This window comes from [Leptolyngbya] sp. PCC 7376 (assembly GCF_000316605.1).
In the GTDB taxonomy this organism is placed as follows: domain Bacteria; phylum Cyanobacteriota; class Cyanobacteriia; order Cyanobacteriales; family MRBY01; genus MRBY01.
Genome location: NC_019683.1, coordinates 576,716 through 807,401, shown reverse-complemented (window position 1 = coordinate 807,401; position 230,686 = coordinate 576,716). Strand labels below are relative to the sequence as shown.

196 protein-coding genes, 4 tRNA genes and 29 pseudogenes (1 of these 229 only partly in view) are annotated in these 230,686 nt (G+C 43.8%); 111 read left to right on the top strand and 118 right to left on the bottom strand.

Annotation, left to right across the window (positions count from 1 at the left end; translation table 11 throughout):
- On the top strand, window positions 1-1,487 hold the 3' portion of the coding sequence (locus LEPTO7376_RS03670) for a flotillin family protein (RefSeq protein WP_015132903.1). Its footprint begins 604 nt before the window's first position; only the last 1,487 of its 2,091 coding nucleotides appear in the window; its start codon lies off the left edge, out of view; its stop codon occupies window positions 1,485-1,487.
- Between the two features lie 78 nt (window positions 1,488-1,565).
- Entirely contained in the window at window positions 1,566-2,747 is a 1,182-nt protein-coding gene (locus tag LEPTO7376_RS03665) for an S-layer homology domain-containing protein (protein ID WP_041763143.1), read from the top strand.
- 111 nt (window positions 2,748-2,858) lie between these two features.
- On the opposite strand, the gene LEPTO7376_RS03660 is transcribed toward LEPTO7376_RS03665, so the two are convergent.
- The gene (locus LEPTO7376_RS03660) at window positions 2,859-3,575 is read right to left on the bottom strand and encodes a heme oxygenase (biliverdin-producing) (protein WP_015132901.1); all 717 of its coding nucleotides are present in this window, start codon (window positions 3,573-3,575) and stop codon (window positions 2,859-2,861) included.
- Between the two features lie 594 nt (window positions 3,576-4,169).
- Between LEPTO7376_RS03660 and LEPTO7376_RS03655 the strand changes: the two genes are divergently transcribed.
- A complete protein-coding gene (locus LEPTO7376_RS03655) occupies window positions 4,170-4,349 on the top strand; it encodes a hypothetical protein (RefSeq protein ID WP_015132900.1) in 180 nt (59 codons plus the stop codon).
- Between the two features lie 138 nt (window positions 4,350-4,487).
- Here the strand turns inward: LEPTO7376_RS03655 and LEPTO7376_RS03650 are convergent, their stop codons facing one another.
- Window positions 4,488-5,591 (bottom strand): Fe(3+) ABC transporter substrate-binding protein, encoded by a 1,104-nt coding sequence (locus LEPTO7376_RS03650; protein ID WP_015132899.1) that lies wholly within the window; start codon window positions 5,589-5,591, stop codon window positions 4,488-4,490.
- 129 nt (window positions 5,592-5,720) lie between these two features.
- Between LEPTO7376_RS03650 and dprA the strand changes: the two genes are divergently transcribed.
- The 3 genes from dprA to LEPTO7376_RS03635 all read left to right on the top strand — a co-directional run bounded on the left by dprA (window position 5,721) and on the right by LEPTO7376_RS03635 (window position 10,643).
- A complete protein-coding gene (dprA, locus tag LEPTO7376_RS03645; RefSeq protein WP_315861564.1) occupies window positions 5,721-6,893 on the top strand; it encodes a DNA-processing protein DprA in 1,173 nt (390 codons plus the stop codon).
- A gap of 310 nt (window positions 6,894-7,203) precedes the next feature.
- Window positions 7,204-8,808, top strand: coding sequence for a B12-binding domain-containing radical SAM protein (locus tag LEPTO7376_RS03640; protein WP_015132897.1), 1,605 nt, complete (start codon window positions 7,204-7,206; stop codon window positions 8,806-8,808).
- A gap of 227 nt (window positions 8,809-9,035) precedes the next feature.
- On the top strand, window positions 9,036-10,643 hold the full coding sequence (locus LEPTO7376_RS03635; protein ID WP_015132896.1) for a B12-binding domain-containing radical SAM protein: 1,608 nt from the start codon (window positions 9,036-9,038) through the stop codon (window positions 10,641-10,643).
- Window positions 10,644-10,717: 74 nt separating this feature from the next.
- Here LEPTO7376_RS03635 and LEPTO7376_RS03630 read toward each other — a convergent pair whose 3' ends face one another.
- The 7 genes from LEPTO7376_RS03630 to LEPTO7376_RS03600 all read right to left on the bottom strand — a co-directional run bounded on the left by LEPTO7376_RS03630 (window position 10,718) and on the right by LEPTO7376_RS03600 (window position 16,320).
- The gene (locus tag LEPTO7376_RS03630; RefSeq protein WP_015132895.1) at window positions 10,718-11,497 is read right to left on the bottom strand and encodes a hypothetical protein; all 780 of its coding nucleotides are present in this window, start codon (window positions 11,495-11,497) and stop codon (window positions 10,718-10,720) included.
- 98 nt (window positions 11,498-11,595) lie between these two features.
- Window positions 11,596-12,636 carry an A/G-specific adenine glycosylase gene (gene mutY / locus LEPTO7376_RS03625; protein ID WP_015132894.1) on the bottom strand — a complete coding sequence of 347 codons (1,041 nt, stop codon included), beginning with the start codon at window positions 12,634-12,636 and terminating at the stop codon, window positions 11,596-11,598.
- A 59-nt stretch (window positions 12,637-12,695) separates the two neighbouring features.
- Window positions 12,696-12,768: transfer RNA gene (locus LEPTO7376_RS03620), tRNA-Glu, on the bottom strand.
- A 172-nt stretch (window positions 12,769-12,940) separates the two neighbouring features.
- Window positions 12,941-13,408 (bottom strand): N-acetyltransferase, encoded by a 468-nt coding sequence (locus tag LEPTO7376_RS03615; RefSeq protein WP_015132893.1) that lies wholly within the window; start codon window positions 13,406-13,408, stop codon window positions 12,941-12,943.
- Window positions 13,405-15,615, bottom strand: a complete 2,211-nt coding sequence (gene selD / locus LEPTO7376_RS03610) for a selenide, water dikinase SelD (RefSeq protein ID WP_015132892.1) — start codon at window positions 15,613-15,615, stop codon at window positions 13,405-13,407. Before selD ends, LEPTO7376_RS03615 begins: the two co-directional genes overlap by 4 nt.
- Window positions 15,616-15,718: 103 nt before the next feature.
- Window positions 15,719-15,967 (bottom strand): molybdopterin converting factor subunit 1, encoded by a 249-nt coding sequence (moaD, locus tag LEPTO7376_RS03605; protein WP_015132891.1) that lies wholly within the window; start codon window positions 15,965-15,967, stop codon window positions 15,719-15,721.
- A 146-nt stretch (window positions 15,968-16,113) separates the two neighbouring features.
- On the bottom strand, window positions 16,114-16,320 hold the full coding sequence (locus tag LEPTO7376_RS03600) for a hypothetical protein (protein ID WP_015132890.1): 207 nt from the start codon (window positions 16,318-16,320) through the stop codon (window positions 16,114-16,116).
- 197 nt (window positions 16,321-16,517) lie between these two features.
- Here LEPTO7376_RS03600 and LEPTO7376_RS03595 point away from each other — a divergent pair, with 197 nt between their 5' ends.
- Window positions 16,518-17,069 (top strand): J domain-containing protein, encoded by a 552-nt coding sequence (locus LEPTO7376_RS03595; protein ID WP_015132889.1) that lies wholly within the window; start codon window positions 16,518-16,520, stop codon window positions 17,067-17,069.
- A gap of 40 nt (window positions 17,070-17,109) precedes the next feature.
- Here LEPTO7376_RS03595 and LEPTO7376_RS03590 read toward each other — a convergent pair whose 3' ends face one another.
- From LEPTO7376_RS03590 to LEPTO7376_RS03565, 6 genes are all read right to left on the bottom strand, one after another.
- Window positions 17,110-19,926 carry a response regulator gene (locus LEPTO7376_RS03590; RefSeq protein ID WP_015132888.1) on the bottom strand — a complete coding sequence of 939 codons (2,817 nt, stop codon included), beginning with the start codon at window positions 19,924-19,926 and terminating at the stop codon, window positions 17,110-17,112.
- Window positions 19,927-19,977: 51 nt separating this feature from the next.
- Window positions 19,978-22,938, bottom strand: coding sequence for a methyl-accepting chemotaxis protein (locus tag LEPTO7376_RS03585; protein WP_015132887.1), 2,961 nt, complete (start codon window positions 22,936-22,938; stop codon window positions 19,978-19,980).
- Between the two features lie 92 nt (window positions 22,939-23,030).
- Entirely contained in the window at window positions 23,031-23,525 is a 495-nt protein-coding gene (locus LEPTO7376_RS03580; protein WP_015132886.1) for a chemotaxis protein CheW, read from the bottom strand.
- 54 nt (window positions 23,526-23,579) lie between these two features.
- Window positions 23,580-23,942: a PleD family two-component system response regulator gene (locus LEPTO7376_RS03575; RefSeq protein WP_015132885.1), complete on the bottom strand. Its 363-nt coding sequence runs from the start codon at window positions 23,940-23,942 to the stop codon at window positions 23,580-23,582.
- Window positions 23,943-23,979: 37 nt separating this feature from the next.
- A complete protein-coding gene (locus LEPTO7376_RS03570) occupies window positions 23,980-25,110 on the bottom strand; it encodes a response regulator (RefSeq protein ID WP_015132884.1) in 1,131 nt (376 codons plus the stop codon).
- A gap of 820 nt (window positions 25,111-25,930) precedes the next feature.
- Window positions 25,931-27,136, bottom strand: coding sequence for a response regulator (locus LEPTO7376_RS03565; protein ID WP_015132883.1), 1,206 nt, complete (start codon window positions 27,134-27,136; stop codon window positions 25,931-25,933).
- 430 nt (window positions 27,137-27,566) lie between these two features.
- Between LEPTO7376_RS03565 and LEPTO7376_RS24355 the strand changes: the two genes are divergently transcribed.
- Window positions 27,567-28,276, top strand: a protein-coding gene (locus LEPTO7376_RS24355; protein WP_225901104.1) for an IS1 family transposase whose coding sequence is annotated in 2 segments (ribosomal slippage) — window positions 27,567-27,846 and window positions 27,846-28,276 — 711 coding nt in all. Because the reading frame shifts where the segments join, the coding sequence is not laid out codon by codon here.
- A 381-nt stretch (window positions 28,277-28,657) separates the two neighbouring features.
- Here the strand turns inward: LEPTO7376_RS24355 and LEPTO7376_RS03550 are convergent.
- Window positions 28,658-29,515: pseudogene (locus LEPTO7376_RS03550) on the bottom strand (IS982 family transposase).
- A gap of 90 nt (window positions 29,516-29,605) precedes the next feature.
- Between LEPTO7376_RS03550 and LEPTO7376_RS28240 the strand changes: the two are divergent.
- On the top strand, window positions 29,606-29,731 hold the full coding sequence (locus LEPTO7376_RS28240; protein WP_264308969.1) for a hypothetical protein: 126 nt from the start codon (window positions 29,606-29,608) through the stop codon (window positions 29,729-29,731).
- Window positions 29,732-29,741: 10 nt separating this feature from the next.
- Here LEPTO7376_RS28240 and LEPTO7376_RS26175 read toward each other — a convergent pair.
- The 4 genes and pseudogenes from LEPTO7376_RS26175 to LEPTO7376_RS03530 form a co-directional block, all read right to left on the bottom strand.
- A pseudogene (locus LEPTO7376_RS26175) lies at window positions 29,742-29,984 on the bottom strand (IS1 family transposase); the annotation flags it as partial.
- 18 nt (window positions 29,985-30,002) lie between these two features.
- Entirely contained in the window at window positions 30,003-30,824 is an 822-nt protein-coding gene (locus LEPTO7376_RS03540; RefSeq protein ID WP_015132881.1) for an IS5 family transposase, read from the bottom strand.
- Window positions 30,825-31,078: 254 nt separating this feature from the next.
- Window positions 31,079-32,311, bottom strand: coding sequence for an LL-diaminopimelate aminotransferase (locus LEPTO7376_RS03535; protein ID WP_015132880.1), 1,233 nt, complete (start codon window positions 32,309-32,311; stop codon window positions 31,079-31,081).
- A 70-nt stretch (window positions 32,312-32,381) separates the two neighbouring features.
- Window positions 32,382-33,053, bottom strand: coding sequence for a peptidoglycan-binding domain-containing protein (locus LEPTO7376_RS03530; RefSeq protein ID WP_015132879.1), 672 nt, complete (start codon window positions 33,051-33,053; stop codon window positions 32,382-32,384).
- A gap of 262 nt (window positions 33,054-33,315) precedes the next feature.
- Between LEPTO7376_RS03530 and LEPTO7376_RS03525 the strand changes: the two genes are divergently transcribed.
- The 5 genes from LEPTO7376_RS03525 to rfbB (LEPTO7376_RS03505) all read left to right on the top strand — a co-directional run bounded on the left by LEPTO7376_RS03525 (window position 33,316) and on the right by rfbB (LEPTO7376_RS03505) (window position 40,802).
- A complete protein-coding gene (locus LEPTO7376_RS03525; protein WP_160148373.1) occupies window positions 33,316-34,671 on the top strand; it encodes a serine/threonine-protein kinase in 1,356 nt (451 codons plus the stop codon).
- A 196-nt stretch (window positions 34,672-34,867) separates the two neighbouring features.
- Complete coding sequence (locus LEPTO7376_RS03520; protein ID WP_015132877.1) at window positions 34,868-36,658, top strand: protein kinase domain-containing protein; 1,791 nt, start codon at window positions 34,868-34,870, stop codon at window positions 36,656-36,658.
- A gap of 112 nt (window positions 36,659-36,770) precedes the next feature.
- Complete coding sequence (locus LEPTO7376_RS03515; protein WP_160148372.1) at window positions 36,771-38,084, top strand: serine hydrolase; 1,314 nt, start codon at window positions 36,771-36,773, stop codon at window positions 38,082-38,084.
- A gap of 611 nt (window positions 38,085-38,695) precedes the next feature.
- Window positions 38,696-39,682 carry an RNA polymerase sigma factor, RpoD/SigA family gene (locus LEPTO7376_RS03510; protein WP_015132875.1) on the top strand — a complete coding sequence of 329 codons (987 nt, stop codon included), beginning with the start codon at window positions 38,696-38,698 and terminating at the stop codon, window positions 39,680-39,682.
- Between the two features lie 121 nt (window positions 39,683-39,803).
- Entirely contained in the window at window positions 39,804-40,802 is a 999-nt protein-coding gene (gene rfbB / locus LEPTO7376_RS03505) for a dTDP-glucose 4,6-dehydratase (RefSeq protein ID WP_015132874.1), read from the top strand.
- Between the two features lie 38 nt (window positions 40,803-40,840).
- Here rfbB (LEPTO7376_RS03505) and LEPTO7376_RS03500 read toward each other — a convergent pair whose 3' ends face one another.
- The 4 genes from LEPTO7376_RS03500 to LEPTO7376_RS03485 all read right to left on the bottom strand — a co-directional run bounded on the left by LEPTO7376_RS03500 (window position 40,841) and on the right by LEPTO7376_RS03485 (window position 44,159).
- On the bottom strand, window positions 40,841-41,386 hold the full coding sequence (locus LEPTO7376_RS03500) for a hypothetical protein (RefSeq protein ID WP_015132873.1): 546 nt from the start codon (window positions 41,384-41,386) through the stop codon (window positions 40,841-40,843).
- 3 nt (window positions 41,387-41,389) lie between these two features.
- Complete coding sequence (locus LEPTO7376_RS03495; protein ID WP_015132872.1) at window positions 41,390-42,787, bottom strand: ParA family protein; 1,398 nt, start codon at window positions 42,785-42,787, stop codon at window positions 41,390-41,392.
- A 168-nt stretch (window positions 42,788-42,955) separates the two neighbouring features.
- Entirely contained in the window at window positions 42,956-43,501 is a 546-nt protein-coding gene (locus LEPTO7376_RS03490; protein WP_015132871.1) for a hypothetical protein, read from the bottom strand.
- A gap of 85 nt (window positions 43,502-43,586) precedes the next feature.
- Complete coding sequence (locus tag LEPTO7376_RS03485) at window positions 43,587-44,159, bottom strand: hypothetical protein (protein ID WP_015132870.1); 573 nt, start codon at window positions 44,157-44,159, stop codon at window positions 43,587-43,589.
- A 108-nt stretch (window positions 44,160-44,267) separates the two neighbouring features.
- On the opposite strand from LEPTO7376_RS03485, the gene LEPTO7376_RS03480 reads away from it, so the two are divergent.
- The 5 genes and pseudogenes from LEPTO7376_RS03480 to LEPTO7376_RS03455 all read left to right on the top strand — a co-directional run bounded on the left by LEPTO7376_RS03480 (window position 44,268) and on the right by LEPTO7376_RS03455 (window position 50,251).
- The gene (locus tag LEPTO7376_RS03480; protein WP_041763140.1) at window positions 44,268-44,531 is read left to right on the top strand and encodes a helix-turn-helix domain-containing protein; all 264 of its coding nucleotides are present in this window, start codon (window positions 44,268-44,270) and stop codon (window positions 44,529-44,531) included.
- Between the two features lie 25 nt (window positions 44,532-44,556).
- Window positions 44,557-45,428 (top strand): annotated as a pseudogene (locus LEPTO7376_RS28885) (IS630 family transposase).
- 73 nt (window positions 45,429-45,501) lie between these two features.
- Window positions 45,502-46,196 (top strand): annotated as a pseudogene (locus LEPTO7376_RS28880) (IS630 family transposase); the annotation flags it as partial.
- A gap of 105 nt (window positions 46,197-46,301) precedes the next feature.
- A pseudogene (gene tnpA / locus LEPTO7376_RS27245) lies at window positions 46,302-46,590 on the top strand (IS200/IS605 family transposase); the annotation flags it as partial.
- A gap of 1,429 nt (window positions 46,591-48,019) precedes the next feature.
- Window positions 48,020-50,251, top strand: coding sequence for an NADP-dependent isocitrate dehydrogenase (locus tag LEPTO7376_RS03455; protein WP_015132867.1), 2,232 nt, complete (start codon window positions 48,020-48,022; stop codon window positions 50,249-50,251).
- A gap of 102 nt (window positions 50,252-50,353) precedes the next feature.
- Here the strand turns inward: LEPTO7376_RS03455 and LEPTO7376_RS03450 are convergent.
- The 4 genes and pseudogenes from LEPTO7376_RS03450 to LEPTO7376_RS03430 form a co-directional block, all read right to left on the bottom strand.
- Window positions 50,354-50,773 (bottom strand): annotated as a pseudogene (locus LEPTO7376_RS03450) (IS982 family transposase); the annotation flags it as partial.
- A gap of 17 nt (window positions 50,774-50,790) precedes the next feature.
- Window positions 50,791-51,613 (bottom strand): IS5 family transposase gene (locus LEPTO7376_RS23160; RefSeq protein ID WP_225901169.1). Its coding sequence is split into 2 segments (ribosomal slippage): window positions 50,791-51,220 and window positions 51,219-51,613, totalling 825 coding nucleotides; the frame shifts between segments, so codons are not numbered across the junction.
- A gap of 34 nt (window positions 51,614-51,647) precedes the next feature.
- Window positions 51,648-52,634, bottom strand: coding sequence for an ABC transporter substrate-binding protein (locus LEPTO7376_RS03435; protein ID WP_160148371.1), 987 nt, complete (start codon window positions 52,632-52,634; stop codon window positions 51,648-51,650).
- A gap of 380 nt (window positions 52,635-53,014) precedes the next feature.
- Window positions 53,015-54,451, bottom strand: a complete 1,437-nt coding sequence (locus LEPTO7376_RS03430; protein ID WP_015132865.1) for an ABC transporter substrate-binding protein — start codon at window positions 54,449-54,451, stop codon at window positions 53,015-53,017.
- 232 nt (window positions 54,452-54,683) lie between these two features.
- Here LEPTO7376_RS03430 and ndhC point away from each other — a divergent pair, with 232 nt between their 5' ends.
- The 4 genes from ndhC (at window position 54,684) to LEPTO7376_RS25550 (ending at window position 57,331) form a co-directional block, all read left to right on the top strand.
- The gene (gene ndhC / locus LEPTO7376_RS03425; RefSeq protein WP_015132864.1) at window positions 54,684-55,046 is read left to right on the top strand and encodes a photosynthetic/respiratory NAD(P)H-quinone oxidoreductase subunit C; all 363 of its coding nucleotides are present in this window, start codon (window positions 54,684-54,686) and stop codon (window positions 55,044-55,046) included.
- Window positions 55,037-55,768: a photosynthetic/respiratory NAD(P)H-quinone oxidoreductase subunit K gene (gene ndhK / locus LEPTO7376_RS03420; RefSeq protein ID WP_015132863.1), complete on the top strand. Its 732-nt coding sequence runs from the start codon at window positions 55,037-55,039 to the stop codon at window positions 55,766-55,768. Before ndhC ends, ndhK begins: the two co-directional genes overlap by 10 nt.
- Window position 55,769: 1 nt before the next feature.
- Window positions 55,770-56,291 (top strand): NAD(P)H-quinone oxidoreductase subunit J, encoded by a 522-nt coding sequence (locus tag LEPTO7376_RS03415; protein ID WP_015132862.1) that lies wholly within the window; start codon window positions 55,770-55,772, stop codon window positions 56,289-56,291.
- Between the two features lie 315 nt (window positions 56,292-56,606).
- Window positions 56,607-57,331, top strand: a protein-coding gene (locus tag LEPTO7376_RS25550; protein ID WP_398338393.1) for an IS1 family transposase whose coding sequence is annotated in 2 segments (ribosomal slippage) — window positions 56,607-56,930 and window positions 56,933-57,331 — 723 coding nt in all. Because the reading frame shifts where the segments join, the coding sequence is not laid out codon by codon here.
- A gap of 47 nt (window positions 57,332-57,378) precedes the next feature.
- Here LEPTO7376_RS25550 and LEPTO7376_RS27240 read toward each other — a convergent pair.
- The 5 genes from LEPTO7376_RS27240 to ntcA form a co-directional block, all read right to left on the bottom strand.
- Window positions 57,379-57,951, bottom strand: coding sequence for an IS630 family transposase (locus LEPTO7376_RS27240; protein WP_041763060.1), 573 nt, complete (start codon window positions 57,949-57,951; stop codon window positions 57,379-57,381).
- Between the two features lie 13 nt (window positions 57,952-57,964).
- Window positions 57,965-58,363: a transposase gene (locus tag LEPTO7376_RS27235; RefSeq protein ID WP_225901096.1), complete on the bottom strand. Its 399-nt coding sequence runs from the start codon at window positions 58,361-58,363 to the stop codon at window positions 57,965-57,967.
- Window positions 58,364-58,802: 439 nt separating this feature from the next.
- The gene (locus LEPTO7376_RS03395) at window positions 58,803-59,210 is read right to left on the bottom strand and encodes a pre-16S rRNA-processing nuclease YqgF (protein ID WP_015132860.1); all 408 of its coding nucleotides are present in this window, start codon (window positions 59,208-59,210) and stop codon (window positions 58,803-58,805) included.
- 130 nt (window positions 59,211-59,340) lie between these two features.
- Window positions 59,341-60,732: a DUF3084 domain-containing protein gene (locus LEPTO7376_RS03390; protein ID WP_015132859.1), complete on the bottom strand. Its 1,392-nt coding sequence runs from the start codon at window positions 60,730-60,732 to the stop codon at window positions 59,341-59,343.
- A 59-nt stretch (window positions 60,733-60,791) separates the two neighbouring features.
- On the bottom strand, window positions 60,792-61,520 hold the full coding sequence (gene ntcA / locus LEPTO7376_RS03385) for a global nitrogen regulator NtcA (protein WP_015132858.1): 729 nt from the start codon (window positions 61,518-61,520) through the stop codon (window positions 60,792-60,794).
- A 272-nt stretch (window positions 61,521-61,792) separates the two neighbouring features.
- Here ntcA and fabI point away from each other — a divergent pair, with 272 nt between their 5' ends.
- The 3 genes from fabI (at window position 61,793) to LEPTO7376_RS03370 (ending at window position 64,186) form a co-directional block, all read left to right on the top strand.
- Window positions 61,793-62,569, top strand: a complete 777-nt coding sequence (gene fabI, locus LEPTO7376_RS03380) for an enoyl-ACP reductase FabI (RefSeq protein ID WP_015132857.1) — start codon at window positions 61,793-61,795, stop codon at window positions 62,567-62,569.
- A 76-nt stretch (window positions 62,570-62,645) separates the two neighbouring features.
- A complete protein-coding gene (gene rsmH / locus LEPTO7376_RS03375; protein ID WP_015132856.1) occupies window positions 62,646-63,521 on the top strand; it encodes a 16S rRNA (cytosine(1402)-N(4))-methyltransferase RsmH in 876 nt (291 codons plus the stop codon).
- 104 nt (window positions 63,522-63,625) lie between these two features.
- Window positions 63,626-64,186 carry a hypothetical protein gene (locus LEPTO7376_RS03370; RefSeq protein ID WP_015132855.1) on the top strand — a complete coding sequence of 187 codons (561 nt, stop codon included), beginning with the start codon at window positions 63,626-63,628 and terminating at the stop codon, window positions 64,184-64,186.
- A gap of 269 nt (window positions 64,187-64,455) precedes the next feature.
- On the opposite strand, the pseudogene LEPTO7376_RS27230 reads toward LEPTO7376_RS03370, so the two are convergent.
- From LEPTO7376_RS27230 to LEPTO7376_RS28870, 4 genes and pseudogenes are all read right to left on the bottom strand, one after another.
- Window positions 64,456-64,655, bottom strand: a pseudogene (locus LEPTO7376_RS27230) (transposase); the annotation flags it as partial.
- Window positions 64,656-64,746: 91 nt separating this feature from the next.
- Window positions 64,747-65,328, bottom strand: a pseudogene (locus LEPTO7376_RS03365) (IS1 family transposase); the annotation flags it as partial.
- Window positions 65,329-65,345: 17 nt separating this feature from the next.
- Window positions 65,346-66,217: pseudogene (locus tag LEPTO7376_RS28875) on the bottom strand (IS630 family transposase).
- Window positions 66,218-66,252: 35 nt separating this feature from the next.
- Entirely contained in the window at window positions 66,253-66,384 is a 132-nt protein-coding gene (locus LEPTO7376_RS28870) for a hypothetical protein (protein WP_015133047.1), read from the bottom strand.
- Window positions 66,385-66,691: 307 nt separating this feature from the next.
- On the opposite strand from LEPTO7376_RS28870, the pseudogene LEPTO7376_RS03350 reads away from it, so the two are divergent.
- From LEPTO7376_RS03350 to LEPTO7376_RS24320, 5 genes and pseudogenes are all read left to right on the top strand, one after another.
- A pseudogene (locus tag LEPTO7376_RS03350) lies at window positions 66,692-67,054 on the top strand (transposase); the annotation flags it as partial.
- A gap of 66 nt (window positions 67,055-67,120) precedes the next feature.
- Window positions 67,121-67,944 (top strand): annotated as a pseudogene (locus tag LEPTO7376_RS03345) (IS5 family transposase).
- A 4-nt stretch (window positions 67,945-67,948) separates the two neighbouring features.
- Window positions 67,949-68,092 (top strand): hypothetical protein, encoded by a 144-nt coding sequence (locus tag LEPTO7376_RS26170; protein WP_160148370.1) that lies wholly within the window; start codon window positions 67,949-67,951, stop codon window positions 68,090-68,092.
- 25 nt (window positions 68,093-68,117) lie between these two features.
- A pseudogene (locus LEPTO7376_RS28865) lies at window positions 68,118-68,991 on the top strand (IS630 family transposase).
- Between the two features lie 17 nt (window positions 68,992-69,008).
- Window positions 69,009-69,589: pseudogene (locus tag LEPTO7376_RS24320) on the top strand (IS1 family transposase); the annotation flags it as partial.
- 60 nt (window positions 69,590-69,649) lie between these two features.
- Here LEPTO7376_RS24320 and LEPTO7376_RS03325 read toward each other — a convergent pair.
- The 3 genes from LEPTO7376_RS03325 to LEPTO7376_RS03315 all read right to left on the bottom strand — a co-directional run bounded on the left by LEPTO7376_RS03325 (window position 69,650) and on the right by LEPTO7376_RS03315 (window position 72,962).
- Window positions 69,650-70,117 carry a nucleoside 2-deoxyribosyltransferase gene (locus LEPTO7376_RS03325; RefSeq protein ID WP_015132851.1) on the bottom strand — a complete coding sequence of 156 codons (468 nt, stop codon included), beginning with the start codon at window positions 70,115-70,117 and terminating at the stop codon, window positions 69,650-69,652.
- Between the two features lie 4 nt (window positions 70,118-70,121).
- Complete coding sequence (locus LEPTO7376_RS03320) at window positions 70,122-72,089, bottom strand: S9 family peptidase (protein WP_015132850.1); 1,968 nt, start codon at window positions 72,087-72,089, stop codon at window positions 70,122-70,124.
- A 441-nt stretch (window positions 72,090-72,530) separates the two neighbouring features.
- Window positions 72,531-72,962 carry a hypothetical protein gene (locus LEPTO7376_RS03315; protein WP_041763133.1) on the bottom strand — a complete coding sequence of 144 codons (432 nt, stop codon included), beginning with the start codon at window positions 72,960-72,962 and terminating at the stop codon, window positions 72,531-72,533.
- Window positions 72,963-73,223: 261 nt separating this feature from the next.
- On the opposite strand from LEPTO7376_RS03315, the gene LEPTO7376_RS03310 reads away from it, so the two are divergent.
- Window positions 73,224-75,221: an MASE1 domain-containing protein gene (locus tag LEPTO7376_RS03310; protein WP_015132849.1), complete on the top strand. Its 1,998-nt coding sequence runs from the start codon at window positions 73,224-73,226 to the stop codon at window positions 75,219-75,221.
- Between the two features lie 142 nt (window positions 75,222-75,363).
- Here LEPTO7376_RS03310 and LEPTO7376_RS23155 read toward each other — a convergent pair whose 3' ends face one another.
- The 3 genes from LEPTO7376_RS23155 to cpeB all read right to left on the bottom strand — a co-directional run bounded on the left by LEPTO7376_RS23155 (window position 75,364) and on the right by cpeB (window position 78,383).
- Entirely contained in the window at window positions 75,364-76,962 is a 1,599-nt protein-coding gene (locus LEPTO7376_RS23155) for a serine/threonine-protein kinase (protein ID WP_015132848.1), read from the bottom strand.
- Window positions 76,963-77,209: 247 nt separating this feature from the next.
- The gene (locus LEPTO7376_RS03300; RefSeq protein WP_015132847.1) at window positions 77,210-77,704 is read right to left on the bottom strand and encodes a phycocyanin; all 495 of its coding nucleotides are present in this window, start codon (window positions 77,702-77,704) and stop codon (window positions 77,210-77,212) included.
- A 118-nt stretch (window positions 77,705-77,822) separates the two neighbouring features.
- Window positions 77,823-78,383, bottom strand: a complete 561-nt coding sequence (gene cpeB, locus LEPTO7376_RS03295; protein WP_015132846.1) for a C-phycoerythrin subunit beta — start codon at window positions 78,381-78,383, stop codon at window positions 77,823-77,825.
- A gap of 359 nt (window positions 78,384-78,742) precedes the next feature.
- Between cpeB and LEPTO7376_RS03290 the strand changes: the two genes are divergently transcribed.
- The 4 genes from LEPTO7376_RS03290 (at window position 78,743) to LEPTO7376_RS03275 (ending at window position 84,324) form a co-directional block, all read left to right on the top strand.
- On the top strand, window positions 78,743-79,525 hold the full coding sequence (locus LEPTO7376_RS03290; RefSeq protein ID WP_015132845.1) for a 15,16-dihydrobiliverdin:ferredoxin oxidoreductase: 783 nt from the start codon (window positions 78,743-78,745) through the stop codon (window positions 79,523-79,525).
- 110 nt (window positions 79,526-79,635) lie between these two features.
- Window positions 79,636-80,382 (top strand): phycoerythrobilin:ferredoxin oxidoreductase, encoded by a 747-nt coding sequence (locus LEPTO7376_RS03285; protein ID WP_015132844.1) that lies wholly within the window; start codon window positions 79,636-79,638, stop codon window positions 80,380-80,382.
- A gap of 15 nt (window positions 80,383-80,397) precedes the next feature.
- Window positions 80,398-80,973 carry a phycocyanin gene (locus tag LEPTO7376_RS03280; RefSeq protein WP_015132843.1) on the top strand — a complete coding sequence of 192 codons (576 nt, stop codon included), beginning with the start codon at window positions 80,398-80,400 and terminating at the stop codon, window positions 80,971-80,973.
- Between the two features lie 285 nt (window positions 80,974-81,258).
- Window positions 81,259-84,324, top strand: a complete 3,066-nt coding sequence (locus LEPTO7376_RS03275) for a phycobilisome rod-core linker polypeptide (RefSeq protein ID WP_015132842.1) — start codon at window positions 81,259-81,261, stop codon at window positions 84,322-84,324.
- A 556-nt stretch (window positions 84,325-84,880) separates the two neighbouring features.
- Here the strand turns inward: LEPTO7376_RS03275 and LEPTO7376_RS03270 are convergent.
- A complete protein-coding gene (locus LEPTO7376_RS03270) occupies window positions 84,881-85,543 on the bottom strand; it encodes a nitroreductase family protein (RefSeq protein ID WP_264308967.1) in 663 nt (220 codons plus the stop codon).
- Window positions 85,544-85,706: 163 nt separating this feature from the next.
- Between LEPTO7376_RS03270 and LEPTO7376_RS24315 the strand changes: the two genes are divergently transcribed.
- Together LEPTO7376_RS24315 and LEPTO7376_RS03260 are read left to right on the top strand one after the other, a co-directional pair.
- Window positions 85,707-86,401 (top strand): IS1 family transposase gene (locus LEPTO7376_RS24315; RefSeq protein ID WP_015132840.1). Its coding sequence is split into 2 segments (ribosomal slippage): window positions 85,707-86,031 and window positions 86,031-86,401, totalling 696 coding nucleotides; the frame shifts between segments, so codons are not numbered across the junction.
- A 129-nt stretch (window positions 86,402-86,530) separates the two neighbouring features.
- Window positions 86,531-87,451: a LysR family transcriptional regulator gene (locus tag LEPTO7376_RS03260; protein ID WP_015132839.1), complete on the top strand. Its 921-nt coding sequence runs from the start codon at window positions 86,531-86,533 to the stop codon at window positions 87,449-87,451.
- Between the two features lie 22 nt (window positions 87,452-87,473).
- Here the strand turns inward: LEPTO7376_RS03260 and LEPTO7376_RS03255 are convergent, their stop codons facing one another.
- The 3 genes from LEPTO7376_RS03255 to LEPTO7376_RS03245 all read right to left on the bottom strand — a co-directional run bounded on the left by LEPTO7376_RS03255 (window position 87,474) and on the right by LEPTO7376_RS03245 (window position 89,274).
- Window positions 87,474-87,971 (bottom strand): hypothetical protein, encoded by a 498-nt coding sequence (locus LEPTO7376_RS03255; protein WP_264308966.1) that lies wholly within the window; start codon window positions 87,969-87,971, stop codon window positions 87,474-87,476.
- Between the two features lie 160 nt (window positions 87,972-88,131).
- Window positions 88,132-88,599 (bottom strand): MarR family winged helix-turn-helix transcriptional regulator, encoded by a 468-nt coding sequence (locus tag LEPTO7376_RS03250; RefSeq protein WP_015132837.1) that lies wholly within the window; start codon window positions 88,597-88,599, stop codon window positions 88,132-88,134.
- A gap of 105 nt (window positions 88,600-88,704) precedes the next feature.
- Window positions 88,705-89,274 (bottom strand): Uma2 family endonuclease, encoded by a 570-nt coding sequence (locus tag LEPTO7376_RS03245; protein ID WP_015132836.1) that lies wholly within the window; start codon window positions 89,272-89,274, stop codon window positions 88,705-88,707.
- 139 nt (window positions 89,275-89,413) lie between these two features.
- On the opposite strand from LEPTO7376_RS03245, the gene LEPTO7376_RS03240 reads away from it, so the two are divergent.
- The gene (locus LEPTO7376_RS03240; protein WP_015132835.1) at window positions 89,414-90,538 is read left to right on the top strand and encodes a class I SAM-dependent RNA methyltransferase; all 1,125 of its coding nucleotides are present in this window, start codon (window positions 89,414-89,416) and stop codon (window positions 90,536-90,538) included.
- 115 nt (window positions 90,539-90,653) lie between these two features.
- Here LEPTO7376_RS03240 and petC read toward each other — a convergent pair whose 3' ends face one another.
- Window positions 90,654-91,187, bottom strand: a complete 534-nt coding sequence (gene petC, locus LEPTO7376_RS03235) for a cytochrome b6-f complex iron-sulfur subunit (RefSeq protein ID WP_015132834.1) — start codon at window positions 91,185-91,187, stop codon at window positions 90,654-90,656.
- A 74-nt stretch (window positions 91,188-91,261) separates the two neighbouring features.
- Window positions 91,262-91,462 (bottom strand): DUF2892 domain-containing protein, encoded by a 201-nt coding sequence (locus LEPTO7376_RS03230; RefSeq protein WP_015132833.1) that lies wholly within the window; start codon window positions 91,460-91,462, stop codon window positions 91,262-91,264.
- A gap of 819 nt (window positions 91,463-92,281) precedes the next feature.
- Between LEPTO7376_RS03230 and LEPTO7376_RS03225 the strand changes: the two genes are divergently transcribed.
- Complete coding sequence (locus tag LEPTO7376_RS03225; RefSeq protein ID WP_015132832.1) at window positions 92,282-93,769, top strand: protein kinase domain-containing protein; 1,488 nt, start codon at window positions 92,282-92,284, stop codon at window positions 93,767-93,769.
- 42 nt (window positions 93,770-93,811) lie between these two features.
- Here the strand turns inward: LEPTO7376_RS03225 and LEPTO7376_RS03220 are convergent, their stop codons facing one another.
- From LEPTO7376_RS03220 to LEPTO7376_RS03130, 19 genes are all read right to left on the bottom strand, one after another.
- On the bottom strand, window positions 93,812-94,030 hold the full coding sequence (locus LEPTO7376_RS03220) for a hypothetical protein (protein ID WP_015132831.1): 219 nt from the start codon (window positions 94,028-94,030) through the stop codon (window positions 93,812-93,814).
- Between the two features lie 70 nt (window positions 94,031-94,100).
- Entirely contained in the window at window positions 94,101-94,532 is a 432-nt protein-coding gene (locus tag LEPTO7376_RS03215; RefSeq protein ID WP_015132830.1) for a hypothetical protein, read from the bottom strand.
- A gap of 23 nt (window positions 94,533-94,555) precedes the next feature.
- Window positions 94,556-96,967: a hypothetical protein gene (locus LEPTO7376_RS25535; RefSeq protein WP_015132829.1), complete on the bottom strand. Its 2,412-nt coding sequence runs from the start codon at window positions 96,965-96,967 to the stop codon at window positions 94,556-94,558.
- A 50-nt stretch (window positions 96,968-97,017) separates the two neighbouring features.
- Window positions 97,018-98,607, bottom strand: coding sequence for a phage tail protein (locus LEPTO7376_RS03200; protein WP_015132828.1), 1,590 nt, complete (start codon window positions 98,605-98,607; stop codon window positions 97,018-97,020).
- A 21-nt stretch (window positions 98,608-98,628) separates the two neighbouring features.
- Entirely contained in the window at window positions 98,629-99,591 is a 963-nt protein-coding gene (locus LEPTO7376_RS03195; RefSeq protein WP_015132827.1) for a baseplate J/gp47 family protein, read from the bottom strand.
- Window positions 99,588-103,247 carry a baseplate J/gp47 family protein gene (locus LEPTO7376_RS03190; protein ID WP_015132826.1) on the bottom strand — a complete coding sequence of 1,220 codons (3,660 nt, stop codon included), beginning with the start codon at window positions 103,245-103,247 and terminating at the stop codon, window positions 99,588-99,590. The genes LEPTO7376_RS03195 and LEPTO7376_RS03190 overlap by 4 nt, the downstream gene beginning before the upstream one ends.
- The gene (locus LEPTO7376_RS03185; protein ID WP_015132825.1) at window positions 103,244-103,627 is read right to left on the bottom strand and encodes a GPW/gp25 family protein; all 384 of its coding nucleotides are present in this window, start codon (window positions 103,625-103,627) and stop codon (window positions 103,244-103,246) included. The genes LEPTO7376_RS03190 and LEPTO7376_RS03185 overlap by 4 nt, the downstream gene beginning before the upstream one ends.
- Window positions 103,628-104,437 carry a phage baseplate assembly protein V gene (locus LEPTO7376_RS03180; RefSeq protein WP_015132824.1) on the bottom strand — a complete coding sequence of 270 codons (810 nt, stop codon included), beginning with the start codon at window positions 104,435-104,437 and terminating at the stop codon, window positions 103,628-103,630.
- 49 nt (window positions 104,438-104,486) lie between these two features.
- Window positions 104,487-105,590, bottom strand: coding sequence for a phage late control D family protein (locus LEPTO7376_RS03175; RefSeq protein ID WP_015132823.1), 1,104 nt, complete (start codon window positions 105,588-105,590; stop codon window positions 104,487-104,489).
- Window positions 105,591-106,313: a LysM peptidoglycan-binding domain-containing protein gene (locus tag LEPTO7376_RS03170; protein WP_015132822.1), complete on the bottom strand. Its 723-nt coding sequence runs from the start codon at window positions 106,311-106,313 to the stop codon at window positions 105,591-105,593. It lies immediately after the preceding gene.
- Window positions 106,304-107,983 (bottom strand): hypothetical protein, encoded by a 1,680-nt coding sequence (locus tag LEPTO7376_RS03165; protein ID WP_015132821.1) that lies wholly within the window; start codon window positions 107,981-107,983, stop codon window positions 106,304-106,306. Before LEPTO7376_RS03165 ends, LEPTO7376_RS03170 begins: the two co-directional genes overlap by 10 nt.
- A 9-nt stretch (window positions 107,984-107,992) precedes the next feature.
- Entirely contained in the window at window positions 107,993-108,520 is a 528-nt protein-coding gene (locus LEPTO7376_RS03160; protein ID WP_015132820.1) for a phage tail protein, read from the bottom strand.
- Between the two features lie 26 nt (window positions 108,521-108,546).
- Window positions 108,547-108,681: a DUF6760 family protein gene (locus tag LEPTO7376_RS28235; RefSeq protein WP_264308965.1), complete on the bottom strand. Its 135-nt coding sequence runs from the start codon at window positions 108,679-108,681 to the stop codon at window positions 108,547-108,549.
- A gap of 20 nt (window positions 108,682-108,701) precedes the next feature.
- On the bottom strand, window positions 108,702-109,064 hold the full coding sequence (locus LEPTO7376_RS03155; protein ID WP_015132819.1) for a hypothetical protein: 363 nt from the start codon (window positions 109,062-109,064) through the stop codon (window positions 108,702-108,704).
- A 268-nt stretch (window positions 109,065-109,332) separates the two neighbouring features.
- Complete coding sequence (locus LEPTO7376_RS03150; RefSeq protein ID WP_015132818.1) at window positions 109,333-109,779, bottom strand: phage tail protein; 447 nt, start codon at window positions 109,777-109,779, stop codon at window positions 109,333-109,335.
- Window positions 109,780-109,826: 47 nt separating this feature from the next.
- Window positions 109,827-110,921: a phage tail sheath subtilisin-like domain-containing protein gene (locus LEPTO7376_RS03145; RefSeq protein ID WP_015132817.1), complete on the bottom strand. Its 1,095-nt coding sequence runs from the start codon at window positions 110,919-110,921 to the stop codon at window positions 109,827-109,829.
- A gap of 119 nt (window positions 110,922-111,040) precedes the next feature.
- Complete coding sequence (locus LEPTO7376_RS03140) at window positions 111,041-112,444, bottom strand: phage tail sheath subtilisin-like domain-containing protein (RefSeq protein ID WP_015132816.1); 1,404 nt, start codon at window positions 112,442-112,444, stop codon at window positions 111,041-111,043.
- 84 nt (window positions 112,445-112,528) lie between these two features.
- Window positions 112,529-113,143: a collagen binding domain-containing protein gene (locus LEPTO7376_RS03135; RefSeq protein ID WP_015132815.1), complete on the bottom strand. Its 615-nt coding sequence runs from the start codon at window positions 113,141-113,143 to the stop codon at window positions 112,529-112,531.
- Window positions 113,144-113,731 carry a DUF4255 domain-containing protein gene (locus tag LEPTO7376_RS03130; RefSeq protein ID WP_015132814.1) on the bottom strand — a complete coding sequence of 196 codons (588 nt, stop codon included), beginning with the start codon at window positions 113,729-113,731 and terminating at the stop codon, window positions 113,144-113,146.
- Between the two features lie 434 nt (window positions 113,732-114,165).
- On the opposite strand from LEPTO7376_RS03130, the gene LEPTO7376_RS03125 reads away from it, so the two are divergent.
- The 8 genes from LEPTO7376_RS03125 to LEPTO7376_RS03090 all read left to right on the top strand — a co-directional run bounded on the left by LEPTO7376_RS03125 (window position 114,166) and on the right by LEPTO7376_RS03090 (window position 121,055).
- Window positions 114,166-114,885 carry a DUF4344 domain-containing metallopeptidase gene (locus LEPTO7376_RS03125; RefSeq protein ID WP_216700278.1) on the top strand — a complete coding sequence of 240 codons (720 nt, stop codon included), beginning with the start codon at window positions 114,166-114,168 and terminating at the stop codon, window positions 114,883-114,885.
- 89 nt (window positions 114,886-114,974) lie between these two features.
- Entirely contained in the window at window positions 114,975-116,207 is a 1,233-nt protein-coding gene (locus LEPTO7376_RS03120) for an FAD-dependent oxidoreductase (RefSeq protein ID WP_015132812.1), read from the top strand.
- Window positions 116,208-116,466: 259 nt separating this feature from the next.
- Window positions 116,467-116,820, top strand: coding sequence for an STAS domain-containing protein (locus LEPTO7376_RS03115; RefSeq protein ID WP_015132811.1), 354 nt, complete (start codon window positions 116,467-116,469; stop codon window positions 116,818-116,820).
- A 182-nt stretch (window positions 116,821-117,002) separates the two neighbouring features.
- Window positions 117,003-117,461, top strand: coding sequence for an ATP-binding protein (locus tag LEPTO7376_RS03110; RefSeq protein ID WP_015132810.1), 459 nt, complete (start codon window positions 117,003-117,005; stop codon window positions 117,459-117,461).
- 2 nt (window positions 117,462-117,463) lie between these two features.
- Window positions 117,464-118,033 (top strand): hypothetical protein, encoded by a 570-nt coding sequence (locus tag LEPTO7376_RS03105; RefSeq protein ID WP_015132809.1) that lies wholly within the window; start codon window positions 117,464-117,466, stop codon window positions 118,031-118,033.
- 26 nt (window positions 118,034-118,059) lie between these two features.
- Window positions 118,060-118,257 (top strand): hypothetical protein, encoded by a 198-nt coding sequence (locus tag LEPTO7376_RS03100; protein ID WP_015132808.1) that lies wholly within the window; start codon window positions 118,060-118,062, stop codon window positions 118,255-118,257.
- 57 nt (window positions 118,258-118,314) lie between these two features.
- Window positions 118,315-118,827, top strand: coding sequence for a hypothetical protein (locus LEPTO7376_RS03095; RefSeq protein ID WP_015132807.1), 513 nt, complete (start codon window positions 118,315-118,317; stop codon window positions 118,825-118,827).
- Between the two features lie 473 nt (window positions 118,828-119,300).
- Complete coding sequence (locus tag LEPTO7376_RS03090) at window positions 119,301-121,055, top strand: hypothetical protein (protein ID WP_015132806.1); 1,755 nt, start codon at window positions 119,301-119,303, stop codon at window positions 121,053-121,055.
- Between the two features lie 130 nt (window positions 121,056-121,185).
- Here LEPTO7376_RS03090 and LEPTO7376_RS03085 read toward each other — a convergent pair.
- Window positions 121,186-121,745 (bottom strand): annotated as a pseudogene (locus LEPTO7376_RS03085) (IS982 family transposase); the annotation flags it as partial.
- Between the two features lie 69 nt (window positions 121,746-121,814).
- Here LEPTO7376_RS03085 and LEPTO7376_RS28860 point away from each other — a divergent pair.
- The 3 genes and pseudogenes from LEPTO7376_RS28860 to LEPTO7376_RS03065 form a co-directional block, all read left to right on the top strand.
- Window positions 121,815-122,686, top strand: a pseudogene (locus LEPTO7376_RS28860) (IS630 family transposase).
- A 130-nt stretch (window positions 122,687-122,816) separates the two neighbouring features.
- A complete protein-coding gene (locus tag LEPTO7376_RS03070) occupies window positions 122,817-123,674 on the top strand; it encodes an IS982 family transposase (protein WP_015132805.1) in 858 nt (285 codons plus the stop codon).
- 39 nt (window positions 123,675-123,713) lie between these two features.
- A pseudogene (locus LEPTO7376_RS03065) lies at window positions 123,714-124,188 on the top strand (IS630 family transposase); the annotation flags it as partial.
- On the opposite strand, the gene LEPTO7376_RS03060 reads toward LEPTO7376_RS03065, so the two are convergent.
- Complete coding sequence (locus LEPTO7376_RS03060) at window positions 124,185-124,391, bottom strand: hypothetical protein (RefSeq protein ID WP_041763131.1); 207 nt, start codon at window positions 124,389-124,391, stop codon at window positions 124,185-124,187. The pseudogene LEPTO7376_RS03065 and the gene LEPTO7376_RS03060 sit on opposite strands and share 4 nt — an antisense overlap.
- A gap of 132 nt (window positions 124,392-124,523) precedes the next feature.
- Between LEPTO7376_RS03060 and LEPTO7376_RS25530 the strand changes: the two genes are divergently transcribed.
- Window positions 124,524-125,248 (top strand): IS1 family transposase gene (locus LEPTO7376_RS25530; RefSeq protein ID WP_015132804.1). Its coding sequence is split into 2 segments (ribosomal slippage): window positions 124,524-124,851 and window positions 124,851-125,248, totalling 726 coding nucleotides; the frame shifts between segments, so codons are not numbered across the junction.
- A gap of 765 nt (window positions 125,249-126,013) precedes the next feature.
- Here LEPTO7376_RS25530 and LEPTO7376_RS28855 read toward each other — a convergent pair.
- Genes LEPTO7376_RS28855 through LEPTO7376_RS03045 form a run of 3 tightly spaced genes read right to left on the bottom strand, consistent with a single transcriptional unit; the run spans window position 126,014 to window position 127,078 of the window.
- Window positions 126,014-126,112 (bottom strand): hypothetical protein, encoded by a 99-nt coding sequence (locus LEPTO7376_RS28855; protein ID WP_398339532.1) that lies wholly within the window; start codon window positions 126,110-126,112, stop codon window positions 126,014-126,016.
- The gene (locus LEPTO7376_RS03050) at window positions 126,100-126,534 is read right to left on the bottom strand and encodes a tyrosine-type recombinase/integrase (RefSeq protein ID WP_071880670.1); all 435 of its coding nucleotides are present in this window, start codon (window positions 126,532-126,534) and stop codon (window positions 126,100-126,102) included. Before LEPTO7376_RS03050 ends, LEPTO7376_RS28855 begins: the two co-directional genes overlap by 13 nt.
- Window positions 126,503-127,078 (bottom strand): hypothetical protein, encoded by a 576-nt coding sequence (locus LEPTO7376_RS03045; RefSeq protein WP_041763129.1) that lies wholly within the window; start codon window positions 127,076-127,078, stop codon window positions 126,503-126,505. Before LEPTO7376_RS03045 ends, LEPTO7376_RS03050 begins: the two co-directional genes overlap by 32 nt.
- 925 nt (window positions 127,079-128,003) lie before the next feature.
- On the opposite strand from LEPTO7376_RS03045, the gene LEPTO7376_RS03040 reads away from it, so the two are divergent.
- The 3 genes from LEPTO7376_RS03040 to LEPTO7376_RS03030 all read left to right on the top strand — a co-directional run bounded on the left by LEPTO7376_RS03040 (window position 128,004) and on the right by LEPTO7376_RS03030 (window position 130,506).
- Window positions 128,004-128,348 carry a hypothetical protein gene (locus LEPTO7376_RS03040; protein ID WP_015132803.1) on the top strand — a complete coding sequence of 115 codons (345 nt, stop codon included), beginning with the start codon at window positions 128,004-128,006 and terminating at the stop codon, window positions 128,346-128,348.
- 330 nt (window positions 128,349-128,678) lie between these two features.
- Window positions 128,679-130,034 (top strand): GTP-binding protein, encoded by a 1,356-nt coding sequence (locus LEPTO7376_RS03035; RefSeq protein ID WP_015132802.1) that lies wholly within the window; start codon window positions 128,679-128,681, stop codon window positions 130,032-130,034.
- 49 nt (window positions 130,035-130,083) lie between these two features.
- Window positions 130,084-130,506 carry a hypothetical protein gene (locus tag LEPTO7376_RS03030; RefSeq protein WP_015132801.1) on the top strand — a complete coding sequence of 141 codons (423 nt, stop codon included), beginning with the start codon at window positions 130,084-130,086 and terminating at the stop codon, window positions 130,504-130,506.
- Window positions 130,507-130,541: 35 nt separating this feature from the next.
- On the opposite strand, the gene thiD is transcribed toward LEPTO7376_RS03030, so the two are convergent.
- The 3 genes from thiD to LEPTO7376_RS03015 form a co-directional block, all read right to left on the bottom strand.
- Complete coding sequence (gene thiD / locus LEPTO7376_RS03025; RefSeq protein WP_015132800.1) at window positions 130,542-131,369, bottom strand: bifunctional hydroxymethylpyrimidine kinase/phosphomethylpyrimidine kinase; 828 nt, start codon at window positions 131,367-131,369, stop codon at window positions 130,542-130,544.
- 18 nt (window positions 131,370-131,387) lie between these two features.
- On the bottom strand, window positions 131,388-132,608 hold the full coding sequence (gene ftsZ, locus LEPTO7376_RS03020) for a cell division protein FtsZ (protein ID WP_015132799.1): 1,221 nt from the start codon (window positions 132,606-132,608) through the stop codon (window positions 131,388-131,390).
- A gap of 229 nt (window positions 132,609-132,837) precedes the next feature.
- Window positions 132,838-133,662, bottom strand: coding sequence for a cell division protein FtsQ/DivIB (locus tag LEPTO7376_RS03015; RefSeq protein WP_015132798.1), 825 nt, complete (start codon window positions 133,660-133,662; stop codon window positions 132,838-132,840).
- A 143-nt stretch (window positions 133,663-133,805) separates the two neighbouring features.
- On the opposite strand from LEPTO7376_RS03015, the gene LEPTO7376_RS03010 reads away from it, so the two are divergent.
- From LEPTO7376_RS03010 to LEPTO7376_RS03000, 3 genes are all read left to right on the top strand, one after another.
- Window positions 133,806-135,158 (top strand): P-loop NTPase fold protein, encoded by a 1,353-nt coding sequence (locus LEPTO7376_RS03010; RefSeq protein ID WP_015132797.1) that lies wholly within the window; start codon window positions 133,806-133,808, stop codon window positions 135,156-135,158.
- Window positions 135,159-135,216: 58 nt separating this feature from the next.
- A complete protein-coding gene (locus LEPTO7376_RS03005) occupies window positions 135,217-140,289 on the top strand; it encodes a WD40 repeat domain-containing protein (RefSeq protein WP_015132796.1) in 5,073 nt (1,690 codons plus the stop codon).
- A gap of 66 nt (window positions 140,290-140,355) precedes the next feature.
- Window positions 140,356-141,249, top strand: coding sequence for an alpha/beta fold hydrolase (locus tag LEPTO7376_RS03000; protein ID WP_041763128.1), 894 nt, complete (start codon window positions 140,356-140,358; stop codon window positions 141,247-141,249).
- 89 nt (window positions 141,250-141,338) lie between these two features.
- Here the strand turns inward: LEPTO7376_RS03000 and LEPTO7376_RS02995 are convergent, their stop codons facing one another.
- Window positions 141,339-141,764, bottom strand: a complete 426-nt coding sequence (locus LEPTO7376_RS02995; protein WP_015132794.1) for a Fur family transcriptional regulator — start codon at window positions 141,762-141,764, stop codon at window positions 141,339-141,341.
- Between the two features lie 283 nt (window positions 141,765-142,047).
- On the opposite strand from LEPTO7376_RS02995, the gene LEPTO7376_RS28610 reads away from it, so the two are divergent.
- The 8 genes from LEPTO7376_RS28610 to LEPTO7376_RS02960 all read left to right on the top strand — a co-directional run bounded on the left by LEPTO7376_RS28610 (window position 142,048) and on the right by LEPTO7376_RS02960 (window position 150,157).
- Window positions 142,048-142,749: a rubrerythrin family protein gene (locus LEPTO7376_RS28610; protein ID WP_015132793.1), complete on the top strand. Its 702-nt coding sequence runs from the start codon at window positions 142,048-142,050 to the stop codon at window positions 142,747-142,749.
- A 370-nt stretch (window positions 142,750-143,119) separates the two neighbouring features.
- Window positions 143,120-144,337 carry an ABC transporter substrate-binding protein gene (locus LEPTO7376_RS02985; protein ID WP_015132792.1) on the top strand — a complete coding sequence of 406 codons (1,218 nt, stop codon included), beginning with the start codon at window positions 143,120-143,122 and terminating at the stop codon, window positions 144,335-144,337.
- A gap of 168 nt (window positions 144,338-144,505) precedes the next feature.
- Entirely contained in the window at window positions 144,506-145,465 is a 960-nt protein-coding gene (locus LEPTO7376_RS24290) for a YgcG family protein (protein ID WP_015132791.1), read from the top strand.
- Between the two features lie 61 nt (window positions 145,466-145,526).
- A complete protein-coding gene (locus LEPTO7376_RS26165) occupies window positions 145,527-145,703 on the top strand; it encodes a hypothetical protein (RefSeq protein WP_160148369.1) in 177 nt (58 codons plus the stop codon).
- Between the two features lie 53 nt (window positions 145,704-145,756).
- Window positions 145,757-146,503, top strand: coding sequence for a LemA family protein (locus tag LEPTO7376_RS02975; RefSeq protein ID WP_015132790.1), 747 nt, complete (start codon window positions 145,757-145,759; stop codon window positions 146,501-146,503).
- Window positions 146,504-146,685: 182 nt separating this feature from the next.
- The gene (locus LEPTO7376_RS02970; protein WP_015132789.1) at window positions 146,686-147,528 is read left to right on the top strand and encodes a prohibitin family protein; all 843 of its coding nucleotides are present in this window, start codon (window positions 146,686-146,688) and stop codon (window positions 147,526-147,528) included.
- Between the two features lie 99 nt (window positions 147,529-147,627).
- Entirely contained in the window at window positions 147,628-148,443 is an 816-nt protein-coding gene (locus LEPTO7376_RS02965; RefSeq protein WP_015132788.1) for an A24 family peptidase, read from the top strand.
- Window positions 148,444-148,495: 52 nt separating this feature from the next.
- The gene (locus LEPTO7376_RS02960) at window positions 148,496-150,157 is read left to right on the top strand and encodes an AarF/ABC1/UbiB kinase family protein (RefSeq protein ID WP_015132787.1); all 1,662 of its coding nucleotides are present in this window, start codon (window positions 148,496-148,498) and stop codon (window positions 150,155-150,157) included.
- A 185-nt stretch (window positions 150,158-150,342) separates the two neighbouring features.
- On the opposite strand, the pseudogene LEPTO7376_RS27180 reads toward LEPTO7376_RS02960, so the two are convergent.
- A pseudogene (locus LEPTO7376_RS27180) lies at window positions 150,343-150,480 on the bottom strand (IS982 family transposase); the annotation flags it as partial.
- A 67-nt stretch (window positions 150,481-150,547) separates the two neighbouring features.
- On the opposite strand from LEPTO7376_RS27180, the gene LEPTO7376_RS02955 reads away from it, so the two are divergent.
- Window positions 150,548-150,928: a transposase family protein gene (locus LEPTO7376_RS02955; protein ID WP_225901167.1), complete on the top strand. Its 381-nt coding sequence runs from the start codon at window positions 150,548-150,550 to the stop codon at window positions 150,926-150,928.
- Complete coding sequence (locus LEPTO7376_RS27175) at window positions 150,907-151,125, top strand: transposase family protein (RefSeq protein ID WP_225901166.1); 219 nt, start codon at window positions 150,907-150,909, stop codon at window positions 151,123-151,125. Before LEPTO7376_RS02955 ends, LEPTO7376_RS27175 begins: the two co-directional genes overlap by 22 nt.
- On the opposite strand, the pseudogene LEPTO7376_RS24275 reads toward LEPTO7376_RS27175, so the two are convergent.
- Window positions 151,079-151,237 (bottom strand): annotated as a pseudogene (locus tag LEPTO7376_RS24275) (transposase); the annotation flags it as partial. The gene LEPTO7376_RS27175 and the pseudogene LEPTO7376_RS24275 overlap by 47 nt on opposite strands.
- Window positions 151,238-151,286: 49 nt before the next feature.
- Between LEPTO7376_RS24275 and LEPTO7376_RS27170 the strand changes: the two are divergent.
- Both LEPTO7376_RS27170 and LEPTO7376_RS27165 read left to right on the top strand, forming a co-directional pair.
- On the top strand, window positions 151,287-151,685 hold the full coding sequence (locus LEPTO7376_RS27170) for a transposase (protein ID WP_225901096.1): 399 nt from the start codon (window positions 151,287-151,289) through the stop codon (window positions 151,683-151,685).
- A 13-nt stretch (window positions 151,686-151,698) separates the two neighbouring features.
- Window positions 151,699-152,271, top strand: a complete 573-nt coding sequence (locus LEPTO7376_RS27165) for an IS630 family transposase (RefSeq protein ID WP_041763060.1) — start codon at window positions 151,699-151,701, stop codon at window positions 152,269-152,271.
- Between the two features lie 13 nt (window positions 152,272-152,284).
- Here LEPTO7376_RS27165 and LEPTO7376_RS02940 read toward each other — a convergent pair.
- Window positions 152,285-153,206, bottom strand: a pseudogene (locus LEPTO7376_RS02940) (IS256 family transposase); the annotation flags it as partial.
- A 64-nt stretch (window positions 153,207-153,270) separates the two neighbouring features.
- Between LEPTO7376_RS02940 and LEPTO7376_RS26160 the strand changes: the two are divergent.
- Both LEPTO7376_RS26160 and LEPTO7376_RS02935 read left to right on the top strand, forming a co-directional pair.
- Window positions 153,271-153,390: pseudogene (locus LEPTO7376_RS26160) on the top strand (IS982 family transposase); the annotation flags it as partial.
- Between the two features lie 120 nt (window positions 153,391-153,510).
- Window positions 153,511-154,365, top strand: coding sequence for an ABC transporter ATP-binding protein (locus LEPTO7376_RS02935; RefSeq protein ID WP_015132786.1), 855 nt, complete (start codon window positions 153,511-153,513; stop codon window positions 154,363-154,365).
- 17 nt (window positions 154,366-154,382) lie between these two features.
- Here the strand turns inward: LEPTO7376_RS02935 and LEPTO7376_RS02930 are convergent, their stop codons facing one another.
- Window positions 154,383-155,471, bottom strand: a complete 1,089-nt coding sequence (locus tag LEPTO7376_RS02930) for a glycosyltransferase family 1 protein (RefSeq protein ID WP_015132785.1) — start codon at window positions 155,469-155,471, stop codon at window positions 154,383-154,385.
- Between the two features lie 72 nt (window positions 155,472-155,543).
- Window positions 155,544-156,252: pseudogene (locus tag LEPTO7376_RS25520) on the bottom strand (IS1 family transposase).
- A gap of 110 nt (window positions 156,253-156,362) precedes the next feature.
- Here LEPTO7376_RS25520 and LEPTO7376_RS02920 point away from each other — a divergent pair.
- Window positions 156,363-157,219 (top strand): annotated as a pseudogene (locus LEPTO7376_RS02920) (IS982 family transposase).
- Between the two features lie 137 nt (window positions 157,220-157,356).
- Here the strand turns inward: LEPTO7376_RS02920 and LEPTO7376_RS02915 are convergent.
- Together LEPTO7376_RS02915 and LEPTO7376_RS02910 are read right to left on the bottom strand one after the other, a co-directional pair.
- Window positions 157,357-157,429: transfer RNA gene (locus LEPTO7376_RS02915), tRNA-Ala, on the bottom strand.
- A gap of 11 nt (window positions 157,430-157,440) precedes the next feature.
- Window positions 157,441-158,283 (bottom strand): HAD family phosphatase, encoded by an 843-nt coding sequence (locus LEPTO7376_RS02910; protein ID WP_225901165.1) that lies wholly within the window; start codon window positions 158,281-158,283, stop codon window positions 157,441-157,443.
- Here LEPTO7376_RS02910 and LEPTO7376_RS02905 point away from each other — a divergent pair.
- The 3 genes from LEPTO7376_RS02905 to LEPTO7376_RS02895 all read left to right on the top strand — a co-directional run bounded on the left by LEPTO7376_RS02905 (window position 158,254) and on the right by LEPTO7376_RS02895 (window position 162,017).
- Window positions 158,254-159,024 carry a WecB/TagA/CpsF family glycosyltransferase gene (locus LEPTO7376_RS02905; RefSeq protein ID WP_015132782.1) on the top strand — a complete coding sequence of 257 codons (771 nt, stop codon included), beginning with the start codon at window positions 158,254-158,256 and terminating at the stop codon, window positions 159,022-159,024. The genes LEPTO7376_RS02910 and LEPTO7376_RS02905 overlap by 30 nt on opposite strands.
- Before the next feature lie 73 nt (window positions 159,025-159,097).
- Window positions 159,098-160,537 (top strand): sugar transferase, encoded by a 1,440-nt coding sequence (locus LEPTO7376_RS02900; RefSeq protein ID WP_015132781.1) that lies wholly within the window; start codon window positions 159,098-159,100, stop codon window positions 160,535-160,537.
- 634 nt (window positions 160,538-161,171) lie between these two features.
- Complete coding sequence (locus tag LEPTO7376_RS02895) at window positions 161,172-162,017, top strand: hypothetical protein (RefSeq protein ID WP_160148367.1); 846 nt, start codon at window positions 161,172-161,174, stop codon at window positions 162,015-162,017.
- A 117-nt stretch (window positions 162,018-162,134) separates the two neighbouring features.
- Here LEPTO7376_RS02895 and LEPTO7376_RS28850 read toward each other — a convergent pair whose 3' ends face one another.
- The 13 genes and pseudogenes from LEPTO7376_RS28850 to LEPTO7376_RS02840 form a co-directional block, all read right to left on the bottom strand.
- Window positions 162,135-162,254 (bottom strand): hypothetical protein, encoded by a 120-nt coding sequence (locus LEPTO7376_RS28850; protein ID WP_264308964.1) that lies wholly within the window; start codon window positions 162,252-162,254, stop codon window positions 162,135-162,137.
- A 23-nt stretch (window positions 162,255-162,277) separates the two neighbouring features.
- Window positions 162,278-162,706, bottom strand: coding sequence for a transposase family protein (locus tag LEPTO7376_RS28225; RefSeq protein ID WP_264308963.1), 429 nt, complete (start codon window positions 162,704-162,706; stop codon window positions 162,278-162,280).
- A 33-nt stretch (window positions 162,707-162,739) separates the two neighbouring features.
- The gene (locus LEPTO7376_RS27155; RefSeq protein ID WP_225901164.1) at window positions 162,740-162,895 is read right to left on the bottom strand and encodes a transposase family protein; all 156 of its coding nucleotides are present in this window, start codon (window positions 162,893-162,895) and stop codon (window positions 162,740-162,742) included.
- Window positions 162,888-163,166: pseudogene (locus tag LEPTO7376_RS28605) on the bottom strand (transposase); the annotation flags it as partial. The pseudogene LEPTO7376_RS28605 and the gene LEPTO7376_RS27155, both read right to left, overlap by 8 nt.
- An 18-nt stretch (window positions 163,167-163,184) precedes the next feature.
- Window positions 163,185-164,056 (bottom strand): annotated as a pseudogene (locus LEPTO7376_RS28845) (IS630 family transposase).
- Between the two features lie 41 nt (window positions 164,057-164,097).
- Window positions 164,098-164,694 (bottom strand): annotated as a pseudogene (locus tag LEPTO7376_RS02875) (IS982 family transposase); the annotation flags it as partial.
- Between the two features lie 288 nt (window positions 164,695-164,982).
- Window positions 164,983-165,845, bottom strand: a pseudogene (locus tag LEPTO7376_RS24255) (IS982 family transposase).
- A 76-nt stretch (window positions 165,846-165,921) separates the two neighbouring features.
- Window positions 165,922-166,122 (bottom strand): hypothetical protein, encoded by a 201-nt coding sequence (locus LEPTO7376_RS02860; protein ID WP_051188705.1) that lies wholly within the window; start codon window positions 166,120-166,122, stop codon window positions 165,922-165,924.
- A gap of 91 nt (window positions 166,123-166,213) precedes the next feature.
- Window positions 166,214-166,363, bottom strand: coding sequence for a hypothetical protein (locus LEPTO7376_RS26145; protein ID WP_160148366.1), 150 nt, complete (start codon window positions 166,361-166,363; stop codon window positions 166,214-166,216).
- Between the two features lie 49 nt (window positions 166,364-166,412).
- Entirely contained in the window at window positions 166,413-166,850 is a 438-nt protein-coding gene (locus tag LEPTO7376_RS02855) for a hypothetical protein (RefSeq protein WP_015132778.1), read from the bottom strand.
- 350 nt (window positions 166,851-167,200) lie between these two features.
- The gene (locus LEPTO7376_RS02850) at window positions 167,201-168,682 is read right to left on the bottom strand and encodes a tetratricopeptide repeat protein (RefSeq protein WP_015132777.1); all 1,482 of its coding nucleotides are present in this window, start codon (window positions 168,680-168,682) and stop codon (window positions 167,201-167,203) included.
- Window positions 168,683-168,852: 170 nt separating this feature from the next.
- Window positions 168,853-171,381 (bottom strand): dynamin family protein, encoded by a 2,529-nt coding sequence (locus tag LEPTO7376_RS02845; RefSeq protein ID WP_015132776.1) that lies wholly within the window; start codon window positions 171,379-171,381, stop codon window positions 168,853-168,855.
- 547 nt (window positions 171,382-171,928) lie between these two features.
- Window positions 171,929-173,656: an ABC transporter ATP-binding protein gene (locus LEPTO7376_RS02840; protein ID WP_015132775.1), complete on the bottom strand. Its 1,728-nt coding sequence runs from the start codon at window positions 173,654-173,656 to the stop codon at window positions 171,929-171,931.
- A gap of 130 nt (window positions 173,657-173,786) precedes the next feature.
- Between LEPTO7376_RS02840 and LEPTO7376_RS02835 the strand changes: the two genes are divergently transcribed.
- Window positions 173,787-174,989, top strand: coding sequence for an aspartate aminotransferase (locus LEPTO7376_RS02835; protein ID WP_015132774.1), 1,203 nt, complete (start codon window positions 173,787-173,789; stop codon window positions 174,987-174,989).
- Window positions 174,990-175,050: 61 nt separating this feature from the next.
- Here LEPTO7376_RS02835 and LEPTO7376_RS02830 read toward each other — a convergent pair whose 3' ends face one another.
- Together LEPTO7376_RS02830 and LEPTO7376_RS02825 are read right to left on the bottom strand one after the other, a co-directional pair.
- A complete protein-coding gene (locus tag LEPTO7376_RS02830) occupies window positions 175,051-176,571 on the bottom strand; it encodes a bifunctional pantoate--beta-alanine ligase/(d)CMP kinase (RefSeq protein WP_015132773.1) in 1,521 nt (506 codons plus the stop codon).
- 16 nt (window positions 176,572-176,587) lie between these two features.
- Window positions 176,588-177,454, bottom strand: a complete 867-nt coding sequence (locus LEPTO7376_RS02825; protein ID WP_015132772.1) for a septal ring lytic transglycosylase RlpA family protein — start codon at window positions 177,452-177,454, stop codon at window positions 176,588-176,590.
- Between the two features lie 327 nt (window positions 177,455-177,781).
- Between LEPTO7376_RS02825 and purM the strand changes: the two genes are divergently transcribed.
- The 7 genes from purM (at window position 177,782) to LEPTO7376_RS02790 (ending at window position 183,466) form a co-directional block, all read left to right on the top strand.
- Complete coding sequence (purM, locus tag LEPTO7376_RS02820) at window positions 177,782-178,807, top strand: phosphoribosylformylglycinamidine cyclo-ligase (RefSeq protein ID WP_015132771.1); 1,026 nt, start codon at window positions 177,782-177,784, stop codon at window positions 178,805-178,807.
- A gap of 83 nt (window positions 178,808-178,890) precedes the next feature.
- On the top strand, window positions 178,891-179,340 hold the full coding sequence (locus LEPTO7376_RS02815) for a hypothetical protein (protein ID WP_015132770.1): 450 nt from the start codon (window positions 178,891-178,893) through the stop codon (window positions 179,338-179,340).
- Window positions 179,341-179,428: 88 nt separating this feature from the next.
- Window positions 179,429-179,893, top strand: a complete 465-nt coding sequence (locus LEPTO7376_RS02810) for a CBS domain-containing protein (protein ID WP_041764794.1) — start codon at window positions 179,429-179,431, stop codon at window positions 179,891-179,893.
- Window positions 179,894-179,921: 28 nt separating this feature from the next.
- The gene (nblB, locus tag LEPTO7376_RS02805; protein WP_015132768.1) at window positions 179,922-180,578 is read left to right on the top strand and encodes a phycobilisome degradation protein NblB; all 657 of its coding nucleotides are present in this window, start codon (window positions 179,922-179,924) and stop codon (window positions 180,576-180,578) included.
- 69 nt (window positions 180,579-180,647) lie between these two features.
- Window positions 180,648-180,720, top strand: a tRNA-Ala gene (locus LEPTO7376_RS02800).
- A 468-nt stretch (window positions 180,721-181,188) separates the two neighbouring features.
- Window positions 181,189-181,803, top strand: coding sequence for a cache domain-containing protein (locus LEPTO7376_RS02795; protein ID WP_015132767.1), 615 nt, complete (start codon window positions 181,189-181,191; stop codon window positions 181,801-181,803).
- A gap of 133 nt (window positions 181,804-181,936) precedes the next feature.
- Window positions 181,937-183,466, top strand: a complete 1,530-nt coding sequence (locus LEPTO7376_RS02790) for an EAL domain-containing protein (protein WP_160148365.1) — start codon at window positions 181,937-181,939, stop codon at window positions 183,464-183,466.
- A 48-nt stretch (window positions 183,467-183,514) separates the two neighbouring features.
- On the opposite strand, the gene LEPTO7376_RS02785 is transcribed toward LEPTO7376_RS02790, so the two are convergent.
- The 9 genes from LEPTO7376_RS02785 to LEPTO7376_RS02750 all read right to left on the bottom strand — a co-directional run bounded on the left by LEPTO7376_RS02785 (window position 183,515) and on the right by LEPTO7376_RS02750 (window position 190,455).
- Entirely contained in the window at window positions 183,515-184,366 is an 852-nt protein-coding gene (locus LEPTO7376_RS02785; RefSeq protein WP_015132765.1) for an energy-coupling factor ABC transporter ATP-binding protein, read from the bottom strand.
- Window positions 184,363-185,151, bottom strand: a complete 789-nt coding sequence (gene cbiQ / locus LEPTO7376_RS02780; protein WP_015132764.1) for a cobalt ECF transporter T component CbiQ — start codon at window positions 185,149-185,151, stop codon at window positions 184,363-184,365. Before cbiQ ends, LEPTO7376_RS02785 begins: the two co-directional genes overlap by 4 nt.
- A gap of 62 nt (window positions 185,152-185,213) precedes the next feature.
- Entirely contained in the window at window positions 185,214-185,858 is a 645-nt protein-coding gene (cbiM, locus tag LEPTO7376_RS02775; RefSeq protein WP_015132763.1) for a cobalt transporter CbiM, read from the bottom strand.
- Entirely contained in the window at window positions 185,858-186,331 is a 474-nt protein-coding gene (locus tag LEPTO7376_RS02770) for a carboxypeptidase-like regulatory domain-containing protein (RefSeq protein WP_015132762.1), read from the bottom strand. The genes cbiM and LEPTO7376_RS02770 overlap by 1 nt, the downstream gene beginning before the upstream one ends.
- 30 nt (window positions 186,332-186,361) lie before the next feature.
- Entirely contained in the window at window positions 186,362-187,231 is an 870-nt protein-coding gene (locus LEPTO7376_RS02765) for a hypothetical protein (protein ID WP_015132761.1), read from the bottom strand.
- Window positions 187,232-187,277: 46 nt separating this feature from the next.
- Complete coding sequence (sodX, locus tag LEPTO7376_RS28840) at window positions 187,278-187,562, bottom strand: nickel-type superoxide dismutase maturation protease (RefSeq protein ID WP_071880668.1); 285 nt, start codon at window positions 187,560-187,562, stop codon at window positions 187,278-187,280.
- A gap of 18 nt (window positions 187,563-187,580) precedes the next feature.
- On the bottom strand, window positions 187,581-188,042 hold the full coding sequence (gene sodN, locus LEPTO7376_RS02760; protein WP_160148364.1) for a superoxide dismutase, Ni: 462 nt from the start codon (window positions 188,040-188,042) through the stop codon (window positions 187,581-187,583).
- A 186-nt stretch (window positions 188,043-188,228) separates the two neighbouring features.
- Window positions 188,229-189,896 (bottom strand): hypothetical protein, encoded by a 1,668-nt coding sequence (locus tag LEPTO7376_RS02755; RefSeq protein WP_015132758.1) that lies wholly within the window; start codon window positions 189,894-189,896, stop codon window positions 188,229-188,231.
- A 100-nt stretch (window positions 189,897-189,996) separates the two neighbouring features.
- Window positions 189,997-190,455: a pentapeptide repeat-containing protein gene (locus LEPTO7376_RS02750; protein WP_015132757.1), complete on the bottom strand. Its 459-nt coding sequence runs from the start codon at window positions 190,453-190,455 to the stop codon at window positions 189,997-189,999.
- A 368-nt stretch (window positions 190,456-190,823) separates the two neighbouring features.
- Between LEPTO7376_RS02750 and LEPTO7376_RS02745 the strand changes: the two genes are divergently transcribed.
- The 3 genes from LEPTO7376_RS02745 (at window position 190,824) to LEPTO7376_RS02735 (ending at window position 196,413) form a co-directional block, all read left to right on the top strand.
- The gene (locus LEPTO7376_RS02745; RefSeq protein WP_015132756.1) at window positions 190,824-193,634 is read left to right on the top strand and encodes a cation-translocating P-type ATPase; all 2,811 of its coding nucleotides are present in this window, start codon (window positions 190,824-190,826) and stop codon (window positions 193,632-193,634) included.
- Between the two features lie 104 nt (window positions 193,635-193,738).
- Window positions 193,739-195,916: a glutamine synthetase III gene (locus LEPTO7376_RS02740; RefSeq protein ID WP_015132755.1), complete on the top strand. Its 2,178-nt coding sequence runs from the start codon at window positions 193,739-193,741 to the stop codon at window positions 195,914-195,916.
- A gap of 80 nt (window positions 195,917-195,996) precedes the next feature.
- The gene (locus LEPTO7376_RS02735; protein ID WP_015132754.1) at window positions 195,997-196,413 is read left to right on the top strand and encodes a hypothetical protein; all 417 of its coding nucleotides are present in this window, start codon (window positions 195,997-195,999) and stop codon (window positions 196,411-196,413) included.
- 318 nt (window positions 196,414-196,731) lie between these two features.
- Here LEPTO7376_RS02735 and LEPTO7376_RS02730 read toward each other — a convergent pair.
- Window positions 196,732-196,803, bottom strand: a tRNA-Cys gene (locus LEPTO7376_RS02730).
- A gap of 59 nt (window positions 196,804-196,862) precedes the next feature.
- On the opposite strand from LEPTO7376_RS02730, the gene hisA reads away from it, so the two are divergent.
- The 15 genes and pseudogenes from hisA to LEPTO7376_RS28215 form a co-directional block, all read left to right on the top strand.
- Window positions 196,863-197,633, top strand: coding sequence for a 1-(5-phosphoribosyl)-5-[(5-phosphoribosylamino)methylideneamino]imidazole-4-carboxamide isomerase (gene hisA, locus LEPTO7376_RS02725; RefSeq protein ID WP_015132753.1), 771 nt, complete (start codon window positions 196,863-196,865; stop codon window positions 197,631-197,633).
- 130 nt (window positions 197,634-197,763) lie between these two features.
- The gene (locus LEPTO7376_RS02720; RefSeq protein WP_015132752.1) at window positions 197,764-198,879 is read left to right on the top strand and encodes a SpoIID/LytB domain-containing protein; all 1,116 of its coding nucleotides are present in this window, start codon (window positions 197,764-197,766) and stop codon (window positions 198,877-198,879) included.
- 265 nt (window positions 198,880-199,144) lie between these two features.
- The gene (gene gmd, locus LEPTO7376_RS02715) at window positions 199,145-200,263 is read left to right on the top strand and encodes a GDP-mannose 4,6-dehydratase (protein WP_015132751.1); all 1,119 of its coding nucleotides are present in this window, start codon (window positions 199,145-199,147) and stop codon (window positions 200,261-200,263) included.
- A 210-nt stretch (window positions 200,264-200,473) separates the two neighbouring features.
- Window positions 200,474-201,298, top strand: coding sequence for an ABC transporter permease (locus LEPTO7376_RS02710; protein ID WP_015132750.1), 825 nt, complete (start codon window positions 200,474-200,476; stop codon window positions 201,296-201,298).
- Window positions 201,299-201,312: 14 nt separating this feature from the next.
- Complete coding sequence (locus LEPTO7376_RS02705; RefSeq protein WP_015132749.1) at window positions 201,313-202,050, top strand: ABC transporter ATP-binding protein; 738 nt, start codon at window positions 201,313-201,315, stop codon at window positions 202,048-202,050.
- A 302-nt stretch (window positions 202,051-202,352) separates the two neighbouring features.
- A complete protein-coding gene (locus tag LEPTO7376_RS23145) occupies window positions 202,353-203,312 on the top strand; it encodes a class I SAM-dependent methyltransferase (RefSeq protein ID WP_015132748.1) in 960 nt (319 codons plus the stop codon).
- Window positions 203,313-203,364: 52 nt separating this feature from the next.
- Entirely contained in the window at window positions 203,365-205,284 is a 1,920-nt protein-coding gene (locus LEPTO7376_RS02695; protein ID WP_015132747.1) for a glycosyltransferase, read from the top strand.
- A gap of 31 nt (window positions 205,285-205,315) precedes the next feature.
- Window positions 205,316-206,092, top strand: a complete 777-nt coding sequence (gene rfbF, locus LEPTO7376_RS02690; protein WP_015132746.1) for a glucose-1-phosphate cytidylyltransferase — start codon at window positions 205,316-205,318, stop codon at window positions 206,090-206,092.
- Window positions 206,092-207,159, top strand: a complete 1,068-nt coding sequence (gene rfbG / locus LEPTO7376_RS02685) for a CDP-glucose 4,6-dehydratase (RefSeq protein ID WP_015132745.1) — start codon at window positions 206,092-206,094, stop codon at window positions 207,157-207,159. Before rfbF ends, rfbG begins: the two co-directional genes overlap by 1 nt.
- 44 nt (window positions 207,160-207,203) lie before the next feature.
- Window positions 207,204-208,433 carry a class I SAM-dependent methyltransferase gene (locus LEPTO7376_RS02680; RefSeq protein ID WP_015132744.1) on the top strand — a complete coding sequence of 410 codons (1,230 nt, stop codon included), beginning with the start codon at window positions 207,204-207,206 and terminating at the stop codon, window positions 208,431-208,433.
- Window positions 208,433-208,963: a dTDP-4-dehydrorhamnose 3,5-epimerase gene (gene rfbC / locus LEPTO7376_RS02675; protein WP_015132743.1), complete on the top strand. Its 531-nt coding sequence runs from the start codon at window positions 208,433-208,435 to the stop codon at window positions 208,961-208,963. Before LEPTO7376_RS02680 ends, rfbC (LEPTO7376_RS02675) begins: the two co-directional genes overlap by 1 nt.
- Window positions 208,960-209,874, top strand: a complete 915-nt coding sequence (locus LEPTO7376_RS02670) for an NAD(P)-dependent oxidoreductase (protein ID WP_015132742.1) — start codon at window positions 208,960-208,962, stop codon at window positions 209,872-209,874. The genes rfbC (LEPTO7376_RS02675) and LEPTO7376_RS02670 overlap by 4 nt, the downstream gene beginning before the upstream one ends.
- Before the next feature lie 27 nt (window positions 209,875-209,901).
- Window positions 209,902-210,180 carry a hypothetical protein gene (locus LEPTO7376_RS27150; RefSeq protein ID WP_225901163.1) on the top strand — a complete coding sequence of 93 codons (279 nt, stop codon included), beginning with the start codon at window positions 209,902-209,904 and terminating at the stop codon, window positions 210,178-210,180.
- Window positions 210,181-210,238: 58 nt separating this feature from the next.
- Window positions 210,239-210,565, top strand: a complete 327-nt coding sequence (locus tag LEPTO7376_RS28220) for a transposase (protein ID WP_264308961.1) — start codon at window positions 210,239-210,241, stop codon at window positions 210,563-210,565.
- A pseudogene (locus tag LEPTO7376_RS28215) lies at window positions 210,525-210,762 on the top strand (transposase); the annotation flags it as partial. The gene LEPTO7376_RS28220 and the pseudogene LEPTO7376_RS28215, both read left to right, overlap by 41 nt.
- 171 nt (window positions 210,763-210,933) lie before the next feature.
- On the opposite strand, the gene rfbC (LEPTO7376_RS02660) reads toward LEPTO7376_RS28215, so the two are convergent.
- Genes rfbC (LEPTO7376_RS02660) through rfbB (LEPTO7376_RS02650) form a run of 3 tightly spaced genes read right to left on the bottom strand, consistent with a single transcriptional unit; the run spans window position 210,934 to window position 213,459 of the window.
- On the bottom strand, window positions 210,934-211,470 hold the full coding sequence (rfbC, locus tag LEPTO7376_RS02660; protein WP_015132741.1) for a dTDP-4-dehydrorhamnose 3,5-epimerase: 537 nt from the start codon (window positions 211,468-211,470) through the stop codon (window positions 210,934-210,936).
- Between the two features lie 28 nt (window positions 211,471-211,498).
- Window positions 211,499-212,365, bottom strand: a complete 867-nt coding sequence (gene rfbA, locus LEPTO7376_RS02655) for a glucose-1-phosphate thymidylyltransferase RfbA (RefSeq protein ID WP_015132740.1) — start codon at window positions 212,363-212,365, stop codon at window positions 211,499-211,501.
- The gene (rfbB, locus tag LEPTO7376_RS02650) at window positions 212,365-213,459 is read right to left on the bottom strand and encodes a dTDP-glucose 4,6-dehydratase (RefSeq protein WP_015132739.1); all 1,095 of its coding nucleotides are present in this window, start codon (window positions 213,457-213,459) and stop codon (window positions 212,365-212,367) included. The genes rfbA and rfbB (LEPTO7376_RS02650) overlap by 1 nt, the downstream gene beginning before the upstream one ends.
- A gap of 133 nt (window positions 213,460-213,592) precedes the next feature.
- On the opposite strand from rfbB (LEPTO7376_RS02650), the gene rfbD reads away from it, so the two are divergent.
- From rfbD to LEPTO7376_RS02635, 3 genes are read left to right on the top strand one after another with little or no spacing between them, the layout of a single operon-like run.
- Window positions 213,593-214,471 (top strand): dTDP-4-dehydrorhamnose reductase, encoded by an 879-nt coding sequence (rfbD, locus tag LEPTO7376_RS02645; protein ID WP_015132738.1) that lies wholly within the window; start codon window positions 213,593-213,595, stop codon window positions 214,469-214,471.
- A 12-nt stretch (window positions 214,472-214,483) separates the two neighbouring features.
- Window positions 214,484-215,347, top strand: coding sequence for a glycosyltransferase family 2 protein (locus LEPTO7376_RS02640; protein ID WP_015132737.1), 864 nt, complete (start codon window positions 214,484-214,486; stop codon window positions 215,345-215,347).
- Window positions 215,348-215,362: 15 nt separating this feature from the next.
- On the top strand, window positions 215,363-216,493 hold the full coding sequence (locus tag LEPTO7376_RS02635; RefSeq protein WP_015132736.1) for a glycosyltransferase family 1 protein: 1,131 nt from the start codon (window positions 215,363-215,365) through the stop codon (window positions 216,491-216,493).
- A gap of 9 nt (window positions 216,494-216,502) precedes the next feature.
- On the opposite strand, the gene crtH is transcribed toward LEPTO7376_RS02635, so the two are convergent.
- Window positions 216,503-218,065 carry a carotenoid isomerase gene (gene crtH, locus LEPTO7376_RS02630; protein WP_015132735.1) on the bottom strand — a complete coding sequence of 521 codons (1,563 nt, stop codon included), beginning with the start codon at window positions 218,063-218,065 and terminating at the stop codon, window positions 216,503-216,505.
- Between the two features lie 342 nt (window positions 218,066-218,407).
- Here crtH and LEPTO7376_RS02625 point away from each other — a divergent pair.
- A pseudogene (locus LEPTO7376_RS02625) lies at window positions 218,408-219,633 on the top strand (IS256 family transposase).
- On the opposite strand, the pseudogene LEPTO7376_RS25515 reads toward LEPTO7376_RS02625, so the two are convergent.
- Window positions 219,589-220,660, bottom strand: a pseudogene (locus LEPTO7376_RS25515) (ISAs1 family transposase). The pseudogenes LEPTO7376_RS02625 and LEPTO7376_RS25515 sit on opposite strands and share 45 nt — an antisense overlap.
- 344 nt (window positions 220,661-221,004) lie before the next feature.
- Between LEPTO7376_RS25515 and LEPTO7376_RS02615 the strand changes: the two are divergent.
- The 3 genes from LEPTO7376_RS02615 to LEPTO7376_RS02605 are packed head-to-tail and all read left to right on the top strand — an operon-like array spanning window position 221,005 to window position 224,591.
- Window positions 221,005-221,406: a hypothetical protein gene (locus tag LEPTO7376_RS02615; protein WP_015132733.1), complete on the top strand. Its 402-nt coding sequence runs from the start codon at window positions 221,005-221,007 to the stop codon at window positions 221,404-221,406.
- Window positions 221,396-223,201 (top strand): ABC transporter substrate-binding protein, encoded by a 1,806-nt coding sequence (locus LEPTO7376_RS02610; protein ID WP_015132732.1) that lies wholly within the window; start codon window positions 221,396-221,398, stop codon window positions 223,199-223,201. Before LEPTO7376_RS02615 ends, LEPTO7376_RS02610 begins: the two co-directional genes overlap by 11 nt.
- A 4-nt stretch (window positions 223,202-223,205) precedes the next feature.
- Window positions 223,206-224,591, top strand: coding sequence for a TldD/PmbA family protein (locus LEPTO7376_RS02605; RefSeq protein WP_015132731.1), 1,386 nt, complete (start codon window positions 223,206-223,208; stop codon window positions 224,589-224,591).
- Between the two features lie 118 nt (window positions 224,592-224,709).
- On the opposite strand, the gene LEPTO7376_RS02600 is transcribed toward LEPTO7376_RS02605, so the two are convergent.
- Window positions 224,710-225,954: an MFS transporter gene (locus tag LEPTO7376_RS02600; RefSeq protein WP_015132730.1), complete on the bottom strand. Its 1,245-nt coding sequence runs from the start codon at window positions 225,952-225,954 to the stop codon at window positions 224,710-224,712.
- 24 nt (window positions 225,955-225,978) lie between these two features.
- Window positions 225,979-228,510 carry an O-antigen ligase family protein gene (locus LEPTO7376_RS02595; RefSeq protein WP_015132729.1) on the bottom strand — a complete coding sequence of 844 codons (2,532 nt, stop codon included), beginning with the start codon at window positions 228,508-228,510 and terminating at the stop codon, window positions 225,979-225,981.
- A gap of 27 nt (window positions 228,511-228,537) precedes the next feature.
- Between LEPTO7376_RS02595 and LEPTO7376_RS02590 the strand changes: the two genes are divergently transcribed.
- The gene (locus LEPTO7376_RS02590; protein WP_015132728.1) at window positions 228,538-229,059 is read left to right on the top strand and encodes an ATP-binding protein; all 522 of its coding nucleotides are present in this window, start codon (window positions 228,538-228,540) and stop codon (window positions 229,057-229,059) included.
- Here LEPTO7376_RS02590 and LEPTO7376_RS02585 read toward each other — a convergent pair.
- Together LEPTO7376_RS02585 and LEPTO7376_RS02580 are read right to left on the bottom strand one after the other, a co-directional pair.
- Window positions 229,016-229,291 carry a DUF3143 domain-containing protein gene (locus tag LEPTO7376_RS02585; RefSeq protein WP_015132727.1) on the bottom strand — a complete coding sequence of 92 codons (276 nt, stop codon included), beginning with the start codon at window positions 229,289-229,291 and terminating at the stop codon, window positions 229,016-229,018. The two genes, LEPTO7376_RS02590 and LEPTO7376_RS02585, sit on opposite strands and share 44 nt — an antisense overlap.
- A 79-nt stretch (window positions 229,292-229,370) precedes the next feature.
- A complete protein-coding gene (locus tag LEPTO7376_RS02580; protein ID WP_015132726.1) occupies window positions 229,371-229,844 on the bottom strand; it encodes a J domain-containing protein in 474 nt (157 codons plus the stop codon).
- 123 nt (window positions 229,845-229,967) lie between these two features.
- Between LEPTO7376_RS02580 and LEPTO7376_RS02575 the strand changes: the two genes are divergently transcribed.
- Window positions 229,968-230,525: a DUF721 domain-containing protein gene (locus tag LEPTO7376_RS02575; RefSeq protein WP_015132725.1), complete on the top strand. Its 558-nt coding sequence runs from the start codon at window positions 229,968-229,970 to the stop codon at window positions 230,523-230,525.
- Window positions 230,526-230,686 lie beyond the last annotated feature (161 nt).

Genomic DNA, 230,686 nt, shown 5'->3' with positions numbered 1-230,686 from the left:
AACGCAAAAGCATTGCCGAGATTGACTCCGATAAATTAGGTTTTGCCGACGAAGTGCTGAACTTGATCCAACAGGATCTGAAAAAAGTCGGTCTAACGCTTAATAACATTGCGATCTCCGAAATTGAAGAAAGTGATACCTATGACGAAAATAATTTCTTTGATGCCCAAGGGGTGAGGCTACGGACTGAAACGATTCAAAAATCGATTAAGCAAAAACTTGAAGTTGAACTCAGTATCCAGAAGCAAAAGCGCGAACTACAGCTAAATACGAAGGTCGAGATTGAAGAACAAGAGCTTGCTGCTGAACAAAAATCATTAAAGCTCGCGAAATCCAAAGAAGAGGCAAAACTCGATCAAGCGAAAGCCATTGAATTTCTAAAGGCGCAACAAGCTCAAGAAATTCAAGCAGCGCAGGATCAAGAATTAGCCAAAATTGAACGAAATAAAATTCTTCAAGAGAAGGCTGTCGAAGAAGAAAAAATTCAACAAAAACTCTCAATTCAACAAAATCAAATTGCTGCTGATATTGAGCTAGAGGAACAAAATAAGGCGCTCAAAGTTGCCCGCACTCAACAACAACAGCAGGCTGAAATTGCGGAGATTAACCGCCAGAAAACGATTAATGCATCTCAACTTAAGGCACAGGTTGCCGTTGCCGAAGCCCAACAAGAATCACAAATCGCTAAAGAAGAGGCAGCGATCGCCATTGCGAATAAAGAAAAAGAACGTTTCGCTGCAGAAGCAGAACGAACGCAGGCAGAAGAAGCGGTTTCCACTGCCCAAGCCGTTGAACAAGCTGAAAGAGAACAACGTTTGGCGATTATTGATGCGGAGAAGGATGCAAATCAAAAGCGAATTGCCGATCAAAACGTCGTGGAAATTGATGTATTTCGTCGCCGTCGTCAAGCAGAAATTGCCCGCCAAGCAGCGGAGTTAGAAGCAGAATCAATTCGTACTCTTGCTGAAGCAAACCGTTATAAAGCTCTTGCAGATGCCCAAGGTAAACAGGCCATTATCGAGGCGGAAAATGCCTTGAGTAATGCGAATCGCACGGCGGAATTAATCAAATTACTCATGCCAACAATTTCAGAACAGTTACCCGAAATTATGCGTGCATTGGCTCCTCAACCAGGTGTTTTGGGTGATGCCAAGATTTTTGCGATGCCAGGTGGTGGTGCAAATGGCGAAGGTAGTGGCATTGATGACATTAATAAATTATTGCTTTCGACCAGTGGAATTTCTCTCTTAAATACATTTTTAAACGAGGGCAAACTAGGTGAGCTTTTGGGGCAAGTGAAAACTTTCCTGAACGATAATTCTGTGGATGCTGGCTCCTCGGAAATTTTAGAGAATATTGAATCTCTGCTTGAGTCTTTGCAAACATCATCTTCCACGTCGAGTGCTACATCTAGTTCTTCGACTACGGCTTTCCAGCCCAGTCGTGTTATTACGCCACCTCCCAGTGATGAGAGTACAGGGGCTTGAGTTTAGATAAGAAGCTTAAATCTAAACGGAAAACTCAATACGTTACCATGGCAAACGATTAGAGTCGGGGGATTTAGTTTGCTGTATTTTTGGCGGAATTGTGGTTTGTCTCTGGTGGCGATCGCCCTGTGGGGCTGTAATCAAGGTGGCTCACTGGAAGATAGTTTTGCCCCAGACCCAAGTTTGTCGCAACAACCGACAGTACTAGGTAATGGCTCATCCCGTACTGATTTGCCAGAAGGTTTTCCGCCAGAGATTCCCCTCTATCCTGAAGCGACGCTCATTCAGTCTCAACCGAATTCTACGGTTTGGGCGATCGCCGACAATGTAACCCAGCTCGAAGATTTTTATAGAGAAACCTTAGCCGCAGAAAGCTGGAATATTATCGCAAAGGCACCTACAACGGATGATTTTCAGCAACTGGTGGCGACCAAAAATAATATTGAGCTAAGCATTGCTATTCCGATCGATTCGGCTCCTGAACCTGAGGACTCTGAACAGGCAGTGGTGGGCACAACTTTTGTGTTGAGTTACCAAATTCTCAATGTGCAACCCCAGCTGAATTCAGCGGAACCTCTGGATAGTATTGCTGAGCCAGACAATGTAGAACCTGAAATTGAACCCACGTCCACACCAGAGACGGAAAAAAAAACGCCAGAACAAATTAAAGACTTAATAGCGCTGGATGTTTTCGAGGATTCAGAGTTTCAAGGCAGTCTAACTATTAGCCGTCGACAGTTTGCCCGGTGGTTATTTAAAGCCCATAACGCTATCTACGGCGATCGCCCCAACCAACAAATTCGTCTCGCAACGGATACCAACCAAGCCGTATTTCAAGACCTCCCGAGTAGCGATCCAGATTTTGGCATGATCCAAGGACTAGCCGAAGCTGGATTATTACCCTCGACTCTCACCAGCGACGCTAACCCCACCACCTTTCGCCCTGATGCCCCATTAACGCGCGAAACTCTAATTTCCTGGAAAGTCCCTCTCGATCGCCGTAAAGCTTTGCCTGAAACGACCCTAGAGCAAATTGCTGAAACATGGGGATTTCAGGATGCTACTGAAATTGACTCCCGTGCACTCCAAGCTCTATATATCGATTTTCAGAATGGTGACCAAGCTAATACCCGCCGAGTATTTGGGTATACAACTCTCTTTCAACCCAAGAAAACAGTGACCCAAACGGAGGCGGCGATCGCCCTATGGTATTTCGGCTTTCAGAGTGATGGCCTTTCTGCCGCAGATGTCCGTCCCTAAAAGATCTTCCTTCCCAACAAAAAAATCCCCAATCTATTTTCAGATTAGGGAATTCGGTAATTTGAGGTTTTAGACGAAACTTAAAATTAATGAATCGTGCTGCTCAAAAATCTAGTTGCTAGCAGTGGACATTGAAGTGCTGCCTTTCGCACGACGGCGAGTCAAAGTGTTAAAGAGCATGGTGCCGATCGCCTTAACGAGGTTACCTTCTAGCTCTTGGAACATCTTCATGTTCATACCGAAAGCATCATTCGCTTCATCAACAATCTGATCAGCCATCTCTTGAGAGACATCAAGATCGTTCATTGCTGCGCGATACATATCCTTAAACGCTTTCTCATCATCGATAGCGTCAAACTCATAGAAAGCAGTACCGTCGCCGTCGAGGTTCATTGCGTTCTGAGCAATTTTCTTGAGGATTTGACCACCAGAAAGATCGCCGAGGTAACGAGTGTAGGAATGGCTAACGAGTAGCTCAGGCGCTTCCTGTGCAACTTGGTGGATACGGTCAACGTATGCCTGACCAGAGGGGGTGATTTTGATTTGAGATTCCCAGTTTGCACCGTAGTAAAACTGTAGATCTGTCGCGAGACTCTCTTTACGGTTGAGCTCGGAGAAATAAATCTTAGACACGATGGGGTGATCCTTGAGACGCTCCATCTCTTCTTCCATCGCGGAGTAAACAAAATAAAGATCCGTCACGAGCTTGCGGTAGGACTTTTTCTCGACCACGCCTTTGAGAAAGCACTTCACGAAGCCAACGTTCTCGGCCATTGTGTGGGAAGTCTTGGTTCCCTCTCTTAACATTGTTGCTAGGTTAGCGACCATAGAAATAAATACCTTATTTGCTTAATAGATAATGGGACGAAAAACAGTAAAAAATTGTTAAAAAAGATTAACGGCCCGAAAGTGCCTAGAATCAAAGAATAACGGTTTTCTTTTGTGAACGGCATTAAGTTTTTTTACGTTGAAATATTACGAAAAATATTGTTTCTTACAGACTTGGTTTCTTAATGTCTGTCAGTTTTTGCTGGGTAGGCGATCGCCAAAAATTGACACCTTATCTCTCAGTAATTGGAGTGAATTCGATCTATATCGTTCGATTTTATGAGTCTTCACCAACACTTTAAGAAAGCTGTTTAGGATTTATTGAAAAAATATATAGTGCTTTGACGCTTGAAAATTGGTGCATTGGTCATGTAATGATATCTTCCTTCTAGTGAGGATTTCAGGCGATCGCTGACGTAAATCACATCTTCGCTTGATCGAAAGCATTTGCCTAAGGGCTTGGTCACACAAATAGCTTAGGACTACGTACAAGAGCTAATCGCGTCAATATCACTGATTTGACGGTAGGTTTCAGCCGATACTGTCTATAGACTAAAAGAAATCAGGAATTGCGAGGTTAAATACACATCTGTCATGTCTATCAACTCTGCTCTAGACGCTATCTACTCCGAAAAACTTATTACGCCCAAGATGGAAGCCTTTCTCACTCAAACGGTGAAATCCCGCACGTTAACCGTTGCTGAAAGAAGAGCATTACGGGAACTTGTTCAGAGAATTGAACGCGGCGAAATTATTTTACTTTCTGCTCAATAGGCGATCGCCTGACCTCATAGCTATGTAGCTCTGCCAGAAAATAAGTAAGAAAAAAGATACCTTCTAAATCTAAGTTTACTTAGAAGATATCCAAAAACACACTTGAGGAAACTTGTAATCAAGAAGGTGGGCGATCGCCTACTTCCAGCCAGCTCGGTCCATGAGCTTCACGGCATCAGCATTTTTCTCACCAAAGCTTTCGAGAGGTAGGTCAGAGGCCTGCCAATCACCAAACTGGGCTACCACTTCATTCGGCTCAATCTCAGCGATAACCGGATATTCGTTATTGTTATTCGCAAAGATTTCTTGGGCTTCAGGGGTCACCATAAACTCAAGGAATTCCTGAGCTTGCTCTGGGTTAGGCGCATTGGCCATCATGCCAGCACCACTGATATTGACGTGAGTACCGCCAGCTTCTTGGTTCGGGAAGAATGCGCCAATGTTGGCAATAATTTCTTGGCTTTCTTGATCATCAGAGCTACGTAGGCGTGCCACATAGTAGCTATTGACCAAAGCAAGATCGCATTCACCTGCTGCAACCGCCTTAATTTGAGCCGTGTCATTACCTTCGGGCTCACGGGCAAAGTTACTAACTAAACCCTTTGCCCAAGCTTCAGTGGCTTCTTCACCAAGCTCGACAATCTTCGATGCAACGAGGGATTGATTGTAGGTATTGCTAGAACTGCGCACACAGAAGCGTCCTGCCCATTTCGGATCAGCGAGATCTTCATAGGTGGTGAGGTCTGCTTCATCAACAGCTTCGGTGTTGTAGACAATGATGCGTGCCCGCTTAGTGAGACCGAACCAAGTATTGTCCGTGCTCCGCAGATTTTCTGGGATGGCACTGATTAAAGCTTCAGAATCGGTTTCTTGTAGGAGGCCTTCACTTTGTGCTCGCCACAGACGCGCAATATCAACGGTGATTAAAACATCAGCAGGACTATTTTCTCCTTCAGTTTTAAGACGTTCGAGCAATTCATCGTCTTTACCTTCGATTAAATTGATCTTAATACCTGTTGCTTGCGAAAAGTTGTCATATAATTCCGCATCACTGTCGTAGTGACGAGAGGAATAGAGATTTAGTTCGCCTGCGTCGGCATCAGCATCAGTATCTGTGCTTTCTGTTTCTGAGGTGGTTGTCGTATCACTTTCAGAAGGGGTAGGGGTTTCAGGAGTACAACCTACTGTGAATAGAGCAGCACTAATTGCTGCACCACAGAGGGTGGCAAAACGGATTTTCATATGAATCAGTCAAAAATGAATGATGTTATATTTTTTGAATACAGGCGTCATTGTAGCAGCTAAATGAAATTAATTCTCAAATAATCTTTGCGGCAGTCTTCAGTAAAATGGATGCTGTGGTTTTGATAGGTGGTAATGGAGCGTTATTACTGGGTGGCGTGGTCGCAGATTAAAGGGATTGGGCCGGTTTTATTGAAGCGAGTTTGGCAGCATTTTGGATCTCTAGAAGCAGCATGGAGATCACCGCGATTAGCTTTAGGGGAAGTGGAAGGTCTTGGTGGGAAGCTGGTGGATAAAGTGGTCGCTGGGCGATCGCCCGTCAATCCACAGCAGGTATATGAGCAGCATCTTGCTAAGAATCCACAATTTTGGACGCCATCAGATCCAGACTATCCGAAGCTTTTGTTGGAAATTCCGAGTCCCCCACCAGTCTTGTACTATCGCGGCCAAGTAAATGCGTTAGAAAACCAAGGAAAGATTCCGGCGATCGCCATTGTCGGTACCCGTCACCCAACAGAGCATGGCAAGCGTTGGACAGCCAGAATGAGTAAAGCTTTGTCGCAAGCTGGTTTTACCATCGTTTCTGGTATGGCAAAAGGTATTGATGGGATTGCCCATAACGCCTGTCTGAAAGTGCCTGGGCGTACTATTGCGGTGCTGGGAACAGGGGTTGACGTTGTGTATCCCGCTAATCATCGTCAGCTCTATGAAGAGATTAATGCGAAAGGTTTAATTTTGAGCGAATATCCGGCTGGGACAAAACCTGATCGGAGTAATTTTCCGGCTCGTAATCGAATTATTGCTGGGCTATCTCGTGCAACTCTCGTGATGGAAGCACCAACTCGATCAGGCTCGTTGATTACAGCTCGTTATGCGAATGAGTTTAATCGTGATGTTTATACCCTGCCCAATTCCCCTGAGCAGCAACAGGCAAGCGGCTGTCTTGATTTGATTCGGCGTGGGGCTAGTATGCTCCTCAATGAAAAGCGTTTATTAGAGGATTTAGGGAGTCTGCCCCATTTAGACGAAGTGTCCCCGCAATTATCTCTACTGCCAACAGATGTGATTCCAGAACCAGTCTCAGAACCAGAACCGGAACCTATTCCTCAAAAGCTAGACTTCACCCAAATTCCGCGAGATTTATTGCCGCTTTGGCACGCGATTTCTCCTGAGGCAACGCCTTTTGATCTGATTGTGGTGCAGTCAGGATTGAAGGCTGATCGGGTGTCTGCCACATTATTGGAATGGGAGCTGGAAGGTCTGATTAGTCAATTACCAGGGATGCGTTATCGTCGTCTCTAATAGGAGAGAGTCCAGTGTGTTGTTGTTAAGGAATGCTTAAGATCTATTGGCTTTGGCTATAGGGTGATCGCCATAATCCCCATTCTGAGTAGCTATTCTGTAAATATATCGAAAACGCTGAAACATTTATGGAGAGCGGCTTTGGCTGAGGAAATGGCCTTGTATTTATTGTTTGGTTAGGGGATGCCTTATTCATGTTGGTGGTGAAGTCGGTGATCATATATTTCTAACGTCTGATACATGAGTCATAAAATGGTGGCTACTACAATTTCCATCAAGAAGTCATCACGTCCCTTCATAGAAGGCTGTTATGAAAGCATTATTGGTTTATCCGGAGTTCCATAAAAGTTTTTGGTCCTTTGAAAAAACGATTCACCTCATCGGACGAAAAACATTTATTCCACCATTGGGGTTGATTACTGTGGCTGCAATTTTGCCGCAGGATTGGGAATTAAGGCTGGTTGACTGCAATGTGCGTGATGTAAATGATGCAGATTGGGATTGGGCAGAGATCGTGATCTTTTCAGGCATGATCGTCCATCGCGCCAATTTGTTGGGACTGATTAAAGAAGCGAAGTCGAGAGGCAAGAAAGTTGCTGTCGGTGGCCCCTATGCGACATCTTTGCCCCATGAATGCCAGGAAGTGGGCGCTGATTATATGGTGCTGGATGAAGGAGAAATTACGATTCCTTTATTCGTCGAGGCGATCGCCAAAGGAGAAGAATCCGGCGTTTTTCGGAGCGGTGGCGTGAAACCTGATGTGACAACAACGCCAATTCCGCGATATGACCTGCTCGATCTCAAAGCCTATGCCATGATGTCTGTGCAGTTTTCGCGGGGCTGTCCATTCCAATGCGAGTTTTGCGACATTATCGTGCTTTATGGGCGTAAGCCACGAACGAAAACACCGCAGCAACTGATTGCCGAGCTGGAATATCTCTATGACTTGGGTTGGCGCGAAACCGTGTTTATGGTGGATGATAATTTCATCGGCAATAAGCGTAATGTCAAACTCTTATTAAAAGAATTACAGCCTTGGATGGCGAAAAAAGGTTATCCATTTTCCTTTAATACCGAAGCCTCTGTCGATTTGGCTCAGGATCAAGAGCTGATGGATTTGATGGTCGCTTGTAATTTTGGGTCGGTTTTCCTCGGCATTGAAACGCCAGACGAAGAGAGCCTCAAGGTCACTAAAAAGTTCCAAAATACGCGCGATACTCTTAGCGACTCAGTAGATCGAATTATTGCCTCTGGGATTCGGGTAATGGCGGGCTTTATTATCGGCTTTGATGGTGAGAAAAAAGGCTCTGGCGATCGCATTGTCCGATTTGTAGAGAAAACTAATATTCCCCTTGCTCTATTTAGTATGTTGCAAGCTTTGCCAGATACAGCCTTGTGGCATCGCTTAGAAAAAGAAGAACGTTTATTAGGTCAATCCGCTGACATTAATCAAACGACCCTAATGAATTTTGTCCCGACCCGTCCCGTTGAAGAAATTGCCGAAGAATACATTCAAGGGTTTTGGGATTTGTATGACCCCATTGCTTTTTTAGATCGGACTTACCGTTGCTACCGTATCCTCGGCGAGGCCAACTATCCCAAAAAAGAATTTAAGGTAAAGAAACCTTTTGATTGGAGAGCGTTGAAAGCGTTGTGCATCATCATGTTTCAGCAGGGGTTGGTTTATAAAACCCGTGTGAAATTCTGGGGTTATTTATTCAGTATGATTCGCCATAATCCCGGCGGTGTCATCAGCTACCTTACGGTTTGTGCATACATGGAACATTTTCTTGACTACCGTTCCGAGGTGAGAGAGCAAATTGAAAAGCAACTCCGAGAATATCAAACACTACAAAATAAATTAGAAACGACGATCTCAACCAATAATGAAGACATTAAGGCGATCGCCAGCTAAATATAACGCGTTATGACGATAGCAAAGGTTGTCTTATGAGCTGTTCTTCCAGGAAGAATTAAGATGCAAAAAAACTTGAATCAATGGCAGGCGATCGCCCCTTAATCGTCATCCCGCTGCCTCGTATAAATCATCCTTCGATGTCAAGCTTGGAGAAGAAGAACTATGCTAAGACTGATTAAATAAAAATTTTTTTGAACAAGATCCGTTCTCAAAAGGGAGATAACATGCGCGCTTTACTGATTTATCCCGTTTTTCCAAAAAGCTTTTGGTCTTTTGAAAAAGCGATCGAATTAATTGGACGCAAGGCATTGCTTCCTCCTTTGGGTCTGATTACTGTCGCGGCTATTTTGCCCCAAGATTGGGAATTTAAACTGGTAGATCGCAATATTCGACCTGTGACAGAAGCCGAATGGGAATGGGCTGACATTGTTATTATGTCGGGGATGATTGTTCAAAAATATGACATTGCAGATCAGATTGCAGAAGCACGAAAACGAGGTTTGAAGGTCGCAATTGGAGGGCCTTACGCTACTGCTTTTTCCAAGGAATTAAGAGGCGAAGTTGATTACCTCATCTTGGATGAAGGGGAAATTACAATCCCTATGTTCATTGAGTCCATAGAGAAAGGTGAAGAGTCCGGCATCTATCGCGCCACAGAAAAACCGGACGTCTCAACCACACCTATTCCTCGATATGACCTTCTAGAGCTAGATGCATACTCCGAGATGTCAGTGCAATTTTCGCGGGGTTGTCCTTACCAATGTGAGTTCTGCGACATTATTGTTCTCTATGGTCGCAAGCCACGCACAAAGACTCCTCAGCAATTGATTGCCGAATTAGAATGCCTGTACGATCTCGGATGGCGACGCACTATTTTCTTGGTGGATGATAATTTCATCGGCAACAAGCGGAACGTGAAGCTTTTATTGAAAGAGCTTCAGCCATGGATCGAAGAGAAGGGTTATCCTTTCTCCTTTGGTACAGAGGCCTCTGTTGACCTGGCCAATGACCAAGAGTTAATGGATATGATGACGGCCTGTAATTTTGGTACGGTCTTTTTGGGTATTGAAACCCCAGATGAAGACAGCCTCGAAGTCACTAAAAAGTACCAAAATACTCGCGATCCATTGAGTGAGTCGGTCAACAAAATTATTAGCTCTGGCCTACGGGTAATGGCTGGTTTTATTGTTGGTTTTGATGGGGAAAAGAAAGGTGCGGGCGATCGCGTAGTGGAATTTGTTCAGCAAAGTACTATTCCAACTGCCATTTTTAGTATGTTGCAGGTGCTACCCGACACTGGTTTGTGGCATCGCTTGAAAAAAGAAGAACGTCTTTTAGAAGATTCTGGCTCTGGCGATATTAACCAAACAACACTGATGAATTTTATTCCGACTCGTCCTGTAGAGGAGATTGCGGAAGAATTTGTCCGAGGATTCTATGCGCTCTATGATCCACAAAAATACTTGGATCGTACCTATCAGCACTATCGGATTTTGGGTGAAGCACCTTGCCATAAGTATCCCAAAAAGCGTAAGACAAAAGCGAAAAAGCCCTTTGAATTTGCCATGCTTCGTGCCCTAGCGATTATTTGTTGGCGACAAGGTGTGGTTAGAAAAACAAGATATAGCTTCTGGTCTTATCTCGTGCAAATGTTTATCCACAACCGCCGTGGTATCCCTAGCTATCTCACGGTTTGTGCCCAAATTGAGCATTTCCTTGAATATCGAGAAATCGTAAAGGCAGAAATTGAACAACAGCTCGCTAACTATCAAGAGCAAATGGAAAACCGTGAGCTATTGCAACAGGAAACGCCTAAGGCGATCGCCAGCTAGAGAGAGAAAATAATATTTTTTCTGAGGGGGCTCTCTTGATTTCAAGAGGGTCTCTTGTCTGAAGGGCGATCACCTTAAAGTCGTTTGGCGATTAGTGGCACGAAAGTATCACTCAATTTTTCGAGAAGAAATTCTTGTTGATCTGCCGTTAATCCCTGAGGAAATTCGCAAGGCGTATTATTCACATCGACGACATAGATTTTTCCATCGTGGCGATCTCGCAAAATGTCGAATTCACCATAATCTAAACTTAATTTCTGAGCAAATAATTTTAACTGTTCGACCTCTATCTCAGAAAAAACAGATGAGACATTTTGAATCTCGATTGAAGAATAATTCGTTGGACTAGGTTGTTTCTGAGGACGAGAATCTATGATAGCCAAAGGCATTAAGCCATCATAGATTGGCATATGAATATCAACATATTGACCCTCTGTTTGTGTATCAATAAATTTCTGATAAATCGAATATTCATCAAAGTTTTCTTCTGTGATAGGCAACTCAATAACTTCACCATCACTCAAGCTATTAATATTAGATTTTTTGAAAGCTAATCCTGCCTCAGAAAGAGGATTGATGAGAATTGGGTAGCCAAAGACAGCCTCGAACACTTCACTGATTTTTTGTTTGCTAATATCCAGACTTTTAATATTGATAACTTCCGTTTTGATATCATCGAGAATCTCCATCAAATCTGCACTAAAAAAAGTGGCATCAAAATATTTAAAAGCCACATCAAAAGGCTGAGTCGGATTATTTGAAATACGGTAGCCAAGGTGACTGCAAAGTTTATAGGCGACAGAACTTGGCTCCGGCATCTCTGGATAAAAAAGAATAGTGATGGATGGATTCATGAGTGATGGGAGTTAGCCGTTAGTGCAATAAAAATTGATAGAGATTACTCAATCTTTTGTAGCTGAAGAGTGATTTGCAAGAAGAAAATAGCTTTTGACTACCCATTGATCTTGCGTAATTGTTCAATAATCTTGAGATGTGCTTTTGAGAAAGGATATTGATCTAAGTCCGATATTTTTACCCAATGATTGCCCTCTGAATTTTTTACGGTATGGATTTTTGGTGTTAGCTCAATCTTAAAGTGGGTATAGGCATGGAAAACAGTTTCTAAAGATTGTTGATAAACTGCATTCGGAAATAGCTCATCGAGCAAGGGTTTGAGTTCACCTTCGATATTAGGAAATTCCCATAAGCCACCGAGTAATCCCGTTACTGGACGCTGTTGAATAAATACTTTGTTTTGTGTATTGAAGGCGATCGCCGCGACTAATTTTTTTGTTGGGATTTTTTTCTTTGGCGCTTTACGTGGGAAATCTGTTGGAGTGCCCTGTTGATAGGCTTGACAGTTACTTTGCCATGGACAAATATCACAGCTCGGATTCTTTTGTTTGCAGAGCGTTGCCCCCAAATCCATCAAAGCTTGATTGAAATCCCTCGGATTTTCGATGTCGAGCAGCTGATCAGAGAGTTGCCAAAGTTCCTTTAACGCTTTTGCGGGTGGTCGATCAAGTGCCATTAAACGTGATAACACTCGTTTCACATTGCCATCGAGAATAGATAACGGCAAATTTCGAGCAGAACTGAGAATACCTCCCGCCGTTGTGCGCCCAACTCCCTTTAGCTGCAAAATTGCCTCCAAATCCTCCGGGAATTGACCACCAAATTCCGTCACGACCTGTTGTGCTGCATAGTGTAAATTTCTGGCCCGCGCATAATACCCCAACCCTTCCCAAAGCTTGAGCACTGTTTGTTGATCCGCTTGCGCTAAATTCTGCACGGTTGGAAAAGCTTTCAGCCAACGCTCATAGTAAGAAATGACGGTTTTCACCTGAGTCTGCTGGAGCATAATCTCCGAAATCCAAACCCGATAGATATTTGGTTCATTGCGCCAAGGTAATGTCCGACCTGCTTGCCCATACCAGCTCAGGAGCGATCGCCGCATTGCCTGTCTAGTTGCTTCCGTAAACACAGCGGTCATCGTAATCTTCCTTAAAATACAAAAAGAGCTCCAGACTAATCTGAAGCTCTTTTTAGAAGTACCCCCAAGGGAATTCGAATCCCTGTCGCCTCCGTGAAAGGGAGGTGTCCTAGGCCACTAGACGATGGGGGCTTGCGGACTGAGCATAGGCTTTTCGCTTACGACTCACAGTTAAACAATCTAACCGATAAAAAATATAATGTCAAGACTTTAATCCGAATTTTTTGTAGATTGGGACAAATCCTTCAATTTCTGCCATTTTTTGGGAAATGTGACTGATCTAAGGTGGCAAAGTGTCGTGCTTTTAAGCTGCTAAATCTTTGCGGAAAATAATTTTGTCGCTGCCAGCTTCATAAAAATCCGGGATTCTTGCTGTTTCTGTGTAGCCACATTTGGGATAGAAGGCTCGGGCATTTGCAAAATCATCGAGACTGGATGTTTCAACGATAATTAGACGCGTATTTCGTTCTAATAAAGTGGTTTCAACATGGCTCATCAATGCTTTGCCATAACCCTGTCGATGCTGCCCGGGGTGAACAAGAATCATCAAAATATTCCATGTTCCTCGCGTCATCGGTTCGGGAGTGCAATAGAGAACTCCCACTAAATCATCATTGGGGCTAAATGCCGAGAACCATAGCTCCTCACTTTCTCCCTTCAGATAACTCTCTAAAGTGCCTTGGACTAATTCAATTTCGTCAGGTTCAAAATGGTTTGCTGCCGCTAACTCTGTAATGGCGATCGCATCACCTACTTTTGTGGCTCTAATCATGAGTTTATTTCTCCTAAATTTGAAATTCGAATAATTGATGGATACTCTGCCGTAAAAATCTTTCCAATTTGAGCACTGGCTAAATAATGATTTTGGCGGAGGGCTTTGATGCAGTTTTCTCTTTGTTCCTCATCGATACTGGCTAGTAATCCCCCCGATGTCTGTGGGTCAAATATGAGTTCATATTTAGGCTTAGCCCGTGATTTTATCTCGCTATGAATAAATTGTTCTGCTGTGTGATTTTGTGGTGCGAGGGAGCTCGTAAAATCTTGGGCAATACTTTCTAAAGCCCCATCGAGAATCGGTAATTGGTCTAAATATAATTCTGCTGAAAGACCCGATGTTTGAAGCATTTCAAGGAGATGCCCCGCCAACCCAAATCCTGTGATATCTGTGCAAGCTGTTGCACTATGGTTGCGTAGAATTTCAGCAGCCTTTCGATTTGATTGCACCATTGAGGCGATCGCCCCATTGATCCATTTTCCTTTTGCAGCTTGTTGCATTTCGGCAGCGAATAGAGTGCCTGTTCCCAGTGGCTTTGTCAGGATAAGTGCTTGTCCAGCTTTGACTTTACCCTTGCGCCAAATATCATCGCGCTCAATAAAACCGTTGCAAGTTAATCCCAAACCTAACTTGTCTGATTCGTTGGTATGACCACCAATTAGCGCGATATTTTCCTCTCGTAAAACCTTTGTTACCCCAGCTAACATTTGTGAGAGAAGCCCTTGTTGCACTCTGGCCTTACCGTGGGGAATACTCGCCAAAACCAACACACTATGGGGCATCGCACCCATCGTATAAAGATCACTCAGGCAATGCTGCGTCACGATTTGACCGAGGAGATAGGGGTCATTAATTAAGCTCGGAAAATAATCGACCGTTTGCACCAAAAGTTTGTCGTTTGGCACTTGAATCACTGCCGCGTCATCCGGTTGATCGAGTCCAACAATCACTCCATCTGTTTCAGAGATTTCGAGATCTGCCAAAGCTGCCGATAAAATATCTTTGCCGACTTTCGCGCCACAGCCTGCACAATACATTTTGGGTTTGGGCTCAGCCATTGTCATCATCGGTTTCATTTCAGGCAAATCGGTAAACTGATCCATAAATTTCCGATCAATTTTGTCCTTCCAATCCCATAACCATTTTGCGCGCCAACCCAATTTCCCGCGTGTGGCGATCGCCTGTTTATCCCCAGTGCCAATAAGCGCTAAATAACGTTTTTGGGGTTTGTAGTGAATGAGGTCATCGCCTGTAAAAGTACGTTGCCAATTCTGAAAAAGCGGTTTTCCTTGCCGCACCGCAAACACCCCTGCTTTTGGTCGAGGATGATCCTGCATTGAGGCAATATCACCCGTCGCAAACACAAAAGGATGGGAGGGCGATCGCAAGGTTTCATCAATCACCACAAAACCATGAGTATCTGCTTGAATTCCACTTTGTTTAATCCATGCGGGAGCCGAAGCCTGAGTGACCCAAATGACTTGTCCTGTCAGCTTTAAACCAGACTGGCATTGCAACCCATTTTTTGAAACCTGCGCAACGTTTTGATTGAGATGAATATTGACGCCGCGCTCTCGCAATAACTTTTCAGTGAGTTGGCTGACCCAAGGATTACCATTGCCGTTAACCAATTCAGGGCCACGATGGACAAGCTGCAAAGATAGTAAATCTGGCGATGCTAACTTTTGGGTTAAAGCATGGTGAATATTGAATGCTAACTCTGTGCCACCTGCACCACCACCAACAATGATGATTTCTTGTTTTTGGGTCGGATGTTTGGAGGCGTTATCGAGAATGACTTGCCAAGCTGACAGAAATTCTGGCACCGGTTTTGCTGGAATTGCATATTCTTTGGCACCAGAGATCTTCCCCATGCTGGGCGTACTGCCAATATCCAACGATAAATGGTCAAATCTGACTGGTGGTCTATCTCGACAAATAACCTGTTTTTTCTCTAAATCTAGTCCGACAACTTCATCTCGCAAAAAATCAGCCTTTGCAAAATAGGCGAGGCGACGCAGATCGATATGGGTTTCTTCGTAATCGTAAAAACCCGCGACATATCCAGGTAGCATTCCCGAATAAGGCGTGTAGGTGACATTACTAATCAGCGTGAGGTGCACATCTGGCAACGGATTCATTGCCCACATCCGCAGGGCGATCGCATGACTATGACCACCACCAACTAAAACCAAATCCGTCATTTGCTAGCCTTTGCTCGCTCCACTGCTGATCATCTTTGCAGAAATACACCGGATTTCGCTGAGGAGCATCTGAAAATTTCGGGATAGTTATTCCGAATATTGATTAACCACCACTAACAGGCGGAATCAAGACCACCTCATCGCCATCTTGAAGCGTCGTATTTTCATCAACAAATTCCATATTGACCCCATACCGAGTGACACTGCGCCACTGTTCTAATTCGGGGTGTGCATTAAAAATCTTATCTGCCAAAGTCCCCACCGTTGCCTGATCGTCGAGCTGCAAAGTCAACTGTTCCTGCTGATAGGTTTCTTGGTAAATGGCGAAAAGCTTAACCGAAATATTAATCAATGGTTTTATCGAAGCAATGATCTACAGCAATGAATATAACTGCTTTTGCTCAGTTGTTTAGAGGGTTTCTATCTGTGTGTGACCAAGACTTAATTTAATGTCGATAGATGTGTATAGACATTAAATGAGTGCATAAAATCGATGAGTTAATCTGGTTCAGCGACCCGAATACGTCCACGCACTACGCTGTAGAGAATGCGATTAATTGCTCGTCGTTCGTCTTCTGAAAGTGTTTCGTCAAATACTGCTGCCATTAGGCCATATCGATCCGCTTCCGTGAGACATTTTGACCTACCGACTTCCGCTAAAATGCTTGCGACTGATCCAGGTAAAAGCTTAAGGGGAGATTCCATCTCGGCGATTATAAGCACTTGCAATATTAATTCGTAACTTAATATTAAGGTCTGTAAGTCGTCGGGATCGCGACGCAGATCATCATATTTTTGTGATTTAGAGCACAAAAAATATGTGATATAGATTGCTCCTTGAGATTAGGGCGGCAGCGTTTTTTTTGCTGTATTCTTAGGGCAAGGCCGCTTATCGACAGTTTATGAATCTTCTCCATTGCTATGAAATTTTAGGGTTACGGGTTGATGCTGAACTTGCAACGATTAAGTCGTCTTATCGGCGTTTGGCGCGACGGTTTCATCCGGATGTGAATGCAGGCGATCGCCAGGCTCAAGAAAAATTTATTGAGATAAATCGTGCGTATCGAGAGTTGATGCGGACATTGCCGAGTGCGGCATTTGATGAAGAGAAAGCGGAGCCGCTTCGGGTGAGTGCCCCCTACGAACTGTCAGCATTAGAACATCGACTGAAGTGGCAAACCTATCAATCACTCCAGACTTGTTTGCGTAAAGAGAAATTCGCCCGGGCGATCGCCTTAACTGAAGGTTTAGCCCAACGATTGCCCGATGACGTGGAAGTGCGCCAATGGCAAGGCATCATTTATTTATCATGGGGATCGCTATTGCTCCGTAAAGGCAAACAATCCCAAGCCCATACCTATTTTCGTAAGGCGATGCTCGCTGATCCTTGTAACCTCACCCTCCGCCAACAAGTTGAACAGGCGATCGCCAAAATCAAAATTTCCGCTGTTTAGTTTTTGGTTTTTCGCGTGTATCTTTTGCGTTCCGATTGAGTTAGCTGACGTAGGCAGAGATTGCCTCAAGGAATTGGATCGGTTGGAATGGCTTGGTGAAATAATTATTAGCGCCGAGTTTTTTCGCTTTTTGGCGGTGTAGATCATTGTCACGAGAGGTGAGCATGACGAAAGGCAAATCATTCCATTGCTGTTGTCCTCGTACCATTTGTAAAAGCGTAAAGCCATCGTAGCCCGGCATCTCAAGGTCACAAATCGCCAGATCGAAGACTTGGTTAGAACGGTTAAGGAAATTCCATGCCTCTTTGCCATCACGACATTGATGCACTTGGTAGCCACATTGAGTGAGCATTTTATCGAGAGTACGACGCACTGCGACAGAGTCATCAATCACTAAGATCGACGGTTGACGTAAATCTCGCTGAGCTGAAGTTTCTGTAATAGCTGGAGCAACGGGCTGAGTCTGCTGGTGCTCAAGCAATTCATCAAAGGCATCGGGCACAAGTACCGGAACCACTTCCCCGGAACCTAGGACTGTACAACCTGCCACATAGGAGGGATAGGCTACCGTTTGATTCAAAGCTTTTAATACTAATTCCCGCTCTCCAATAATCTCATCAACAGCGATCGCCATCGAGTTTTCATCCTGCCGGACAACCACACCGATAACTGGTTGAGGACGTCTTTCAGAGGGGAGAAAAATAGAAGACTGAGTGTAGGGCAAAAGCTGATCAAGGGCATGGAGTTTTAGATTTTGACCTTGCCAGTTTAAAAATTCAGGAGGAGCTTGGGTCGAATCTTTATCCGCGAGGGAAATAATGGCTTGCACATTTACCGATGGTAAAGCGATGATTTGCTGCTGACATCGGCAGAGTAATAGCGGCAAAATATTGAAACTGAGCGGAATCCGAATAACAAATTTCGTCCCCTGTTGAGGTTGTTGGTTTACCAAGACAGTGCCACTGAGTTGCCCTAGCTCAAGGCGCACAATATCTAATCCCATGCCTCGTCCAGAGAGGTCTGTTACTTCTTGGCGAGTTGAGAAACCCGGAGAAAAAATCAGGTCTAAAATTTGCCCATCACTAAGGTGATCGCGATCTTCAACGGTATAGAGACCTAGATCCAGTGCTTTTTGCCAAACCCTTTCGATATCAATGCCTTTACCATCATCACTAACTTCTACTTCCACCATATTTCCCTGCAATTTTGCAGAGACGGTAATGGTGCCAACATCAGGCTTACCTACTTGGCGACGTTGGACAGCCGCTTCGATGCCATGGTCAAACGCATTACGAATGAGATGAGTTAATGGAGTTCGTAACTGCTCAAGGATCGCTTGGTCAATGAGCACTTGTTCGCCAATAATTTGAAGTTGCGCAGATTGGGGATAGCGTTTACTCAAGGTTTCGAGGGAAGAGATAAAGCGCCTTGCCAATTTACCGAAAGGGATTAAGCGGGATTGGGTGAGATCTTGGTTGAGATACTCTAACTGTTGCCGCATACTGTCCAGGGAATTTTGAAACTCCCAACGGATCAACTCGATATCTTCTCGGATTTCTTGTACCTGTACCATCAACTCCTGGAATTGCTGGAGGTTGGAGTGAGCTTGGGTATATTGGTCGAAATGCAGACTATCAAACTCATTGGCGTTACCACGACTGACTGCGTTGTTTGGGGTGAGCGTTTCGCCCGGTGTCGCACTGGCCAATTTATCGTAGAGGGTGGTTACTTCATCGTGAATTGGATTGAGTTGTAGTGTTCTTTGTTTGAGATTACGACTCGCCTGTTGGAGTTGTTGGTGGTGTCGCGATAATTGCTCATACCCGATAAAAAGTTCTCCGACCGCGTTACCCATACGGTTGAGCTGGTCAATAGGCATCCGCACTTGGACAGTGGATGTTTTTTGGGGGGAGAAGGTTGTTTTTGCAGAAACTTTTGCTGGGATTTGGGTGGCTGTCGCTGTTGCCGCTACTGGAGTAAGAGTTGAGGGTTCTGGTTGCTGGGCAATCGGTTGAGGCGCTGGTGCTTTGGCCGTTTGATATTGGCGTACAAAGTCTTGAAAATCTGGAGAAGGGTCAGTGTGATCGGGGTTTTTGAGATAGGAGTTGCTGAGATTACGGATTTCGGCGATCGCCAACTCCGCTAACTTTTTGAGAGGTACTGCCGGATGTTGTTGTACCTGATTAATCATGACGGCAATATTTTGGAGCCACGGTAAACTCAGTGCTTCCCCAAGCAGCTGACATTCCTCCGTTAAGGTTTGGAAATGAGAACTGAGACGATGCGGAGTGGCGTCCGTCTCGAGAGAATCGGCCATTCGTTTGACACAGGCTTCGAGATCGACACTGAGAGCCGTTGCGACAAATTTACTGGGTGTCGCAGAATTATTGGCAGACTCGGAGCTGGGCTGGGTTTTGGCGTCGGCTGTCTCTAAAAATTCTGCGAGAGCCTGAATGAGTTCAGGAGCCCCCGCAGATTCACCTGGATTATTATCATCCGTAGACGCCAGATCAATGCAACTTTGCACTTCTTCCATCGCCAAACTCACCAGCTCAATGCCCGTGAATTGGTCTTGGATACGCCCCTCCGCCATCAATTCCAACAGGTCTTCCATTTTGTGGGCGAGTCGATTGAGCAATGACAGCTCTGCTAGGCCTGCACCACCTTTAATGGAATGGGCGGCACGAACGAGATTTTTATATAAAGCACTCGTATCAGCGCCTGTGGGCTGCTGTAATTCTTCTCGCAACTGCGCGGCGCTGTCGTTAAAAAGATTGATGAAATCCGGCGCATCTTCAAGTAAGAAGCAGTGACGGGTTTCGAGGGCGATCGCTTTTAAACTGGCTGCGTCCAACATGATGGAAATTAGATCCCGATAGAGTCTAGAGGATGAGGATGAACGAAAGAATTAGTTAACTTTAAACTTCGACGATGATTCCTGGAGGGCGATCGCCACCTCTGAGAGTGAGCCGAGCTGCTCGGACATCGTCTCGGATTGGGTCGCTGTTTTTTGCGCTACCGTTGCGACAGACTTCATCGTTTGCGTCACCTTCTTAGATGCTTCCCGCTGGGAGACCGTTGCTTTCGAGATGGAGTTCAATACTTTGTCGATCTCTTCACTAATGCGTGCCACATTTTGGAGCGTGGTTTTCGTTTTCCGTACCAGTTCTGTTCCGGTGACAACCTGTGATGTACTGTCTTCCATCATTTTCATCATTTCCACCGTCTCTTCCTGAATACCACCAATCAGTTGCTCAATCTCTTGGGCAGAACTTGTAACCTGCTCTGCCAGACGTCGGACCTCATCCGCAACCACTCGGAAACCTTGACCATTTTCACCCGCACGTGTTGCCTCAATGGAGGCGTTAAATGCCAGGAGGTTCGTTTTCTCGGAGATGTCAGAAATGATGTTGACAATCTTCGAAATCTCTTGGGAAGACTCAGCCAAGCGTTTTGCTTTTTTGGAGGTGTCTGCTACCGAGGTTCGAATCGTATCAATGTTAGATACCGTTTCGTCCATGGTTTGTTGACCCTGTTGTGCAGCGAGACGGGAGGTGCGGGCAATTTTCGCCGCGACTTGGGCAGATTTCGCAACGGATTGAATCGATTGGGCAATACCCTGAACCGATTTTTCCGCCGACTGAATCGATTGCTCTTGGAGTCGTGCTTCATCTGAGAGCTGGGTAATTAAACCTGTGTTGCTGATAGCGGAGTCATGCACTTGGTTCGCAGAACTTTGTACCTGTGCAACCAGGTCTTGCAGACTTCGCATCGTGGCGTTAAATGCGTCTGCAATCGAACCGACTTCCCCTTCGTCCACAAGGGCTTGTACTCTGAGGTCACCACGGCGGGCTTCTTCAATGCGTAGGAGTAAGCGAATTACCCCCTGTTGTAGTCGCTCACGCTCTTTCCGTTGGAAGATTGCCTCTCGTTCGTTGGCTTCTGATTGACGGGCGATCGCCTCAGTAGAAGTAAGAATATCTTCTGCCATCTCGTTAAACGTTTCTGCCAAGAGACCAATCTCATCCCGTGTCTCCGCTTCTGCACGAGCACTCAAGTCCCCTTGACCGAAATCTTGAGCTGCTTTCTGCAAATCCTGAATCGGCTTACTGATAGCTCGTCCTAACAAGCCTGCCAATACTGCCGACATCGTGATTGCCACGACACCCACACCGACTTGGAGCAATAAACTACTCCGGAGCAGAGCATTTAAGTTTTCAACCGGAGTTCCTCGTACCAAAATAGCCACAGGTTGACCTGCATTATTCTTGAGACTAACCGCTGCAAGGGTATAGCTTTGTCCCGCAACTTCTTTTCTTGACGTAACGATTTCTCCATTAGCAGCGGTGGCATCCTCTAGCAACTCAGTCGTTGGGAGAGCTAGAGCCTCTGCTTCATCGATACTGGTGTGAATTACTAATTGTCCCGCTGCTCCATTACCTGCACCTTCAAGCGTTTCTGATGCAGCAGTAGAGAAATTAAAAGACCCATCATCATTAATGTGATAGACCGCACTGTAACCAGAGTCAAAGGCTTTAACTGTTTCAGTCGGAATGGCGACTTTGCCTTCAAGCACAAGGTCACCAGAAACCAAGACACCAACCACTTGACCACCACTGCTAGTTACTGGCGTTACTGTGTAACGAACAAGAGCCTTATCTTCCGGAGATGTTCCTTCTGGTAAAGGCGGTTTTTCGGCCTCGATCTCCTCCCATGGGATAAGTTCACTGGTTTTGATCTGACTTGGATTTGCCAAAACCTCGCTGACCAAACCATTAGGGTCAAAAGTATCACCTGCACGATTTTCATTGGCATTAACAATGATTTTTTTATCGTTACCCACTAGGGTCGCGAATTCAATGTTTCGTGCTTGAATCTCATTCTTTAGAATTGCATCTACCTGCGATCGCACTCCTGGTGAAACTTGACGCGTTTGAGCATACTCTGTCGCAGCTTCAATAACCGCTACGTTATCGGACTGACCCCGGAAACCGAAACCCATCTGGTTGATTTTAATGTCGTATTGAATTTCGTTTACCGCCAGCTCTGATGAGGCTTGTTCACGCAACTGACTTTGACCAGAAGTGGTCGTAATCGCAATACCTGCACCGACTACTCCCGTTAGGGTCAGGAGACTGGAGAGCAACATGCCACCAAACTGCTTTTGGGCGATCGGTAAGTCTCGTAGTCGACTGAGAACTTGATTGGCTCGTTGGTTGCTTGGTTTTGTTGGTTTGGGCTGACCAAGGAAATCGATATCATTGGCCGTTTGCTTCTCGCGTGGATGTACGACTTCAGGTTCTACTGTTTGCTCTTGTTTTGGCGATGCGGATCCCACAAGCTGTTCATTTGGGAAACGTTCCTGGAGATCTTCTAATGCTTTCTGGGCGCTGGCAGAGAAGACCTCTTCCTTGTCGTTCTCAATGATGTATACGTAGACAGAGGCTGCTTCTTTGGCATGCCCTTCACTCTCAAAGGCGTTTGCTAGGCTGATTTGGGCAACCATATCCGAAGGGTCAGCCGTTACTTCGCGTCTGAGGGCTTCAATATTTTCAGAATAAGATTGCGTTGGATCTGGGGCAGGGACTGAGGATTGTTGAGGAGATTGGGTTGGCGGGTCTGCTTCGATGCTCTTACCCAGATTCTTTAATGCTTGTTCTGCACTTGCTGCAAAAACACCTTCGGTGTCAGTCTTGATAATATCTCGATAGACTTCTGCTGCCTCGTCTACAAAACCTTCTTCTTCATACTGACTGGCAAGGTTGAGCTTCGTTATCACATCCGTCGGATCGACGGCGATCGCCGCTTGTAGTTCTTTGATGGCGGGCGAATAATTAGACTGGTTAAATGTATCAGTTGTAGCCGTCATAACAATCCTTGTGACTTAGTAAGACTTTGAGTTGAACAAAAAAAAGGTAAAAACTGCACCGGAGCCCAAAAAACAAACAATATTGGATAAACTTATCGACCGTTTTGCAGATGCTGAAATAACTGAGGCGTATCTAGCAGTAGCCCGAGCTGACTATTTGGGAGTTCAATTTCACTCTTACAAAAAGCGTAAGCTGCCTGATGGTAAGTTTGAACCTCCCTTTGTTGCCCAAGATGGCAGTTGACAATTCCCTTTAAACTATCCACGTAGCAACCGATTTGGCCTTGTTCAGATGTCACCAACACTAAAGTGGATTTTGCCTGGGGATTTTGGCGAGTAGAATCCCCCCAATCCCGATTTAATAGACGTAAATCCATTGTCCAGATAAGTTGTCCTCTCAGGTTTAAAACACCAGTGACCCCCTGCGGGACACCGGGCAAGGGGCAAATTTCGCGCTGTTGTACCGTGATGATCTCGGCAATATCACTTAGCGGAATTAAAAGTAGAGTTTGGCTAAGAGATGGCGATGAATTGTTGGGATAAAGCTGTACTTGGAAATAGTCAGCCGTGGCCGCAAGTGTGGACATAATTTGTGGGAGCCTTGACTTTAAAAAGACGAAGTTTCAAGCACGACATAGACACTAGAGATGTGCCTTCACCGTTTTAATCAAATCCATTGGACTATAAGGCTTTGTAATATAAGCATTGCCGCCCTGACGTAGCGCCCAAAACCGATCAAACTCTTCACTTTTGTTAGAACAAAAAATAATTGGAATATCGGCATAACCTAAAGTCTCCCGAATCTCACGGCAGAGCTCTAGACCATTCATGTCTGGCATAACGATATCTAAAAGAATCAAGTCCGGCTGGTCATTACTTTTCAGCCAGTCAAGCGCTTCTTCTCCGTTATCAGCGATATCAACTTTGATTTCCATCTTCTCAAGCAAGGCCTGAACCAGCTTTTGCTCAGACTTGGAATCCTCTACAACTAATGCATTTTTCATGAGTGTTGCCTCTGCCCTTTACTATCTTGTTAAGTCGTTATGAAAGTTTGGATTCAGGAAGATTAGCTGGTAAATATGACTGCACTAACTGAATTAATTCTTGGGGATTAAATGGTTTTGCGATAAAGTCCGATGCCCCAACCATGCGAGCACGAATGCGATCAAGTAAACCATCTCGGCCAGTTAACATCACTACAGGTATATTTTTAAGGATTCTGGACTGATTAAACATCCGACAAAGCTCGTAACCATCGATATCCGGCATATTAATATCCATTAAGATCACCTCTGGGCGTTGACGGGCAAATGTTGTAAGAGCCTGAGCCGGTTCTGTGACTCCGACAACCTGGAAGCCGCTAGCTTCGAGTGTCATTTTGACAATACGCTGAGTCGCCTTACTATCGTCAATACAAGCGATTAAGGGGCGTTCCGGCCGAATCAGTTCTTGATAAGGAAGTACCCTGATCCCACCTGCTTGGATTAGTGGTTTTAGTAATGTACCTAACTGGATAGTGGTTTGTTTAACTTGAAAACTGAGTTCATACAATGTGTTTTTTTTATGAAGCTCTTCGACTATGCTCTCAACAAATTCATAATCCTCTACGTTCAGCCAAGATTGATGGACGATCTGCTCAACATTTTCCAAATACAAACGCTCAAAAGGAGAGCTGATTTCTGATCGTAGTTGTACGACACTGCGTATTTGATCCTGTAGCGGACGAACCATTTGCTTCAATGCTAATGAGAGAAGTAATGGATCTAAAGATTTTGATGAACGCTTAAATGACATTGCTGCCCGTGGCAAAGCCAAAACTTGAGTAATGGCTTCCTGGGTGAGGAAATAAAGCACTTGTCGGACTTGTTTAAGGGAGAATTTCCCCATCTGCCAAATTTTACAAACGTATGAATATTCGTCTGTAAGGTTATTGGGAATGGGAAAGTCAGTGTTTGGAAATAATAGTTTTAGTAAATATTCCAAACGTTCCCGCTTACCGATGCCACTAGTGGCATAGTGAAGTTTGCCGTCTCCGAAGTGTAAGTGCCAATAAACTGACTCATCTGAAGGGTCGAATATTGTGACGGTGCCCGAGAGCTTTTTGAGGATCAGACTCTGAAGAGCTTTCCCCGGAATCACAACTTTTTTTGTAGCAGTATCCTGCACTTCCATAAAACTACGTGAGATAGAGCTAGGAGAGGGTCAAAACATCGAATACTAGGGTGATTAAAAACAGATAAGTATATTTATCTATGTTGTAGTCATTCCTCTAATATTTCTGTGTTTTTTTTTGACATCCGGCAATTTTTTATGTTCTTTTTCGCATCATATGATAGCTGTGTTCAGTTCATACGATGACAAATATCTTCTAGTATTCTGATAATTCCCTAGCTTAGTAACTAAATTATTACCCTCCCTAAAGCCTACCCCCTGCATTGTATTTCGGTAGCGTTAAATGCTTAGTGAATGGTTAAGGTTAATTCAAATAAGGGAGGATTGAACGTTACGCTTTATTAAAATTCTGAAGGGAATTGATTAATGAGCCTCTAATGAGAGTTTAAAAAGAAGCCTGAAGAGATTTCCCTATGTTGATTTTGATTGAAGGGTCTCAGTATTTTTACTGAATAATGAGGCTAGAATATTTGTATATCAATAGTTTGATCTGATATTGAACATCTTGTAATTGGTGTCTGATGTTCTGAAAGATAATGTGCTTCAAGAACCGTTTTTTTTGATATCAGACTTCGTTAGAGAGTCCCTACCTCACAAGGGCAACTATCTGGATTTCATGATAATCAATAAAGCCTAAGTGTTTTCCATGTTTTTTCTGGCAAGTTGAACATTCGCCGAAGTATTTCATGGAAATAGAAAGGAGATTATAGGGCTTATTTTCTGTGTTAGCAGGAGTGAGTAATTGAATTGGATCAATGATTGATTTTTAAGGCTTTTTTGAATTGTTATCACCCACTCACAAGCGGAAACAAACAATCTATTAAGCCATCGTGAATTGGGACATGGGCTTAGTGAATTGGGGCTTTGGGGAAGTAAATTGGGGGGCGACAGGCTTGCTGGTCTTGGGTTGTGGTTCCTGATTTTGTGTGTAGGACTGAACTAACTCCACTAAATCTTGTGGTTTGAAAGGCTTTGCAATATAAGCTGTAGAGCCAACTACCCGAGCACGCATGCGATCCAACAAACCATCTCTGCCAGTCAGCATGATGACCGGAATGTCTTTCATGATATTGGACTGGTTAAACATCCGACAAAGTTCATAGCCATTGATATCTGGCATGTTAATGTCCATCAAAATCAATTCTGGGCGTTTGTTGACAAAAGTACTGAGAGCTTGGGCTGGATCCGTAATGCCCACCACTTCAAGGCCGCTCGCCTCAAGGGTCATTTTGACAATTCTCTGGGTGGCCTTACTGTCGTCAATACAGGCGATAAGTGGTCGAGGGGCTGTTGTTTTAACGGCGTATGGTGAGACCTTGATTTCACCGGCATACACCATCGGCTTCACCAAATTGCCCAGGGTAATGGTTGTTTGACCCGTTTGCTCACACAGTTCGTAAAGAGTGCGTGACTCAGCGAGTTGTGTATTGAGGCCTTTGATAGAAAAGCAGTTTTCAATATCTAAGTCTGGTTGTGCAACTTGGTTCGTTGAGTCTAGTTGCAATCGTTGGAAAGGAGAACCAATCACTGTTCGTAATCTAACAACACTACGAATTTGGTTCTGAAGTGAGCGGAGCATATTGCGCAGAGGCACGGAAAGCAATGCTGGGCTTAACTGAGGATGCTTCGCACTGTAAGTAATCGCGGCCCTGGGGAGGGATAAAACCTGGGCGATCGCCTCTTGAGTTAGATAATAAAGAACACTTTTTACCTGCTTTTCAGAAAGTTTGCCTGTTCCTAGAACCTTGTTGAGATACTGGTACTCTGTTGCACTGTTTAGATTATCGGGGATCGGAAACTTTGTGTTGGGGAAAAGCTGTTTCAGAAGATAGGTGAGGCGTACCTTGTGACCCATCCCACTCGTTGCATACTGAAGGTTGCCTTCTGTGAAATACAAGTGCCAAGAGATTGACTCATCCGCAGGATCAAAAATGGTGACTAATCCTGATGCCTTTTTCATGATCAAAGCCCGGAGAGCCTTGCCTGGAATGACAACTCTTTTGGCGGTGATATCTTGTGATTCCATAGATTTACCTTGTTGCACTTAAATTGGAGATTGAGAAAGTAAATTTTTAGGCTAGTGGCGCTGAGGAAGATCGATTCATTTAAGCGATTAATAAATAATCTATTAAATATTGATCCCTTCAATACCTGAGCGCTATGTCGCCATATCTGGTAAATGAACCTCTATAGTTCTCTGAGAATTATTGATAAATTAGTCTTTTTGATTGCACTTAAGTCCAAGACTTGTCTGGAATCAGGTCAGCCTAATTAAATCATTAACACTAGATGCTACTTTTGTTTCTTAACGTTTTTATAGAAACATCGGAATTGTTTATCATCATAGGCTGGTGTAATGATGGAATGGATCCGCTAAATCACTTAATCAGTTGGGTAGTGGTGCACTAGTAATGGTTGTGGAAGAATAGGGGCAAGATTAAACGTCAAGTCTCACCGTGCTCACTTGCCCTCAATGTCAGTCTCCCAGCACCATTAAATATGGTCACACCCATTCGGGAAAGCAGCGCTATCGTTGCCATGAATGTGGTCGCCAGTTTGTGGAACATCCTGCCCACCCTCCCATTGCAACTGACACTCGTCAATTGATTGACCGTCTCCTATTAGAACGTCTCTCTCTCGCTGGTATCACTCGTGCCACAGGGGTCTCTCTGCGCTGGCTACAGTACTATGTCAATGCCAAATTAGAGACTGTGCCTCACGAGTTACCTGTGACTCAAAAAAAAGAGGGCAACTGACCATCGAAATGGATGAATTGTGGTCTTTTGTCGGTAGTAAAGGTGAGAAAGCATGGATTTGGCTGGCTCTTGACCGAGACACCCGAGAGGTGGTGGGATATGCCATCGGAGACCGTAGTCAAAAGACTGCGAAACAATTATGGGATTCTCTGCCTCCTGTGTATCGTCAGTGTGCGCTGGTCTACACCGATTATTGGGATGCCTATGGCTGTGTCTTACCGAGTAAACGTCATCGAGTTGTGGGCAAGGAGACTGGACAAACAAATCATATTGAGAGATTCAACAACACTCTACGTCAGAGAACGTCCCGCTTAGTCCGTCAGGCACTTTCCTTCTCGAAGAAGTGGGAAAACCACATTGGAGCAGTGGTCTATTTTCTCAGACACTATAATCTCTCTCTTCAGTTATGACCATTACTTGTGCATCACTACCATCAGTTGTTTATCGATCTTTACAAGAAAAAGATAAACATACTGAATAGAGCCGCTGTTTGATTGAAAATTTAAAATCTAGGATTTGTGTTTTTAATGAATGATTAGGAGATCCTTCATCATACAGAGCCCTGTTTAAATAGGGTTTTGGGGAATCCGGATTTTTTGTAAGTGTTTTTTCCAAGGAAAAAGAATGGCATGATAATAAGTGTTTCTTTGACTAATATAAATCTAAGGAAAAATAAAACCCTGAGCTTTCGAGCGTGGAAAATAAAGGCTTAATATAGCAGTGGCTGGATAGTTTTAGAATGAGGAGAGAAGTATGTATCTAACGTGAGTTCTGGATAAGGAATGATAGGTCTAATCAAGCTGTAAAGAAGGTTTTTTGGGTTGATGGCAGTAAGCAATCAGCCCACACAGCGAGTTCACACAAAAGTTTGTGGGACTGCGATGTCGGGAATGTTCAATCTGTGAGATGTTCTTCAGTTGGTCAATAACTGTCTCAATCAAAGCCCGCTTACGAGCAAAAAGTTTATCTTGATAAACCATCAAATGATGCTTCATATTTCGACGAGGTTTAGCCATTAGGGTCACCTCATGTTCCTCTTGAAGATGCTGGGCTAAAGATTGTGAGACATAGCCTTTATCGGCAAAGACTTTACCCCATAAGTCTTGCCATAACTCCACTACAGGTTGGCGGTCATCGGTATTTCCGGGCGTCACTTGGACGTTGAGTAATTCTCCTCGCTCATTGATGACCAGGTGTAGTTTGAAGTCGAAGAACCATCCCACCGAAGTCTTGCCCCTTGCCGCGCAACCTTCAAAAACACGGTGTTGAGAGATACGGCGATTATGGCAAACCTTGATGCTGGTGGCATCAATGAAGCTAATACCAGTGCATTATCCGAAGCATCGTCGCAGATATGTACAGAGAGGAATCAAGCTCGAAGGTATCCATGTCACAAAGCGTTGATAGCTCACAGCTAGAGGAAACTCTTGTTGCCAATCGCATTTCACCTTGATGAGATAGAAATGCTTGAAATTTCGATAGTAAGATTGATGGAAAGCAATGAGAATAGTCATCACCTCACTCAGACTGAGGCTTCTCTGACGGCGACGGTATTTTTTGCCAGAGCTGAGTAACGCTTGATGCCATAAGGGTTCAAAGACTTGGCAGAAATCATCAACATGGCAAAACAGAGCCTCTAGACTGGACATGGGAGAAAGCCGTGGATTCGTTACAACTTCCACGATATGGGCTTTCTCCTTTTCTTTCCTTATCCAGAACTCACGTTATCTAGATTAAAAATGCCAGCAGCTGATAGTGATGACCTACGATGTAAAGCCCTTGCTGTGCTAGCACGAAGTATCCCGAAAAAAGATGTCTGTGAAATGTTCGGTATTGGCCTTAATAGTCTTGGCATTGCAGAATAGAGGAATGAATCTATGAGCATTGGGAGACAGGAACATCCTCGAATTTGAGGTCATGAATCAGCAATCGAATCGAATGCTCTAACATTTCCAGAGACTTTGAATAACATCAAGTCTTTCGATGAAGTCGAGCGAGATAGTGCCGCAATCGAATATTCTCCCCTTCCACATGAGCCATGTAGGTCTTACTGACAACCTAGTCACTATCTGGTATAAACATGGGATACACTTTCCAGCCATCTGTGACGTAGAAGAAATGACCTCTTGCAAAAGGTTATAGCAATTCAAAATTGTAAAGACCAGCAATGAGATTGAGTCTTAATCCCCATCTCCGACGGCGGTTACGATATCGACTGGATAAGAGGCGGAATCTTTTGAGCATTCTGAATACCATCTCAATGATGATTCTTTGAGCTGCTAAGAGCTGATTCTCCTGTTTCTGTTCCGCAGTCAACTCTCCTCCTTTAGGCTTCTTGTGAGGAGTGTGACTCCGCTGATGCCGCTTGTGTAGACCTTGATATCCGGCGTCGGCAAGGCAGAGTTGTCCCTGCTGAAAATGCACTCTACTCTTTTTGAGTAGTTTGAAGTCATGGGTGCTACCTTTCTCACAGTCACAACAGATAATCTGTGCCCACTGCCAAGCAATAACTATTTGAGCTTTAAGGGAATGATGCTTCTTTTTCCTGAGTAGTAAAGACGTTGTTTTTTTGGGCTTTTCAATCGCCTGTTCTGTGGCATCCATCACCACTACTGTTAGAGATAACTCTTCTGAACCATGGAGCTGTTTCATGCTGGGTAAGTGGCAATCGGTTTCTTTGATGAGTGTATTCTCTGTTTTTTGCACCATGCGACAAACTGTTGATTCATGAATGCCCCATGATTGAGCGATAGGAAAATAAGTGCGATATTCCCTCAGATATTCCAAGGTGAGGAGTAACTGATTTTCCAGGGATAAAATACTGGGACGACCGGGTTTTTGCTTTGCTTTAGCTTCTGCTAGGACTTCTACCAGACGATTGAAGGTCTGAAGCTTAACTCCACAGGCTCTCCTGAATTGTTCTGGAGATAAATGTTGGAGCTGTTCGTAAGTTGGCATTTCTATCGCTATGGCTCTGATACTTTCCTCTTTTTTACCTACTCTCACCCCTTTTGCAAGAGCTCAAATCTACACAGATGTGATTGTGTTTGCCTTTTTTTTCGTTCTTACGGATATGATTAAATTGACATTCCGGACATTTCATTGGGTCAGCATCATCCATTCATACCTCTATTTTGCAATGCCAGAAAGGGATATACCGTTATTGATACATCCCCTTTTCAATGAATTAAATTCGTATTCTGCTTAGCAAATTAAGCAAAAGCTGTTGTAATGCGCTTCATGGCTTCGAGGACATTATCGCGGGAATTGAACGCAGAGATACGGAAATACCCTTCGCCTGCCGCACCGAAACCAGAACCCGGTGTACCGACAACGTTGCAGTTGATCAAAAGCTTATCGAAGAAGTCCCAGCTTGTGAGACCTTCAGGGGTTTTTACCCAAACATAGGGGGCATTCACACCACCGAAAACTTCGAAGCCCACGGACTGAAGTTCTTTGCGGATGATCGCTGCGTTTTCAAGGTAGAAGCTAATCAATTCTTTGATTTGGCTTTGGCCCGCATCGGAGTAAACCGCTTCTGCACCACGTTGAACGATGTAGGAAACACCATTGAACTTTGTAGATTGGCGACGGTTCCATAGCTTCCAAAGTTGTACTTCTTCGCCACTGTCAGTCTTAACAGTCAAAGTCTTGGGGACAACAGTGAATGCACAGCGAGTTCCGGTGAAACCGGCGTTCTTAGAGAAGGAACGGAATTCAATCGCACAGTCCTTTGCACCGTCTAGCTCATAGATGGAGTGGGGGAGAGAATCATCGGTGATAAATGCTTCGTAGGCGGCATCAAAGAAAATGATGGAGCCATTAGCTTTAGCGTAATCTACCCAAGCCTGGAGCTGTGCTTTTGTTGCTGTGGCACCAGTGGGGTTGTTAGGGAAGCAGAGATAAATGAGGTCAACTTTCTCAGAAGGAATCTCAGCGGTAAAGTCGTTTGCTGCGGTGATGGGGATGTAGGTTAAGCCACCATATTTGCCAGACTCATCGGCATCGCCTGTGTGACCAGCCATGACGTTGGTGTCAACGTAAACGGGGTAAACAGGGTCAGTGACCGCAATGGTATTGTCTTTGCCAAAAATATCGAGAATATTACCTGTATCGCACTTGGCACCGTCGGATACAAAAATCTCGGATGCGTCGATATCACAGCCTCTAGACTGGAAATCATGGGTGGCAATTGCTTCTCTCAGCCAACCGTAACCTTGCTCAGGGCCATAGCCTTTAAAGCTGGCGCGATCGCCCATATCTTCAATTGCTTTTGCCATCGCTTCACGACAAGCAACAGGGAGAGGCTCGGTAACATCACCAATGCCGAGTTTAATGATGGGTGCATCGGGATTGTCCGCGATAAATGCGTTTACACGGCGAGCAATTTCTGGGAACAGATAGCCAGCCTTTAATTTGAGGTAATTTTCGTTAATTTTGACCATAGGACAATATGTTTAGAAAGATGCCGTAGAACAGGTTACCTTATCATCCCATGGCCATGTTGTTGCAAGCTTACAATCCCAAGGCTTGGCGTGTGGCTGCACCGACGACGCCATCCATCTCTAAGCCTCTTTGTTCTTGGAAGGCGATCACTGCGAGTTTCGTCTTTGTCCCAAAAACGCCATCTATTGCGATGGGTTTGTCCAGAAGTTTGTAGTAGTTGAGATTAGTCTGGAGGTCTTCAACGGCTGACCCTTTCATGAGATTGCCCTTGACGTATTGTAAATTCTCCTGCGAATCTTCGGTGCTAGTCGCGGCTTCAACTGTTGGTGATTGAATATTGCTAGAGTTGGCGGATTTGACGGAGATGCCACTGACATATTCGCGCGCCACCCAGTTGCCTGTACTTAATTGATACCAGCCATTTTCTTCACGGACAATATCGGGTAAGGCACTACCTTTTGGCAAACATTTCAGGCGATCGCCATTAGGAGCAACCCGTACATTTAAACAACCAGACTGGACATTCACGGTGGCATTGGTGATGGGCTGGGATAAGACTGTCGCTTCGGCGATCGCCCCACTCCCGAGGGTGACCTGACTCCCCAAAATCAAAATGCCAATATAGCTCAGCCACCTAGAATTTACAGGTACTTTTAGCCAAGAAAAGTCAAGCTCAATTGGCTCTAACTCGTGGGTTGTTTCGTAGGCGGCATAGGCGGCGGCGATCGCTAAAGTCTCCATGGTTCAGACTCTCCCTGAAAGTGAGTTTTACTATTTGTGGTTACGACAAAAACTCATACTTACGTAGCCCGGAAAATGTAAAAAGAATTGTCGCATCAGTCTCTTACGTCTATGATATGCAGCCTTCTAGGAAAGGTCAGCTCTTGTTTCAATTCTGAAAACAAAATCTGTCAGAGGTTTGAGCTTTGTAACACTGGATGTCAATGGGCTGAATCCCGAAACCGCTGGGTAAGATAAAAGTAGACACTTGATGGCATGGGCAATGACCACACAACTCCTTGAAAATCGCTACCGGATCTTGAAAGCGCTGGGACAGGGAGGTTTTGGCGAAACGTTTCTGGCTGAAGATCTACATATGCCATCGAGTCGCCGTTGTGTGATCAAGCAACTCAAACCTGTAACCAATGACCCCGCGATTTATCAATTGGTAAAGGAGCGCTTTCAGCGGGAAGCGGTGATTTTAGAGAAATTAGGAGAAGGCAATCGGCAAATCCCGACGTTGTTTGCCTACTTTACGGAGCAGGGACAATTCTATTTAGTTCAGGAATGGATTGAAGGAGAAACACTCGCTGAGGCGATCGCCCAATCAGGCTTATGGACTAGTGCTGACATCACTAGGCTTTTACTTGGCATTTTGCCCGTCCTGGATTTTATTCATGATCAAGGCATTGTCCATCGCGATATTAAACCGGACAATATCATTCTCCGTAAGGGCGATCGCCAACCCGTACTGATTGACTTTGGTGCAGTGAAAGAAACCATGGGCACTGTGATTAATACCGCTGGACAAACGACCAGTTCCATCGTGATCGGTACACCCGGTTTTATGTCTTCAGAGCAATCGATTGGCCGCCCAGTATTTGGGAGTGATCTTTATAGTCTGGGTTTAACGGCTATTTATTTACTCACAGGCAAATTCCCCAATGAATTCCCCTCTGATCCAGCAACCGGGAAACTCCTCTGGCAGGATGATGTCCCGAATCTAGACCCTCACCTTGCCGCTGTCCTTAACCAAGCAGTTTGTACCCATCCGCGCGATCGCTTCGGAAATGCTAATGCAATGTTGAGAGCACTACAAAATTCTCCTGGTAGTAACCCAGCTCCAGTACCTCCAACATCTGTTCCTGCCACCTATCACCAACCTAAACCGACTCCCGAAAGCGTACCGCCTACGGCCACACCTGCTACTCCAAACTCTGAGCCAGCAATTTTTGCGGAGAGTGTGAGTGCCTATCCCACAGAAACAAAACAAAGCATGGCTGGCTGGCAAAAAACAATTCTCACAGGTGGCATTATTGGTTTCTTTCTTGTCGGAGGAGTTGCTCTAAATAATCAATTAAACAGTACTCAAACTGAACCCTCTGAGCCAACCCCTTCCGTAATTCCGCCAGAACCAATCCCAGAACCAATCGTTGTTGATGAAACCTCTGCATATGGCAGATATACCGATTTGATCCAAGTGATTACCTGTGACACCGCCTTGGAGGAGTATGGCAGTTATAACGATTGGGGCTATTGGGAAGCTGATGGGACTGTCTGTGGCGCTGATGCTCAATCAGGATATTGGGTCTATGTCTATCCCGATTGGTATGTGTGGGAAACGGAAGTAGAGAATTAATTAAAAATAAGCCTGATTTTGATGCTGTCGTCTCATTCAAATTGAGAGATGGCAAAGGATAAATCTTCTTTCCCATGACATTACATGTCAGAAAGCAGAGCTTCGCAACGTTTTTCGTAACGGCGCATTAGAGCCATCTGAAGCTTCTGTAAAATTAAAGTAACCGCCTCGAACACTCTCTAAAAACGATTAGGTAATGACCGCACAACTTCTCGAAAATCGCTATCGCATTCTGCAAGAACTAGGGCAGGGAGGTTTTGGTGAGACCTTCCTCGCAGAGGATTTGCATATGCCGTCGAGCCGCCGCTGTGTAATCAAGCAACTCAAGCCTGTGACCAATGATCCAGCGGTCTATCAAATCGTTAAACAACGGTTTCAAAGAGAGGCAACAATCCTCGAACGTTTAGGAGAAAGGAATCGCCAAATTCCGAGTCTATTTGCCTATTTCACGGAGTCAGGTCAATTCTATTTAGTGCAGGAATGGATCGAGGGACAAACACTCTCACAGCAAGTAGAAAAAGAAGGACTTTGGGCAAGTACAGCGGTAACGCAACTTCTTATTGGACTATTGCCGATTCTTGATTTTATTCATGATCAAGGCATCGTCCATCGCGATATTAAACCGGACAATATTATTCTGCGGCAAGATGATCGCCAACCTGTGCTGATTGATTTTGGGGCGGTGAAAGAAACGATGGGCACCCAAATGAATACGGCGGGAAATACCACTAGTTCAATTGTGATTGGTACGCCGGGATTTATGCCGTCGGAACAGGCGATTGGTCGGCCTGTATTTAGTAGCGATCTATATAGTTTGGGGTTAACAGCGATTTATTTGCTCACGGGTAAGTTCCCGCAAGATTTTCCATCTGACCCCGCAACGGGAAAAATTCTGTGGCGATCGCCCAATGTGCAGGTTGATAAGCATCTCGCCAATGTTCTTGAGCAAGCTATTTGCCCTCATCCCCGCGATCGCTTCCATTCTGCCAGTTCGATGTTGAGTGCCCTGCAAGCTTCGAATCAGATGACAATGCCAATGGCTGGTGTGGCTGCTGCGCCAATTCCGGAAACCGTTGTGCCACCATCCGCGCCACCTGTTGTCAGTCAACCGACGGTCGCGTCCAATTCTCCCGCCCCCATTCCTGTGTCTACGCCACCAACTGCTGCTGCGACCCAAAATTTTGTACCCGCCACACCACAAACCTATGCACCGCCCCCAAAGCAGGGTATGGCAGATTGGCAAAAGGCAATTCTCACTGGGGGAGTTGTGGGTATCTTTTTCCTTGGAGGCATTATCGGTTATGACCAGCTGATGGGCGATCGCCGCAACACTCCCATTGACTCTAATGATCCTGCCCTTACTGAGTCCAATACAGATGACACCAATACGACTGAAACTAATACCGAAACCTCTGACACCAACGATTCTGATACTAACGATGGAGATTTTGTTGCTGGTGATGATCTTCCACCTGAAGTTGAACCAGGAGAGATTGAAGAAGCACCGGCTCCTCCAGAGATTGAAAAGCCTGTTGATCCGCCACCAACAACCACACCCGTCACTCCGATTAATGAATTCGATGCTGAGGCAATTATTGTTGATTGGCTGATTTGTAAAAGTGAGTTGTTTAGTGTTCCCTATGATCGCTACTGCGGTAAACAGTTGCTGACGGGGGATGCCTACGCCAACAATATCAGTCGTAATGATGACAAACTAAGCTCTGTGGAATGGCTCGAAAATAATGGTGCATTTTATATTTTCGAAGACCAACAGATTGAAGATATTTCTGATTTTCAGCTGGATGGACGTAATGCAACCATCGAAGTGATCGTCACTGAAGCCCGTACTCTCTATGACGCCAAAGGTAATGTAGATCAAAATGCCAGTGGCTATGATCAGAGATTGGTGCAATACAACCTAGAGTTTACGCAGGATGGCGTCTGGAAAATTGCGACTTACGACACCGTTGAAATTCTTTGGGAATAATTAGCGAAGACCTCTCGCAATCGATTATTCTAAGATTTTAGTGATCGTGTCATTATGCCACGACGCAGATCTGTTTCATGGCTAATTCCCTTTAAGCTTATGGCAATGTTTTTTGTTTGTTCTGTTTGAGCCTGTTGTTTTGAATCAGCCGTCCACACCTCCGCCACCACCTACCGAAAAAAATCCGCGTCGCTCCCGGAGAAGACAACATCCTGCTCTACTGAATCTGTGGCAATTTGTTTTTATTAGCACAGGGATGGCGATCGCCGTATTAGGAGGAGGTCTATGGCTCTTGCAGCGATTAATTCAACCTTCTGGACAACCTGCTGCCACCTCAGATGAAACGGTTACTGAAGCCACGACTGAAGACATTATTTCAGCTGACGAATTTGCATTGACCGACTCAGAGCTCCCTTTAAGCACTGAGCTATTACCGGAAATTGCCCTTGAGGAAAAAGATCGGAAGGCTCCTGTCGAAATCAAAAAAATCTGGAAGTATCGCTACAATGTCGCTCTACTACCGGACTGGAAATCTACTGCTGAGTTGCAGAGCATCGTTGAGGGCATTAAGCAGTTAGCCAAAGAAGATGAGCTGCCAATAGAGGCAATGTCCGTAGTACTGATTGATTTAAATCAACAGGCGATCGCCTACTATCAGCCCAATGCGCCCCATTATCCGGCTAGTGTGGCGAAGCTCTTTTGGATGGTGGCGCTCTATGGGCAATTTCAACAAGGTTTACTCGCCGAAGCAAACTTCCAAGATGAACTTGGTTTAATGGTGCGTCGCTCAGATAACAATGCCACTAGCCAAATTGTTGATGCTATTACCCGTACCGAATTCCGAGCGAAAGGTAGCCAAGAAGATTATGAAGCCTGGTATCTCCAGCGGTTACAACTCAACCAATTTTTCACTCAAGCTGGTTACCAAAACCTAAACATCACCCAAAAAACTTACCCGATCCCTGATATTGAGATAGAAGAGCCAGAGGGGTTTGATCTCCAAATGCGCTTTAACCCTGCGAATCCAAAGCTACCCATTCGCAATCAACTCACAGCTTGGCACGCTGCTCGACTCATGTATGAAATTGCCACAGCTCAGGCGATCGCCCCCGATGTGAGTCAAAAAATGCTGCAATTTCTCCGCCGTGACCTCACCCAAAATTGGCAACGACCAACCAACTATTTCAATCCGATCCAAGACTTTTTTGGGGCTGGACTACCTGCCGATGCCCAGATTTATTCCAAAGCTGGTTGGACAACCCAAGGTCGCCATGAGGTTGCATACATCACTTCAGCCGATGGTAAACAGCAATATATTTTATGTATCTTTGCTGAGCAGAAGGATTACGCAGAAAATCAGACTTTTTTCCCAAAAGTAGCGAGCTATACCTATCGAAATATAGCCCAAACGTCGCCTTCACCTTAATCACGAATAAACCCAGAAATACATCAGACTTTTTGGCGAAAAATTAGTTGGGCTTCACTGATTTCTCAGACAAAAATCAGAATTTAAATCTAGAAAATACTGCAAAATTCCACTAAAAAAAGCTTGAGTTTCTTTGTGAAACAAGATATGCTACAAGTGGTTACAAGATGAATCCCTTTATTGTCTTTGGCCTTTGAATCCCTTTCATAGTAATGTTTATTTTTTCTTTGTCATGCTACTCCTGATTTTTCATCGATAAACGCAGCCAACTGAATGCTCTTCATTTAGCGTCTTTTAATTGATGCCAGATAAGTGTCTACAAGTTCGGATATTATCCCTTCTACCGTACTTCACAAACTGAAGGAAAAAAGGGCATTATTAAATCAAGGAAAGATCCGTTGAGCACATTTTATTTGCGGCAGTGAACCTTTTCTTTTTTTCGCCAGTCTATATATTAGGAAAAATGACTCATCTCAACTATTTTATTTAGCTTTGCGGAATCTCTGCCTCTGCCATTGAAGTAGTTTTCCCAGCATGAAGTTTATGGCTTGCCTATCTCTACGGTGAGACCTGATTTGTCCTCAAAACCAAGGAAGGAGTTGTAACAGTAGATGCCTACAGCGAATATCAAACAAACCCCTAAGTCCAGTAAAAGTTCCGTTGATATGGTTCGTACCTATCTCCGCGAAATTGGACGTGTACCTTTGTTAACGCATGAGGAAGAGATTGTTTATGGTAAGCAGGTTCAGGAGCTGATGCGTCTGCTAGCTGAGCGTGAAACATTAGAGGAAAGGTTAGAGCGAGAGTCGACTTTCTCTGAGTGGGCTGAGGCCATAAAGTTATCTGAAAAAGAGCTACGGCGTGCTGTCGCTGTAGGTGAACGGGCGAAACGCAAGATGATTGAAGCGAATCTCCGTCTTGTTGTGGCGATCGCCAAAAAATATCAAAAGCGAAATCTTGAGTTTCTCGACTTGATCCAAGAGGGTAGTCTTGGCTTAGAGCGTGGTGTCGAAAAGTTTGATCCCACAAAAGGTTATAAGTTCTCGACCTATGCTTACTGGTGGATTCGTCAGGCGATTACTCGGGCGATCGCCCAGCAGGGCCGCACGATTCGTCTGCCGATTCATATTACTGAAAAGCTCAACAAAATTAAGAAAACTCAGCGTCAACTATCCCAAGATCTTGGTCGTGCAGCAACGATTGCAGAGATTGCTGAGGAGCTTGAGTTGGAACCTGAGAAGATCCGTGAATTTTTCCGCGTCTCTCGCCATCCCATTTCCCTCGATGTCCGCGTTGGTGACAACAAAGATACTGAGCTGATGGATTTGCTTGAGGATGAGGGCGAATCTCCAGATACGAATGTCACTTATGAGCTTCTAAAGCAGGATATTAAAGACTTAATTGCTGACCTTACACCACAACAGCAAGAAGTGATTATTCTTCGTTTTGGACTGAACGATGGTAAAGAATTGTCCCTCGCCAAAATTGGTAAGCGGATGAATCTCAGCCGTGAACGGGTGCGTCAGTTGGAACGTCAAGCGTTAACGCATCTCCGTCATCGTCGTGCCCGGGTGCGGGAATATCTCGCGGCAAGCTAAGGCCTTGACGACAAATAGAGTTGCTTAGACTTAGGCAGATAGGGTGGGCGATCGCTCACCTTTTTTTTGTGCCTGGCCATAATTGCTTTGTCTAAAATGAAAGGTAGTGGAGGGTGGGGAAATGGGCACGTTTTTGGTGACAGGAGGCTGCGGTTTTATCGGCTCGAATTTTGTGCTTCAAGCCCGTCGCAACGATTGGGGCAAAGTGATCAATCTCGACAAACTCACCTATGCCAGCAACCCTAAATATTTAGCCTCTCTACAAGATGACCCCGACTATATTTTTGTGAAAGGAGATATTGGCGATCGCCCACTTTTAGATCAGCTTTTAGTCAGTCATCAACCAAACGCAATCATTCATTTCGCAGCCGAAAGTCATGTGGATCGCTCTATCCAGAGTCCAGAAATTTTTATCCAAACCAATGTTCTCGGTACATTTCATCTCCTCGAAGCCAGCCTAAGTTATTGGCAAAGTCTATCGCCAGAGAAACAGCAAACCTTTCGTTTTCTCCACATTTCCACCGACGAAGTGTATGGTTCTCTTGACCCCACTGACCCGCCATTTACCGAGCGATCGCCCTACCAACCCAATAGCCCCTACGCCGCTTCCAAAGCATCTGCCGATCACCTCGTGCGCTCCTACTATGTCACCTATGGGCTGCCGATTCTCTGCACCAACTGCTCCAATAACTATGGCCCCCATCAATTCCCCGAAAAGCTTATTCCGCTCATGATTGCAAATGCCTTAGTCGGGAAACCTCTCCCCGTTTATGGCGATGGCCGCAATATTCGAGATTGGATCTATGTGATTGACCATTGCGAGGCGCTTTACCAAGTGTTGCGGCGAGGGCAAATCGGTGCAACATACAACATTGGCGGCATGACTGAGTTGGCAAATATTGATTTGGTGAAAACTATTTGTGAACTTTTGGCGTCCCACCCCGACACACCCGATCGAGACTATTTATCGTTGATTACGTTTGTGACAGATCGCCTCGGTCATGATCGTCGCTATGCGATTGATTGCAGCAAGATTTCACAGGAAATCGGTTGGCAGCCTCAACAAACTTTTGTCGATGGCCTCAAAAAAACAGTCGATTGGTATATCGATAATGACTAAAGCTGTCTGTGGGCGATCGCTTCATTTGTGTTGCGCTTTTAGTCGGGAAACACAAAATATTTTGAGAGGATGGGTACTGTTTTAGCGCCGACTCCACATTTCAATTTAGATAAAGTTTTGAGATTATTCCAAGATGGATTTCTCGCTTCAACAATAGTTTGAGCAACTTTTTCTGTTTTTAATCGTTTGAGCTTAGGCTCTTTTTCTTTTGCAAAATTTAAAACTTCGATAATCTCTTTTTCAGAAGATTCAATCAAAGAGATCTGTAAAAGCTCGCCTGTTTCTAAGAGAAGTTGAGCTTCCATTTTGTCATTGATAGCAATACAGAAAACAAAATCAAAATTTGCTTTTTTTGCAGCTTCTAAAACAAGAGCATTTTGGATCGCTGTATACTCATCTCCACCCACCTGCTTAATAATCACCGGAGAAATATTTTTGCCTGAAGCTTCTAGTTTTTTAGTAAGATTTCTCAAGATTGTCTGATTGAATTTTTGCTTAGTGCGAGGCTCAATACACTCGCAAGGTATCCGAATCAGTTCGCCTAAGACTAACGTATCTAAAGGAAGCTCTTCGAGTAAAGACATAATTTATTCGTCAATAAAATTAGGACTAATAAAGACTTCGTTAACTAAATTACAATAGCATTTTGTGACATGAGAGGAACGCCAGCAACTAACAGGTGCATGTTTGAATTCTGCGACTTTTGTCTGAGCATACGTTTTAATAACGTTACTATATCTTTTTCCAGAAAACTGATTGTTTGTTAGTTCTTTTTCGATCAATTGATTGAGAACTTTTCCCGCATCAGCCGGGCAGTTACTATACATCAAGCCAAGATTCCAAGCACCTAGATTTAAATTCCCAAGCTTTTTTCTCCCATTCCTTATATCTTTCAGTTTTTTGTAGATTCTAACGCCATGATGAATCGATTTTTTCCCATAATCTACTGGTACGAGTAATGTATCTACACTATAAAGCAGAGAGCGAGTTAAAGGGTCTGCGGCAGGAGATGTATCAATAAAAATATAGTCAAAACTTGATGATAATAAGTCAATAATTTTTGGAAATAACTTGACTGGAGAAAAGCCTTGGTACTCTTTGCTAGACTCACGGAATTTCCCTAATGCACTTTTGCCAATAGGTAATACTTTAAGCTTTAACTTCGTTCGTCCAGAAGTTGGCCATATCCTATTCTGTATTGCGTCTTTAAGGATAGCTCTTGCTTGTTTACTTCTTTCCTTACTTTTTCTAAGAGAAACTAGCTCAATACATTTAATGAGCCAGTCATTATATTCTTCTGGTTTGAGTCCTAGCCCTCGCGTTAAATCATTTTGCTCGTCGAGATCAATTAGGAGAACTCGCTTACCCTGTAAAGCTAATTCAGCACCAATGTTAATCGTATTAGTGGTCTTTGCAACTCCGCCTTTTTGGTTCCATACTGCCGTGATCAAAGCGCGGTGAGGATTTCTAAGACAATATTCCAGCTGTTTCATTAATTCTGGAATACTATGTTCTGTCATCCTTTGAATATCCGTCATCGGCATGACTAAACCATCTATACGTTTCCATAGTTGGAAAAAGTCTCCATTCATCACCAAACCATATGGCGCTAATTTATCTTTATCTACTAATTTTTTGTTTAAATATTGCTCAATTCCATTAGGCTCATATCCAATAGCAGAACGATAGTACGAATTATTTCGACACTCTTCAATAAAATCTTCATCCGAAACTTTCACTAAAGCAGGATCTCGCCTTTTTATTTCAATCACAATCAAAGGCTTTTTGATTTCATCTTTTGAATAAATGAGATAGTCTGGCTTCAGGCCTTCTCCAATCTTGACTTGTGATTCAATCTGAGTAAACTTCAAATCTAGTGACTTTAATACAACATCATCGATGAAGTGTTTTTCTAGTCTACTTTCCTGATAATCAGCAGGGATTTCTTTCCATCTTTCAATGACCGTTGCGTATTTGTTTGACATACTAATGAATTGAAGATTTTAACAGCACGAAATTCCTCAAGTGTGTTAAAGCTTGTGTTGTTTTAAATACACTTTAAGCTATTCTGCAATCAAATAAAATAATGTTTTGTGTAAGAAATGAAAAGATTTTGAAATATAGTTACCTCAAAATCCTGACGACAGAAAGCATTAGCTATCGTAGCCATAGTGGATATTGAGACAACGAATATTATCGGAAGGGATTTGTTCGAGTTGTTTTGTGACTAGGTTTGGGCGCCAAACAACTTGAAAATCAGTTATCCACTTTACATCGATATAAGGGGGTTTGGCGATCGCAAAAATGCCTGAGTCATCTTGACCATTCATCTGACAGACAGACTGAATGCCAGTAGAAAAAGGGCCAGCCGTATCCAAAATTTCCCAGAACTGCTCATCAACAATCACCCCATCGCGAGTGACTTGACGCTCCATTAACAGTTCCTCAAAACTGACAATAACTTGGTCGTTATATAGATGTTCGGTAATAGTCAAATTATCATCGATGCTAGAGCTACTGATGGTTTGGAAGACTCCTTCGGGAAGACCTTGGTTTTCACTAAACCCGAATGATGTGTAAACCCAGCCCTCCATCATTTCTAATGGATTTGCTGATGCAATGAGAGGGCTAATCAAAGCAGAGACGATCGCCAATGCCATAACTTTTAAAGGTTTTACGGGAAGTTCTATGGAAAACATCAGATAATCACCTCAGTCTTATCGTTTCTGTTTGGTCGATAGTCACCCGGATTGATGGTTTGAGATTTTTCGTAAAATGCTGGGATTAAGGGAGAGGGTGTAGAGACTCGGAAATGGCGATCGCCTCATTCACAGAAACATTGTCACAACCTGCCATACTGTCGTAGACACCAGCCCCAACAAAGCGGTAATAGCCCATGCCACGCCCAATCCAATCACCGAGTAAAGTACTGTACTCCGATTCACCGTAATAGCCTTCCTCAATCGTGCTATCACCATAAATTTCGCTGTTTACCGCATGGGATACATTCCCAATCGGCAACCCACCGATGCCATCATTTGTCCCTTCGACCGCAAAACAGCTTCTCGCCAACGTATTTTCGTCATAGCCTTCATAGATGAGACGGTAGTTGACCCCACCCCAATCGGTGAACTCTAGTTCCATCCGCTCAAGATAAAAATCTGCCGGAACATATATCGGAATCGCGACGGGCATATCCAATGTTTTTAAAGCTTGAATTCCGCCTAATGGGATTTTCGCTGAATTAGCCAAATACATCAGATTGGGATTGCTATCATCGGCGATCGCCCCTGTAGCGCCAGCACCAACCATCAAACAACTTGCCAAAAGACCAATTGCTAACTTATTCTGTCCCATGAGTTTGTCCCGCCTTAGTTGTCACTACTCTCAATTTAAGACAAACGAATTGGCGATCGCTCCGGGAAAATACGGAAATCACTTCTTTTAAAATAATGATAAGCGCCAATGACGCAGCAAATCCAAGCTGCCGTTGACCCTAAACTTAGCAAATGTAGCAGTGGCCGGATAGTTTTAGAAGGAGGAGAGAAGTCTATATCTAGATTAAAAATGCCAGTTGCTGATAGTGATGACCTACGCCGGAAAGCTCTTGCTGCGGTAGCACTAGGTATCCCGAAAAAAGATGTCTGTGAAATGTTCGGTCTTGGCCTTAATAGCCTTTATCTCTGGATACAACGTATAGTAGGCAAGGAGTGGGTTAAGACAGAATAGGATAGAAGCAATAAATATAGATGCCATGCCTGCTCCCCATAGTCTTGATTTACGCCTAAAAGCTGTTGCCGCCTTCGATAAAGGTGAACGAAAAAGTGATATCTGTCGCTTCTTTGGTATTAGCCGAAATACGCTAGACCTGTGGCTGAAACAACGAGAGAAAATCGGTTCAGTCGCTCCGAAGACAGATTACCGTCGAGGCCCTCAACCGAAGATTAATGATCTAGATGCTTTTCGTGCTTTTGCAGAGAAATATGGGCATCTAACCCAGAAGGAAATGGCGGAGAAATGGCCAGAGTCTATTAGTGATGCATCCAGACGTGAAGCTCTACGGAAAATTGAATTTACTCGAAAAAAAAGACCTATCGATATCAAGAGAGAGATAAAGAATTAGAAAAAGCATTTGTGGCACAACTGAAGCAGTATGTCCAAGAACGACTCGTATATATCGATGAAAGTGGATTTGATAATACCTTAGATTATGGGTATGGCTACTGCCATAAGTCAGAGAGGTTTATCGCAGAGAAGTTAGGTCATCGTACAGAACGAGTTAGCGTGATTGGAGGATGGCGAGAGGGAGAGCAGATAGCACCGATGGTATTTGAGGGCTATGCCAACAGCGCCTTAGTTTGCCAATGGGTAGAGGATTGCTTAGTGCCAGAGTTGATTCCGGGTCAAATTATTATTCTGGATAATGCCAGTGTTCATCCAAAGGAAAGAATACAAACATTGGTGGCGAAGGCAGGATGTGAAGTGATATTTTTGCCACCCTACTCACCACACCTGAACAAGATAGAGAAGTTTTGGGGGAGGTTAAAGAAGGAGGTAAGTAAGCTCATCAAGAAGACTGAGGATTTGTTCGATGCCATCAGAATAGCCTTCTGTTCTATGTCCTAACCTTCTCCTTCGCTGCTATATAAAAGAAACAGGGAACTACAGCTCTAAAACAGGGTATCAGAAAGGCTAGGGTCACAAAATCACAGACTGGGAAGCATTCAAAAGCTTTGTGCAACAGCATCCAGATAAAACCCCGACAGAAATGGCAGAGTTGTGGTCGGATGATGTGAGTCGTCGCACCATATCGAGGATGTTGAAGAAGATAGGTTTTACTCGCAAAAAAGGCCTATGGGTATCAGGAAAGGGATAAACAGAAGCGGGAAGCATTGAGGCAAGAACTAGCAAGATTAAAACCCGAACAAATCATCTACTGTGATGAGTCGGGAATGGATGAGAGAGACGGTCAGTATGACTATGGCTATGGCCCTGAAGAGGAAAGAGTTTATGACCTCAAGTCAGGAAGCCGTCGCGGAAGAGTTAAGAGGATTGCCGCATGGAGTCGAGGCAAACTGTTTGCGCCTTTTATTGTGGAAGGCTCTTGTAACCCCCATGTGTTTGAGGTGTGGTTAGAGAACTGTTTGCTACCGGAATTAAAGCCCAATCAGATATTGATTTTGGATAATGCCACTTTCCATAAGGGAGGAAGGGTTGCAGAAATCCTGGCAAAGGCGAAATGTGAGGTGTGGTATCTGCCTCCCTATTCACCAAGACTTAAACAAGATTGCACAATGCTGATCTTGGCTAAAAAGTCGTATTTGGAAGCAGCTCAGACATAGTCCATCCCTCAGAGATGCCATGGATATGACTCTGCGTACAGCAACTTTTTAACCCTTTTGACTATTGCTATAGCGATGACCGGATAGGTGGAAGTATAGTAGGGAATAGGACTCAGGATGCAGTAACAGCTACTTATGAAGCCTTGTGTCCATTGCTATAGCACGACAAAAAGAATGTCGAATTCTGGAAGGACATTTGCTAATTGACTATGTACATATGTGTATTGAAATTCCTCCAAAGTATGCTGTGTCATCGGTAATTGGATATTTGGAAGGAAAAAGTGCGATTGCAATTGCTCGTTAATTTAAAGGGAAGCAGCGCAATTTCAGCGGTGAAGGCCTTTTAGGCGCGAGGCTACTATGTATCGACGGTAGGTTATGAATTAGAGTCGGAGAAAAAGTATATTCGAGACCAGGAGGCATTAGACCAAAGCGGTCGTTTTTAGGGATAAGGGAATAAAGTTCTGGCAAATCCACCTGCCCTTGGGGCGGTCATACTCATCAAGCCACCGGCTTTTTTTCCGGAAGTGTCTGACCGCGATCGCCCTATGGCGAGTTTTTTTCTGGTCAGTGTGACTATTGTTTAGCGGTATCTTTTTGCTACAAGTTTTGCCTTATATCGTGTAGCGATCACAATTTATTTCTAAGCCAAAAGATGGTGCACTTCTAATGCAATCATTAAGCATTGAATGGCTGATTTTAAATGTTTTCTTAATCTTGCTCTTCCTGAAAAAATAGAGCATGTATGAAATAGAAATACTTTTTGTTTGATTTCCGAGAATCAAGTCTTTGCACTGGAGGTTGAAGCACTCTGATTTTTCGAGTGACAAAATAGAAATGATGATATTCAAAAAAGAGTTTGTAAAATCAGATACTTTTTGGGTAGGTGTTCTGTATGAAAAACAACATTTTCTGGATTTTTCTTAGGGTCATATTCGCAGAAACAAATTCATTAGCCGAGACTTGTTTCTCTAGAAGCAGACACAGCTGATGGACCTCCTCGACACAACAGCACTTCGCTGTAGCCCTTAATTGGCAGGAAAACACTAATAGCTCTTCCACATCTTGTTTATGTAGGCTGACTTTCAGACAGTCCACATAAGTAGGTATTCTTTTGACAAAATTCGTGACTATTTCTTGTTGAAAAGCTTTATCTCCAGCATAAAGCTTTTCTAATTCGCTGAAATTTATAAGATTCATTTTTCTTTAATCCCTCACTACTTGCTCCTAAAATGATTTAAAAATGTTTGTTAAATTAGAATGCCATAACAATAATTCAATAAATCTCTTTTTTGTGAATCTATCTATATAAATAAAATGATCTATACATATATTTAAATAATGACTTTGTCCTCAATCTTTGACTGACTAATAATGAGATATTTCCTTAAGATTTTCTGTAATCCCTTTTTATGATGTGCTGAGGAATATTCGGGGTCAAAAATTGCAAAAATCTTTGACTTGAAACTATTCTACGTACGTATATGAATCTGTCTTGGCCTTATGTATGGCAATGGATTGAGGGTATAAAATCAGTCGTTTACACCGCAAGAGAGTGACATTCTTTAATATAATTCATTTGTGACTGGTATCACATTTTATTAGGTCTTGGGATCACAACTAGTCTGTGATTTTATCTGCTTGACGATACCTTTGAAGGACATTAGTAGGAAAGCTCATGATAAATAGTCTTGAATGTCAATCTTGTCACCTATTTGGTTCTGCACGCTTAGCTTTTGGTTATTTAGTCTGCAAAAATCAAAGACTATCTGTCTGTTCCGTCGATATTTTCGGATGAATATATACTGCTTGCTGCACCTGTGCCATGTATCATTTAGGCGAACAATAATTTGATTAGTTTTCCGCGCCAGCAATATGACGAACCAGACTTCGAAAATCACCTATACATTTACTGACGAAGCTCCGGCTTTGGCGACGTATTCTTTTTTGCCGATTGTGAAGGCATTTACGAATGCGGCAAATATCGAGGTCGAAACTAAGGATATTTCCCTTGCTGGTCGGATTTTGGCGAATTTTCCGGAGTATCTCACTGAAGATCAACGCCAACCGGATGCTCTCGCGGAACTGGGTGCATTAGCGAAAACTCCTGATGCATTTATCATCAAACTTCCCAACATTAGTGCATCTATCCCTCAGCTCACTGCGGTGATCGCCGAACTTCAGAGCAAAGGTTTTAACGTCCCGGATTTTCCCGCTGATCCGAAGACTGACGAAGATAAAGCAATTCGGGCGAAATATTCAAAGGTATTGGGTAGTGCAGTTAACCCAGTTCTAAGAGAAGGAAATAGCGATCGCCGGGTTGCAGGTGCAGTGAAAGAATATGCTCAGAAAAATCCCCATTCCGTTGGCGAGTGGACAAAGGATTCTAAGTCTCACGTTGCTTATATGGATGCGGAAGATTTCTATGGCAGTGAGCAATCTGTTGTCATCGAAAAGGCTGGCGATGTACGCATTGAGCATGTGGCAGCAGATGGCACAGTAACGGTTCTGAAGGAAAAAACAGCCGTTCTCGAAGGGGAAGTCATCGACGCATCCCGCATGAGTGCAAAGGCGTTGCGGGCATTTTACGAGAAGGAAATTGCGGCAGCAAAAGCTGATGATATTTTGCTCTCCCTCCACGTGAAAGCCACCATGATGAAGGTGTCTGACCCGATTTTGTTTGGTCACGCGGTCACCGTTTATTTCAAAGATGTCTTCGAGAAGTATGCAGAGACCTTTGCAGAGCTAGGCGTTAATCCTAAGAATGGCTTAGGTGACGTTTACGCAAAGATTGCTAGTTTGCCCGCCGACCAAAAAGCGGCAATTGAAGCCGACATTCAGGCGATCTACGAAATCCAGCCTCGTTTGGCGATGGTGAATTCTGACAAGGGCATCACCAATTTACACGTACCCAGTGACGTAATTATTGACGCATCTATGGCGGCGGCGATTCGCACATCCGGCAAAATGTGGGGTGCAGACGGCAAAGCCCACGACACCAAAGCGATGATTCCCGACCGCTGTTACGCGACCATGTACCAGGCTTGCATCGAATTCTGTCAGGAAAATGGCGCGTTCGATGTGACCACCATGGGTAATGTTGCCAATGTCGGTTTGATGGCGAAAAAGGCTGAAGAATACGGCTCCCACGATAAGACCTTTGAAATTCCTGCGGATGGTGCGGTGCGCGTGGTGGATGATGCGGGCAATACTCTGATGGAGCATAGCGTTGGTGCTGGTGACATTTGGCGAATGTGTCAGACCAAAGATATTGCGATTCAAGATTGGGTGAAGCTGGCGGTCAATCGTGCGCAGGCGACGGGTAATGCAACGGTCTTTTGGCTCGACGAAAACCGTGCCCATGATGCCAATATCATCGCGAAAGTAAAAGAATATTTGCCTCAACACGACACTGATGGTTTGAACCTCCAAACCTTAGCGCCAGTGGATGCAATGAAATTCACCTGTGCCCAAATCAAGGAAGGTAAGGATGTGATCTCGGCGACGGGTAATGTGTTGCGGGATTATTTGACTGACCTATTCCCAATTCTGGAGCTGGGTACAAGCGCGAAAATGCTTTCTATCGTTCCTTTGCTTGCGGGTGGTGGTTTATTCGAAACTGGAGCGGGTGGTTCTGCGCCAAAACATGTTCAACAGTTTGTCGAAGAAGGTCATCTACGTTGGGATTCTCTCGGGGAATTTTTGGCGATCGCCGTCACCCTCGAAGACCTCGGGAAAAAGACTGGCAATGACAACGCATTAGTTTTATCTGAAGCGTTAAATATGGCGAACAGTAAGTATCTAAATAACGATAAATCTCCTTCCCGCAAAGTCGGTGAAATCGATAATCGTGGTAGTCATTTCTATCTGACGATGTATTGGGCGCAGGCATTAGCAGAGCAGGACAAAAACCCTGAACTCAAAGCGAAGTTTGCCCCCCTTGCAAAAGCGTTAACTGAAAATGAGAGCAAGATCGTCGACGAACTTAATGCAGCCCAAGGCCAATCGGTTGAAATCGGTGGTTACTATTTCACTAATGCTGAAAAGGCTAGCGCTGCCATGCGTCCCAGCGAAACTCTAAATGGGGCGATCCGTAAAATTCAATAATGTAGAAGTAGATTCAATATGACTTATTCGGTAGCTCACTACGTAGTGAGCTATTTCTTACGTGGATAAATTAACGTGAGTTCGGGATAAGGAATCAAGGTTCTAATCAAGTTTTAGAGAGGGTTTCTTAGGCTGATGACAGTAGGCAATTAGACCGCAAAGCAAGTTGACACAAAAGTTCGCTGGACTGCGATGGCGAGAGTGTTCAATCTGAGAAATATTCTTCAGTTGGTCAATGACGGTCTCAATTAAAGTTCGCTTACGAGCAAACACTTTGTCACGCCAAAGCATCCGGTGATTCTTCATATTGCGACGAGGCTTAGCTAGAAGTATCACATCATATTCTTCTTGTAAATACTGTGCCAGAGGTTGAGAGACGTAACCTTTATCTGCAAAGACTTTTCCCGATAACCCTTTCAAAAGCTCCACTACCGGCTTTCTATCATCGGTGTTGCCGGGTGTGACTTTCACATTGAGTAATTCTCCATGGTCATTGATGACCAGATGTCGTTTGAAGCCAAATGATCTCTTGCAAAAGGTTATGGCAATTCAAAATTGTAGAGACCAGCAATGAGATTGAGTCTTAATCCCCATCTCCGACGGCGGTTACGATATCGACTGGATAAGAGGCGGAATCTTTTGAGCATTCTGAATACCATCTCAATGATGATTCTTTGAGCTGCTAAGAGCTGATTCTCCTGTTTCTGTTCCGCAGTCAACTCTCCTCCTTTAGGCTTCTTGTGAGGAGTGTGACTCCGCTGATGCCGCTTGTGTAGACCTTGATATCCGGCGTCGGCAAGGCAGAGTTGTCCCTGCTGAAAATGCACTCTACTCTTTTTGAGTAGTTTGAAGTCATGGGTGCTACCTTTCTCACAGTCACAACAGATAATCTGTGCCCACTGCCAAGCAATAACTATTTGAGCTTTAAGGGAATGATGCTTCTTTTTCCCTGAGTAGTAAAGACGTTGTTTTTTTGGGCTTTTCAATCGCCTGTTCTGTGGCATCCATCACCACTACTGTTAGAGATAACTCTTCTGAACCATGGAGCTGTTTCATGCCGGGTAAGTGGCAATCGGTTTCTTTGATGAGTGTGTTCTCTGTTTTTTGCACCATGCGACAAACTGTTGATTCATGAATGCCCCATGATTGAGCGATAGGAAAATAAGTGCGATATTCCCTCAGATATTCCAAGGTGAGGAGTAACTGATTTTCCAGGGATACAATACTGGGACGACCGGGTTTTTGCTTTACTTTAGCTTCTGCTAGGACTTCTACCAGACGATTGAAGGTCTGAAGCTTAACTCCACAGGCTCTCCTGAATTGTTCTGTCGATAAATGTTGGAGCTGTTCGTAAGTTGGCATTTCTATCGCTATGACTCTGTTACTTTCCTCTTTTTTACCTACTCTCACCCCTTTTGCAAGAGGTCAATTGGTTATTTTGTTTTAGGATTTCAATTGCTTGGGGCCTTGTTTCTCCATCCGTCAGCAGGGCGATCGCCTTAATATTTTGTGCTCGTAATGTCTCAAAAGCATCCTCAACATCAAAATTTGGGTCATAAGTATCAATGGTCAGAGTCTTTTTCTGCCCATGATCTTTTAAATGTTCAGCTATTTCATGCTTCAGGGAGACACTATAGGTTGTGTGTGAACTATAGAAAATCGCAACTTCCGTAATCTGCTGCTCCTGCACAAGATAATCAGCGATCGCCTTGCTCGCATAAAAATCATTGGGCACAGTCCGAAAAATATAAGACCCAAGCCCCGACAAAGACATCGCCGTACTAAGGGGCGAAACCATCACCAACCCAGCATCCTGATAAATAGACCCAGCATTTAGACTTGAGTCGCTACTCAAATGTCCAATGACTCCCAACACCTCAGGCATTTCAACAAATTTTTGCGCCAACATTGCCGCAGAATCGGGTTCATCATCGTCATCCCCAATCAGAACTTTGACAGCATTTCCTTCCTCAATAAATTCTTTTTGTGCCTGGGCAACCCCCTGCAAAATCTCCTTAGCTTCCTCTGTCTCTAAATCCTCCGGTAAAGCGATCGCCACCGCCAAGGTCAAATAAGATTCTTCTTGACTCACCTGCGAATTATTTAGATAAATCAGCGTCTCAGGGTCACGATGGAAAGATAGAGAATGCTGAAAATTTTTCTCGGCCTCCGCATAATGTTCTTTGCGGTAAGCTCTGATTCCAGCTTTTTTAAAAGGATTGAGGTTGTCGGCAAAGAGTAGCTGTTCACCACTGCTAATACGAGCTTTTGCATTGGCATAAATTTCTGGCTCTGGTTCAGGCGATCGCCGCAGAAGACTGCCTAAATTGTCTGTCTGCTCACTCAACATTGCTCCCACAACCACGGCAACCAGACTAGTCATTAAAATGCCCAATGATAATCGCGCGTCGAGTTTTAAACCTCTGATCATGTTTGTTTCCTGCCATAGTGCTAAGCAACACCAGCCAAACGTGATATGTCTGTCACGTCTCGCTAAAATCCAAACAAGATTTTTCGATTACATACAGATCCAAACTCTGATGATCTCAGAGCACAAAGGTAAGCGGCAGAGGGAGAGTAGATGCAGCAGGGCGAACCGAAAGAATCTTGTCCTGATGATTACGTAAGTAACCACTGTAAACTATCGTCAAAGCGGTCATGACAACAATTATAAAGTGCATCAGAGAGAAGTTTGAAGCTCGAAATATTGAATCGCTTTGGGCAATTAATTAGGTCTATACGATCAAGTTAAATCGTCTCTAATCACCACTCATTCTGAGGGTTGCGCTCGTAATCGATGGGAACAAAATCATAGCCGAAGTAACCTCGATCATCCTCAACAACTTCGACCATGGTGATCGAATGGCGGCGATCGCCTGTCTCTGAAAACCTAATGCTATCGGCAGCTCCTTGAGTCACAAAATTTGGATCTGCCAAAATCGCTTGTATAGCCTTACGCTCATTAGTGGCAGCTTCGCGAAACGCATTAAAAAGCGCTTGGGCAGCATCATAGGAAACTGCCGTACGCCAACTAACATCACTGCCCCATAACTCCCGAGAATCTACAGGAAATAGTGCAGAAGGATTGGTCAGCGCATGCCAGGGTACCGGCACAACTAATCCCAAACTAGCCTTCGCTTCTGTCTCACTTGTCCAATCGCTATAAATCGCATCATCCCCAGAAATCATCCGTAAAGCCTGATCATTTTTGGTCACGATCGCAACGGAGTGGGGAGTTGCCAATCGGTCCAGGAGGATGGCGATCGCCTCAATATTTTGCTCCTGTAGCGTTGTAAATGCTGCCTCAATATCAAAATCTGGATGGTCAGCATCAATAGAGATAGTCTTTTTTGACAGCTCCTGCTCAAACTTCTCTACAACCAGCTCCTGTAATTGACTGGAATAAGGACTTGTACTGCTATAAAAAACGCCTACCTTAGACACTTGTTTTTTATCGACGAGATGCTCCGTGATTGCTTCACTTGTATCTAGATTGGTGGGACCTGTCCGAAAGATAAAATCTCCTATATCCGATATTGCTGTCGAAGCAGCTGTTGGCGTAATCATCACCAGCTTTTCAGCCTGATATAAAGCCCCTGCCTTTAAACTCAAATCACTACTATAGTGACCAATCACCCCTAAAATTTCAGGACGATCAATAAACTTTTGCGCCAACTTCACTGCTGACCCTGGATCATTATCATCATCACCAATAATCACCTTGAGATTATTACCTTCTTCAATAAATTCTTTCTGAGCCTGCGCCACACCCTGCAATATTTCCTGGGCCAGATTGGTTTCAAAGTCATCGTCTAAAGTGACCGTCACCGCAATTGTCAAAAAATCACCATCCTGGCTCACCCGCGCATTATTGAGATAAATCAAGGTTTCTGGATCGCGGTGAAATCTGAGGGCATTTTGAAAAAAATGTATTGCCTCACCGTAGTTTTCATTGCGGTAAGCCAGAATCCCAGCTTCTTTAAAAGGATTACGATCTCGGGCAAGGATAAGCTGTTCTCCTTCACTCATCCGCGCCGTTGCATTGAAATAAATTTGTTCAACCTCTTTCGGCGATCGCTTCCAAATACCATTTATATAGCCGCCTTTTTCCAAAATCACGGTGCCAACAACCACAGCGACAAGACTTGTAGCGAAGAGGCCAAGCACCAATCGCCAATCAGATTTCAAGCCTCGAATCATGTCTATTTCCTACAAGTGTGTTGAGCAACACTAATCAAAACCGAATCACTTAGTCGCTTCTTTCAAAGATAAAACAAGAATTTCAAATTGAGCACAGACTCAATCTGTAATGAGACCAATAAAAACTTCCTAAGATTTTTGAGTGTAGATGCCTATGAGTGAAACATAAGAAGTCCTATACTGATAGGAACGTATAGATCCTAAACCCCGACTACGAGGTATCACCCCACCTGTGTTTGTACTTTCCGGCTATGAATACTTTCTGGGCTTCCTACTCGTTAGTAGCCTAGTTCCTGTCCTTGCCCTTACTGCGTCAAAGCTCCTGCGACCAAAGGGTGGCGGACCCGAACGTAAAACGACCTACGAATCCGGTATGGAACCCATTGGCGGTGCTTGGATTCAATTTAATATTCGTTACTACATGTTTGCCCTAGTGTTTGTGGTATTCGATGTAGAGACAGTCTTTCTTTACCCTTGGGCGGTAGCTTTTAATCAACTCGGGTTATTGGCCTTCGTCGAAGCTCTCATCTTTATCGCAATCCTCGTTATTGCCCTTGTGTACGCCTGGAGAAAAGGAGCCCTAGAATGGTCATGAATTCCCCTTCTTTTAAACAACAGCAAACGGATAAACTCCTCAACCCCATGGGGCGATCGCAGGTCACCCAGGACTTATCCGAGAATGTCATCCTCACCACCGTTGATGACCTATACAACTGGGCAAGACTCTCAAGTTTATGGCCGCTTTTATACGGTACAGCTTGCTGCTTTATTGAATTTGCTGCCCTCCTTGGTTCTCGGTTCGACTTTGACCGTTTTGGCTTAGTCCCTCGTTCTAGCCCTCGCCAAGCCGATCTAATTATCGTGGCAGGAACAGTCACCATGAAGATGGCTCCGGCATTAGTACGTCTCTATGAAGAGATGCCAGAGCCCAAGTATGTCATTGCAATGGGTGCCTGCACGATTACAGGTGGGATGTTCAGTAGCGACTCCACCACAGCAGTGCGCGGCGTAGATAAACTCATTCCCGTTGACTTATACATTCCTGGTTGCCCTCCTCGACCCGAAGCGATTATTGATGCAATCGTAAAGCTCCGGAAGAAAGTCTCCAACGAAACTATTCAAGAACGCTCTGTTCTTACGGAACAAACTCACCGTTACTACAGCACGACTCACAATATGAAAGTAGTTGAGCCTATTTTGACGGGCAACTATCTCGGACAGGGCACTTGGAACAAACCCCCTGCGGAACTCACTGAAGCAATGGGAATGCCGATACCACCCGCACTATTGACATCGAAGCAAAGAGAGGAGGCCTAGCATGGCGGAAGAACAACAAGCAAACACAGAAACTTCAGCCATTGTTGAAGCGGGAGCTGTATCCCAACTATTGGCAGAGAACGGTTTTGCCCATGATTCATTAGAGCCTGACCATAGTGGTGTCGAAATGATCAAGGTCGAGCCAGAGCTTTTGATTCCACTCTGTACTGCACTCTATGCATTTGGGTTTAATTATCTGCAATGCCAGGGAGCTTATGATATCGGGCCAGGAAAAGAGCTCGTAAGTTTCTATCATCTGCTCAAGATTGGTGATGATCTCACTGATCCAGAAGAAGTGCGCGTCAAGGTCTTTTTACCGCGTGAAAATCCAGTACTCCCCTCGGTCTACTGGATCTGGAAGGCAGCAGATTGGCAAGAACGTGAATGCTACGACATGTATGGCATTGTTTATGAGGGTCATCCCAACCTCAAACGCATTTTGATGCCGGAAGATTGGGTGGGTTGGCCACTGCGAAAAGATTATGTTTCTCCGGAGTTCTATGAGCTACAAGATGCCTATTAAAGGTATAGCTTTTCATCTCATCAGTTTTCGGACTTTTACGTAGCACCTCCTTGTTCTGGAGGTGTTTTTTTATTAGAGAGCAATCAAGAAGAGTACTTAATTCTTACTCTACTCACAGATTGAGCTCTCCAGTTAGGAGAATATATTTCTTCTGCAAAAATTTCAAATCAATTAAGTCAATAATCATTAGCGATCGCCTGAAGCATAATTTTATTATTGAATTTATGATTTTTATTTTGAATATTAAAAACAGAGAGTTTCAAGTAAGTAATGCTATAGCAAAATGGAGTGAGTCGTTTCCTTGGAAGTCTCGCTATGACAATTCACTGCCCCCAATGTAATGCTCAAGACATCATCAAAAGTGGATTCGCTAAAAATCGTCAACGATTTAAGTGTAAGCAGTGCAATTATCAATTTACAAGCTTTTCTAAAGAGCGGGGCAAGCCTCTCTGGATGAAATTAGAAGCTGTATTGATGTATATGAGTGGTATGTCAATGAATGCGACAGCCAAGATTCTCGGTGTATCAGCTCAATCAGTGCTCAATTGGGTAAGAGATTTCGGTGAAGCCAATTATGAAAAGCCCACTCCTGAGTCTGCTGTCGTGGTGGAGCTAGATGAGCTATGGCATTTTATCCAAGAGAAAAAAACAAACTTTGGGTCTGGAAAGCATATGACCGTAATACTGGGCGACTCATTGACTGGGAATTGGGAAGTCGTGATAGTCGAACTTTAGGTCATTTACTAGAGCGGTTCTCGCAATGGCAAATCACTGTCTATTGCACCGATAATTGGAAACCCTATCAACAGCTATTAGAGAATCACCCAGATGCTTTTCATGTCATTAGCAAGAAAGAGACAATAGCAATTGAGAGAAACAACTCAGACAATCGCCATTGGTTTGCTCGGTTTCATCGCAGGACGAAGGTCGTCTCTAAATCAAAACACATGGTGGACTTGAGCATGGCACTGTTTGCGAAATTTAGAGTGAATGGAAGTATTGAGCTACTGCGCAATTGGCGTTTAACATTACTCTCTTGAAACTCTCAGATTTTTTTACTGTTTCAACAGCCTTTGTATAGCAATTTCTAGTCGAGTGAGGTGCAATAGCAGCAATGTGTAAACCAGCATCGAATATCATCAAGGGTAATCTTGGAAAAAGCTACCTCAATTGCCTTGTCTAGAGCTAGATAAGTTCTTGCCCCGATACTTTTCAAGGTACTTTTCAACTTTGACCAGCAATTTTCAATGGGTGAAAAATCTGGAGAATAGGGAGGAAGGTAAATCAACTTAGCTCCCACGGCCTCAATCATTGTGCGTACTGACTCTCCTAAATGAATCGAACAGTTATCCATCACCACACATGCTCCCGCCCATAAGTTTGGTATTAACTTCTGGCTGATGAATGCTTCAAAGGTTAATCCATCCGTACTCCCCAGCAGATGATAATTAGCGACCATTCCCTTGAAGCCTAATGCTCCAATCAAAGAAACATTCTTGCCTCGTTTACTGGATTTCGGACTATAAGCTCGTTTCCCTTTCTCAGAACGTGCCCTCAGTCTTGTCATGGCTAAGTTCACGCCCGATTCATCGATAAAAATCAAGTTTTTCGCTAGAGTCGCTTGCATTTTCTGCCAAAAATCATATCTGGCTTGTTGCACTCGTTTTGTCGCCTTAAGGTCTGGATAGAATGTTTTTTTTGAGGCTATATCCCATTCTTCTTAAGGTGCGATGCATGGTGCTATTGGCCACACGGAGACCAGTGCGTTTCTCCATCTCATCACATAGTTCCGCTAGCGTCGCATCGTTTTTCTTGGTGAGCAACTGGCGCAATATTGTTTGATGCTCTTCGTTTAATTTGGGAGGTGTTTGTTGGCTTCGTTTTTTCGGAGCAATCGACCCTGTCAGTCGTTTTTGGTCGAGGAGCTTTTGTACAAAACTTTTCGCCACTCCAAATTGTCGGGCAAGACTACTTTGACTCACACCACCCCTTTCGTAGGCATCCACTATTTTCTGTCTTAAGTCTAATGAGTAGGCTTTCGGCAAGATGCTACTTTCTTCCTCACCAGTCAACTCACCTATACTACTTCATACACCTTGCTAGGCTGAAATTTGCTGTACCGATCACCAACCAAGAGTAAAGATGGCCGTAGTAGATATATCTTAGATGGCCTGAGAATAGAAAGAATAAAGATCTAGCATTCAAGTATTTTTGTCGTTATTTGATAGGTGATTTCCATCTCTAATCCTATTAATTCATACACTTTTCTCACAATAAAAGATTGACCAAAAATATATTTTTAGTTGGGTATTTCAAGCAATACAAAAGCAATCACAAAGGCTATAGATATATAGAGAAACATGATTGAATTGAACAAAGAAAAGGATTTTAGTGAGCAATCTAATACATCTCAAGTTCTATAAAAAACTATATTTTCAGGATAACTTCGATACTCTATTCAGAGTTGACACGACTTTATATGTTTCTTGTTATCCTTTCAGGTTTATAAACCTAACCTTTTAGAGATTCTAAATACCGCTCAATTAGAAGAATGGCAACGATATCATCGATAGGACGAGGCGGTAGTCGCATTCCTTTGGGAAGAAGTTTTTGGGTAAAGTTTGGGGGAAACATTTCCCAATATCTTGTTCTTGCTTCAAGACTACTATTGCGCTCATTCACTAGGGCGATCGCCAAGGGAGGAGAAATTTCAGCTTGCAGACATTGTTGCCACTGTTGTGCGGTGGTCTGATTTCCCATAATCAGCAGGGAAACGTCATATTTTTTGCGGAGAAAACGGACAGTGCCAACAACATTGTCAGCGAGAGTTACTTGATGGTGCAAAATTTTACCCGCATTATCCATCACAGCAACGCCACATTTATCCCGTCCGGGATCAAATCCTAAATATATGGTCATAATGGCTCGTCCCTTTGGTTACATCACCCTGTGATCTGCACCCTTGATCACAATATTTGATGGCTCGTCTCTGATTAAAGATTAGATTGCATCGCAGTCAAAATATCGAGTATTAAAGAATATTTGCAGCTTAGCGTCTAAATACGACTTTACCATCGCTCAAGGCCACGAGTTCAAGCATTAGGGGGCCAGCATTGTCCGCATTTTGCATGGCGATCGCCTGGATCTCAGTAACGGGTTCGAGAGACTGATTAATAGCATCGGCAAACTTAATGATGTGGCTCAGGTCGCCATCCCGCACTTGGATATCCCCTAAAATTCCAGCTTGACGTGCTTGAAATTGAGCTGCCCCCAGTAAAAAATCTATGGGCTGGCGAGCAGCAGTGGGATTTTGCACACTCAAATTTTCGAGAGACAATGTCGCGATCACATCCCCTGCGATAAACACTCGTTGTCTTAAGACAGCATCAGCAAAAACTTGCACTTGGCTCTCTCCCTGCAAATAGTTACCAGCAGAGAGTAATCGCACAACATAATCACGGCCATCATTAATATCGCTCACCAAATTTTGGACTTGAGCATTCGTAATCTGTACCACTCGTTCATCAAAGTCTGGATTACGCCCACGGGTTGCCACAATTGCATTACGATTCGCTTCTCGCAACAGTTCATCCACAGCTTGGTTCACGGCATTAATATCGATAATACGGACAACGCCGAAAGCCAGTACCTGCCCTGTGGTGAGGGCAACATTACCGCTCCGAAAGTTGATATAACTCGCTTCTAAAATATCAATCTGTTCTTGTAATCTAAAAATTTGGGATTCGACATCTTGCAACACTTGGTCTTTGTCGGCGATCGCCTGGTCTAAGTTGGCGATAGTCTGATCACGATTATCAATTTCAGTCTGTAAATCTTGGCGCTGAGTTTCTAGGGATTCAATCTGTCCAGAGCGCTGCTCAATAATGTCGTTTTGCTCGCTTACTTTGGTTTGCAACCGTTCACTTTGAGTTGCTAGCTTTTCACTCTGGATCGCCAGTTGATCTCGCTGCGTCTTTAAATCCCGTTGCTCTGATGCCAAATCTGTAATTTCTTTCTCTAGGACCGAGGCTTGATCTCGAAATGCCGTGAGCTGTGATTGAGCATTTTCAAATTTTGTTTCGATTCCTTCAAGTTTATTTTGGGCTGTAAGCTGATCCTGGCGGGCTAATTCGAGTTCCTCTTCAACCTTTGTTTTTGCGTCGTTAACTTCTTGTAGTTCCTTACGGCGTTTCGCTAAAATTCCATCCAGCTGAAATACGCCCTGCCGTAGCGATTTACTCAGACCAAAGAGCAAACCCAAAGTGCTGGCCGCAATCACTGTTCCCGTCATCACAGTTACGACGACAGCAGTTTGTTTCGGACGCAAATTGAACAGGCTTAAGCGGGCCTTACCCACTTTGCTACCAAGGCGATCGCCCAAAGCCGCAAGGATACCGCCTAGTATCAAGACCGAAAATATCAGTACAAACGCACTAGTCATTTAATGATCGTAAAACTGTCCCACACCACAAATAAAACCGTAACGTTATTACTGTAGCGTTAAGCGAACTGTTGGCTGAGATTTACGGGGTCATGAACCGTAATTTTTTTCTTGTAAATCGAGATCATATTTTTCTCGCGTAGCTCACCCAATAATCGCGTGACTGTTACCCGCGTCGAACCAATTGCTTCGGCGATCGCCTGATGAGAGAGTTTCAGATCAACCCGAATGCCATCTTCCGTTGGCACACCAAAATCGCGACAAAGAATTAACAAGAAGCTCACTAAACGCGACCCCATGTCTCGGTGCGCCAGTGTTTCGATCATCATCTCCGTTTGCAGAATCCGCGAAGACAATCCGCGCAACATTAACATCGACAACTCAGGACGCTCTTGCAAAGCTTTCTGAACCTGCTCAATCGGTGCGGACAAAAGCTCCACAGGCGTGAATGCCACTGCATGATAAAAGCGATCAGACTTTTGACCCGTTAAGAGGGATAGCACACCGAAAACACTATTTTCCCGGAGGAGTGCCACCGTAATCTCTTCACCGGCCTCATACACCCGTGAGAGGCGGACAGCTCCCTTCAGCAAAAAATAAACCCGTTCAGCTGGATCGCCCGGAAAGAAAATTGTTTTACCCCGATCATAGTTCTCAACTACAGGAGGGAAAGGGCCGCTGTGAAATTGTCGAAACGCAGCAGCTAGATCGGTAATTTGATTCACGGGTAATTCAGGCACTTGATTCGGATAGAAATCGCTTTGGGCAGCGTCAGAGTTATAAATCATAGACTCACATTGTTGAGGGGTATCCCCGATGTTGGAACTTACACTCGCTTATGGGGACTAATATGACAATGAATTCTCTTAACTAAATCTTACTTTGGTATGGTAATTTGTAATTTTTGCTTCAAAATAATTATGGTTTTCAGCGCAAGCTCTCTTATGTCCTTGAAGAATTTGCACTGTTTTACCGTAAAGTAGCGAATGGCTAGAGGGTCTTTTGGCGTTATGGGACGCGCTCTAGCTTGACCGAATTTTTAGGAAACTTGGGAACCTTTATGCTTGATTTAACCGGAAAAAATGCCCTTGTCACAGGGATTGCAAACAATAAATCCATTGCGTGGGGTATCGCTCAACAGCTCCATGCTGCGGGCGCAAACATCGGTGTCACTTACCTACCCGATGATAAAGGTCGTTTTGAGAAGAAAGTCGGCAAGTTGGTCGAGCCTCTCAATCCTTCTTTGTTCCTTCCTTGTAATGTGCAAGATGATGAACAGGTTGATCAAGTTTTTGAAGCGGTTAAAAAGGACTGGGGCAAGCTTGATATCCTCATTCACTGTTTGGCATTTGCACACCGTGAAGATTTAACTGGTCAGTTTAGCGATACTTCCCGTGATGGTTTCCAAACGGCTCTCGGTATCAGTTCTTACTCACTCACTCGTTTGGCACGTGGTGCAAAAGACGTAATGACGGATGGTGGAGCAATTGTCACCATGACCTACCTTGGTGGTGTAAAGGTTATTCCGAATTACAACGTTATGGGTGTAGCGAAGTCTGCGCTTGAGATGAGTGTTCGTTATCTCGCGGCGGATCTTGGCCCTAGCAATATTCGCGTCAATGGTATTTCTGCTGGCCCAATTCGTACTTTAGCTTCTTCTGCTGTTGGTGGCATTCTCGACATGATTCACCACGTGGAAGCAACTGCGCCTTTACGTCGTACGGTAACTCAGACTGAAGTTGGTAATACGGCGGCATTCCTCTGTAGTGATTTGTCTAGTGGCATCACTGGTCAGATTGTTTATGTGGATTCTGGTTACGAAATTATGGGTATGTAAGGTCTAGCTTGAAAGATAGATCCCTCTAAATCCCCCTTGAGTAAGGGGGACTTTTTATTTTTTGGTGATGGGAGTTATGGCTGAAGAGTTTGTTCACATTTCGGTATTGCGGGAAGAGCTAGTTGATGGGCTAGGGATTCGTGATGATGGGCATTATCTGGATGTAACACTCGGTGGTGGCGGCCATACGGAATTAATTTTGCAGCGATCACCGACCTGTAGAGTGACATCGGTAGACCGGGATGCAATGGCTATTGAAGCAGCATCAGCACGGCTCAAAGGGTTTGGCGATCGCCTAACGATTGTGCGGAGTAATTTTGCTGAGTTTGATCCGCAGGGACAAAAGTTTGATGGGATTATTGCGGACTTGGGGGTAAGCTCAGCACAATTTGACCAGGGCGATCGCGGCTTCAGTTTTCGCATGGATGCACCACTTGATATGCGAATGGATCAACGACAAGATTTATCAGCGGCGGATATCGTCAATCGCTATGGCGAGAAAGCATTGGCAGATATTTTCTATGAGTATGGCGAAGAACGTTTGGCACGGAAAATTGCTAAAAAGATTGTGAATCAAAGGCCAATTCACACCACGAAAGAATTAGAAAATATTGTTTTCTATACCTATCATCCAAAGGCTCGGAAAGGGCGACTTCATCCGGCAACCAAAGTTTTTCAGGCGTTACGGATTGCAGTGAATGGAGAACTTGACGCGCTCAAAGGCTTATTAGATAAAGCACCGCAATGGCTCAATCCGGGTGGCAAGATTGGCATTATTAGTTTCCATAGTCTCGAAGATCGCATCGTCAAAAACACATTTAAAGGTCATGATTTATTGCGGGTAATCACAAAAAAACCGATTATGGCAACGGAAGAGGAAACCCAACAAAATCCACGGGCACGTTCTGCGAAGTTACGGTTTGCAGAAACGAAAAATATTACTGAAGATTAAAGCGCTACACAGCTCTACAAACAGGATGGAGACCTTTGTGAAATTACGTACAATAGCGAAAGGATATTGAGTCCTTTTGATTTCAATTTTTGTGAGTAATAACAATGGGCGCAGATAAAGCAAATTCTCAAACGGCGATTATTGTTGCAGGGATTACTGTTGTGGGGACTTTGGGTACCTCATTATTTGCAAATTGGGATAAGGTTTTTTCGCCGAGTGAACAGGCTTCAACTTCCACGCCCACAGTCGAAACGCCCACGTCAAATGCAACGTCAGATGCTCCACCATCGCCGGAAACCCTCCCGAATCATTCACCAGCTACAGCGAATGGTTTCGATAGGTTTTGGTCATCAGAGGAAGATATCACAGCAGAGTATTTAATAGATATTGAGTTGAAATCGAGTGGTACTAAGCTTTCTGGTACGTTGCAAAGTTTTAGCCAAGAAGGAGACGATCAGTCGCCTTTACTATCATTAGTCGGTGAGTTTGAGGCGGAGAAGGGTACTGTCGAGATTTATGACCAAAAGGCTGCTTTGGTAGGGAAGGCAGAGATAACGATCACCAATAATAGTTTGACGTTTAAGTTGCTCGAATCGAAGGGAATTGCGACAGAAACTATTCCATCTCAGGCCGTGCTCTATCCTATTGACAAATCAGAATTTTAAAAGAACTGATTTCCGTATTTTCCCGGAGCGCTCGCCAATTCGTTTGTCTTAGAGGATGTCTGAAAAGGGTCTGACCGTAACTTTTGTCGAAATGAGTTGCACGTAAAAATAAGCACTTCAGGCGATCAACCTGGCGGAATTTACGCAGCATTTATCGAACATAAAGACTTTTCAGACAACCTCTTAAATTGAGAGTAGTGACAACTAAGGCGGGACAAACTCATGGGACAGAATAAGTTAACGTGAGTTCTGGATAGGAAAAGAAGCTTCTAATCAAGCTGAAGAGAGGGTTTATTGGGCTGATGACAATAGGCAATGAGACCACACAGCAAGTTGACACAAAAATTGGCAGGACTGCGATGGCGGGAATGCTCAATCTGAGAAATATTCTTCAGTTGTCAATGACTGTCTCAATCAAAGCTCGCTTGCGGGCCAAAACTTTGTCACGCCAAAACATCAGGTGATTCTTCTATATTGCGACGAGGCTTAGCTAGAAGCCTCACATCATATTCTTCTTGCAAATACTGTGCCAGAGCTTGAGAGACGTAACTTTGAGAGTTTCAAGAGAGTAATGTTAAACGCCAATTGCGCAGTAGCTCAATACTTCCATTCACTCTAAATTTCGCAAACAGTGCCATGCTCAAGTCCACCATGTGTTTTGATTTAGAGACGACCTTCGTCCTGCGATGAAACCGAGCAAACCAATGGCGATTGTCTGAGTTGTTTCTCTCAATTGCTATTGTCTCTTTCTTGCTAATGACATGAAAAGCATCTGGGTGATTCTCTAATAGCTGTTGATAGGGTTCCCAATTATCGGTGCAATAGACAGTGATTTGCCATTGCGAGAACCGCTCTAATAAATGACCTAAAGTTCGACTATCACGACTTCCCAATTCCCAGTCAATGAGTCGCCCAGTATTACGGTCATATGCTTTCCAGACCCAAAGTTTGTTTTTTTCTCTTGGATAAAATAGCCATAGCTCATCTAGCTCCACCACGACAGCAGACTCAGGAGTGGGCTTTTCATAATTGGCTTCACCGAAATCTCTTACCCAATTGAGCACTGATTGAGCTGATACACCGAGAATCTTGGCTGTCGCATTCATTGACATACCACTCATATACATCAATACAGCTTCTATAGCAGCGAAGGAGAAGGTTAGGACATAGAACAGAAGGCTATTCTGATGGCATCGAACAAATCCTCAGTCTTCTTGATGAGCTTACTTACCTCCTTCTTTAACCTCCCCCAAAACTTCTCTATCTTGTTCAGGTGTGGTGAGTAGGGTGGCAAAAATATCACTTCACATCCTGCCTTCGCCACCAATGTTTGTATTCTTTCCTTTGGATGAACACTGGCATTATCCAGAATAATAATTTGACCCGGAATCAACTCTGGCACTAAGCAATCCTCTACCCATTGGCAAACTAAGGCGCTGTTGGCATAGCCCTCAAATACCATCGGTGCTATCTGCTCTCCCTCTCGCCATCCTCCAATCACGCTAACTCGTTCTGTACGATGACCTAACTTCTCTGCGATAAACCTCTCTGACTTATGGCAGTAGCCATACCCATAATCTAAGGTATTATCAAATCCACTTTCATCGATATATACGAGTCGTTCTTGGCCATACTGCTTCAGTTGTGCCACAAATGCTTTTTCTAATTCTTTATCTCTCTCTTGATATCGATAGGTCTTTTTTTTCGAGTAAATTCAATTTTCCGTAGAGCTTCACGTCTGGATGCATCACTAATAGACTCTGGCCATTTCTCCGCCATTTCCTTCTGGGTTAGATGCCCATATTCCTCTGCAAAAGCACGAAAAGCATCTAGATCATTAATCTTCGGTTGAGGGCCTCGACGGTAATCTGTCTTCGGAGCGACTGAACCGATTTTCTCTCGTCGTTTCAGCCACAGGTCTAGCGTATTTCGGCTAATACCAAAGAAGCGACAGATATCACTTTTTCGTTCACCTTTATCGAAGGCGGCAACAGCTTTTAGGCGTAAATCAAGACTATGGGGAGCAGGCATGGCATCTATGTTTATTGCTTCTATCCTATTCTGTCTTAACCCACTCCTTGCCTGCTATATTTGATTATCCAGCTCCCATCCGCCGCATCATTTACACCACCAATGCCATTGAGGCGGTCAATCGCTCTTTGGGCAAGGTGTGAAAAACCAAGGGCATGTTCCCCCATGCAGATGCTGCCCTGAAATTGCTGTATTTAGCCCTGAAGCATTTGATGAAGAGATGGACGATACCAATACAATACCCCATTGGAAAAGGGGCTTAAGCTATTTTGCCATTGATAATCCAGAGTATTTTCTTCACTAATTTTCTTTGCTTACACAAAATTCTTGACACTCCCAAGAAAAAGGAGAAAGTGCATATTGTGGAAGTCGATAAGCAGTTCACTACCTTCTCCCATGACCAGTCTAGAACCTTTGTTTTGTGCTGTTGATGATTTTTGCCAAGTCTTCGAACCTTAATGGCAACAACAATTACTGGTCTCAAAACAAAGACAGCGGCGTCGCCCCAGAAGTCTGAGCTTGAGTGAGATAATGACGATACTGATTACTTTTGATCAATCTCATTATCGTCACTTCAAGTATTTCTATCTCATCAATGTGCGTCATCATTGGCGAGGAGCCTTTCCCAGAGCCGTGAGTTACCAACGTTTTGTGGAATGGATGCCTTCTACATTAGTACCGCTGTGCATCTATTGGCGCCACTGTTATGGCCAATGCACAGGAATCAGTTTCATTGATGCCACCAGTATCAAGGTTTGTCACAATCGCCGCATCTCTCAACATCGCGTTTTTGATGGCCATGCCGCTCGAGGTGAAACCTCTGTGGGTTGGTTCTTTTGACCTCTTGCAAAAGGGGTGAGAGTAGGTAAAAAAGAGGAAAGTAACAGAGTCATAGCGATAAAAATGCCAACTTACGAACAGCTCCAACATTTATCTCCAGAACAATTCAGGAGAGCCTGTGGAGTTAAACTTCAGACCTTCAATCGTCTGGTAGAGGTCCTAGCAGAAGCTAAAGCAAAGCAAAAACCTGGTCGTCCCAGTATTTTATCCCTGGAAAATCAGTTACTCCTCACCTTGGAATATCTGAGGGAATATCGCACTTATTTTCCTATCGCTCAATCATGGGGCATTCATGAATCAACAGTTTGTCGCATGGTGCAAAAAACAGAGAATACACTCATCAAAGAAACCGATTTCCACTTACCCGGCATGAAACAGCTCCATGGTTCAGAAGAGTTATCTCTAACAGTAGTGGTTGATGGATGCCACAGAACAGGCGATTGAAAAGCCTAAAAAAACAACGTCTTTACTACTCAGGGAAAAAGAAGCATCATTCCCTTAAAGCTCAAATAGTTATTGCTTGGCAGTGGGCACAGATTATCTGTTGTGACTGTGAGAAAGGTAGCACCCATGACTTCAAACTACTCAAAAAGAGTAGAGTGCATTTTCAGCAGGGACAACTCTGCCTTGCCGACGCCGGATATCAAGGTCTACACAAGCGGCATCAGCGGAGTCACACTCCTCACAAGAAGCCTAAAGGAGGAGAGTTGACTGCGGAACAGAAACAGGAGAATCAGCTCTTAGCAGCTCAAAGAATCATCATTGAGATGGTATTCAGAATGCTCAAAAGATTTCGTATATTATCCAGTCGATATCGTAACCGCCGTCGGAGATGGGGATTAAGACTCAATCTCATTGCTGGTCTCTACAATTTTGAATTGCCATAACCTTTTGCACGAGGTCAAACCTACAAACCATTTACGAAATAGTGAACAACGCTATGCGACCCTTGCGACTGCTGCTCCGGTTGGGATTTTTCGTACCAATGCTGCGGGACATTGTATAGCAGGCAAGGAGTGGGTTAAGACAGAATAGGATAGAAGCAATAAACATAGATGCCATGCCTGCTCCCCATAGTCTTGATTTACGCCTAAAAGCTGTTGCCGCCTTCGATAAAGGTGAACGAAAAAGTGATATCTGTCGCTTCTTTGGTATTAGCCGAAATACGCTAGACCTGTGGCTGAAACAACGAGAGAAAATCGGTTCAGTCGCTCCGAAGACAGATTACCGTCGAGGCCCTCAACCGAAGATTAATGATCTAGATGCTTTTCGTGCTTTTGCAGAGGAATATGGGCATCTAACCCAGAAGGAAATGGCGGAGAAATGGCCAGAGTCTATTAGTGATGCATCCAGACGTGAAGCTCTACGGAAAATTGAATTTACTCGAAAAAAAAGACCTATCGATATCAAGAGAGAGATAAAGAATTAGAAAAAGCATTTGTGGCACAACTGAAGCAGTATGGCCAAGAACGACTCGTATATATCGATGAAAGTGGATTTGATAATACCTTAGATTATGGGTATGGCTACTGCCATAAGTCAGAGAGGTTTATCGCAGAGAAGTTAGGTCATCGTACAGAACGAGTTAGCGTGATTGGAGGATGGCGAGAGGGAGAGCAGATAGCACCGATGGTATTTGAGGGCTATGCCAACAGCGCCTTAGTTTGCCAATGGGTAGAGGATTGCTTAGTGCCAGAGTTGATTCCGGGTCAAATTATTATTCTGGATAATGCCAGTGTTCATCCAAAGGAAAGAATACAAACATTGGTGGCGAAGGCAGGATGTGAAGTGATATTTTTGTCCACCCCTACTCACCACACCTGAACAAGATAGAGAAGTTTTGGGGGAGGTTAAAGAAGGAGGTAAGTAAGCTCATCAAGAAGACTGAGGATTTGTTCGATGCCATCAGAATAGCCTTCTGTTCTATGTCCTAACCTTCTCCTTCGCTGCTATAGAAGCTGTATTGATGTATATGAGTGGTATGTCAATGAATGCGACAGCCAAGATTCTCGGTGTATCAGCTCAATCAGTGCTCAATTGGGTAAGAGATTTCGGTGAAGCCAATTATGAAAAGCCCACTCCTGAGTCTGCTGTCGTGGTGGAGCTAGATGAGCTATGGCATTTTATCCAAGAGAAAAAAACAAACTTTGGGTCTGGAAAGCATATGACCGTAATACTGGGCGACTCATTGACTGGGAATTGGGAAGTCGTGATAGTCGAACTTTAGGTCATTTACTAGAGCGGTTCTCGCAATGGCAAATCACTGTCTATTGCACCGATAATTGGAAACCCTATCAACAGCTATTAGAGAATCACCCAGATGCTTTTCATGTCATTAGCAAGAAAGAGACAATAGCAATTGAGAGAAACAACTCAGACAATCGCCATTGGTTTGCTCGGTTTCATCGCAGGACGAAGGTCGTCTCTAAATCAAAACACATGGTGGACTTGAGCATGGCACTGTTTGCGAAATTTAGAGTGAATGGAAGTATTGAGCTACTGCGCAATTGGCGTTTAACATTACTCTCTTGAAACTCTCGTATATTTTTGAAGCCGAAAAGGGAATCCTCGACTTCATCTATTTGCGGAACTTCACTCAGATTTTGCCCATTGCGCCAATGCCATATCGGGCTTTGTTATGTCGTCAACCGCAGTAAAAAAATACTGTTGCCAATCGGTTTCTGGCAAACCTGCAAACAGCATCAAATTTAGGGGATATTCTTCGCTATCGGTACATCGCCGAAAGTCATCGCGAAACAGAAAAATAGCTTTATTGAGGGCGATCGCCACACCGAGTTCGATCATGACTCCTTCATCCGGCGGCGTACCATTCACAATGGCAAAAATCCCATCAGCATTCTTCACATCGGCGAGATCTGCCTGTGCCACTTTATAAGCCCAACCCCTTTCAGAAAAATCAATTTGATTATTCCGAGCGAAAGGCTCCCAAATTTCTAAGCCTAAGGATTCCAGCTTAGAAATAATTGGCGGCAATAATAGCACCTTTTGCTGAGTAGAAAAGCCATAGGGATTCGCCAGATAAATTGTTTTCTTTGCCATCTTTTTAGAGGTTCATGATTTCGACAGGTTCGATATCCTCTGCGGGAATGAAACCAAAAACCTGCGAGTAAAAATAGAATTCACTGTCCAGCGCTTTTTTGATATTGGCAGCTTGGCGGAATCCATGTTGCTCCCCTTCAAAGGGTACATAGGCAACAGGTAGACCTTTCGCTTTAATGGCATCTACCATCATTTCAGCTTGGTTGGGAGGCACAACTTTGTCTTCTAAGCCTTGGAAGAAAATCGCAGGACAAGATAATTTCTCTGTGAAATGGATGGGCGATCGCGCTACATACTTATCTTTTTCTTCGGGATATTTGCCGATGAGTCGGTCGAGGTAACGGGCTTCAAATTTGTGGGTATCGGTTGCCAAAACTTCTAAATCGGAAATGCCATAGTAACTCGCCCCTGCATTGAAAGTATCGTAGAAAGTCAACGCTGCCAGAGTTGTATAACCTCCCGCACTTCCTCCGGCGATCGCCAATTTTTCAGAGTCTGCTAAACCTTTTTCGACGAGATATTTGGCGACATTGACACAGTCCTGCACATCGACAATGCCCCAGTTGCCATCGAGCCGTTGATGATACTTGCTGCCATAACCAGTGCTGCCACCGTAGTTCACGTCCACAAATGCAAAACCGCGACTTGTCCAATATTGAATCCGTAAGCTCAAACTCGAACCTGCCATTGCAGTGGGGCCACCATGACTTTTAACGAGAAGAGGCGGTACAGCGTTTTCTGGAGCAGAGAAATCTTTGTTAGTGGGCGGATAATACCAAGCATGAGCAGTTAAGCCATTTTCAGTGGGAAATTCAATCGGTTGCGGTTTCGACAAATAGCCTTGATCAACTTGTAACGTGCTGGCTTCTTTTACTCTAGTGGTTTCACCCGTCGCTAAATCGAAGGTTACAACTGCTGTGGGTAATGTCGCCGAACCACCAATAAATGCGATCTTCTGGCCACTCACCTGTAAATAGCTAATACTGCTATAGGGAACGGCGATCGCCTCTAAGCTTTTTGTTTCGGTATCAATCTTCGCGAGTTTCCAAGTGCCATGGTCGTTATAGGTGCAGACCAAAGTTTTCACATCTGCAAAGCCTAAAATCGATTCGCAAAATACCCAATGAGGATAACCAAATTCCGCTTCGGCAGAATAAACAGCCTCCACTTCGTCATCCACTACTCGATAAAAATTCCAATAGCCACTTCTATCACTGCTGAAATATAAAGTGCCATCAGGTGACCAACGAGGTTCAACAACTGATTCTTCCTCGCCACCAGCAATTAATTGTTTCTCACCTAAGCTGGCATCTTTTGCAATGTCTGCAATCCACAGCTTGGAATTGTCCCAAGGCATATCAGGATGATCCCAACTGACCCAAGCCAAGGTTTTGCCATCGGGAGACAAGCGCGGCGACGTATAGAAATCATTACCTTCAACTAAAATGCTAATCTCACCAGAATCCAAGGCGATCGCCACAATGTCATTTTTAGGTTCATGGCCATCACCAGCGTGATCTTCACTGACGCAAATCAAACGATTGTGAGCGGCATCCAAAATAAAGTCCGCATAGCGTCGCTGATTTTCAGACGTTAAAACTGTTGGCTCTGCGTCTTTTTTCTGTATGTAAACTCGGCGATCGCTATCATTAGAAAAATAGATCATCTCATTGTCGGTAATCAGAAACGCCCCACCGCCATATTCATGCACTCGCGTCCGAACATTGAAGCCCGCTGGCGTAATATCTTGCTCTGAGCCATCAGTATTTAACCGTACCAAAACACTACGGCCTTTTTCTTGGGGGCGACCTTCTAGCCAATAAAGCGTTTCCCCAGCCCATGCCACTGTCCGCAACCCAATACTGCTCGACACAATGAGATCAGATGTGATCGGCGATCGCCAAGAACCATATGAAGATGATTTTATGTTTGTAATGTCTCTAATCTTGTGTAGTACCTCTCGAACTTTCATATAACAATCATTAAATCTTGTTAGAGCTTCTCTATACTCAGTTTTTTGTATGCTGCCTTTTCCATCAAGTGAATCAAGATAGAAAAAAGTCTCAACATTTACAGACTCTTGTGAAGTATCGACTGTTTTTACGTTGATATGTATTGTTTGCTTTTCTGAAGCATGGGCAAATTGATTACGAATTTGTAGTAACTGGTGGAAGTTATGTGATTTGGTATCTGGCCAATCATTAAGGGCAATCAAATGTCTAATCAGTTTAAATTTGGAAGCTGTGGAAATGATTGCCGAATTCAACAAAATATCTTTGACAAATTCTTGACGTTCAGACGACGGCTTGATTTCTGAAATAAGAATGTTATCAACAACGCTTTCTAAATAAATGAGACGTTCAATAACATAAGCTCGAACTTGTGATACATCCATTGCTTACCTCTCTACTTTTTACTTACACATTATCAACATTCTTATAACGACTGTAACGTCATCAAATCTATGAAGATTGGCGATCGCCACAATGTCATTTTTAGGTTCATGGCCATCACCAGCGTGATCTTCGCTGACGCAAATCAAGCGATTGTGAGCGGCATCCAAAATGAAATCGGCATATCTGCGTTGGTTTTCTGGCGTTAAGACTTGAGGTTCTACGCCCTTCGTTTGGACATAAACCCGGTGATCGCCATCATTAGAAAAATAAATTGTCTCATCGTCGGTAATCAGGAACGCGCCACCGCCATATTTATGCACCCGCGTCCGCACATTAAAATCCTTGGGCGTAATATCTGTGGCCGAACCATCTCCATTGCGCCGCACCAAAACACTGCGACCCTTTTCCTGTGGGCGACCTTCCAGCCAGTAGAGCATATCCCCACCCATGCCACTGTCCGTAACCCAATACTGCTCGACACAATGAGGTCAGAAGTGATCGGCGATCGCCAAGCACCATAGGCGACAGTTTGGGGAGTAGTCATGCGGATAAAAATGAACAAAATACAGCTTTGCCATTTTATCCCAATCCCCTTAATACCTTGATGTCGTAAGTCTTTTCTTAAAGTGGAATTATTACAATATCGTCAAAAAATAGGTCACAATAAATTGTTAGCTCCAGTTGACATTGTGCGATAACGGTAGTCTTTAATGCCTCAGCCCAAAACAGCAACTTTTCCTAAGTCACTACAGCGCCTGCTCGGTATTCTGCTGTTGGCGATCGCCTATTACGGCCTCGCAGAGCTATCCCGCACATTAGCTGCAACCCCTCAGAATGTCACCCCCGTCTGGCCTCCCGATGGCATTGCAGTCGGAGCAATGATGCTATTCGGGAAATGGATGAGCCTTGGAGTTTTCTTAGGATCTTTTTTCGCCAATTTCTGGGCATTTCGCGATACAAGCAATCTACTGTCTTTAGTGATCTCTATTTTTCCAGTGATTGGCATTGCTCTCGGCACGAGTTTAGGAACATGGTTTGGCACATACCTCCTAAAAAAGACCACTCATAATCGTTATCCTTTCGCTCATATTCCCGACGTCTTTAGATTTTTAGTTTTAGCCGGAATGGCAGGACCTGTTATTAATGCAACAGTGGGTGTAACCTGTCTCGCACTAAGCCAAAAAGTACCTTGGGAAGCCTACCTTTCAGTCTGGCTCACTTGGTGGATTTCCAATGTTTCTGGCATTTTTATTGTCACCCCTATTCTATTAAGTGGACAATATTTTTTTCAACAAAGAAAGCAACTTAAAGAAAAGTCTTTTTGGAAAATATTCACTTTATTAGTTGGCTGGGAAGCATCTTTATTTACCAAGCAAAAGACTCAGCTAAAAGAAAAGTATAAAACCTATAAATTCCTGTTGATTATCGAGCCATTTTTATTAATTAGCCTATTAGGTTTGATCAGTATTATTTCCTTTGAAGGAGGGTATAACCTAGAGTATGTTTTGATCCCTCTATTACTGTTATCAGCATTTCGATTTGGACAATTTCAAGCCGCAATCCTCACCTTTACCGTCGCATCATTTGCCATCGTTGCTACAGTGAATGGGAAAGGCAGTTTTATCACAGGGGATCTCAATCAAGCATTAACTCAATTGCAATCATTTATTGCGGTAATCACACTCACAGTCTTAGTCTTTACAGCAATTAATAAAGAGCGTACCCAAGCAGAAACACGGTTAAACATGGCTTTTTTAGAACTCGCAAAAACCAATCAAAGCTTAGAGAGTCGCGTTCAAAAAAGAACTGAAGAATTAAATCATAAAAACCTAGAGTTAAACCATAAAAACGATGCTTTAAAAGACACACTAAAGACTCTAAAACAAACTCAACTTCAGATGATTCAAAGTGAAAAGATGTCTGCCTTAGGTCAAATGGTGGCAGGCATCGCCCATGAGATTAATAATCCAACTAGTTTTATTGTGGGTAATTTGCGATATCTATCAGAGTACATCGATGATTTATTAAAACTACCCAGTTTATATGCGAAGCATTTTCCAAAGGCTCCAGCTCAACTAGAGCAAGAGCTAGAATCTTTAGAATTTGATTTTGTAAAAGAGGATATCCCAAAACTCCTAAAGTCCATGGAAATCGGAACTAACCGCATTACACGTATTGTTGGGTCTTTACGCAATTTTTCTCGTTTAGATGAGGCTAATTTTAAAGAGGTTGATATCCATGAAGGTTTAGACAGCACACTCACTATTTTGCAACACCGATTTATTTCGAAAGATAGCAAAAAACAGGCGATCGCCATCGTTCAGGAATATGGTGATTTACCATTAGTAGCTTGTGATGCAGGCTCACTCAATCAAGTCTTTATGAATTTATTGACCAATGCTATTGATGCTTTAGAAGAAAGTGATACGACCCAACCACAGATTTGTATTGAAACATCTTTGACCACAGATCAACAGGTACAAATTCGCATTACTGATAATGCAATGGGGGTTCCAAAGGAGATCCAATCAAAATTATTTGACCCATTTTTTACAACAAAGCCGATCGGCAAAGGCACTGGTTTAGGTCTTTCGATGAGCTACCAAATTATTACAGAACGCCATAGTGGGAAGTTATGGTGTGAGTCAAGAATCGGACAAGGCAGCAGTTTCGTTATTGAAATCCCTTACAATCAAATTCTCGATTAACTGCAAGAAATCAAGCATCTTAAATTTAGGATTGGACTCACAAAATTCAGCAAGGAAAGGCCTCTCACTCTTCTGAAATTGCTGTGAGATAAAAGGGAAAGGATACATCTTCAGTCTAGGAAGAGTCCTAGCTGAATACCGATTATTGAAACGTCAGTTGACTAGAGTGAATTACCCCCATAACCCCACAGAAATCTGTCTCAAACCACTCTCCACTTGAATTGAAAATATTAATATGGGTGACAGCCTCAACAGCACACAAAATATTGCCTTTTGGAGATTCACGAATATTAGAAGGAGGGTCGAACACAAGTGCCACGCCTGTCTCAGATAGTTGGGGGGCGATCGCCGCAGCTTGAGCATCTTGCCATTTAATTTGACTAATATGGATTACTCCCATCGCACCGCAAGCATCCGTTTCATACCAATCACCAGAGGCATCATAGATATTAATTGTTGCTTGGTTATTGATAGCGCATAGAATTGTGCCGTTGGGAGACACACGCACATTTGAAGGTGGCTCAAATACAACAGCAAGTTCTCTGGATTGACGAACCTTAGGAACAATCACAACCGGGGATTCTTCTGGTGCTAATGGAGTCTTTTGCCCAACAGTCGGCTCTTTCATTGTCGGTTCAGAATCAGAATTAAGTTGCTCAGTATCTATCTCTGGCGTTGTTTCAGACTCTGATGTCCCTGAAACAAATATTTCCTGTTCACTCTCACCTTCAGCTCGCTGCAATTGCAAATAAGTCAACCCGCCAATTGAACTAAACACAAAAATTCCAGCAATAGCAATCCAACGCTGTAGCGGTGAAATTCTTCGAGATAATGGCTGAGCTGTCGGCTTAACAACAGTTTCTGGTAGTGGAGATGTTTGCGGCGTAGCAACCGTTGGTGCAGTATGGTCTTGTAGTTCTGGCGGTTCGAGTAATGCTTGTTTCATAGCAGAGGCAGTTAGAAAACGTTCCCTTTGATTCGTGTGAATTGCCTTATTCAGTAGAGCCACAAAATCTGGGCTGAAATGATACTGGCTACTCCAATCCAATTCTCCTGTCATTGGATCATGGGGGAAATTTTGCGGATAGTGTCCAGTCAATAAATAGATCATGGTCAAAGCAAGAGCATACAAATCGCTCGAAAATACAGGTCGGCCAGATGCTTGCTCGGCAGGCATAAAACCAGGCGTCCCAATCACAATCGAACTAGTCGAACCACTACTGGTTAACAACTGCGTCCCCATAATCTCGCGCACTGCGCCAAAATCAATCAAAATCGGTTTTCGATCAGCTGCTCGGAGAATGACATTTTCCGGTTTAATGTCACGATGAATAATCTTTTTGATCTGGATAAATTCAATAATTTCTAGGATATCGAGCAAGATTTGCTTAACAGCATCTTCCGGCTGAACACCAGCTTGCCGAACGACATCTTCGAGAGTCTGGCCTTGGACATATTCTTGGACAAGATAGAATTCTTCCGCTTCTTCAAAATAAGCGAATAGCTGTGGAATCCGTGGATGAGTTCCTAATTCTTCTAAAACAACAGCCTCACGCTTAAAACGTTCTTTCACTAGCTGAGCAATGTCAGGCTTTTGTTGCAAAGGCTTTAACTTTTTAATGACACAAATGCGTTGTGATGGCAAGTGAGTATCTTCTGCAAGAAAAGTGACACCAAAACCACCACTACCTAGCTCTCGAATAACCTTGTAGCGACCTGAAATAATTGTTGGTGTAGCCATGTAAACCCTATGCCATTAGTCAAAAAACTACCTTTGATCATAATTTGACTCAAATTCATTGAAATACTTTGTCGGATAATTGAATAATCACCAAGACCTAACAGATTTCAATTATTGCTAAAAACAAAGAAACCCTGAGTTCATAATTCACCAAAACATCGGCAAACACAGAACTAAGGGTTTCTAAATTAGGTTTTCAAAAAACCTTAATGACTGACCTTAAGCGATCAAATCTTGTCTCAATGACTTAGGACAAGGAGTTGATAACGTAGTCAAGAAGTGCATTGTACTCAGTGAGAGCCTGTACAGAAAGGTCACGAGGAGTACAACCACGGTTACGAGCAAAGCTAAGAGCTTCAACGTAAGGAGCAGTAGGAAGGTTGAGTGCACGGTAAACTTCACGTTGACCAGCAATTCCCCACTCATCAAGAGGACCAGTACCACCAACTACGAGGCTGTAGTTGATAAGACGGAGGTAGTGCTTGATGTCGCGTTGGCACTTCTCTTTGTAAGTGTTAGTGGAGTTAGCCTGACCTGAATCATTGAGGTAAGGGTACTTCTTGATGCAAGCATCGTAAGCTTCTTTAGCAACTGCGTCGATGTTGCCAGCAAGCTTTTCAGCAGCTTCTAGACGAGCAGCAGAGCGCTGGATGGAACCTTGAACGGACTCAAGATCGGAAGAAGAGGGAAAACGACCTGCAGCATCAGCAGCAGCGATCGCAGTAGTAACAACGGATTTCATGTCTTTACTATCCTTTAGTTTTGACTTGATTTGATTTATATGTGGTCGGAATTCAGAGCTTGGAACTCAGACCCAAAATTAAAACGAAGAGCTATAACCAATTCGGCTATAGGGGTTGTTAGCTAAGAGCTGCAACAACGCGGTCGAAGTAGCTACCAGCTTCTGCAACGAGGCTTGCACAACGATCTTCAACAACGGGAGAACCCATTTTACGAAGACGAGCGCCTGCACGAGCTTCACTAGGATTGTCCTGAATGTGAGCAGCAGCTTGAGCCTTCATGATGCCTACTGCACGTGCAGTGGACTGAAGAGGTACACCAAGAGCAGTGTAAGTTTCCTTGAGGCCGTTTAAGCAACGGTCTTCAAGAACGGAAGCGTCACCAGCGAGAAGCGCGTAGCTTACATAACGAAGAACGATTTCGCCATCACGGAGACAAGCAGCCATGCGACGGTTAGGGTAGCAGTTACCACCAGCTTGGATGAGACCAGTGTTCTCACAAATCATGCCAGCGATTGCATCGGAAACCATGCAACTAGCGTTGGAAGCGATTGCGCTAACTGCGTCTAAGCGACGGTTACCGGAAGCGATAAATTCTTTGAGTGCAGCGAGATCGCCACCACCAATTGCTGTAGTCTTGCTATCAGCAGTAACAACTGCTCTAGAAAAAGCGTCAAGCATTTGAGCTCTCCTCTATAGGTATTTGAACAAAATTGACTTTAAAAAAAGTTTTAGTTAGTCGTCGTTGCGAACCAACTGAAATGAGAATAAAACTGAAATGAGATTTACGGCGCTTTTTTGAGAGACAAAGAAACCTTTCGTAACATTTGCTACCTAATCCACTCCAAGTACGACACAAGCAAACGTCTTGTTTTAAAGGCTTTTTCGGCATCTCGGCCATCTTCCTGGAATTGTAAAAAACTAGGCGAAAACACATTACGAAATGTTGCTTTCTCAAAAGGCGGCCGAATCGACCGGATGGCATCTCATATACTTGGCAGCAAGTTAACTGTCCCATTTATGCCCATTGGACGAAGTTCATGTTTCAGCCTTTTCTTAGACATTTAGAGCAAGAGTTATTTAGCCGCTTCGAGCTAAAGAGTCGTCCAATTGACCCTGAACTCGAGTTTCAGATGAGCAAGCGCGGCAAAAATCCAGCGATGATCGAAAGTTGGTGTTATCAGTCGCCGGAGCTTCGCAAGATTCGCTACACATATATCAACGCAGGTAAGATGGCACAGATCTTTAATAGTGTGCTTTATCCTTCCTATGGTTACGATATGCCGTTGCTTGGGATTGATTTTCTTGCGTTTGGTCAAAAGAAAATTTTAGTGGTGCTCGACTTCCAGCCTCTCTTTCGAGATGAAGGTTATATGGAGAAGTACATTGAGCCCGTTAAGGCAATTCGCGATCGCTATGACGAGTTGGCGCAGGATTTACCGATGCGTTTCTATGATGCGGCACAATATTTTTCTCCTTATCTACTTTTTGCGAAGACAGATGCGGATACGGTAGTGAACAGTTTATTGCCCGCATTTAAAGAGTATTTAGATCTGTATTGCACCATGCTGAAGAATCTGAAGCCCACAGATGATCCAGAGCGGATTGCCAAAATCACTCAGGCGCACAAAGATTATGACCAGTACAGTGCGGATCGAGATCCAGCAGCTGGTTTGTTTAATAGCTATTTCGGACATGAGTGGTCTGAGCAATTTTTACATGAGTTTTTGTTTGAAGAGTCCACTCCATCAGAGTCGGCAAAGGCAGAAATTGAGACGGATTCAGCATCAGAGTCAGAGTCAGAACAAACAGCTAATGTTTAATTTGCGGTTCCCTATCTTCAAAATTTGCTAACGCTTTCACTTTTTTCTTCTTGCCCTTTTTATTTTTGGGCAATTTTTATTATCTATTTCACTTTATAAAATTTTTTAAAATGTCTATTTATCAGCCTTTTCTTGATTATGCGGAAAAAGTGATGGGCGATCGCCTGCCAGATTTAGAGCCTTATCCGATTCCAGAAGGGTTTGATCGTAATGAAGCAACGGTGGGAAAAGGAAAACGGGAAGCCCATGTGGTCACCACGAGCCATGGTTTTCGCACCGAGAAATTACGGCAAATTCGAGCGGCTCACGTTGAAGGTGGCATGGCTTGTCAGGTCTTGAATTTCGTGATTTTTCCTGACCTCAAGTATGATTTACCCTTTTTTGGCGCGGATTTGGTGACCTTACCTGGTGGTCCACTGATTGCAATTGATATGCAGCCACTCTTTCACACAGATGAGTATCGCGCCCGTTATAGCGATCCAGTAATGCCCATCTTCGAAAAATACCAAGAGGATTTGCCTTGGGGTGGCGATTTCCCGGAGGAAGCAAAGGCGTATTTTTCTCCCGCATTTCTCTGGACAAGACCGACCGCTCCCGATGCGGTAGAGACTCATGTATTTGGGGCATTCAAAGATTATCTCAATGCTTATCTTGATTTGGTTGAGGCAGCCGAACCTGTTACTGATCGACCGTCATTAGAAAAAATCAAAGAGGCACAACTCAGTTACGTAAATTATCGAGCAGAGAAGGATCCAGCACGGGGAATGTTGACTAGATTCTATGGTGCTGAGTGGACGGAAGAATATATCCACGGCTTTTTGTTTGACCTCGAAAGAAAGTTGGCGATCGCCGCCTAGATTTCAGGAGGAAAAATGCTAAGCCCCAAGGTAAAGGAACTTATTACCAAAGCGCGCATTGTCAGTTTTGAAACATGGACTGATAGTTACCCACCGGAACTAATTGCGGTGTTTCAAGCAGCAGATGATGAAAGTCGATATTTAACTGATGCTGATTTTGAGGTGATTTTGCAAGCTGCGCCCAGTCTGGAAAAGTCCGCGGCGATCGCCAAATCACTACGGGACAACGCCACAAACATTGTGTCTCAGGCTCGGGTCAACGTTCTCGCTGAATTTCCAGGAATTACCGACGAAGGAGGTGAGTTATACCCAGCCTTTCGGGCAGATGCCTGCTGGCGGGATTTCTGGCATTTTTTACGCTGTGTCACCTATGGCATCACCACAGATCGTACGGACTACACAAGTAAAGCCGGACTCGGTTTTATGGAGCAGCTTTATCAAGAGTTAAAGGTTCCGCTGCCAGCAATGCTCTGCGGCATACAAGGTTTAAAGACCGTTAGCCTCTCCTATGTCGAAAAAGATGTAGATATTAAGTTCGCCCAATCCTTTGATCATTTACTCACCCAACTTCAGCAATTCTCACGACGCTAATTTGACGTGAGCCACCAACTGAATCAATAATTTGTTCGAAGATATAGGTGAGATAAAATCTCGCTCTTATCCGTCTGCTCAAAAAACAATCAAAATCAAGCGCTTTTCCAAGCAAGTAAACACGAAAGGCATTACCAAAACATTTATGAATTTTTAATAGGAAATGCTTCACAATTACCTATAATCCTATGAATGTTTATGGCAGATCTGCCCGAATCATCAGGCATTTCAACATACAAACGTCATTTTTAAAAGACCCGTTTAGTAGAGAAAGCACAGTCACCGATGATCAATAATGCGTTATTTCGTCCTGCACTGCTCAAGAATAACCGGACAAAATTCAATCCAGATGGTTTTGATTTAGCAGCAACTCTAGTCGTTAGAGAAGAGAAGAAAACTAAAGCGAAGGAGCCAATTCGTGAGTTGCCTCCTCAACCGACAGAAGTCAGTGATAAATATCTCAATGCTTTTGCTGATGTTGAGGCGGTAGAACTCGTTAACCCTAGGTCTCGAGATAATGCGGATGTAGTGATTCGGGCTGCTTACATACAGGTCTTTGGTAATGCCCATGTCATGGACAGTGAACGTTCTGCTTATGCTGAGTCACAGCTCCGCAATGGCAGTATCAGCGTCTTAGAATTTATTCGTGTGCTAGCAAAGTCTGATCGGTATCGGACTTTATTTTTTGACAATTGCACAAATCTACGGGCAATTGAACTAAATTTCAAACACCTACTAGGTCGTGCCCCAGAGAATTCTGCTGAGATTTCTGAACATATCCAAATTTTGGCAGAAGAGGGCTATGAAGCTGAGATTGATTCTTATCTCGATAGCGATGAATACTATCAGAATTTTGGCTCGGCGTTTGTACCTTATTACCGTGGCTATGCCAGCCAAACAGGTAAGACTTTAACCAGCTATACCCATTCTTACCAGATGCTCAGAGGAGCCTCTAGTAGTGATAAATCGGTAGAAGATCCAGCCTCTCCTCAATTGCAAAGTGCTGTTCTGAGTAATCAAGCAACAGCTATCTCGCCTTTATCTAGTGTTCCTGATTCTGTTCCTTTAACGACTCCAGTAAAGAGTGTTGATCTAGACGCAGAGTTTCAGGATCTTGATTTGACAACACTAGGCTACAATCCTGAGCGTTTTGCGGGATCGTCACAGTCCGCCCAGGCAAGTACTAGCGTTTCCCCTACGACATGGTTACAGCAATATCAAGCTCGTGAAGCGTCTGCTGCATTCCCTGCAGCCCGCAAGAGCCAACCAGTTAAGTTATATTCCGGTGCAGGCACTGGAGAAGTTGACATTGTTATTCGTGCGGCTTATAAGCAAGTCTTCGGTAATGTCCATCTCATGGAAAGCCAGCGATCGCTCACTGCTGAATCCCAACTTACCCAAGGCAATATTACGGTACGAGAATTCATTGGTCAGCTGGCACAGTCTGAGCATTATCGCTCGCTCTTCTTCGATGACTGCACCAATGCTAGAGCTGTCGAACTAAATATCAAGCATTTCCTTGGTCGCGCTCCTAACGATTTCCAAGAAGTTGCAGCTCATCTCGCGATTCTGGAACAGGAAGGTCTTGCCGCAGAATTGAAGTCTTACTTTGATAGCGAAGAATATCTTCAAAACTTTGGTGATGACACAGTTCCTTATTATGTGGGCTATTCCAGCCAAACTGGCAAAAATGTCGCGGGCTATAATCGTCTCTTCGATTTGATGAGTGGCGCTTCTGGTAGCGATCGCACCGTCGGCGCAACAATGAAAGGAAGTCAACGCACTATTCTCACAAAAGCGTTATTAGCAACACCCAAAATCAATGTTCCTATTCCATTCAACTCCACAGATTTTGAGTTAGCCAAAACGATTAAATCGACTGTCGTTGAGCTTGAATGTGATTCACGCATCCCTTCGATTAGTGATCCTTACACCAAAGCGTTTGCAGGAATTGCTCCACTCGAATATATTCCTGGTTGCTCAGCAGAGGAAGCGAGTATTGTTGTTGAAGCGGTCTATAAGCAAGTCTTCGGCAATGCATATTTAATGGAGAGCGAGCGATCTCCACAGTTAGAGTCAGCATTCACGAGTGGCCAAATCTCTGTTCGGGACTTCGTGAGAGCATTAGCTCAATCAGATCGTTATCGTGCCCTATTCCTCGAAAAAGGCAATAACGTTAAAGCAGTTGAGTTGAATTTCAAACATCTACTCGGTCGCGCCCCAGAGAATTATGCTGAGATTTCAGCCCATGTTCAATTAATTGTTGAGCATGGCTATACTGCTGAAATCAACTCCTATCTCGATAGCGATGAATATATCGAGAATTTTGGGTCTTATATCGTGCCTTATTTCCGTGGCTACGAAACACAAACAGGGCAATCCATGACTGGATATACACATGCCTATCAAGTCATGCGTGGTGCTTCTGCTAGTGACAAATCGATCAGCCGCGGTGCTTATGCAGAACTCGATCAAGCATTGTTGGGCGATCGCCAAAATGAAATCAAAGATATTTCTGGCCTCTCTGTCAACCAAGGAGAAGTAACGACCTTCGATCTTTATTTTGCTGGAGACAGTGCGGATCAACCTCCTGCAGTTGATCCAATCATTCCTGTTGAGGACACTGGTATTCAATTCCGCGCCTATACAGGTGAAAGCAGCTATAAAGCGACAATTTACCGAGGCATGTCTGCTGAGCAACGAGCTAGCATTTGGGAAAATCAGGCAAACACTATCGCAAAGACAGAGCCAGTCACACTTTCACCTAATAGCACAGCTCAAGAAGCTGACTTCGTCATTAGCGCGATCTACAAGCAAGTCCTTGGAAACGTTCATCTTATGGAGAGTGAGCGCCTGACGACTTTAGAGTCCAAGCTCAAAAATAATGAGATTACAGTCCGTGAATTTGTGAATGCACTCGCAAAATCCGATCTGTATCAATCACTCTTTATCTCCTCAAGCCCTCGCTACCGTGCCCATGAACTTAACTTCTTACACTTGTTAGGTCGCGCACCTGCCGACTATAGCGAGACTGTTGCCCATAGCAATACCCTTGATAATGAAAGTTATGCAGCGGATATTGATTCCTATACCAACAGTGCAGAATATCTAGAGGTATTTGGAGAAAATACAGTCCCTTACTGCCGTGGCTTCAAGAGCCAAACAGGTCAGCAGTTATTGGGTTATACCAATATGTTTGAGCTATATGACAGTAATTCTGCCAGCACTCGCTCTACAGCAACACGGAATCAGCCAAAACTTCAAAAGCAGCTTATGGCAAATGATCCTGCGGGGAATCCAACTGTTTACGATGTGAGAGCGCTTCTTAGAAGAGTACTTGCAGAGAAGTAAAGTAGGTCTTCCATAAAATTCTTAATTGTGGTCCTTTAATCGACTGCATTATCTGAAGAAACAAATCAAAAAAGCGAGGATGTAACCGATGTTATGTTCTCGCTTTTTATTAGACAAAGCCTTCAATGAAAAATTTGCAGAAAAAACTATCCATAGCAAAAAAACTGAAAAAATTTGCCATAGGAAGAAAGTGAAAAAACGATTTTTTAGAGCGTGAAAACTTTAGCTAGTGGGCAATAGAATAAATTCTGTTTTGTCGGGGACTTGCCTAATTTTTTTTGTCTACCCAATCCCTTTTGGTCTATTCAATACGCTCGGAATGACTCAAAACAAAATTCCACCTGCCGAGTAGCAGCGGAAATCCTCTTACCTCTCCTCGACTGACCCGAACGCTATGGGTGATCACAGTAGTGACATGTTGATCGGGGTCGCACCGTTTAGGTGGTGATATTTGGTCAGATAAATTCATCGCAATTTCAAAACGGTTAAGAAATAGAAAATCAGATGGTAAGGTCGCTTCGCCAAAAATCAAGGGGCGATCGCCGCAACAATTCGGCTAGAAAGAATTTTCACTAACAATGTCAGAGAGAGGCAGTTGACCCGGTTTTGGCCAAGCCGCTTTTGTCCCTTTACCGATTGCAACCATTGGTCCCATGACGTGATCCTCTGGCAGCTTAATCAGTTCGGCAACCTTATCAATATCAAAACCAATCATCGGGCAGGAATCATAACCCAATGCTTTAGCCGACAGCATCAATGTTTGCATGGCCATTCCAATTGAGCGTTGTGCCTCATCTCGTTGTAACCATTCCCGACCATCATGAAAAGGCCCAATCATTCCCACCAATTGTTCAGCAACTGCTTCAGGAGCATTTACCCAATAGCGTTCCGGTTCCTTTGCCCATGCTTTGACATCACCAGTGAACACCACTACCAACGACGCATCAGTGACCTGCGCTTGATCAAAGGCTAATGCTCTGACTTGTTTGCGCAGTTCAGGATCTTTCAGCAGCACCAAGCGCCAATGCTGAATATTAAAACTGGTTGGTGCTTGGATAGTCGCCTCCAACAACTTTTGTTCATCTTCGGCTGGCATCACATAGTCTGGGTCGTAATGCTTAACGGCACGGCGTTGATAAATCGATTCAATCGTTTCCATTTTGTCTAATCCTATGGGTTTGGCGATCGCCTTCATCATCAGAGAAAAACGACAAACCAATCTCAATTTTGACAAATCTTTAAACCACCCATCTATTCGAATTAAAAGACGATCGCTCATCATTGGATCGGCAAATTACGTTGGAATACAAGACAAATATCCTGAGAATACCTTCAAATTGAGGCGTTGCAGAATAGAGGTATGAATGGAGGTTGTTGACTCAATGGAATGTCCAGAATGCCAATCTACTCATATCCGTAAGAACGGAAAGAAAAAAGGCAAACAGAATCACATCTGTGTAGATTGCGGTCGTCAGTTTATCGACCACTATAGTCAGCTCGGCTACTCAAATGCCTTCAAACGTGAATGCCTCAAAATGTATGTCAACGGTATGGGCTTTCGAGCCATTGAACGGGTGAAAGGAGTGCACCACACTACCGTCATCACTTGGGTCAAACAAGTCGGTGCATTGCTGCCTGATGCTTATGAACCGGAAGAGATGCCTCAGGTCGGGGAACTCGATGAACTTCAAACATTCGTCGGTGCTAAAAAAACAAGGTCTGGCTCTGGACAGCAGTAGACCACTTTCAACCAGGTATTCTTGCTTGGACTATTGGTGACAGAAGTGCAGAGACATTCAAGCCACTATGGGCAATCGTTAGTCTCTGGAGATGCTTCTTTTACGTCACAGATGGCTGGAAAGTTTATCCCATCTTTGTACCCGATGGGGACCAGATTATCAGTAAGACCTATATGACTCGAGTCGAAGGAGAGAACACTCGATTGCGGCATTATCTCGCTCGACTCCATCGAAAGACCTTATGTTATTCAAAGTCTGTGGAAATGTTAGAGCATTCGATTCGATTGCTGATTCACTATCTCAAGTTCTGGGATGTTCCTATCCCTCGACCCTCATAGATTCATACCTCAATTCACCAACGCCCAAATTGAATATAGACAAAAGAGTACGAGCTTTTTAACTTAGGATATTGATCACAGAAAATCGTACCCAATACTGAATCACATGGGAAATAATACGCTTCAGACATGAACAATGATATTGAGTTTCGACAAATTCGTTATTTTGTGGCAGTAGCGGAAGAACTTAACTTCACAAGAGCCGCCAAAAAACTTCGGATTGCACAGTCTCTCCTAAGTCGCCAAATACAGAATCTAGAGAAAGAAATTGGGATTCAGTTACTCGATAGAACGAAGCGAAAAATCTCTTTGACACCGGCAGGAATTACTTTTTTTGATGAATGTCGACAAATCATACAAGCTGTTGAGCAAGCAATTCAGAACACCCAAAAAGTGGCACAGGGTAAAATTGGCCGCATTGTGATGGGTATTGAAAGTTCGACTCGTCATGACATTGTTCTCAAAATTATTCGGCAGTTTCACCAGAGCTATCCCGGCATCGAATTAGTCCTGCAAGAAATGTCTTCCGGCAAACAAGTCAAAGCACTGAGGGAAAAGAAAATTACTGTGGGATTGCTTGATCCAGTGATAGCGACGACAGATTTAAAGTTTCAAGTGTTATTTAGTGATCCTTTAGTTGCGGTTTTGCCAGAGAAACACCCCCTTGCCAATTCTGAAACGATCGACCTAGAAGATTTAGCGACAGATCTATGGGTTACTGGGCCACATGATGGTAGCTGTGGTCTGTTAAAGCGATTACTGGATATCTGTAAACAATATGGTTTTACGCCACAGATTCGCCAGGAAGCTAATGATATCCCAATGAAATTGAGTTTCATTGCTGCGGGTTTTGGGGTATCACTCTTGCCTGCATCTTCACGAACTCTCGCAACTCCCGGCGTAAAATTCATTCCACTCCAAGACCCTGTCCCTGAAATACAAATGGCGATCGCCTGGCTAGATAAACCAGAACCATCACCATTACGCGAATCTTTGCTAGAAACAATTCACTCTGCTGTGGGTTTAAAGCAAATTGGCAGTACACCTTAGATTTTTTTCTACTCGCAAACCCTCAACTCTGTTTCTTGATAGGTCTTCTCCCCCAAGGCTTGATAACGGAAATACCAATAATCATGAGTAAAAAAACAGCCTGAATAATTGAGCCAATTAATACTCCTTTTGCATCGAAAGCATAAACAGAATTTGCAAAAGCATTCGACCCTTCTGTCACTGAAATTCTCTCTGCCGCGTTACCCCAGGGAAATAACCAAAATGTCCCAAAAATCACTAATCCACTCGTCAAAAACCATTTCGAGATCACCCAATAGAATTTAGTAAAGCCATAATTTGTCGTCCAACAGAGTAAAGTCGCAGTCAAAACTGAACCAATCGCAGCAGGAATCACAAGATACTCATCGAGCAAATTAATCGCAGAATTCAATGCAAACAGAATATCGGCATTGTCTGAGCTCATATTGCGGAATGACAGCAAAAACAGACTTGACACTGTCCCTGTCCACAGTGCCGCAAATCCAATATGGAAAGATAACAACCAATGTCTTTGCTTCATGCTTAACTTCGGCATAATCACATCCCAAGAGACTCTCTAAATCACTGGCCATAATCATCAAAAACGGCTTGGTGAAATTTCAAGCCTCAAATTACTTAATACATTGACTATTAATATATTGACTATTTCTCAAAAAAGCAATATTAGATAGAAAAAATTTCTAAAGTAAGTTTTTGATGATCTGGTCTAGAGCCTCTAAAACTATTGCCTGTTCAGCTTTTGGGATATTTTCGGTGGCATGGCTAATCGTTTCTGCGCTCATAGCTGGGAGAATATTTTTAAGGGCTACACCATCCTCTGTCAGCCAGATACGAACAATGCGGCGATCGCCTGGATCCCGTTCTCGATAAACCAAATTGCGAGTTTCCATCCGATCTACTACCCCTGTAAGAGTTGCCCCTAATTGCTTTAGCTTAGCGGCGATGCCGGAAGTTGAGAGTCCATCTTCTTCCCAGAGGCAACAGAGGACAAGGTAATGAAATGGTGTCAGTCCATAGGGTTCTAGCCGCTCTAAAAAATCGCGATACATCAACTGGGATACAAGTTTGAGTTTATATCCTAGGTTGTATGGAGCAAGGGCATGGCGCCATTGTTCAATAAAATCAGCATTTGAAGAAGAATCGGACATTATAGTTATGGTTAGGTTTGGAACCGCACATTCCCCATCTTACGGCCTCCATTATCTCTGTAATTTCTGACTCAGTGTGGCGATCGCCCATGAACAAAAATCGAATTAGTGATTTTCGGTAAACCTCTGAATGGCTTGCAAACGGGACGGCATCAGTAAACATTCTTCTAGTAATGAAAAATTCAGATTGGGCAATAATTGGCTCGCTGCAATTTCTTGATAATTATCTGAGTTTAAGGTGTAGAGAGAAAATTTCTTATCTTGCCACATCCACACTTCTTGGATCCCTAGCCGTTGATATTTTTCGAGTGTCTGGGGGTCATCACTAAGGAGACTGATTTCGATAGCGAGGTCAGGATGGTCTTTCTGCTCAGCGAGATAATACGATTCGTCCGGCTCAAAGGACACCGATTGCTCTTCAGATTCGCGCGTGGCACTGCCCACTGGAATAAAGTCGATTTTTTCTCGCCAAAAATGAATGCTAAGAAAGAGATTGAGCATACTCTTAATGTATTCGTGATATTCGCCTCTAGTTTTCAACTCAATCTCGCCGTCTAAATAAGTCAGTCGCAGTCCTAATTGTTTGCCCATTACCGACTGAATCGCTTTAAAGTCTTCCCAACTGTGGCGACCGGATAAAGCTAATCTTTGGGTTTTGGTGAAAGACCAGGACATTGCGGTAATGATAAGAGATTATTGCCTTAGAAGTAGGTTCTGCGAACTCTATATTACTGAAGACTACCACCTCTCAGAAAGAGAGGCGATCGCCCTTATCCACTACACTGGATCATGGATTTTCAGACGATAAATGGTAATGCAACAATATTTCGCGACGGTGGCACGGGGTGTAGAAGATATTGCAGCCACAGAACTCGAAAATTTGGGCGCGCAGGATATTCGACCAGACTATTGTGGTGTCTATTTTCAGGGCGATCGCCGTCTGCTTTATAAAGTCAATTTATGGTCGCGCTTAGCTTTTCGGGTATTGGTGCAAATTAAGCGGGTCAAAGCGTTTACCGTTAAAGAACTCTATCGCGGTGTGCAAAGTATTGATTGGTCAGAATATCTCTCGCCCGACCAAACGATTGCGGTCAATTGCACAGGCAAAAATAAAAAGCTCAATCACACTCATTTCACTGCCCTCCAAATTAAAAATGCCATCATCGATCAGCAACGCGACCAGACTGGCGATCGCTCCAGCGTTAATGTCGAAGATCCAGACGTACAAATTAATGCACATATCCACGAAAACCGTTGCATTTTAAGTCTCGATAGTTCTGGCCATAGTTTGCATCGGCGGGGTTATCGTCCCGCAATGGGTAAAGCGCCTCTCAAAGAAAATTTTGCTGCAGCGTTACTTGACCTTGCCGAATGGACGCCGGATTTACCACTCGTCGATCCGCTATGTGGTTCGGGGACATTTCTCATTGAAGGTGCATTGAAAAGTATGAACTTTGCACCGGGATTATTTCAGGGAGATTTTGGGTTTCAGCATTGGCATGACTACGATGCAGACCTCTGGCAAGATCTACTTAATGAAGCTGAATACGCGGCAAAAGACGAACTTCAGCAGCCAATTATTGGGCAAGATAATGATCAAGAGGTTGTCCAGCAAGCTTGGACAAATGCAGAGAATTGCGGCGTTGCAGAGCAAATCAAATTGACTTGTCGTTCATTAGAAGAAGTTGAAGCGCCAGCGGATCATGGCGTGATTATTTGTAACCCTCCCTATGGAATGCGCATCGGTCATGATCAGGATTTGGAGTTGCTTTACAAAACTATTGGTGATGTCTTCAAACAAAAGTTTAAAGGCTGGACAGGATACATTCTGACAGGCAATTCAGACCTCGCAAAAAAAGTGGGATTACGAGCATCACGGCGTTTTGTTGTGTATAACGGCGGCATTGAGTGTCGATTGCTGAAATACGAACTGTACTAGGATTTGCTGCTGGGAAGGGAGACCGAATAAACTTTTGTGTTGACTGATATCTTCTGAGGAGGCTGTACTCTCACCTATCTAGTGGGCGATCGCCCAACCTCCAGACCTGTTAACGTTACATCCACCAAGGCTTTTCACCCGTGCGCGGATCTAGCTCTGTCCAAGGGACAAGACGAATATACTTTCCATCAATTTGTACATGGATAAGACGCAACGGTAACGGCGCTGGCCCTCTCACAACACGACCTTCAGAGTCATAACGAGAACCATGGCAAGGGCACTGAAATTGGGCGTCATTTTCGTTCCACGGAAACGTACAACCCAGGTGGGTGCAATTGTCCACAATGCCCCAAGGGTGCAAAGCGTCATCTTCCTTAATCGTGACATAGGTGGGTTCCCCTGCCAGTCCTGCTACCAAAGCTCTTGTGCCCGGTTCTTCTGCCAGAAGTTGGCTGACCGGGATGAGATTACCATTAATATCTTTCGCCAAGAGTGAACCATCTTCCTCAACTTTACGGGGAGGAACAAAGTATTTGGCAGCGGGGTATAGAGCAGGTGCGACGGTGCTTACGACAACCGCTCCAGTTAAAAAGTTAAGTAGTTGTCGGCGCGATAGTGATGGACTATCAATTGAGAAACTGTCTTCCATTTTTTAACTCCTTGTAGGGAGAAATAAACAATAACAAACTTGAAAAGATCAAAAAAAATTGAGGTTTATCGCAACTATTGAGAGCGGGTATTAATGCCAAATAAGCCATAGAGCATACAGGAACCAACTAGGGCACTAAAGGCGAGGATGCCAGCAGCGAAATCGAGAACAACACCTACGGTAGAGCCACCATAAATAGATAAACCCAAAAATCCAAAAACACTTGCCAAGAAAATACGAATTAGGTGATCGCCCATACCAAGATTGTTAAACATGAAAGTTTCACTCCGTAATTAAATAAACACTAAAATCCAGAAAATTCTTTTCTCTACATTGCAAAATTGTGAGCTTACAATAAATAAATCACTTTTTATATTTTGAATAATTCAAGACATATCTTTTGAAAGTAAAAGCTTTAAAAAAAAGCTTTCAGGACTTTTCAGAAATTTCTAGCGTCCCAAAAAATCAATGAAATCACCAGAAATAAATAGCCAAGTGATTATCTTTAATATCTAAATATATTGGGATCAAAAATAGCATTTTCAATCCCAAAATCTGTTCTGCAAAGATATTTTTGCGAAATGTTTTATTTGCTTAACCACACTGTTAATTGTAGATCATAAAAAATATTTTTTGCAGCATAAATTCATCTTTCCAAGGGAAATATTCAGATTTGTATTGTTTTTGAATTCTGTTTTTTCTTGGCAAAATTGTTTGTTGTTTTGCCGAAATACCCTCTGGGCAATAATTTTTGGAGATGTGATTACTTGTAGAACTTATAGTTACCCAAAGTAAAAAATAGGAATTATAAAAATGAGAAAAATATTTCGACAAATTGAGTATTCTTGATGAATGTTTTACTTTGATAGATAAAACACAATGAATAAACTGAAACGAAGCTGAGCTAGCTCTCCTGAGCACAGAACAATTACCGCAGTTAGATAAGGGGCGATGGCCGAAAAGACGCGCGAAATTAAGCAAAGACATCACAGACAATTGCTCTAAGTGGCAGCAACCGTTGAGTGCTTATAGGAGTTCTTTGCTAGGATGATGGACGATTTGCGGCTATTTCTTCTATCCCGGTCTATAACCCCATGGAGATCCTCTGTACCCGTCCTAATTGCGGTCAACCCATTAATCAGTTCAGTGATCTCGATGATCCAACCCATCTGAAAACAGCCCAGCAAAAATATTGCACGACTTGTGGGATGCACCTTATTTTGGGGGGTCGTTATCTCGTTGAAAAATTATTAGGTCAAGGGGGCTTTGGGGCAGCATTCTTGGCGCGCGATCGCTATACACCGACGATGCGAAAATGTGTGGTGAAGCAATTCCAGCCAGTGGGAAATCTCGATGATGATCAGCTTGCCTTAGCACAAGGTTTATTTGAACGGGAAGCCCATGTCCTAGAGCGCATCGGTAATCGCCATCAACATATCCCTGATCTATTTGCATTTTTTCCGTTAATTGTCCCAGCCATAAATGGTTCAGGAAATAGCCAATATTTTTATCTGGTGCAGGAATATATCGAAGGGGAAGATTTAGAGCAGGAGCTGGAACGACAAGGCAAATTTTCGGAAACAGCGGTGTTAGAAATTTTGGGGACGATGCTAGAAGTTTTGGATTTTGTCCATGCTGAAGGCACGATTCACCGTGATATTAAACCGTCAAATATTATGCGTCGCAAAGATGGTTTGCTCTATCTCCTCGACTTTGGTGCGGTTAAGGAAGTCGCAGTCGGTGTCGCGGCAAATAGTTCATCATCCAAAAGATCAACGGGCATTTATTCTCCGGGTTATGCGCCGCCAGAACAGATGCGTGGGGCCCAAGTGTTTCCGGCAACAGATCTCTATGCCCTTGCGGTCACTTGCATTGTGCTCCTAACAAATGAGTCACCGGAAACGCTTTTTGATGCCTACAGTAATACGTGGCAATGGAAGCGATTTGCCAAGATTAGTCCGTCGCTCACGGCCATTCTGGATCATATGTTGCAGTCAAGCCCCGGCGATCGCCCCCCATCCGCGAAAGAAGTCTTAAAGACTTTACAGATTAAACCACCACCCTTTCCTGCAACCAAAAAACGGACCCTAACCTATAGTCAGCTACCACCACAACCCACTTCAATCCAACCTAAAGCACCACCGATTAAACCCACTCGTCCACAGACACCAGCTCCCAAAAAACAAAAACAAACAGCCCCGACTGTCGCTCCGACTCCTCGCGCAATTCAAACACCTCAACCCAATAATGGGGATTCACTCGTGAAATCCCTTCTCGGTGTTGCCTTTATTGGTTTTGAAGGGACGCTGCTCTATTTCATTGCGACAGGAATCTTTGGTTGGAATTTAGGTCTTGGTCTCTGGGGTGCGTCCATGGGAGGAATCCTCTTTGGAACTATCCGCAAAACACTTCCGAGTGGATTAGTTTTAGTGATCGCACCACTGAGCATTGTGTTGTCGATATACCTTGCCACTATTGATTTTCTGACAGCTATTGTCACCGCTGTGATGATAGGAGCTAGTCTTGTCGTGATATTTTTACTATTTACAGTTATCTATCGGCTATTGCAAAAGGTTCTATAAGTAGATATTCAGGATAAATTGTGGCGATCGCCAACCTCTAAACTAACCTACTAATTCTTCTGAAGAAGTTACCATAGAACCATTACTCTCTTCACTCGGTTCATCCGATAACTCTTCCTCTAAAATCTGGATTGCACCGCTAATTCTCAGCAAAGTATCGCGTAGATTATTTTGTTTTGTTTCCAGCTCAGCCATCATTTTCTGGCCAGAGTCATACTCTTGCTTTAGCTCAGCCAAACGCTTTTCTAACTTCTCTTTCATCACTTTTTGTCCAAGATAAAACAGCACTGGAAATATTCTAAACGCGTAATTTCAGGACACGAATCGAAACTTAGGAACCCTTAACCTTTGAATTTGTCGTTTGAAACGAACCTTTACCCATATACTGCAACATCGTATCGGGAATAGGACTGGGTGCAGATGGTTGCATTGCAGGAACTAGAACCATAAATTTGGCATCAAATTGTGACCCTTTCAGAATCACAGGCTTACCACCCGACTTTACTTTTTTTGCCTTTTGATCACCTGCCAAAGACTTGATAAATAAAGTGCCACTACCGGGAATCGTACATTTCGACGTTGTATAAACACAGCCTGGCACCACAACCATGAGTTCATCCCCATCGATACAGACAGGCTTCCCTGTAATTTTAGCTTTGCCTTTGCCTGACATAATCCCTGGTGGTGCGATAACTTTCGCATCCCCAAAAGAAGACCCATCAAACATTGCCTGATCACCCGTAATGACAATAAAATCGCCCATAATTTATTGTTGTGAATACTGCTTTAAACCGCTCCCATACAGAAGAAACAGAAGTGGCGATCGCTTGCATTCCCATTACCGTCACCAGTTTTAATCCGACAATTACCCGCATTAATAACAGTCACAATGGCATTATCTCTGGTGTTAGAACCATCCCCATTATGCTGTGCAGCAACAATTGCAGGTCGAGTCGAAAATGGGCGAGTAAAAGTAATGTCATATAATCCCTTACTTCTTCTTCTTGCCGTAAAACCACTACCACCAACGATAGTGCCAGTTGAGTTCACAAAACCAGCAATCACAAAATCATTTCGTTGGGCTTTATGAATAATTTGACCACTACCTAACTTAATTGAGCCATTATCATTATTCACAACAGCAACAAGAATCCAGTTACTCGGCGGATTGAAATTTTTGTTGTAATAAACAATCCGATAGGAAACGGCTGATTGATCACCTTTAACCGTGTGAACTGCATATAAAGCTTCCCAATCTTTAAGCAGTACCCCTGCTGCCGTCGCTGACCGTGCTTTGCCATCATGGACATTACTCTTCGGGATACTGGTTGTGGGTTGAGTAATATTGATATGTCCAGCCGGGAAGAATGTCGACTTTTGCATTGTGATCGCAATGAACCTTTGTGTCCATTTCAAGCGTCCATTAATCCCCCCCCAAGAAACGACTCCACCGCCACTCAAAACAAATTGTGCTTTGATGTAGCCTTCTGGAGCACCACTTATCGTATTTTGAAATATTTGTTGTCCAGTGAAAGTATTGGTACCTCTTGTCGCAACTTCATTCCAGCTTGGATTATTGGTTCCAGATGCTGAGATTTTCCGGAAAAATAGGCGATCATTTACAGCATAGGAAGCTGCAATTTGGAGCTGATTGTTATTGTTGCGGTTACTATGACGCGCATTTATTAAATGGCTCCAAGTATGACTAGTATCCGGGACATCACCTACTGCATTAGGATCGCCACTGTTTTCGTAAAAACCGGAACTAAGTTTCGCACCAAAGTTCGTCACCGCAACCTCATAGCCAAGGGAGGCCTCGCCACTAATTGTCAAATTTCCGTTAACTGCTGTGCTTCCAGAAACAGTTAATGTTTTACTAATGCTTAGGTTGCCAGCAAATGATGAATCTCCAGTGCCATAGACAGCAAGGCCTCCTCCAGCTGCGGTCGTTAATTTCATGCGTTCAGTAACACCATCTTTATTACGCCATGAGTGGTTACCATCAGCAGCATAAAATAATGTGTCACTATTAATGCCTAGTCCATAGCCAGACCACAATTGCACCTTGAGATTATTACTGGTATCTGCATCGCTAAAGATAAGTTGTTTAGCGCCGTCAAGGTTTAATGTTTCAGCAACTGTCAATTTATTGCCTGCGGAAATCTCTCCGGGAATTGTGACTTTGCCTGACTGTTCAATTTTTAGAGGTGTGGTAGAGCCATACTCAATGTTGAGAATGTCGCTATCTCTTGGGGTGATGACGGTAGTTTGTGGATTGTCTGGATTCGCAAATGTCAGCATCGGTGATGTGGCATCTGGCTTACCTCGTAATGTCAATGCTTTACCACTACTTGAGGCGACAACTTCTAAAATATCTTGTGGATCTGTTGTGCCGATACCAACGTTGTTACCAAGAGGATTGACAGCTAAGGGCTTGCCGCCGTGAGATTGTACCCAGCCATATTGAAGGTTATGTCCTAGCCGTAAGGTGGAACCAATTGTCAAAGCATCGCCGTCTGCATCTTGGCTTTCATAGGCGATTGCCACTTTTCCAGCTACATCCAGATTTTGACCAATTGCTTGATTCCCAAGAGTTTCAGCATCGCCAGTTACTTTGAGACTGCCATTTAAAACAGCGAGGCTAGGGTTTGCCGTACCGCCGGAGCGTAGCGATAAATTTTGGTTAGTGGCATTGGGAAGATAGACACCGGAATATTCACTGATAGCGCTGTCTACTCGGACTTCGTCATCGCCAATAGTTTCGTAGCTACATAAGGCGATCGCCTCGTCGGTTAGCGTTTCAGCAATGCCGACAACAATATTTTCTGTCCAGCGAGTAAAGCTTTCGGCGATTTCTTCCTGTTGTTTATTAGTTTTCTCTTGAATGAATTGAATAAATAAAGTGCCTTTGGTCAGCTCCCCAAAACCAGAAAAATTGAGTTTATTTTTTAAGACTAGTAGATTACCTGCACTATCAATCGCTGTACCAGCAGCAATTTCCACTTCTTTTTTATCTTTGATTGGTGTAACTTCCAAGCCTTCAAGGATGCCTGAAACCTGCAAACTTTGATTATGATAAGTTTGGCGATCGCCGAGGTATTTATGCTGAAGTTCAAAATCATCTTCTAGGAGAAATTGACCAGGGAAATAATTCGGTCGCTCGGTGGCAAAGTTCGTAAAATCTTGCTTAGCAGGCATTGGTTTTGTACTCCTAAAAAAACAGAAAAGAAATTAATAAATTCGATAGATCAAATAGCTTGACTCGTGGTTCCTAGGATAGTGTTGCCAGCAATGATTTCACCAGCTTCATTTCGTTGACAAATTTGCATTCGATCATATTCTCCTAGGGCAGCAAGGTTAAAGGATTGTGTAAGGATCCGATGGGTTACAGTTTCGTTATTCAATTGAAATGACACATCAATCTGTACTTCTCCAGACAGCTGTTTAAGGCTAAGATTTTTCAATCTAAGTTGATAACCTTCGACAGTCTTGAGAAATTGTTCATGAGTTACAACTTTCTGAAAAGAGAGAATATTATTTTCAATATTTGGGCGAGAACTTAATAAATAACTATTAGAGTTTTGCTCACGAATTGTCGCCCCAAGTTTAAACATTAAATCTCGCGTAATTTCGACAGGTTGCTCGATGGATTCATCATCTTGGTTCACGGTTTCGATAGCGGATTCGACGATAATACGAGTATCAATCGTAAAAACTTGCTTTTCAGGATCATCGAATAAGTAGAATGGAATCGGCTCAGCTTCTATCGCATCAGTAATCATCAGGCCAGCAGGATCGCGATCGCCATAAATAACGCTACTTCCTCGACCATCTTTAGAATCGACCATTCGTAGGACTGGATTGAGGTTGAGCTGCTCTGTATAGATGCGGTTGGTTACATTCTGACGATTAAGTTGGTAACTAACGTCAACGGCGATCGTCCCCATAAATTTACTATCGGTTTGGTTGGAAATAGTCAATTTAAAACCATCAAGAGATTTCAAGAATTGTTGATGTGTCGTTTGAAATTCCAGTGCAAAGGATTCATCTTGAATGATGGTTTTACGAGTCGGGAATCTAATTGATTCAATTCCATTATCGAAGTGAATTTTTAATTGTTGAGCAATCCAATTCAGATCTTTTTCGGGGTTTTTAGCATCGGGCGTAATCGTCACAGTCAGATTGAAAACTCGTTTTTGAGGCGGATCAATAAGCGTAAAGCTGAAATATTGCTGCACATCCTTTGTGATCTGCATCGTCGGCACAAGAATTTTCAGCGTGTAATAGGTATGAGCTGGTTTTTCTTGGTCAATAATTGCCTTGGCAATGCGAGCTTGCCGCCAATATTTTTCTGGGTCGCGGTCGGGTAAAGTTAGCTGAACTTGGAAATAATGAGGCAAATGTTCAAAATGTTCAAAAACTTTGACTTTATCGCCAAAGCCAGAGTTCTTTAAGTACAAGGCTAAGACTTTTTCTAAGCCAATTTTTGTGCCACGCAATTGATAGAGAGAAATAACCTGCCGAATAAATTCTCGTTTAACTCTTACATCCCATTCATCTCGTAGGCTTAAGCCAACCCATCCCGCTAGCCATGGCAGAAATTCTGAAGGTGTTTCTTGGGGGCTAAAGTACAGATGAATATTATCGAGAATACTTTCTAAGCCCGGCGGTGAAACGGTATCAGATGTAATGATTGAGGCAGCTTGAGGTGCTGTTTCAAAACCTGTAAGAACTTGCTCAAAACTCAACAGAAACTGCGACAGCAATTGATCTTCCTGAAGTACTGGAGGTAGATAATTAATGTATTGGCTATTGGGCTGGTTTGAGTTGAGCGTCATCAGTTTTTAATGAGTGGTGTATTAAATCTCGCGAGTTTCATTGCCCACTTGGACAACTGTTGAAATTTGGCTCCTTTCTAGGGTGAATTCGACTAGTTGATCGGGTGCCAAGGTAACTTCTTGAACGTCATTGCTCTCAGCATCTCGCAAGATTAATTCGCTAACATAATCAACGCCTTCGACCTGATCCAAGAGGCTATATAGCTCAGAGATATAGACACTACGACCAAACTGCCAGCCTTTCCCTTGCCAATATCGACCGGATTGGGTGGGATGGAAAAATAAACTCAGTTCCTGTTGGGCTCGTTTTTTCACAGTTTCGGGTTGGCTACCGTCTTGCAAAATCAGTTTTGTTTCCAGGGCGATCGCCACATAGGTTGGAGTGATGACATGCAATTGAGTAGTCAGTAAGCGACGAGCATCGAGAAACTCAAATAGCTTGCGGGGATTTTGGGAAAGGGGATTGGCGGTGAGTTGTTCTGTTTGTTTGGGCACAATCACCAAACTGATATGACTTTTCGCTGTTTCATAGGGCGTTACGGAAGTGAGATTACGTTGGGGTAAACATTTCACCCGTTGCACTGTGAGATCAGTCGCAGTGGCTTGACGCGTCCATTCATGCAAAATTAAATGACGAAAATCTGGGGTCGTGATCGCTCGATAACGTTGACGGAGCTGCGATAGGGTGGTGCGAATTTCGGTTTGAAGATGTTCCTGTTGCTGGTCAGGAGTCAGATTAATGGGTAGCTCATAGGGTTCTCCCTTCAGCAAACTCAGGAAACTAGCAATGTTTTGGTCAGGGACTTGATTGACGCGATACAGCACCATTTCCGTGAGCCACGCCAACATTTCGATCAGCACAATACCCGTATCGGAGGGGTTGTGATCCGTCCACTCAGGATATTCCACCGGAATCTGGGCGATCGCCTCTTCGACGAGCTGGGCATAGTTGCGATCATCGAGGTTTGGTAATGGCAAGCTCATCGGGATTGTCCTCCTCGGGGTGAAACAAGGGTGATATTGTGACGGCCAGAATAAATCAAAGTCGTTTCGTCGAAGTCTCCCAATGCTTGATTTTCATTGCCTTCAGCCTCTACTAACTCGATATTGAGCGATCGCACAAAGTCCACTTCCGGCAAAGATTGCAAGAGGGCATAGAGGTCTGAATCATGGGGATAACGACCAAATTCCCAACCAGTGCCCTCAGTTCCGCCCATTAGAGGATGGAGAAATTCGTCTAATCTTTCCAACACTTCCTGACTAATGCGATCAGCTTCATCGAGAGAGACAGGTACCAACTCCGCACGAACTTTCACTTCCTGCCAACGCGGTGGAACCATCAACACATTGATCGACGCTTCGGCGCGATTTTCGATGTGAGTACGAATATCTTCCAATAATCCAAGGCTTGCAGTGGGTCGGCGATCGCCACTTTGGGGCAACACGATCAGTTGCACAGAACCGCATTGGGTTTGCAGATTGCGTAGAGATGCGGTCAATAAATCCCGTTCTGCATTGCTATTGATTTTCTTGGCTTGGCTATCGAGCAATGTTTCAAAGTCGGCAAATTCCTCAGTAGGATCGACCCAAAATTGTTCATTAATCGCATTGAAATTCGGTGTGAGTAAATCCGGTGTGAGGACTTTCACGCGGGCGACTTCGGTAGAGGCTTCATAGGCTAAATCGCCCACATCCTGTAAGGTTACGGCGCGATCACGATGGCGTAATTGTTTGGGGGCACGTTCTTTTAATGATGTCAGCGCTTCCTGTTCTGCACCACCGCCTGCCGCTTCGAGATTGATCACACTCGCCACATAGGGAATGGTGGTTTTCAGTTGGGTGACCGTATTGGCAGCAATATTACCCTGTGTGCCACCGCCCGTTTGATAGCGTGCCAATCTAATATTTTGTTGCCCTGCTGGCGGAATTAAACCCGCTTGTCCATCCCCAAACTGAATTTTGCCGCTCTGTCGATCCAAGGTGTAATGGCGATCGCCTGATCGTGAGCTATAGAAATCCGGTACTTCCTGCCACTTTACCCAAATTTCTTCGATTTCACCGAGGTCATTTTTAACGATATTTAGAGAATCTTTCCCTAACAATTGCTCCGGGATTTCATCCTCTTGCACCCCTAAAGTTTCGCCCATCAGCACTGGAGTTTGGCGAGTATAGAAAATTTGGTCGGCGTTGTTATTACTGGAACCAAGCACTTCAGATGTAAGGGTTGTGGCCTGATTTGCCCAGGTGGTATTCGTTAAAATGCGGCGCATCTGAGGTGGAATGGGAAAGGCTCCCGATACCCATCGCACTCGCAACCACGCTTGTTCTTGATTCCGCGATCGCCACACAGAAAAATCCGCTGGCGCAATAAATTGAACGATGCCTCGTTGCGAAAATCCTTTCGTTTCATCCTGCACACCGAGGCGTTGCCAACCCTGCGGACTACTATATTCCCAAACCAGTTGTGGCGCATCTCCACTGAAATCCGGTTCCATATCGGGATCGGGTGGGTCAATCTGGAAATATAGGGTCGTTGTGTTGTTGCTAAACGGTTGATTAAAACCTAAATACAATGTTGGTTCAGTTTCAGCAATGCCCACAAAAGGCCGAAATTCTCTTGTAATCTCGCTATATTTTGGCGTGTATTTGGCGATCGCCTTACCTAATAAAAGCCGTTTCGCGGCGGGCATAATGCCAATAATTTGATAATTCGCGTCGGGCGTAGTGACAATTTCCCCCACATCTAAATGATCGATCTTGTCTAAATCTAGATGGCGATCGCCCACTTGAGCACTGCGAGCAAGTTGGGTTTGAAAAGGCGTGCCAATCGCATACCCAAAATTATTTTCAGCGGCGATGGTTGCGGTTTGTGTCAGCACGAAATCATAGCTGAGCCGAATAAATTTCACTTGGGGTGGCTCATGGATCGGGGTTGGTGTTTCACTCGCAATGGTTTTCCGTAAAACTCGCGTTCCCACTGCCAAAGTCTGTTTTAGATTTGTGTCGAGGCTAATTGTTTTCGTGTCGTAGGCGATCGCCGTAATTTCATGCTCTTCGGGATATTGGTAAGTTTCCCCTGTGGTGATGGGATACAGCCGCACAATATCGCCCACTTCAAGGATGTCTGCACTATCGACCACCACTTGATTGCGACCCATATTGGCTTGGGTTCCCACAATAGTCAACTCATCATAAATCGGATAGCGTCGTGCCTTCGGAAGAATGCCAAAAAAGCCCTCCGTAATTCTCGCTCGCAACCAATAGCCCGTTTCCCCATCGACCGTACTCAGTTCCGGCAAAGTCTCAGGGAGGGTGAGCGTAGCAGTGAGTTTCAAACCACCATAAAACTGAATATCACCTTCCGAAAAGGTCACGGCTTGCCATTGCAAACCATCACCGAGTTCCCATTGCACTGTCACATCCGCAGCTGTTACTTCATTTGCCTCCGAGAGATCGATTTCAACTGTGACCTTGCCATTAGGATGCACCGACTCAGTTTGGAGCTGCACGTAAAATGCGTCATTGAGGGCAGACTCTTCCCCAAACGGATAAAAATCTTTGCTCAAATCCACCGCTACATCATTACTCAGAGCCTTGGTGGGGATTAAATTCTCACGGACAATTTCTGCCGTGCAGTCAATGCCATTAATAATTGGTGTGTTTTGAGGATGTCCGGTTAATGTCGCCCGTAACCAGCGTGCCGTTTGCCCGTGGTAGGTAGTCGTTTTTAGCGTTGGCACATCCGTAAAGCCAAGATTCCAAATTCGCGATTGCACATTATTGCGGGTTGGTTCGAGACTTTGCCACACCCCTGACTGCCAGGTTTCCCAAGTGGGACTGAGTTGTTTAAGTTGTTTCGCTTGGGTGTTATTTTTACTCGTAATCTTTAGGGCGATCGCCTTCAATCCCTCTAACGCAAAAATCTCTGGGCAACTGACATAGAGATGGTGCGCAACGTTCTGTTCTCCAGCAAAAGCTTCGTAGGCAGTACTAGTATTTCCAGTGGCAGCAGAAAGGCGATCGCTCCAAGTTTGGGTACGTGGATCTTGCATCCATACCGTTTGGAGTTGGGCTGGAGTCAACACGAGGGGACGATCCGTTTCAAAAATAATTTCATCAGCTTGATCTTCGCTGGGAGGTGCTGCAACAGGGGTATTTTCCGGTACGAAAGCATCACTTTTTGTCCCTTCCGCCAACTGAAATGTCAGAGGAACCCTTGCCGCTTCTGGGGGTTTAAGTTGTGAGCCGATCAGATCTAAAAAGCTGAGGAAATTTTTCTCTGGCACACGATTAAGGCGATCGCTAACCGTCGCAACCATATTTCCAAAAATCCGAATTAGTGCTTTCCCAGCATCTATATTCTCTGAATGCCAACGCTTTATCCAAACTTCTTCAATGCCGCTTTCTAGCAAATCATCTAGTGCAACTTGTGTCGTTTCATTAGCAACTTCCACTACTGTTTTATGTGCTGAAATAATCAGATTCTCTTCACTATCAAAAACATCTTTAGCTAAAACTTTTCCTAATAACAATTCGTCAACAATCTGCAACTCTGCCGTATATCTCTCAGTGAGAGAACAGAGCTGTTGAACGACATCTTCATAACGCCGTTGATCAATTTTTGGTGGCGAAGAAGTCATTGTAGATAGAAGGGATAAACAAGATTAAAAATATTGTTGGTTGTCCGCACTTGATAATGCACCCGAATCAACAAAACATTAGGGTTTTCTTCATCAGCCGTCGTATCAACATCCAGTAAATCAATGCGGGGTTCCCATTCCGTCAAAGACTCCCGCACATCGTTAACAATTTCACCCACAGTGCCAGAACTATTAGGCGAGAAAACGCGGTCATGGATGCCACAACCAAAAGTGGGACGCATCACCCGCTCTCCTTTGGCAGTACTGAGAATCATCCACACTGATTGCTGTACAGCTGCTTCGTAGCGAGCCGTTTGGAATGATCCTTTTTCGAGGATAAGAGGCGATCGCCACCCGACCCCGAGAAAATCAATATCCATCTAACTCACCTCCAAAGAACTACTATTTACTTTCACGCCAGAGGAGCATTTCAAATCCATCCCAGATTTTCCTTCAAAGGCAGCTTTATCTCCAGTAATCTCAGCATTACCTCCAGCTTCAATGGTAGTGTTAGCACTGGTTTTTAGCGTGAAATTTTTACATTCGATTGCAAAGTCTTTATCAGGATTTTGAAACGTAATATTACCTGTTCCTTCGATGAGAAAATCTTGGTCCTTACCTACAGTAATTTTCACAGGAGTGGCAGAAGCATCAAGGGTAAATTGTGCTTTATCGGGTTCTAAATCTTTAAGTTCTTTTGCCTTGTCATTAAAGATCATAATGGTGTCTTGAATGACGATTTTATTTTTGCCTAATTTATCCTGGATGACGATTCTTTCTTTGCCTTCTGCATCATCAAAAATCACCTTATTACCATTACGAGATTTAAAAACACGCAAGTCATTTTTTTCATCTTCATCTTTTTCTATGGGCGGTTTATCGACACCATTCCACAATGCCCCAAGCACATAGGGCTGACTGATATCCCCCTGCTCAAAGGCGACTAAAACCTCATCCTCCAACTCCGGCAAAATAAACATGCCGCGATCGCCTCCAGCCATCGGAGTGACGATCCTTGCCCAATCACTTTCTGCCCCTTCCTTACTTTCTTCCGCGTTGGTGAGCCACGGAAATTTCACCTTAATGCGCCCCAACTTTTCAGGATCTTGGTTGTTTGTGACAATGCCAATGACCATGCCGTAAATCTTTTGTTGGGGTTGTTCGAGGGCGATTAAGTCTAGGCCAATCATGGGTAGGAAAGAGTGAGAGAACAGGGAAGAGGAGCATGAAGAATAAGATTTAGGTCGAGTTGCGCCTCGCGGTGAATTTGGTTGCGTAGCCGTTGTCTTCAGAAAAGCTGTGTTGTACAGAGGTCAAGTAATACAGCCCACTAAATTTAGTGCCTGCATCAGTAATTTCGATTGTCTTACCTGCCCGCAAATCTCCTAATCCTTGGATCGTTCCTTCAGCGGTGATATAGGCGATCGCCATATCTTTGAGCTGTCCAATGGCGAGTAAATCGGCTTCAGCTTTGGTGGAGACAGGGCTAGTCACAACGGTGTGGCTACCTTTTTCGACAGACTTCCCGAATGCTTTTTTCGTTTGGTCAACCCCTAATGCTTTACCACCCATTTTGCTGGGTTCTTTGCTGGCGTTGGCGACTCCCATCACTGCTTTTTTTTCCATCATCGACCAACCGCGCACTTCCACTTGGGGCAGTTGAGTCATGGTGCTCAGGCGTGGCGAAAAATCGAGCAAATCCTTTTTGGCGCTGAGTTTCAGCACAGCTTTCTCGTCATTAGCATGGGGGCGAAAATGTAATTCTTTTCCTTCCACCATCAGTTCATAGCCAATCCGACGTGCCCGATCTTGCAAAAATTCAAAATCGGTTTGATTATGTTGCAACACCGATTCAAGGGTGATTTTCGGTTTTGTTTCTACCACCTTGGGGGTTAAACCATGGGTCTCCGCAATCTTTTTGGCGATCGCCGCGTCGGACATTTTGGCGAAAGATTTTGTCTTTTTACCGCGTAGAAGTAAATGCCGTCGATCATGGCCCCGCACCACGAGCTTAGGGTTATCAGTAGAATTAAACTCCGGTTCTAAACCAGTAATTTGCCCAATAAAAACTGTTTTGAGCTTTGTTTCGAAGCCCATTTGAATCTCGACTTCATTACCCAGCTCAAAAAATTTGCTCTCAATCCAAGTTAATTCCTGCTTACTTTCATTCCACGACTCCAGCGTCACATCGAACATACTGATCGCATCGATATCCTCAGAAACATTGATGGACAGCACATCGGACTCAAGGGATTTTTGCTCATCAGAAGATAACGCTTGATCATTGAGCAGCAGCTTAAACCTTGGACTGAGAGATTCAATGGCAGTGGGTTTACTTGGCATCTAATTCCCACCTCCCAAATAGTCACTCGGCGACAACGGCGGAATGGTCAACACTAAACCAGGCTTGAGTTTACGGGGGTTTAATAAGCGATTTTCGTTGGCAATAATGCGCCATAGATTTGGATCACCATATTCCTCTTGGGCAATGCTACTAAGGGTTTCACCACGTTTAACGATGCGCACTGGGTCATCGATGGGGTTTTGGACTTTTTTATCACTTTCAGGATCAGTCCAAGCTTGAAAGGTGCATTTTAATGTGGCGCGGACAGGGGTGCCATCTGCCCAAAAATGGGTTAATGTTTTCTCGGCAGTTTTCAGAAAGCAACTAGAAAAAACTAAGCCACTATCACTAAATTTGCCCCAGTAGATTTTGCAAAGAGGGGGACGTTTGGAATCGGTACCAATGCTGGGATTCGTTAAATCTGTAATTTGGCTCGTAAATTTCTGAACATTCTCCGGGGGGATGCTGCTGGCAGAAAATGAGATGAGATTACTGACGAAATTTTTAGGCCATTGGTTGGCATAGAGGGTGGTGTCGTAAAACAAATCAAGGGTAAGAATATCTGGAGTGGGCGTGCTCGGCACAAGATTTCCTTTGCGATCCACCTGCCAACCGCTCGCACTCATCGAAATGCTCTGGGGGTTGAACATCACCGGAATGATATTGGTGAAACTGCCAGATGTGCTTTTTTCAGCTTTGATTGTGAGTTTTTCTAGCGCCATCGACCTTGCCCTCGTCGTTCACGTTCGATGACCATTTTTCGGCGTAATTTTTTCTCAACCTGCGCGGCGATCGCCTGAATATCGACTGGTTGATTTTGAGCAGCCTGTTCCATAGCTGCTTGAAAGGTTTCCGTCACAGGATTTTGGGCAGCAATAATATCGGGTGTCACGACTTGAGTTTGGGTTGGATTCGTTGATGCGATTGGATTATTAGTGCTTGGAGAGGTTGGCGATCGCCCTTGGGTTTGGATGGTTTGAGCTTGGGTGAGTGGCAGCCTACTGCTGTCTGCTTGAGTTGCAGGGATAGATCTTTGGGGTTGCACCGATGGCATGGTTTGAGATGTGACCGGAGTCGGCACAGAGATCTCTTGTTGCAACGGCTGTACTAAAGGTGTTTCGGTTGATATTTGGATCTGTCGCGACAAGGCTTGGGGTTGAACAGTGGGCAATTTGGAAGGCGATCGCCGTGATTTCAGTAATTGCTCTAAACGCGCTTTGACGATGGGTAACGGTTCTGGCTGAGCGTTATTTTGTAGAGTTTCTGAGTTGAAAATTTCTGTACTCGACACATTCGGTAAAGCAAAAACCAAGGGCAAGTCTAAACTTTGAGCTTGTTGATTAATCGTTTGCTGGATTGCAGCGCTAACTAATTTTTCTGAGGAGGCCGGGCGATCGCTATAGCCTTCTGAAACCTGATTTTGTTCTGATGTTGGAGTTGTCTTAAGGGTTAATTCAAGATCATCAGTTTGTTTTTCTCCTTGCTCAAGGGCAACTGTTGCCATCGGAACAGATTGCTCAGAAACAGGGAGAGAAGCTACATAAGATATTTTTTCGGGGGCATCAGATGATGGGCTAGAGGCGTCAACGGAATTCTCTAAATTATTTTGAATTAGAGGCAAATCTAGATGCGTAGTATTTGCCAAAAGTTCAGATTCTAGAACTACAACCTCGCTCGTATTTTCAGCAATCGGCTTGGGAGCTTCAGAAATAGCAATTAGATTACTTATTGGTTCTTGAGGCGAGGGAGAACTCTCACTTTCGGTTCCAGACAAAACATCTCCCTTCGTCACTTGCAAGTTATCTGCGGCAATCAGATTGATTGGATTTTCTACTAAAGGTAAATCAACTGAATACGATGATTGAGACTCCACTTTGCCCCCTTGATCAAGGGGGGTAGCGAAGCCGGGGGGATCACTAGGCTGTTGAATGATGAGATCGATTTGACCATCTGAAACAGGTTGATCCACTAAAGATGTTAGGACGATCGCCTCATTATTTTTTTCCACTAAGCCAGTGTTTTCTGCACTAGCCGTTGGATCAAAACGACGTTGAATCACTAAATCAGATTGAGACCCGGAAGATAAACCTGAAGGAGAGGATAAGGCGATCGTCTCACTTGCCATACCTTCATGCCTTCCATTGTCCGCTTTACTAAGGGGAGTGGCGAAGCCGAGAGGATCCTCAGTAGGTTTCGCATAAACCACAGGCACAGCACTAGGATTACTTTCCTGAAATTTTCCCCATCGCTGAAACTGCTGCTCCACCAGAGAAAAACGCGTCAAAAACTTATCCGTCCGATCAACAAGCACCTGACCCATATTTTTTCGATTAAGCGGTTGTTGAAGCCGTTGCACCAATCGTTTATCTAAACCCTGCTGCCACTCTGTCATTATTCCCTCCTAGAGTGCTCCCTTAATGCCTGTAAATTTCGTCAAACCTTGGTGCGTCAGCGTAATTCTCTCGACCGCAATATCTGCTTGAGAGCTGGCATTTAAACTAGGCCCTTCCCATCCCACAGGGTATGCCTGCTTAAACATCCACCACATTGGCGGCCAAGGTAATCGCTCAGCATTGAGCATCAAAATTGTGCCGTTCATTGGAGCTACAACCCCACGGCTCGTCGCCTCAAACCACCACCAGAAAAAATCAACATTAACCAAACCACGGCTGAGAACCAAATCAGCCGCATTCGTCCGCGTCGGAAACTTATGAGTAAAGTCATTTACACCGCCTTCGTCATAACTTTCCGTACTAATAGTGCTACTAAGACCACTCACCTCACTAAACCCACCAACCACAACACCGCCCACTTCCACAAAAAAGTTGTGAGTGAGATGGGGATCATGCCCGAGAAAACTCGCCACCGAGCCGCCCGCTAGAGCTGCTTTCAAAGCCGCTTTTAATGCTATTCCCGAACCAAGACCCATGGCGATCGCCCCTTAGTAGTTACTGGTTACTGTTCATTAATCCGTTGATTGATCTGAGCCACTTGCGCTACCCAATCCCGCCGTTCCTGATGCTCTAGGGACATAATTTGCTCATAGTCCCAATGGAAGTGATAGGCCAAATAAGCGACCTCTTCTTGCAAACGATCAAGCGGGTAGCGCGTTACTCCCCCACTGGGACTGTCTCCACCTCAAATTCCCCTTCACAATGGGGACAAGCCACCCGCAGACGACTATGACCATTCTGATTAATCCGCTGATAAAAATCTTGGAGATAAAGTAGATCTCCCGAAAATAATCCTTCGATCATTTTGGTGTTGACCTGCTCCAGAGACCCCAACTGCGTAATCACCCGTGAGAGCAAAATAATCACTAGATAGCCTGGATTTCGCTGTACCCGTGGATCCCGCATCGGCGTAATTTCGTCATAGGCTGTCGCTAAACGCATTACCCCTTCGCGGTGGATATTCCCTTCTGGGTCGACATAGCCTTGGGGAAGTACAAAGGCAAATTCAGTCTGCTGCATAGCCGTTTAGAGCGTTAGAATTCCGCTGATTTTCTTACCTTTTAACGAATTTCAGCTAAAGCAAAGGTCATTTAGGATATTCCGTTACAGTACTTATGACAGCTGACTGAAACAAGAATTTTCTTTGCCCTCTGTAAGCCTTTATAAAGATGGCATTTCAGAAGCTGATTCAAATCTTGAAGACTATCTTCCTTGGGGAAGGTGCCCGAAGGGCGGAAGAGATTCCGGTAGGTTCTGCTAATGACGAGAACCCATTCTGAGTAAATATTTAGGTTTTCTCAAAGGCAATTCCCTCATAAACCAACTCAAGAGATTCAATCGCAAAATCTTCTGCTGTTGCATTGAGATCAGGGCCAGTCCAAGTGGTTGGCCAACAGTTGCTGAGGTTCCAACGAACGACTTCGCTACCCACATCATCAGTCAATACAATCGAAAGATTGCGCCGTTCTGTGACGCCACCAAAAATTGCACTATGCCATTTGAACATTTCGTCGTTGCTGGTCATACCGCGTTTAAGGGTGATATTCCCCTTTGTATTCAAACCGGGAATTTGACGCTGCCCGAGACTGGTATCAGTTCCTTCGCGGTAAGTCCCTGCGTTTCGAGTGAGAGATAGGCCACTGCATTCTTGGAAGCCAGCATGGACGATATTGTCCCACTCAACCCAAAAGTTATACACAGAATATGGATCATGGTCATTGCTAATCGTAGGCATTGGTTTACTCTCCGTAGATAAAATTCAAAAACTGATAAGGAAATAAATTAGTTAACGGCCACTCCGTTTTCGCCGTGGACAAGGGTGAGATGGATAAATTCGTTAGGAACGGTTGGAGCAAGTCCCACTTCGGTAATCACTTTGCCTTGATCGATCACTTCGCGGGGATTGGTACTGCCATCACAACGAACAAAGTAAGCTTGCTCGGGAGTGGCTCCTTGTAATGCGCCTTGGCTCCAGAGGGTTTCGCAGTAGTAGGCAATTTCCCGCTGGATCCTCAGCCACAACTTAAAATTGTTTTCCTCAAAGGCGATGTCCGCCAAGTTGAAATCACACCACCGTTTGAACTGGATAAACAATCGCCGCACGCCAACATAACACCACTCTGGGTCGGTGCTAATGGTACGTCCGCCCCAAATTCGCATTCCTCGTCCGGTAAAGGCTCGAATGTAATTTACTGCTGGGCGATCGCCCGCAATAAAGTCAGCTTGTTGGGCAGAAGTAAATAGGGTTGTGAGATCAAGAACGCCTTCGAGGGCAATATTGGCGGGCGTGCCATGAACGCCGACAGTGCGATCATTGCGGGTAAATACTCCAGCAATATGACCACAGGGTGGAACCGGGCGATCGCTGAATTCTGTCTTTAGCCAAGGGGCATAAATGGCGGCACTGCGACCTTTCAGGAAATCCCGCTGTTGATCGATATCTGGTAAGGCATCCAAAATCGCGAGGCGATCGCCCATTTGTTCGCAATGATCTACCACCATTTGTTGCAGTTGAACGGCTTGGGGATGGAGCACCACGTCAGGCACACAGATCAAATCAAAATTTTCGATCAGTTCTGTTTGTTCTAGACCATCTCGTAACGCTTGAAATCCTTTATCTCGAAGCGGTACGACATAGCAAATTTCGCCACCATTCTCGAAGAAACCACGGATTGTATCTTCAAGAAAACTATCGGATGTCGCCTCAAAAACCTGTTCAAATTGTGTCCAGAGGGTTAAGCGTTTGACATCCCAAGAACCATCTTTTGCCATCGGAACGCCAAGAAATGTGGGAATGCCCGATAGTAATTCTTCCGTCGGTACAGGGGCGGAAAAATCGAGCGTTACTCCCGGAATTTTGAAGTCAAAACCTTGCATAGATGGTGAAAAGTTATTGATTTAGCGATGTTCCTTCCTTGGGAAAGATGCCGAAGGCGGAAAGGGTTTCAGTAGGTTGCACCCATTAGCAGAGAACCAATCCCTAACCCTTCCCAAAGTTAATTGCCCGACCACTGGCTAATGCGGAAGATGACAAATTCAGCAGGTTTCACAACAGCTAAACCGATCTCTGTGACCACCTGCCCCGCATCGCGAATCTCTGGCGGATTAGTTTCAGCATCACACTTCACATAAAAAGCTTGCTCTGGTGTGCTGCCAAATAATGCGCCATTACTCCATTCGATCATTAGGAAGGCAGATACATTACGGCGAATCTTTGCCCAAAGTTCCGAGGTATTAGGCTCAAAGACTGTCCATTGCGTTCCTTCGTCGATGGATTCTTTGAGGTAATTAAAGTGCCGGCGGATATTGATGTATTTAAACTCGCCGTTAGCATTACCGCCGAGGGTTCGCGCGCCCCAAATACGAATGTTGCCATTGAGCTGACGAATGCAATTAATGCCGTCGGGATTTAGGCCATCTTGCTTGGCTTTGCTGATGGCATACTTCAAACTAAGCGCACCTAAAATACTTTCATTGGCAGGGGCTTTGTGGACACCGCGTTGACTATCTACCCGCGCATATACTCCGGCGATCGCCCCACTGGGAGGGACAAAAATATTGCTATCAGAGTTGGGGTCATACACCTCAATCCAGGGGAAATATAACGCCGCATAGTCTGAATTGAAAGGCTTTAGATCGGCAACCAGAGAAGTGCTGCTTAGATCTTGCTCTTCCTGACTGTCAAGAATGGCAAAGCGATCGCCCATCTTAGAGCAGTGGCTAGAAATATCATCGCGGAGCTCAAGGCTGCCGGGAGCGAGCACCAGCGTAATTTCATCGATTGCCTCAAAATCTTCGAGGACACCAGCGATTTTATCCTGACCAGAAATCCACACGATATAGCAGCGAGTACCACCATTACGGAAGAAGCCATACACCGAATGGGCAAGGGTATTTTGTCCCGCAGTGTCGCCAGTGGGATCCATAAAATCCCCAAAATATTTCTTAAATTCGGTGAAATTAGTACAGAGTTTTATTTCGCTTTCTGCTGCGTAGGTTGAGGTGCTGGCCGCGCTGACTTCGGTATCGTAAAAACCTGTGATTGCAGCTCCAGAGGCTACCGACGCATCAAATTTCACTGTGACAGTTTTATCAGCATCGTTATTGGTGACGCTTTCAACGGCAGCGGCTTCACCATCGGCGAAAAAGCCATAGTTACTACCAGAAATAGGATATAAATCCGCAAAGATATAGCTTTTTTTATTGCCGCCTTCGCCCGTGCCAATGGCGACTGGAGCAGCGCTAGACCCAACGGTTTGGGTGGTGGTGGCATCACTTTGGTAGGCACTGGGATTAATGGTGCCAATAAAGGCGGCAATACTCGTTCCAACCCCAGCAATCGGGGCAGAACCAGACGGCACTTCCTCGACATAAACGCCCGGTGAAAGATAACTCGGCATGGATATCACTCCTTCAGAAAGAATTTGAAAAGTAGGAATATTTGGCGATCGCCATCCCTTTTGGCAAGGGGAGAATATGGAGATCTAGTCCAGTGAAAAATCGACGGTCGTCATCACCCCCTGTTGCAGCATTGCCGATCGCCGTTGCGGTGGAAAATCAGCACTCGAAATCTGAAAAACTGTTGGTTGTGTCGCAGCTTCTAAACCCACAAAGCGGTAATTTCCATCTGCATCGCTCAGGGTTTCTGTATTGTCATCAACCTGTCGAATCTTGGCGTAGGCGATCGCCTGTCCATTCGCTAAAACTTGACCTTTAATACCCGTCGGTAAAATCTCTAAATTGCCAACTGCTGTCTCTAAATCTGTCGAGCTCTGCTGCTGTTTGACCTGAAATTCACGAGTCACAGCTTGATATCGACTACCACCATTAACAACAGAAGCTCGAACTACATAATTTCCTAGTGGCAAATCCGTAAAGAAAAAACTGCCATCATTACGCGTCAATTTGCGATCAATTCTCTCCGTGGCGATCGCCCATTCATCACCAGCTTGCATTGCTTTTAATTGCAAAATTCGCTGAAACTTCGCGGGCATTTCAATCATTTCGACCATGGCCTTGGCTAAAGGCTCACCCGTCTCTGCCAGTAAAACTTTTCCGGCGATCGCCACCTGCACATTTTTGAGAGAGAGCTGCAACATTTAGGCTTGCCCCCCAGTGACCATACCCACTAATGGAGCTTCAGGTGCATCGAGTCCAAGATCGACTGCAATAGTTACTGTGCAATGCAAAACAACCTTGGGTCTTGTGCCATCACGACCACCCATAGCCTGCCAAAATTCCCCAAAACTATTGAGATTACTCGGACGCAAACTCACCATACGAATCTGCACAGGCTGATCCTGCAAACTATCCTGCCAAAATACTTCTGGAATGCGACGATATCGCAATAAAACCCGCGTCAATTCACCCAGCAATTGGTGTTCCGTTTTAATATCATCATCATTCTGTGGCCAAGCCGTCACAAGATAAGAGCAATCAACCCGAGCTGGAGGACGTTGCTTTACTGCCCTGCCATTATCCTGCCGCTCCCAACCACCGACAGCGTTCCGCAATTCCAAATTTTCCCGCACGTCATAGAGAAAAAAATTCAGAGCTGGCTTTTGGGGAATAGAACCCTGAAAAGGCGTCTCGAAACTAATATGAACTGTCGTTGAAGACGAAGGAACATCCGCCGGAAATTCCCGCTTAATCAGAGCCTCCAAAGTTGCATCCAAATCTTCAAGCATTGCGTTCTATTAATAATGCTGACAGTTGATGTTGCAGAGTGAGCCGAAACGATTAAATACGCTGCGAATAGTTATTTCGTTGCCTTTTTTATGTAGAAAGAATAACGAAAGCAACTACCTTTACGCAGTCAGTCTACTGCATCTATCCCTCAGGCCACTATTAACTTAGGTCTCTTTTTTCTACAGAGATATTCGCTTTATAACAACACAGAACAATTACTTAACAAAAAGACTAATTGAGCAATATTCAAGCCTTTCTCAGTAAAGATATTTTTCGACAAGATAGCGATCACCTTATTCTTTTGCTTATACATCGGGATAAGGTGAATATTTCAAGTGGGTTAAAACAATAAGAAATGAAAGGTTTTTATAAAGTTTGTTTGAGTGTACTGAGCTCTTGTACCGCGTTATGGGGGTGCACAATGTTGCAGCCGATGAACAGCTTTTCTCATTCAGTAGAGAGCACAGACAAGGGTGATTTAATCCTTTATTATGAGACTCCTGAGGATGAAAGTTTCAATGAGATTCACGACATTTTACTCACAACGTCTTTCTATAACGACCTAATTCTAAAACTGAATGATACATACAATTTCCCACAAGATATTGATGTTGTTTTTCTAGAATGTGGCGAAGAGAATGCATTTTATGATCCTGAAACTGTCACAATCCAGATGTGTTATGAACTAATCCAAAAGTATGCAGATATTTTTATTGAGGAATACCAGGGTGAATATAGTGACGAAGTAATTTTGGCTGGCTATTTCACTTTTTTGCATGAGTTTGGTCATGCGATAGTCGATCAATATGAGCTGCCCATCATCGTCAAAGAAGAGGATGTTGTTGATTCTTTCGCCACTATTCTATTGCTGCAAACAGGAGAGGAAGATGCCGTTATTGCCGGTATTGAACAGTTCGATATCGATGCGGAAGAAGATGAGGAATTTGAGGAGTTGCCTTTTTGGGGTGAGCATAGCCTAAGCATTCAGCGAGTCTATAATATCGCCTGTCTGGTCTATGGCAGCGATACAGATCGCTATGCCGATTTTATCGGAGATGACTTTTTACCAGAAGAACGGGCAGAGGGTTGTTCAGAAGAATATGAGCAAGCGATAGAAGGTTGGGAAACACTTTTAGCGGATTTTACGAAATAACATTAACAACGTTTCTACTCAGAAAGATATAGGCGATCGCCCTGTTACTTGCTCACAAACCTAAAAACAATCACATCAGACGATGGCCAATGGCAATATCTCCTGAAAAAAGAAGACTTCAAACCATACCAAGACGACAATTCATCAAGTTTTGCAGCTTTTTGGGTATTGCTTCTTCTACTGCATTAACCACGGCAAGCTGTGACATATTTAGTCCCTCAACTAAAACATTAGATGTGAGTAACTTCAAAGGCAAAGTCATCATTATTGGCGCTGGAGCAGCAGGGATGGCAGCGGGACATTTATTGTCTCAACAAGGCATAGATTTCCAGATTATCGAGGCGTCTTCATCCCATGGTGGACGAATGAAACGAGATGCAACTTTTGCTGATTTCCCTCTTCCTTTAGGTGCAGAATGGTTGCATGCAACCGAGTCAGAGTTTTCCAAAATCGTTAATGACGACAGCGTCAAAATCAATATCAAGACTCAACCTTATAATTCCCAAGATAAGGTCGAATTTTATGAAGATGGCAGATTATTTGTCGAGAACTTAGGCCGAGATAGAGACAAAAAATTCATTGATTCGAGCTGGCTAGATTTTTATGAGCAATATATTGTTCCTGGCATTATCGATCAGATAGTTTTTGACACTGAAATTATCTCGATCAATTATCAAGACCCAAAAGTAATCCTCAAAGATAGTACGGGTAATAAGTATACTGCTGACAAAGTGATTTTCACAGCACCTCTTCTAGTCCTCAAAGATAAAAAAATCACGTTTATACCAGAACTCCCTAGCAACAAACAGAATGTGATAGCGTCTGCGCAGATATGGATCGGAATCAAAGTATTTTTCGAGTTTGGAGAAAAGTTTTATCCAACATTTTTAAGCTTTCCAGATAGCGAAACTCTTGAAGGGCAAAGACTTTATTATGATGCGGCCTATGGACAAAATACAGAAAAAAATATCCTTGGACTTTTTGCTGTAGGGAAACAAGCTCAGGCTTACATTTCAAAATCAGGTGAAAAGTTAAAAGATTTCATTCTCGCTGAACTTGATGAGATTTATGATGGTATTCCCTCAAAAGCTTATATCAATCACATTGAACAAAACTGGGTGAATGAAGCATTTATTAATATGGCATATTTATCTGATTTCGCGCCCGAAAAAATATCGTCTATTTTAGCTGAGTCAATACAAAACAAAGTCTTTTTTGCGGGCGAAGCATATACAAAAGAAGACGACTGGGGCGCTGTCCATAATGCTGCACGAGCTGCTCGGGATGCAGTGCATGAGCTATTGTCAACTACATCAATCTAGTGGCAGCTCTTACTCTCCAATATTCTAAATTTAGCGATATAAGATTTTAAGAGAACAATGTTGGTGATCGCCTCACGTCTATAGCATCAAATCCCTCAGTATATTTAAGAATAAATTTAGATTTTTCGTGACAATTGAAATTTTATAACGAAGTAATTTCTATCTTCTCTTTTCAGTCTTCTATTTATTAATATGAGAATAACGCGAAATATAATCGCGACTTTTATTTCTTTCCACAACAATTTTTGGACAATATCTAATGATAGACCTTGATATTTCAACGCTCGATAATGGTGTCCGCCTTGTTAAACTCTCTGGCAAGATGGATATCCAAGGTGTCAATCAAATTGGTGAAGAATTTGCGCTAAAAATCAGCAGCACTGGCATTCCAACAATTGTCGATCTGAGAGAGGTTAGTTTTATTGCATCCCTCGGCATGAGAATCCTACTGTCAGCAGCACGGGGCGTCGCAAATCACGATGCAAAAATGGTACTGCTAAAACCTCAACCACTAGTGAAAGAAGCATTAACAGTGGCTGGTTTGAATAGCTTGATTCCCAGTTATGACGACTTATATCTTGCTATGGCGGCCCTAGATCCGATTAACGCTTAGTGAGACCTTGAGTTGCTTTTTGAAACAGTGATTCTTCGATGAGGCGATCGCCGAAATTGCCTGTCGTTATCCTGTTCTTCGCAGTTCGCTACTGTAGAAATTTCCATATTTAAAATATAGACACTATTCGGTGAATAGTGTCGCACTAGAGAATCACGATTGGCCATTACTCCAACATTGGTATGAATGCTTCACCCATCGAATCCCCCCAAGCCATCATTTTCGAGCTGTGCTTGCCCAATCAACTGAGTGAGTTAGAACGATTAAATCCTTGGCTTGAGGAATGTGCAGTTACAATCGGTCTCTCTACCCGAGGAACATTCCGTTTGCAGCTACTTCTAGAGGAAGTGGTAATGAATATTTTTGAAAATGCTTATCCTAATGGCGGCGAACATCTAATTGATATCCAGCTAATGGCAAGGGATACAGGACTAACAATCCGTATTGAAGATGACGGCGTCGCGTTTGACCAAACTATCGTGCCTGAAAAAGCGCCTATCTCTGGGTTGGAAGAGGTGCAAATTGGTGGCATCGGACTACAGCTCGTCCACTCATATTCTGATCAACAGGAATATATGCGCCAGGACAGCAAAAATATTCTCACCCTACATCTCACTGACCATGATTCTGAGGAGAATTGATTATGTTATCGAACACATCTTTTAAAATTCTGGCTTTGGCGATCGCCCCTGTGTTGGCGAGTCCATTAGCCGCTATCGCAAATCCCCTCGAAATGATGGAGGGCTGGGTTTATACAACAGCTTCTTCTTCCGTAACAGGGGTCAATGAATATGGCTTACCAGAAGGACTCGTCGATCAAGGTGGATTTGTTTTAGGTGATGTCAATATTGAGCGACCCTATGTCATCTCTTTATATGATTACAGCGGACAAACGGTGGTGAGCTTTGAGCAGATTTTACTTCAACGCAAAATCAATCAAGAAGGTGTTGCTACCAATGAACAGTTCCGAGAAATTTTAGACTCAGCAGCAGTACCTCAAAATGGTGAGACATTATTTGAGTGTCAGATTAATGAGCAACCAGATGAGGAGATTATTGGGATTGCGAGTCCAACAGCAAACATTACTTTTGAGACAGAATGGGTCACTGATTTTCAAGGTATATGGCGCGCTAATCGCACAACCAAACAATTAGAAGCACTCTCTCCTGATAATATTCGTTGTTACAACATTGGCTATCAATATGATGGCTAAGTTATTGCAGTAACAGGATATTTTCCATGTTATTGAGCAACTGGTTTCGGATAATAGGGGTGGTGATCGCCCCACCCTATAAAGAGTCAAACTTCGATACCGAGTGGTTTACAGAATTTCAGGGTGTATGGCGAGCTAATCATGAAACACAGAAACTGGAACCCATTGATGCCAATACTAATACTGTCCATTGCTACAACATCGACTTTGGATACGACGGCTAAACTATTGTGCAAATCCAAGATTATCTTTGCTCAATTCCTAACTTAAGGAGCCCCATCATGTCGTTTCACAATAACTTTCCTCGAATTATGGCGTTGGCGATCACATCTTTGTTATTTACCCCTGCCATAACCCTCGCCAATCCCCTCGAAACCCTGGAAGGGGAAGTGTATTACATCACTGCGGATGGTCACGACGGATTCCCAGAAGGATTAGAAATGAGAGAGGGCGCGCTGATCGGTGATCTTTCCGCCCCTCAACCCTATAGCCTGACCATCTATGACTATCACGGACAAAAGATACTCAGTTTTGAACAAATATTAAGCCCACCCACAACAGACATTCGAACTGCTGAACATATAAGCGACGGCAAAATACAGATTCTAGACTCCGTTACTCTGCCTGAAAACCATACATGGCTAACTCCTCCATGTCGAATTCATCAACAAGAAGAGGCAGAGACCCTGGCAATAGTTGAACTCTCAGACCCATTTGATTCTCAGCAAATCTGGCGTGCTAACCAAGAGACAAAACAACTAGAGCTCATCCCTGTAGAACAAGTACGCTGCTAAATTTAAACGCATTAAAAATGATCGTAAAAAACAGCCTAATTCACTCGCAGAATTCGTTGCTATGATCTGGCTAGGCAAAAGAGGTTCCTTTTTCCCGTGTAAAAGCGGGTTCGATGGTATTACCTCTCGCCTCCCAATTTTGACTTAAGCCATATCTACAATCACCACAACAGCTGTTAGTGGGACAGCCTAGACTGCGACCATTAGATTTTTCGCTATGATCTGATTAGGCAAAAGAGGTTCCTTGATTGTTTCCGAACAAAACAGATTACCTCTCGCCTAAGACTTAATGTGTAATCACCAAAATTTTCCGACTTAGAGATTAGGCAAAGGAAGTTCCTCTTTTTTCGCCATCCGTCCCACCCTTACTTCCCGCCGCTCTCAAGTTGGACTCGTAACCTTTGGCAAAGAGGGTTCCTTTCATAGACTCTTAATCTCTACCCTCCGCCAGTTCTTTTTACCCACGAATCACGATGACTGCTGCGTTACGCTTATTTGATTGTGTTCCTGCTCGGGAAGAAACAGATTATGTGTTTCTGGAAGAATATCTGGTTTTTGTTGCGCCCAATGCGGCCTATGCCATTCCCGAAATCAAAGCTTATCTCAACGCAAAAACCCTGAATGGCACTCAGCTAAATGCAGCATTTCATAAGTCATGGAAAACGGTTCGAGATACTTCGATCATTAAACTTGCCGCCCAACAATTTGCTCATTATCTAACGACCTACGGTTGGCGATCGCTGGGAATAAAACCACCAACGGAATGGGTTTATTTGCCCGTTGAAGCGCTGGATTTACCAAACTCGAAAATGCCAATTCGAGTCCTTCAGGGTTTGCCCGCAGAAGACTTAGTCGAAAAAGCTTTAGGTTTATTGGCCTCTGGAGTCGCGCTCAAACAAGAGACGATCGCCGATATTTTTGAGCTTCTAGAAGAACTGCAATATCAATTTACGGGCGAAGAAGTCATTCGCAACAAGGAAGCCGCAGTAATCTTTGCGGATAAATCTGGCATTCTTCCCAAAACTGAGGAAAGTCTATTTCGCTATCTCTTTTACAAAGCTACGAAATCCACTTTGGTCATCAAAAATAAGGAGAGCAATGAAGCTATTCAAGATTCTGGGTACAAGTTACCTCAGTTCACTCCTGACCAATTTAAACTTTTAGCCCAAGGATTTAATCGTCGCAAACCCCTATGGCTCGCCTTTAAATCTGCGAGTGATAGTAATCGAGCGATCATCAATCGTATTGCGAAACTGAGCAAAAAATATCATCGACCACTCCCAACCAATGTTTTAGGAGAGGTGACAGCTTCCAATTTCACAGAAGAGGCGATCGCCAAAGCAGCTAAACGAGCCAATCCTTTTCAACTGATTAAGGCAATTAATGCGCTGCGAGTTTATAAAGAAACGGATGCCAGATTTTATCGAATTCGTAATGGCAAAGGCTGGGTGCGAAAAGATAAGGTGCGGTCAGATAACAAAGCAACTGAAGAGATCTTGTTCGCAGAGTTGAAAACCCGCATTAAAGATGTCGCAGTCTACTATCCCGAGACGGTGGATTATGCGCTGCCCACCAGTGAAAAACAGTTTGCGGGTGCAGTGCCGAAAGGGTCGCGATTTTTGCTGCCAAACACTGAAGAATTTTCGTTGTTTGGGATTTACTGGAAAGGGGAATTTGTCGATCTCGATCTAAAGGCGATCGCCGCCGGGGAGTCTATTGGCTGGAATGCGAAGTGGCGCAATGAAAACAACGAAATAATGTTTTCGGGCGATGTCACCTCAGCGCCGACCGGAGCAACGGAATGGATATATGCCCAAAAAGTCGATGAACCTTTTCTTTTAACTGTGAATTTGTATTCAGGTGAACTCAATCAGCCCTACAAAATTCTGTGTGGTTATGGCTCTGATATTGAGCTTGATTACGTTATTGACCCGGCAAAAGTACAGTTCGAAGCAGACTCAAAAATCATTCAAAAACAGATGGTGGTGGGCATGATTATTCCCACCGAAACTGCGACAGAGTTTTATTTAATCGATCAAGGTATGGGCAATTGTCGTGTCGCTGGGGAAACTTGGCGATCGCAAACCACTCGGGCTTATTTTATCCAGCAAGCTCGAACAGCTTTAAAGTTATCGGATGTCTTGCCCGCAGTCCCGAAAGACCAAGCCGAAATTGATCTTTCCCCAAATAATCTCTCAAAAGACTCCCTATTATCTTTATTGGTCTAGTCAGATGATTGAGGAAAGCTAGTATTGAATATGATCGACAACAATGATGAAGTTTAATATCTATAATACCAATGCCTGCGAAGGACATTTACCATAACACAACGTGAGTTCGGGATAAGGAATCAAGGTTCTAATCAAGCTGAAGAGAGGGTTTCTTGGGCTGATGACAATAGGCAATGAGACCACACAGAAATTAGCTGGACTGCGATGGCGGGAATGTCCAATCTGTGAAATATTCTTCAGTTGGTCAATGACTGTTTCAATCAAAGCTCGCTTACGAGCCAGCACTTTGTCACGCCAAAGCATCCGGTGATTCTTCATATTGCGACGAGGCTTAGCTAGAAGCCTCACATCATATTCTTCTTGTAAATACTGTGCCAGAGGTTGAGAGACGTAACCTTGATCAGCAAAGACTTTGCCGTATAACCCTTTCAAAAGCTCCACTACCGGTTTTCTATCATCGGTGTTGCCGGGTGTGACTTTCACATTGAGTAATTCGCCACAGTCATTGATAACCAGATGTAGTTTGAAGCCAAAGAACCAACCCACAGAGGTTTTACCTCGAGCGGCATGACCTTCAAAAACGCGATGTTGAGAGATGCGGCGATTGTGACAAACTTTGATACTGGTGGCATCAATGAAGCTGATACCTATGCATTGACCATAACAGTGCTGTAGGTAGACACAGAGAGAGAGGTACTATAGCAGGCAAGGAGTGGGTTAAGACAGAATAGGATAGAAGCAATAAACATAGATGCCATGCCTGCTCCCCATAGTCTTGATTTACGCCTAAAAGCTGTTGCCGCCTTCGATAAAGGTGAACGAAAAAGTGATATCTGTCGCTTCTTTGGTATTAGCCGAAATACGCTAGACCTGTGGCTGAAACGACGAGAGAAAATCGGTTCAGTCGCTCCGAAGACAGATTACCGTCGAGGCCCTCAACCGAAGATTAATGATCTAGATGCTTTTCGTGCTTTTGCAGAGAAATATGGGCATCTAACCCAGAAGGAAATGGCGGAGAAATGGCCAGAGTCTATTAGTGATGCATCCAGACGTGAAGCTCTACGGAAAATTGAATTTACTCGAAAAAAAAGACCTATCGATATCAAGAGAGAGATAAAGAATTAGAAAAAGCATTTGTGGCACAACTGAAGCAGTATGGCCAAGAACGACTCGTATATATCGATGAAAGTGGATTTGATAATACCTTAGATTATGGGTATGGCTACTGCCATAAGTCAGAGAGGTTTATCGCAGAGAAGTTAGGTCATCGTACAGAACGAGTTAGCGTGATTGGAGGATGGCGAGAGGGAGAGCAGATAGCACCGATGGTATTTGAGGGCTATGCCAACAGCGCCTTAGTTTGCCAATGGGTAGAGGATTGCTTAGTGCCAGAGTTGATTCCGGGTCAAATTATTATTCTGGATAATGCCAGTGTTCATCCAAAGGAAAGAATACAAACATTGGTGGCGAAGGCAGGATGTGAAGTGATATTTTTGCCACCCTACTCACCACACCTGAACAAGATAGAGAAGTTTTGGGGGAGGTTAAAGAAGGAGGTAAGTAAGCTCATCAAGAAGACTGAGGATTTGTTCGATGCCATCAGAATAGCCTTCTGTTCTATGTCCTAACCTTCTCCTTCTCTGCTATAACGTCGAAGGCATCCACTCCACAAAACGTTGGTAACGTGAGCTCTGGATAAGGAAAGAAAAGGAGAAAGCCCATATCGTGGAAGTTGTAACGAATCCACGGCTTTCTCCCATGTCCAGTCTAGAGGCTCTGTTTTGCCATGTTGATGATTTCTGCCAAGTCTTTGAACCCTTATGGCATCAAGCGTTACTCAGCTCTGGCAAAAAATACCGTCGCCGTCAGAGAAGCCTCAGTCTGAGTGAGGTGATGACTATTCTCATTGCTTTCCATCAATCTCACTATCGAAATTTCAAGCATTTCTATCTCATCAAGGTGAAATGCGATTGGCAACAAGAGTTTCCTCTAGCTGTGAGCTATCAACGCTTTGTGACATGGATACTTTCGAGCTTGATTCCTCTCTGTACATATCTGCGACGATGCTTCGGACAATACACTGGTATTAGCTTCATTGATGCCACCAGCATCAAGGTTTGCCATAATCGCCGTATCTCTCAACACCGTGTTTTTGAAGGTTGCGCGGCAAGGGGCAAGACTTCGGTGGGATGGTTCTTCGGCTTCAAACTACACCTGGTCATCAATGAGCGAGGAGAATTACTCAACGTCCAAGTGACGCCCGGAAATACCGATGACCGCCAACCTATAGTGGAGTTATGGCAAGACTTATGGGGTAAAGTCTTTGCCGATAAAGGCTATGTCTCACAATCTTTAGCCCAGCATCTTCAAGAGGAACATGAGGTGACCCTAATGGCTAAACCTCGTCGAAATATGAAGCATCATTTGATGGTTTATCAAAATAAACTTTTTGCTCGTAAGCGGGCTTTGATTGAGACAGTTATTGACCAACTGAAGAACATCTCACAGATTGAACATTCCCGACATCGCAGTCCCACAAACTTTTGTGTGAACTTGCTGTGTGGGCTGATTGCTTACTGCCATCAACCCAAAAAACCTTCTTTACAGCTTGATTAGACCTATCATTCCTTATCCAGAACTCACGTTAACTTAAGACCAGAACAAATTATTTATTGCGATGAGTCGGGAATTGGATGAGCGAGATGGAAACTACGATTATGGCTATAGTCCCGAAGGTGAACGGCTCTACGACCTCAAGTCCGGAAATCGTCGCGGCAGAGTCAATATGATTGCGGCATGGAGTCAAGGCAAACTGTTTGCTCCCTTTACAGTAGAAGGCTCCTGTAACCGTAATGTGTTTGAACTGTGGCCAGAGACTTGTTTACTGCCAGAATTAAAACCTCATCAGGTCTTAATTTTGGATAATGCTACTTTTCATAAGGGGGGAAGAATCGCAGACATTCTGGCACAGGCGAAGTGTGAGCTATGGTATCTACCTCCTTATTCACCAGATTTGAACAAGATTGAGCGGTGCTGGTCTTGGTTGAAAAGCCGCATTCGAAAGCAACTCAAACACTGCCCATCTCTCAGAGATGCGATGGATATGACTCTTCGTTCTGCTACGTCTTAACTCTTTTGACCACTGCTATAGCTCAAGAGCGGAGTCCAAAACAAAATGTGAGGCACACCCGACATCGCGATATCTCTGGTGTAGAGATAAAAAGGGACCGCGACTGGAAAACAGACCAAGTATGCGGCGATCGCCCAGCGGACAGCACCATGATTGGAAATGAACAACAAACCAGCTAGGAAAACGACGTTCAACCACAGCATCCAATTTTGGACGGGGCGTGGAAGTGACGTGATCTGTTGTCTAGCGTCCTCAAATGCTGTTCTTTTCTTGAGAGTTTCAAGTAGGTAATGCTATAGCAAAATGGAGTGAGTCGTTTCCTTGGAAGTCTCGCTATGACAATTCACTGTCCCCAATGTAATGCTCAAGACATCATCAAAAGTGGATTCGCTAAAAATCGTCAACGATTTAAGTGTAAGCAGTGCAATTATCAATTTACAAGCTTTTCTAAAGAGCGGGGCAAGCCTCTCTGGATGAAATTAGAAGCTGTATTGATGTATATGAGTGGTATGTCCATGAATGCGACAGCCAAGATTCTCGGTGTATCAGCTCAATCAGTGCTCAATTGGGTAAGAGATTTCGGTGAAGCCAATTATGAAAAGCCCACTCCTGAGTCTGCTGTCGTGGTGGAGCTAGATGAGCTATGGCATTTTATCCAAGAGAAAAAAACAAACTTTGGGTCTGGAAAGCATATGACCGTAATACTGGGCGACTCATTGACTGGGAATTGGGAAGTCGTGATAGTCGAACTTTAGGTCATTTACTAGAGCGGTTATCGCAATGGCAAATCACTGTCTATTGCACCGATAATTGGAAACCCTATCAACAGCTATTAGAGAATCACCCAGATGCTTTTCATGTCATTAGCAAGAAAGAGACAATAGCAATTGAGAGAAACAACTCAGACAATCGCCATTGGTTTGCTCGGTTTCATCGCAGGACGAAGGTCGTCTCTAAATCAAAACACATGGTGGACTTGAGCATGGCACTGTTTGCGAAATTTAGAGTGAATGGAAGTATTGAGCTACTGCGCAATTGGCGTTTAACATTACTCTCTTGAAACTCTCAATATTATTCAGTCTGAAACAACGTGAATTCGTTTAACTCACTGCACCTATCACTAAAAGCAGTACTTACAGACTGATTTAAAGGCTTATTTGGTCACGTACTCAAGATATGTAGGTTGAAGTAGTGCAAATGAAATACGGGGTAGATGCGCTATGCCCTCCAGTACCTAGGTGGCTTGACTTAACAAAATACTTAAGCACTTAACCTGTGCTGATAATTGGGAACGTTCCTACTCCCTAACTTGGCAAGATATTAATGGAGTAAATGAAGCGTTCAGTAAAGGTTTCGTAGAACCGCTTGCGGCTTGACCTTTCTGGGTTGCTGAGTGAGCGTAAAATATTGCAGCAAGTTAGGTGAGGGCCTATCCGCTTCCCAACCTTTTAACCCATCATCGTTATCAATCTCACAAAGTAAAGCTCAAGCCTACGGTGCTTCGCAAGCTTGACATTGCTCCATTGATATCAATTTCAGGTCTTTGCAAGGTTGGGGGAGGTACGTTCACCGTTTACCTAACCTTAGTTAGTTAGCGTCAGTGAGATAGGGCATCCGATTTCCTGAACTAATTCAATTAGCGCATCCCTGATGAGTGCTTGATTTGTTCGCAGACACTCTAAAGCCACAGCTCTAAGTGCTGTCCCTAGAAAAACCGACACAACGAGGGCAAAGAATTGGGAATTTTTCATTTTAAGATTAGATTCGCGCAGGGCAATTAGCTACCTGGAGTACTCCGAAACGTAGTCACTGTAAAGGCTGAGGTCTAATTAAGCAGGTCAGGTAAATCAGTGGGCTTATTCATCAGATGACCATAGGTTTTGGTAACCATCGATAGGTCTGAGTGCCCCATCATGTAAGCAATCTGAGTAATTGGTATACCTTGCTCAATAGCTCGTGAGGCAAAACTGTGATCAATACGTACAGAACTCGTTTTTCTATGTGTAATTCCCTCAGGCATCTATTCCAGTGGCGGTTCCTGAAGTTCGCATCATTGATATGGTTGCCTTCTGAATTCACAAATAACAGTTGATTAGATTCATAGTCCTTGAACTGACTCAATGTCTCGTATGTCTTACCCATTGGGAGAATTGTTACTGAGCCTGTTTTTGTACTTTTCTGTACTCGTTTAGCCGTAAACGCATCAACCTTACTAAGAGATTCTTCGATGGTGATTGTTCTTTTGTTGAAGTCTAGATGCTTACGCTTCAGTCCCATAGCTTCGCCGGGGCGACATCCAGTATAAGCAAGGAAGTTACTCGTAATACTGGTCAGAGTTTTCGGCAAACCAACAAAGGATTGACTCTATCTCAAGATTGTTCAGTGGCTTGCGTTGCCCTGACAGTGTTTTCTTGGTCTTTTTGGGTTCAAGTTTGAGGATAGGTTTATCTAGTACCCCTTCATCAATCAGCCACTGTTGGAAAGAGCGCAAATAAGACAGTCTGGTGTTGTAAGTCTTTGGCGCATAGCGACTCATATCGATATTGGCTAATGAGCGAGGCTTATCACGTTGCAGCATCTCGAGCACTGCTTTGTGATGGTCATTGTTTTTGGTGAGGGTATCTAGCCATTCTTCAAATTGAGCATCAAGCGGAAGTGCAAAGAATTCGTTTACTTGATTGAATTCAGGTCTGTAGCTTTCCCGGTGGTGGTGCTCATATCTGTTATGAAGTAAATCTTGCTCTAAGTGATATCTGCATTGCTCAGCTTTCGCCGCGTTTGGGGGAGTATTTGTCAATCCCAAATAAAGAAATGTAACTTTTCCTTTGTATCGATACCGTAATCTGAGTTTTTCTTTGTCCTTGCTGACACTAACTAGTTGATTCGCCATCTATCAGAATTCTATTTCTAGAAGTAAGTTGTTAAGGCGTTAACTACTTAACCAAAGGCTTTCAGATATCTTTAAGTTATCGCACTGCAGAGGTCAGGGGTTCGAATCCCCTATTCTCCATACCGCTTAACAAGCTCATTAAAAGAAAAACATAGTCACTCACAAGCCATTCATCGATGAAGCGAATGCTGATTAAGACGTATCCATGTTATCCCGACTAAAGCTAATTGGTTTGAGCAGGGTCAACTTACCGAGATTTCACAGCAGTACAGGATTAGAAAGTGAGTAATCAATGGCAAAATCACTCACAAAAGGAGACGTAAAGACATTCCTGAGGATGGTAAAGCGTTCGAGTGTTTAGGTGATTACTGTAATTACTTTAAGCGTAATCATCTTTCTAAGAATTCGGTGAGACGTTTTATTAATGCGCATAGGGTTAGAGCATTTAAAAGTAAAGGGAAATGATATGCAAAGGGGCTATTAGCGGAAAAAACACAGCCCTAGACTTTTCAGACATTATCTAAAATCTCTGATTCAAGTTGACACGAGCAGATCTTCTTGCTATTTACGATAAAAAAACATTATATTGTCATCATAAATAGCCTTAATTCTTTCTCTTTCAAAGGTGAATCTCTATCATTTAAAGAGTTAACAAAGAAGTGAGAAATAAGTATTTTTTGCTACATGTAATTTTTCCTGAATGATCTATTTCTATTAGATAGGTAAACTCACAGAGCATCAATTATCTTAGTTCAATCATTTTTTACGAATTTTCAACAAAACTATAGATGCTTTTGTCAAGCATATTTCAGGGCAAGGCTGACATGTTAATGTTTCTAAGACAACTAGAAATGTTACACAATAAGAGCAGATTCTTCCTTCTACCAAATATCTTTATATCAAAAAATGTAGTGAGGTAAAATCGATGGACTTTATAGATTTTCAAGAATTAAAAAAGCGCCATCCGAAAGATGAGACTTTTCAGCAAGATATCGTTGACACATTTATTAAAAGAATGCCGATTTATTCTCATTGTCTTCAAACAAGTCTAGACAGAGAAGAGATGGAAGAGCTACTTGCCTATTCCTGCCAACTACGTGGGATTGCTGAATGTTGTTGTATAGAAGAAATCCAGAAGTTGTGTCTACAGCTAGATAGTGAGGCTCAAGATAATAATCTGAAAGCCGCAACTCTGATATTTCAAGACATCCGAAAAATTTTACGTTGTATCCAAACACAATATCCGACAAATCTCTCATACTTGCTCTAAATGTTTGCCGACATCCTTTGATAGCTCTGAATTATCGCTACTCAAAACAAGAGAAAATATTCTCTAAAACGAAGCTACCTGCCTACAACTTAGACCTTTTGAGTTAACAAAATACTTAAGCACTTAACCTATGCTATGGCACTGATAATTGGGAATATGCTTACTCCCACACATAGGGCTACATAAATAGAAAAACTTACAAGCCATTGAGTTCAAGGTTGACACCGAGAGCCAATATCGTAATCATCTCTTTTGAAACGGTTTCATTGACATACTCGGTAATCAGGCACAATAAAAGGCAGTTGAGGCATCGGCAAAAACTGCATCTTTATGGATAGTCAACAACAAGAGCGACATTTTAGTCTGGCCCGAGCGAGTCTCCAGCAGGCATTGGCTTGGTATGGCAACACGCGCCGCCATTGGCACTATCCACCGGATCCAGAGCTGAAAGCCGCCGTTCATCCAGAACTCCACAAGCTACAACAGGCGATCGCCAAACTCGATAGCCAACTCCTGCGCATTTCAACATTTGGATTGGTGAGCCGTGGTAAATCGGCAGTTATTAATGCCCTGCTTGGTAACAAGATTTTAGAGACTGGTCCTTTGCATGGCGTCACGCAATATCCTCGGACCATTCGCTGGGATTTACCAACGGATAAGCTCAAAATTGATCTGATTGACACACCAGGATTGGATGAAATTGAGGGGGAAATGCGGAGTAAAATGGCCGCGGATGTCGCTGCTGAGTCCGATTTGATTTTGTTTATTGTGGCTGGGGACATCACTCGCACTGAATACGAAGCGCTCCACGAACTCCGTCAACAGCAAAAACCAATCCTAGTTGTCTTTAATAAGATTGACCTCTATCCTGACTGCGATCGCCAAGCCATTTTTCAGCAATTGCAGCAGCTCGGACGAGAAACAAATGACACCACTCTTCCGCTCACCACTGACGAAATTGTGATGGTTGCTGCCGAACCCCAGGCGATCGCCCTCCGCATCGAACATCCCGATGGCAGCATCGAGGAAACTTGGGAGACTCCCGATGCCCAGATTGACCCACTCCGCGAAAAGATTTTTCAGATTTTGAGTCAAGAAGGCAAATCTTTAATGGCGATTCACGCTCTCGTGCAAGCGCGTCATCTCCAGCAAACCATCGCTGATAAAACCCTTGATCACCGTCAACAGGAAGCGGAAGATTTAATCTGGACCTACGCCAAATACAAAGCCACGGCGATCGCCCTTAATCCCATCGGTGTCATCGATGTATTTGCCGGAACCTTTACCGACCTCGCCTTAATCCGTGCCTTAGCTCGCCTCTACGGATTGCCGATGACCAGCCATGAAGCCACAAAACTATGGCGCAATATCCTTATGAGCGCAGGCATTTTATTTGCAATGGAACTGGGTAGCGGTTTTTTCGTCGGTTTAGGGAGAACAGCAGGACTTGGAGCCATCACCCTAAATCCCAGTGTTATCGGCGTTTATGGCACAGCGGCTCTAGCCCAGGGCGGCATCGCGGCTTACGGCTGTTACATCATCGGGAAAGTCACCAAAACCTACCTTCAACAAGGATGTAGCTGGGGCAATCTCGGTGCGAGCACCACCATCCGCGAAATTCTCAAACAATGCGATCACCGCACCCTCCTTTATCGCCTCCAGTCCGAAATTTCCCTGACGCCGTAACCCAAACTCTAAAGCTACAGTGAGAGCAGATCTTTAATAATCCAGCACTATGAAAAAATTATTGCTTGCCCTAACCTTCACGGCGATCGCCCCTTTCTCAGCCTTCGCCCAATCCCCTACCCCAGAGCAAATGGGAGAATTTCTCGCGGGGGAAATGTGCGCCGACTATCTCGAAACAGGCGAGTTTTTTGGCGATGATGGCTATGAAAAAATGGCTGGCAAATTGATTGCTGAATATGGCAGCGAATCAGCACTGCTACTTTTAGAATTAGCCCCTAAATTTTCTCGTCCTCCCCAAGAACTCCTCGATGATCCCTATCTTTTCCCTATGGCGCAATCACTGGTAAGCAATATGGCAAAGGATGATCAATGTTTTCGGATGTTCCTCGCTGAAGAAGTCTTTAAGGAAGAATCTGAAGACGCAGCAGCAGAACCCAATATGGATACGCAGCAAATCCCTACAACTAACTAAATTTCAGCCGAGGTTCCTTTTTTGCAATGTGACAATCAAGGAAAAGACGTGAAACTCTCGTAGGCGAGCAAGGGATAAAAATGACCGACTGGCCCTGTACCTTTCCCAATTGCGAGGCTAAAGCGCAAGGCTTCGGTGACATATTTTTTCGCAAGCTTTACGGCCTCTAATGGCTCTTTTCCGAGGGCTAACTGAGCTGTAATGGCTGCGGATAGAGTACAGCCAGTGCCGTGGGTATGGGGCGTATCAACTGTTTGAGTACGGAGCACTTCGAGGCGATCGCCATCAAACCAAACATCAACGCCTTGATTTTCGCCGACCATCGCACCTCCTTTCACTAGCACAGCCTCACAACCCAAGGTCAAAATCTTTTGGGCAGCGACTTCCATATCTGCCAGAGTGTTAATCATCATGCCGCTTAAGATCTGGGCTTCATAGCGGTTGGGGGTCAAAATTTTCGCTTGGGGAACTAATTTTTTACGTAGGCAGGCGATCGCTGCATCATCAATCAATTCCACTCCAGTACGCGACACCATCACCGGATCAACGACTAAATTGGGCAACTTTCCTGCCTCAGCTTGCGCAGCGATCGCCACAATAATACATTCATTGAGAAGCATGCCCGTTTTAACTGCTTGCACGCCAATATCACTCACCACGGCATCAACCTGAGCGACAACTTGCGCGGGATTAATCGCGACAACGTCCGTCACCCCAACGGTATTCTGAGCTGTGACACAAGTAATCGCACTAGTACCATGCACCTTATGGAACGCAAACGTCCGTAAATCTGCCTGAATCCCAGCACCACCACCACTATCAGAACCGGCAATCGTAAGCGCAATATTAGGCTTCAAAGTCATGGCGTAACAACCAAAAACTTAACGGCGAGGAGAACGACGACGTTGTAAGAATTCAGGGATATCTAAACCAGTAGAATTCGGGCGCTGTGGAGGCTGTTGCTGCGGTTGCTTAGGCTCAGAACGCAAAGGTCGCGGATTATTAGGAGGTTGCTGCTGGGTGGGTGGCTGCTCAGTTGGCCGCGCAGATTTCTGAGGCATTGGTGGAAAACCACGGCGCAATGGTGATGGGACAGAGGTTTCTTCTTGCGGAGCATCAGCAACAAAACCAGTGGCAATTACAGTAATGCGAATTTCACCCTGTAGTTGCTCATCGATCACCGCACCAAAAATAATATTGGCATTGGGATCAACCACTTCATAAATGGCTTCAGCAGCAGCATTTACTTCATGCAAGGTTAAATCATGGCCACCTGTAATATTCAGGACAACACCTTTCGCTCCTTCAACAGAAGACTCCATTAACGGCGAAGAAATAGCGGCGATCGCCGCTTCCCTTGCGCGAGACTTCCCAGAACCCACGCCAATACCCATTAGCGCAGAACCGGCATCAGCCATTACCGCACGAACATCAGCGAAGTCAACGTTCACTAGACCAGGGATAGTAATGATGTCTGAAATACCTTGGACACCCTGTCTGAGGATATCGTCAGCAATCCGAAAGGCTTCCTGCATCGGCGTTTCTGGCGCGATAACATTCAGCAATTGATTGTTGGGAATGACAAGTAATGTATCAACACGACTTTGAAGAGCAGTAATACCTTCTTCTGCCTGATTTGTTCGACGACGACCTTCAAACTTAAACGGACGGGTCACTACGCCCACAGTCAGACAACCTAAGTCTTTAGCGATCTCTGCCACAACAGGTGCGGCTCCAGTACCTGTACCACCACCCATACCAGCGGTAATGAAGACTAAATCAGCACCTTCTAAAGCTTGGGCGATTTCATCACGGGATTCTTCAGCTGCTTTTTGACCAATGGCAGGGTTACCACCAGCTCCGAGACCACGGGTGATTTTTTGCCCAATCTGTAAACGATTTGGAGCGAGGGCGTTAGTTAATGCTTGAGCATCAGTATTAATTGACCAAAAATCAATCCCAGAAACGCCACTTTCGAGCATCCGGTTAACTGCGTTACCGCCGCCACCGCCAACACCAATCACCTTAATCTGAGCAACACTGCTGGGTGTGATCTGAAATTCTGACTTGTTGTTGTCTGCGGCTGTCGTCAGGTTACTCATGTTCGCATCGTAGGAAACGGCGTTGGGTTGAAAAGGGTGGTTTTGGCTCACGGTCACAAAAGAAAATGTGCGATGGGTTTAGGTATGAAACGATCCTTCTTTTTATGAAGAAGTTTCGGATCTTTACTCAATTGGGTTTGAGCTAAATTCTAGTGCCATTGTAAAGGGAATCACCATTGGCGGGAAAAAAATCCTTCTTTTGTACGAGGGATAACATTATTTTTTCACTTTAAGGGGCTTCCTTAGAGGCAATGCGGGCTTTAATAATAGGTTGGTTCGGATCTGATAAATCTACGTAATCAATATTATTCGGAATAATCTTTTCGTCCAAGGTCGCAAGTTTGGCGATCGCCACGAGTTGTTCTTCGAGTTGGGCAAGATCGCTACCAAGATGAAACTGGCCATTGGCGGTATTGAGCTTTAGATTATTTGAGTCTTGCCAATCAACACTAAAAATTTTGACGGGCGATCGCTGCAACACTGGATAGCTTTGCTCCCATTGCTCAATCTGAATGGCCCGAATTCCTATTACTTCAAGAGTTGGCAGGGTTATTTCATCGGTTACTTCGCGATAGGCTGTCTCCGGTAGCCAGTTCCCTTGCTCATCAAGATAACCCTGTTGTGAAGCGTTCCCTTTAGTTTGGGGAGAGATCGGTGCAACTGATCGCGCCACAGGTAATCGTTCTTGCACTTGGACAGAAAGACTGGGGGGCAGTAAATGGCGGGTAACGATCGCCTCTGCAATCGGCCCTTCTGTTTCGATTTCCTGTTCAAGGCGTTGGGGCTTTAAGGAAAGGAGAGATTGGGGATAATCCAAAGGGATCAGCTCCCGCACAGTGCTGACAGACAAAGAGGTATTGCCTTCAATTTCAATCTGTTCACTGCTATATAAAACCCATTCTGGACGAGTCGTTAGCCATACTGCCCCAGACGCAATGCCAATCAGTGCAAAGGATCGCCATAGTCCTTGAACCCAACGAATTGAGCGTTGCCGTTGCTTTTGTTTGCGACGTTTGCGGAGATCATCGCGAATTACGGAAACTGTGTCAGGCATTGGCGCGTCCTAGATTCTAGGCTATTCGAGCAAGAAATATGTCTCATCTTAATCGAACAGTATACTAAGGAAGCGAATGGCAACTTCTTGTAATACCCCAATAGCAACGGCCAACCTGAATTTAAAGCTTGAATTGAAAGTTTATGGCGTTTTCACCTTCTGATCCGATGGCATTGCAGCTACAGGAATTTTTCCGGGCTTGTAATCCCAGTAAAACGCTTAATCTTGCTAATCCGGGCGATCGCCAGTATTACATTGACTTTGCGGCGGTGCGGGGCGGCAAAATTATCGAAGCCTTAGCCCGGACGATTACCCGTCTTTCTCCGGAGGAACCCACCTGCCAACTTTTCACTGGCCATATCGGCTGCGGAAAATCGACAGAATTATTGCGACTTAAAGCCCTCTTAGAGCAAGAAAACTTTGAGGTAATCTATTTCGAGTCCAGTCGCGATCTCGATATGGAAGACGTCAGCATTAGCGACATTTTATTGGCTGTGGCACGTTCAGTCAGCGAACATCTCGAAGGTATTGATATTTCCCTCAAACCCAGCTATTTCCAGCAGCTTTTTGAGGAAATCAAAGATTTTTTACAAACACCAGTCCAGCTCGACGCAAAAGCAGAACTATCTCTCGGTCTCGCAAAGATCACTGCTCGCACAAAAGAAAGTCCACGATTACGACAACAAATTCGTCAGTCTCTAGAGCCGCGCACCGAAGGTATTTTGCGATCAATTAATGAAGAGCTTTTAGGACAGGCAAATCTAGCGCTCAAGCAACGGGGCAAAAAAGGATTGGTTGTGATCATCGATAATCTTGATCGTATTTCCTCTCGCCAAGCGACTCGCGATCGCTCCCTTCCTGAGTATTTATTTATTGACCGTGGTCAACAACTCCGGCGTTTAAATTGCCATGTGATTTATACAATTCCGCTAGCCCTCATTTTTTCCAATGAATATCAAGCCCTAAAAAATCGATTAGGTGGTGGCGTTGCTCCAAGAATGCTGCCGATGGTACCAATCCAAAAACGTGATCGCAGCCTCGATTCAAAAGGTTTGATTTTGCTGCAACAGTTGGTTTTAGCCAGAGCTTTCCCCAAGCTATCTCCGCGTCAACGCATTGAGTGCATCCCGAAATTGTTTGACAGCAGTATCACTCTGAATCGTCTGTGTCTAATCAGTGGTGGTCATGTGCGGACTCTCCTAGGGCTCTTGTATAACTGCCTCCAACAGACCGATCCACCATTTACTCGCGACTGTATTGAAATGGTGATCAAGGGCTATCGCGACGATATTCTATTGGCAGTTGAAGATCATGAGTGGAAAATGCTTGCTCAGGTGATGCAGCAGCAAACAATTCGGGGAGAACAGGAATATCAGATTTTGCTCCGGAGCCTCTTTGTCTATGAATATCAAGACCAGCAAGGTCGTTGGTTTGGGATTAATCCAGCCTTGGCAGAAACCAACCGATTTAAACAAATGCTCCAAAGCCTCGGCTAAAGTAGATTGTTTCCCATTTTTTTCGTCGATTGACGTTAGGTAGTTTCAGGGCAGTGCTATGGTTCGCGCCGATCATTTCGATCTCATCAATGCACAAAATCGGCGATCGCAGTCTGTATTAGAGCGGTCACTTTTTTTTGCGCCCCAGGAATTTTCCCTCTTGCTTGTACGCTGTAACTACCATGCGTTAACTGCCGAAGTTCAGAAAAAATTATGTGCTTCCCACCAACTCAATAAACTTTGGCAGCAGCAGGAACAAGAATTTCAATTTGAATATTTTGGCAATATCGAATTTGAGCAACTTGTCTCAGGTAAAAAGCATCGGGGTGTTATCTACCTCCGTCTGACAGCGGCTTCCACAAACCTCGAAAGTATTTTAAGTTCAGTCTTTGAGCATTTAGAGAAGCTGGGAGTACAGCGAGATTGTGCCGCTGGTGTAATGGTTTCTGGTCTTGAGCAAGTAGGACGGTTGGCACTCAGCCTCGCATTACTAAATCAAGTGCGAGATCAACTGAGTTATCTGTTGCCTTGCCCACTAGTGCTGTGGTTAACAGAGCGTGGGGCTCGCAAGTTATTTCGACTAGCGCCAGATGTCAAAAGTTGGGCAGTCACTTCAATCCAATTCAATTGGGATGTCGAACATTTACAAAAACTTTTGCATCAGTTTGAAGCAGACTGTTTTCGGCAATTGGAACAAGCGGGAGGATTACAGTTTGTTAGCAATAAAGATCTTGATTTGGCAGCCGATGGACGACGACGTTTAGAGTTAGAGCTGGCAAGGGCTGAGTTACAGCAGCAAGAGGTGGCGATCGCCCAATGTAGTGAGGGATTTTGGGCATTTATTCAGGGTCGAGATGCTTATGGATCACATGATCTTACTGCCGCACACCAACATTATTTAGACTGTCTCAAAATTTATGGCAGTCTAGCTCCAGATACAGAGATTACGCCTGAGTTTTTGCAAGGAGATTTTCTAACAAAAGCGGAAGGTTTATCTGGCGATCGCCTCCCAAAATTAGCGATGTTATGTTTTCATCTGAGCTTGCTCTATGACGAATGGGCTCAGGAACAATACGACGGCGTTCAAAATTGGCAACAAGGCGAAGCTTATCTAAGGGCAGGTTTAGCTCTCTGGAAACGTCTTAAAAATTGGCCATGGGTCGCACATCTCACCACAGCATTGGGATTGATGCTAAGGCAGCTCGAAAGTTGGCAAGCCCTCGAAGATTTGGGTTGGTCTACCACCAAAAATCTAGACATGTATTGTTCTCAGATGTTGCTCACGCGGAATTATGGCGTGCTCGCAGAAGTGGCGATCGCCAATCAGCAATGGGAAAAAGCTCAGATGTTAGCCCAGAGCGCCATCGAAACCTACGAGCGTTGCGACGAAGACACTTCTGAATATGATTTGCCTTGGTACTACCTCGTCATTGCCCAGGCTCAACAACATTTAGTCGGGTCTCAAGCAGCGATCGTTTATCTCGAATCTGCCCATGATCTGATCCTGCGACACCTCGGCCAAGCCCAACGCCAAACCTGGTCAGGCTGGTATCTGCGGCTGTATCGCGATATCTTGCAACTGCTCCGACATCTCCACCGAGAAATGGGACATTATGAGCAGGCTTTTGATCTCCAGCGAGAGCTCCAGCAATGTGAGCAGCAATGGGGCTGGCAAGTCTTTTTTGGGGCAGCAGCGTTACCAACCCCATTAGCAACGACAACATCAGAACTTCGCCAAAATACCAAAAATATTTTGCTCGCATCCCGCCGCCAAGATGATGTCAAACGATTACTTGAACGGTTAAGTCGAGACGAACATAAACTCACTATTCTGCACGGCTTTTCGGGGGTAGGTAAAACATCGCTATTGCAAGCGGGGCTAGTCCCAAATTTACGAGGGCAACTGATTAATGCCCGGGAAACCTTGCCAATCATGCTGAAAAAGTATGGGCAATGGCACAGGCAACTCGCTAAGGCGATCGCCACCGAACGGCTACAGTTTATCCATCATCCCAGTCCTGGTACTGACTCTGAACCGATTACGCTCCTCCAGGAAAACGGCAACAATAACCTTTTAACTGTTTTAATTTTTGATCAGTTTGAGCAATTCCTCGAACAATACCCGACACCGACTGAACGACGAGACTTTTTTCGCTTTTTAACGCAATGTCTGCAATTGCCTTTTATCAAAATAATTTTGTCGCTGCGGGAAGACCATTTGGCCTATCTACTGGAATGGGAAACGGCAGGTCACTTGGGCATTGTTAACGACAATTTACTCGATCGTAATATTCGTTATCGCCTCGGCAATCTTGAGGCAGAAGCCGCCCACAATTTACTGACATTTTTGTCAGAGCGGGCACCTCGCCCTTTGGAAGCAGCTTTTGTTGATCGCTTAATTGGAGATCTCAGTGATGATTTGGGTACAGTTCGTCCGATTGAATTACAGGTCATTGGCTTCCAGCTCCAGCAGGATAATATCACCACCCTAGGTCGGTATTTGGAGCTAGGGCGGGATCCAAAACAGACGGTTCTCGAAAAATTTTTGTCTCAAATCGTCGATCAATGTGGCTCAGAACATCATCATCTCGCCTGGCAGTTTTTGTATCATCTCACCAGCCCTCGCCAAACTCGTCCAGAGGTTACCTACGATGAATTTATTCGGCTTTGTCGTAGTCAAAAAGGGAGTATTCCAAGTTGCCGGGCGATCGCCGATCTGATTTTGCATATTTTTGTGGGGACAGGATTAGTCATTCGCCATCGTTATGGCGTTCAGGATACCTACCAGCTCGTCCATGACTATTTGGTTCAGCCCATCCGCAATCGCCAGAGTAATGTGCAATCGCAGGAACTAGCTGAGCGTCTCGCCTCGCAGGATCGAGAAATTAGTCGTATTCGTCGCCATTGGGGGCAGTCTATAGCAACAATTGGAGCTCTCCTCGCAGTGGTTGCATCGATGGTATTTTTAGCGCAACGAGCCAATCGTCAGCGGTATCGTCAGTGGCAAGTTACCCAAAATGCCGAACTAATGGCCCTCAGCAATGCCTCAGAAGCATTGTTTTATAGCGATCAGCAATTTGAAGCGTTACTCGAAAGTTTACGGGCAACAGTTAGGCTACGCGCTCTCCTTAATTCCAATCCTGAGGCGATCGCCCCAGCAACCAAACTGAAAGTGTTAAGCACCCTCGAACAATCATATTTTGGGCTACAGGAAAATAATCGTTTTGAGGGTCATAGCGATTCGGTATTTGACATTAATCTCTCCCCTGATGGTCAATATCTTGCCTCAGCAGGACTCGATAATACGGTGCGCCTGTGGAATATGGAGGGCGAACTTCTCCAAACAATGATTGGCCATGAGGAGCGAGTCACAAGGGTGGTATTTGCGCCAGATAGTCAATCGATCTTTTCGAGTAGCTGGGACAACACAGTCAAAGAATGGTCGATCTCTGGCAAGGAGTTACGCACTTTAGATGTAGATCTGGAGACACTGACAGCCATTAATCTCAGCAATGATGGTCAACGCTTGGCGATCGCCGGTGGGTCTGGAGCGGCACTCTACAATGTGGATGGCTCACTGATTAAAAGGTTAGTTAGTGACCGCGTGATCTATTGGATAAACTTTAGTCCTGACAACACCGAAATTCTCACCCTTGATGACAACAATCAAATCACTCTCTGGGATCAAGACGGAAATGTCCGCCAAACTCTCCGCATCGAAAGTATTGACGCCACCCAACTTTTATTTGCAACCTTTAGTCCAGACGGCAACACTCTAATTGGCAGCGACACCAACGGCAATCTCAATTTCTGGCAGCGGGGCGATCGCCAAGAATTATTTACTGCGGAGAGCCTGAATTTATTAGCAGCTCACACCGAGCCTATTTTCTTTGTGAGCTTTAACCAAGATGGCAGTCAATTCGCGACAGCCAGCGCCGATAATCTCGTCAAAATTTGGGACAAAAATTTCAATCTGCTCAATACTTTTTCTGGCCACCGCGATGACATTCGCACCGCTATTTTCCATCCAGATACAAAACAAGTTATTTCCGCCAGCATGGATAAAAGCATGCGCCTCTGGGAAGCCGTACCAGATAGGCGCATTACCCTCCGACATGAGTTGCCCATCCGTGACCTGCGCTTCGCCAAAGATGGTAACCATATCGCTACCGCCAGCCTCGATACAACGATCAAACTTTGGGAGCGCCAAAGCGGCAAACTTCTCCACACGTTACAAGGTCACACAGATTGGATTAATGCAGTGGCTTGGCATCCCAATGGCGAAAAAATCATTAGCGGTAGTGATGATCAAACCGTTCGACTCTGGTCACGCAACGGTCAACCACTAGAGACTCTGACAGCTCACAAGAATCGAGTTTTAGACGTGGAATATAGTCCTGACGGTAGCTTGTTTGCGTCCTCAGATTTAGATGGGGTCATAAATATTTGGTCAGCGGATGGCACCTTACTTCAAACCTTGGCAGAGCATGAAGATCGCGTTAACAGCATTAATTTCAGCCCCGACAGCAAATTGCTAGCATCAGCCAGCGATGATCGCACGGTTAAAGTGTGGCAACGGCGCGCTGATAATAGCTTTTTCCTTGTGTCACAATTTGAACCACACAGTAGTTGGGTTACCGATGTCACTTTTTCGGGAGGCGGCGAATATTTAGCGTTTTCGGGCTATGACAATATCATTCAAGTCCAGCAGATGCGCTATCAAAACAACAATCCCCAGTTTGATGAACCCATTACTCTCAAAGGTCACAGCGACAGTATTGCGAACCTCCGGTTTAGTCCAATTGTGCCGCTCCTCGCCACGAGCACTTGGAATAATCAGCTCCAACTCTGGACATTAGACGATACGTTGCTCAAAAGTTTAGATGGTCATACTGATCTCATTACAGGTTTGGATTGGAGTCCAGATGGTGGGGCGATCGCCACAGCGAGTAATGACAACACCGCAATTATCTGGGAGCTAGATCTCGACCGACTCCTAGCAAAAAGCTGTGATTGGTTGCAGTTTTATCTGCGCCATAACCCCAAAGTTCGGGACGGCGATCGCCAGCTTTGTGACCCCCTAGAACCATTCAATTCGGCGTCATCAAACCGCTCTGAAAATAGCCAATAAGACAGACAGACTTCCCCAAATCGAGAACGCTATACTAACTAGACGATCTCTACTCTGCCTGTTTCGCTGATGACCCAGACTCCCGTTGCTTCTACAGCCCTGATGCCTCTCGACTGGAGTTGGCGTGACCAAAAAATCTGCTATACCGTTCAAGGGGAAGGCCAACCCTTACTTCTCATCCACGGCTTTGGCGCATCTATTGGTCACTGGAAACACAATATTCCAGCCTTAGCCGAACATGGCTACCAAATTTTTGCGATTGATTTATTAGGCTTTGGTGGCTCGGCAAAACCAGCTTGGGATTACAGCCTAGAACTATGGCAAGAACTGCTGCATGATTTCTGGCAAGACAAAATTCAACGACCCACTATTTTTGTTGGTAATTCCATCGGTGGCTTATTAAGTTTGGCAATGTTGGCGAATTATCCAGATCTCTGTGCAGGTGGAGTTTTGATTAATTGTGCAGGGGGTTTAAATCATCGCCCTGATGAACTGGCTTTACCGTTACGTTTGGTGATGAGTGCTTTTGCAAAACTGGTGAGTTCTCCACTCACCGGAAAACTGATTTTCAATGAAATTCGCCGCAAATTTCGCATTAAAGGAACTCTTTATCAGGTTTATGGCGATCGCCGCGCAGTAACCGATGAGCTTGTTGAAATGCTTTATGCACCATCCTGCGATGAAGGAGCCCAAAAGGTTTTTGCATCAGTCATTACAGCACCACCAGGAGAAAACCCAACTGAACTTCTCCCCAAACGCAAACATCCCCTACTTGTCCTTTGGGGTGATCAAGATCCTTGGACACCAATTAAAGGTTCACAAATTTATCAGGATCTAGCAGCAGCCAATGAAGGTGTCGAATTTCATCCCATTCCGGGAGCAGGGCACTGCCCTCACGACGAAAATCCAACTTTAGTCAATTCACTCATTTCTGATTGGCTTTCCCGTCTACCAAATTAGACAGCTCAGATCATTCGCAACCAAAATAAAACCCACGCTTGAAAAATATTTTTCAAGCGTGGGTTTTGTAATTTTCTTTTTTAAAGTCTTTAGTCCTGGCAAGTCTTGCAGAGACCTTTAACCGTTACCTCGTAACTTTCAGCCTGTAAATCATCGGAAAGCTCTTCGAGATTAAAACAACTAAACGTTTGCCACGCTAGATCATGAATGGCACCACAGTCTCGACAGACGAAATGGTGATGGGGATTCACATTGGCATCGTAACGGGTAACCCCTTCATCAAGCAGGACTTCACGGACTAAATTCACTTCACGCAAAATGGTTAAAGCACTATAAACACTGGCCTTCGAAGCGATAGGCAACTCAGCGTTGACATCTTCTAAAATCTGCTCAACCGTAGGGTGATCGTCACGACGCAACAAATTGGCGTACACCGCAAAACGCTGGGGAGTAATTCTTAACCCCTCATGTTTCATGACATCACGGATTTCGTTCGCGCTTGAAGATTTGAGCATGATATGGACTCAATGGCTAAGCCAAGGTAGTACTGGCCGCTATTGTGACGAAGTTCCGATACAGAAATCAAGATTATTCAACATAGATATTACGTTGAGTGAAGTTTCTTGAGGTTCTGTTGAGAATCATCAGCCTTTGCGGATATGTGATTCAGATCACTTTGCTTATATTAACACTTTTATCTGATAGTTGCTTTGTTATATGAGCGATTGTCAGAATTGACATTTTACAAGATAAGAATTATTCTTAGTCAAGAATAGATTGCACATGAGGATTAACGTTATGGATATGCAAAATGCGCGCACAGTAGACAATTTAGAGGCAGCTTTTGGGGGTGAGTCTCAAGCAAATCGGAAGTATCTCTTTTTCGCAGATGTTGCCAAAAAGCTTGGGATGTCTGACTTAGCGAAGTTATTTCGGGAAACGGCTAACCAAGAGACTGAGCATGCTTTTGCCCATTTTCGTTTGTTACATCCTGAGCTTGTCGTGAAAAATCCTGATGCGCTCAGTGATGCGGACAAGAAAAAGATCGCGGCACGTTGTTTAGAGCTGGCGATCGCCGGCGAAACTTACGAGTATCAAACGATGTACCCAGAGTTCGCGGCTCAGGCACAGCAGGATAAGGATGCAGGGGCAGAGGCTGAGTTTAAAGAGCAGGAAGAAGAGTCTAAAGAACATGCGGAAATGTTCCACACTGCAGCGAAGAACTTCGGGTTGCTTACATCCATCGAAGAACACCATGCCAATCAGTATAGTGATGCTCTCAAAGCCTTGGATGGTGGGGAAGCAACACCACGTTCCCTTGGTCAAAAGTGGATCTGTAAAAAATGCTCCATGATTTACGATCCAGCTGTTGGCGATCCTGATTCTGGTATTGCGGCGGGTACAAATTTCGAAGATATTCCCGACGATTGGCAGTGCCCGATCTGTGGTGCAACAAAAAAGACATTTGTGCCCTACGAGGAATACGTAGCAGCAGCTTAGGCTAAAACGTTAAACGGTGAATGAAGACATCAGGGGGCGATCGCCCCTTTTTTATTTATCAGTCTGATGGAAAGTCTTCGATTTACTGATGAAACAAGCATGGGCAAAACCAGAGCTGAGTACTTATACTCAAGAAAGTAAGTGTAAATAGCGCGGGGAGGCCAAGAATACATCATGCAATTCCAACAAGAAAAGAACGAAATTCGCTGGATTTCTGGATTGGCTCTACTCATTTCTGGTTTTTTGACTATCGCCGTGTGTTTGTAGAGCTGAGATTTGAAACGCGTCCCCTACTCAGCTGAATGTTGAATGCAGAAAAACTTAGGAGTATTCTGAATATCTGTTATATCAAGCTCCTATAGTTATTTTCATGTTTAATAAACGTCGATTGTTTATCAGTGGGGCGATCGCCTCAATCATTGTCACAACAATTATTGCCTGTAATCCTCCGACGGAAACGTCAGATTCCAGCAGCAACGAAACCGATTCCACTAGCGAAATTGTTATCGGTGTTGGCGTAGCTCAAACCAGTAATGTCGCCTTGCTCGGCCAAGAACAAGTGATTGGTGCCAAGCTGGCCGAAACCTATTTCAATGACAACGATGGTATCAATGGGCAAGCCTTTAGCATTGCCCTACAGGACGTTGCCGGAGATGAACAGGGCGCAATTAATGCCTTCAATACCCTGATTAACCAAGACAAAGTTGTTGGAATTGTTGGGCCAACTCTTTCCCAACAAGCCTTTGCAGCTGACCCTATCGCGAACCGCGCTCAACTCCCTGTATTAGGCCCTTCCAACACAGCCCAAGGTATCCCACAAATTGGTGAATTTATTGGTCGTGTCTCTGCACCAGTCGCCGTTGTTGCTCCCAATGCTGTCGAACAAGCTTTAAAGGTCAATCCAGACATCTCTAAAGTTGCAGTTTTCTTTGCTCAGAATGACGCATTCAGTAAATCCGAAACCGAAACCTTTCAACAAACGGTCAAAGATTTTGAGTTGGATCTGGTCACTGTCCAGAAATTTCAAACCACGGATACTGACTTCCAGACCCAAGCTACAACGGCGATCAATCTTGACCCAGATCTTGTGATTATTTCCGGTCTGGCAGCAGATGGCGGCAATCTCGTAAAACAACTGCGGGAGCTCGGTTACAAAGGCATCATTATTGGTGGTAATGGCTTAAATACTTCAAATATTTTCCCCGTTTGCCAAGCAAAATGTGATGGCGTATTAATCGCCCAAGCCTATAGTCCAGAGCTAGAAAACGACATTAATACAGCCTTCCGCGAAGCATATATCGCTGAGAATGAAACTGACCCACCACAATTCAGTGCTCAAGCCTTTACTGGTGTACAAGTTTTTGTTGAAGCTTTGCGTAGTTTAGATGCAAAATCACCTGTGGCTGAAATGTCTTTATCCGATTTGCGTAAGCAATTACGGGATGAAGTTTTTGCCGGAACATATGTCACTCCCCTCGGTGAAATTTCCTTTACGGAAGAAGGTGAGCTTGTCCAAAAGCAATTTTATGTTGCGAAGATTGAGATGGACGAGTCTGGTGAAGAAGGGAAATTCACCTTTATTGAATAGTCACAAAGATTGACTCAGGATTTTCAAGAGCCATAGTGGCATCGATTAAAAAGGGTTTGGTTGAAGTTTTATCGCTTTGGCCAAGCTTTTTTTATTTAGGAGTGTTTTTGATGGTCTGTACTATCTAGCTTTTTTGGCTAGCATATTTTCAGTGACACAATTCATTTCATGTCTAAATTTCTTTCTCGCAATGTTGTCGGTTTGGCGATCGCCGCAACAATAGTTTTACCTGTTCAAGCGGTCGAAGTTTCAAAAGTGCCTAAGCCTTGGGATACGGGCAATAGTTGGGTAACCGATATGGGGGATTTGCTGACCCCTCAGACAGAAGCGCAGCTGAATAAAATGATTTCGGAGCTGGAGGCAAAGAATGGGACTGAAATCGTCGTGGTTGCTGTACCGAATACTGCGCCTTCTGCTACCCCAAAAGAATTTACAACCGAGCTTTTTAATACCTGGGGTATCGGGAAAGCAGGGGTTAACAATGGGGTTTTATTTGTTATCTCAAAGGGCGATCGCCGCGTCGAGATAGAAACAGGCTATGGCGTAGAGGAGTTTTTACCGGATGCTCGCGTAGGTGCAATTATCGACAAACAAATTATCCCAGCCTTTAAAGAAGGAGATTTTGATAGTGGCGTTATCAATGGAACAAAAGGATTAATTAAAGAATTAGAACCTGCAAAATTCCCTCTTCAAAGAACTATCAGCAGTGGGTTTGAAAAAATCACATTATTTTTGTGGAATAAGCTACCTGTCATCATCGTTCTAGGCTTATTTTTTAGCCCATTTGCCCTGGTGATTGGCAGAATCATAATTTATTTAAGTCGGCCTCTTTATGTCAAACCATGGGGGAAAACAAAAGAGAAAGATTCAGCGAGTGTAAGTCGTCGCATGCACTGCGATGAATGTCGCACCAAAATGCGAAAAGTCAAGCCCAAAATTCTTTCTGAATCACTATCAGAACCAGAAAAATTCGCTAAGAAAAAACATTACGCATATATAAACGGCTGGCAATGCCTAAAATGTTCTTCATCTGACGAAAAACCAGAGCAGATCCACGTCTTTGTTTACCCTGGACTCATAACAAAGCGTTTATTGCGAAAAGTGCGAAGCCCCTACTGCGCGTATTAAATCAAGTGAATCTCTTGTAAAAGCAACCTACAGTCGTGCTGGTAAAGAAAGACAAACTTGCGTGTGCCGGTTTTGTCAGCATGAGTTCAGCCAAGAGGCCGTTACGCCTCGACTAAGTCACTCTTCCTCTAGTAGTTCCAACTCTTATTCTTCTAGCAGTTCTAGTAGCAGCGGTGGTAGTAGTAGCTCCTCAGGTGGTGGTAGCTCTGGTGGAGGTGGTGCTGGCGGTAGCTGGTAAAGATAGTCTTTATAGACTCTTTTATTGTTAACTAATCTTTCGGATCACGAAAAATGAGTTCAGATAATTTACGTATTCCTGATGAGATTGCCCAGGAGGTTCTAGACTTAGCTTCTCGTTATTACGAAGACTATAAAGATAGTTATTCAGCGGCAGATTTAGTCGAAATTGGTGGGCAAGTTTCGATTCCGGCTGAACTCATACAAAAGGCGATCGCCGAAATTGAGCAACAAAAAAGACAAGAGCAACTCGCAAAGAAAAAGAAAGCAACACAACAACAGCTCTATAAACGGATTGGGATTGGTGCGGTTGTCATATCAGGACTGTGGGCTATTTTCACGTTTAATCATTTAAATAGCGCAAAATCAAACGTTAAAGCAGCATTAGCCCAAGTCGAAAATCAGCAGCAGCGGCGGACAGAATTAATTCCAGATTTGGTCAATATTACGAAGACTTTTGCGAATCAAGAAGAACGAATTCTCACCCAACTCATTTCGGCAAGAGAAAGTTATTTAGTAGCTCAAACGCCGACTGAAAAATCCCAGGCGATCGCCGCAGTAAATAATGCCATTAGTGAGTTCACTCAGTTTTCTGCCCAAAATCCTGAACTGGCGAATAATCAACTTTTTATCAATCTTCAATATGAACTCGCGGGCACAGCCAATCGTTTAGCTGTTGAGCGTAAACGATATAACGAGGCTATCCAAGATTATGAACAAGTGACCCAGAGCTTTCCCAATGTTCTCATCGCTAAAGTGGCTGGATTTAATGCGGCGGAATTTTCAACCAATAATCAATGATGCAGAGAGCATCACTCCCTAGATAATCGCGATATCTTTGGAGGTGAAAAAATCAGTTGGGCGATCGCCACCCATTTCCTCCTCCACTCAAATCTTTACGATCTACGACACTGGATCACCTTCTTCTAAAGACTTTTCTACAATGAGATGCGTGATTACTTTATTGATGGAGATCCAAACTCGTGCGTAACGTGACCCCTAACGGGAACTTTCCACTTTCCCTGGTTGGCACTATTGTTGCCTTTGCCGTATTTCTGGTATTAAATGCCTTTGTCATTATCAATCCCGGACAAGCAGGGGTATTAAGTGTGCTAGGTAAGGCCCAAGACGGCGCTTTACTAGAAGGTTTTCACATTAAGCCACCTTTCATCACAAACGTCGATGTCTATGATGTAACCGTCCAAAAATTTGAAGTCCCTGCCGAAAGTTCGACAAAAGATTTGCAGGATTTATCGGCACGGTTTGCGATTAACTTCCGCCTCGATCCTGTTGAAGTTGTAACCATCCGTCGAACCCAAGGCACACTCCAAAATATTGTTGCGAAAATTATTGCACCCCAAACCCAGGAATCTTTCAAGATTGCGGCAGCTAAACGTACTGTTGAGGAAGCAATCACAAAGCGTACAGAGCTAAAACGTGACTTTGATGACGCCCTTGATACTCGCCTCAAAAAATATGGCATTATCGTGCTGGATACTAGCGTGGTCGATCTCAATTTCTCTGCTGAATTCTCGAAGGCAGTAGAGGAAAAACAAATTGCTGAACAGCGTGCTCAACGGGCAATTTATGTGGCTCAAGAAGCAGAGCAACAAGCACAGGCAGATGTTAACCGCGCGAAAGGTAAAGCGGAAGCGCAACGCCTCCTTGCTGAAACGCTTAAGGCTCAGGGTGGTGAACTCGTACTGGAGAAAGAAGCGATTGAAGCATGGCGCGAAGGTGGTGCTCAAATGCCCAATGTTTTAGTGATGGGTGAGAAAGGTGGTAGCGTACCATTCCTGTTTAACCTCGGGGATGCTGCTAAATAGAGTTAGTTTAATTTCGTAGTAGGTGGATCTTGAATCCTCCTAACTCCCCCTTAAATTAAGGGGGACTTTTTTCTTTTTAGTGTTCTGGCAAGTCGATTTATGGATTTTTTCTTCTGGGCGATCGCCGCGAGTTTTATCTTTGTGATTGGGTCTTGCTTCGGTAGTTTCCTTAATGTTGTGGTGTATCGTTTGCCAGAAGGACTGTCTTTGATCCACCCGCCGTCCCGCTGCCCAAAATGTGGTCATGGCTTGAGCGCTCGGGAAAATATTCCAGTCTTTGGTTGGATCACGCTGCTCGGAAAATGTCGGTGGTGCAAAACGCCTATCCCAGTACGCTATCCTCTCGTTGAAGCATTTGTGGGGTTATTATTTGTCGCAGTATTTTTTCGATTTGGGTTACATCTAGAGGCGATCGCCGCCGCCGTTTTACTTTTTTGGCTGACTTCCCTTGCCCTCATCGATTTTGATACCTTTACTCTGCCGAACTCCCTAACCCAGTCTGGTTTAGTACTCGGCCTCATTTTTCAGATTATGCTCGGCTTTCAGGCCAATAGCTTGACTGGCGCAATCCAATATTTTATTGGAGGCATTGGCGCGATGGTTTTGGGGATATGGTTATTAGATATTGTCGGATTTCTCGGGACGATTGCCCTCAAACAACAAGCGATGGGCGGCGGTGACCCAAAATTATTGGCGATGATTGGTGTTTGGCTCGGTTGGCAAAATGTTATCCTCACAATCTTTTTGTCCTGCGCCCTTGGCACCGCGATTATCGGTACAGCAATGAAGCTCGGCAAACATGGCAAAAAACAGCATTTACCCTTTGGCCCTTTTCTAGCGATGGGTGCGATGGGGAGTTTATTTTTTGGCGATCGCCTAATTGCCTTATATTTAGACTCGTTTTTAGGTTTTTAGCGAAAGCTTTCTGTATGATGAGGGGTGGTCGAAACGATAGCCTAGTTCAGTATTGAAATCCCCACGTTGGCAACGACAGAATATCAATCTATGGCAGCGGCAACTAGAAATTTTTGCTGTCGCTTCGCAATTTGTCGCGCGTCTTGGCAAAGATAAATTCTTTGGGGGCAAAAATGAATCCAGTAACCGTCGTCGTCAAGCTCGCTGGCTAGTCAACCATCTCCTCGATCTCGGGCCAACTTTTATCAAAATTGGTCAGGCGATGTCCACCCGTCCCGACCTTTTTCCGATCGAATACATCGAAGAACTGAGTCAGCTGCAAGATCGTGTGCCTCCCTTCAACAGCACAGAGGCGATCGCCGTCATCGAGAAATCATTTGAGAAATCTCTCTACTCAGTTTTTAAAGACTTTGATCAAGAACCCCTTGCCTCAGCAAGTTTAGGACAGGTTCATAAAGCAATTCTATATACTGGCGAAGAAGTTGCCGTTAAAGTGCAGCGCCCCGGCCTTAAAAATCTGTTTCACGTCGATATCCAAGTCATTGAAAGATTAATGGCGATCGCCGGACGCTTTGCAAAAGATCTCCATAAATATAATCTGACCCAAGTCTGCCGTGAATTTTTTGACCTGCTATACCAAGAAATTGACTATGTGCAGGAAGGAAAAAATGGCGATCATTTCCGCAGTAACTTCGCTGGCCAAAACCATATCCTTGTCCCAAAAGTCTATTGGCAATACACCACTGAGCGTGTCCTTACCCTCGAATATCTCCCCGGCATAAAAATCGATGACCGTGCTGCTCTCGAAGCAGTCAATATCAATCCCGATAACGTCATTAGCCTTGGCATTTCCGCATACCTCAAGCAATTACTGCAAGACGGATTTTTCCAATCTGATCCCCATCCGGGCAATATGGCGGTTGATGAAGATGGCAAACTAATTTTCTACGACTTTGGCACCATGACCGAAGTCAAATCGATGGAAAAGACGCAGATGATGCGTACTTTTTTCGCCATCCTCCGCAAAGATACTGATGAAGTGGTAGACACCTTAGTCTATATGGGTTTAGTCGAACCGATGGCCGACATGACTCCCATTAAACGGATGATTGCATTTCTACTCGATAAATTCCGCGATCGCCCCGTTGATTTAAAAGAATTTGAGCAGATTAGCGGCGAAATCTATTTGATGTTTGAACAGCAGCCATTCCGGTTGCCTCCTCAAATGACGTTCATCATCAAAGCAATTACAACCCTTGATGGCATTGCCCGCGCCCTTGATCCCCAGTACAACCTGCTCGCCGCAGCCCAACCCTTTGTCCGAAGCATTGCCATTAGCAAAGAAGAAAACGAAAGCCGTATTACCTCCCTAGCGAAACAAGCAAAAGAATTCGTTCTCTACCAAATCAAAAAACCGACCCGCACCGAGATGGCGATTAAACGCCTCGAATCCCGCATCGAGCTCGGTGAAATTCAGTTCCGCGTTAAATCTCTGGAGAGCGATCGCCAACTCCGTCGCATTTATCTCGCCGTCAAAACCATTATGTACGGCACTCTCAGTGGCTTTGCAACCATTGTCGGCGTGTTACTCCTCAGCTATCCCAACTATGCGATCGCCGTTTTTTGCATTGCCCTTTTCCTAGGATTCTTGACTGGGCGATCGCTCCTCAAACTCCTACTCCAAGAACGCATTGACCGCTTAGTCCGCAAATAATCTCCTCATTGTAGACAGTATTCATTCGTATCCAGCACTATCGTTTCCGTAATATTGCATAAGCTTCATCACCAAAATCTATTGGCCAGATCATTCAAAATATGCTCCGAGATTCAGTAGAATAACGAATTTTTAACCTTTTTTTTACTAATATTAACGTGAGTTCTGGATAAGGAAAAGAGACTCTAATTGAGTTGGAGAGAAGGTGTCTTAGGCTGATGACAAGAGGCAATCAAGCCACAGAGCAAATAGACGCAGAAGTTCGCTGGACTACGATGTCTAGAGTGCTCAATCTGAGAAATGTTCTTCAGTTGGTTGGATATTTGACCTCTTGCAAAAGGGGTGAGAGTAGGGAAAAAAGAGGAAAGTAACAGAGCCATAGCGATAAAAATGCCAACTTACGAACAGCTCCAACATTTATCTCCAGAACAATTCAGGAGAGCCTGTGGAGTTAAACTTCAGACTTTCAATCGTCTGGTAGAGGTCCTCGCAGAAGCTAAAGCAAAGCAAAAACCCGGTCGTCCCAGTATTGTATCCCTGGAAAATCAGTTACTCCTCACCTTGGAATATCTGAGGGAATATCGCACTTATTTTCATATCGCTCAATCATGGGGCATTCATGAATCAACAGTTTGTCGCATGGTGCAAAAAACAGAGAATAAACTCATCAAAGAAACCGATTTCCACTTACCCGGCATGAAACAGCTCCATGGTTCAGAAGAGTTATCTCTAACAGTAGTGGTTGATGGATGCCACAGAACAGGCGATTGAAAAGCCCAAAAAAACAACGTCTTTACTACTCAGGGAAAAAGAAGCATCATTCCCTTAAAGCTCAAATAGTTATTGCTTGGCAGTGGGCACAGATTATCTGTTGTGACTGTGAGAAAGGTAGCACCCATGACTTCAAACTACTCAAAAAGAGTAGAGTGCATTTTCAGCAGGGACAACTCTGCCCAAAGAGCGATTGACCGCCTCAATGGCATTGGTGGTGTAAATGATGCGACGGATGGGAGCTGGATAATCAAATAATGGAATGATGTTTTCCCAATGATTCAGCCATATTTGGGAAATAGTGGGGTAGATACAGCAAATTTCAGCCTAGCAAGGTGTATGAAGTAGTATAGGTGAGTTGACTGGTGAGGAAGAAAGTAGCATCTTGCCGAAAGCCTACTCATTAGACTTAAGACAGAAAATAGTGGATGCCTACGAAAGGGGTGGTGTGAGTCAAAGTAGTCTTGCCCGACAATTTGGAGTGGCGAAAAGTTTTGTACAAAAGCTCCTCGACCAAAAACGACTGACAGGGTCGATTGCTCCGAAAAAACGAAGCCAACAAACACCTCCCAAATTAAACGAAGAGCATCAAACAATATTGCGCCAGTTGCTCACCAAGAAAAACGATGCGACGCTAGCGGAACTATGTGATGAGATGGAGAAACGCACTGGTCTCCGTGTGGCCAATAGCACAATGCATCGCACCTTAAGAAGAATGGGATATAGCCTCAAAAAAAACATTCTATCCAGACCTTAAGGCGACAAAACGAGTGCAACAAGCCAGATATGATTTTTGGCAGAAAATGCAAGCGACTCTAGCGAAAAACTTGATTTTTATCGATGAATCGGGCGTGAACTTAGCCATGACAAGACTGAGGGCACGTTCTGAGAAAGGGAAACGAGCTTATAGTCCGAAATCCAGTAAACGAGGCAAGAATGTTTCTTTGATTGGAGCATTAGGCTTCAAGGGAATGGTCGCTAATTATCATCTGCTGGGGAGTACGGATGGATTAACCTTTGAAGCATTCATCAGCCAGAAGTTAATACCAAACTTATGGGCGGGAGCATGTGTGGTGATGGATAACTGTTCGATTCATTTAGGAGAGTCAGTACGCACAATGATTGAGGCCGTGGGAGCTAAGTTGATTTACCTTCCTCCCTATTCTCCAGATTTTTCACCCATTGAAAATTGCTGGTCAAAGTTGAAAAGTACCTTGAAAAGTATCGGGGCAAGAACTTATCTAGCTCTAGACAAGGCAATTGAGGTAGCTTTTTCCAAGATTACCCTTGATGATATTCGATGCTGGTTTACACATTGCTGCTATTGCACCTCACTCGACTAGAAATTGCTATACCGTCCCAACGCTCCGCAAAAGCAGTTAAGGCGGATTCTGCCTCGGAAACTGTGGCGGCCTGGTAAATAGGCTTGAGGTCTGACACCACGGACTTACGGTCTTTCCAAGAAACGAATTTCAGGCTATTTCGTATCAGATGAACGATACATAATTGCACTCTCGTTTTTGGGAACACCGCTTCAATGGCAGCGGGAAATCCCTTCAACCCATCCACACAAGCTATGCAGATATGTTCGACCCCCCGATGGTGGATTTCATTCAGCACTGACAACCAAAATTTTGCCCCCTCTCCTCCCGAGGATAGCCACATTCCTAAGACCTCCTTGTGACCGGACTGCTTCACTCCCAGTGCTAGATAGAGAGTCTGATTCGTATCCCGTCCTTCCTCTCTGATTTTTATTCTCATGCCATCCAGCCACAATATCGGATATATCTCCTCCAGAGGACGATGCTGCCATGCTTTGATTTCCTCCATCACTGCCGAGGTCACTTCACTCACTAGCCCAGCTGAAATCTCCACCCCATACAGTTCTTGCATTTGTGCCTGAATATCTCTGGTACTCATACCTCGACTGTACAAAGCCAGTATCTTCTCTTCTAGCCCTTGAATACGCCTTTGACCTTTGGGCACTAACAGCGGCTCAAATTCACTTTTCCTATCCCTTGGGATGCTGATATCCATTTCCCCTTGGGTTGATTTGATTGTTTTCTTGGAATAGCCGTTTCTACTATTCTGCTTTCCTGCTTCTTTGACTTGATTCAGATGATGACTCAATTCCCCTTGCAAGGCTCTTTCAATTAACTCTCTTACTCAACTGCTGTAGCAAGCCTGATTCTCCCAGAATTGATTCCGAGTCTGGACAATCTTGCAGTAATTCATCAATCAGTTCATCGGCTCTACTGGTTTGATTCTGTTTTTTCATGGGTCATGGTCTCCTTGCTTTTTTCTGGATTTTGACCGCTTACACAAATTAATTTACATATCCGAATATTTCTCAGAGTGAGCATTCCCGCCACCGCAGTCCTGCCAATTTTTGTGTCAACTTGCTGTGTGGTCTCATTGCCTATTGTCATCAGCCCAAGAAACCTTCTCTTCAGCTTGATTAGAACCTTTATTCCTTATCCCGAACTCACGTTAATCTAGATACAAACTTCTCTCCTCATTCTAAAGCTATCCGGCCACTGCTATAATATACGCAGTAAACTTTACAATCAGTTACATTCTCCATGACATCCGCTGCGGTTTCCCTTGATAAAGTCACGAAAGTTTTTGGCAAAGTGCCTGTGGTTAATGAGCTTTCGTTTGAGATTAAAGATGGCGAAATGTATGGTCTTTTGGGGCCAAACGGCGCGGGGAAATCAACGACAATTCGGATGGTGATTACGTTAACGGAGCCGAGTGGTGGAGTAATTTGTGTGGCCGGGGAAGATGTGCAGCGTAATCCCGCCCACGCGAAACGCACTATTGGGGTGGTGCTCCAGCAGATGAGTGTGGATGTGGATCTCACGGTTTGGGAAAATCTGGAATTTCATGGTCGGTTGCACCATATCCCGAAATCAAAACGCCAAAGATTAATTCGGCAATCTCTTGAATATGTGGGGTTGGGTGATCGCCGCGATGATTTAGTAAAAACATTATCGGGTGGAATGAAACGTCGGGTGCAGATTGCTCGGGCGTTACTGCATGAACCCAAAATCTTGTTTTTAGATGAACCAACTGTCGGTCTCGATCCTCAAACGCGTCGTCGTCTCTGGGAAATTATCCGCGAGCTGAATAACAATGGCATGACCATTTTGCTCACCACTCACTATATGGAAGAGGCCGCAACACTCTGTAATCGCATCGGCATTATGGAAGCGGGTCAGCTAATTGAGGAAGGAACTGTATCAGAGTTGCAGGAAAAATATGGTCGCGGTCTCATGGTGAAACAGCAGAGTGATCGCTGGGATTATAATTTTTTCCCGACTGTGCAAGAGGCAGAACATCATCTCGCCAATCTCGAAGACAAAAAAGGTGTGATGGTGCGCGAATCCAATCTCGAAGATATTTTTGTGGAGTTGACAGGTCGGCAACTCGATTAAGATTTGTCGGAAATTTTTCAGAGAAATCTCTTTAGAATTGCAGCGGTTTGATTGCCTGTGTGTTGCCAAGAGAATTTTTGTGCTTGGGCTAAACCTCTCATTCGTAAATCTTGTCGCAGGGTTTCGTCTTGGGTGATTTGTTGCATTGCATTGGTGATCGCCCCAACATTTTCTGGATTGACGAGTAGGGCTGCATCTCCTGCTGCTTCTGGTAAAGCCGATTGGTTTGATGTGACCACCGGAGTTCCACAGGCCATTGCTTCAAGCACGGGTAACCCAAATCCCTCCCACAATGTTGTGAAAACAAGGGCGATCGCCTGATTAATGATCATCGGCAAATCTTGCTGGGCAACATAATCTTTGATCAAAACATTTTGCTCTAAACCAAGCTCGGTAATCAGTGCCTTCACGGTTGGGGTATAGCGTTTATCTTGCGAACCAACGAGCAAAAATTCATAATCTTGATAGTTGGGCAGTTGCGCAAAAGCCTTGATCATTCGCAATACATTTTTGTGAGGATTGTGGCGACCAAGATACAGAAAATAGGGTTTTGTCGGTTGGGGTAAATTGTCGATTGCCCGAAAATGTTTCGCGTCGTAGGCAAGAGGAATTGGTGTGATTTTCCTCGCAGGAATCCCAAAATAATTAATCACATCATCCGCTGTCGCCTGAGAATTACAGACTAGATGCTCCGCCTGATACAAAACCTTGGGTAAAACAAATTTTTGGTAATACTGGAGGGGTGATCGCCGATCTGGATAACGTAGCGGAATCAAATCATGCACCATCGCCACATTGCAACAGGATGTATATAGAGGCGTTTCGGGTAACGGTGAAAAAATCAGATTTGCTTTTAGTTTTTTATAAAGTTTTGGGAGTCCAAACTGTGTCCACAGTAAACGTTTTGCATGGCCTTGCATCCCAAAATCTGGACTCATCCCTGCTGGAATCTTCTGTCTGACATCCTCTTTGACAAGAGGGATTAGGGAGGATTCGCTCAGTAATGTGAAAGAATCAAGTTCAACCAGATGGGGCACTACATTTTTGGCGTAGATACTAATGCCCGTTGGTTTTGCAGATAGGACAGAGAGATTAACTAGCATCATGCAGGATCAATTCTCTACGTGGGTCAATCTCAGTTTGTTGTACTTGATATTCTGTTGCCAAATTTGGTAGTCCTAAAGAGGTAAGGATGATTTGTAGTGATGAACAAAAAGCCAAATAGCTCCAATGTGGTTTGCGACTTTCTTAGAAAAGGATAAAGTCTTTCTCACCAAGCGCGAAACTCTTTGCCTCAAAGTACAGTTGAATCGCTCAATATAACTTGTCTTTCCTGTCTCTTTGCTTACGAATTGATGAAGTTTGCTAGGGAAGATGAGGCCATAAGCAGACCAAAAATTACTGTAAGCTACTGCGCATTGGCGATAAACTCCGGGTAAAGATTGCCATAGCCCTAATGCTCCTGCCTCAGAACGGTCTCCCACGTAGACTCCCACAATCTCGCGACTATCGACATCTAAGGCCAGCCAAATCCAATATTTCTGATGTTTATTGCCGACAAAAGACCACATCTCATCGCATTGAATCGTCAATTGTCCTTTTGTTTCGAGCATATGTGCACTTGCTGCGGTATGGCTTCGTATTTCTGGTTGACATAACTTTGTAACCAGGGTTCTGAGACATCACAAACTCGAGCAATTCCAGCCAGAGGAATCTTTTCGAGGAGTACTTATCAATTAACTCCGTGGTGTCAGAAGAGATGATTTTCTGTTGAGAATTTTCTACAAATTGTCTACCGCAGTCTCGAAATCTATGGTTTTGTTTGCCGTTATGGATACGAGCATTTTTTACAACTTTTGTGGATTGACAGTTGGGACAACGAAGCATTTGAGGGAGACTGGTGACTTAACTTCCCTTCTTAACGTGAGTTCTGGATAAGGAAAGAAAAGGAGAAAGCCCATATCGTGGAAGTTGTAACGAATCCACGGCTTTCTCCCATGTCCAGTCTAGAGGCTCTGTTTTGCCATGTTGATGATTTCTGCCAAGTCTTTGAACCCTTATGGCATCAAGCGTTACTCAGCTCTGGCAAAAATACCGTCGCCGTCAGAGAAGCCTCAGTCTGAGTGAGGTGATGACTATTCTCATTGCTTTCCATCAATCTTACTATCGAAATTTCAAGCATTTCTATCTCATCAAGGTGAAATGCGATTGGCAACAAGAGTTTCCTCTAGCTGTGAGCTATCAACGCTTTGTGACATGGATACCTTCGAGCTTGATTCCTCTCTGTACATATCTGCGACGATGCTTCGGACAATGCACTGGTATTAGCTTCATTGATGCCACCAGCATCAAGGTTTGCCATAATCGCCGTATCTCTCAACACCGTGTTTTTGAAGGTTGCGCGGCAAGGGGCAAGACTTCGGTGGGATGGTTCTTCGGCTTCAAACTACACCTGGTCATCAATGAGCGAGGAGAATTACTCAACGTCCAAGTGACGCCCGGAAATACCGATGACCGCCAACCTGTAGTGGAGTTATTGCAAGACTTATGGGGTAAAGTCTTTGCCGATAAAGGCTATGTCTCACAATCTTTAGCCCAGCATCTTCAAGAGGAACATGAGGTGACCCTAATGGCTAAACCTCGTCGAAATATGAAGCATCATTTGATGGTTTATCAAGATAAACTTTTTGCTCGTAAGCGGGCTTTGATTGAGACAGTTATTGACCAACTGAAGAACATCTCACAGATTGAACATTCCCGACATCGCAGTCCCACAAACTTTTGTGTGAACTCGCTGTGTGGGCTGATTGCTTACTGCCATCAACCCAAAAAACCTTCTTTACAGCTTGATTAGACCTATCATTCCTTATCCAGAACTCACGTTAACAAGGCTTAAATCACGACCTAAAAATAGAATCCTGATAGAAAAGGCTGATACTTGAGCTATCATTAAAGCAGCGTTGGTGGCTGCAAGCCTGAGTGCGAGAGCAATGGAGAATAGGGGATTCGAACCCCTGACCTCTGCGGTGCGATCGCAGCACTCTACCAACTGAGCTAATTCCCCGGAAAGGAAAATTATTGTAGCACTTCTGCTGGTGGAGCAAGGCTTGGGTCAATGCGTTCTAGCTCTAGTTCTGTCAAATAGTCAACGCACCAATTACTACAACGCTGCATCATATGGAATGGATAGGTGCGTGCCACACCAACAACAGGGATGCGTGCGGATTTTGCGGCTTGGATACCGTGGAAATTATCTTCGATGGCAAGGCAGTTCTTGGCGGTAATCTGACGCTCTGGATATTTTGTTTGTAATGCTTTGATTGCGGCTCGATAACTATCTCCGCTCGGTTTGAAAATTGGGATATCGTCGGCGGTGAGCACGATATCAAAAGCATCTTTTAGTTCCAACTGACCCAAAATATAGTCTGTATCTGTGCTGCTATAACCTGTCACAATGCCGAGAAGAAGATCCTTCAGTTTAAGGGATGTGATAAATGGCAAGATATCTGATGCGACCGGAAAAGTTTCTAGGGCACTGAGCTTTGCTTGATAGGCCTGAGATTTTTTTGCGATGAGCTTATCAAGGTATTCATCGCTGACAATGCGTCCGCGTAAAGCCAAACATTCCTGTAGACAACGGCGATCGCTCTTCCCTAAGCTTTCATTTTGGTAGATTGCATCGGTGGGGCGGAGATTTTCGGATAGGAGGATTTCATCCAGCAGCTCAAATTGAATTGCTGAGTCATTCAGAAAAACGCCATTAATTTCGAAAAGAACAGCCTGTAGTTGGGGCATGAGGTGAACGGTCGGTTTTTTATATTTTAGGAGAATTCCGGATCGCCCATGGAGGCCACGCTTTAAAATAAGCTGTAGTTTGCTGCGATCGCCATGACTTTTGAAGAGCTTCCCCAACGCCATATTCTCCGGACTCGGGTGCATCTGACGAACTATGTCGATGCAGGGGAGCGCATCCTACAGGCGATTCGAAATAATCAGTCCGGCTATGTGGCGATCGCCAATGTCCATATGGTGATGACGGGCTACTGGAATAATGAGTTCCAGCAAATTATTAACAATGCTCTATTAACGACACCGGACGGAATGCCCCTCGTATGGGGATTAAAACTATTTGGACTTCAAGAGGCCTCTCGGGTTTATGGCCCTGACCTAACGCTCCACTGTTGTACGATCGCCACGCGCGAAAATATGCCCGTTTATTTTTACGGTAGCCGCCCCGAAACCCTCGATAAACTTCGCCAGAACTTACTCGAAAAATTCCCTGAGCTAAATATTGTGGGGATGGTTGCGCCACCCTTCCGTGCTTTGAGCGCAGAAGAAGAAAATCTCGAAATCGAGAATATTATTCAGTCAGGCGCAAAACTAGTCTTTGTCGGATTGGGTTGTCCTAAACAAGAATTTTGGATGGCAAAACATACGGATAAATTGACCGCAGTTCTGTTAGGAGTAGGAGCTGCCTTTGATTTCCACGCTGGAACCGTTTCCCAAGCCCCTCGGTGGATGATGTCCCTGGGCTTAGAATGGTTTTACCGCCTACTTCAAGAACCACGGCGTCTCTGGAAACGCTATGTCGTTAACAATATGGCTTTTGTGGTGTTGTTTTTGATCCAGTTCGTTAGGGTTCGACTGCGCAGTACATAATTATTCTTTCGGCTGAAACCACAGAGACTAACTGTTTAAAGGTTTTTTGCTGATTGTCTGTGGCCCTTTTTCTATGTTGAAACGCAAACCCATCCCTAACTCCACACAAGATCTCCGCTCCATCCAAGCTTTAGAACATTTGAAACCGGGGCGTCAGCGTTTTCGGTATATGTTGCTCTTGATCTGTAGTGATACGTTGGGCTTGGCGATCGCCTGGCGGTTTGCAGATTTTTTGAACGGTTTCTATTCGCCGATTCCTACTGGTTTAGTGTGGTGGGTTTGGTTCGATATCCCCAGTCTATTTTGGTTTTTTTTAATCGTTACCCTGAGCTTTTTTGTAGCGAATCATCTCTACCGCATTCCTTTCGAAGCCCAGAATTATACTCGTGCCGCTAAGATCATCACCTTGGTTTATTGTTTGTTTTTGCTTGGTAGCTATTTTTATAATCCGATGCTTGATCCACCGCGATCACTCTTTATTTCGGCATGGTTTTTAAGCATCACATTTGTGTTGGGACAACGCTTATCTCTGACGCTGATTTTGCGGCAATTTGTGCGTCAAAAACCACCGATTAAAGTATTTGTGATTGCCCCCGCCGAAAAACTAAATCACTTAGCAAATCTCGTCAAAAAGAGGCCGAATTACGAAATTGTTGGTGCGGCTCTAGCGACCACTGCGAGTACAGCCACAACGATTGCAAATATTCAGCAATCTGGAGCGATGGAAGTTTTAGTTAAGGATTTACCAGATACAGATCTTGCGTCAAGTTTGTATTGGCAACTGCGGAGTACAGGCGTGGCGATTCGGCTGCTGCCATCGAGTAAAGAAATGCTTTACCGTCGGGGTTTACCAGAGATTTTTGCGGGTATTCCCACTCTCCGTGTCGAAACACCTCTGCTTTTGTGTTGGGATTATCGACTGAAACGTTGGTTTGATTTTGTGGGGTCTGCGTTTGGTTTAATGATTCTCTTGCCACTTTTTATCGGTGTGGCGATCGCCATCAAAGTTGACTCTCCCGGTGAGGTCTTTTTTCGGCAAAAGCGTGTGGGTTTAAACGGTAAAACATTTCGGATGTGGAAGTTCCGCACCATGGTTAAAAATGCTCCCAAACTCCAACAGCAACTCGAAACCCAGAACCAAATGTCAGATGGAGTTCTATTCAAAATCAAAAAGGATCCTCGCATCACCAAAGTCGGTCAATTTTTGCGACGCACCAGTATCGATGAATTGCCCCAACTCATCAACGTCTTAATTGGGCAAATGAGTCTTGTTGGCCCCCGTCCCCTACCGATTCGCGATGTAGAACGCTTTGACTCTTGGCACCATATCCGCCATCAAGTTGTTCCGGGCATTAGTGGGCTTTGGCAAATATCGGGACGTTCTGACCTTGAAGACTTTAATGCTGCAGCTCGCCTCGATCTGTATTACATCGATAATTGGTCGTTAAACCTTGATCTCGACATCTTGATTGAAACCGTCAGAATTGTGCTGTTTGGCAAAGGAGCATACTAGATCGTTATTAGACTGCTGGACTCTGTGCTCGAAAATCAAGATCGATTGTGTTTTCCCGTTTTTTCGTCATGCCATTAGAAAATTTGCTCCTAAGCCTATGACTATTTAAACCTTTAAAATACGGCTTTTTGTTTAGCTATTGTGAATTAGCTTCAGTACAAAAAAATACACTAATATTTATTTTGATCTGTGAGATCCGTAAAAACAATGAGGTGTTTGGTGAGAAAAGAATCAGTAACTTTAACTCTTCTTGAGTTTATATAAGGAATCGAGTAAGAATTCTTTCCTTGATAGAGACTGGAACAAAATATTAGTCGAGATAAAAAAGAATTTAAATGCTTATGGATAAAGGTCTTGACAACTATTGATGTTGGGTTCTAAAGATGCTTGATTTCACCAAGATCAAGAGTCCGGAACTTCATGAGAACTTTATTATTAGTCTAGTTACTACGCTTTTTTGCTGTCCGTAAATATCAGGATATCCATCATTGAAAACTCATAAAAAAGCCCTCGAAACTTTACTTGAGCTTGATTTGCAAGCTCCAAGGTCTTGTTAGAGTTTTAATGTAGTTTCGCAACTCAATGTATTTTGTAAGCCATTGATTTCAGGGCACTCCATCTCACAAGTTTTTCAGTGAGGCAAAGTTTACAGATTACTTGGCGATCGCGGAATGAAACTCAGATTTTATTACTTTTGTGTCCTATGTTTTTCTCTTCAATGAATCCAATTAAGCATTTCGGTTTACCGTTAATGGCGGCTAGTGTTGTTGTTGGTGGTTTTATGATGGAAGCCCCAGCTCAAGCACTTGAACTCGTCAATAAATATTCTGTTACGACTGCATATAAGGATCAGTACTACGGTGGTGGTGCTGGCCATACAATCTATGGTCTAGACGCAGGCAGTTTAAACGAGCGAAGCTCTATCACCACATCCTCTGAAGATCTCTTTTGGGAAGAGTATGACGACGGTACTGTTCACTTCTACGGTACTGTTTATGACAAAAAACAAGTGAATGGTGGCAATGCAAGCCCATTTGGTTGGGAAGTAGATGTTCATCTCGTCAAGAGAGATGGTGCAGGTACTGGTGGACCCAAGAAAGAACTTAATCGCAATAATCCTTACGGCAGTGGTGTTGTAGATCCCTCCACATGGAGTTTTTATGACTTTAGCGATAATGTCGCTTCTACGCTCACTGGATTCGGTGGCGAGATTGATAATCTTGTTTTGACAATTGATGATCTCACCGGTGGGAAATATCCTGTCCAAGTGGGCATTGGTGCTAATGGTAAAAACTCGAACTTGGGTATGTCTACTTGGTTCAAGGCATATGACGAGAACGGCAATCTATACGAAAACCATGCAGATTTCAATGTTGACTTAACTCCAGTTCCAACTCCTGCTGCTGGCCTCGCTTGGTTGTTTACTGGTGGTGCGGCGATCGCCCGTAAGCGTAAGCAAGAGCGTGACAATGAAAGCTAAGGTTGCTTTCTTTTCTTCACTCTAAAACATAAAAAACTTCCTTGGCTAAGCTTATAGGTTTAAAACTCTAAGGAAGTTTTTTATATGGACTGCAATGAGTTGACCTCTTGCAAAAGGTTATGGCAATTCAAAATTGTAGAGACCAGCAATGAGATTGAGTCTTAATCCCCATCTCCGACGGCGGTTACGATATCGACTGGATAATATACGAAATCTTTTGAGCATTCTGAATACCATCTCAATGATGATTCTTTGAGCTGCTAAGAGCTGATTCTCCTGTTTCTGTTCCCGCAGTCAACTCTCCTCCTCGGCTTCTTGTGAGGAGTGTGACTCCGCTGATGTCGCTTGTGTAGACCTTGATATCCAGTGTCGGCAAGGCAGAGTTGTCCCTGCTGAAAATGCACTCTACTCTTTTTGAGTAGTTTGAAGTCATGGGTGCTACCTTTCTCACAGTCACAACAGATAATCTGTGCCCACTGCCAAGCAATAACTATTTGAGCTTTAAGGGAATGATGCTTCTTTTTCCTGAGTAGTAAAGACGTTGTTTTTTGGGGCTTTTCAATCGCCTGTTCTGTGGCATCCATCAACACTACTGTTAGAGATAACTCTTCTGAACCATGGAGCTGTTTCATGCCGGGTAAGTGGAAATCGGTTTCTTTGATGAGTGTATTCTCTGTTTTTTGCACCATGCGACAAACTGTTGATTCATGAATGCCCCATGATTAAGCGATAGGAAAATAAGTGCGATATTCCCTCAGATATTCCAAGGTGAGGAGTAACTGATTTTCCAGGGATACAATACTGGGACGACCGGGTTTTTGCTTTGCTTTAGCTTCTGTTAACGTGAGTTCTGGATAAGGAATGATAGGTCTAATCAAGCTGTAAAGAAGGTTTTTTGGGTTGATGGCAGTAAGCAATCAGCCCACACAGCGAGTTCACACAAAAGTTTGTGGGACTGCGATGTCGGGAATGTTCAATCTATGAGATGTTCTTCAGTTGGTCAATAACTGTCTCAATCAAAGCCCGCTTACGAGCAAAAAGTTTATCTTGATAAACCATCAAATGATGCTTCATATTTCGACGAGGTTTAGCCATTAGGGTCACCTCATGTTCCTCTTGAAGATGCTGGGCTAAAGATTGTGAGACATATAGCAGCGAAGGAGAAGGTTAGGACATAGAACAGAAGGCTATTCTGATGGCATCGAACAAATCCTCAGTCTTCTTGATGAGCTTACTTACCTCCTTCTTTAACCTCCCCCAAAACTTCTCTATCTTGTTCAGGTGTGGTGAGTAGGGTGGCAAAAATATCACTTCACATCCTGCCTTCGCCACCAATGTTTGTATTCTTTCCTTTGGATGAACACTGGCATTATCCAGAATAATAATTTGACCCGGAATCAACTCTGGCACTAAGCAATCCTCTACCCATTGGCAAACTAAGGCGCTGTTGGCATAGCCCTCAAATACCATCGGTGCTATCTGCTCTCCCTCTCGCCATCCTCCAATCACGCTAACTCGTTCTGTACGATGACCTAACTTCTCTGCGATAAACCTCTCTGACTTATGGCAGTAGCCATACCCATAATCTAAGGTATTATCAAATCCACTTTCATCGATATATACGAGTCGTTCTTGGCCATACTGCTTCAGTTGTGCCACAAATGCTTTTTCTAATTCTTTATCTCTCTCTTGATATCGATAGGTCTTTTTTTTCGAGTAAATTCAATTTTCCGTAGAGCTTCACGTCTGGATGCATCACTAATAGACTCTGGCCATTTCTCCGCCATTTCCTTCTGGGTTAGATGCCCATATTTCTCTGCAAAAGCACGAAAAGCATCTAGATCATTAATCTTCGGTTGAGGGCCTCGACGGTAATCTGTCTTCGGAGCGACTGAACCGATTTTCTCTCGTCGTTTCAGCCACAGGTCTAGCGTATTTCGGCTAATACCAAAGAAGCGACAGATATCACTTTTTCGTTCACCTTTATCGAAGGCGGCAACAGCTTTTAGGCGTAAATCAAGACTATGGGGAGCAGGCATGGCATCTATGTTTATTGCTTCTATCCTATTCTGTCTTAACCCACTCCTTGCCTGCTATAGCCTTTATCGGCAAAGACTTTACCCCATAAGTCTTGCCATAACTCCACTACAGGTTGGCGGTCATCGGTATTTCCGGGCGTCACTTGGACGTTGAGTAATTCTCCTCGCTCATTGATGACCAGGTGTAGTTTGAAGCCGAAGAACCATCCCACCGAAGTCTTGCCCCTTGCCGCGCAACCTTCAAAAACACGGTGTTGAGAGATACGGCGATTATGGCAAACCTTGATGCTGGTGGCATCAATGAAGCTAATACCAGTGCATTGTCCGAAGCATCGTCGCAGATATGTACAGAGAGGAATCAAGCTCGAAGGTATCCATGTCACAAAGCGTTGATAGCTCACAGCTAGAGGAAACTCTTGTTGCCAATCGCATTTCACCTTGATGAGATAGAAATGCTTGAAATTTCGATAGTGAGATTGATGGAAAGCAATGAGAATAGTCATCACCTCACTCAGACTGAAGCTTCTCTGACGGCGACGGTATTTTTTGCCAGAGCTGAGTAACGCTTGATGCCATAAGGGTTCAAAGATTCGACAGAAATCATCAACATGGCAAAACAGAGCCTCTAGACTGGACATGGGAGAAAGCCGTGGATTCGTTACAACTTCCACGATATGGGCTTTCTCCTTTTCTTTCCTTATCCAGAACTCACGTTCTGTTAGGACCTCTACCAGACGATTGAAAGTCTGAAGTTTAACTCCACAGGCTCTCCTGAATTGTTCTGTCGATAAATGTTGGAGCTGTTCGTAAGTTGGCATTTTTATCGCTATGGCTCTGTTACTTTCCTCTTTTTTATCTACTCTCACCCCTTTTGCAAAAGGTCAAGTGTTTAGGCTAACGTGAGTTCGGGATAAGGAATCAAGGTTCTAATCAAGCTGAAGAGAGGGTTTCTTGGGCTGATGACAATAGGCAATGAGACCGCAAAGCAAGTTGACACAAAAGTTCGCTGGACTGCGATGGCGAGAGTGTTCAATCTGTGAAATATTCTTCAGTTGGTCAATGACTGTTTCAATCAAAGCTCGCTTACGAGCCAGCACTTTGTCACGCCAAAGCATCCGGTGATTCTTCATATTGCGACGAGGCTTAGCTAGAAGCCTCACATCATATTCTTCTTGTAAATACTGTGCCAGAGGTTGAGAGACGTAACCTTGATCAGCAAAGACTTTGCCGTATAACCCTTTCAAAAGCTCCACTACCGGTTTTCTATCATCGGTGTTGCCGGGTGTGACTTTCACATTGAGTAATTCGCCATGGTCATTGATAACCAGATGTAGTTTGAAGCCAAAGAACCAACCCACAGAGGTTTTACCTCGAGCGGCATGACCTTCAAAAACGCGATGTTGAGAGATGCGGCGATTGTGACAAACTTTGATACTGGTGGCATCAATGAAGCTGATACCTATGCATTGACCATAACAGTGCTGTAGGTAGACACAGAGAGAGAGGTACTAACGTCGAAGGCATCCACTCCACAAAACGTTGGTCACTCACGGCTCTGGGAAAAGCTCCTCGCCAGTGATGACGCACATTGATGAGATAGAAATATTTAAAATTGCGATAGTGAGATTGGTGAAAAGCAATCAATATCGTCATTATCTCGCTGAGACTAAGGCTTCTGGGGCGACGCCGTCGCTTTTTGCTTTGAGGCCAGTAATTGCTGTTGCCATTGAGGTTCAAAGACTGGGCAGAAATCATCAACGGCACAAAACAAAGGTTCTAGACTGGTCATGGGAGAAGGTGGTGGACTGGTTATCAACTTCCACAATATGCACTTTCTCCTTTTTCTTTCTTATCCCGAACTCACGTTAGGCTAGAAAATTACTTTGTTCAAGGTATTGGCAAATATCATCAAAGGCTTCCCAGGCAACATAGTTTGTTTTCCCTTCTTGGTCGAGATAATTGCGTAAATGCTTCCTTGCAAAAATTAAGTCAGCTTTTAATGCCATATTGATATCGGTCAATCCATCGCCAATGGCGATCGCCTTTTCATACTGATACTTTTTCATCACCTGAGTCTTTTCGACTAACTCCGTTCCCCCTTCAAATGATGAGATAATAATCGTTAAAAAGGCGTTACAGAATAGAAGTATGCGATCATCACGCCAACTGTTGCAAGGTGGTGGACGATGACAAAACGCGATCCGCTAAAGAACTTAATTGTGCCAAGGATTCGCTATCAAGGACAGAGGTTGCTTCGTCGAGAATCAGAATTTTTGGATTGAGTAAAACCGCATGGGTGATCGCCAAAAAAAATACTTCAACACCTGTGTGCCATCTAAGATAGACGATTTAGAATTTAGCGAGTATACCAATCTAGACAATCATAAGTATCCATGCGCAAACGTTCTGAAACTTCGACTTTAACGGCACTACGGATCAAATTTACAAAGGCATCGTAACGATCAAGCCCATTCACATTCGGAGCAAAACGAGTATCCTCTTCAAAGAGCGTTATTTCTACAAGAAAAAGATCATCTACAGCGAACTCATAGCTCTCATGAGCTTCAAACTGATGACGTTTTTCTGCTGCAATCCGTGGTTCAGCTTGATAAATATATTGAGCTGCATGAAAAAAATCTGCCGTCATCTTGGCATTATCAAACTCTTGTTTATCCTTTAACTCAGCAACTAATTTCTCGTAAATAGCTGGAATAAGGACAAAAACCTGCGTTTTCGGTGAAGAATTTGTAGAGAAAGGCAAGTTAAACTGGAATGAAGTTAGATTTGACAGCATCGAGTGTAGGCAGCATAAAGAGTTTACACGTACTTGTTTCAAGCTGTATCTTCAGCCAAACTTGACAATGCAATGTATTCTTCGCGATTAAGAACTAATCTCTCGAAGACTACATAGATGCAGGCTTGCCTTTAAAAACAAAATGAAACCGATGCCCCTGATTCCGTAACCTAGATACATATATCAGGATAGCTTACAAAATCTATACTGACGAACATAACACTATCTTTACCTAAAGGAACTCTGCCGTCTAAGCTTAAGACAACAAAGCAACTATCTCTTCAATAAAGACTATCTCCTAGACTAAACTCCTTACAATATGCCTTTCAAAACCGAATCATACCTAAGCATCACGCATTGGATGTAAGAGGAAGGTGAAACTGCTGAAATTCTTGCAATAGAATTTGCCTTTGATTCAAGAGAGGTGTGGTGTTGATCAAGGCCTCAAAATGATAGTGCTCTCGCAAACATTCGAAGTTGCGATCTAATTGAGCAACCTGTATGTATTTCGGATTAGCAGAGATTGCTTTACCTAAATATTCCAGGGCCAATTGTAGGTTTTGCTGCACAGCGAACACAGCAGCTTGAGCATACAAGGCTTCAGCGTAAGACTTATCCAACTGAATAGCTTGTTGAAAACTATTAATAGCTTCCTCATAGTGTCCTAATTTTGCCAAACATAGACCTCGCTTTGACCAGATTTTAGATTGTTTAGGTTCAACTTTCAAAGCCTTGTCATAACAGATGATTGCTTCCTGATAATCACCAATAGCTTTACAAATTTGACCCTGATTATTCCAAGCAGAAAAAGCATAAGGATTAATTTCTAAGACCTTCTGAAAACATTTAAAGGCGCCATGAACATCGCCTAGCTTGTATAAGCTAACGCCTTTATTATTCAGTGATTGATAATGCTCACGGTTCAGCCTCAAGACTTCATCATAGGAATGAAGACCACGTTGATATTGTTTTTGGCGGAGAAATAAATTTCCTCGGTGATACCAAAGAATTTCTTGATTCGGATTAACAGCCAAGGCTTGACCATAACTGAAAATAGCATCTTCTATTTTCTTGAGTTGCTCCAACAAAAAGCCTTTATGTGACCAGGCTTCTACACAATCAGCTTTAAGTTCGATCGCCCGATTGAAACACATCAATGCTTCTTGAAAACGTTCTAACCGAACCAAAATCGATCCCCTTGCACAAAGAATATGAGGTGAGTTTTGATTGATTTCTAATGCTTTAGAATAATTCATCAAAGCATCATTATCTTGAGATAAAAGCTCAAAAACCAGACCACGCTTATACCAAATCTCTGCTGAATTCGGCTTAATTACTAATGCTTTGCTATAAGATTGAATTGCTTCGTGGTATTGCTTCAACTCTTTCAATAAGTCGCCTTTATTGTCCCATGACAAATAATCATCTGGCTCTAATTTCAAAGCTTGATCATAGGAATCAATGGCCTCTTCATATTTCCCTAATACCTTGAGTGTATTGCCACGATTATTCCAAGCTGGTACAGAGTCAGCTCTAAGCTCAACTGCATGGTTATAACTGTCTAAAGCTTCTCCATAGCGCTGTAACTGAAACAGCACAATACCGCGGTTATACCAAGTCTCACTATGTTCCGCATCAATGGCGATCGCCTCATCAAAACTAATTAAAGCTTCGCGATATTTCTCTTGAATTCCTTGCTCTAATCCCTGACTATTCCAAAAAGCATAATCATCCTGACTTTTCCCCGCAGTGTTACTTTGACTGCGTGAAACATCTTTAAACTGACCAAATGCCAGAGAAAAGCCATCACTGTCCCGATTATTTAATTTCATTATCCCAGTAGTAGTAGATGCCCATGTATTTTATATCACACATCTCAATAACCAGAAGCGAACAAATATTACTTGTCACAATGAAAAAAGTAGCCAATCCTACAATCATCGAAACCCAAATGATTATCGACTACAAATTCTGATTGAAATCCATAGCATCAAACTTATTTTCATTGATCTTTACGCTTTGCAAGACGCTCCAATTCAATACGAGTAGCAATTATATTTTCCTTCTTGATTTCAAACTCATGCAATTTCTGAGTGTTTTCCTGAAAATTAGTCTCAATGATCTCAAGCTGTTTATTTAATGTTCTTTCAGCTAAATCAGTAATATTAATTGCCGACTGTTCGAAGGTCTCATTAACATAATCTAATCGATCCATAATCCACTTTGACAAAACATCCCACAAACTTCCTTTAGTACTATTAATCCCTTCTGACCACTGCTTTGCCATTGTTTGTGGTGATGGCAAAAATAACTCCATATAATCAATCTCTGAATACTTTTTCTTAACAACAGGCTTTTTGACTTTTTCAATCACGGGACGAGCTTTCAAACGACGACGAGTACTTTTAAAGCAAGATCCTTGTCGATAATATTCAGTGTAAAGCTCCCTACGAATTTCACTAGATTCTTCAAAAAAAGTTTCTGAGCCAACTATTTCAATCTCTGTCTTACTTTCTTTACGACTTAAGTCTTGAATTTCAAAAAAGTTTTCAGGTAGAGCTGGAGGATTTTGCAAAAGTTTTTTGTAGAGGCTACTAATGGCGGCTTTGCTTAAAGTAATCGAACAGTATTCTTTGCTAACAGTCAAACAAATCTCAAGCTGTTTAAGCTGATTTTCAACGAGAGATTCCAATACTTCTTTAAATTGTTTTGCTTGAGCTTGTAAACAAAATTCTGCACGGCGGGATATCGCTTTTCTGATTGAGCGATAAAACAATTTAACGACACGTTCATCTTGCTTCAGTTCAGCTAATGCTTCATCATCATTAGTCGGTACACGACGCTTAATGAATCGACCATTTTTGTGCTTACTAAATTTGCCTAGAACTTTCTGAACTCGTTCATAATTTTGAGCGATTTCTTGAGCCAATTGAATACCAATGACAGGCTCCAGCTTTTCTTTTACTTGCAACATCGACTCTTTCTGATGGAAAGATTGGCGTATTGGAATAATGAGTGACGTAATTAGATCTGTTTCAACATTTCGAACAGAGTCAAAAACAGCGGAAAACCCTTGAATACCATTGGCTTCAGTCTCTTGTTTAATCTTCAGTCTGAGCTTAGGATTATCATTTTTCAATGCGGCCATATAGACATTGACGGTATCGTGAAAGTCTTCCCGAATTTTTGAGAGACAAGCTTGTAAATCATTGCGAATCTTGACGACTTTCTCTTTTTCTTGGTTCACCTCTTCCGTGGTGCCAATTCGACGGGCTTGTAATAAAATCTCCAGGGATTCATTGAGGGCATCAAAACTATTCAATGTTTCAACAAGAATTGGAATAATAACTAATTCAGAAAAGGAGTCTTTAAGTCTAGTTTGAATACAGTCCCATAATTTTTTTCCACCACTCCATTGCATTGCGTATTGCAGTAATTTGCGCAGATCCTCATCTGTAATTTCATTTTGGTCGGCAACATTATCTTCTAGATCTCGGAACCATTGTCTTAACTCTCGGTTTTCGCTCAGATTCTCACGGATCACTTTTGCACAGTCGTTAAATAAGGCTTCTAAAAATTGAATTCTTAAGGCTTGAGGGACTTCTGAAGCAGAGTCTAAAGGGGTTGTTCCCCATGCACATTGAGAGTAGTAGAGCAGGCGGGCATTGAAAGGGATTAAGTCTGGCTCTTCTGCAAGGTCTAGAACTTCTTTGATTTCTTTTTTAAGTTGAACGATTCTCTCTTCTAAAGGCAGGTCATCAGTACCACGATTATCAATACGGTTCAAAATGAAGATCATAGATTCGACGTGGCCATGGTAGTACCTCACGACTGTTTGCAGTTCGCTGAGAAGGCGCTGGCGCTTTTCTTCGTTAACTTGGAGATAGTCAAGGGCCACCAAACTAAAAGCTTTACCGACTTGCGACTGGATGACAGACAGGTTGCGGCGATCGCTGACAGATTTCAGTCCTGGCAGATCAAGGAATTCGATACTAATTTCGTCGGGTAGACCGGATAATGCAATATCTCTGGCCGGTAATAATGGGAAATAAGCTTTGACTTGGGGTGCAACGCATTCAGTGTTTCGCTTAAGTTGACGATAATTCTGCATGGTACTGCGAATTTTGAGATAGATATCCTGATCATCTAAATCGGTCCATTCACCAGTTTCCCAAGCTGCCTCTGGAGTTTGATTAATAACCAAACGGCGTTGCTCATCGTGGTTGATACTGAGTAGACCAACGCTCATTTCTCCTGCTTCAATCGGAGCAATTCTCCGGCCAATTAAAGAATTGACGATGGTTGATTTTCCAGAGGAAGTCGTGCCAATAGTCGCAATTCTTAGGCGAGGGTATTCGAGACGGTTATTGGCGTCCCGGTATGCATTCAGAAATTGCTCTAATTCTGTCCCAATATTTTGATCATCGAAAATATCTGGAGCGGAGCGATAAATGTCAATAATCTGCCGTCCTAACTGCTTTAGAAGCTCATGTATTTGATTTAGATTCTCCGCAGGGCTAGGTGGGGTCATAACTTTGGTATTTGGCGTCTTTGATACACTGCGTCTGTCGCGAGGCAAGCTTTAAAATTGTCCCCTAGAACAAATGCAAAGCAGATGGAGAGACTATCTTGTGCAACATTCTAGGCTGTTCAGTCTACACAACAATCTTGCTACAGAAGCTATGAAAAATCATCTAGTAAGAGATCTTGTGGCAGGTAGTTTAGGAAATATAGCTCAGATGAGAGGATGTCGAAGTAATCTATTGATGTATTGTCAGATTTCATGATGGCAGACAAATTTTTTCGCAGAAGGAAGAGAAAAATTATTACGAAAATAGACTGCAGCGATCTTGTTTGATTTCTGCGCTGTGCTCTGACTCTCGCTTGAGAGCACATAATACTTTGTTAAGATAAAGACTTCTTCATCATTGCTCACAAAATCAAGGATTAGTAATGAGTCAGCAGCTCATTGAATAGTATTGCCAATGGTTAAGTTCACCTTTATGAGATTAGTGATCTGTTGTAGTCTTTCGAGCTTTTTTTTGCAAGGGCGTAAAGTTGGATATCTAAACTTTTGATCAGGAAAACTGTTGCGCATGGAATTGGGCATAACGTCCATCTTCCGTGAGAAGTTCGTCATGATTTCCGGACTCAACGATTTTTCCTTTTTCTAAAACAAGGATGCGATCGCTGCGTCGGACTGTTGCGAGACGGTGAGCAATGACAAAAACAGTCCGGTCTTTCATAATGCGTTCTAAGGCTTCTTGCACTAATGCTTCAGATTCGGCATCAAGAGCAGAAGTCGCTTCATCAAGGATCAGGATTTTGGGATTGAGTAAAACCGCACGGGCGATCGCCACCCGTTGTCGTTGACCGCCGGAGAGATTAACACCCCGTTCTCCCACATAGGTTTGATAGCCTTGCGGAAAATCTGAAATGAATTGATGAGCATTAGCAATTTTGGCAGCGGCTTCGACTTGTTCGACATTGATATCAGTCTGACCAAAGGCAATATTTTGGGCGATCGTGCCAGAGAATAAAACCGTTTCCTGCGGCACAATACCAATCTGTTGGCGCAAGCTTTTTAACGTGACGGATTTCGTATCAACGCCATCAATTAGAATTTCACCACCATCAGGATTATAAAAACGAGGCAGAAGATTAACGAGGGTGGTTTTACCGGCTCCCGAAGCTCCTACCAACGCCACCATTTCGCCCGGTTTCACTGTTAAATCAATGCCCTGTAATACTGGTTTATCGGCTTCGTAGGCAAAGGTCACATCACGATATTCAACCTTGCCTGTCACTTCGGGCAGAAGCTGAGCATCAGGGATTTCGACCACACTAGGCTGAATCGCCATCAGCTCAAAAATGCGGTCGATAGAAGCTTCCCCTTCCTTGAATTCATTGAAATTGCTGGTCGTAATCTGAATTGGATCGATCAACAATGCCACTGCTGCCACATAGGCCACAAAATCCGCTGCGGTTAAATTCTGTTGGGAAATCTGCCAACCACCAAGGAAAAATAGAAAAATGACGCTCATGGCTTCGAGGAAACCCACCACTACAAATTGCAAGGCTTTAATCCGTTCGGCACGATATTTTGCTTTACGGTTTTGCTCAGCTTCTAATTCAAAGCGCTGTAGCTCATAATCTTCTGCGGCAAAGGCTTGCACCAACCGAATCCCGCTAAATACTTCGGTTAGGAGTGCAGACAAATTGGAGGTACGGCTCTGACTTTTGCGGGAAAATTCAAGAAGTTTTTCACCGAATGCCCCAATTAAAACCGCCATTAGAGGACCAATCACCAACGCCGCACAGGTAAGTTGCCAATTCACCCAAAACATATAGCCCAACACCACAATGAGTTGCAAAATACTGGGGACAAATTGGTGGAAAATTTTATTAATCACTTCCCCAACGCGATCAATATCCTCGGTGAGACGATAGGACAAATCCCCTGTTTTCGCGGTCTCAAAGTAGTTAAGACTCAATTTATGGAGGTGCGCATAAACTCGGACGCGTAATCGTAGGGCAATTTTCAGCGCGGCCTTTGCCATTAGGGTGTCTTGGCCATATTGCACAAAACCCCGAATCAGAAAAATAACGGCGGCTTTACCAGCGAGATTGATAATACCCTGTACATTTCCTGCGCCAATATCAGCAGCGATTTTCCCGGCAAGGTACGCCAAAATCGGCCAAAATATCGTGAATCCCAGCGTACACAAGAGAGCGAGAGCAATGGTTTTCCATTGGGGACGCAAATAGGGCAGCAGTTTTTGGTAGTTAGGGCGATCGCTGTTCAAAGGAGTGGTGGATAGGGTTGGCAGGTTTATAGTAAGTGATTCGGCGGAAATTCTTTAATAAAGCAGAAGGGTAAGGACTATGGATGCGATGATGGTAGGCTATACCTTTACCTAAATATTTCCGGCATCGATGAGTGTAGATTGGATTACCAGAGCTGACCGTCTCAGTGCTTTACCTCCCTATGTATTTGCCCGTTTGGATGAGCTGAAAGCTAGAGCAAGGGAACAAGGGATTGATTTAATTGATTTGGGCATGGGCAATCCTGATGGATTCGCACCCAAAGAAGCGATTGATGCGGCGATCGCCGCCTTTGAGACAGCCAGGTTTCATGGCTATCCGCCATTCGAAGGAACGGCCAGTTTCCGGAATGCCATCACCACTTGGTATAAACGCCGCTACGATGTCGAACTAAATCCAGACAGTGAAGCTTTACCGTTGCTGGGCTCAAAAGAAGGATTAGCTCACCTTGCATTGGCTTATGTGAATCCGGGCGATACGGTCTTGGTACCCAGTCCTTCCTATCCCGCTCATTTCCGTGGTCCTCTGATTGCGGGAGCTGATGTCTATGAAATTATCCTGAAGCCAGAGCAGGATTGGTTAATTGACCTCGACTCTATTCCAGAAGAGGTTGCCCACCGCGCCAAGATTCTCTATTTCAACTATCCCAGTAATCCCACCACTGCTTCTGCACCGCGCGAGTTTTTCGAGAAGGTTGTGGCATGGGCACATAAATATAAGGTGATGCTCGTCCATGACCTTTGTTATGCAGAGTTATCCTTTGATGGGTTTAAGCCCACCAGTTTGCTCGAGATTCCCGGTGGCGATGAAATCGGTGTCGAGTTCCACACCCTTTCAAAGACATACAACATGGCAGGTTGGCGGGTGGGTTTCGTCGTGGGTAATTCGGACATTATTCAAGGTTTACGCACTTTAAAAACGAACCTCGATTACGGAATTTTCTCTGCCATCCAAAAAGCAGCAGAAGCAGCCCTAGGACTCCCCGATACCTATATCCAAGGGGTGCAAGAGCGTTATCGAGAACGTCGGGATTGCCTGATTGAGGCTCTCAGCGAAATTGGCTGGAAGGTCAAACCTTCTAACGCCACGATGTATCTATGGGTTCCTGTACCACCCAGCATGAATTCCACTGATTTCGCACTCTATGTACTCCGGACAACTGGTGTGGTTGTGACTCCCGGTAATGCCTTTGGCCAAGGGGGAGAAGGCTATGTGCGGATGAGTTTAATTCAGCCCTGCGATCGCCTCCGTTATGCCATCAGCCTCTGGAAGAATGCGGGTATTCATTACGATATGGCTGCACCAGAAGAGTAGGAACAACAAGTAAAAGTAAGCATTCTAATCCTCCAATTCCGGGGGATTTTCTAATGGAGAATTAAAGGGCTTGATACATACCAATAATTTTGGTGATGACTGCCTCAATAGTCATTCCATCCGTCACGATTTCAGTGGCATCCTCAGCTTTGAGGAGCGGGGCAATCTTACGGGTGCTGTCGAGGCGATCACGCTCTGTGATATCAGCCTCTAATTTCGCAAGGTCTACTGTTTCCCCTTGGGCTTCGAGATCTTTGGCACGACGGCGGGCACGTTCAGCGGGGGTAGCAGTTAAAAAGATTTTCACTTCTGCATCAGGAAAAACATGGGTGCCAATATCTCGGCCTTCCGCCACAATGCCACCCTGTTTACCAATATTCTGTTGCTGCTTGACTAATGCTTGGCGTACAGCGCCTTGGGCTGCAACAACTGAGACCTGCGCTGTCACCTCTGGAGTACGAATCGCTGTTGTCACATCATGGCCATTGGCGAGCACGATAGTCGGTTTGGTAGGGTCTGCTGAAGGTTTAAGTTCCACCGTTGCAGTATTCACCAATTCCGCCACCGCACTTTCCTCTTTCGGGTCAAAGTCATTGTTTAATGCGAGCCAGGCGATCGCCCGGTACATAGCACCAGTATCGAGGAATAATAGACCCAGTTCATCTGCAACGCGACGGGTAACAGTTGATTTTCCAGCACCGGCGGGGCCATCAATCGCAATAATCGGTTTGCGAGAAGTATTCATAAGAACGACATTATCAATGAGACGGGTTTCACCGACATAGGCGGCAATAGCCAGTAAACCAGATTCTGTCACTGTTGTGAGGGGCTGCAACGTCTCTGGATGTACCAACTCCAAATATTGCAGTTTTACCTCAGGAAATTGTTGGAGGGTTTGTCGGGCGATCGCCAACAGTGTTTCCCCATTACATTCACCCGATTGAAATGCTGATTGAGCCGCAGCTAACGCCTGAGATAAACCCAACGCCTGCGATTTTTCCTGCTCACTTAAATATTGATTGCGAGAACTGAGTGCCAAGCCCGAATCCTCTCGCACAATCGGACAACCCTGAATTTTGATAGGTAAATATAAATCCGCTACCAATCGTTTAATAATGGCGAGCTGTTGGGCATCCTTTTCACCGAAATAGGCAATATCTGGATGTACTAATTGCAAGAGCTTCGCCACAATCGTTGCCACGCCACGGAAATGACCGGGACGATATCTGCCACAAAGTCCACTGGTCATCGATGCAGGCGGCACAACCTCTACCGACTCCTCTTGACCATAGATTTCGTCTACCGATGGCGCAAAAATTAGGTCAACGCCTAATGCTTCACAAAATTGGCGATCGCCCTCTAGGGTGCGGGGATATTGATCTAAATCTTCGTTTTCCCCAAATTGCAGGGGATTCACAAAAATACTGACGACAACAAAATCTGATTCAGCCCTTGCCCGTCGGATAAGACTGCCATGACCTGCGTGCAAAGCCCCCATCGTTGGCACAAAACCAACTTTTTTTTCAGGAGTGAGCGCCGCGAGAGCAGCCAGCAAACTCGCAAGAGTATGAACCAGATTCATGATTAAAGTCGCTTATTTATTTGCCGAGGATCTCTAGTCTGACATTTGCAACACCAGATGCCATGAGACCAATCTGCTGAGCAGAACCTTTCGACAAATCAATTTCACGGCCACGAATGAAAGGGCCACGGTCATTAATGCGAACAATGACAGACCTGCCATTATTCATGTTTGTCACGCGGACTTTTGTACCAAAAGGCAAAGTCTTATGGGCAGCAGTCATTGCATATTGGTTATAGCGTTCACCATTCGCAGTGAGACGACCATGGAAACCAGGGCCATACCAAGATGCGTGACCAGTGAAAGAACGCAAAACATTCACAACAGGTGCCACAACCTTAGGCTTGGGCTTACCCACAACTTCGGTAATAGGCTCAGCATTACCCATCAAACGACGGAGACGGTTCGCAGCAATGAGTGCATCTTGCTCACGGTTGTTGGTGCTATCAGCGAGAGTGACGGTGTCATCAACAGCGACAACAACTTCATCCGCGTAAACAAGCTCATATTTGTTTTCAGACTTCCAGCGAACAGATAGTTCAGAGGCATCAAAGTCTGGGTTTTCAGCAAGCTCGTTAATTTTGTCAGAAACTGTTGCGGCGATCGCCTCAGTATCACTGTCAGCAGTGTCACTAGCATCACGGAAAGTTAGAACAGGCAAACGATTGATGTAGAGAGTCGTAGCCGTGCGCCCTTCAAAAGGGTAGGAAAAAAGTGTAGCGAGAGATTCTAAAGCTTGATCGGTGTCGAGAATTTGAGTACGCGCTAGCTCTGTGCTTGCATCGTCAGCATTAGCCGTAGTCAAATCAGAAGAAATAGGAAGCGTTGTTACAGCGGCACAGGCGGCCAATGTTAAAAGTAAATGTTTTCGTTTAAATACCATTTAAAAAGTAATTGAATTCGGCAACCAACAAACCCATCTTTCATTCCGGAAGAACGTTACATAAATTTGTGGTGTGGCGACCCTGATTGAGAAAAAAATCATTGAGTCTTGCTCAGGACAAACGTTGTGATCACGTTACATTTCTTAAGCGATGTCAGAGTATCACAGGCTTTTTACGCGTAACATCCGTATACATCGCAAAAAATTTAGCCCCACAAGGCAGAATTAAAAGCAGGGAATTCAGGTTAAAGCACGGTAAAATCAGCTGTCTGGCATACCCGTACCTACGGAATTGTTCACTGTAAACCAATAACCAATCTTTATCGCATGGACTACCAACAAGCAGGAGTAGATATTGAAGCAGGGCGTTCTTTCGTCAAAACCATCAAGGAGAATGTCGAAAGCACATATCGTCCTGAAGTGCTCGGTGGACTCGGAGGCTTCGGAGGATGTTTTGAAATCCCAGCGGGCTATCGGCAGCCTGTTTTAATCTCCGGAACAGATGGTGTCGGCACAAAATTAAAAATTGCCCACAAAACTGATCGCCACCACACGGTAGGGATTGATCTCGTCGCGATGTGTGTGAACGATATTTTGACGGCGGGTGCAGAACCACTCTTTTTTCTCGATTATTTAGCGACGGGAAAATTAGAACCACAACAATTAGCAAATGTGGTGCAAGGAGTTGTGGAAGGTTGTAAGCAAAGTGGCTGTGCCTTACTCGGCGGTGAAACAGCTGAAATGCCCGGCTTTTATCAAAAGGGCGAATATGATGTGGCTGGCTTCTGCGTCGGTATTGTCGAAAAAGACCTAATTCTTGACGGCTCGAAAGTTGAAGTCGGAGATGTGGCGATCGCTCTCGGTAGTAGTGGTGTCCATAGCAATGGTTTTTCCCTAGTCCGCAAGATTATTGAAATGAATGGGTTGGATTGGACAGCCACTCCCTCAGAGTTTGGTGGTAAAACTTTGGGTGAAGTATTCCTCACTCCGACACAAATATATGTTGAAGTGATCCAAGCAGCACTCAAGGCAGAGTTGGATGTTCATGCAATGGCACATATTACGGGTGGTGGTTTACCAGAAAATTTACCTCGCTGCCTCAAAACTGACCAATCGATTCAAATTGACACCACAGCTTGGGAAATCCCAACAGTGTTCCAATGGCTGCAAAAAGTGGGTGAAGTGCCAACAGCTGCAATGTGGGACACATTTAATATGGGTGTTGGTTATGTGGTTATCGTTCCAGCAGCAAAAGCATCTGACAGTTTAACCTGGTTCCAATCACAGAATCTCACTAGTTTCCGGCTCGGTAAAGTTGTTGCAGGACAGGGTGAAGTACTGGGTTTAGCTTAGTTTTTGGCTAATTGGGTAAGGGCTTAACGGATTAAGCTCTTACAACAGAAATTTATATGTTTAATGACAATTAATAGAGCAATATGTTTTCTTCTCCTTTTGAAAATCAAGCACCTCAACCTCAAGAAAAATGGCGATTGCACGTCGATTGGTTTGTACAAGACTATCAACCCCAGTTAGCTGCATTGGTTTGGGGACTCCAGCAAGAATGGGGCAATGATGGCACCATTCTCGGCATCGATCTCCAGCCACAACCTCACTTTATCCCTTGTTCTCCAGAGTCTTTGCAAACCTTAAATAAGCGTGTTGGTGGCCGCATCCAAGAAATTCTCGGCATTATCAAGGGCGCAGATACTAATAAAGAAACGATTATTCTCTGCATCGGTGGTGGACAAGTAAAGCTCATTTATTTTGAAGCAGAGCCCAGTCCAGCTGGTTGCTTTGAGACCCACGGGCAAGACATCGATAAACTCATCACCGACCTAGAAACAGTAATGGCAGAAACGATTAAGCTCGAATCGGCAACGAAGTAACGATCTACTACGAAAAGCGGGGAATAAAGGTCGATTTTTTTACAATTAAGACAAGATATCCCGCAAAATCCCCTAGGAAGGCATCATGATCACGAAAACCGTTGCCGAAATAATGACCGCCGATCCAGTCGTCGTAAAAAAAGACACGCCCCTTGCTGAGGCGATTCAACTCTTAGTCGATCGGAAAGTGAGCGGTTTACCTGTCGTTGATCAAGAGATGAAGCTAGTGGGGATTATCTCGGAAGGGGATCTAACCTGGCAGGAAACGGGGGTCGATACGCCACCCTACATCATGCTGCTCGACAGTGTGATTTATCTCCAGAATCCAGCGAAACACGATAAAGAAATCCACAAAGCACTGGGTCAGACTGTCGGTGAGGTAATGAGCGATAAGGTTGTGACGATCGCCCCGAATAAGATGGTACGAGAGGCAGCTCATCTTATGCATGAAAAGAAAGTAGGACGCTTGCCAGTACTAGCCTCTGACAGCAACAAAGTATTAGGGATTATTACTCAAGGTGATATCATTCGGGCTATGGCTCAAGTGTCATAATTTGCTTTCCATCCAGTGAAATTCATCTATGCCTTCTATTGAATCTGTCCAACAGCTCTTAGCTTCTGAAACGTTTGGCGATCGTATCGCTGGTCTAAATCAGTTACGCGCTTTTGAGCCGAAGGAAGCATTTCCTCTCATTCAACCCCTCTTGAAGGATAAAGAAGCACGAGTGCGTTATGCCGCAGTGAGTCAGATGGATGCGGTTGGTGTGGGTTCTGAAGATGAAGCCTTAGTTCTATTAAGAGATTCCCTTAATAATGATTCGGAAATCGATGTGAAAGCTGCTGCTGCCGATGCGATCGCCGGTTTAAAAATAACGGAAGCCTATCCTGACCTCGAAGCGACCTATCGCTCTACTTCTGAATGGTTGCTGCAATTTAGTATTGTTGCTGCCCTTGGCGAATTAGGGGATCCTCGCGCCTTTGACCTACTTAAAGAAGCACTCCAATCCGAAAACGAACTGATCCGCACCAGTGCTATTAGCGCCCTAGGAGATTTGGGCGATCGCCGCGCCATTGATTTACTCATACCCTTTGTCGAAGACGACGACTGGCAAATCCGTTACCGTGTAGCCCAAGCTTTTGGCCGCATTGGTGGTGACGAAACCAAACCTTACTTAGAAAAGTTTGCGGCCGATGAACAAGCTGCCGTTGCCGATGAAGCAAAGCACCATCTCCAGTAGCTATGGAAGATTTTTGTCCATAGCTAGCTTGACAAGTTCAAAATCATTACGGCAATATATTTCACATTCGGGGCTATAACTCAGCTGGTAGAGTGCCACAATGGCATTGTGGAAGTCAGCGGTTCGAATCCGCTTAGCTCCATGCCTATAGCAAGCAAACGATGAATCAAGGCGTAGCATGACTAAGATGGCAAAACGAAGCAAGCAATCCTTCATTTTTGCTCTTTACAATCTTGATTTATGCAAAGAAACTGTTACTGAGAAGAAGGATGTAAAGGGGTTCAGTCGCCCCCAATATAGATTCTTGTCATGTTTCTGAAGTGAAAATCAATAATCTTGATATCTTTTATGCTTTCCCTCATGTTCTAGCTATTTTTAAATTTGAAATAATAGCGATTAATGAACGTTTAGCATTAACTGTTTTCAAGCAATGGTATTTTATAAATTCAACAAATGCCTAGAATATCCAGGCCGTATTTTCGTACCATAGATATGGACTCTTGACTGAGCTGTTAAGAGAATTCAGTTTTCCAAGCTGAGCCAATTGAAGCAATGATTTTAGAGCGATCAATATGCAATTTCAATGCTTAATGCCTTGGTGCTTTAAATTATGAAATCTCTAAATCAATTTTTGCTTATTTTTTCTCTGGTTATTATCAGCTCAATACCGATCAGTGCGTTGAATTTATATGAAGTTAATCAAAATTTAATTGCGAGTCGCAAACGTGAACTTGAATCCGTCATACGTTTTGCACGTTCTCAGGCACTGGTACATGTGCATAACCATGAAAAAGGTTTACTAACTAGGGAAGAAGCTGAAAATCGAATAGTCGAATCACTTGCTGCGATGAATTATGGCACTCGTTATGTGTGGGTAAACGATAATAATGCGATCGCCCGCGTGCATATTAGACCTGAGATTTCAGGAAAGTTTCAGACATCATATATCGGACAAATACACCAATTACAGAATGAAGACATCATCTTTTTCACCAGAGCAAATGTGAAGCCAGTTGAGGATAAGAGAGTGACAAAATTAAATGGCGTGACTAAACTTCCGGATTGGGATTGGGTCATTGGTTATGGAGCTTACATGGATGACATAGAAAATGAATTTTTAGACATTGCAGCTAAAACGATCATGCTTAATGTATTGATAGCCATGCTCATCTCATTGACCGCTTTATGTTTATTTAAGTTCAGGCCTCAAGCTGAATCCTCTTGAAATCCAGTGAATATTAACTTTGCCTAGCATGAGACAGAATAATTACAGAAAACAATTTATGCAAGACAGGTTGTTGTGGATGCGTTATTCGAGACAACTTGATCCTTCTAACAAGAAGTTTTTTCTGTATGGTATGACTCTGTCATTAGTGATTTTTTACCTAATCCATATTTTGGTTTTTTTTAATAGTAGAAGTAGACTCAACAAGTATGCTGATGATATCTTTTTTCAAACAGAACAACTTGATTTTCAAATCAAGCGTGGATTATCGCGTGCAAAATTAGTAGCATCCGAAATTTGCAGCGAAAATGATTTAGATATCCTGAGGAAAATACTAAATCAATACTACTATTTAGGTGACATTGGTAGAGTAAAAAACAATCAAATTATTTGCACTGTTAAAAAAGGTCTTTTAAAAGAGCCTATTAATCTTGAGGATAAGCCTTATAAATCTTCTAGTGATATTCTCTACTGGAATAACCAAAACGATTTATTTATTGACGAAAAAGAAGCAGCTATATTTACACAAGGTAATACAGCTGCTTTTCTTTCCACTAGTTTTTTAGCTGAAGTACATATTGATATTCAAACTCGAAACGGTTCTGGTGGGTATCTATATCTAAAAGACAATGAATACATCTTAAAAGTGTTTGACAAGATTATTGTTGCTGATCACATTTCACAAACACTTAAGAAAGAAGCCTCACTATATGACAGGCTACTCTTACCGGGGAGCTTGATTCATACTAAGCATTGCGAAGAGAACTCAGATATCTGTTTGATGACGATTATCAAAGGCGGCGGGGTTTTTCAGTTGTCTTATTTCTATATTGTCCTCATCAGTCTTCTAAGCATCATATTAGGTATGTCAGTAACATACGTATTAGTTGTGTTGCAAGGAGGCTTAACTGCTTTTCTAAAGAAGTTTCGTAAAGCAATCTATGCTGGAAAAATTTATCCTGTCTATCAACCCAAAGTGAATCTTTGTACTCATGAGACAATTGGTGTTGAAGTTCTTGCTAGATGGAATGATCCGATACTTGGTTCTGTTCGTCCAGATATATTTATAATCACGGCAGAGCAATTCCAGTTGATCAGACCCCTAACAGAACAACTGATCAAGCAAGTTTTTAGAGACTTGAATAGCATATTAGAAAGCAATCATAACTTTTCAGTTAGTATTAATGTGACTGCTAGCCTGATAATTGATGATGATTTTATCTCTTTTTTGAAAGATGAAGTATCTCAGTACAAATTCAACAATAAACAGCTAGTTCTTGAAATAACGGAGCGTACTACATCCAATCGCGAGGCAATGGCGAGAGCATCAAAGATTATCAAAAAAGATGGTTATCGTATTTCACTGGATGACTTTGGTACAGGTTTCTCAAATTTATCTTGGCTGACTACTTTCGAGCCAAATGAAATTAAGATAGATAAATTTTTCACAAATTCTATTGATACTGAGACGATTAATAGCATCACTCTGGATGGCATTATTAGTATGCTTAACCGATTAGATGTTGATGTGGTATTTGAAGGTATTGAAAAAGAAAATGAACTTAACTTTATTAAACTGAACATGCCTAATGCCATTGGCCAAGGTCGGTTATTCGGTATGCCTCAACCAATTGATGAGTTAGTTGCTTATTTAAGTAATTAACGTGAGTTCTGGATAAGGAAAGAAAACGAGAAAGAGAAAGTGCAGAAATTAAGTCTTCCTTGCTTTTTCTTTGTAATCATGCCCTTGACTCGGACGATTATGATGCGGCTCTACATGGGGAATCAGCGAGTGAGGCTTTTCTAAACCATGAGCTTCCATCATCGCTTTGTTGCCCATGACTTCGGTGGGGTCACCATCGGCAATAATGCGACCTTCATCAATGAGGACGATGCGATCGCATACCTCTAGCAAAAATTCTAGGTCGTGAGATGCCAGCAACATCGTTTGGTCGGAGTGCTGCAAAAACTTGATCAGGCGACGGCGGGTGCGCAGGTCGAGGCTAGCGGTCGGTTCGTCGTAGAACAGTACGCGAGGACCCATGGCCAGCAATCCGGCGATCGCCACCATTTGCTTTTCCCCTCCCGACAGATGATGGGGCGGACGTTCAGCCAAGTTTTCGATGCCCGTTAATTCTAATGCTGCTTCGACTCGCTCTTTGACCTCCGCATCTGATAAACCCAAATTTTGCGGGCCAAAAGCGACATCATCCCAAACAGAGGGAGAAAAAAGCTGGTCTTCGGGATCTTGAAACAGAAAGCCCATTTCGGGGTTGAATTTATTCGGTTCCACCGGCTTATTAAACAAGTGAATCGTACCTATGCTGGGCTTGAGCAGACCGCAAACCAACATAAAAAGAGTGGTTTTGCCGCAACCATTGTGCCCAATCAGACCAACCCGTTCACCCTCGCGGATGCTCAAATTCACTCCCGACAGAACGTTAGGAGTATCAGGATAGGAAAAGGAAATATCTCGGAGGGCGATCGCCACGGGACGCACCAATAATTCCTTGCGGGTCGGAATTTTAACAGAGGGGATTGTACTGGATGAAAACGAAGTCATAAAAACGTCAGAATTGACTCTCCGATAACAAGACTGAGGGCGGCGAGTAGGGTCAAAACAGTGGGTAAGACAGAACGAGATCCAATATGGCGAGACGCCGTAGTATAGGACAGATTTCCGCCATGGCCATCCCCTCGCAATCGCATCGCTTTGTAGACCCGCTGCGATCGCTCATAGCTCCGCAACAGCAAACTACCAAACAATGCCACCAACCAGCCCCATCGCCGCTGCAAGGTCTGATTTAGCAGTCCGTAACCTCGCAGTTGCATTGCCTGTCGCATGGTCGCAAGCTGATTGGCAATATCGAACAAATAGCGGTAGGTTAGCAGCGCCATATCCATCAGCAATGGAGGCAATCCCAGCGATCGCAATGCCTTCAGCATATCGAGGAATGGTGTGGTTCCCAGTAAAATAAAGCTTGTCGTCAGAATTGCGAAAAAGCGTCCCATAATTAGGATTGCCGTCTGTAAACCTTCTAATCGCAGGGTGAAAATCATCCACTGCCATAGGATGGTTTCACCTGCTACCCACGGCAGTAGTCCAACCATTGCCACAATAAAAATGCCAGGGTAAGACAACCGCTGCGAGAGATACCGCCAAGACAAACCCGAATATAAGAACAGCAAGGCAACGATGACCAACACTGCCGGAATTAGTGCCAAATGTCGCACCAAAGCGATGGCGAACATTAGTGTGAGCAAACTCAACAGCTTGGGTCGCACCGCCCAACGATGAATGGCCGATTTACCGGGAATAAAAATATCAGCGTGAGTGGCGATCGCCATTTAAACCCACCCAGTTAAACAACAAATTGAAGCTTGGGACATCCGATTCAACATAGATAGATCTACTTTTCCAGAAGTTCTGGTTTAACTTTTTGCAAAAAGAATACGAGTAGCACTGTGAAAATTCCCTCCAGTACAGCCACCGGAACATAGGCAATCATCAGCGCTGTAAGAAAACCCTGTTCTAATCCCTGATCAATTCCAGTAGGTATGGTGAGACTAATCAAACTGAAAAAAATGATAATAGCTAGCGTAGCGCCAGTGGCTCCTGACAAAAAACTAAACAGCCCCAGTGAGACTTTTGGATTGAGCTGCCTCGCAAATCGATAGTGAAGCTGGAAGATATATCCTGCCAACAAAGCTGGAATGCCCAACATTGACGCATTGACACCTAAAGTGATTAAGCCACCATGACCTAGCAAAACTGCTTGCAGCAACAACCCGATCAGAATCGCTGGGAAAGCATACCAACTCAATAGTGCTCCCAACAGACCATTCATTATTAAATGCACACTTGTCGGCGGTAACGGCAGGCTAATAGAGGAGCCAACAAAAAACGCGGCGGTCAATAAGGCGGCTTTGGGCACTTCTTCCCGTGGATCAGAAGCTTTATTAATCTGCTGCAATGAAAACCAGGTGACACCACCGGTGATCGCATATCCTGCGGCACAAACTTGGGCAGGAACAAAGCCGTCCGGAATATGCACTACTGTTTACCTCGCCAAAAGAAGAGCGCTGTACCCACAAAACCCCACGTCACTGATGCTGCGATAATCGTTCGCTGTAACGGATTAAGAGCAGCAGAATCAGAAAAATCTTCGGCAATAGTAACACCTGTTTCTGTGTCGTTTCCTTCTATACCGCCTGTATCAACAGGAATTACGGCAATGTCGCCATGACCTGCCTGCCGCACCGAAACTTCCCAATCCCCCGGTTGGTCGGGCACAAAAACAAACTGTCCTGCCTCATCTGTGATGCCAGTAAATACGGGTGTTTGAGGATCTTCAGGAGAATAGACCTGAACCTGTGCTTCGGCCATCGGTTCTCCATTATCGTAGCTAGCTTGAATTTCGATGGCAGAGGTAGTGCGTGACTGAATATGAGCACCATGAGCCAAGGCAATTAGGGGCGTTGTGATTATAGCGATCGCCGCCAATCCACTACCACCCTGAATACCCATTCGTATCGCTTGAGAAAATCGCTGCATCAATTAGTTATTGAGTTCCGTTTCGTTACAGTGACCTTCCCCGACGTGGCCGAGGCTTGGCAAAATACCCATCAGCGTATTGTATTCTTCCGGGGAAAGCTGTGCTTCTAGATCCGCCATCGTGACATCGAGCGTGCCATCTTGGGCGATCGCCGCCAGTGGTTCAAAGCCCAGTGCTCCGGTATTGATGTCATCGTCCGGAGCAGCTTCACCATCACCGAACAGGTGGTCAAAGTGGAAAGTCGCTTCCATTTCCGCGGTATCAGTATTTTCGAGAATGCCCTTGCGGCTATCTCCCACAAAGTCACCACAGACATATCTCAGCGTCGGGTCGAGCTTGAGGGCGAAGTTAATGGTTGCATTATCTTTGGTCGCAGTACCTTCCATCCAAAGAGTTTGACCTGCGGCGGGGCCATCTTCGGCAGGGATTATCTTCCAGGAGAGGGCATTGTAACGACCCATCGGCGCTTCAACGGCTTTGACTAAAATCGGTTCAGCATCAGCGTCACCTTCCGCCAAATCAATGGTTACAGGCTCATCAATAGTGACGGTTTCGGTCGCTTCTGGATTGCCCCCCGCTTCTGCATCAAACGGTGGATCGCTCTGATACGCAGTGACTTCATCCAAGGTGACGTAAAGGTGCTCAAAATCGATCTGCCAACCGTCTTTGGTAACGAAACCCTGTCGGACGAAATCCTCGCCGTTGGCAACAATGTTGAGTGTACCTGTGTCGCTTGCTGCCGTTGTGTTTTCTTCTCCAGAGGTCGTTTCGGGAGGCGTTTCGGGAGGGGTTAGTTCTGTGCCGCACGCAACAACCATGATGGGAAGGGTTACGACGATCGCCATGCAGGTTAAAAACTTGGGCTCTAGCATAGTTGTTTGCTCAGTACAGGACAAAAAAACTTGATTAGTCGATGTCTCATTCGTGAGATCGCGTCTCAATTACTCTACCTAAGATTTTTTCTAAACGCAGAGGCCCGAAACCTCTACTATCCGAGCTACTAAAAGAATTGTCTCCCACCACAAAATAACGTCCGTCATCAGTGACGTGGGAGACTCTTTTAATGATATAAACCCCGATCTTAAAAGGATGCAGCGCAAGAACGACATCCTTTGATTCCGGTGTTTTTTGTAAATAAGCGTCTAGGTTAACGAGCACCCTAGTACCATCGCGGTAGGTCGGGTACATACTGTCACCAGAAATCTGAACAATGAGGGTTCTTCAGCTTGCGGTGTACCACTCAACTTGGCGGCCTTTACTTGCCCAGAAAATCTCGTGGATTTTCTTCACGTCAGCCATAAGCTGTTCACAGTGTTCGAGGCTGCACTCTACCTTACAAGCAGAAAGATTTTTCGCTGCATTCCAGATCGTGGTGTGGAGATCGGGGTAAGTTTCGAGGTGCACAGGCTTGAAGTAGTCTGTCCAGAGAACGAGCAATTCATCTTTTGCAAGGGTGGCCTGTTCTTCTTTAATCGCAACGTAGCGGCTAAAAGTATTGTTGTACGCAACTAGCGCAGCTTTATCACCTGCAGCAGGAGGCTCAAGAGCATGTAGCTTTTTAGTCATGGAAACGACTGCTTCTGCGGCGATACGCATACTGGCAGGATCGTAAACGCCACAAGGACCGTCGCAATGTGCTTCGGCAGTTAGAACAATATTGTGATTCATGTCTGTAGTGCTCATTGGTATTGAACTAGATTTTTAATCTTATTACTATAGCGGTGCGCTGTAAAAAATTACTTACCGATATAGGTTAGGGGAATTTGAGGGGTAGCGCTATAGTTTGGTCTATTTGTTTAAACTTCGTACTCAAAGTATTTTTATTGCAAAATTGGGTAAATAATTTTCACTCGATTGTCACAGAATTTTTTACTGGCAGATGTATCGACGGTAAAGAGAACCCGGAATACCTTGTCTGGGTTCGGGTTGGCGGATACAGGTTGCTTCGGAGGGTAGGGTCGAAGTATTAATCATCCACAATTCAAAGTCTTGGTTCAGAGCATCTTTCACTTGGTCGAGCATCGGCGCAATATCCTCGGTGTCATGGTCAAGGACAAAAAAATGAGGCGTTCTGGGAATCTGTTTTTGGCGTAAGTCCCAAGCAATGCCCATTAGCATTCTGATTTCGGCGGCACGATGATCACGGGAACCGATCACCAAGGATTTATCGGTGGTATAGGTGGTCATGAGGGTAGTGAATGATTTGATATTTTCAGGTTTGCGATAGGCCGTGTCGAAATTAACAGCCAAGGAACCTACTAGCATTAAGGCAATGATGAGAGCAGTTGAGCGTTTTTTCTGTTGTTGCCAAAAATGCTCCAATGTTGTGGCGAACAGAAGCAATACGGCAGGGAGGTAGATAAATTGATAGCGAGGGGTGAGGCTAACGTCGAGTTTGCCAATATAGATAAGTCCGAGAAAGGTCAGTAGACTCGCACCGATAACGTTGAGAAGAATGCGGCTTTCCAGATTAGTGGTGACATTTCGGACAGCTCGAAACAGTTGTGGGCTCAGCCACAGAAATAGGCAGATAAAGGCGATCGCCGATGGAATGACAACGAATTGAGATTGAACTTCGAGGGGAAAGTTAAAGACCATTCCCCATAGCCAAAGGATGAGTCTGCCTACTGGGGCGATCGCCTCTAAACTCCAGCCATAATCTTTATTGAGCCAAGAGGTCAGTTTGCTATCGGAATTGCCTGACCATGCATCTAGCAAAATTAAAATGAGGGTCACATTCGCAAGTAGACCCACCATAATCCGTCGCCAAGGCGCGATAAATATTCGGGTCAAAAATGTTTTGGTATTTCTCAGAGGAAAAAGTGACCGCTGGACATCCTCAACATAGAACCGCAATAACACCAGTCCTTCTACCAAAATGTGCAACACCATAAAAAAATGGCTAGCAATGCCGAAGCCATTGACGACCAGCCAAACCACCAGCAACAAAAATGATGGCGATCGCCCTGTTTTTATCTCCCGAATGAGGGCAACGAGGCAACCTAGGGAAAGACTGACAAAAATTAAAGCCAAACTATAATGACGGGCTTCTTGGGAGAGATAAACCGCAAAGGGTGACAAGGCAATTACTAAACTACAAAAATGTGCCAGCCGCCTTGCTCGAAAACAAAACCACCCCAACCAAAATCCTAACGGAATTAATAGCGTCCCAAATAACGCACTCAGCGATCGCCCTACCCAAATCGAAATATATTGCTGATCTGTTGACCATAGGCGCAGCCAGAGGTGAGTCAACCAAAAATATAACGGTGGATGATTACTTTCACTCAGGAGGCTGCTCGTCACTGAGTTTAAGGAATTCGCTGCGTCAAACTTAACTGGGGCCAGCAAAGTTTCTGAAGACATCAACTGATCAAAGGGAATCCCTTTAAATCCTGAGCCCAAACTAAAGACCAACGTAGCCCATTCATCACCCCACATTGGCTTGAGTGTGAGATTACCAAACCGCAAACAAAAACCGATGGCCACCCACAGAATGAGTAGCCACCAGTCTTGCTTTGTTATTTTTTTCGTCACAATATCTAGCCGCAATGTTGCATCCCTAGATCATACAGAGTTCGTCCCTCTGTCAATCGGCGATCGCCCTATTGCTCTATGACAATTATTATCGCGAAATTTATTCTCCCTCTGGGACAAACTGTTCGTAGCTTCCACCAACACTAATCGCAGTGTTATAAAGCTCTGCATCAGTCAACGTTAAATCTTCCATCGATGCATCAACAACCAGAGTGTCATACATTTTTGCCGCAGTGAAATCAACGCGATCCAAACGGGCATTGTTGAGCACCGCATTAGTCAGAAATGCTTCAGTCATGTCAGCACCAGCAAGATTTGCACCCGTTAAATCTGCCCCTTCGAGGTTGGCATTGGCTAAATTCGCATAGCTCAAATTCGCGTCTCGTAGATCAGCACCAATTAAATGCTTACCGCTTAATTCCGCACCGATTAAATTACAGCCTTGGCAAGCACCAGTTTCTAATAAACGCGCAACATGGTCAGGATTTTCGGCCATCGCAGGCTTGGCGATCGCCAATGCAACCATTGCTACAGACAAGCTTAAAAATAAACGTTTCATTAGATATTACTCCTCATACTTCGTGATTTAACTTTTGGGGGATATTTGTATCTTGCCGAGTGTGACAAAAGACATCTTTCCCTTCACGACCGACTGCACTCATTCCCGAAATCACTCAAACGAAAAAATAAACGCTGCAAATTCCAAACAAACAAGTGCTTCTTGAGCTCACACTTTAATTATTTCACAACCCTAGAAGCTTTTCATACAAAGGACTTAAGACGTTACATTTCAATACTTTAAAAGGCATGATAAGCCTCAAACCAATCACAACAAATCTTTATAAAGATCTTCAGTTCATGTTGTTTACAAAAGACAAGTATTATGATGGCTGAATGATTAAACTTCTCTTATGTTGAGTGTTTATTGTGCGTGATTCTTCCCGTTCTTTTTCTCCGCCAGATCAGCATTTATCTTGGTATCAGATCAGTATTCAGAAAGTTTTAGGGCAGTTACAGGTTGACCCACAGCAAGGACTAGCAACAGGCACTCTCGAACAACGGCAAAAAATTTACGGCAGCAACGAAATTGAAGAAGGTCATGGGCGATCGCCATGGGAGATTTTGCTCGATCAGTTTAAAGACATCATGCTGATTATGCTGATTGTCGTGGCGATTATTTCTGGAGTTTTAGATTTTATTGAATTACGCAATGGTGGGCTTGATGGCTCATTTCCGTTTAAAGATACGATCGCCATTTTGACCATTGTGATCATCAATGGTGTGCTGGGATTTGTTCAGGAAAGTCGCGCCGAAAAAGCCCTCGCCGCTCTCAAAAAAATGTCTTCGCCTTCAGTGCGCGTTTTACGGAATGGTCAGGTACAGGAAATCGACGGCAAATCAGTTGTACCCGGCGATATCGTTTTTATTGAAGCAGGTAGTCAACTCTGTGCGGATGGTGTGTTGCTAGAAGCGGCAAATCTCCAAATTCGCGAATCGGCTTTAACTGGTGAGGCGACTCCTGTCGTTAAAGCGGTAAATGTCGAGGGATTGCAGGGAGAAACGAGTCTGGGCGATCGCCTCAATATGGTGTTTACGGGAACTGAGGTTTTAAAAGGTCGCGGCAAATTTGTAGTGACGGCAACGGCGATGACGACAGAGCTTGGCAAAATTGCCACTATGCTCCAAAACGTCGAATCGGAAGCAACGCCTTTGCAAAAAAGGATGGCGCAACTCGGCAATGTTTTAGTGGCAGGTTCCATTGCCATTGTGGTGTTGGTCGTTATTATTGGTTGCTTGCAAGTTGGAAATCTCAGTCGCCTAAAAGAATTAGTAGAAGTTTCGTTGAGTATGGCGGTGGCCGTTGTGCCAGAAGGATTGCCCGCTGTAATTACGGTAACCTTGGCGATTGGGACGCAGCGAATGGTGAAACGCAATGCTCTGATCCGCAAATTACCGGCCGTTGAAACCCTCGGTTCTGTCGATACGATTTGCTCAGATAAAACAGGCACGCTTACCCAAAATAAAATGGTGGTGCAGGAAGTGGAAACCCTCGACCATGCCTTTCGGGTGACGGGGGAAGGTTATGCGCCAACGGGTGAATTTATCCGACGCGGTGAGGCGATCACCCCCGAAAAGTATGCGGCTCTCCAACAGCTTTTATTAGGATGTCTCCTGTGCAACGACGCCAATCTCGGCAAAGATTCAAATGAATGGCGAGTGATTGGCGATCCAACTGAAGGCGCTTTACTGGCTTTGGCAGGGAAAGGCAATCAGCATTACGCGGAGATTCCTAAACAATGGCGGAGATTAGGAGAATTTCCTTTTTCGTCCGAACGTAAACGGATGAGTGTCATTGGCTCAAGCGCCGATAATTCCAAGTCCTACGAATTATTCTGCAAAGGTTCTCCTGAAATTATTCTGGAACGATGTCTGCAATACCAAACTGATAGTGGCATTCAACAACTAGAGGCAGGCGATCGCCGAGAAATTCTCCAGCGCAACGAACATTTAGCCCAACGAGGACTAAGGGTTCTCGGATTTGGCTATCGAAATTTATCTGAGATGCCCACAGCCCAAGACTCAAACACTGCCGAAAAAGACATGATTTGGTTGGGTTTAGTGGGAATGCTTGATGCTCCCCGCCCCGAAGTTCGCGATGCGGTGGTCAAATGTAAAGCGGCTGGCATTCGTCCCATTATGATTACCGGCGACCATCCCTTCACTGCTAAGGCGATCGCCCAAAACCTAGGCATTGCCAATACAGAGACAAAAACCCTCACCGGCATTGAACTCGAAAAGCTCTCCCAACCCAAACTCGAAGCCGCCGTCAAGGATGTCAATGTCTATGCCCGCGTTTCTCCAGAACACAAACTCAGAATTGTCCAAGCTCTGCAAACTAACGGCCGTTTTGTCGCGATGACAGGCGATGGCGTTAACGATGCCCCAGCTTTAAAAAAAGCCGATATCGGGATTGCCATGGGCATTACTGGCACAGATGTCAGCAAAGAAGCCAGTGATATGGTTTTGCTCGACGACAACTTCACCACGATTGTGGCAGCAACTGAAGAAGGGCGTGTTGTATTTACTAATATCCGTAATTTCATCAAATATATTTTGGGCAGTAATATCGGCGAAGTTCTGACCATCGCAGCAGCGCCCTTATTGGGATTACCGACTGTTCCCCTTAGTCCTCTTCAAATTCTCTGGATGAACCTTGTCACCGATGGTGTGCCCGCCCTTGCCCTTGCCCTCGAACCAGCAGAACCCGATGTAATGCAGCGCCGTCCTTTTAGCCCTCAGGAAAGCATTTTTGCAAGGGGTCTTGGATTTTATATGGTGCGCGTTGGCATTATCTTTGCCATTATCACTATTTCTCTAATGATGATTTCCTTTAATCACCCAGAACTTGGTATTGACCCCGACAGTTGGAAAACAATGGTGTTCACAACCCTTTGTCTCTCCCAAATGGGCCATGCGATCGCCGTCCGTTCACAAACCCGTCTCACCCTAGAACTAAACCTTTTCCGTAACCCTTACCTCATTTGGGCGGTCACCGGCACTACATTGCTGCAACTCTCACTGATCTACGTTGCACCCATCCGCAACTTTTTTGAAACTCAGTATCTTACCCTAACCCAACTCGCCATTTGTCTCGGCTTCAGTACCCTGATGTTTGTTTGGGTTGAACTCGAAAAACTATTTTTTCGCTGGTTTTTGTCAAAAAGACAAGCAAAATAGCTATCAAGGATACATTGTAAATAAATGAGAATTCTGTATAGAGATTATCTTTTTTGAGGGAATGCCTTGAGTAATATTAGGCCGTTAGACCTATAGATAAACCTATGACTGGAAACGAAGCACGCGTTCAAGCCATTCAGCAAATTACAAGCCGTACGTCTGTTGGTTGTGGTGGTGGCCCTTCTTCCCTTGACGAAATTTGGGCAACGAATGTATTTGACCTGAGTAAAATGCAGGCTTGTCTTCCTAAGTCTGTTTTTAAGTCTATTAAAAAGACAATTACAACAGGCGAGAAACTTGACCCATCCATTGCTGAGACTGTAGCAACAGCAATGCGCGATTGGGCAATTTCGAAAGGCGCCCTTTACTACGCTCACGTCTTCTACCCAATGACAAACTTGACGGCAGAGAAGCATGATGGCTTCATCTCCCCTCAAGGTGAAGGTAAAGTTATTTCCGAATTTTCTGGCAAGTTGCTAGTACAGGGTGAACCAGATGGTTCTTCTTTCCCTAACGGTGGCATTCGTGACACGTTTGAAGCCCGTGGTTACACTGCTTGGGATGTGACTAGCCCTGCTTACATCATGGAAACAGAGAATGGGTCTACCCTCTGTATTCCAACTGTTTTTGTATCTTGGACAGGCGAGGCACTTGATAAGAAAGTACCTCTTCTTCGTTCCATTGCTGCGATGGATGAAGCTGCTGAGCGAGTTCTGAAGCTACTTGGTCACACTGATGTGGCTCGCGTCAACTCCAGCTGTGGTGCTGAGCAAGAGTATTTCCTTATTGACTCAAACTTTGCTTATCAGCGTCCTGATCTGATCCTCGCTGGTCGTACGCTTTTCGGTAAAGCACCTGCGAAGGGTCAGCAATTTGATGATCATTACTTCGGTGCGATTCCCGAGCGTGTTCAGGTTTTCATGCAGGATGTTGAAATCCAACTCTACAAGCTTGGTATTCCTGCAAAGACGCGTCACAACGAAGTTGCGCCTGGTCAATTTGAGATTGCGCCAGTATTTGAAGCGGCTAACGTGGCCAGTGACCACCAGCAGCTCATTATGACAACCCTCAAGGCCACTGCGAAGAAGCATGGCTTTATGTGTCTCCTCCATGAGAAGCCTTTTGCGGGCATCAATGGTTCTGGTAAGCACGTGAACTGGTCTGTGGGTAACCCCACCCAAGGTAATCTCCTTGATCCTGGTGATTCCCCTCACGAAAACGCTCAATTCCTCGTTTTCTGTGGTGCTGTAATCCGTGGTGTACACAAGTATGGTCCTTTGATGCGCGCAGTGATTGCGAACGCAAGTAATGACCACCGCCTTGGTGCGAACGAAGCACCTCCAGCAATCATGTCTGTTTACCTCGGTTCTCAGCTTGAGGAAGTGTTTGAGCAAATCAAGACTGGTTCCGTCGCTGATTCTAAGAAGAAAGGCGTGATGGATCTCGGTGTCGATGTGCTACCTGCCCTCACTAAGGATGCTGGCGATCGCAACCGTACTTCTCCTTTTGCCTTCACTGGAAACCGTTTTGAGTTCCGTGCAGTAGGTTCTAGCCAATCTGTTGCGGGTCCATTAATCGCCCTCAATACTATGTTGGCTGATTCTTTGAGCTGGATCGGCGATCGCCTTGAAGCAGAACTTGCGAAGGGTCTTGAAGTTAGCGATGCAATCCTCACAGTTCTCAAAGAAGTGATGGAACAACATGGTGTCGTCATCTTCGGTGGCAATGGTTACTCCGAAGAATGGCACAAAATGGCGGTGGAAGAACGAGGACTCAAGAACCTCCCCACCACTGCGGATGCTCTCCCTTGGCTCAAGGATGAAAGCATTGAGGAACTCTTTAAGAACACTGGCGTGTTGACCCCTGTCGAACTTGAAAGTCGCTTCGAGGTTTACGCAGAACAGTACATCATGTCTATTGATGTGGAAGCTAAGGTTGTGGCTGATGTGGCTAAGACCATGATTTACCCTGCGGCAGTTACTTATCTTTCTGAGCTGGCTGATACTAGTGCGAAGCTCAGCGGCATGGGTATCTCCCTCGACAAATCCATCGCTGAAACTGTTGCTGGTCTCGCGAATGATCTCGTGGCTTCTGCGAACAAGCTTGAAGCGGCGATCACCAAAGAAGATTTCGCATCTACCGAAGATCACATGCAGTACGCAGCTGGCACACTTCGCCCCATGATGGACGAAGTTCGTGGCTTTGCAGATTCCCTGGAAGGTATCGTTGCAGACAGTGCATGGCCTCTACCTACTTACCAAGAAATGCTCTTTATCAAGTAATTTCTAAAGTTAAGGCGACTTACAGTTCTTTAATTTTATAAAGAAGTAAATCTCTCCAACATGCTTGGGGAGATTTTTTTATGGAGATCTTGACCAAATCCTCTCGGGCAGATGGCGAAATGAGGCAGGGCGTTTATAATCCTTGGAGACAACATACTTTACAAAACTTCATGGATGCAAAAACGATTGTCTTCTGCGACTTCGATGGCACAATTACAACCGTTGATACTTTTGGGGATGCCTTAGCGAAATTTGCACCTGAGGTTTCTGCTGATATTCTCCCGAAGCTTTATTACCGTGAGATGACTCTACGAGAAGGAGTACGGACAATCCTCGAAGCGATTCCATCTGAGAAATTCCCTGCATTTGTTGATGAGATAAACGATAAACCCACACGTCCTGGTTTTAGTGAGTTTTTACAATTTCTAAGCGATCGCCAAGTACCTTGTTATGAATCTTATGGTATGTCGTTGAATGGTTATACATCTTCTTCTTAACCGCTTGACAATTGAGGTTGATTTGTCAGCCACACTATAATTGCAGTCTTTGTGTAGCATATTTGTAATTGCCATTGTATATTCTACTTTGTTTTTTGAGATATGGGAATCGTCAAATGTCCTCACTGCATAGATCCTGCTTGATTTTAGGTGCGAAATTTATCAGAGTGGGATAGGTACTACATGCCCATTTTCCGTCTCTTTTTGCTTGGCTATTGCCAAGCAAATCATAGATAACAACTTTTCATTAACAGGAGTTGTTAGTGAAATGCTTTGTATTGTGTTAGAGACGACAAATAACTATTGAAAATATGAAAAAGGTGGCACCCAGATTCGAACTGGGGGATGGAGGTTTTGCAGACCTCTGCCTTACCACTTGGCTATGCCACCGAGCCAACGATTAGCTATCATAGCAAAGCTTTTGTCCAACTACCAACTATTTTTTCGACATGGAAGTTATCCCTGCTATCGATTTGCTCGGCGGTCAATGTGTGCGTCTCTACCAAGGGGACTATGATCAAGCCCAAGTGTTTAACGATAATCCTGCTCAGATGGCAAAAACGTTTGCGGAGCAGGGGGCAACTCGTCTTCATGTTGTGGATCTTGATGGTGCAAAAGAAGGGAAGTCGGTAAACCTCGATGCGATTAAAAGTATTGCCGCAGCACTCGATATTCCAGTGCAGGTTGGTGGTGGTCTCCGCAATGTTGCAAGTGTGGAACGCCTATTTAATGTTGGTGTTGAGCGGGCAATTATTGGGACAGCGGCTGTCGAAAATCCTGAGCTAGTTACTGAACTCTGCCAAAAATATCCCGGACGAATTGCAGTGGGAATTGATGCCCGTAACGGTAAAGTTGCGACAAAAGGTTGGCTCGAAACATCTGAAGTGATGGCAACAGATTTGGCTCAACGGATGGCGACTCAAGGTGTTGCGGCAATTATTTACACTGATATTCACCGCGATGGCACGATGTCTGGCCCGAATATTGAAGCGTTACGGGAGTTGGCATCGCAAATTGAAATTCCTGTGATTGCTTCCGGAGGAGTGAGTTCTCAGAGTGATCTAGTTAATTTAGTTGCCCTTGAAGCAATTGGTGTCACTGGCGCCATTGTTGGGAAGGCTATTTATACGGGTGATGTGAATTTGGCAGAAGCTGTTAAGGCTGTGGGTTCTGGTCGTTTGCAGGATGTTTTGTCTAATGACGGTACGGCGATCGCCTAGGATTCATGCTAAATTTGTCCGATAAATAAAAGGGTGATGGAACAAACTGGTTCATTTCTGAATCTCGAATGTTCACATCAGGTGCATAAAAACTTGATTGTTACGCTCCTTGTTGATTTCTAGTGTATTTATGTTTAGACCTTTGCAAAGGTTAGGCAGACATCCTTGGTTGGTATCGGTTTTTTTGTGGCTAGCAATGCTGGCTCCAGCCCAAGCAGCGGTTGATATGCGCATTGCGGTCTCGAAATCAGCACCTAGAGTGCAGGTTGGTAGTTCGACCAATGCCCTTGTGAAAAATGGTCGCGGCCAGCTTCTCGGCGAGATTTCGGCGATGAGTGCTTTTTCTGTGAATAGACAGGGAAATCAGTTGGCGTTCGATCGTTGGCAGGCTGGTGAACTTTGGGTCGAGCCAAAAAATGGCGGTTATGTCTGGATTGGCGATCGCTGGTACCGAGGCAAAACTCAAGTGCGCATCAACAATGGTGGTGTAATTGCCATTAACCATGTGGACTTGGAAGAATACTTATATAGTGTCGTTGGCGCGGAAGCGATTCCTAGTTGGCCACAGGAAGCCCTCAAAGCTCAGGCTGTTGCTGCTCGTACCTATGCCCTTAAGAAGCGCGCGGAGAATAGTCGTAACCTCTATGACCTAGATACAACCACTGCGAACCAGGTTTATAAGGGTTTAAACAGTGAATACAGCACCACTCATGAAGCCGTTAAAGCGACAACGAACCAGGTGATGACTTACAACGGCGATGTTATCCTTGCTGTTTTCCATTCGTCTTCTGGTGGACATACTGAAAATGTCGAAGATGTGTGGACCAGACCCTTGCCTTATTTGCGGGGAGTGGTGGACTATGACCAATCTGCTCCGGTGTACCAGTGGGGCAAAAACATCTCTGCTAGTCGCTTAGGTCAGCTGATTGGTGGTGTGGGCACAGTAAAACAAATTATTCCTCAGCGTAAAACCCCCCAAGGTCGGATGGTCTCCGTCAAAATTGTGGGCGATCGCGGCACAAAAAATATTAGCGGTGACCAACTCCGTAAACTACTTGATCTACGCAGTACACTCATCAGTGCAACGATCCAAGACGGCAATGTATACATTTATGGCAAAGGCTTTGGTCATGGTGTCGGTTTGAGCCAATGGGGAGCCAATGGCCTTGCCCAGCAAGGCATTGATTACCAGCAAATCCTTGCCCATTACTACCAAAACGTTAATATTGCGAAGATTTTAAAGTAACAATTAGGCATGCAGGAATTGTTTTAGTCTTTGCTGTTTGTTAACTGAAATCCAAAACTTGAAATATGCTCATCCTCCAATATGTCATCTGAGTAGTTTATTTAACCTTATGAAGCCAATGTTCTATAAGGTTATCCTTCGGGATTGGGGAGGTCAGTATCAAGTCTGAAGAAATACTAGTAAAATTCAACTTGAACTATGCCAATACAGATAAACTATCTAGAATTCGTTTGGCTTATAAAAACAAAGCCTTAAACCTCGACTTATGAAAAAAGCTTTAATCACCGGAGTAACAGGTCAAGATGGCTCCTATCTCGCGGAGTTCCTTCTCAAAAAAGGCTATGAAGTACATGGCATTAAACGTCGTGCTTCTCTGTTTAATACTGATCGCGTAGATCACATCTATGAAGACCCACACTCTGAAAATAAGCATTTTGTATTGCACTATGGTGATTTGACAGACTCCTCAAACCTAACAAGAATCATTGAACAAGTTCAGCCTGATGAAGTGTATAACCTTGGTGCTCAATCTCACGTCGCAGTAAGCTTTGAATCCCCCGAATATACTGCTGATGTTGATGCCATGGGTGCTTTAAGACTATTAGAAGCCATACGTTTTCTTGGCTTAGAGAATAAGACTCGTTTTTACCAAGCATCTACTTCTGAGCTTTATGGCCTGGTTCAAGAGATTCCACAAAAAGAGACAACTCCTTTTTATCCACGTAGTCCATACGCTGTTGCTAAACTCTATGCTTATTGGATTACCGTAAACTACCGTGAATCCTATGGAATGTATGCATGTAATGGTATTTTGTTTAATCATGAATCTCCCCGCCGTGGCGAAACCTTTGTAACTCGAAAGATTACTAGAGGATTAGCAAATATTGCTCAAGGTTTAGATTCCTGTCTTTATCTAGGCAATATGGATGCACTTAGGGACTGGGGTCATGCAAAAGACTATGTACAAATGCAGTGGCTAATGCTTCAACAGGATGAGCCGGAAGATTTTGTCATTGCTACTGGCTCTCAATATTCTGTGCGACAATTTGTCGCATGGTCTGCTGCAGAACTCGGTATTACCTTGCGATTTGAAGGTGAAGGAATTGATGAACGGGGAATTGTCGATGCAATTGAAGGAGACAAAGCTCCAGCATTGAAGACCGGTGATTGTATTGTCGCCGTAGATTCTAGATATTTCCGTCCAGCAGAAGTTGAGACTCTATTGGGAGATCCAAGTAAAGCGAAAGAGAAACTAGGCTGGGTTCCAGCAATATCAACACAAGAAATGTGTTCAGAAATGGTAAATGCTGATCTTAAAACAGCTCAACGCTATGCATTTCTCAAAATGCATGGCTATGAGACTCCAATTTCTCGTGAAAGTTAATTTAGCACTATACTTTTTTGATACCGGCTATGCTCACTACAAGATAAAGTGGTGAGCATAACTTTATGAAAACCATATAGAAGTAGGCTATTTCTCTGATCGTAAGTGTCTTCTCACATGAAAGAATACATGTCTATCTCTTTTCCAAGAGTAATTTATGTCTGATTAGATATTGGAATACATGTCACTTATTTAACAAGCCAAGAAAATATGTCATTTTTGTCGTTAGTAAACACGCAGACTTTTCGAGATCTTTTACCTTCAGATGTCAAGCACTACATTGAACTCTTGCAGGTATTAGTGCAGCGAAACTTAAAAGTCCGATATCGAGGTTCCATCTTGGGGATTTACTGGTCTTTATTAAATCCTCTGATTATGACCAGTCTTTATACAGTTATCTTTGGTGCTACTTTTGCTGCATATTACCAAGACTCGATACTGAACTATGTTCTTGCGGCATTGACTGGATTGATTATTGTCAACTTTTTCTCTGCTTCTACTTCTCAAGCCTTATCAAGCATAGTTGGAAATGGCGCACTTCTTAATAAAATTCGCTTGCCAGTAAGTGTTTTTCCTCTATCGATGATAGTCGCCAACATTTTTCAATTTGTCATGGGAGCTTTTCCCCTACTTGCTATTGTTGCTCTATTGAAATCCCACCATTTAATAAATGTTTTGGCGATTTTTCTTCCATTTATTGCTCTCATATTTTTCTGTACAGGTGTCGGTTTTTTAGTGAGTAGCTTATATGTATTTTTCCGCGATTTACCTTATTTTTATGAGCTAGTTGTTTTTGTTCTATGGATTAGTAGTCCTGTTTTTTACCCCGCAGAAATTGTCGCGCCAAAGATCCGACCTTTCTTGAATATCAATCCTTTATCTATCATCATTGAAAGTCTCAGGCAAATCACTTTATCTGGAGATTTTCCTGATTTGAATTTGATGATAAATGCTCTTCTTGGTGGTATACTTTCTTCTGCATTCGGATGGCTATATTTCCGACAAATGCGCTCTCGATTTATGGATTTACTATAGATACATAGTCACTTATGCAAGAAGCAATTCGTTTAGATAATGTGCATCTCTGGCGTAGAACCCAAGAAGAGTTTTCTTATGATTTAAAGAAAACTGTTCTTTCTATTTTTGAAGGTAAATACACTCAGCCAGCAAAAAAACTTATTTTAGATGATGTAAATCTTGTTGTTGAAAAAGGAGAAAAAATAGGTATTATCGGCAGCAATGGTGCTGGTAAATCGACGCTACTTAAAGTTATTTCAGGCATTTTGCAGCCAACAACTGGAAAAGTGCGAGTCCGCGGTGATATTGCACCATTAATTGAACTGGGAGCTGGATTTGACGCGGAAATTTCAGTGTATGACAACATACTCCTATATGGCGTAATGCTTGGCTTTTCGCGCTCAGAAATGAAGAATAGAATAGATTCTATTCTTGACTTTGCTGAGCTTAAGTCATATCGGTACATTCCTGTTAAAGGACTGTCTTCTGGGATGGTGGCACGTCTTGGGTTTGCGATCGCCACGGATGTAAAGCCTGATATTCTCATCTTGGATGAAGTATTGTCAGTTGGAGATGAGAGCTTTAGACATAAGTGCCAAAAGCGTATGGATGATTTTTGGGCTTCTCACGTCACCATACTTGTTGTTTCGCACTCAATGGACTTTATCAAGCAATCATGTGATACAGCTATTTGGATTGATAAAGGAATCATCAAACTCATTGGTCAATCTGAAGATGTTGTAGACGCATACTTGGAGAATATTGACTGAGTGTGATAACTTCTAGATGATTTGGATGAAGATTCTCTAAAACTATATGAGCAAGAAAGATGTATTCTTTCGATACTAATAAAATGGTATATTTTGTGGCAAGAAAGATTGTGAAAGGCTAATGTAGTTAAAAGTGCTATCTGTATTTTGTCTAAAAAAAATATTTCTATTCACCTAAAGCCATAGAGCAGATTATGCCTCTTTGCAATTGATTTTCAAGTTGGTTTTTATGAGAATATTCGCAAAGAATATTCTCTAGATTTTGAATGGTTTCATTGTTGAAATAGGCGGCGTTTTTAATTATGAATGATTTAGAAAAATACTTCAGAGGAAATGAAGGGAGACTCATTGATAAATGGATTCATTATTTCGATATATACGATAAACACTTTTCTCGTTTTCGTTCAACGGACGTGTATATTGTGGAACTCGGGGTATACCATGGTGGCTCTTTGCAAATGTGGAAAAACTACTTTGGCCCGCAAGCAAAAGTCTTTGGTATAGATATCAATCCTGCTTGTAAGGAGTTAGAGGAAGACCAAGTTGAGATTTTTATTGGTGATCAAGAAGATAGGGGTTTTCTGAGATCTTTAAAGGAAAAGATCCCCAAAATAGATATTCTGCTAGATGATGGCGGACATACGATGAAACAGCAGATAGCAACTTTTGAGGAATTATTCCCTCTGATTGATAAAAATGGAGTCTATTTGTGTGAGGATATGCACACATCATATTGGTGGGAATATGGTGGAGGTTATAAAAAGAATGATTCATTTGTAGAATATTCTAAGAATTTTATCGACAAACTCAATGCTTGGCACTCTTTCGATACACGATTAGGTATTTCAGATTTTACCCGTGCAGCTCACTCACTTACTTATTACGATAGTGTTCTTGTAATTGAGAAACGTCCTATTGGCAAACCAGTTACTTTAAAAACTGGAGTCCCTTCTTTCCCTGAAGCACAATTACTAGAGTCTGAAGATTCCTCTCAGGAACAAGCTGCTAAGACAATACGGGATTTACACCGACAGTTACAACAATCTCAATCTGAGTTGCGAAAGTCGCGATCTGAAGTAGAGCAATTACAATCTGAATCAGAAGAAAATTCGATAGAATTGATGGAAATGCAAAAGCTTTTAGAGCAATCTCATGAAGTATGGGGACGCTCACAAGTTATTATCAAAGCTATGGAAAGTAGTAAGTTTTGGAAGCTTCGTAAATTATGGATGAAGTTCAAAAAAATATTTGTTTTCAAGTAGGTGATCAGAACATTGATTCCGCTTGGTATTGTCTTGAATGGAAAGCTGAAAAATGATTTATGAGAAAAAAAAGAAGTTGTCAATAAAAGGTTATGAACTTCAAGAAGCCCAACTTTCACTATTGAGAAAACATAGTGAAATAGAAGTCTCTTTTCAATGTTTGCCAAATCCTCATAAGTCGACTAGCGTAAGCAAATTGTCTAAGCTGAAGCGAATTTTTGCAGAAAGAGGGGCGAGAGGTACAGCTGTGTTTATTTATCAGAAGATGATAAATAAACGACAAAAGGTTCAAGACTACCAACACTGGCTCGAAAAGAATTCTTTTGCCAAACCAGATATCCAATTAGCTAAGAGACAAATAAAATCTTGGGAGCTTAAGCCGACATTTTCAATTATCGTTCCTGTCTATAATGTCGATCGGAAATGGCTAGTAAAATCGATTGAGTCTGTGAGAAATCAGATTTATCCTTATTGGGAATTATGTTTGGCTGATGATGCTTCCCCTAAGCCTCATATAAAAAAAATACTAGACTCATATATTCAGAAAGATGCAAGAATCAAAGCCGTTTACCGAAAAGAAAATGGTAATATTTCTGCCGCTAGCAACTCTGCATTAGAAATAGCAACAGGTGATTATATTGCTCTACTAGATCACGATGATACTTTGACAATTGATGCTTTGTATGAAAATGCCAAATTGATTAATAAGCATCCTGATGCCGATTTTATCTATAGTGATGAAGACAAAATAGATACTCAAGATAAACGTTGCGACCCATTCTTTAAGCCTCAATGGTCACCAGATTATTTTCACGGTTGCATGTACACTTGCCACTTGGGTGTTTATCGTAAAACAATCATTGATGAAATTGGTGGTTTTAGAAGTGATTATGATGGAGCACAGGACTATGATTTAGTCTTGAGAGTAGTAGAAAAAACAAAGAATATTTATCATATCCCTAAGGTGCTTTATAGCTGGCGAGTCATTCCAACTTCTACTGCTTCGAATTCTGATGCTAAGCCCTGGGCTTATATTGCAGCTCAAAAAGCCTTAGAGTCAATGATAGAAAGGAGTCCATATCCTGGATGGGTGGAAGAGGGGCCAAGATTTGGATTTTTTAGAGTTAGAAGAAAAATTGTAGACGATCCTTTAGTTAGTATAGTGATACCTAGTGCCGGAAAAAGTGCAGATATTGAAGGCAAAACAATTCAGCTTTTAGAAAATTGTATTGATAGTATTCGGAAGCTAAGTACATACAGAAATTTCGAATTTGTTATTGTTGATGGCTTCAATATTCCAGAAAAAACTATTGAGGCTATTAGTGGTGAAGATTTAACTTTACTCCGTTGTGATCAACCATTTAATTTGCCGATGCGAATTAATATTGGAGTAAAAAAGGCAAAAGGAGATTTTCTTCTACTCTTAAATGATGATATTGAGGTGATTACTCCTGATTGGATTGAATCGATGTTAGAACTAGCTCAACAAGAAGAAGTTGGTGCAGTTGGTGCAAAGCTATTTTTCCCAAATGAGACAATTCAACATGCAGGTGTTGTTGTATTGGGCGGGAATCCAGGTCATGCTTGCTATGGATATCCTCACGAGCATCCTGGTTATTTTTTGTCTAATATTATTAATCGCAATTATTTTGCTGTCACCGGTGCTTGTCTTATGATGCGTTCACAACTATATAGAGAATTAGGAGGATTCGATGAATATTTTCCACTTAACTACAACGATGTGGATTTATGCCTGAAAGCTCATCAAGCTGGATATAGGAATGTTGTAACCCCGTATGCGCAGTTGTATCATTATGAATCAGTTAGTCGAGACAAAGGGTTGCAACCTGGCGAATGGCAAAAATTCAACGATAAATGGGAAAAATACTTCAAAGAGACTGGAGATGATCCATACTACAATCCAAATCTTTCTAATGACGGAAAATTTGAAATTGCTTCTCTTTCGGCATAAAATCAGAGCTACTTAATATTTTAGATTATCAATGAAGGCTGTCATTCTTGCTGGTGGATTGGGAACACGTATATCTGAAGAGACTCATCTTAAACCCAAGCCCATGATCGAAATAGGAGGAAAGCCTATTTTATGGCATATTCTAAAAATTTATTCTGCTCATGGTATTCATGATTTCATTATTTGCCTTGGCTATAAAGGGTATGTAATCAAAGAATATTTTGCCAACTACTTTCTCCATATGTCTGATGTAACATTTGATATGGAGCATAATCAAATGAAAGTTCATCAGAAAAATGTTGAACCTTGGCGTATCACATTAGTTGATACTGGAGATTTGACAATGACAGGCGGAAGAATCAAACGAATTGCTAACTACTTAGATGGTGAAGATTTTTGTCTAACCTATGGGGATGGAGTTGGTGATGTTAATATCTCTGAGCTTATAGACTTTCACAATCAACATCAATTGATGGCCACTGTGACTGCAACTAAACCTCCTGGACGTTTTGGTTCTTTAACAATTGCAGAAGATAATCAGAATAAAGTGTCTGGTTTTCAAGAGAAACCTATTGGTGATGGTGGCTGGATTAATGGAGGTTTTTTTGTCCTGTCTCCAGATGTCTTGAATTATATTTCAGATGACGAAACTGTCTGGGAAAATGAACCGCTTGAGAGCTTAGCTAATGATGGCCAGCTTTGTGCATACAAGCACCGTGGTTTCTGGCAACCTATGGATACGTTACGAGACAAAAATCATTTAGAAGAGATGTGGAGAAATAATCAAGCACTTTGGAGAGTTTGGTAATGCAATCAAGTTTTTGGGAAAGTAAGAAAGTTCTAGTTACAGGACATACCGGTTTTAAAGGTAGTTGGTTATCTCTACTTCTTTCCCATTGGGGGGCTGATGTGATTGGGTATGCTTTGAAGCCACCTTCTGAGCCTAGTCTTTTCTATTCAGTTCAACTGGACGAATTGGTCAATTCAATTGAAGGTGATGTGAGAAATTATGACTACTTAAAAAAGATAATTCAAGAACATAAACCTGATGTGATTTTTCATATGGCTGCTCAATCTTTGGTACTGCCTTCATACCAAGACCCTATTACCACTTATTCGACTAATGTAATGGGTACGGTCAATCTTTTAGAAGCTGTACGTAAAGTTGGAACAGTGAAAGTGGTTGTTAACGTCACTAGCGACAAATGTTATAAGAACAAAGAGTGGTTCTGGGGATATCGAGAGAATGAAGAAATGGGAGGATATGACCCCTATAGCAATAGTAAAGGCTGTGCAGAATTAATTACTTCAGCTTTTCGAGATTCTTTTTTTTATCAATCCGATTCTGTTGCTTTAGCTTCAGTGAGAGCTGGAAATGTAATTGGAGGAGGAGATTGGGCAACTAATAGATTGGTTCCTGATATTGTAAGAGCCTTAGTGCAAAACGAAGTTGTCACTATTCGTAGTCCGAATGCAATTCGACCTTGGCAACATGTTTTAGAACCTATAAGTGGATATATAACGTTAGCGGAAAAAATGTGGTCTGACAGTCAAAAGTTTTCCCAAGGTTGGAATTTTGGCCCAAATGATAATGATGTGAAACCGGTGAAATGGATTACACAATATTTAACTAATGCTTGGCCTACAAAAGGAGCTTGGAAGCTTGATGAAGAAGCTCAACTTCATGAAGCAAATTATTTAAAACTAGATTGCTCGAAGGCAAGAAAAATCCTTCAATGGAAGCCTGTCATGAATCTTGAGCAGAGTTTAGAATGGATTATTTCATGGTATAGTTTATATTATCAAAGAGAAGATGTGAGGGAGATTACTCTCGAACAAATTCAACAATATTGTCAGCTAGTTTCTAATGCGTAGTTGGCTAGGCCAAAGTTATTTACAAGCAGAATAATCCTTAAATAATGAGCAGTAAGTGTAGATTTTGCCAGACTCCTTTGAGTCAGACGTTTGTCGATCTAGGGATGTCTCCTCTAGCTAATTCTTATCTGAAGTTTGAAAGTTTATCTTCAGCAGAGAAATTTTATCCTCTACATACTTATGTTTGTTCTAGCTGCTATTTAGTGCAATTAGAAGAGTTTGAAAGTCCGACTCATATCTTTGGAGATTATGCATATTTTTCGTCTTTTTCTGATAGTTGGTTAAAGCATTGTGAGAATTATGCAAATAAAATTGTGCGAGAGCTGTCTTTAGATCAAGGTTCGAAAGTAGTGGAAATAGCAAGTAATGATGGCTACTTGTTGCAATATTTTCAACGTCAGGCAATTCCTGTCCTAGGAATTGAGCCTGCTGCTAATGTAGCAGAGGTAGCTAGGGAGAAAGGGGTCAATACCCGAGTTTGTTTCTTTGGAAAAGACGAAGCTCAAAGAGTTTTGGCAAATGAGTCAGGGGCAGACCTTTTAATTGCAAATAATGTTTTAGCTCATGTTCCAGATATTAATGATTTTGTTGCTGGCATGAAAACTATATTGAAACCGACAGGTGTGATCACTGTTGAGTTTCCGCATCTGCTGAATTTAATAAACTATAATCAATTCGATACTATTTACCATGAGCATTTCTCTTATTTATCTCTTTTCACAGTAGAACAAATATTTGACCATCATGGTCTACGTATTTTTGATGTAGATGAGTTGAGAACACATGGCGGCTCCTTGCGAATCTATGCTTGTCATCACGAGAATCAGCATAGATTACAAGAGGAAAAAGTGATTCAAGTTAAGCAGAGAGAATTAGACAAAGGACTTGATAAGACAGCCACTTATAATGCCTTTTCTGAGCAAGTAAAGGAAACAAAAAGAAAGATATTAGATTTTGCAATTAAAGCAAAGAGGAAGTCGAAAAAAATTGTTGCCTACGGTGCGCCTGCGAAAGGTAATACTCTGCTGAACTATTGTGGGATTAGAAGCGATTTTATCGACTTTACTGTGGATCGGAGTGTATATAAACAGGGTTTGTATTTGCCTGGGACTCATATTCCGATTTTAGAACCGGAGAAAATTCGAGAAGCTAAACCTGACTACCTTATGATCCTCCCTTGGAATCTACAGGAAGAAATTATTTCCCAAATGTCTTATATCAGAGAATGGGGTGGGCAATTTGTTATTCCTATTCCTCAATTAGAAATTAAGTAATGATTTTTCAAGAAACTCAGTTACAAGGTTGTTATCTTGTTGAATTAGAAAAAATTGTTGATGAAAGAGGAGGTTTCTCTCGAAGTTTTTGCACAGAAGAGTTTAAATCTCATGGCCTTCAACCAACTATCCTGCAATGTAATATTTCGTTTAATCAGCACAAAGGTACTGTAAGGGGAATGCATTTTCAGAAAGCACCTAAATCGGAAGCGAAATTAGTTCGATGTACTAAAGGCGCTATTTATGATGTAGCTTTAGATTTGCGAGCCGAATCACCTACATATTGTCAGTGGATAGGAATAGAGTTAAGAGAAGATAATGGCAAGATGCTATATATACCTGAAGGTTTTGCTCATGGGTTTCAATCGTTAGAGGATGATACTGAAGTCTTTTATCAAATGTCTGAGAGCTATTCACCAGAGCATTCCACAGGGGTTAAATGGAATGACTCTTGCTTTGGTATCGAATTGCCACTAGAAATTACTTGTATATCTGACAAAGATTTAAACTACAGTGATTTTTCTCCATGAAGTCAATACTTGTAACAGGTTCTACAGGATTCATTGGGCAGCATACTTTATCTGTATTGCGGAAGTATGGATATGACGTTCATATTTCTGTAAGAACACGTTTAAAAATTCATAGTTTAAAACCGGAGATTTCTAGTCAAGTTTCGATACATTATTGTGATTTGTTTGATTATAATCAGCAAGTTGAATTATTTGAATCCATTAAACCATCCCACCTTTTACATTTTGCATGGGATGCTACTCCAGGAAAATTTTGGACTTCTGAAAATAATTTACAATGGCTCGAATGTAGTATGCAGCTCTTAAGAAACTTTGCTAAGCATCATGGTGAGAGGGCCGTTTTTGCAGGAACATGTGCTGAGTATGACTGGTCTTATGGATATTGCACTGAAAATTTAACTCCCACTAACCCCTCAACTCTGTATGGTGTCTGTAAAAATAGTTTAAGACAAGTATCTGAGCAATTTTGTAAAGATCGAGAAATTAGTTTTGCTTGGGGGAGAATATTTTGGCTATATGGTGTAAATGAAGCTTCTGGGCGTCTTGTCTCTTCTGTTATCCAAAATTTAACGGCTAAGCAAGTTGCAAAATGTAGTCATGGAAATCAGGTTAGAGATTTCATGTATGTAGAAGATGTTGCACGAGCATTCGTCGAGTTACTAAATAGTGATGTAGCAGGCAATATTAATATTGCCTCAGGAAAAGCAATTGCCATAAAAGATATAGTTACTGAAATTGGTAAACAAATGGGTCTTCCTGAGCTAATAGGTCTAGGGATGATAGAAGCAAGCAAAGATGAACATTCTTTTATTCTTGCCAATACTTCAATCCTTAATAACAAAATTGGTTTTAGACCCCAATATAGTCTCGAGGAAGGGATACGTAAAACAATACAGCAAATTTCAGCCTAGCAAGGTGTATGAAGTAGTATAGGTGAGTTGACTGGTGAGGAAGAAAGTAGCATCTTGCCGAAAGCCTACTCATTAGACTTAAGACAGAAAATAGTGGATGCCTACGAAAGGGGTGGTGTGAGTCAAAGTAGTCTTGCCCGACAATTTGGAGTGGCGAAAAAGTTTTGTACAAAAGCTCCTCGACCAAAAACGACTGACAGGGTCGATTGCTCCGAAAAAACGAGCCAACAAACACCTCCCAAATTAAACGAAGAGCATCAAACATATTGCGCCAGTTGCTCACCAAGAAAAACGATGCGACGCTAGCGGAACTATGTGATGAGATGGGAGAAAACGCACTGGTCTCCGTGTGGCCAATAGCACCATGCATCGCACCTTAAGAAGAATGGGATATAGCCTCAAAAAAACATTCTATCCAGACCTTAAGGCGACAAAACGAGTGCAACAAGCCAGATATGATTTTTGGCAGAAAATGCAAGCGACTCTAGCGAAAAACTTGATTTTTATCGATGAATCGGGCGTGAACTTAGCCATGACAAGACTGAGGGCACGTTCTGAGAAAGGGAAACGAGCTTATAGTCCGAAATCCAGTAAACGAGGCAAGAATGTTTCTTTGATTGGAGCATTAGGCTTCAAGGGAATGGTCGCTAATTATCATCTGCTGGGGAAGTACGGATGGATTAACCTTTGAAGCATTCATCAGCCAGAAGTTAATACCAAACTTATGGGCGGGAGCATGTGTGGTGATGGATAACTGTTCGATTCATTTAGGAGAGTCAGTACGCACAATGATTGAGGCCGTGGGAGCTAAGTTGATTTACCTTCCTCCCTATTCTCCAGATTTTTCACCCATTGAAAATTGCTGGTCAAAGTTGAAAAGTACCTTGAAAAGTATCGGGGCAAGAACTTATCTAGCTCTAGACAAGGCAATTGAGGTAGCTTTTTCCAAGATTACCCTTGATGATATTCGATGCTGGTTTACACATTGCTGCTATTGCACCTCACTCGACTAGAAATTGCTATAAGTCATATACCCAATATTTAAGGTCCCGTATTATTCTACAAATCAGATAAATTCATGCCCTGAGAATCCTTTTCTGAGATAATTAGTTCTTCGTTATTTAGTGGCCATTCTATGCCTATCTCAGGATCACTCCAGTGAATAGTTTGTTCATGCTTCGGGGAATAAATGTCGGTAACTTTGTAGAGGAAATCTGCATATTCTGATGTGACAAGAAATCCATGAGCAAAGCCTGGAGGAACCCATAACATTCTTTGATTTTTAGCGCTGAGATATGTACCAAACCATTGGCCGAAAGTCCTAGAATTTTCTCTGATATCCACAGCTACATCATATACTTCGCCTGATACAACACGAACTAACTTTCCTTGAGGGTGTTGAGTTTGGAAGTGCAAACCTCTTAAAACATTTTTACAAGAGCGAGAATGATTGTCTTGCACAAAAGATATATTGAGATTCAATTCTTTCTGAAAAAAATCAGTCTGATATGAAACCAAGAAAAAACCTCGATCATCTTTATAACATTTGGGTTCTAGAAGTAGTACATCTGGCAGATTAGTTGGAATTATCTTCATCGGAATATCTATCTCTAGTATTTTGGAACTAATTATTTATGAGCTTTTTTAAATATTGCCCATAGGTGCTTTTTTGTAAGGCATTGGATAGATTCAACAATTGTGTTGAGTCGATGTATCCTTGGTTGTAGGCAATCTCTTCTAAGCAAGCAATCTTTGTTCCTTGTCTTTGCTCAATAGTTTCAATATAGCTAGATGCTTGATGCAGAGATTCGGGTGTGCCGGTATCAAGCCAAGCATAGCCTCTACCTAATATCTCTACTTTGAGCTGTTTTCGGCCTAAATATAAAGTATTTAGGCTTGTTATTTCGAGTTCCCCTCTCTTGGAAGGTTGAACTTTTTTAGCAAGTTTGGTTACTTGATTGTCATAGAAATAAATCCCTGGCACTGCAAAGTTTGTTTTAGGAATTTTTGGCTTTTCTTCAAAGCTAATTACATTACCAGCGTCGTCAAATTCAATTACACCATAGCGCTCTGGATCTTTAACTTGGTATCCAAATACTAAGGCTCCTTCGTTGATTTGAGTTGCTTTTTTCAGTACTTCTGTTAGTCCATGACCATAGAGAAGGTTATCGCCTAATATTAAACATACGGATGATGTATCAATGAATTCTTCCCCGAGGATAAAAGCTTCGGCTAAACCATTTGGGTATGCTTGTTCTAGATAACTTAGGCTAATTCCCCATTGTGTTCCATCGGATAATAGACTTTGAAAGAGTGGTAAATGTTGAGGGGTGGAAATAACTAAGATTTCCCTAATTCCGGCAAGCATTAGCACGGACAAGGGATAATAAATCATCGGTTTGTCGTAAACGGGAAGAAGTTGTTTACTTAAAATATTGGTCATTGGAGCTAGTCTTGTTCCAAAGCCACCTGCAAGAATAATCCCTTTCATTAGTTAATTGATCCTTCTGATTTCTTGTAGTTAGTTTGGATCCAGTTTTGGTATTCGCCGGAACAAACTTGCTCAATCCAAGTTGGATGCTCTAGATACCACTGAATTGTCTTTCTGATACCGGTTGGGAAGCTTTCTTGTGCTTGCCAATTTAAATCTTTTTTGATTTTGTTGCAGTTAATGGCATAGCGGCGATCATGGCCAAGTCGGTCTTTGACGAAGGTGATGAGAGATGAATATGAAAAATCAGGTTTGGGTTTCAATTCATCGAGAATGTTGCAAATAGTGTGTACGACTTCAATGTTTGTTCGTTCAGTCTGGCCACCAATATTGTAAGTTTCTCCGATGTTGGCATTGGTCATAACGTTATAGATGCCTTGGCAGTGATCTTCAACGTAGAGCCAATCGCGAATATTCTGACCGTCTCCATAAATTGGTAATGGCTTGAGGTTTAAGCAATTGAGGATAATTAGTGGAATTAGTTTCTCGGGAAATTGGTAAGGGCCGTAGTTATTTGAGCAGTTGGTGATTAGGCTTGGTAGCCCATAGGTGTGGTGATAGGCATTGACTAAATGATCTGAAGCTGCTTTTGATGCGGAATAAGGACTTCTCGGATCGTAAGGGGTTGTTTCTTCGAACGGTGGATCATTCGCATCCAGGGAACCATAAACTTCATCGGTTGAGACATGAAGAAAACGGAATTCTTTTTGCTTGGATGAATCTATATTATTCCAGTAATTCAGTGTTTCTTCGAGTAGATTATGGGTCCCCAGAATATTGGTGTTAATAAATGAGTCTGGATGTAAAATGGAGCGATCTACATGACTCTCCGCGGCAAAATTGATGATGCCATCTGGTTTATATTTCTCAAAAAGTTGCTCTACTAAGTGGCGATCACCGATACTACCTTTGACAAAAACATAGTCTTCATCATTTGCTAGGGCACTCAGATTAGCTGGATTTGCAGCATAGGTAATAGCATCGAGATTAATGATGCGGCTCCAATTTTGTTGGCGAGCCATTAAAGTAAAATTCGAGCCGATAAAGCCACAACCACCTGTAATAAGGTAAGTCGGTGATGAAAGACTTGGCATAGAAGCATTTTCAGAAAGATCCGTAGCGCTAATATCTCATAGATGAGTTTATTTTGAAAGTTGTCATTGACCGAGTTGAGCTACAGTTACTGAGTGTTTGGTTTGTTCTACTCGTAATTTTCTGTATCGTCTTATGGCAAAGATATTACTGATCGGTAGCTCTGGCCAATTAGGTCAGGAGGTGCAAAAGCTGTTGGAGTTCAAGGGTGAAGATTATATTTCTTGTGATCGTGGCTCCCTTAACCTAAGCAATATTAGTCTCATCGAAAGTTATATCTATAATGTTCAGCCCGATATCGTCATCAACTGTTCTGCATATACAGCTGTTGATCGTGCGGAGGAAGAAGTTGAGCAAGCGTTTTTGATTAATCATTTGGTTGTAGAGGCGATCGCCAAAGCAACGAAACAAATCGGCAGTTATCTAATTCATATTTCGACTGATTACGTTTTCGATGGTCAAAACTACTTACCATATAGCGAAGAAGATTTAACAAATCCCCGTAGTACATATGGCAAATCAAAATTAGCTGGAGAGCAAGCCATTATTAAGCAAACTGACAAATACATCATTGTGCGAACAGCGTGGGTTTATGGCATATATGGCAAAGGAAATTTTGTCAAAACCATGTTGAAACTTGGTCAAGCTAGAGAGAATCTTGGTATTGTTTCTGATCAAATCGGGAGTCCAACATGGACGAAAGATCTCGCAATGGCACTGTTGCAAATATGTAAACAGCTCTCCCAAGAAAATTCTGGTATTTACCATTTCACCAACAGCGGTGTTTGTAGCTGGTATGATTTCGCCTCTGCCATTTTTATGGAATCAAAAAGCCTTGGCTATCCTTTGAAATTGACACAGCTTAAGCCAATAACAACCTCAGAATATCCAACTCCAGCACAACGACCTCATTACTCAGTGCTATCAACTAAAAAAATTTCCAATCTCCTAGGCGAATACCCACCACATTGGCATCAATCCTTACGGTTAATGTTAGAAAAATATCTCAAATAACAAGATTAAAGTGTGATATATATTCTCACAATAAATTACAATTCCAGTGCTTTAATATGTCAACTAATTGAGTCTCTACCAGAGCCTCAATCACCGGAATATCAAATATTTATTATTAATAATTCTCCAGAAGATGAAGCGATTTTTAAACTTCAGTCATCTCGAGTAAAAATATTAGAACCAAATATGAATTTGGGATTTGGTGGTGGTTGTAATTTCGGTATCAGTCACATTGCATCTCAAGATCCTCAGGCTGTTATTTGGCTTCTCAATCCTGACACGTACTTTCCTAAACAGCCTCAGAAACAATACTGGAAATTAATCAACCAAATCTGGCAAGAAAATTCTCAGTTATCAATTTTAGGAACTCTTATTGAAACACCAATAGGTAATATCTGGTTTTCGCAAGGTTTTTTCAATAAACATACAGGTCGAATAATTGATGTTCAAGAGCTGATGCCAAGTGATAACGGATTGGTGGAGACAGACTGGATTAGTGGTTGTAGTCTGATGATTAACTTAGAAAAATTCAAAAACTGTCCTTATTTCGATGAAGCTTTTTTTTTGTATTATGAAGATTCTGATTTTTGCTTGCGGTATCGTGCTTTAGGCCATCAGCTTGCTGTCTCTTCTGAGTTGAAGATTATTCATCAACCATCGTCGATCACGAATAAAAATCAGTATGCAAAGTTATTTCATAGTAGTTTTAGCTATTTATATTTCTTGCAGAGACATACCAGTCAACTTGTATTTTTAATATGTTTGAGCAAATTTTTTTTGAATACAGTATTTAAATTAATCACTCAGCCTCAGATTGGTCGTGCTAAATATGATGGATTAATCTCTTTTATCAAAAAAATGACTCCTGATGTTTAATCCCTACTAATATCAATGTCTAGTCTGGAACCTTCAATCAACAATGATATTCTTGTTAACCTCTCATTTTTTAGCATCATTAATGCTACTGGGATTGTTAGATATTCAGATGCCATATTAGATGGGCTTCAATCTATTAATCCTATATATTTAATAAATTTAGATGCGAAACAATATCTCTCCGAAAAATACAATTTTCAATCCTCAATTGTTTCTGATGATCTGACTGCTAATTCTGGAAAGATTGGTCACATTAAACGATTGATTTGGTCGCAATTCATGTTGCCGAAAATATATAAAAAGCAAACTTCTACCTTGGTTTTTTCGCCTATTTCAGAAGCTGCATTATTTACATCCTGTCGTCAAGTCGTGATGATTCATGATTTTATTCCATTACGGTTTCCAAATTGGCGATCACCCCTCTACCCTTACCATCGATTTTATGTGCCGGAAGTTACAAGGCAAGCAGAACATCTGATTTGTAATTCCGAGGCAACAGCACGAGATATTGTGAAATTCTGTGGAGTTTCTGCAAAAAAAATTAGCCCAATTCTGTTGGGTTATGACCAAGAACATTTCCAGCCCACTCCAACTCAAGATTCATCGGCGACTTCTCCTTATTTTTTATATGTTGGTCGTCATGACCCTCACAAAAATCTTGCACGGGTTATCAATGCTTTTCAGGCTGGAAAATTCAGTGATAAGACAGAGTTATGGCTGGTCGGCTCTGAGCATCCTCGCCATACGCCTGCATTACGCCAGCAGATTCTCGAATTAGGATTAACTGAGCGAGTGAAGTTTTTGGATTATGTGCCTTATGCAGACTTACCCACAATAATTTCTGAGGCGATCGCCCTTGTATTTCCATCGTTATGGGAAGGGTTTGGGTTGCCCATCCTTGAAGCAATGGGCTGTGGTACCCCAGTCATAACCTCAAATCTTGCATCAATGCCTGAAGTGGCTGGAGATGCTGCAATTTTAGTAGATCCTTACAACACCAATGAGATCTCTGATGCAATGCAGGCGATCGCCACCGACTCAGCATTACGAATGAACTTATCCGAACTGGGATTGGCTCGGGCAAAACTGTTTAGCTGGGAGAAAACAGGACGTGAAACAGTCGAAGTGCTGAAGCGATTTCTGTAAGTTGTTGTTTTACTTGCCCAATTCCGTGGCAACCTTGTGCGCGCAGGCGAAACCAGAAAATGCCACCGCATTTAGACCTTGGCCGGGAAATGTACTATCGCCAACACAGTACAAACCATCCACTTCGGTTTTGTTTACCTTAGGCCAGAGATTATTGAGGTTAAACATTCCTAGTAGTCCTAATAGTTTTTTCTGAGGGATAGGACCATAAGAGCCATCTACACGTCCAAGGAATTTACGATGGGTGCGAGGTGTACCAACTTCCATATAATCAAGCTTTTCGGTGATGCCAGGAAAAATTGTTTCAAGGCGCTGGATTAAGTGATTGGCGGCATCGTCCTTTTTTTCTTCATATTCCTTCGGCGACAAACCTTTCCACTCATCGATAAAGCTGGGTGTAAAAGTGTGAATAATGTGGTGTCCTTCTGGCGCAAGGCTTGGATCTAGGAGAGTGGGGATGGAGACAAAAATCGTGCCTTGTTCATCCTCCATGTTGTTCCAGTCTTCGAGAAAAATATGATGACAATCTGCATCTTCAGCCAATAAATCAGCCTTCACGCCAAGGTGCAAACTCAAGAAACTCGGAGATTTTTTGTAGTTTTGCTCCCACTTTTTCTCAAATTTTGGTTTAGTTTCGGCGGGTAGAAGTTTCTCAAACGTATCCCAACGAGTGGCATTAGAAATGATTTTTCTCGCGCGGAATTCTTTGCCATTGACGAGTTTTACGCCTACAGCTTTGCCTTTCTCAGTGAGAATTTTGTAGACATTAGCAGAATATTCGATGTCGCCACCGTGATTTTTTAAGCCTTCAACTAATTTCAAAGGGATTTGACCCACACCGCCTTCGGGATAATTGATGCCACCATAATGGCGATCGCTAAATACCATGCCTGCATTAATCATCGGCGTGAGTTCTGCGGGAACCACTGACCAGCAATAACATTCCATATCGATAAATTTGAGGAGTTCTTTATCTTTGATATGATGGCGGGCGATATCACCAGCATTTTGGGGTAAGTATTTTAGTAAGCCAAGACAAGACAAAGGTTCTTGAACAAAGACACGCAGCAGATATTTGATTTCTTCGAGGGATAAAAGCTCCATGCTGTTGAGGCAATTAAACACATCCCAACATTCGCCATAAAATTTGCGGATGCCTTTTTCTTCATGGGGGAAGCGGGCGATTAATTCCTGCAGAAATTCTTCGTAGTCGCGGTGAACACGGATACTCAGATCGTTCGGTAAATGGTAATGAATCTGGACTGGATCGGGGATGGTATTGATTTTCATGCCCACTGCATCCAGAGCGCGGGTAAGCAAGTTGGTTGTGCCCTGCTCACCAAAGCCAAAAATCATTGATGCGCCAACATCGAAACGATAGCCTTCCCGCTCGAAATAGCCTGCGCTGCCACCGGGAATGAGATATTTTTCGAGAACTAAAACCTTAATGCCTTTCGCGGCTAACTGGGTTGCTGTGACGAGTCCCCCAACACCGGAGCCAATCACAATCACGTCATAGTCAGCGACAGAGAAGTCAGAGGATGTAGCTGTAATGTTGGCGATAGCAGTCATAGATGGCAGTTAACAATTGGTAATAATTACCAGTTTACTGCTATTAAGAACATCAGTCGGTCTTGCTAATGAATTTAGAGCGTTATAAATAGAAGCTTACAGAGCAGTAAAATCTTCAGGGCAAGTGGGTTCCCCCTCGCTCAGGGCAGGGCTATTTCATTCTTGAGAGAAAGAAGCTAAGCAGTACACAACGATAGTAAAAACGGTAACCGGTGAGAAATCAGAGCTATGGCTTCCGTTATGGATGAATAGCCGTTCAATCTCAATAGCGAGATTACCGGGTATGTAAATTAATTTGTGTAAGCGGTCAAAATCCAGAAAAAAGCAAGGAGACCATGACCCATGAAAAAACAGAATCAAACCAGTAGAGCCGATGAACTGATTGATGAATTACTGCAAGATTGTCCAGACTCGGAATCAATTCTGGGAGAATCAGGCTTGCTACAGCAGTTGAGTAAGAGATTAATTGAAAGAGCCTTGCAAGGGGAATTGAGTCATCATCTGAATCAAGTCAAAGAAGCAGGAAAGCAGAATAGTAGAAACGGCTATTCCAAGAAAACAATCAAATCAACCCAAGGGGAAATGGATATCAGCATCCCAAGGGATAGGAAAAGTGAATTTGAGCCGCTGTTAGTGCCCAAAGGTCAAAGGCGTATTCAAGGGCTAGAAGAGAAGATACTGGCTTTGTACAGTCGAGGTATGAGTACCAGAGATATTCAGGCACAAATGCAAGAACTGTATGGGGTGGAGATTTCAGCTGGGCTAGTGAGTGAAGTGACCTCGGCAGTGATGGAGGAAATCAAAGCATGGCAGCATCGTCCTCTGGAGGAGATATATCCGATATTGTGGCTGGATGGCATGAGAATAAAAATCAGAGAGGAAGGACGGGATACGAATCAGACTCTCTATCTAGCACTGGGAGTGAAGCAGTCCGGTCACAAGGAGGTCTTAGGAATGTGGCTATCCTCGGGAGGAGAGGGGGCAAAATTTTGGTTGTCAGTGCTGAATGAAATCCACCATCGGGGAGTCGAACATATCTGTATAGCTTGTGTGGATGGGTTGAAGGGATTTCCCGCTGCCATTGAAGCGGTGTTCCCAAAAACGAGAGTGCAATTATGTATCGTTCATCTGATACGAAATAGCCTGAAATTCGTTTCTTGGAAAGACCGTAAGTCCGTGGTGTCAGACCTCAAGCCTATTTACCAGGCCGCCACAGTTTCCGAGGCAGAATCCGCCTTAACTGCTTTTGCGGAGCGTTGGGACGGTATCTACCCCACTATTTCCCAAATATGGCTGAATCATTGGGAAAACATCATTCCATTATTTGATTATCCAGCTCCCATCCGCCGCATCATTTACACCACCAATGCCATTGAGGCGGTCAATCGCTCTTTGGGCAAGGTGTGAAAAACCAAGGGCATGTTCCCCCATGCAGATGCTGCCCTGAAATTGCTGTATTTAGCCCTGAAGCATTTGATGAAGAGATGGACGATACCAATACAATACCCCATTGGAAAAGGGGCTTAAGCTATTTTGCCATTGATAATCCAGAGTATTTTCTTCACTAGTTTTTCTTGGCTTACACAAAATTCTTGACACTCCCAGATTACCCAACTACGGAAGATGGCAAAGTTCTCTGGAGCATGGCCATCTTTTTGTTGTGCTTTGTCTTCCCCAAGAAGTGCATCCTTTACCCAATGTAGGTTGTTCTCGATTTGCCAATGCTGTCGAATTACTCGACTCAGCTTTAGTCCTTGTGGTGGTAATGAAGTGATGTAGAACATCTGATTTTCATAGTCTTGGCTCTGCCTCTGTCCCCACCGAGTCATGCGGACAACGGATTGTATATCTTTCCATTCTGGCGTTAGTGAAGTCGGCACAGACCAGACTTCTACTCGTCTTTTTTCAGAACGACCATGACCAACATTTTGGGATTCATGTTGAGCGATTGGCTTTTGTTCCTGACAGTAGTTTGTTAAAGCTTGATACAGCTTTTTCTGGTTGCCTTTGACTGTCACTAGGTAGTCATGTCCGCGTTGTCTGAGTAACTGGATTGTTTTTTTGAGTGTGTAAGGCATCTAAAGTCACAGTGACTGATGGTAAATCTAACTCTGTCAGTAATTGCCGGATTACTGAGATTTCACTCTCTTTCTTATTCCGACTCATTTTCATGCCCAAAACAACTTGTCGCTGCTGACAGAATAAAGACACTGCTGTGACAAAATCTTGACTCTTGTTGTCATAGTTTTGCACGGTGTTTTTGAGGGATTTACCGTCCCCAGCCACAATGTCTCCCTTTCTCACATATTGTCTTGCCCATTGGTTAAAGACTTGTGTCACTTGCTGGAAATCTAATTCCATCATCACTCGCCGTACCGTTGAGTAGGAGGGGACACGAGCTTCAGGAATCTGTAAGGTGCTAATCAGCTCCCGGCGATGTCGCTCAATAAATCGCCCAATACCTCGATATCCCCATTCACCACTCATACCTGCCATGATGATTATCAGTAATATCAAAGATAATGAGTGTCTTCGTCCGGAAGCCTGTCTCGGGTCTTCAATACGACTCAGTGTATCGAGTAAGCTTTCGCTCATTTTTCATCGTTGAACGCCTATCTCCTCTTATTCTCTCTATTTTTTCTAAGAATGAAACAACCCTGCCTTGCTCAGGGTGGGATAGGGCAATTCTTCGCCGGGAATACCAGCTGCATCACTTTCACAAAGGATTATCGTTGTCGTTGCATAGCCTTATCCTTTCGGCGGTACGACAAAAGCAACCACTTACATAACTTTTTAGGCGTTGCAGAATAGAGGTTGTTGACTCAATGCAATGTCCAATAAATTAACCGCTAAAAAATAAGCCCTTGAGCGGCTGAGGATGCCGAAAGCCACGACAATCGATACAATCTTTAAACAATTCTATTGTTGTTGCCGTCACCATGCTTAGCGAATTTTTACAGTTCCAGATTCCCATTGACCCGAGTACTATTGCGGGCATTTGCTTATGGGCATTTGCGTTGTATATTGGCATTGCTCCCCTACGCGAGGGGATCACCGATGGGCTAGAGCTGTGGATGAATTGGGCGGAGCGATCGCTGTATTTTTCCGTCGAGGAATACAACAAAGACAAAGAAATTCGTGAATCAAAGAGTGCATTTTCCGCCTCTCTCCTGAGTATTGTGCCGTTTTTGATCCTCGGGGTTTTGTTTAACTGGTTTGTAGAATTGTCCCTAGGCCATAGCTGGGCGATTAGTCTGGGTATCATGGCCTGTGCAGGCTGTGGTGTATATGAGCTCGGTCGCCTCGATGGGGAACAACGGTACGAAAATGATGAAGACTGATTTTTTACGGCTAGCGCAGCAAATGATGCAACGCATGAGAACGCTTCGCTGGTGGGGCATTGCGACGGCGATCGCCCTGATGATTGCATTCCCGTCGGTGTTGACCGCCTGTAGTGGACAACCGTCTAATGCGTCATCTGACAATCAAATTGTGGTGAGTATCCTTAGCGATCCCAAAACATTTAACCCAGCCCTATCGACCGAGTCTCCCAACGTTTTTAATCTGACTTTTGAAGGGTTGCTGGATCAAAACCCGATGACCGGGGAATTTGAACCGCACCTTGCTGAGTCTTGGGAATTTTCTGAGGATAAACTCAACCTGACGTTTACACTGCGAGAAAATCTGAAGTGGTCTGATGGCGAACCCCTCACTGCCGATGATGTGGTGTTTACTTTCAATGACATCTATTTAAACGACAAAATTCCCACCAGCTCCCGCGATATTTTGCGCATTGGTGCTGAAGGAACGCTTCCCACTGTCACTAAAGTGGGCGATCGCCAAGTGCGTTTTACGATGTCGGAACCCTTCGCGCCGATTTTAAGTAGTATTGGCCTCGAAATCTTACCCGAACATGCCCTCCGAGAATCTGTCGAAACCCTTGATAGCGAAGGCAATCCTCTCTTCATCAATACTTGGGGGATTAGCACACCACTATCCGATCTCGTCGTTAGTGGTCGTTACAAAATTGATAGTTATAGCGTTGGACAGCGCGTTATTTTTAAAGCCAATCCAAACTATTGGGATGCGCCGCAACCGATTGTTGAAAAAGTTGTTTGGCAAATTGTGCCGAATACAGACACCACATTGCTCCAGTTTCGCTCTGGTGATCTAGATGTGACGAGTGTGAGTCCTGAATATTTTTCACTGCTGAAAAAAGAAGAAGATCGCGGTGATTTTACTATTTACAATGGCGGCGCGAGTTACGGGACAAGCTTTATTTCCTTTAACCTCAACACTGGTAAACGTAACGGCAAACCCCTCGTTGAACCCTACAAATCGAAGTGGTTTAACAATGTCAATTTTCGCCGTGCTGTGGCTTATTCCCTTGACCGCGATCGCATGGTCAATAACATTTATCGAGGGTTGGGTGTACCGCAGGATTCTGGGGTTTCGATTCAGTCACCTTTCTTTAATGAAAACATTAAAGGCTATGACTATGACCCAGAAAAAGCCCGTTCGTTGTTAGAGGCTGAAGGTTTTTATTACGATGATCAAGGTAAATTATTCGACAAGGATAACAATCTGGTGCGCTTTAACCTGATTACCAATGCTGGTAATAAAATCCGCGAATCAATTGCTACTCAAATTGAGCAGGATTTGGAGGCTATCGGTATGGAGGTGGATTACACACCGATTGGGTTTAATATCCTCGTCGATAAGCTCACAAATTCGTTAGATTGGGAATGTCATTTGCTCGGCTTGACTGGCGGTAATGAACCTAACAGCGGCGCAAATGTCTGGGCTGTGGATGGCAATTTGCATATGTTCAATCAAAATGCACGCCCTGGTACGGATCCATTAACGGATCGTCAGGTGAGCGATTGGGAACAGGAAATTGCGGATCTTTATGTCAAAGCGGCTCAGGAATTGGAGTTCGACAAGCGTAAGGAAATTTATGACCGCACCCAAGAGATCGGTTCTGAACATTTACCGTTTATTTATTTGATTAATAATTTTTCCTTGGCTGCCGTCCGCAACAAAATTGAAGGGGTGCAACATTCTGCCCTCGGCGGCCCGCTTTGGAATATTGAAGAGTTAACTTTATCTACTACCGATTCTGACCTCAAGGAGTAACCCTATGCCACTTAATCAAGTGATGACCGATACCCTCAAACAGGCGATCGCCGACCGTAAGGATCAGGTGGATTACCTCGAAGTGCGCGTGCAGCAAAGCGAGTCAACCAGCATTTCATTTCGTGGGCCTCAGTTTGATGGCAGTAATCGCAGTTTTGCCCTCGCTGGCGGGATTCGAGCCTGCCATGATGGTGGCTGGAGTTTTGTTACTTTCAATGGTTTAGAAGAATTGAATGATCGCCTTGATGATGCCATTACCCAAGCGAAACTTGTGGGTAAGGAATCGACTCAACTTGCTCCGAATGGCGCGATTGAAGACTATGTTCCGGTGGAGATTAAGCAGGATCCTCGCACGGTTTCTCTTAAGGAAAAACGGGATTTAGTGGCACGTTATAACCAAATTTTGTTGGATTATGACCCCCGCATTCAAACCACGATGAGTAGCATCAGCGATAAGTTCGTCACCACTTATTTCGTTAATTCCAATGGCAGTTGCATTGTTCAAGAACGCCTCGATGTGAACGGTCGTTTTGGGGCGATCGCCAGAGGAGACGATGGCGTGGTGCGACAGGGTTTTGAATCTCTCAATTCCCGCTGTGATTTTAATGCCTTAATCGGGATTGAAGACCGTGTCAAAGGTGCTGCGGTACGAGCCATTCGTCAGCTAGAAGCGAAGCCTGTGAAAGGTGGCCAATATACTGTTGTCCTTGATCCTTATCTCGCTGGCGTGTTTATCCATGAAGCATTTGGGCATTTATCAGAAGCTGATTTTGTGTATGAAAATCCCCGGATGCAAGAGCTACTCACCATCGGTAAACCCCTTGGCATTAAACAGCTCAACGTGATTGACGATGCGACGCTTCCTGATCTCCCTGGCACGATGAAATATGACGATGAAGGGGTTCCCGGTCAGCGCAAATATTTGATTAAAGATGGTGTTTTAACCCAGCGACTCCATTCCCGCGAAACTGCAGGCAAGATGGCGGAGGAACCGACAGGTAATGCTCGTGCAATTCTCGCGTCCTATCCTCCTCTTGTGCGCATGACTAATACGGCGATTGAACCCGGTGATACACCTTTTGAAGAGATGATTCAAGACATCGATGAAGGAGTGTATGCGGTGCGGATGCTCGGTGGTCAAACGAATGGCGAGATGTTTACTTTTGCAGCAGCGGAAGGCTACATGATTCGCGATGGCAAAATTGCAGAACCTGTAAGTGATGTGACCCTCAGCGGCAACGTTTTCCAAACGCTCAATGATATTGAGTCGATTGGTGACGACACGCTCTATACCAATGGTGGCTGCGGCAAAGGTGGTCAAGGTGGACTTCCTGTCAGTGTTGGTGGCCCTCATCTCCGTATTAAAAATGTTGTGATTGGTGGTCGCTAAAAACGCAATCAGATCGCGTTGTCATCACAAAAAATAAATGGAATTATTACTCCGTCGCTTGGTTAGCAGGTGACGGTTTTTATTTGCTTGCATGGGCGTTTGTTTGGAATGAGAAAGTTTAGGTTTTGAGTTTAGGTTTTGCAAGGAGCTGTTCTAAAACGATCAAAACGCCAAGACAAGGCACAATGCTGACTGCTGCGGCTAACCAAAATCCATGGGCGATCGCCGGAATTTGGTCTAATGCCCAACCGCCTAAAGGAGGGCCAATCAGATAGCCGATCGCCCAACATTGGGAATTGAGCGCCATGTAAACGCCGCGTTGGGATTCGGGTGCAAGATCGACAACCAAAGATGAAGCCGATGGTGTGTAGCTAATCATCGCAAAGGACATAATTCCAAGGGTGGCGATCGCCCCGATAAGCATTGGCAGCGCAGACATTCCTACACCCCACATCATCGTAAAACCGCATCCCCAAAGCAGCAGAGATATCATTAATGCTTTGGGGCGGCTGAAACGATTTAAGAGACGGGCAACAGGCAATTGGCAAACCGACGCAAAAATGACGTGCCAAGTGAATAGCAGTGTAATCAGTTCGGGCTGGGCTTCCACAAAATTTGTCAGGTAGAGGGGAGCAGTACTCTGAATTTGTGAAATATACATGGTGAAAATAATATTCACCGCAAGGAAAACCACCAGCCGGCGATCGCCTAAGGCTTTGCTCCAACTTTCTAGAATTGGTGCTTTATCCTGTCCATCGACATGCTGATAATTTTGGCTTTCTTTAATCGCAAGGAAAACTAATCCGAAAAATGCGACAAACGAAATGCCATCCAACACAAATAGCAAGCGGTAATTATTAATCGTTGAGATAATTACGCCGCCGAGGATCACGCCCACACCCATCCCCACATTGTCTGCCAGACGGGCGATCGCAAAAGCTTCATTACGTTTTTCTTTTGTCGCAAGATCCGCCACAATCGTTTCGGTTGCTGGCCAATACAATCCCACTCCTAAACCCTGTAAGAGATTCCCGGCAATGAGCATCGAAAATGTATTGGTAGAGGCTAAAGCAACGTCGGCGATCGCCGAAATGGCTAACGCAATGAGCAATGTCTTTTTGCGACCCCAAGCCGGATTATCTGCCCATGATCCCCCCAGAAAGCGACCCAAGACACCCGATATCGAGGCGCTACCAATTGCAATTCCCACTTGCGTAGAAGTTAGGCCAACCGTATTTACAAAAAAAATCGGCGCGTAGAACAAGATAAATCCCGTGCCGATATGAGAAAGAAGTCTGCCCGCTGCCAAGATCCAGATCTGTAAATCTAGACCTAGCAGCCAAGCTTTTGATGTTTTGCCCATGAAAAAATGACAGTAAATGCCGCCCTAAATGTCGGAATCTAACAGTTTAAAGCCGTTTTGGGTGGGATGGGGCAAACCAAGTTCGTCGCGATTCACTTCATTGACCAAGTGATCGAGAGCTGGCAAAGAACGTGGAAAGCGACTATCGAGATTTAAAAATCCAACTAACCGGAAGCGTTTGAGGTTCTTTGGGTGCAAAATCGCATCGACCCCTGTAAAGTCTTGACTTCGGTAAACCAACTGCGATGCTAACCGATCTGTTGGTGGACGAGGAGGTGAAGGAATTTGCCTGAGCCATTTCTGCAAATTGATGTCGGGATCCGTGGGTTTCACCAATTCATACTGTGTGATCTGACCGGGCGTTTCCTCGTAGCTGAGAGCCAAGGGATATTTCTCATCAAAATAAGCGCGTAAAATTAACCAAAGATTATCCTCGGGAGCTGCGGCAAGTTCTGCTTCGACAATGCTTAATGCTTTTTCTGGTTGGCGATCGCCCAACAATAAAACCTGAACCACTGTCGGAAATTCTTCAAGTTCATCGAGATAAGGAATGGGTAAGTCATGCCACCAACTCATCCGTGCTATCCGTTCTTTTAGAGATAGAACTATGTCATCTTCTGGATCGAGCCGTGCGATTAATTCTTCATGTAAGGCAATGCATTTTTCCACTGTGGCAACGCGATATTGGGCGAGAGGTTCTCGATCCCAATTACCAAGGGTCATATGGGCTGGGGACATTAAACATTGCAGAGCAAGGGCGGCGATCGCCTTTTCTTCGTTACCTTGAGCGAGATGGCTGAGCCCTAACATAAAATAATTGGATGACACTGGATCGCGCGGTAACAGTTGAATGCTGCGTTCTAAATAAGTTTGAGCCTGCGCTAAATCTAATTCTGCTAATAGAATGCCAACATTTTGATTAAAGTAAAAATCATTGGGGGCTGCTTCAAGACCTTTGAGCAAGTACTCTGCCGCTAATTCTGTGCTTTTTTGATAGTCTTCTGGCGAATCCTCTTGATAAGTTCGATTTTCGAGGAACCAGAATGCAATATATAAGGCATAGTTTGGATTCCAACGGTTAATCTCACTCGCCGTCGCCATATCGATAAAAGCTTTTTCGTTTTGCCCCTGCTCCCAAGCCAGGCGGCCAGAACTAAATAAATTCATTGACCAAGTTGTGGGAGCCACTGCAAATAAAGCGATGAACATACCTCCCAAACTACCGAGGCTGAGAATGCGGCGTTGGGGTGTTGCGAGGGTTTGGGGTTGTGTTGGTAATGTTTGATCGGCGGCGGCGATGAGAAGTATAACCGTGAGCAGTAGCGGAAAACTAATGGCAATATTTTCGAGCTGATAATCGGTGAGGGATGCACCGCCATAGGCAAGCCAACTGCCTCCGACACCATACACTAGCCGTTTCATCTGAGGGCTATCGGAAATACTCTGAATCTTCCAACCGAGTCGGATGAGTTGGAAAAGGAGAAAGGCGATCGCCGCGCCACCGATTAAGCCCAGTTCTGCAAGCAAATGGGGAGGAGTGCCGTGGAGTTGTTGAATGTGTGCAGCGCCAGCACCAACCGTAATGGGTCGATAGAGATTATAAATCCGAGACATATTGCCCAAACCTGCACCAGTGAGGGGGCGATCCCGCAGGATATTTAAACCACTGCGCCACATAAATAGTCGATCTTCTGTTTGACCATCAACCTTAAATTCCACTGCCGGCAAACCACCCGACCCATCCACCTGAATCACTCGTTGGACGCGAGGATGCTGGAGACCAACAATGAGTAATAGGGTTAAAATACCTGCCGATAAGCTACTGAGGATTAATCGTTTTTTTCCTTTCGTCCGCCAGATCACAAAGCTAATAGTGGCGATCGCCCAGATCAGTAATCCTAAAAATGCCCCACGCGATGAACTGGTGTAGATTACAAAAACAGATGGTATGCAGAGCGGTAGGAATAGGGCAATTTTTTTGATCGGTCTCTCAACAGACAGCACAAAACTCAAAATGAGCGGCAACATTAAACAAAAATAAGCGCCTACAAAATTGTGATGCCCGATGGGAAAGAGATTGCGATCCGGACGACCAATATTCAGCCAGCCGGCGATCGCCCAGATACTCATTCCAGCACCGAGAATGACCCAAAATCGCCAAATATTTTGCAAGTTCCAGCCGCCGCGCCCAAGGAAATTTCTGAGAGCATATAATGCCACGCCATAACCAATAACAGTCACTAACTGCCACGCTGCGACTCCCGGAAATGGCGCAAAGATTGTCGATAAAATACAGGCGATCGCCACAGCTAGCACTGCCCAATCCAACCCATAACCGAGGGGATGAAATGGCAACTCAAACTGTCGAATTAAACCTAGTAGTGCGATCCCCAAGCAGAGAAACCCTGCTTGCCACAGTAAAATGGGCGGGAAAGTCACCATCAAGAAATAACTACTCGGCAGTATCATGAAGACAGTGAGAATTAAAACTCCAAAGTAGCCGAGCCATTGCCACCAAGGCAGTTTAAGTCGTTCGAGCAGTGACTGTTTTTCCATGCAAATTACTCAGATTCTTGTCTAGAAATGCCGCAGCCTTCCCAGCATATCTCGCATTTTTTGATTGGGATACCTGCCTCTGGTAAATCGACCCTGGCTCTTTGGCTCCAATCACAAACCCAAGGACAAATTATTTCCACTGATGCGATTCGCCAGAAACTTTATGGGGATGCAAATATTCAAGGAAAGTGGCCCGAGATTGCTCACTGCGTTGATGAAGCGATTCAAAGGGCGATCGCCATAGAACAAACCATTATTTACGATGCCACCAATTTTCATCGAGGTTGGCGACAGGACTTTCTCGCACGATATTCCTATCTGACTTGGGTAGCTTGGCAACTACATACTCCTTTTCGAGAATGCTGGGAGAGAAATCAATTGCGATCACGGCAAGTGCCATTTGAAATTATGCGACAAATGCTAGAGAGATTAGAAGCAGAGCCACCCCAATGTGTTGAGGGATTTGAAGAGATCATTGCCGTTCAAAATAGCAATCACAAGTGCTTTAAGGCCCTGAAAAAACTGCATCCTCAATATCTTGGCGACTAAGGGAATATTTGAACGAGCGCTTAATATCAGATCCATCAGCTCCAGCTTTGACATAGCATACTGCCAATTCTTCAATCTCTAAACAGATAACGGCTTGCCAGTTGGGGCGATTAACAGTCCAACAATGCAGTGCATCTGATTGTTGCTCACATCCGAGGGATTGTAACCATCGCTCAATTTTTGGCAGGGGATGATTATAGAGCGGACTATCAACAGAAGGCATTGCAGACATAGTTGCTTGGCGATAACGCGACGGAAAATGAAGGATAAAAAGTTGATTTTAGTTTAACAACTTGGCGTTAGCCATGGAATTAATTTGTTGTTCCCTGACTCAAACTCAAGGTGATCGCCAGCAACACACAACCGAAAAATGTTGCTCCCATAATAAAAAGTGCAAAAATCTCCCCTGCCGAGAGAGGTCGATCTGTGGGATCAAGATATGCTGAACTCTGATAATTTGTCTCACCCTCCTCAGATTCTTGATTGGTCTGAATCACGCTATAACGAGAAAAACCTATTTTGAGATCGTAGAGCGATCGCCGTTCTGGATTACTGAGAGTTCCATAGGCTTCATTGAGCCGTTGAAACTTTGCTCTCGCCTCCACTTCCGGTAAAACAGTGGTATCTGGGTGAAACTTTTTACTCAGCCGCCGATACTGCTGGCGGATTTCCATTGGGGAAGCCGTCGGATTTAAATCCAGCACGCCATAATAACTGAGAGCGATGCGCGTTTTTACATCTAACGTTTTTTTGTGGGCGCGAGAATTCGGCGAAGATTGTGCCATCGTGATCAGATGCCAAAATTTCTGATATCTTACCGCGCACTTCCAGCTTTGACCTGATGAAAACCGCATTTTTGCGGAATTTGCTGAGTCATCTTTTTCTTATCTAGTTATGCGGCGATCACTATGACCCTCAGGCCCCTAGAGTCAGTCTTGCAACATCTCATGCACCAAAAAGCATGGGAACATCAACAACATTTCCAAACCCTTACAACCCTTTGGCAACAGCAACTCCCCACCAAAACAATCCTCAATAGCCGTCCCCACAGCATCCAGAATAAAATCCTCATTGTTTCTACCAGCAATAACACTTGGTCACAGCACCTCACCCTCCAGCGCATCAATATCTGCACCAAGCTCAATACCAAACTCAAACCCAGCCAAACCCTCGAAGATATTCGCTTCACCACAGCCCACTGGCATCAAAAGCCAGCATATTCTCCCTTGGCTGATCCTGACCTACTGCATCCGAGCCGCACTGACTCTCCCTCTCCTAAACGAAGTCGTCGAAATACTCAATCTCCGAGTAATGCTGTTCGATCATGGCTTGAACAGCGACAGCAACAATTCAAAAACCAACCCCTATGCCCAAAGTGCCAAGCACCTACTCCTAGCGGTGAACTTGAACGCTGGAAAGTTTGCCGTTGCTGTGTAGCCCAAGAATGGCACCGGAATTGTCCCTAACGAACTTTAGTGATTACCGACCATCAAGATTTCAATAGAAAAAAATTGACCTAACTGATCCGTATCAAAAAACTTCCAAACAACTTATTTGTGCCTGTTACTTAAGTAGTTTGATCTATTAAATGAAGTTATCCTGAGGAACTCTTTGACCCCAGAAAAAC

What these genes read in the sequence shown, in the direction of transcription:
- LEPTO7376_RS02995 (WP_015132794.1), bottom strand. Translation starts at nt 141,764, where the DNA reads ATGCTCAAATCTTCAAGCGCGAACGAAATCCGTGATGTCATGAAACAT.
- LEPTO7376_RS03255 (WP_264308966.1), bottom strand. Translation starts at nt 87,971, where the DNA reads ATGAAGCAAAGACATTGGTTGTTATCTTTCCATATTGGATTTGCGGCA.
- LEPTO7376_RS03655 (WP_015132900.1), top strand. Translation starts at nt 4,170, where the DNA reads ATGTCTATCAACTCTGCTCTAGACGCTATCTACTCCGAAAAACTTATT.
- LEPTO7376_RS03135 (WP_015132815.1), bottom strand. Translation starts at nt 113,143, where the DNA reads ATGTTGCAGCTCTCTCTCAAAAATGTGCAGGTGGCGATCGCCGGAAAA.
- LEPTO7376_RS03570 (WP_015132884.1), bottom strand. Translation starts at nt 25,110, where the DNA reads ATGGAAGTGCAGGATACTGCTACAAAAAAAGTTGTGATTCCGGGGAAA.
- LEPTO7376_RS02615 (WP_015132733.1), top strand. Translation starts at nt 221,005, where the DNA reads ATGCTTAGCGAATTTTTACAGTTCCAGATTCCCATTGACCCGAGTACT.
- LEPTO7376_RS03090 (WP_015132806.1), top strand. Translation starts at nt 119,301, where the DNA reads ATGACTGCTGCGTTACGCTTATTTGATTGTGTTCCTGCTCGGGAAGAA.
- LEPTO7376_RS03430 (WP_015132865.1), bottom strand. Translation starts at nt 54,451, where the DNA reads ATGATTCGAGGCTTGAAATCTGATTGGCGATTGGTGCTTGGCCTCTTC.
- LEPTO7376_RS02695 (WP_015132747.1), top strand. Translation starts at nt 203,365, where the DNA reads ATGATTTATGAGAAAAAAAAGAAGTTGTCAATAAAAGGTTATGAACTT.
- LEPTO7376_RS02850 (WP_015132777.1), bottom strand. Translation starts at nt 168,682, where the DNA reads ATGAAATTAAATAATCGGGACAGTGATGGCTTTTCTCTGGCATTTGGT.
- LEPTO7376_RS23155 (WP_015132848.1), bottom strand. Translation starts at nt 76,962, where the DNA reads ATGGCTACACCAACAATTATTTCAGGTCGCTACAAGGTTATTCGAGAG.
- LEPTO7376_RS03040 (WP_015132803.1), top strand. Translation starts at nt 128,004, where the DNA reads ATGGACTTTATAGATTTTCAAGAATTAAAAAAGCGCCATCCGAAAGAT.
- LEPTO7376_RS28225 (WP_264308963.1), bottom strand. Translation starts at nt 162,706, where the DNA reads ATGGTGCAAAAAACAGAGAATACACTCATCAAAGAAACCGATTTCCAC.
- LEPTO7376_RS02590 (WP_015132728.1), top strand. Translation starts at nt 228,538, where the DNA reads ATGCCGCAGCCTTCCCAGCATATCTCGCATTTTTTGATTGGGATACCT.
- LEPTO7376_RS03010 (WP_015132797.1), top strand. Translation starts at nt 133,806, where the DNA reads ATGGCGTTTTCACCTTCTGATCCGATGGCATTGCAGCTACAGGAATTT.
- LEPTO7376_RS03175 (WP_015132823.1), bottom strand. Translation starts at nt 105,590, where the DNA reads ATGCCAAGTAAACCCACTGCCATTGAATCTCTCAGTCCAAGGTTTAAG.
- LEPTO7376_RS03260 (WP_015132839.1), top strand. Translation starts at nt 86,531, where the DNA reads ATGAACAATGATATTGAGTTTCGACAAATTCGTTATTTTGTGGCAGTA.
- LEPTO7376_RS03215 (WP_015132830.1), bottom strand. Translation starts at nt 94,532, where the DNA reads ATGGGCGATTTTATTGTCATTACGGGTGATCAGGCAATGTTTGATGGG.
- LEPTO7376_RS03455 (WP_015132867.1), top strand. Translation starts at nt 48,020, where the DNA reads ATGACGAACCAGACTTCGAAAATCACCTATACATTTACTGACGAAGCT.
- LEPTO7376_RS02720 (WP_015132752.1), top strand. Translation starts at nt 197,764, where the DNA reads ATGTTTAGACCTTTGCAAAGGTTAGGCAGACATCCTTGGTTGGTATCG.
- LEPTO7376_RS03535 (WP_015132880.1), bottom strand. Translation starts at nt 32,311, where the DNA reads ATGGTCAAAATTAACGAAAATTACCTCAAATTAAAGGCTGGCTATCTG.
- LEPTO7376_RS03530 (WP_015132879.1), bottom strand. Translation starts at nt 33,053, where the DNA reads ATGGAGACTTTAGCGATCGCCGCCGCCTATGCCGCCTACGAAACAACC.
- LEPTO7376_RS03415 (WP_015132862.1), top strand. Translation starts at nt 55,770, where the DNA reads ATGGCGGAAGAACAACAAGCAAACACAGAAACTTCAGCCATTGTTGAA.
- LEPTO7376_RS03290 (WP_015132845.1), top strand. Translation starts at nt 78,743, where the DNA reads ATGTTTCAGCCTTTTCTTAGACATTTAGAGCAAGAGTTATTTAGCCGC.
- LEPTO7376_RS02600 (WP_015132730.1), bottom strand. Translation starts at nt 225,954, where the DNA reads ATGGGCAAAACATCAAAAGCTTGGCTGCTAGGTCTAGATTTACAGATC.
- LEPTO7376_RS03275 (WP_015132842.1), top strand. Translation starts at nt 81,259, where the DNA reads ATGATCAATAATGCGTTATTTCGTCCTGCACTGCTCAAGAATAACCGG.
- LEPTO7376_RS03320 (WP_015132850.1), bottom strand. Translation starts at nt 72,089, where the DNA reads ATGAAAGTTCGAGAGGTACTACACAAGATTAGAGACATTACAAACATA.
- LEPTO7376_RS03500 (WP_015132873.1), bottom strand. Translation starts at nt 41,386, where the DNA reads ATGTCTTTACTCGAAGAGCTTCCTTTAGATACGTTAGTCTTAGGCGAA.
- rfbC (WP_015132741.1), bottom strand. Translation starts at nt 211,470, where the DNA reads ATGAAGATAATTCCAACTAATCTGCCAGATGTACTACTTCTAGAACCC.
- LEPTO7376_RS28610 (WP_015132793.1), top strand. Translation starts at nt 142,048, where the DNA reads ATGGATATGCAAAATGCGCGCACAGTAGACAATTTAGAGGCAGCTTTT.
- LEPTO7376_RS02785 (WP_015132765.1), bottom strand. Translation starts at nt 184,366, where the DNA reads ATGACTTCGTTTTCATCCAGTACAATCCCCTCTGTTAAAATTCCGACC.
- ndhK (WP_015132863.1), top strand. Translation starts at nt 55,037, where the DNA reads ATGGTCATGAATTCCCCTTCTTTTAAACAACAGCAAACGGATAAACTC.
- LEPTO7376_RS03125 (WP_216700278.1), top strand. Translation starts at nt 114,166, where the DNA reads ATGAACAGCTTTTCTCATTCAGTAGAGAGCACAGACAAGGGTGATTTA.
- LEPTO7376_RS03245 (WP_015132836.1), bottom strand. Translation starts at nt 89,274, where the DNA reads ATGTCCTGGTCTTTCACCAAAACCCAAAGATTAGCTTTATCCGGTCGC.
- LEPTO7376_RS03575 (WP_015132885.1), bottom strand. Translation starts at nt 23,942, where the DNA reads ATGAAAAATGCATTAGTTGTAGAGGATTCCAAGTCTGAGCAAAAGCTG.
- LEPTO7376_RS02740 (WP_015132755.1), top strand. Translation starts at nt 193,739, where the DNA reads ATGACTGGAAACGAAGCACGCGTTCAAGCCATTCAGCAAATTACAAGC.
- LEPTO7376_RS03200 (WP_015132828.1), bottom strand. Translation starts at nt 98,607, where the DNA reads ATGACGCTCAACTCAAACCAGCCCAATAGCCAATACATTAATTATCTA.
- LEPTO7376_RS02585 (WP_015132727.1), bottom strand. Translation starts at nt 229,291, where the DNA reads ATGTCTGCAATGCCTTCTGTTGATAGTCCGCTCTATAATCATCCCCTG.
- LEPTO7376_RS02835 (WP_015132774.1), top strand. Translation starts at nt 173,787, where the DNA reads ATGAGTGTAGATTGGATTACCAGAGCTGACCGTCTCAGTGCTTTACCT.
- LEPTO7376_RS03590 (WP_015132888.1), bottom strand. Translation starts at nt 19,926, where the DNA reads ATGTTGGACGCAGCCAGTTTAAAAGCGATCGCCCTCGAAACCCGTCAC.
- gmd (WP_015132751.1), top strand. Translation starts at nt 199,145, where the DNA reads ATGAAAAAAGCTTTAATCACCGGAGTAACAGGTCAAGATGGCTCCTAT.
- LEPTO7376_RS03145 (WP_015132817.1), bottom strand. Translation starts at nt 110,921, where the DNA reads ATGCAAGGTTTTGACTTCAAAATTCCGGGAGTAACGCTCGATTTTTCC.
- LEPTO7376_RS03240 (WP_015132835.1), top strand. Translation starts at nt 89,414, where the DNA reads ATGCAACAATATTTCGCGACGGTGGCACGGGGTGTAGAAGATATTGCA.
- LEPTO7376_RS02830 (WP_015132773.1), bottom strand. Translation starts at nt 176,571, where the DNA reads ATGAATCTGGTTCATACTCTTGCGAGTTTGCTGGCTGCTCTCGCGGCG.
- LEPTO7376_RS03325 (WP_015132851.1), bottom strand. Translation starts at nt 70,117, where the DNA reads ATGGCAAAGAAAACAATTTATCTGGCGAATCCCTATGGCTTTTCTACT.
- LEPTO7376_RS02790 (WP_160148365.1), top strand. Translation starts at nt 181,937, where the DNA reads ATGACTCTGTCATTAGTGATTTTTTACCTAATCCATATTTTGGTTTTT.
- cbiQ (WP_015132764.1), bottom strand. Translation starts at nt 185,151, where the DNA reads ATGGCGATCGCCACTCACGCTGATATTTTTATTCCCGGTAAATCGGCC.
- LEPTO7376_RS02975 (WP_015132790.1), top strand. Translation starts at nt 145,757, where the DNA reads ATGAGTTCAGATAATTTACGTATTCCTGATGAGATTGCCCAGGAGGTT.
- LEPTO7376_RS03520 (WP_015132877.1), top strand. Translation starts at nt 34,868, where the DNA reads ATGACCGCACAACTTCTCGAAAATCGCTATCGCATTCTGCAAGAACTA.
- LEPTO7376_RS28240 (WP_264308969.1), top strand. Translation starts at nt 29,606, where the DNA reads ATGCCAGCAGCTGATAGTGATGACCTACGATGTAAAGCCCTTGCTGTG.
- LEPTO7376_RS02815 (WP_015132770.1), top strand. Translation starts at nt 178,891, where the DNA reads ATGTTTTCTTCTCCTTTTGAAAATCAAGCACCTCAACCTCAAGAAAAA.
- LEPTO7376_RS03015 (WP_015132798.1), bottom strand. Translation starts at nt 133,662, where the DNA reads ATGCCTGACACAGTTTCCGTAATTCGCGATGATCTCCGCAAACGTCGC.
- LEPTO7376_RS27175 (WP_225901166.1), top strand. Translation starts at nt 150,907, where the DNA reads ATGCCACAGAACAGGCGATTGAAAAGCCCAAAAAAACAACGTCTTTAC.
- LEPTO7376_RS03195 (WP_015132827.1), bottom strand. Translation starts at nt 99,591, where the DNA reads ATGAGCTTGCCATTACCAAACCTCGATGATCGCAACTATGCCCAGCTC.
- LEPTO7376_RS02635 (WP_015132736.1), top strand. Translation starts at nt 215,363, where the DNA reads ATGTCTAGTCTGGAACCTTCAATCAACAATGATATTCTTGTTAACCTC.
- crtH (WP_015132735.1), bottom strand. Translation starts at nt 218,065, where the DNA reads ATGACTGCTATCGCCAACATTACAGCTACATCCTCTGACTTCTCTGTC.
- LEPTO7376_RS03140 (WP_015132816.1), bottom strand. Translation starts at nt 112,444, where the DNA reads ATGCCGAGTTATCTTTCACCGGGCGTTTATGTCGAGGAAGTGCCGTCT.
- LEPTO7376_RS02765 (WP_015132761.1), bottom strand. Translation starts at nt 187,231, where the DNA reads ATGCTAGAGCCCAAGTTTTTAACCTGCATGGCGATCGTCGTAACCCTT.
- LEPTO7376_RS25535 (WP_015132829.1), bottom strand. Translation starts at nt 96,967, where the DNA reads ATGCCTGCTAAGCAAGATTTTACGAACTTTGCCACCGAGCGACCGAAT.
- LEPTO7376_RS03110 (WP_015132810.1), top strand. Translation starts at nt 117,003, where the DNA reads ATGAATGCTTCACCCATCGAATCCCCCCAAGCCATCATTTTCGAGCTG.
- LEPTO7376_RS03525 (WP_160148373.1), top strand. Translation starts at nt 33,316, where the DNA reads ATGACCACACAACTCCTTGAAAATCGCTACCGGATCTTGAAAGCGCTG.
- LEPTO7376_RS03280 (WP_015132843.1), top strand. Translation starts at nt 80,398, where the DNA reads ATGCTAAGCCCCAAGGTAAAGGAACTTATTACCAAAGCGCGCATTGTC.
- LEPTO7376_RS03155 (WP_015132819.1), bottom strand. Translation starts at nt 109,064, where the DNA reads ATGCAGCAGACTGAATTTGCCTTTGTACTTCCCCAAGGCTATGTCGAC.
- LEPTO7376_RS03660 (WP_015132901.1), bottom strand. Translation starts at nt 3,575, where the DNA reads ATGGTCGCTAACCTAGCAACAATGTTAAGAGAGGGAACCAAGACTTCC.
- LEPTO7376_RS03315 (WP_041763133.1), bottom strand. Translation starts at nt 72,962, where the DNA reads ATGGGTGGGGATATGCTCTACTGGCTGGAAGGTCGCCCACAGGAAAAG.
- LEPTO7376_RS03300 (WP_015132847.1), bottom strand. Translation starts at nt 77,704, where the DNA reads ATGAAATCCGTTGTTACTACTGCGATCGCTGCTGCTGATGCTGCAGGT.
- LEPTO7376_RS02985 (WP_015132792.1), top strand. Translation starts at nt 143,120, where the DNA reads ATGTTTAATAAACGTCGATTGTTTATCAGTGGGGCGATCGCCTCAATC.
- LEPTO7376_RS03165 (WP_015132821.1), bottom strand. Translation starts at nt 107,983, where the DNA reads ATGACAGAGTGGCAGCAGGGTTTAGATAAACGATTGGTGCAACGGCTT.
- LEPTO7376_RS02795 (WP_015132767.1), top strand. Translation starts at nt 181,189, where the DNA reads ATGAAATCTCTAAATCAATTTTTGCTTATTTTTTCTCTGGTTATTATC.
- LEPTO7376_RS03595 (WP_015132889.1), top strand. Translation starts at nt 16,518, where the DNA reads ATGAATCTTCTCCATTGCTATGAAATTTTAGGGTTACGGGTTGATGCT.
- mutY (WP_015132894.1), bottom strand. Translation starts at nt 12,636, where the DNA reads ATGACCGCTGTGTTTACGGAAGCAACTAGACAGGCAATGCGGCGATCG.
- LEPTO7376_RS03540 (WP_015132881.1), bottom strand. Translation starts at nt 30,824, where the DNA reads ATGCCAACTTACGAACAGCTCCAACATTTATCTCCAGAACAATTCAGG.
- ftsZ (WP_015132799.1), bottom strand. Translation starts at nt 132,608, where the DNA reads ATGAGTAACCTGACGACAGCCGCAGACAACAACAAGTCAGAATTTCAG.
- LEPTO7376_RS28850 (WP_264308964.1), bottom strand. Translation starts at nt 162,254, where the DNA reads ATGGTATTCAGAATGCTCAAAAGATTTCGTATATTATCCAGTCGATAT.
- LEPTO7376_RS03480 (WP_041763140.1), top strand. Translation starts at nt 44,268, where the DNA reads ATGACGCAGCAAATCCAAGCTGCCGTTGACCCTAAACTTAGCAAATGT.
- LEPTO7376_RS03565 (WP_015132883.1), bottom strand. Translation starts at nt 27,136, where the DNA reads ATGGAATCACAAGATATCACCGCCAAAAGAGTTGTCATTCCAGGCAAG.
- LEPTO7376_RS02705 (WP_015132749.1), top strand. Translation starts at nt 201,313, where the DNA reads ATGCAAGAAGCAATTCGTTTAGATAATGTGCATCTCTGGCGTAGAACC.
- LEPTO7376_RS03070 (WP_015132805.1), top strand. Translation starts at nt 122,817, where the DNA reads ATGTCCAGTCTAGAGGCTCTGTTTTGCCATGTTGATGATTTCTGCCAA.
- LEPTO7376_RS03130 (WP_015132814.1), bottom strand. Translation starts at nt 113,731, where the DNA reads ATGCTTGAAGATTTGGATGCAACTTTGGAGGCTCTGATTAAGCGGGAA.
- rfbF (WP_015132746.1), top strand. Translation starts at nt 205,316, where the DNA reads ATGAAGGCTGTCATTCTTGCTGGTGGATTGGGAACACGTATATCTGAA.
- LEPTO7376_RS23145 (WP_015132748.1), top strand. Translation starts at nt 202,353, where the DNA reads ATGAATGATTTAGAAAAATACTTCAGAGGAAATGAAGGGAGACTCATT.
- rfbA (WP_015132740.1), bottom strand. Translation starts at nt 212,365, where the DNA reads ATGAAAGGGATTATTCTTGCAGGTGGCTTTGGAACAAGACTAGCTCCA.
- cpeB (WP_015132846.1), bottom strand. Translation starts at nt 78,383, where the DNA reads ATGCTTGACGCTTTTTCTAGAGCAGTTGTTACTGCTGATAGCAAGACT.
- LEPTO7376_RS03650 (WP_015132899.1), bottom strand. Translation starts at nt 5,591, where the DNA reads ATGAAAATCCGTTTTGCCACCCTCTGTGGTGCAGCAATTAGTGCTGCT.
- LEPTO7376_RS02680 (WP_015132744.1), top strand. Translation starts at nt 207,204, where the DNA reads ATGAGCAGTAAGTGTAGATTTTGCCAGACTCCTTTGAGTCAGACGTTT.
- hisA (WP_015132753.1), top strand. Translation starts at nt 196,863, where the DNA reads ATGGAAGTTATCCCTGCTATCGATTTGCTCGGCGGTCAATGTGTGCGT.
- LEPTO7376_RS03095 (WP_015132807.1), top strand. Translation starts at nt 118,315, where the DNA reads ATGTCGTTTCACAATAACTTTCCTCGAATTATGGCGTTGGCGATCACA.
- LEPTO7376_RS03370 (WP_015132855.1), top strand. Translation starts at nt 63,626, where the DNA reads ATGGGCGCAGATAAAGCAAATTCTCAAACGGCGATTATTGTTGCAGGG.
- rfbD (WP_015132738.1), top strand. Translation starts at nt 213,593, where the DNA reads ATGGCAAAGATATTACTGATCGGTAGCTCTGGCCAATTAGGTCAGGAG.
- LEPTO7376_RS02930 (WP_015132785.1), bottom strand. Translation starts at nt 155,471, where the DNA reads ATGATGCTAGTTAATCTCTCTGTCCTATCTGCAAAACCAACGGGCATT.
- LEPTO7376_RS02910 (WP_225901165.1), bottom strand. Translation starts at nt 158,283, where the DNA reads ATGGCGTTGGGGAAGCTCTTCAAAAGTCATGGCGATCGCAGCAAACTA.
- LEPTO7376_RS03230 (WP_015132833.1), bottom strand. Translation starts at nt 91,462, where the DNA reads ATGTTTAACAATCTTGGTATGGGCGATCACCTAATTCGTATTTTCTTG.
- selD (WP_015132892.1), bottom strand. Translation starts at nt 15,615, where the DNA reads ATGACGGATTTGGTTTTAGTTGGTGGTGGTCATAGTCATGCGATCGCC.
- LEPTO7376_RS02955 (WP_225901167.1), top strand. Translation starts at nt 150,548, where the DNA reads ATGCCAACTTACGAACAGCTCCAACATTTATCTCCAGAACAATTCAGG.
- LEPTO7376_RS03250 (WP_015132837.1), bottom strand. Translation starts at nt 88,599, where the DNA reads ATGTCCGATTCTTCTTCAAATGCTGATTTTATTGAACAATGGCGCCAT.
- rfbB (WP_015132874.1), top strand. Translation starts at nt 39,804, where the DNA reads ATGGGCACGTTTTTGGTGACAGGAGGCTGCGGTTTTATCGGCTCGAAT.
- LEPTO7376_RS03510 (WP_015132875.1), top strand. Translation starts at nt 38,696, where the DNA reads ATGCCTACAGCGAATATCAAACAAACCCCTAAGTCCAGTAAAAGTTCC.
- LEPTO7376_RS03435 (WP_160148371.1), bottom strand. Translation starts at nt 52,634, where the DNA reads ATGACTAGTCTGGTTGCCGTGGTTGTGGGAGCAATGTTGAGTGAGCAG.
- LEPTO7376_RS03220 (WP_015132831.1), bottom strand. Translation starts at nt 94,030, where the DNA reads ATGAAAGAGAAGTTAGAAAAGCGTTTGGCTGAGCTAAAGCAAGAGTAT.
- LEPTO7376_RS02825 (WP_015132772.1), bottom strand. Translation starts at nt 177,454, where the DNA reads ATGGTATTTAAACGAAAACATTTACTTTTAACATTGGCCGCCTGTGCC.
- LEPTO7376_RS03190 (WP_015132826.1), bottom strand. Translation starts at nt 103,247, where the DNA reads ATGACTTCTTCGCCACCAAAAATTGATCAACGGCGTTATGAAGATGTC.
- LEPTO7376_RS03035 (WP_015132802.1), top strand. Translation starts at nt 128,679, where the DNA reads ATGGATAGTCAACAACAAGAGCGACATTTTAGTCTGGCCCGAGCGAGT.
- LEPTO7376_RS02580 (WP_015132726.1), bottom strand. Translation starts at nt 229,844, where the DNA reads ATGGCACAATCTTCGCCGAATTCTCGCGCCCACAAAAAAACGTTAGAT.
- LEPTO7376_RS03180 (WP_015132824.1), bottom strand. Translation starts at nt 104,437, where the DNA reads ATGATTGGCCTAGACTTAATCGCCCTCGAACAACCCCAACAAAAGATT.
- LEPTO7376_RS28220 (WP_264308961.1), top strand. Translation starts at nt 210,239, where the DNA reads ATGCATCGCACCTTAAGAAGAATGGGATATAGCCTCAAAAAAACATTC.
- LEPTO7376_RS02595 (WP_015132729.1), bottom strand. Translation starts at nt 228,510, where the DNA reads ATGGAAAAACAGTCACTGCTCGAACGACTTAAACTGCCTTGGTGGCAA.
- LEPTO7376_RS03150 (WP_015132818.1), bottom strand. Translation starts at nt 109,779, where the DNA reads ATGCCTACGATTAGCAATGACCATGATCCATATTCTGTGTATAACTTT.
- LEPTO7376_RS03285 (WP_015132844.1), top strand. Translation starts at nt 79,636, where the DNA reads ATGTCTATTTATCAGCCTTTTCTTGATTATGCGGAAAAAGTGATGGGC.
- LEPTO7376_RS03630 (WP_015132895.1), bottom strand. Translation starts at nt 11,497, where the DNA reads ATGAATCCATCCATCACTATTCTTTTTTATCCAGAGATGCCGGAGCCA.
- LEPTO7376_RS03395 (WP_015132860.1), bottom strand. Translation starts at nt 59,210, where the DNA reads ATGACCATATATTTAGGATTTGATCCCGGACGGGATAAATGTGGCGTT.
- LEPTO7376_RS02900 (WP_015132781.1), top strand. Translation starts at nt 159,098, where the DNA reads ATGTTGAAACGCAAACCCATCCCTAACTCCACACAAGATCTCCGCTCC.
- LEPTO7376_RS03635 (WP_015132896.1), top strand. Translation starts at nt 9,036, where the DNA reads ATGCGCGCTTTACTGATTTATCCCGTTTTTCCAAAAAGCTTTTGGTCT.
- LEPTO7376_RS03060 (WP_041763131.1), bottom strand. Translation starts at nt 124,391, where the DNA reads ATGCTGTGGTTGAACGTCGTTTTCCTAGCTGGTTTGTTGTTCATTTCC.
- LEPTO7376_RS28870 (WP_015133047.1), bottom strand. Translation starts at nt 66,384, where the DNA reads ATGGGGGAACATGCCCTTGGTTTTTCACACCTTGCCCAAAGAGCGATT.
- thiD (WP_015132800.1), bottom strand. Translation starts at nt 131,369, where the DNA reads ATGACTTTGAAGCCTAATATTGCGCTTACGATTGCCGGTTCTGATAGT.
- LEPTO7376_RS03030 (WP_015132801.1), top strand. Translation starts at nt 130,084, where the DNA reads ATGAAAAAATTATTGCTTGCCCTAACCTTCACGGCGATCGCCCCTTTC.
- rfbG (WP_015132745.1), top strand. Translation starts at nt 206,092, where the DNA reads ATGCAATCAAGTTTTTGGGAAAGTAAGAAAGTTCTAGTTACAGGACAT.
- LEPTO7376_RS03005 (WP_015132796.1), top strand. Translation starts at nt 135,217, where the DNA reads ATGGTTCGCGCCGATCATTTCGATCTCATCAATGCACAAAATCGGCGA.
- LEPTO7376_RS03100 (WP_015132808.1), top strand. Translation starts at nt 118,060, where the DNA reads ATGTTATTGAGCAACTGGTTTCGGATAATAGGGGTGGTGATCGCCCCA.
- LEPTO7376_RS02750 (WP_015132757.1), bottom strand. Translation starts at nt 190,455, where the DNA reads ATGAAACGTTTATTTTTAAGCTTGTCTGTAGCAATGGTTGCATTGGCG.
- LEPTO7376_RS03185 (WP_015132825.1), bottom strand. Translation starts at nt 103,627, where the DNA reads ATGGATATTGATTTTCTCGGGGTCGGGTGGCGATCGCCTCTTATCCTC.
- LEPTO7376_RS02965 (WP_015132788.1), top strand. Translation starts at nt 147,628, where the DNA reads ATGGATTTTTTCTTCTGGGCGATCGCCGCGAGTTTTATCTTTGTGATT.
- LEPTO7376_RS02905 (WP_015132782.1), top strand. Translation starts at nt 158,254, where the DNA reads ATGACTTTTGAAGAGCTTCCCCAACGCCATATTCTCCGGACTCGGGTG.
- LEPTO7376_RS02710 (WP_015132750.1), top strand. Translation starts at nt 200,474, where the DNA reads ATGTCATTTTTGTCGTTAGTAAACACGCAGACTTTTCGAGATCTTTTA.
- sodN (WP_160148364.1), bottom strand. Translation starts at nt 188,042, where the DNA reads ATGAGCACTACAGACATGAATCACAATATTGTTCTAACTGCCGAAGCA.
- LEPTO7376_RS03170 (WP_015132822.1), bottom strand. Translation starts at nt 106,313, where the DNA reads ATGGCGCTAGAAAAACTCACAATCAAAGCTGAAAAAAGCACATCTGGC.
- ntcA (WP_015132858.1), bottom strand. Translation starts at nt 61,520, where the DNA reads ATGATTTATAACTCTGACGCTGCCCAAAGCGATTTCTATCCGAATCAA.
- LEPTO7376_RS02735 (WP_015132754.1), top strand. Translation starts at nt 195,997, where the DNA reads ATGGAGATCTTGACCAAATCCTCTCGGGCAGATGGCGAAATGAGGCAG.
- LEPTO7376_RS03225 (WP_015132832.1), top strand. Translation starts at nt 92,282, where the DNA reads ATGGAGATCCTCTGTACCCGTCCTAATTGCGGTCAACCCATTAATCAG.
- LEPTO7376_RS03045 (WP_041763129.1), bottom strand. Translation starts at nt 127,078, where the DNA reads ATGGCGAATCAACTAGTTAGTGTCAGCAAGGACAAAGAAAAACTCAGA.
- LEPTO7376_RS02670 (WP_015132742.1), top strand. Translation starts at nt 208,960, where the DNA reads ATGAAGTCAATACTTGTAACAGGTTCTACAGGATTCATTGGGCAGCAT.
- LEPTO7376_RS03640 (WP_015132897.1), top strand. Translation starts at nt 7,204, where the DNA reads ATGAAAGCATTATTGGTTTATCCGGAGTTCCATAAAAGTTTTTGGTCC.
- LEPTO7376_RS03485 (WP_015132870.1), bottom strand. Translation starts at nt 44,159, where the DNA reads ATGGGACAGAATAAGTTAGCAATTGGTCTTTTGGCAAGTTGTTTGATG.
- LEPTO7376_RS02610 (WP_015132732.1), top strand. Translation starts at nt 221,396, where the DNA reads ATGAAGACTGATTTTTTACGGCTAGCGCAGCAAATGATGCAACGCATG.
- nblB (WP_015132768.1), top strand. Translation starts at nt 179,922, where the DNA reads ATGCCTTCTATTGAATCTGTCCAACAGCTCTTAGCTTCTGAAACGTTT.
- LEPTO7376_RS02770 (WP_015132762.1), bottom strand. Translation starts at nt 186,331, where the DNA reads ATGGGTATTCAGGGTGGTAGTGGATTGGCGGCGATCGCTATAATCACA.
- LEPTO7376_RS03105 (WP_015132809.1), top strand. Translation starts at nt 117,464, where the DNA reads ATGTTATCGAACACATCTTTTAAAATTCTGGCTTTGGCGATCGCCCCT.
- LEPTO7376_RS03115 (WP_015132811.1), top strand. Translation starts at nt 116,467, where the DNA reads ATGATAGACCTTGATATTTCAACGCTCGATAATGGTGTCCGCCTTGTT.
- LEPTO7376_RS02605 (WP_015132731.1), top strand. Translation starts at nt 223,206, where the DNA reads ATGCCACTTAATCAAGTGATGACCGATACCCTCAAACAGGCGATCGCC.
- fabI (WP_015132857.1), top strand. Translation starts at nt 61,793, where the DNA reads ATGCTTGATTTAACCGGAAAAAATGCCCTTGTCACAGGGATTGCAAAC.
- LEPTO7376_RS03580 (WP_015132886.1), bottom strand. Translation starts at nt 23,525, where the DNA reads ATGTCCACACTTGCGGCCACGGCTGACTATTTCCAAGTACAGCTTTAT.
- LEPTO7376_RS03160 (WP_015132820.1), bottom strand. Translation starts at nt 108,520, where the DNA reads ATGGGTCTTGGTTCGGGAATAGCATTAAAAGCGGCTTTGAAAGCAGCT.
- LEPTO7376_RS03615 (WP_015132893.1), bottom strand. Translation starts at nt 13,408, where the DNA reads ATGATTAGAGCCACAAAAGTAGGTGATGCGATCGCCATTACAGAGTTA.
- LEPTO7376_RS02855 (WP_015132778.1), bottom strand. Translation starts at nt 166,850, where the DNA reads ATGCTGTCAAATCTAACTTCATTCCAGTTTAACTTGCCTTTCTCTACA.
- LEPTO7376_RS03390 (WP_015132859.1), bottom strand. Translation starts at nt 60,732, where the DNA reads ATGACTAGTGCGTTTGTACTGATATTTTCGGTCTTGATACTAGGCGGT.
- purM (WP_015132771.1), top strand. Translation starts at nt 177,782, where the DNA reads ATGGACTACCAACAAGCAGGAGTAGATATTGAAGCAGGGCGTTCTTTC.
- LEPTO7376_RS02845 (WP_015132776.1), bottom strand. Translation starts at nt 171,381, where the DNA reads ATGACCCCACCTAGCCCTGCGGAGAATCTAAATCAAATACATGAGCTT.
- LEPTO7376_RS03495 (WP_015132872.1), bottom strand. Translation starts at nt 42,787, where the DNA reads ATGTCAAACAAATACGCAACGGTCATTGAAAGATGGAAAGAAATCCCT.
- LEPTO7376_RS03600 (WP_015132890.1), bottom strand. Translation starts at nt 16,320, where the DNA reads ATGGAATCTCCCCTTAAGCTTTTACCTGGATCAGTCGCAAGCATTTTA.
- LEPTO7376_RS03490 (WP_015132871.1), bottom strand. Translation starts at nt 43,501, where the DNA reads ATGTTTTCCATAGAACTTCCCGTAAAACCTTTAAAAGTTATGGCATTG.
- LEPTO7376_RS03120 (WP_015132812.1), top strand. Translation starts at nt 114,975, where the DNA reads ATGGCAATATCTCCTGAAAAAAGAAGACTTCAAACCATACCAAGACGA.
- LEPTO7376_RS02575 (WP_015132725.1), top strand. Translation starts at nt 229,968, where the DNA reads ATGACCCTCAGGCCCCTAGAGTCAGTCTTGCAACATCTCATGCACCAA.
- LEPTO7376_RS02860 (WP_051188705.1), bottom strand. Translation starts at nt 166,122, where the DNA reads ATGAAAAAGTATCAGTATGAAAAGGCGATCGCCATTGGCGATGGATTG.
- LEPTO7376_RS24290 (WP_015132791.1), top strand. Translation starts at nt 144,506, where the DNA reads ATGTCTAAATTTCTTTCTCGCAATGTTGTCGGTTTGGCGATCGCCGCA.
- petC (WP_015132834.1), bottom strand. Translation starts at nt 91,187, where the DNA reads ATGGAAGACAGTTTCTCAATTGATAGTCCATCACTATCGCGCCGACAA.
- rfbB (WP_015132739.1), bottom strand. Translation starts at nt 213,459, where the DNA reads ATGCCAAGTCTTTCATCACCGACTTACCTTATTACAGGTGGTTGTGGC.
- rsmH (WP_015132856.1), top strand. Translation starts at nt 62,646, where the DNA reads ATGGCTGAAGAGTTTGTTCACATTTCGGTATTGCGGGAAGAGCTAGTT.
- LEPTO7376_RS03310 (WP_015132849.1), top strand. Translation starts at nt 73,224, where the DNA reads ATGCCTCAGCCCAAAACAGCAACTTTTCCTAAGTCACTACAGCGCCTG.
- LEPTO7376_RS02935 (WP_015132786.1), top strand. Translation starts at nt 153,511, where the DNA reads ATGACATCCGCTGCGGTTTCCCTTGATAAAGTCACGAAAGTTTTTGGC.
- rfbC (WP_015132743.1), top strand. Translation starts at nt 208,433, where the DNA reads ATGATTTTTCAAGAAACTCAGTTACAAGGTTGTTATCTTGTTGAATTA.
- LEPTO7376_RS03585 (WP_015132887.1), bottom strand. Translation starts at nt 22,938, where the DNA reads ATGACGGCTACAACTGATACATTTAACCAGTCTAATTATTCGCCCGCC.